This is a genomic window from Bifidobacterium miconisargentati (assembly GCF_019331675.1).
Classification (GTDB): domain Bacteria; phylum Actinomycetota; class Actinomycetes; order Actinomycetales; family Bifidobacteriaceae; genus Bifidobacterium; species Bifidobacterium miconisargentati.
Map to the genome: position 1 here is coordinate 1 of NZ_JAHBBJ010000004.1, position 200,197 is coordinate 200,197.

The window sequence follows — 200,197 nt, forward strand, 5'->3', positions numbered from 1 at the left end:
GATCAACCCCACCGCGTTCCTTCTGAACCCGTCGTCGTAACGACGCCTGCGATCCCCAGACATGAGAAACCGCACCTCCGATCACCGAACCAGAATTACTCCAATCCAACAATCAGGGTGCGGTTCACATGCGGGTGTGCTCCCCTCAGTCGTCTTACGACGACAGCTCCCCTCAGCGAGGGGAGCCAAAAACACTCCGATACCTTCTTAAGGGAAGAGCGACTAGAGCCCGCATCACGCGCAGTGCAGCTCGCCCTTCTTGAGCAGCTTCTTGAAGACGGCGTAGTCCTCGTCGTTCTGCTCGGCGTAGGACACGGCGAACGAATCGATGGCCTGGTCGAATTCGTCCGTGCCGCCCATGTAATTGGCGATGGCGATGGAGTCGCCGGTGCGCGCGTGCGCATGCGCCAGCGACCACGCGCACATGCGGGCCAGATCGTTCAGGCCCGAGGCATTGAGATTGTCGATGTCGATGGACCCCTTGCCGTTCCACAGCTGACGCACGTAGTAATCGCGCTTGCGGCCGTCCTCGGCCATGAAGCTGGACCAGCCCAGCAGCACGTCCGCCGTGGATTGGATGAGCTTCTGACCCTGGACCACGCGCTCGCCGTGCGTGGCGTACTTCGAGGCGCCGCAATAATGCTCCAGCACCGAGTAGGTGGCCTCCTTCATCTGGATCATCATCGGATCGTCGATGTCGCGGGCGATCCACACGGACGTCCAGGCGCGCTGGCCCACCGAGCCCACGCCCACCACCTTGCGGGCCGCATCCTGATAGCGCAGATGATCGAACACCATGCGGCGGTCGTCGTACAGGGAATGACGGTAGCTTTCGAACAGCGTGTCGATGCGAGCCTGCAGCGCCTCCAGGTCGGCGTAGTTGTCGAGCTCGTTGATGGGTACCAGTTCGGGCGGATTCGACTTGAACCTCAGTTTGCCGTCCTCGTAATGGCACAGCTTGGCGGCGGCCGCGTCGTTGTCCTTGAGCAGCGCCTTCATGGCCGCCTCGCGCAGCACGCGGGACCGCTTGGACCCGGTGGTCTCGAAGCGGTCCAGCGTCTCCTCGACGTCCAGATGCTCGTACCAGGCGTCCAGGTAATCCATTTCGGAGAACCACTTCATGCGCGTGCGATAGGTCTGCACGCACTGCCGCACGGCCGCACGGCGGTCCTTCTCCTTGATCTTGTTCGCGCGGCCGCAGATCTCCACGGACACCGCGAGACGCTTCAGATCCCACTCCCACGGGCCGATCGCCGTCTCGTCGAAATCGTTGATGTCGAACACCAGGCGCGCGGACGGGGAGCGGAAGATGCCGAAATTGCCGATATGCGCGTCACCCACGCACTGCACCGGGATGCCGGTGACCGGCGTCGAGGCCAGATCGTTGGTCATGATGAGCACGGTGCCGCGGTAGAACGTGAAAGGGCTCACGCTCATGCGCTTGTAACGCAGCGGAATCAGCTCCGGCACGCGGATGGCCGATTGCTCCTCCAGCAGTGCGATGGCCTCGCGCCGGCCCTCGCGCACCTGCCAGGCGGCGTGCGCGTTGAGCGGTGCCTTGGTTCGTGCGGCGATGCCGGCGCGGGAACGTTCGCGTGGACTTGCCGCCTGCTTCCAGGACGTGACATCGACGGGCGGATTGGGGGATGGGGTGAGATGGTCTGCTACTTCGCTCATAGCACTACCTTAACGCTTCGGGGAACAGGCCGGCCGCATGCGCCGGGGAAGTGGCGTGCGACTTGGACGGCCTGGACGAACCGCATTCCAGGGTTCACGAATCGGCCCCGAACATCACACGGGATGTTAACGCCGGTCGTAACACGGCTATGGAACCATAGTCGATTATGGATAAACAGCAGGAGTTTGCGCTGCGCACGGTCGAAGAACGCGACGTGCGCTTTATACGTCTCTGGTTCACGGATGTGCTGGGAACACTGAAATCCGTGGCGATCGCTCCGGCGGAACTGGAAGCCGCGTTTGAGGAGGGTCTCGGCTTCGACGGTTCCGCCATCGAGGGCATGACCCGTGTCTCCGAAGACGATATGATCGTTCAGCCCGATCCCTCCACGTTCCAGATCCTGCCGTGGCGCGGCGGCCCGCAAGGCACCGCCCGCATGTTCTGCGACATCCTGACCCCGGACGGCGAACCCTCCCTCGGCGATCCGCGCCATGTGCTCAAGCGCGCGCTCGCCAAGGCCAAGGAGAAGGGCTTCACGTTCTACGTGCATCCCGAGATCGAGTTCTACCTGTTCGAAAGCCAGGACGACTGGTCCAAGGCCCCCACCCCGATCGATGAAGGCGGCTACTTCGACCATGTGCCGCGCAGCCCCGGCATGGACTTCCGTCGCGCCACCGTGAACATGCTCGAACAGATGGGCATCTCGGTGGAGTACTCGCACCACGAGGCGGGCCCCGGCCAGAACGAGATCGACCTGCGCTACGCGGACGCGCTCACCACGGCCGACAACATCATGACCTTCCGCACCGTGGTCAAGGAGATCTCGCTGGAGCGCGGCATCCATGCGAGCTTCATGCCCAAGCCGCTGGCGGACGCCCCCGGTTCCGGCATGCACACGCACCTGAGCCTGTTCGAGGGTGATTCCAACGCCTTCTACGAGGCCGGCCAGGAATTCAACATGTCCCTGACCGCCCGCCAGTTCGCCGCCGGCATCCTCTACCATGCGGCGGAGATCTGCGCGGTGACCGACCAGTACGTCAACTCGTACAAGCGTCTGTGGGGCGGCAACGAGGCACCGAGCTACATCTGCTGGGGCCACAACAACCGCTCCGCCCTGCTGCGCATCCCGCAGTACAAGCCAGGCAAGGGCAACTCCGCGCGCATGGAGTTCCGTGCGCTCGATCCGGTGGCCAACCCGTATCTGGCCTACTCCGTGCTGCTGGCCGCCGGCCTCGACGGCATCGACAAGCAGATGCAGCTGGGCGAACCCACCAGCGACGATGTTTGGGAGCTCACGGACGGCGAACGCCAGGCCATGGGCATCCAGCCGCTGCCGCGCTCGCTGGACGAGGCGCTGAAGATCATGGAGAAGTCCGACTTCGTGGCGGACGTGCTCGGCGAACACGCCTTCGGATACTTCCTGGACAACAAGCACCAGGAGTGGGAGGAGTACAACCAGCAGGTCACGCCGTTCGAGCTCAAGAAGTACCTGCCCAAGCTGTAGTCGTCTCTTTGGCTTGTGCTGAAGGCCTCCGCGTCGTTCGTTGTTCGGTTCGATGCGGAGGCCTTTCCTATGTCAGGCTCCCTTCTTTGAGGGGAACTGTCAGCGAAGCTGACTGAGGGGAGTCCCGTCCCTATACGATGCTCCCTTCAGTCTCACTGCGTTCGACAGCTCTCCTCAGCGGAGGGAGTCTTCATGACACAGCCGCTCACTTCGTCTACGGAAAACGAGCGGGACTTTGGGATTGACGCTGGGTCCGGGGAATGTATGTCGTCCGACACACTCAAGGCCGTTCGGCCAAGCTTACGGTCTGACGACATACATTCCCCGGACCCAGCTACGTCATCAGGGCTATATAGTGCAGATTCAGTCCAACGTGAACGTCGCGGTCAGCGGGGAGCTTTTCTCGTCGTACGGTGTGAAGGTGACGGTGATGGGGGAGTCTTCATCGCGCAGCACCACCGCGTAATCCACGGTCGTTTTGAGACCCGGCCGCATATTGAGCAGGTATCCGTTGTCCACGAAACCGTCCGGCAGATCCATGTAATAGGCGTTCTCCAGTTGCACGCCGTTCTGCTTGATCTCTACCTTGCCGTAGCCGGACAGCGCATCGCTGACGTTCGATTCGTTGATCCAGTCGACGGAGATGATGGCGGTCGGCTCGTCGTCGATGTCGGAGGCTGGACCGCGCCTGGCACCGGCCAGCCTGAGCGTTATGGTGTCGTATTCGTCGGAGCCGATGGTGGTCATGCCCCTGCGGTCGCCGTCCGTGGCCTGCGGCGCCGCGGGAATCGAATCGGAGTCGACCTGCGTCCAGGTGCCGTCGCCGTTCGGGGTGAAGCCGGACACCACCAGCGGGCTGACACTGTACCGGGCATCCCGGTCGCTCTGCACGTAGATCGGTGTGGTTTCGTCGCGCAGCGAATAGGCCAATGTCGTGGTGAGGCTGCCGCCCGGCGCGACGTCGGTCTGCATGGAATCGGCATCGTAGCCGGGCACGTCCCTGTCGCGGGAGAATGTGATCTGGTTCGTCTGCAGCCCGTTCTGATAGACCTCGGGCCAGGCGAGCGCATCGAACGTCAGGGGCTTGTCGCTGGTGTTCGTCCATTCATAGGAGACGATCACCGTGGACCGCCCGTAATAGTCGGTCGGGCCGGACTTGGCGGAGGCGATGGTCATCGTGCCCTTGCCGTCGCCCGAACCATCGAGTATGTCGCCGGTGCGCTCCACGGTGGCCGGTGCGCCCGCCGTGCTGTCCGCGATGTTGCCGCTACTACTGTCGTCATCCGCGGCCGTGTCACCGCCGGAGCTACCTTCGCCACCGTCGGCGACCAGTGCCTGCCATGATCGGCCGAAGGAGGAGAACCAGTCGGAACCACTGTCGAACAGCGGCCCGGCGAGGCCCCACACCACGGCGCATATGATGACCACCCAGACGAATCCATGACGCTTCTTGCGCGGCTGTTTGGCGCTCTGCCGCGCGACGACCGGATTCGGCTTGCGGAAGGAACTCCGGGAGGATGATGTGACGCTCGCGTTGGCGGCACGACCGTTGCCGCCGTGATGCGATACGGGCCGTTTCGTCGGTGTGCTGCCGGATTGGTTGTTCCGATCGTCCCGGCCGCTCCGATCGTCCCGGCCGCGCGCTGCGGACGAACCGCTTTTCGCCGGCTTGCGCGAGGCGGAGGCCCATTCCTTGGCCCGCTGTTCGGCCAGATCGCGCATCTGCTGCTTGGTCTCGACGATCCCGGACAGATACTCGGCCCGTTCGGACGGATCGATGTAGGAGGGCAGGCCATCCTCGAACGGGGAGACGTAATCGTCCTCATGCCGGAGCAGTCCCATGCGCAGCCTCCTCGGTGCGGTCGCCTTGGCGCTGCCACATCAGCGATTGATGGTTATTCGCAAAACCGTTCCCGGAAACCCGGGAACATATGCGATGGCAGAACCTTCTCGCTCCCTATTGTACGGGCGTTGCCCGCGTGTCTGAAGACCTTCGTTGTAGGGGTTGGCCAATACCATGCAACACGGAAGAAAGCAAAGGAGTCCGCCATGACCAACACCCCGGCGACCGCACCTCGCGAAACAACCGAAACCGCCAGGAACGACCGGTTCTTCACGCTGCCGGTTAACATCCTGATCTTCGCCAGCTTCATGCTGGGCCTGAGCGAGTTCGTGGTGGTCGGCATCCTGCCCGATATCGCGCAGGGACTCAAGGTCTCCGAGGTGACGGTGGGCAATCTGGTGGCCATCTTCGCCTTCGTGTACGCCCCCTGCACGCCGCTCGGCTCCGCGCTGACCGCCCGGTTCCCGCGCTTCCGCACCTATCTGACGCTGATGGGCGTCTTCCTGGCGGGCAACATCCTGTGCGCGTTCGCCCCGAACTATCCGGTGCTGCTCGTGGCGCGACTGCTCATCGCCTCCGTGTCCGGCACGCTGGTGGCCATCGCCATGACGTTCGCCCCGGACGTGACCACGGACAAGTACCGCACCAAGTTCATCGCCTGGGTGTTCTCCGGATTCTCCATCGCCTCCGTGGTCGGCGTGCCGATCGGCACCTCGGTGGCCAATGCGTTCGGCTGGCGTTGGACGTTCCACATGATCAACGTGCTCACCGTGATCCTGCTCATCGCCATGTTCCTGGTGCTGCCGCGCAACAGTCACATCATCAAGGTCGGCTTCCTCTCCCAGTTCCGTCTGTTCTTCGACCGCCGCATCCATCTGGGCGTGTTCGCCGTGGTGTTCGGAGCCGCGTCAAGCTACGTGTTCTACACCTACCTGACGCCGATCATGCGCGACGAGATCCACCTGCCCGAACAGTACGTGAGCCTGGGACTCGTGGTGTACGGCGTGGCCTGCCTGTGCAGCAACCTGACCGCCGGCAAGCTCGCCGAACACGGCAGGGGAGTGGAGCCGCTCTACCATCTGCGCTGGGTGTTCCTCGTGCATGCCGTGCTGCTCGCCTCGCTGGCGCTGGCCCATTGGATCCCGCTCTACGGCGCCGTGCTGCTCGTGGTGCTCGGCCTGCTCATGTACCACTTCAACGCATCCTCGCAGGTGCTGTACATGGACGTCGCCGCGCAGTCGCATCCCGGCTCGATGAACCTGGCCTCCTCGCTCAATTCGATGTCCTTCAACATCGGCATCGCCATCGGCTCTGCGGTCGGAGGCCTCGCCAACGACTTCCTGGGCCTGACCTGGCTTGGCCCGGTGGGTGCGATTTTCGCCGTGCTCGGCATGGTCGTCACCATGCTCATGGGACCGTACGTGGGGCAGCACCCGGAGCGCTGAATCACCAGGACTGATGTCGGGCCGGACGCCGAACATATGGCACTGTCCGGCGGCCGGGCTCAGCGTGCCGAACCGAACCAGCCCGTGTAGATAAGCGAGAAATTGCGGTTGCCGTAGCTTGAGCAGGCGTCCCCGGTGCCGGTGCCCGCGGCGAGGGCCGCCACATTCGGTTGGTAGGGCGTGTAGATGTAGAGCAGCGCGGTCGCCTTGTTCTCGATGTACACCTGGGTGCCGCCACACGCCTTGTTCGGATGGTACTGGATGTAGTTGAGGTCGCCGGCTCGATAGCCGTACTGCTCCTCGTGCTCCAGGTAATAGCGGTAGCGTTTCGCCGCACCGTACATCTGCTTGGCGAACCCGTCGTAGGCGGGGTCGCAGTCGGCGGTATCCGGACAGCTCAGGCCCATCGCGGACCGCAACTGGAACGCGCTCGGGTTCACGGCCGTCACCAGATGCTGCTCCTTCTGCAGCACGGTGAGCAGCACCTTCTGGCTTACGCCGCACGCCGCGCCCGCGGCCGCGATGATGGCTGCGGCGCTTTGCCCCTTGCCTCCCGCATAGTCCTCGCACAGGCCGTCGCCCGATTCGTTTGTGGTGTCGAATGTCATGGATGCCAGTGAGCCGCCCTGCTGGTCGAGGAACGACTGGACCTCGGCCGCGCTCATGGCCGAACCGTTGAAGAACTGTCCGTCCGAAATGATGTCGCCGGGATTGAAATCGTAGGTCTGCGCCAGCTCCAGCTGCGCCTTCTCGGCGGCGATGACCGCCCCGCGCCAGCGTACGAAACGCACGGCGGCGATGACGAGCGCCACGATGACGATGACCGTCACCGTGGGAAACAGCACCATCTTCAGCTTGCCGAACCAGTTCGCGCGGCGCCAGGCGCGCTTCAGCGGCCCTGCCTTCCGCCGGCGGGTGCCGCCGGTCCGGCGTCGATTGCGGGAAGGCGACGATTTCGCGGCCTTGGCGCGAGATGCGGATGCACGGCCGGCCTTGGCGCTACGGCTCGTGCCCGTTTTCCCGCGTCCGGCCGCGGTCTTCCCGGAGGCCGACGATGTGCCACGTCCGCGGCCTCCGGCGTTCCGCGAGGCCTTCGGAACCTTCCGATCGCTCACGCCAATGCTTTCTTGATGCGGTTCAGGGAAACCGGTCCCTTGGTGCCGATCTCCTGCGCCCATAGGCTCACGTAGAACTCCTCGAGCATCCAGCGGGCCTGCTCGGCCTTGCGCATCAGCTCCTCATGCTTCGGGCCGGCGGGTTCGGCCTTGGCGTGCGCCATGGCCTTGTCGACCAACTGCTTGGCCTCGTCGGCCTGCCATGCCCATTTCACGTCGCGGTTCTTGTCCGTCTTCGCCTTGTTCAGTCGGCTCAGATCCGCCTTGAGATATCGGGCGATCGAGGTCAGCGCGTCCGGGGGAGTGCGGCCCACAAATCCGGGGTGGACCAGCGTGGCGATATGCTCGCGGATCGACTGGAGCACCGAAAGCATCGGCAGATCGGCCTTGCCGGACGTGGCCTTGTCCACTTCGGCGTACGTCTTGAGGATGGCGATGACGTCATGGGCCACCTGGTAGACGGTGTCCTCGTACACCTCGCGCACGTCCAACACGGCGTTCGCCAGCGCCTCGTCGTCCGCAAGCGAATCCACCTTGGGCAGCAGGCGCTTGACCGCGGCCAGCTGCAGGTCCTCGACCAGATCCTTGGTGGACTTGTACGGCGCGGAGGCCAGCATGAGCGCCTCGGCGCCCAGCCAGCGCGAGGAGATGCGTTCGGCGGGCAGACGCAGGGCATCCAACGCGCCGCGCCACAGCATCGCCGCACGGGACTCCGTGGTGGCGCCGGCCTTGTGCAACAGATTGGCCTTCTGCACCAACTTGCCCTGTTCGCCGGCCTGCTCGGCCTGCTTTTTGACCATCTGTCGTGCGGAGGCCTCGGCCTGCTCGGCGAACTTGCGCTGCAGGGCCTTCAGATCCTTGGAAGTGCCCAGCACCTTGACCGGACCGCGCGCATGCCTGCGGCCGCGCTGGTTGCGTCCGGCCGGCAGCTGCTGCTCCACCGCGAACGTGACCTTGAGATACGGCGAAAGCCGGTCGAGAAGCTTCGGTCCCAGTACCTCCGGGTGGATCTGCGCGCCCACGGTGGCGATGGCGGCCTTGGTGAACACGTGAGCCAGATCGGGCCAGACGCCTGCGGCCGTGCCGTCTGCGGGTTCGGGAGGCAGGTTCGGCTTCTGTTGAGAGCCTGAGCCTGGCAGGTCCGGGTACTGTTCGTCGATCCAGTCGCGGATCTTACGGGCGGCGTCCGGGGCGGGCACGAACTGCACGCGCAGCTGTTTGGGCAGTGCCTTGATCATCGACAGGATGAGCTCGTCCAGCAGGCCCGGCACGTTCCAGGTGAACTGTTCCGGGCTGATGCGCGAGAGCGCCTTCAACGGCACGTGCACGGTGACGCCGTCGGCGGGGTCGGCCGGATCGTACACGTAGCTTAGACGCAGGTCGATGGGCTGGCCGTCCGAGCCGAGCGTATGCCAGTGGTCCGGATAGTCGTCCAGGCTCACCGACTCGCTGGATGCCAGTCGCTCCACCTTGGCGGGGTCGAAGGTGAGCAGGTTCGGATGTTCGTCGTGCTCATGCTTCCACCACTTGGCCAGATCGGCCACGGACGTCACGTCCGCGGGGATCACCGCATTGTAGAAGTCGAACAGGTCCTCGTCGGAGACGGTGTCCGCCAACTGGCGGGTGCGGCTCGCGTCGTCGGCCGCATCCTCGAGGATGTCGCGGTTGCCGGCCACGAACTCGTCGTAGCTGAACCGCTGCTGGATGTCGCCCTCGACCAGGCCTTGGCGGATGAGGAAATCACGGGCTTCAAGCGGATTGATGCGCCCCCACTGCACCGTGCGGTCCTGCACGATGGGCAGACCGTACAGCAGCACGCGGGCGGTGGCTACCGCGGAACCGCGCGAACCGGACCAGTGCGGCTCCGCATACGTGGTGCGCGTGAGCTGCCCGGCCAGCGGCTCGGCCCACGCCGGATCGATGGCCGCGGAATACCGGGCCCACAGGCGCGAGGTCTCCACCAGCTCCGTGCTCATCACCCACGAGGGCGTCTTCTTGGCCACGGCGGAGGCCGGGAACAGCGCGAAATGCGTGCCGCGCGCGCCCTGGTACTCGTTCTTCGACTGCTTCTGCGCACGCTTCATGGCACGGGCGCGCGCAGCCCCGGTCAACCCCGCGAAATCGGAGGCCTTGGGCTCGCGCACCACCTGCATGCCCATCATGGACAGCAGGCCCGCCAGCATGGATTTGTGGATGCCGTCCGCATCCCACGCGCAGCACAGCGAATGCGCCGGCTGCTGATTCAACGGCAACTGGCGGATCTCCAGGCCCGGTCGCGTGGAAGGCAGCGGGTCGCCCACGGTGAACTTGAGCTCCTTGCACATCTGCCTGAGCTGGGAGACCAGATCCTTCCACTGGCGCATCCTCAGCCAGCTGAAGTACTCGGTCTTGCAGATGCGGCGCAGCGCGTTGTTGCTCGGATCGCCGTCCGCCTGGAACACGCGGTCCCAGATGTTCAGGGCCGTCAGGAAGTCACTGGTCTCGTCCGCGTACCGGTTGTGGATGCGATCGGCCTCGTCGCGCTTGTCGTCCGGACGTTCGCGCGGATCCTGCAGGCTCAGGAAGGAGACGACCACGAGCACGGCCGCCAACGTATTGGGGGATGCGGTCTTCGCGGCCTCGATGACCATACGGCCGAGCCTGACGTCGATGGGGATGCGGGCCAGCTGACGGCCGATATGCGTGAGCGTCACCTCGCCGCGTTTGCGGCCGATGGCCTTCAGCTCGGTGAGCTCGTTGAAACCGTCCGAGACGGCCTTCATGTCCGGCGGATCGATGAATCCGAAGTTCGTGACGTCCTCGGCCGTGCGCGCCACACCCACCGACAGCATGTGCAGCACCACCGCGCCCAGCGAGGTCCTCAGGATCTCCGGCTCGGTGAAGCGCGGGCGGGTCTCGTAATCCTCGCGCGAATACAGTCGGATGGCGATGCCGTCCGCCACACGGCCGCACCGGCCGCTTCGCTGGTCGGCGCTGGCCTGGCTGATCGGCTCGATGGGCAGGCGCTGCACCTTGGCGGTCTTCGAATACCGGGAGATGCGCGCGGTACCCGGATCCACCACATACCGGATGCCGGGCACGGTCAGCGAGGTCTCGGCCACGTTCGTGGCGATGACGATGCGCTGATGGGTATGCGATTCGAACACCTTGTGCTGGTCCGCGGCGGACAGGCGGGCAAACAGCGGCATGATCTCGATGGCGTCGGGGCGGCGCATGTCGTCGGCGCGGGGACCGTAATGATGGCGCAGCGCGGACTCGAATTCGTGAATGTCGCGCTCGCCGGAGGCGAAGACCAGGATGTCGCGCGGGCCGCGTTCATGCGAGGAGTGGATGACCAGCTCGGCGCAGGCGCGGGCCACGGCGGTGGGCATGTCCGTGATGCCGTCGTCGGCGTAGGACGAGCCACGGGAGCCGCGCGGACGGTCCGCATCGGATTCGGCGATGGCGTTCGCAAGCTCCTCGTAACCGGCGTCGCCGGGGCGGGCGCCCACGGCGAATCCCGGCACCTCGCGCATGAGCGCGGGCGCGGTGCCGAGCGGTTCGTACACCACCTGCACGGGGAACGTACGGCCGGACACCTCGATGACCGGCACCTTCTCGTGCAGCGCGTGCTCGAAATGCTCCTTGAACTTCACCGAATCGATGGTGGCGGAGGTGATCACGAGCTTCAGGTCGCGGCGGCGGGGCAGCAGGGCCGTGAGATAGCCGAGCAGGAAGTCGATGTTGAGGCTGCGTTCGTGCGCCTCGTCGATGATGATCGTATCGTACTGGCTCAGCTGCGGGTCACGCTGGATCTGGGCCAGCAGGATGCCGTCCGTGACCACCCTCAAGCGCGTCTTCGGCGAGCTTTCGTCCGTGAAGCGCACCTGATAGCCCACCTCGTCGCCCAGGCGCACGCCCATCTCCGAGGCGATGCGCTCGGCCACCGTGCGGGCGGCGATGCGGCGGGGCTGCGTGTGCACGATCTGACGGCCATGCGTGCCGCGGCCCAGTTCGAGCAGGATCTTCGGCAGCTGCGTGGTCTTGCCCGAGCCGGTCTGGCCCGAAACGATGACGACCTGGGAATGTTTGACCGCGTCGGCTATCTCATCGCGCGCGGAGGAAACCGGAAGTTCAGCGGGATACTCAAATTTCATGACGGACTTCAATGATACGGAAGCCCTTGGAGCTCGCGTATTTGTCCACCGTGAAGTCCTCGCCCAGCGCCTCGTCCAGCCAGGGGATGAGCGAATCGGAACCGAGGTTCTTCTGCACCACCAGATAGGCGGCGCCGTTCGGCTTGAGCCTCGGCAGCCAGGCCATGAGCAGCGTGTGCAGCGCCTCCTTGCCGATGCGGATCGGCGGATTCGACCAGATCACGTCGAACATGAGATTGGCGGGCACGCTTTCGCAGAACTTCGGCTGGTCCGTCGCGGGCAGGGAAGCGCTGGACTCGTCCACCTGCACGGTATGGACGTTCGCGCAGCCGTTGGCCAGGGCGTTCGCATGGGTCAGATCCAGCGCGCGCTCGTTCACGTCCACGGCCCAGATGCGGGCTTCGGGGGATTCAAGGGCGAGGGACAGGGCGATCGGGCCCCAGCCGCAGCCCAGATCCAGGAAATCACCCTCGGCCGGAGGCTCCGGGGCATGCTTCAGCAGCACGGACGTGCCCAGATCCACACGAGAGGCGGAGAACACGCCGTTCGAGACCTGCACGCGCGCATCCCGCCCGCGCAGCGTCACCTCCAATGTGCGGCGCACGTCCTTGGACGCGGGGTCCGCGGCGAAATACTGTTCGGCCATGTCTGCTGCTCCATTCCCGCGGTGGTTCGTCCGCGATCCGCGGCCCCTGGTTCGGGCCTGCCCTGATTCGTCCTGTGCGGCCCCATGGCAAGCGCCTTCCGTGGCCTTCCGATGATCGCCGCATCACGTCGCATGCCCGGTCTTGCCGGCATGTCACCTCACCTGATGATAATAAGGAGCCAGAGAAAACCGCGAAACCACGACCCGAGAGGCGCCCTTGACCGACCACAGCCAGTACACCGACATCACCCGCAGCGACACCGACGCCTCGCCGTCCGGCGTATTGGCGGACCAATCCGAGGTCCTGCTGGACGACAGCCGGCGCGTGGCGGGCTGGCATGAGGACTCCAATCAGGAATGGGAGGAGCGCGAGGCCCGCAACCAGCTCAAGCATGTGGCGGGCCTCGGCGAGCTACAGGACGTCACCGAGGTCGAATACCGCAAGGTCAGGCTTGAGCGGGTGGTGCTCGTGGGCGTGTGGTCATCGTACGAGACCACCCAGGCCAAGGCCGAGGAATCGCTGAGGGAGCTGGCCGCGCTCGCCGAGACCGCCGGCGCCGTGGTGTGCGACGGCCTGCTGCAGCACCGCGCCCGCCCGGATGCCGCCACCTATGTGGGCAGCGGCAAGGCACGCGAGATCGCGGACATCGTGGCCCGCGAGGAGGCCGACACCATCATCGTGGACGACGATCTGGCGCCGTCCCAGCGCCGTGCGCTCGAGGACGCGGCCAAGGTCAAGGTAGTGGACCGCACGGCCGTGATTCTGGACATCTTCGCCCAACACGCCACCTCGCGTGAAGGCAAGGCACAGGTGGAACTGGCCCAGCTGCAGTACATGCTGCCCAGACTCCGCGGCTGGGGCGGATCGCTGTCCCGTCAGGCCGGTGGACGTGCGGCCGGAGCGGATGCCGGCATCGGCTCCCGAGGCCCCGGCGAGACCAAGATCGAGATGGACCGCCGTGTGATCCGCACGCGCATCGCCCGTCTCAAGCGCCAGATCCGCGAGATGGCACCGGCGCGTGAGATCAAGCGCGGCTCGCGTCGCAGGTTCGGCCTGCCCACCGTGGCCGTGGTGGGCTATACGAACGCCGGCAAATCGTCCCTGACCAACCGGCTGACCGGTTCCCGCGAACTCGTGGAGAACGCGCTGTTCGCCACGCTGGACACGGCCGTGCGCCGCGCCAGGACGCGCGACGGACGCGCCTACGCCTACGTGGACACGGTGGGCTTCGTGCGCCGCCTGCCCACCCAGCTGGTCGAGGCGTTCAAATCCACGCTGGAGGAGGTGGCCGAGGCCGACGTGATCCTGCATGTGGTGGACGGTTCCCACCCGGATCCGTTCTCCCAGATCGACGCCGTCAACGACGTGCTGGCGGATATCGAGGGGACCGCCTCGATTCCCCGTGTGCTGGTGTTCAACAAGGCCGACCAGATCGATCAGGCCGCGCGCGACCGCCTCGCCGCATTGCAGCCGGACGCGCATATCGTCTCGGCGTTCAGTGGTGAGGGGCTGGACGCGCTGCGTGATGCGGTGGAGGGGCTGCTGCCGGTGCCGCATGTGCATGTGCATGCGCTGCTGCCGTACACGGCCGGCGCGCTGCTCTCGCGCGTACGCGAATACGGCATGGTGTCCAAGGTGGAATACCGCGACGACGGCGTGCTGCTCGAGGCGGACGTGGACGCGCATCTCGCCGCTCAGGTGGTCGAGGAATCCATCGGGGAGTGACGCAAATCACAGTTTGGGTGTGAGCGCTAACAATCGTTGGAAGATATACGGTTTTGTGATGAAAAGGCCCGGGTGTGCCGTAGGAAAACGTCTCACTGGGCTTATAGAGTAAAGGCGTAATAGATCAGGCCTGCCCTTGATGCAGACCGCCTTTGAAGAGAGGTTTACCTATCATGGCGGAAACTACCGTTAAGCCCACGAAGCTTGCTATTATCGGTGCCGGTGCCGTTGGTTCCACCCTTGCTTTCGCTGCCGCCCAGCGTGGCGTCGCCCGTGAGATCGTGCTCGAGGACATCGCCAAGGAGCGCGTGGAGGCCGAGGTGCTCGACATGCAGCACGGCTCCAGCTTCTACCCGACCGTCTCCATCGACGGTTCCGACGATCCCGAGATCTGCCGTGACGCCGACATGATCGTCATCACCGCCGGCCCGCGTCAGAAGCCCGGCCAGTCCCGTCTGGAGCTCGTCGGCGCCACCGTCAACATCCTCAAGGCCATCATGCCGGGCCTCGTCAAGGTCGCCCCGAACGCCATCTACATGCTCATCACCAACCCGGTCGACATCGCGACCCACGTGGCCCAGAAGCTCACCGGCCTGCCCGAGAACCAGGTCTTCGGTTCCGGCACCAACCTGGACTCCGCCCGTCTGCGCTTCCTGATCGCCCAGCAGACCGGCGTCAACGTCAAGAACGTCCACGCCTACATCGCCGGCGAGCACGGCGACTCCGAGGTCCCGCTGTGGGCCTCCGCCACCATCGGTGGCGTCCCGATGTGCGACTGGACCCCGCTGCCGGGCCACGAGCCGCTGGATGCCGCCAAGCGCGAGGAGATCCACCAGGAAGTCAAGAACGCCGCCTACAAGATCATCAACGGCAAGGGCGCCACCAACTACGCCATCGGCATGTCCGGCGTCGACATCGTCGAGGCCGTCCTGCACGACACCAACCGCATCCTGCCGGTGTCCTCCATGCTCAAGGACTTCCACGGCATCTCCGACATCTGCATGTCCGTGCCGACCCTCCTCAACCGTCAGGGCGTCAACACCGCCATCAACACCCCGGTCTCCGACAAGGAGCTCGCCGCCCTGAAGCGCTCTGCCGAGACGCTGAAGGAAACCGCCGCCCAGTTCGGCTTCTGATAAAAAATCGCCGTACGGAGCGACTTCCGTGCCGCGCAAGACTCGAAATACCTTTGTATTCCTTCGTCTTGCGCGTCGCGGAAGTCGCACACGTACGGCGATTTTTTATACCTTGTGAGGGTCTGATTCTTTGTGAATCAGACCCTTTGGCGTATGTGATGGCTTGTTATTTATGGAGGTCGGGGGCGGAGGGGGTGGTGTAGCCTTCGGGCTCGAGCTGGAAGGTGGTGTGGGGGACCGAGACGGGGAAGTGCTCGCGCAGGCAGTCCTGGAGCTGGGTGAGGATCTGGGCGGCCTGATCCATGGTAAGGCCGCGTTCCACCACCACGTGCGCCATGAGAATCGGCATGCCGGTGGACACGGTGCTGGCGTGCAGGTCATGGACGGCCACCACATGCGGCACGTTTTCCATATGCCTGCGCACCTGATCCAGATCAAGTCCCTCAGGGGTTTCCTCCAGCAGCACGCGCACGGCGTTGTGCAACAGTTTGACGGCGCGCGGGATCATCAGCAGGGCGATCGCCGCACCGGCCACGGCGTCGAAGCCGCTCCAGCCGGTCGAAAGCATCACCAGTGCCGAGACCACGACCGCCACCGAACCGAGCGCGTCGTTCATGACCTCCAGGAACGCGGCCTTCATGTTCATATTGTCCTCACGCTGCGAAGCGAGGATGAAAATGGAAACGACGTTCGCAGCCAGGCCCAGAATACCGACGAAAAGCAGCAGATCCACATCCGCTATCTCGGCTCGCGAGCCCCCGAACAGGCGCATGCCTGCCTCCACCAGGGCATAGAGGCCCACGATGAGCAGAACCACCGCGCCCGCGGCCGCCGTGAGCACCTCAAGACGGGCCCATCCCCAGGTGCGTGTGCTGTTCGGTTTGCGGCGCATGAGCATGGCCGTGACCGTCGAGGCGATGAGCACCGACATATCGGTGAGCATATGGCCGGCGTCCACCAGCAATGCCAGCGAACCGGTGAGGAACGACGCCACGACTTCCACGAGGAACACCGTGCCGGTGACCGCCAAGGTGGCCATGAGCCTTTGCTGATGGGCTTTCGAGGCCGGTGTCGAAGACGATGCCGCGGTTGAATGCGTATGGGCCATGATTGCGGTTGACTCCTTGACGAGGGTATTGAATGAAATCGCTTCTCAATACCATTTGCGTTTTGTTCCCGATACGACGGAACCCCGGTCGTCGGACCGGGGTTCCCTGTGCTGGATGCCAGTGTAGCACCGTTTCGAACACGATGGCCGTCACAGTTTGCGCAGGACGGTGACCACCTTGCCCATGATGGTGGCATGCGTGCCGTCGATGGGGGAGTATGCGGGGTTGTGGGGCATCAGCCAGACGTGGCCGTTGTCTTCGCGGAAGGTCTTGACGGTGGCCTCGTCGTCCAGCAGGGCGGCCACGATATCCCCGTTGACGGCGGATTGTTGTTCGCGCACCACCACGAAATCGCCGTCGCAGATCGCGGCATCCACCATGGAATCGCCATGAACCTCGAGCATGAACAGCTTGCCGGTGCCGGTGAGGCGTTCGGGCAGCCGCATGACATCATCCACATGCTGCTCGGCGGTGATGGGGACGCCGGCCGCAATCCGGCCCACCAGCGGGACATCCCTTGATTGGGTGATCGAGGCGCTGGGGAACTGGTAGATCTCCGCGGTGCCCTCGACGTCGGCGATGCCTGGAGCCGCGGCGCCACCGCGTGGGCCTTCGGCGGGAACCGTGGCACCTGCCACCACTTCGATGGCGCGGCCCTTGTTGGCGTTCATGCGAATGAAACCCTTCTCCTCCAGGGTCTGCAGCTGATGCTTAACGGAGGAGGGGCTTTTGAGTCCCGCCGCCTCGCCGATTTCGCGGAAGGATGGGGCGAAACCCTGTTCGTTGATATGCGAACGGATGGCGTCCAGCACCTTGCGCTGGCGCTCGGTCAGCAGGGATTCGTCCGGCCGCTTGGGAGAGAAGGGGATGGTGCTCACGTCTGTTCCTTTCGTTCTGGAACCAGCATACCGTGAACACCAGGTAAAATCAAACATCTGTTCGAGTGTCGTCTTGACGTATTCGAACAGATGTGCCATCATGAGAACAACTGTTCGATAGAACGGTTGTTCGAGGAGGGTGTGATGATGTCTTGTTCGATGATGAGCCAAGGTCATGGTGGGCGAAGCGCCGGTGTATGCCATGCGGGCGTGCATGCCGTCGTTGCGCGTCGGACGACGGGGAGGAACGTTGCTGGAGCGTCGCCCGCCGATGGCATGAAGGGCGGTCGGCTGCGTGGCCGGCTGGTCACTGGCCTGCTGGCGTTAATGCTGGCATGCACCGGTCTCGCCGCATGGACGGCGCAACCCGCGCAATCGGAGCCTGGGGCCATGCGGGTGACCAGCTACATAGTGCGTCCGGGGGATACGTTGTGGCTGTATGCATCGCGGATCACCCCTGCGGGACAGGATGTCTCCCAAACCGTGGACCGACTGATGGCGCTTAATGGTCTGGAGTCCAGTTCACTGCGTGCGGGGCAGCGGATCATTGTGCCGGCCGAGTGAGCGAAACCCCCGCGATATCGTTTTTCCAGCAGGTCACGTTATTGTGGATGGCATGCATTGTCCTTTTTGCCAGAATCCAGACACCAAGGTCATCGACACCCGCATCAGCGATGATGGCCATTCCATTCGCCGTCGCCGTGTGTGCCCGGTCTGCAATCGCCGTTTCACCACGGTGGAGACCAGCATGTTGCTGGTCACCAAACGTTCGGGCGGTGCCGAACCGTTCAGCAGGGACAAGGTGATCACCGGCGTGCGCAAGGCCTGCCAGGGAAGACCGGTCAGGGAAGAGGATCTCAAGAAGCTGGGGCAGAAAGTGGAGGAGGACCTGCGCTCCAGGGGGCTTGCCGAGGTGAGCTCGGACGAGGTGGGCCGGGCCATTCTGAAGCCGTTGCGTGATCTGGATGAGGTGGCGTATCTGCGTTTCGCCAGCGTGTACCAGAACTTCTCGGGGCTGGAGGACTTCCAGAAGGCCATCGACGCGCTGCGCGAGTACGGCAACAAGTAGGCAAAACCCGTAAGCAATGGAGTCTTGTGATTCCGTGATCGTGCCGGTCATGGGTGTCGGCCGAACGACCCATAGGCGGCCATGGCCGAGTCGATCGAGATGAAAACAGGGGCATCGTAATCTTGCGATGCCCCTGTCGTTAAGGAACGCTACACACCATTCGGGCGTCAGCTGATGACGCGCATGCGGATGGTGCCCTCGATGTTGCGCAGGGCCTCCAGCGTCGCCGCACTGGGCTTCTGGGCGACATCGGTCACCACGTAGCCGAGCTCGCCCTCGGTGGCCAGCGACTGGAAGGAGATGTTGATGTTCTCCTCGCCGAGCACACGGTTCACGCGGGCCAGCACGCCGGGCAGGTTGTCATGCAGGTGGGCGATGCGGCACACGCCTTTGCAGTCGCCAAGGTTGATCTGCGGCATGTTCACGGACAGGGATGTGGAACCCTTGAACCAGTAGTCCTCAAGGCGCTGGGACACGAAGTGGCCGATGGACTCCTGGGCCTCCAGCGTGGAACCGCCGATGTGCGGGGTCAGGATCATGTTGTCCTCTTCGGCCAGCGGGGTCTTGAACGGGTCGCCGCTCTTCTTCGGCTCCACCGGGAATACGTCCACGGCCGCGCCGGACAGGTGGCCGGAATCGAGATGGCGCTTGAGTGCGTCGAGATCCGCCACGAAGCCGCGCGAAAGGTTGATGAAGATGGAATCCTGCTTCATGTGCTCGAACTGGTCCTCGCCGAAGAAGCCGGTGTTCGACTTGCGGCCGTCCACATGGAGCGTGACCACGTCGGACTGCTCCAGCAGCTCGTTCAGGGTGTCGCAACGCTGGGCGTTGCCCAGTGCCAGCTTCTCCTCGATGTCGTAGAACACCACATGCATGCCGAGCGCCTCGGCCAGCACGGACAGCTGGGAGCCGATGTTGCCGTAGCCGATGATGCCGAGCGTCTTGCCTCGCACCTCATGGGAGCCGGAGGCGGACTTGTCCCACATGCCGTGCTTGATGTGATGCGTGTGGGCGGGCACGCGGCGCAGCAGGCAGATGATGTCGCAGATCACCAGCTCCACCACGGAGCGGGTGTTGGAGTAGGGGGCGTTGAACACGGCGATGCCGCGCTTGCCGGCATGTGCCAGATCTACCTGGTTGGTGCCGATGCAGAAGCATCCCACGGCGCTCAGGTTCGGACGGGCGTCCAGCACACGGGCCGTGACGCTGGTCTTAGAACGCACGCCGACCAGATCCACGCCCTCCAGCGCGTCGATGAGCTCATCCTCGCTCAGGGCGCCCTTCATGGTTTCGACCTCGAATCCGTGGTTGCGCAACGAGGAGGCCGCGTCGGGATGAATGTTTTCCAATAACAATGCTTTGGGCATGTTTCCTCACCTTAGATGTTCAGGGACGTCTCGTCCGCGTTTGTCCGAACTATAACCAGACGCTGGGTGGGTCTGGTCATCGCCACATACAGGTCGGAGGCCGCCACCAGACGGCTCGGCGCGTCGTCCTCGATGCGGCCGGGCTCGACCACCACCACGGCGTCGAACTCAAGGCCCTTGACCGTCTCCGTGCCGCAGACGCTGATCTGCTCGTCCCACTCGGGCTGGTCGGCCAGGCGACGGAATTCGGCCGGGTCGAGCTTGCCGGAGAGACGTTCGCGCACGGCGGCACGCACCGGGGCGATGAGGTCGTCCGGGCAGATCACGGCGATGCGGCCCGTGCCGTCCGAGGAGACGAACTGCTCGGCCAGGGCGACCGCCTGATCGGCCGTGGCAGTCAGCAGGTCACGGCCGTCGGCCACCACATGCTTGGCCACCGATTCGGGGACGCTGCGCACCGCGTTGACGGTGGAGATGTACAGACCCTCGTCCTCGGCGAACCGGGAGGCCAGATCGGAGACCTCCTTGGGGTTGCGGTAGTTGATGGTCAGCTCGTTGAGATCCCAGTGCGACGGGCCGAACAGACGGTTCATGGTCTTGTCCCAGCGGCGGGTGCCACCCAGCGCCGAAGTCTGCGCCACGTCGCCCACGATGGTGAAGGAACGGGAGGGGCAGCGCCGGATGAGCATGCGCCAATCCATGGCCGTCAGCTCCTGCGCCTCGTCCACCACGATATGGCCGTACGTCCACTCGCGGTCGGCGGCCGCGCGCTGCGAGGTGAGCTCGGAATCGTCGCCGTTCATCTGGTCGAGCAGCATCTGGCTGGACACGATGCCCTGACCGAGGCCGGTGGACGCCAGCGTGTCCTTGGCGTACTGCTCCTCGGCGGCGCGGCGTGCGTCGGCGGCGGACTGCTTGGCCACCATCTTGGGGTCGGGACCCAGCAGATCCATCGCCTCGTCCAGCAGCGGGATGTCGGAACGGGTCAGCGGGGAGCCCTTCGGACGTGCCAGCGCGGCCACGTCCTCGTCGGTGAGCCAGCCGGCCAGGGACTTCAGACGTTCGGGGTGGGCGAACAGCTGGTCGATGAGCCAGGGGCCGGTCATCGGCAGCCAGCATAGGTTCAGCGTCTTGCGCACCTGGTCGTTCATGCGCAGCAGCGACATCGCGCGGTTGAGCTCCGCCTGATCGGGCGTGTAGTCGAGCTGTTCGGCGTAGCGGGCCTGCATGCTGGAGAGCATCGAACGGATGAAGGTCTCACGGGCCTTGTTATGCGACTGGCGGGTGCGTTTGGCGTCCGTCTGGGCCTGTTCGATGTCCGCCGCGAGCATCGGCACCTGGATGCCGCTGATGGTCACGACCGGCAGGTTGGCGGGCACACGGATGCGGGCCGCGATGGCGTTCGCCACCACCTGGGCCATACGGCGGTCGCCCTTGAGCTTGGCGGCATGCGACGAGTCCACGGCCGTGGCGCTGACGCCGGGAATGAGATCGGCGATGGTGCGGGAGACCACGCCGGTTTCGCCCAGCGAGGGCAGCACCTGGTCGATGTAGTGCAGGAACGTGGAGCTGGGGCCCACCACGAGCACGCCGGAACGCTCCAACGTGCGACGATGCGTGTACAGCAGGTACGCCGCACGGTGCAGGGCCACGGCGGTCTTGCCGGTGCCGGGGCCGCCCTGGACCACCACGACGCGATTCAGGGCGGAACGGATGATGCGGTCCTGCTCGGCCTGGATGGTGGCCACGATATCGGTCATCTTGCCGGTGCGGCGCGAGCTGAGCGAGGCCAGCAGCGCGCCCTCGCCGGTCAGCGTGCCGGCGGAGGAGGCCTTGCCCACCTGGTCGGAGTGCACGTCCAGCACCTCGTCCTCGACGCCGACCACCTCACGGAAGCTCAGGGTGATATGGCGGCGCATCACGATGTCGCCGTGGTTGGAGGGCGTCGCCTCATAGAAGGGCCGCGCCGCCTCCGCTCGCCAGTCGGTCAGAATCGGCTCGTGATCCGGACTGGACAGGCCGATGCGTCCGATGTAGTGGCGTTTGCCGTCCTTGGCGTCCAGGCGGCCGAACACCAGACGGTCCTCCACGCTGCGCAGCTGGGTGAGACGGTTCTCGTACATCGTGGCGAAGGAGTCCCGCTCGCTGCGCTGGGTGGGGGAGCCGTGCGATCCCGCCGCGCGCACGGTGTCCAGACGCTGCCACATCTCGGCGCGCAGGTCGTCCAGGCGTCCGTAGGCGCGATCCACCGCCTGCTGTTCCTCATGCAGCTGTGAGGCATAACTCGACATGCTTCTCTTCGATTCCAATCCGTGGGGTCAAAACTTCAAGGCATTCAAATCTACCGCACGGCCCCTACGTCAGCCGCCTGCGGTCGGGAGCATGCAGATGAAATTCCGGTGAATTCGCCGATCGTGCGAATCGGGGCCGGTTCGGACTCGGTCCGGAACCGGCCCGAAAGCCCCCGACACGCGCGATGTACAGGGAAAATCATCCAAAAGGGTGAGCAAATCGTGTGCAAGTGGGGAAGAATGGGGAAGCGTGGGGTAAAGTGGTGAGCCAGTTGGGTGAAGTGTATCCATCAGGCGCGGCAAAGGAGGTGGAACCATGGTCGACGAGCGGCCGGCGCAGGACGCCGAAGCCAAGACCGAGGGTTCCTCGTCATTCGCCGATTTCATGAACGGCATGCCACCGCTGCTGCTGGGCACCTACACTCCCAAGATCGACGCGAAAGGCCGCATGGCGTTGCCGGCCAAATTTCGCGCGCAGCTGGGCAAGGGCCTGGTCATGGCGCGCGGACAGGAACGCTGCGTCTACCTGCTGCCCTTCGAGGAGTTCCGCCGCATCGCCTCGCAGATTCAGCGTGTCTCGGTGGGCAACAAGGCCGCGCGCGAATACCTGCGCGTGTTCCTGTCCGGCGCCGTGGACCAGGAGCCGGACAAGCAGGGCCGCGTGCTCGTGCCGCAGATGCTGCGCGACTACGCCCATCTCGGCTCCGAAGTGGTGGTGATCGGCGTGGGCACCCGAGCCGAACTATGGAACAAGGAAGCCTGGGAGGCCTACCTGGCCGAGAAGGAAGAGGGATACGCCGATATTGCCGATGATGTTCTGCCGGAGGTGGAATTCTGATGATTGATGTGACGGCCATTCACCAGCCGGTGCTGCTCGCCGACTGCGTGGCGCTCATGACGCCCGCGCTGCAGCGGGAAGGCGCCGTGGCGGTGGACTGCACGCTCGGCCTGGCCGGCCATTCCACCGCGTTCCTCAAGGCCGCGCCCCAGGCCCGTCTCATCGGCATCGACCGTGACAGCGAGGCATTGGCGCTCGCCACCGAGCGCATGCGCCAGGAAGGCCTCGCCGACCGGTTCACGCCCGTGCACGCCGCATTCGACCAGCTCGACCAGGTACTTGAGGATCAGGGCATCGAGCGCGTGGACGCCGTGTTCATGGATCTGGGCCTGTCCAGCCTGCAGATCGACGAGGCGGACCGAGGCTTCTCCTACTCCCATGACGCCCCGCTGGACATGCGCATGGACGTGAGCCAGGAACTGACCGCCGCGCGCATTCTCGCCACCTACGACGCCGCCCAGCTGACCCATATCTTCAAGGAATACGGCGAGGAACGCTTCTCCCGCCAGATCGCCCGCGAAATCGTGGCCCGCCGCGACAGGCAGCCGTTCACCACCACCAGCCAGCTCAACGCACTGGTGGACGAGGTGGTGCCCCAGGCCCATCGCCCCGCGGGCAACCCCGCCAAGCGCGTGTTCCAGGCGCTGCGCATCGAGGTCAACGGCGAGCTGGACAAGCTCGCCTCGACGCTGCCGCAGGCCGCCAACCGCCTCAACGTGGGCGGCCGGCTCGTGGTGGAGTCCTACCACTCGCTGGAGGACAAGGCCGTCAAGTCGTTCATGGCCCAGGGACTGAGGATCGACGCCCCCGCCGACCTGCCCATCGTGCCGCCCGACGCCCAGCCGTTCTTCAGGGAACTGACCCGAGGCGCCATCAAGGCGGATGAACAGGAGATCGCCTCCAACCCGAGATCGGCCTCCGTGCGATTGCGGGCCGTGGAGGTCAGTCGCGAGATTCCCGCACGCTGGCGCGCCCGCTTCGCCGAGACCGCCGAACACCCGAACCCGTCGGCGCGCAAGGCCGGCGCACATCACGCAACACGTTCCAACACACGAGCCAACCGCGGCGAACGCCGCACTAGGAGGGGCTGATGGCAGCCAGCGCACGCAGCGTCCGGTCGAACGCCGCCTCGTCCAGCCGACCCGAATCCAAGACGCAGACCTCGTCCAGGCCGCAGCTGCGTCTGATCTCCGGCCAGCGCACCGAGACGCAGGGCAATATGGTCGCCCGCGTCATCGAATGGACGCGCACCCGCAGCGCGCCGCTCGTCCATGTGGTCGTCGCCGTGGCCTTCCTGATGGCCACGCTCTTCGGCGCGCTCATGCTGCGCACCCAGATGGTCCAGAACTCGTTCGAGGCGGCGCAGATCGAAGCGCACATCAACGTGCTCACCCAGGACGTGGAGGACGACCAGGCCAAGCTCGACCAGCTCGTGGCCTCCCTGCCCGACAAGGCCAGCGACATGGGCATGGTGCCCCAGCAGGGATCCGTGTCCATCGACCTCAACGGATACAAGTCCAATGAAAGCGGGAAGTAAGTGAAGACCATCCAGCGCATCGTCCGGTTCGCCAAGGTGAAGACCTTCGCGTTCAAGTGCATCGCCGTGGGCGCCGCACTCGCCCTGGTGGCCACCGCATGCGTGGCCCAGCTGGCATCCACCCAGCTCATCGGAGGACGCCAGACCGCGCAGGCCGCCACCGCCAGCCGCACGCTGACCGTGACCCTGAGCGCCAAGCGCGGACGCATCCTGGACACCAACGGCAACGTGCTCGCCCAGAGCGTGGAACGCTACACCATCGTGGCCAACCCCGAGGCCGCACAGGAATTCGTGCCCATCACCTGCAACGACACCACCCGCGACTACTGCGACGAGATCGACGGCAAGCCCGTGGGCGCCACCGGTGCCGCGGCCGTGGGCCGTCTCCTGGCCAAGGCGCTGGGCATGAACGCCATGGAACTGGGCGCCAAGATGTCCGGCACCGGCCAGTACGTGGTCCTCAAGAAGGACGTGACCCCGCAGGTCAAGCGCAGCATCGACGCGCTGAACCTCGGCGGCATCGTCTGGGGTGAGCTCAGCAGCGAACGCCTGTACGCGGACGGCGAGATCCTGGGCTCCCTGCTCGGCGGCGTCAACGACGAAGGCACCGGCGTGGCCGGCATCGAACAGATGGAAAACAAGGAACTCACCGGCACCGACGGCCACCAGACCTACCAGCGTGGCAACGGCGGCGAGGAGATCCCCGGCACGATGACCGAATCCGTGGCCGCGAAGGACGGCTCCGACGTGACGCTCACCATCGACCGCGACGTGCAGTGGTACGTCAAGAAGGTCCTCAAGGAAGCCAAGTCCAAGTACGGCTCGCCGTGGGGCATCGCCGTGGTACAGGATATCCAGAACGCCCAGATCCTTGCCCTCGCCGACAGCGACGAGGTGGAGGCCGGCAGCGACGAGGCCAAGATGAGCACTTCTCGCGCCGTCTCCGAAACCTTCGAGCCCGGCTCGGTGGGCAAGGTCATCTCCATGTCCGGCTATCTGCAGACCGGGCTGCACAAGATGACCGACCAGCTTACGGTGCCGGACCATACCACCCAGGACGGCCAGACCATCAAGGATTCGTTCGACCATGGCAGCGAACGCTGGACGCTCGCCGGCATCCTGCAGAACTCCTCCAACGTGGGCATGGTGCTCGCCGGACTCGGATTCACGGACGAGCAACGTTATGAGTTCCTGACCAAGTTCGGCATCGGCCAGTCCACCGGCCTGGGCCTGCCCGGCGAGTCCTCCGGCATGCTCACCAGCCCATCCTCCTGGGATCTGCGCACACGTAACACCATCCTGTTCGGTCAGGGCTACACCGTCAACGCACTGCAGCTCAACAACGTGGTGGCCACCATCGCCAACAAGGGCGTCAAGCAGCAGCAATCCATCATCAAGTCCACCACCTCAACCGGCGGCACCACGTCCAAGACCGGCAAGGACACGGCCACGAGGGTGATCGACGAGGATGTGGCGGCCGACATGATGAACGCCATGGAATCCGTGGCGGAAAGCTACAGCAAGTTCGTCAAGGTCGATGGCTACCGCATGGCCGCCAAGTCCGGCACCGCCGAGGTGCAGGGTGCGGACGGCACGCTGTCCTCGATCATCTCCGATTACTCGGTGGTTATCCCGGCCGACAACCCGCGGTACGCGGTGACCGTGGTGCTCAAGGACCCGAGCGGCGTCTACGGCGGTCTGACGGCCGGCCCGGTCTCCGCCCAGATCTGTGAGTTCCTTATGCAGAAATACGAGGTCCCTGTCTCATCACCGCGTAAAAATGCTATCCCGGTCACGTGGTGAATGGCGCGGCAGAAAGGCGACAATCCATGAGTGCAGTGAGCGAATCCATCGCCCAGCGGATGACCTTGGGCATGCTGTCCCAACGGTACGGTCTTGAGATCGATCCGCCGTTCGCGGTCAACGTCACCGTCACCTCCCTCAGCGACAGCGTGGACACCGTGGTGCCCGGATCCCTGTTTATCTGCGGCAAGGACACCGCCGATCTGACGCAGGCGGAGCAGGCCGGCGCCTATGCTGCCCTGCTGCCGTACAGTCTCAAAAGCAAATGCCCGGAGATCGGCATCCCGAGGCTGTTCGGCACGCTCGACACGTCGCTGCTGGGCGATCTGGCGTCGGGATTCGCCGGTTCCCCATCCGGCACGATGGCCGTGTTCGTGGTGGCCGGCACCGACAAGGGTGAGGTTGACGCGGGCGCCGGCCAGCTTGCGGACTTCCTGCACATGCTGGGCAACCCTGTGGCCATCATCAGTTCCTCCGGATCCACCTCGATGACCCGTCCCCTGAACCTCACCTACCCGTTGGGCATCCTGGACATGCAGCGCACGCTCGCGGTGTGTGCCGAGGACGGCGTCGCGGCGGTGATCATCGCCATGGACGACGAGACGTTGCAGCCCCACGCCTTGGAATCGGTGAATGTGGACGTGCTGGGTTCCCAGCGTTCGGCCAACGCCGACGATCTGGCATCCCTGAAAAGCAAGTACGCCTTCGTGGCGGACGAGGACCTCGTGATGATCCACCCCACCCGGGAATCGGACGAAATGGCGGCCGAATCGCCGGTGGGCTCGAACATCATGCGCATGCGTCACATGTCGCTCGCCATCGCCATGGTGTTGGCGGCCGGTGTGCGCAGGAACAACGTGCGCAGCGCGCTCAGGGTGGCCAACAACCTGAAATAGCGGAACACGAATGGTTATGGATGCCGGCTATGCCGCCGATGGAAGGATGGTGGCGGCGTGACCGGCGCGGACGGACATGAGCAGGAAGAACGAAAAGGAGCAGATGATATGGTGCCGATGAGTGTGGAGGAGATCGCCCAGGCGGTCTCCGGCCGTGTGATCGCGGGGGAGGGGCCTTTCGGAACGGCCACCGGTGCCGTGAGCGACTCGCGTGAGGCCAAGGACGGATCGGTGTTCGTGGCGATCAAGGGCGAGCATGTGGACGGCCACGACTTCGTGGCCAAGGTCGCCGCCCAGGGCGCGGTGGCCGCGATCGTGGACCATGAGGTCGAATCCGCCGGCCTGCCCCAGATCGTGGTGGCCGACACCGTCGATGCGCTGGGCGAACTGGCCCGTCACAACATCGCCCGCCGCCGCGAACTGCCGGGCGACTTCGACCTGATCGGCCTGACCGGCTCGGTGGGCAAGACCACCACCAAGGACCTCCTGTCCGCGCTGCTGTCCACCGTGGGCCCCACCGTGGCTCCGGTCGGCTCGTTCAACAACGAGATCGGCCTGCCGCTGACCGCGCTGAAGGTCGGCCCCGAGACCCGGTTCTTCGTGGCCGAAATGGGCGCGAGCCACATCGGCGAGATCGCGCGTCTGACCCGCATCGCCCCGCCGAACCTGGCCATCGTGCTCAAGGTGGGTGTGGCCCACCTCGGCGAATTCGGTTCCCGCGCACGCATCGCCCAGGCCAAAAGCGAGATCGTGCAGGGCCTGCTGCCCGGCGGCGTGGCCGTGCTCAACGCCGACGACGACCATGTGGCGCCCATGGAGGCCCTGGCCCCCGGCGAGGTGGCCTGGTTCGGTCTGGAAGGCGGTCGTGAGCACGAGGTCATGGCCCGCGACATCACGTCCGACGAATCCGACCACGCCGAATTCACGCTGGTAACCGCCTCCGGAGACAGCGTGCCAGTGCATCTGGGCATTCCGGGCCGTCACAACGTGATGAACGCGCTGGCCGCCGCGACCGTGGCCTTGCGCTACGGCATGACGCCCGAGGCCGTGGCCGAGACCCTGGCCGCGCAGCACACCATCAGCCCGCACCGCATGGCGTTGAGCACCGTGACCCGCGGTGAAGCCTCCTTCACCCTCATCGACGACTCCTTCAACGCCAACCCCGACTCCATGAAGGCCGGCCTTGACGGGCTCAAGGCGTGGAGGCCGGCGGACGGACGGACGCCCTTCCGTGTCGCCCTGCTGGGTGCCATGCTGGAACTCGGCCCGGACGAGACGGACCTGCACGCCCAAGTGGGCGCATACGCGGCCGGCCTTGGGCTGGACGCCATCATCGCCGTGGGCTCGGCCAAGGACCCGCATCTGGACTCGCTGGCCGAGGCGCTGGCCTCCGGCGCCCGTGAAGCGGCCGCCGGGAACGGGCCCGCGATTCCGATCGACTGCGCGCACGACATCGACCAGGCCGAACGCCTCGTGCTGGATTTCGCGGCCGGACACCCGGACATGGTGGTGCTCCTCAAGGGATCCCACGCCTCGGGACTGAGCGCGCTGGCCGAACGCTGGGCCAGGAACTGAACCAACGGAACAACGAGATAACGAGATAAAGGGAAGATCCACGTGATTGCTCTGATCATTGGAATGCTGGTGTCGCTGATCGTAACATTGGCCGGCACGCCGCTGCTGATTCGGCTGGTGCACAAACTGCACTACGGCCAGTACATCCGCCAGGACGGACCGCAGTCACATCTGGTCAAGCGCGGCACCCCCACGCTGGGCGGCGTGGTCATCAACTTCGCCATCCTGTTCGGCTGGGCGGCCTCCGCGCTCTACCGCTACCTGCATTCGGGCGACGTGCCCTCCTGGTCCGCGGTATTGGTGCTGTTCGCCATGCTCTCGATGGGCGTGCTCGGCTTCATCGACGACTTCGCCAAGGTGCGTAAGAAGCAGAACGAGGGCCTGACGGTGGGCGGCAAGTTCATCGGCCAGTTCATCTTCGCCACCATCTACGCCGTGCTGGCGCTCGTCATCCCCACCAAGACCGGCCTGCCCAGCGCGCAGCCCGGCATGAGCTTCATCGAGAAGCCGTTCTTCAGCTTCGACTTCGCCGGCCGTGCCGTGGCCATCATCCTGTTCGTGATCTGGGTGAACTTCCTGATGACCGCCTGGACCAACGCCGTGAACCTCACCGACGGTCTCGACGGCCTGGCCGCCGGTTCCTCGATGATCTCCTTCACCGGCTTCGGCATCATCGCCTTCTGGGAGAGCTACCACATCAAGGGCGGCGACCACGGCGGCTACTCGTATGCCGTGTCCGACCCTCTGGATCTGACCATCATCGCCGTGTGCGCGGCCGTGGCCTGCTTCGGATTCCTGTGGTACAACTCGAACCCCGCCTCCATCTTCATGGGCGACACCGGCTCGCTGGCCCTGGGCGGCCTGTTCGCGGCCCTGTCCATCGCCACGCACACCGAATTCCTGGCGGTGATCATGGGCGGCCTGTACGTCATGGAGGCCATGAGCGACGTGATCCAGGTGGGCTACTTCAAGATGACCCACAAGCGCGTGTTCAAAATGGCGCCCATCCATCATCACTTCGAACTGCTCGGCTGGACCGAGACCAAGGTGGTGGTCCGCTTCTGGATGATCGAACTGCTCTTCGTGCTGCTGGCGCTGACCATCTTCTACGGCGACTGGGTGACCCGCTCCGGCCTGCTGTTCAGCTAGCGGAAACGTGGACGGCCTATGCTCGCCCGCGGCAATGATTTCTAGGGAGGAACGATGCAAATCGAGAACAAGACGGTGGTGATCGCCGGACTGGGCGTGTCCGGCACCTCGCTGGCGGAGGTATTGAAGGAACGTGGCGCCCATGTGATCGGCGTGGACGAGCGCAAACCCGGAGCCGATCTGCGCTCGTTCGACGACGTGGACTGGGACAAGGTCGACTACGTCATGTCCTCGCCGGTGTTCAACCCGCGTACCCCGTTCATCCTGGAGGCCCAGCGCCGTGGCATCCCGGTGATGAGCGAGGTTGAGTTCGCCTGGCGACTGCGTGTGGACAACGCACGCACCGGCCGCCCGGCGCCGTGGATCGGCATCACCGGCACCAACGGCAAGACCTCCACCACCGAAATGACCTCCGAGATGCTCAAGGCCTGCGGTCTGGACGCGCCCACCGCCGGCAACATCGCCTCCGGGGACATGTCCATGAGCCTGTCCCGCTGCGCCACCAATCCCGCGCACGACGTGCTGTGCGTGGAGCTGAGCTCCTTCCAGCTGCATTTCACCGATTCGCTGGCCCTCGACTGCGCCGCGATCACCAACATCGCCGACGACCACCTCGACTGGCACGGCGGGCGCGAGAACTACGCGGCGGACAAGTCCAAGGTGTTCCACGGTGCCAGGCGCGTCATCGTCTACAACGCGCAGGACGCCAAGGTGAGCGCCTTGGCCGCCGAGGCGAACGTCGCCGAAGGCTGCCGCAGGGTGGGCTTCACGCTCGCGGCCCCCGAAGCCGGGCAGATCGGCATCGAGGACGGCTGGATCGTCGACAGGAGCGGCGTGGCCGGCGGCGTCGAAGGCGAGGCGACGCGCATCGCGCCCATCACCGACTTCAAACACCTCATGGAACCGGACGGCTCGCTCTACCCGCACCTCGTGGCCGACGCGCTGACCGCCCTCGCGCTGGTGCTGGGCTTCGGGGCCGACCTCAAGACCTCGGTGGAGGCGCTCAAGGCGTTCAAGCCGGGCGGCCACCGCATCGAGACCGTGGCCGAGGCCAGGCTCGCCGACGGCGTGGTGCGCTTCGTGGACGATTCCAAGGCCACCAACGGCCATGCGGCACGTGCCTCGCTCTCCAGCTTCCCCGCCAAGTCCGTGGTATGGATCGCCGGCGGGCTCGCCAAGGGCAGCCGGTTCGAGGACCTCGTCAGGGACCAGGCGCACACCATCAAGGCCGCCGTCATTATAGGCAAGGACCAGCAGCCCATGCTCGATGCCTTCGCCACCCAGGCGCCGGACATTCCGCTCACCGTCATCGACCCTGCCGACAACGACACCGTGATGGACCGTGCCGTCGAGGCGTGCGGCAAATACGCCTCCGGCGGAAACATCGTGCTCATGGCCCCCGCCTGCGCATCCATGGATCAGTTCGTGTCCTACGCGGACCGCGGCAACCGGTTCGCGGCCGCCGCCCGCACCTGGAGCGAGGTGCATGGCCTCCACTGATCCCCGCCTGCGCGCCCTGCATAAGACTTCGGACCAGCCGGCTCTGGTCATCAGCGACTACACCGGCTGGCGCAGCCTGCTCAACCCCCTGTGGTGCTACCACGGCTTCCGCATGGCCGTGGTGGGCCTGACCGTCTTCGGCCTGATCATGGTCTTCTCCAGCTCCACGGTCACCATGGCCGCGCAGGGCAAGTCACCGTTCGTCCAGCTCATCAGCCAGGGCGGCTTCTGCGTGATCGGCCTGATCCTGGGCTTCATGGCCATGATGATGCCGGTGTCGTTCTGGCGTAGGGCCGGCATCGGCATCGTGCTGGCCGCCCAGATCCTGCAGCTGCTGACCTTCACGCCCCTGGGCATCGACGTCTACGGCAACAGGGGCTGGCTGAACCTGGGCTTCACCACCATCCAGCCGGCCGAGTTCATGAAGTTCGCCATGTGCGTCTGGCTGCCGTCCTCGCTGCACGCCTGCGGCAGGTTCTACCGCAAGGAGGGCATCAAGGCGTACCGTTTCCCGTTGCTCGTCTACGGCATCGGACTCGCGCTCGTGGTGGGCGGCAAGGACCTCGGCACCGCCATGATCCTCATCTTCATCGGTGGCGTGGCGTTCCTGGTCTCCGGCTTCCCCGGCAAATGGATGGCGGTGGGCGCGGGATTGGCGGTCGCCATGGTGATCGTCCTGGCCGTCTCCAGCCCCAACCGCATGAAGCGCATCCTGGCCACCTACGGCGACTGTTCGGCCGCGGACGCGCAGCAGGTGTGCTATCAGTCGATCCACGCCAAATACGCCATCGCCTCGGGAGGCCTGCTGGGTCTCGGCATTGGCAATTCGCGTGAGAAATGGAACTACCTGCCCGCCGCTCACAACGACTTCATCTACGCCATCATCGGCGAGGAGACCGGATTCGTGGGCTGCGCCATCGTGATCCTGTTCTTCGTGATCCTCGGCTGGTGCATGATCGCCGTGGCGTTGCAGGTGCCGGACCGCTACGTGTCCATGGTGCTCATGTGCGTGACCATCTGGATCGTGGGCCAGGCGCTCGTCAACATCGGCGTGGTGGTGGGCGTGTTCCCCGTGCTCGGCGTGCCCATGCCGTTCGTCTCCGCCGGCGGCTCGTCCATGATCATGTGCCTGTCCGCGGCGGGCCTCGTTGTGGGGCTTATGCGCGCGCAGCCGCAGATCAAACAGGCCCGACAGACGGTGTAGAGTACACTCGATAACCATGACTCAAGGCACACCCCATATCGTGTTGGCCGGCGGCGGAACCGCCGGTCATGTCAATCCTCTGCTCGCCGTTGCCGGCGCGATCCGTGAGATCGATCCGGCGGCCCAGGTCACCGTCATCGGCACCGCCGTGGGCCTTGAAAAGGATCTCGTGCCGCAGGCGGGCTACGAACTCGACACCATCGAAAAAGTGCCGTTCCCTCGCCGGCCCAACCTGTACATGCTCAGGTTCCCGGCCAAATGGAAGCGCGAGACCGCCAAGGTCCGCTCCATCCTCGAAAGCCGCAAGGCCGACGTGGTGGCCGGATTCGGCGGATACGCCTCGGCGCCCGTCTACGCCACCGCACACAGGATGGGTATCCCGATCGCCATCCACGAGCAGAACGCCCGTGCCGGCATGGCCAACAAGCTCGGCGCCCGCTGGGCCGACTTCATCGGCACCGTCTACGAGGGCACCGGCCTCAAACCACGCCAGGGAGCGGACATCGAGCGCGTCGGACTGCCGCTGCGCCCCGCCATCGCCCGACTGGCCAAGCGCATCGGCGAGGACCGCGACGGTCTGCGCCGCGAAGCCGCCGCACAGCTTGGCGTGGATCCCGCCCGTCCGCTGGTGCTGGTCACCGGCGGCTCCCTCGGTGCGCAAAGCCTCAACCGCGCCATCGCATCCTCGGCCCGTGAGCTGCTCGAGCACGCCCAGATCATCCATCTGACCGGCCGCGGCAAGATCGACGAGGTCCGCACGCTGGCCACCGAATCCGCGGGAGCGGACGTATTGACCGGGCTCGGCCCCGAATCGGCCGGTTCCGGCGACTACCACATGGCCGAATACCTGGAGCGCATCGACCTGGCCTTCGCCTGCGCCGATCTGGTGATCTGCCGCGCGGGCGCCGGATCCGTCTCCGAACTGGCCGCGCTGGGCCTGCCCGCCATCTACGTGCCCCTGCCCATCGGCAACGGTGAGCAGCGCTTCAACGCCGAGCCCGTGGTGAACGCGGGCGGCGGCCTTATGGTGGCGGACAGGGATCTGACCCCCGACTGGGTCAAAGGCCATGTGCCCGCCCTGCTCGCCGACCGGGAACGACTCGCGGGATTCGGCCGCAAGGCCTGGGAATACGGCATCCGTGACGCGGCCGAAGTCATGGCCCGCCATGTGCTCGCCCTCGCCGGTCGCTGCTGATGCGCATCCCGCCGGACGGACGGCGAGGGCGACCTAAGATATGTTCCGGAACATCTGTGTAAGGAGCGTCAGAAATTGACTCAACCCATCGTGCTTGACCCCACCCATGCCGCGTTCGACGCATCGGCGAGGCCGGCGGACCTCGGTCCCACCCACTTCATCGGCATCGGCGGCGCCGGCATGAGCGTACTCGCCGAGATGCTGCACGCCCAAGGGGTCGCCGTGGACGGCTCCGACCGCGAACGCAGCGCCAAGACCGACCGTCTCGCCGCACTCGGCATCACCGTGGAATTCGGCCAGCGCGCCGAGAACGTGGCCGGCGCGTCCACCGTGGTCTACTCCAGCGCCATCAAGCCGGACAACCCCGAAATCGTGGCCGCCGCCGAGGCCGGCGCGCGTATCGTGCACCGCAGCGACATCCTCGCCCTGCTCATGAACGGCAAGCAGGCCGTCACCGTGGCGGGCGCGCACGGCAAGACCACCACCAGTTCCATGCTCGCGCACATCCTCGTGAACACGGGCGAGGATCCGAGCTACGCCATCGGCGGCTCCATCCAGGGACCGGACGGCACCACGCTGGATGGTGGCCATGCCGGAGCCGGCCGGGTGCTCGTGGCCGAGGCGGACGAATCCGACGGCAGTTTCGCCAAATACCACCCCATCATCGCCGTCATCACCAACACCGAGGCCGACCATCTCGACCATTACGGCGACGAGGCTCACTACCAGGCCGCGTTCGTGGACCATGCCGGCCACGCCACCGACCATGTGGTGATCTGCGCCGACGACAAGGACAACCTCGGCGTGATCGCCACCATGCCCGCCGAGGTCAAGGCCCGCGTCATCGCCTACGGCACCGCGCCGGCCGGCGCACTGGCCTCCGATCTGGACTTCTCGGCCATCTCCGCCTACGTGCGCATCGTCTCCGAAACCGAGGCCGCCGGCAGCGGCAGCGAACGGTTCACGCTGGAGCTGCCCACCGCGGTGACCGGGGACCAATCCGTGTCCCAGAACGTGGTGCTCAAGGTGCCCGGCATCCACAACGCGCGCAACGCCGCGGCCGCCATCACCGCCGCCGTGCTGCTCGGCGTGGCCCCCGAGGCCGCCGCGCAGGCCATCGCCGGCTTCCTGGGTGCATCCCGCCGGTTCCAGGTGCGCGGCACTGTCAAGCAGGTCACCGTGGTGGACGACTACGCCCACCATCCCACGGAGATCGCCGCGCTGCTCGACGCCGCACGACGCCGTTATCCGGAATCCGTCATCCGCGTGATCTTCCAGCCGCATCTGTTCTCCCGCACGAGGTTCTTCGCCCGCGAATTCGCCGAGGCGCTGGCCAAGGCGGACGACGTGATCGTCACCGGCATCTTCCCCGCCCGTGAAAAGCAGGAGGACTTCCCGGACGTCGGCCCGCAGACCATCGTGGACGCCGCCGCTGGGCTCAAGGACGCCTCCGCCGGCACCTGGATCCAGGCGGTGGGGGACATGTGCCTGGCCGCCAAGATGATGGCCATGCGCGCCCATCACGGCGACGTGGTGTTCACCGTGGGCGCGGGCGACATCACGGACATGGACGAAGTGCTGCTGACCGCGCTCGAGGCGCATCGCGAAAGCTGCGAGTGATGGCGGGACGTACCGTACGCTCCGCCGGCGGCTCCGGTGGCGCCAGACGTCCGCGCACGGTGGCCTCGCATGTGAACGAGAAGCCCCTGAAGGGCGAGGAACAGGCGGGGCGCGCCGGCAGGACCGTCCGCCAGACCGGTTCGGTCTCCATGCCGTCCTCGTCGTTCCCCGCACAACCGGCCGCCAGCACCGTGACCCGGCAGAACGTGCGTGCCGCGGCGCGTGTGGCGGGCAAATCCGCCACGAAATCGCCGGCCAAGTCCGTTGCACGAGGCATGACGCGGTCCACCGCCCAGTCCGGCGCGCGGTTCGTCTCGAAGCCTTCGGGACAGGGCGGTGCCGCCGCTTCGGCTTCGACTGGGACGCACCAGGGTGCCAAGTCACCTTCACGCAATGCGTCCCGCTCGTTCAATCCCTTCGCAAGGACCGTGTCCAAGCCCGCGACGTCCCGTGCCGGCAAGCCACGTGCGGTGGCCTCGCATCATGACGGGGAGTCGGCGAGGGTTCGAGGACGTGGCGCTGCCCCGGTCGAGCGCCCGTCATCCACCGACGTGACGGTGGCCAAGGGACAGGCCGGCGCGTTCGTGGACGCCCGCCGTCTGCGCAGCGAGGACTACGTGACCGAGACCCTGCATCAGACCACCGGCATGCTCGGCATCGCATCGCGTCCGAAGGTGGTGGACTTCACCGAGCGTGCCAAGGAACGCAAGCGCGCCAGCGCCCGCGTGATCGCCGTCCGCGTGCTCGCGGGCCTTGCCGGCATCGCCGTACTGGCCGGGCTGACCTGGCTGCTGTTCTTCTCCACCGTGTTCCGCCTGGAAACCGGGGCGATCAGTGTGACCGGCGCCAACGAATGGGTGAGTGCCCAGACCATCCACGCCATCGCGGACAAGCAGGCCGGCAAGTCGCTGTTTCTGGTCTCCACGAACGACGTGGCGAACCAGCTCAAGGACATTCCCGGAGTGTCCGAAGCCAAGGTCTCACGGCGATTCCCGAAGGCCATGAGCGTCGAGATCACCGCACAGAAGCCCGCCGCCATGCTCAAAAGCGGTGATACGCTGACCGCGGTGGATGCCGAGGCCCGCGTGCTCAATTCGGTCTCGTCCAAGGATGTGGACGGCATTCCGGTCATCGAGGTCAAGGACGTGGAGACGAGCCTGAAGAACCGCTCGGTCAAGGAGGCGCTGACCATCCTGGGGGCTCTGCCCGAATCGATGCGCCAGCAGATCACCAAGGTGACCGCCGAGACGCAGGACTCCGTGACCACCACGCTGGACGGCGGAGAACGGGTGATCGTCTGGGGCGACTCCTCCCAGCTCAAGCTCAAGATGGCCGTGGTGGACAAGATCATCAACGATCCGAAGGTGATAGGGGAGCGGCATCAGGTGGATGTCTCCGCGCCGCTCAAACCGATCATCAAATGATTTCGTCCAGCGCGTACGGCTTGCGCGGCCGGACGAACGGGTGTATCTTGAAAAGTCCGGCCGAAAAGTCGGATGCTTGATAATTCAAGATTGGGGTCGATCGGTTTCGACGGTGACCTGTTCGCTGCAGGGAAGCGTGCCGAGAACGCCGGGTCCGCTCGTGGATGACCCCGGCAAAAGAATAAGTGCTAAATCTAACCGCACTGAGTTCGCTCTCGCTGCCTGAGCTTCGCGCCAGGATTAACCAGTGAGCAGCCGCTCCGTTCACTCTCTCTCGTCTTTGGGGGGATGCTGAGCGTCGTTAAGAAGACTTGCTGATGTAGCTGAGCCTCAGGGCTGCATCGGGACTTTTACTGCGGATATGCTCGCCATCGGTTGTCTGCGACACAGATGGGGGCAGAAAAACCGCCGTACGGCCAGCAGACTACGCACGTAGAAGACTGTGGGCTCGGTCATCGGACCGGGGTTCAATTCCCCGCGACTCCACCATGTAAGGCGTCGTTCCCCGAAAGGGGAGCGGCGCCTTTTTCGTATTGAAACAATGTCCCGACCGGGCCCGATCTTGGCGGCACGATCGGCGACATACGTTCAAGGTTCTGTTAAGCCAAGATCGACATGAATCCATGTCCTACCCCTCAGTCGGCTTCGCTGACAGCTCGTCCTGCAATTAGGGACGAACTTCGTTCGCAGTCCACTGGCTCGACTGTCGTCTCGCACATCGCCTACAAACAGCTCTGCTGTTTGCATCACGGCGATGTCCTGACAAGGGGAGCCAAGAATAAGGACCATGTCAATCTTGGTTTAACAGAACCTACGAAAAACCGCCGTCCCGATGGGGGAGCGGCGGTTTTTCAAAGTCCGAGGTCAGTCAGCGCGGACCGACCGGGAACCGGCGAAGGCGATCAGGCCTTCTTGCCTTCGAGGATCTTGTAGCCGAAGCCCATGACCAGCACGTAGAGGCAGCCGACGGCCATCACGAGGATGCCACCGAACTGGCCGGCCGCGTCGGCGGCCACACCCATGATCGGCGGGAAGATGGCGCCACCGATCAGACCCATGAGCATGAGGCCGGAGATCTCGTTCTGACGATCCGGACGGTACATCAGGGCGTGGGACAGGAACAGGGAGAACACGTTGGAGTTACCGAAGCCGACCAGGGCCACGGCGACCCAGAACAGCCAGACCGGCGGGTTGTCCTGCACGAGGGCGAAGATCGCGAAGCAGACGGCGGACAGGGTCATGATGACGCCGCAGATGCGCAGGCCGACCTTGTTGGAGATCTTCTGGAGCACGATGCCGCCGGTGAAGCAGCCGATCATACGGGCGATGAAGTAGACCATGGTGGCGGTGGCGGCGATCTCGGTGAACTGGTCGCCGGTGTGCTCGGTCAGGATACGCGGGGCCTGGGCGTTGATGCCGACGTCCACACCCACGTGGGCGACGATGCCGAGGAAGCACAGGAACACGATGGCGTCGGAGAACAGGAGCTTGAAGCAGCGGCCGATGGTGGTGGTGCCGGCGTCCGGAGCGGGCTCCTCGATCTTGTCGAAGGCCAGCAGGATGTAGCCGATGATGCCGATGACAAAGTAGATCACGAACAGGATCCACCACATGCCGAGCTTGGTGGCGCCCCAGATGGCGATGTACGGGGCGAACAGGGAGGCGAAGGCCTTGACGAACTGGCCGGTGGTCAGCGTGGAGGCGAGCTTGTCACCCTTGACGAACACGGTCAGCAGCGGGTTCAGGGACACCTGCATAAGGGTGTTGCCGATGCCGAGGAAGGCGAAGGAGATGACGATCAGGACGAGGCGGGCGGTGCCGGAGAGCGCCACGTAGGCGATGATCGGCAGGGCCATGGCCACGAGGGTCACGAGGATGGACCACAGCACGGTCTTGCGGCGGCCGATCTTGTTCATCAGCATGCCGGTGGGCACGGAGAAGATGAGGAACCAGAAGAACACCATCGTGGTGAACAGGTTCGCGGTGCCGTCGGCCAGCGCGAACTCGCCCTTGACGTAGTTCGTCGCGGTGCCGACCAGGTCGACGAAGCCCATGACGAAGAAGGCGAACATCACCGGCAGGATCTTGGCGAATCCGGCGTTGCCGGTCTTGGTGGTTTCGTTGCTCATTATGAATCCCTTTTTCTTAACTGCAATGAGGCAATGAATCTGTGGCGATATTCAGTTATGATCCGGCCTGCGTCGGCCGGGTTTTCCGCGTCAATCGGGTATGGCTCACGCTGGGGAAGCGTGTTTTGGTTATGCATCCGAAGCGGCGTTGCCTCGGCGTGAGCCATACCCGAAAGCGGGAGGAAAGGAGGTTATCGGGCGGGTGCTAACGACCCGCGGGATGGGACGGAAGAGGTCGACTCACTTGCCGGCTTCGGCGAGGTAGTCGGGCATCTGCTCCGGGTAGTCCGGCCAGGCGCCGGCCTGGGTGCACACGAAGGCGGCGGTGTTGACGGCCTTGCGGTGGGCATCGGAGAGGGAGTCGCCCAGCAGGGTGCGGGCGGTGAAGGTGCCGGAGAAGGAGTCGCCAGCGCCGACGGTGTCCACGACCTCGACGTGCGGGGTGTCCACGGTGGAGGACTCGCCCTTGCGGGAGATGATGGTGGAGTAGGCGGAACCGGCGGTCAGGATCACGTAGTCCAGGTTGAACTCGTCCAGGAACCAACGGCAGGCGTCCTCACCGGAGGTGCCGCGGATGTCGAACATGTCGCGCAGGAGCAGCAGCTCCTCGTCGTTGATCTTGAAGACGGTGGAGTAGCCCAGCAGCTCCTCGATGAGCTCCTTGGAGTAGTGGTCGCCGCGCAGGTTGATGTCGAAGAACTTCATCGCGCCCGGCTTGGTCTGCTTGAGCAGCTCAGTGATGGTGGCGTGGGACTCGGGGGAGCGCAGGGCCAGGGTGCCGAAGCAGACGGCGTCCGCCTTGGAGACCACGTCGATGAGCTGGCGGGTGTAGGCGATGTGATCCCAGGCCACGCCCTTGACGATGGTGTACTCCGGGATGCCGTTCTTCAGGGCCACCTCGACGGTGGAGGTCGGCCAGGCGTTGCGCTGGATGATGGTGTTGATGCCGGCTTCCTCGGCCTTGGCCACCAGTTCGTCGCCGAGCTCATCCTCGCCGACCGCGCTGACGGACCAGCCCTCGGCACCGTTCTTCATCGCGTGGTAGGCGAAGTTCACCGGAGCGCCGCCGGCGCGCTTGCCGCCCGGCAGCATATCCCACAGCAGCTCACCCAGGCTCAGAACGATCGGGTTAGACATGGTTGTTTCCTTTCCTTTGTTTGGTTTCTTCCGTAGGGAAAATCTTTGTTTTGTCCGCGTCCCGCGTCGTCACGAGACGTCGAAGAACATCGAGGGATGTTCCAGGAATTGTGTGACCGCCACGGCCGCGGCGCCGGAGACGGCCGCGTCCGCCGACAGTGTGGACAGGGTGATGGAAGTCGTTTCGTTGAGTTCGGGGATGGACCGTTCGTCCACCGTGCGGCGCACCTCGTCGAGCAGCAGCGGGCCCGCTTCGGCCACGATGTCGCCGATGATGATGTGCCGGGGATTGAAGCCGTTGAAGATGGTCACGCAACCGTAGCCGACGTAGCGTCCGATCTCGCGGATCATCTCGCGGGCGCGTTCGTCGCCCTCGCGGGCCTTGGCGAACAGCGCGCGCACCGCATCGGTGTGGGTCATGGCCGCGGCTCCCGGCACCACCTCGCCGTCCTCGATGAGCATGTCATGGATGGCGGGGGTGGAGCAGTAGCGCTCGAGGCAGCCGACGTTGCCGCAGTCGCACGGACGGCCGTTGACGTCGATGGAGATGTGGCCGATTTCGGTGGCGGCGCCGAGGTAGCCGTTGATGAGACGGCCGTTGTCGATGACGCCGAGGCCGACGCCCTCGCCGAGCAGGTAGTAGGAGAGGTTGGCCTCCGTGTGGACGGCCGGGTCGAACAGGTAGTGGGCCAGGGCGCCGGCGCGGGCGTCCTGTTCGGTGAACACCGGCACGCGGAAGGCGGTGGAGAATTCCTTGATGAAGTTGATCCTGCGCCAGCCCTGCATGCTGGAGACCACGGCGGTGCGGCCTTCGTTGCGCAGGTAGGGGCCCGGCACGGCCATGCCGACGGCGACGATGGACGGGTCATCCGCCAGCAGCTGCGTGATGCGCTCGTGGATGATGGCGATGGTGTCGTCGATGGTGTTGTCGTAGACGGTGGGCAGGTTCTCAAGGCTCAGGGCGTTGCCGCACAGGTCGAACACGCCGATCTGGACGAGCGAGCGCGCGAACTTGATGCCGATGATGCGGAATCGGGCGGTGTCGAGCTCCAGTCCGATGGAACGGCGGTTCTTGGAGCCCTCGATGTCGCCGGTCTCCTCGATGACGCCGGCCTCGATGAGGCGGGCGGTGATCTTGGTGATGGCGGCGGGGGTCAGGTCCAGGGCCTTGGCGATCTGGGCGCGGGAGCTGATGCCGTTGTGGTACAGGTGCTTGAGGATGCGGGAACGGTTCGATTCGGAGACGGTGGCACGGGACTTGGCCGGGCTGGCTTCGATCGCCATGATGGTCATGTGTCCTCCTTGCCGTGCGTCGTCGCGAGTGGTTCACACTCAGCATTGAATCTAAACTTGGTTAAGATGTTAACGCGGTTAATGTATTAACGCAACGAAGCGATGTGGCGGCGTGTCGCGTGCGCGCCCGCGGGGACTGGGGTCTAGCGGTGTATCACATGTTTCGCGAGTGTTTCTGTTTGATGTAAAGAATGTTGACAAATAGGCTGATTTCGCGGAGTATCGCGAAATGTCACCGTTTACACGGCAAGGCTGGGGAAGTGGACACGCGGTTAATGTAAAGGTAGTTGACATTGACGCTTTCGCGCCGTACCCTGAACGTAGTTGCCAAGGAAGAACGGCAACGAACCAAGCTCGAAGAGGAGTAGGAACATGGTTTCATTCAACAAGCGACTTATGGCCGGTCTGGCCGCGGTGGCCGCTCTGTCCATGGGACTGGCCGGATGCGGTTCCCAGTCGAACACCGGAACCAGCGAGGGTGATTCGTCCGACGGCGGCGTCGTGAACATCACCTACATGCATCGTCTGCCCGATAACGACGGCATGGTGCTGGTCAACGACATCGTGGCCAAGTGGAACAAGGAGCACCCGGATATCCAGGTCAAGGCCACCAAGTTCGACGGCAAGGCCTCTGAGATGATCAAGAAGCTCGAGACCGACGTCAAGTCCGGCGAGGCCCCCGATCTGGCCCAGGTCGGCTACGCCGAGCTGCCCGAGGTCTTCACCAAGGGCATGCTGCAGGACGTGACCCAGTACGCCGAGCAGTACAAGAACGACTTCGCCTCCGGCCCGTACTCCCTGGTGCAGGTGGACGGCAAGGCCTACGGCCTGCCGCAGGACACCGGCCCGCTGGTCTACTTCTACAACAAGGCCGAGTTCGAGAAGCTCGGCATCACCGAGGTCCCGCAGAGCGCCAGCGACTTCATCGCCGCGGCCAAGAAGGCCGCCGCCGCCGGCAAGTACATCATGTCCTACCAGCCCGATGAGGCCGGCAACATGATCTCCGGCCTGGCCGGCGCCTCCGGCGGCTGGTACAAGGTCAAGGACAACGCCTGGGTGGTCAACACCGAGACGGACGGCTCCAAGGCCGTGGCCGACTTCTACCAGCAGCTGCTCGACGCCAAGGCCGTGACCACCAACCCGCGTTGGGATCCGACCTTCGACGCCTCCATCAAGAACGGCGAGCTGATCGGCACCGTGGCCGCCGCCTGGGAGGCCCCGCTGTTCATGACCTCCTCCGGTGGCACCGGCTCCGGCGAATGGCAGGTCGCCCAGCTCGGCGACTGGTTCGGCAACGCCGGCAAGACCGGCCCCGACGGTGGTTCCGCCGTGGCCGTGCTGAAGAACTCGAAGCACCCGAAGGAAGCCATGGAGTTCCTGGATTGGTTCAACACCCAGATCTCCGACCTGGTCTCCCAGGGCCTGGTTCCGGCCGCCACCACCGAGGACGCCAAGACCCCGGATGACTGGTCCACGTTCTTCGGCGGCCAGGACATCATGTCCGAGTTCAAGACCGCGAACAACAACATGGGCGACTTCACCTACATGCCCGGCTTCTCCGCCGTCGCCGCGAAGATGAACGAGACCGCCGCCAAGGCCTCCGACGGCTCCGGCAAGGTCGCGGACATCTTCTCCGAGGCACAGACCACGTCCGTCGACACGCTGAAGAACCTGGGCCTGTCCGTGGCCGAGTAACGGTCGGTCCGCCGGTGCCTTTACCGGAAAGAGACTGACTGTTCCACACACCGAAAGGCCGGAGTTCATCGCTCCGGCCTTTCTTTATGAAGGGCGACCCGGCGGCCGTTCGAGGCATCGCCGCCGCCCGCAACGAATCTTTTTGTATCCCGCACTGTTCTTTGAAAGACAGGTTTCCTATGACTGCAACAACGCAACCGGCGAAGACGGGGGTCGCCAAGCGTGCCGCCAAGCCGAAGCGGTCGGATGCCGCACGGCGTGAGAACCGCACCGGCTGGGCCTTCATGGCGCCCTTCGCCATCCTGTTCGCCCTGGTGTTCATCCTGCCCATCGTCTGGGCCATCTATTCCAGCTTCTTCCGCCAGGTCACCGTGGGCGGTGGCGCTTACGGCGGCGGCGAACTGGTCAACAAGTTCGTCGGACTGCAGAACTTCCAGTACGTGATCACGTCCGGCGCGTTCTGGGCCGGCGTGGGCAGGGTGGTCATCTACACCCTGATCCAGGTGCCGATCATGATCATCGCCGCACTGGCGCTGGCCATGCTCGTCGACTCGTACATCGTCAAGCACATCACCGCCTTCCGCCTCGGCTACTTCCTGCCGTACGCCATCCCCGGCGTGGTGGCCTCCATCATCTGGGTCTACCTGTACAACGGCCAGATCTCGCCGATCGTCAAGGGCCTGGCCGCCCTGGGCATCAAGGTGAACTTCTTCGCTGACAACGTGGTCCTTGGCTCGATGGCCAACATCACCACCTGGACCTTCACCGGCTACAACATGCTGATCTTCCTCGCGGCCCTCCAGGCCATCCCGCACGACCTGTACGAGGCGGCCCGCATCGACGGCGCCAACGGCTTCCAGATCGCCATGAAGATCAAGCTGCCGAACGTGCGCGCCGCGGCCCTGCTCGCCATGCTGCTGTCCATCGTGGGCACCATCCAGCTGTTCAACGAGCCGCAGGTCATGACCATCTCCGACCCGAGCATCTCCAAGTCGTACACCCCGATGATGATGGCCCTCAACACCTCGCAGGGCACCCTGACGCCGGGCGGCGACGGACCCGCATCCGCCGTGGCCATCGTCATGGCATTGATCGCAGGCGTGCTCGCCGTGGCGTACACGCTGGTTGAAAGGAAGGTGAACGCGGAATGAGCGCCGTGAACGTCGATAGCAAGGAGGCCCGCGCCGCCGCGCGTGCCCGCAAGAAGGCCGACAAGATCCGTGACCAGCATGCCAACGACCTGCCCCGTTCCATGCAGCCCTCCGCTCTGGTCAAGACCGTCACCGTCGTGGTGCTGGTCGCCGCGCTGATCTACTTCCTGTTCCCGATCTACTGGGCCATCATCGCCTCCACGAAGACCCCGAGCGAGATGACCGGCAGCAACGGCCTGTGGTTCGCGGTCGGCATCACCGACCTGCCGGGCGCCATCGCCAAGAACTACTCCACGCTGCTGGGCTGGACCCGAGGCCAGTTCTGGCGCTGGGTGCTCAACTCGCTGATCTACTCCGGCGTCTCCGCCCTGATCGGCACGCTCGTGGCCGTCATGGCCGGCTACGCCACCGCCAAGTTCAACTTCCGCGGCAAGAACATCGCCATCGGCGTGATCATGGGCTGCATGCTCATGCCCGCCGCGCTGCTGACCATCCCGCAGTACTCGATCTTCCACGCCGTGCACCTGACCAACACCATGCTCTCAATCATCATCCCGTGCTGCGTCTCCCCGTTCGGCTTCTTCCTGGGCCGCGTGTACGCGCAGACCTCGGTGCCGAACGAACTGCTGGAGGCGGCCCGCATCGACGGCGCCAGCGAGGCGCGCATCTTCTTCACCATCGTGCTGAGGATCCTCGCCCCGGCCATGGTCACGATCTTCCTGTTCCTGTTCGTGGCCACCTGGAACAACTTCCTGCTGCCGTTGATGATGGTCTCGTCCGACACCCTGAAGCCCGTGACCCTGGGCCTGTACGGCATGGTCTCGCTGGCCACGTTCACCGATCGCGGCGCCCTGATGATGGGTGCTCTGCTCGGCGTCCTGCCCGTGATCGTCCTGTTCCTCGGCCTCCAGCGCTACTGGCAGGCCGGCCTGGCGGCTGGTGCGGTCAAGGGCTGAGCCTACGGACAGTCCGGTGGACTGTCCGTAGGCTCAGCCTGAGCGAGGCGACAGCCGAGCGAAGGTCGGATTGAGCCTCGCCGAAGGCGAGTCCGTAATTGCGGGGGCCGGAGGCGATGCCGTTAAGCGGACAGCCCGGTGCCGAACCGATTGTCTCGGTGGCTCCCCTCAATCAGGGGAGCCACCTCTTACCGAAATTACAAGGAGTAACACTTTCATGACCACCACTGGACGTTTCACGCTTCCCAGCGAGGAGAACTTCGCCGAGAAGACCAAGGAACTGGCCGAACTGTGGGGCGCCGACGCCATCCGCAACTCGGACGGCACCCATCTGGACGACGCCGTCCTGGCGCTGGGCAAGAAGATCTACAGCGCCTACTTCCCGACCCGCGCGCATAACGAGTGGATCACCCTCCACATGGACGAGACGCCGCAGGTCTACCTGCTGACCCAGCGCGTGCTCGCCGAGACGGACACCGTCTCCATCGATCTCATGTCCACGTTCTACGAGGAGCAGCTGACCCCGAACTATGACGCCGACCCGGCCAAGTACTGGGAGGTCATCGACCGCACCACCGGCGAGGTCGTGGGCCCGGCGGACTGGTCCGTCGACAAGGACTCCCACAGCGTGACCGTGCACGGCGTGACCCCGATGCACGAGTACACGGCTTCGTTCCTCGCCTACATCATCTGGGACCCGGTCGAGATGTATAACCATCTCACCAACGACTGGGGCGACAAGGAACACGAGATCCCGTTCGACATCTACCATCCGGCCACCCGCAAGTTCGTGTTCGACACGTTCGAGAAGTGGCTTGCGGAGAACCCCACCACCGACGTGGTGCGCTTCACCACCTTCTTCTACCAGTTCACGCTCCTGTTCGACCAGAAGCACCGTGAGAAGATCGTCGACTGGTTCGGCTGCTCCTGCACCGTCAGCCCGCAGGCCCTGGACGACTTCGAGAAGCAGTACGGCTACCGTCTGCGTCCGGAGGACTTCGTGGACGGCGGCTGCTACAACTCCGCATGGCGCGTGCCGCGCAAGGCCCAGCGTGACTGGATCGACTTCCTCTCCGGCTTCGTGCGCGAGAACGTCAAGAAGCTCGCTGACATGTCCCACGCCGCCGGCAAGGAAGCCATGATGTTCCTCGGCGACCAGTGGATCGGCACCGAACCCTACAAGGACGGCTTCGGCGACCTCGGCCTGGACGCCGTGGTCGGCTCCATCGGCGACGGCACCACCACCCGCATGATCGCGGACATCAAGGGCGTCAGGTACACCGAAGGCCGCTTCCTGCCGTACTTCTTCCCGGACACCTTCTACGAGGGCAACGACCCGAGCATCGAGGCATGGGACAACTGGCGCAAGGCCCGCCGCGCCATCCTGCGTTCGCCGATCGCCCGCATGGGCTACGGCGGCTACCTCTCGCTCGCGGCCAAGTTCCCCAAGTTCGTGGACGCGGTGACGCACATCGCCGACGAATTCCGCGACATCCACGAGCGCACCGGGGGAGCGGCGGCCGAAGGCGAGCTCAATGTGGCCATCCTGAACTCCTGGGGCAAGATGCGCTCCTGGATGGCGTACACGGTGGCCCACGCCCTGCCCAACAAGCAGACCTACTCGTACTACGGCATCCTCGAAGCCCTCTCCGGCATGCGCGTCAACGTGCGGTTCATCAGCTTCGACGACGTGCTGGACCACGGCGTGGATCCGGACATCGACGTGGTGATCACCGGAGGCCCGGTGGACACCGCCTACTCCGGTGGCGACGTGTGGACCAGGGAGCCCAGGCTGGCCGAGACGCTGCGCGCCTGGGTGCGCGGCGGCGGCGCCCTCGTGGGCGTGGGCGAGCCGAGCTCCCAGTGGTTCCAGGGCCGTTTCTTCCAGTTGGCCGACGTGCTCGGCGTGGACGAGGAGCGCTTCCAGACCCTGTCGGTGGACAAGTATTTCCCGCCGGTCACCCCGGACCACTTCATCACCGAGGACGTGCACGTCGATCCGGCGTCGCGCGAGGCCTGGAGCGAGGCCGGCTACCGTATCCCGCTGTCCGGCTGCGGCGGCGGCCAGGGCAAGGCTCCGCTCGGCGGCATCGACTTTGGCGAGGCGATCGCCAACACGTTCCCGATCAACGAGAACGTGACTCTGCTAAGGGCCGACGGCGGCGAGGTGCAGCTCGCGGTCAACGAATACGGCAAGGGGCGCGGCGTGTACGTCTCTGGCCTGCCGTACTCCGCGGCCAACGCCCGCCTGCTCGAACGCATCCTGTTCTACGCCTCCCACAACGAAGGCAAGTACGCGGCGTTCAGCTCCACCAACCCCGAGTGCGAGGTGGCGCGATTCCCCGAACAGCACTGGTACTGCGTGATCAACAACACCGATCGTGCGCAGTCCACCGATGTGGCGCTGCCCTCCGGTGAGGTCGAGCACTTCGATCTCGGCCCCAGCGGCATCGCTTGGCGCGAACTGTAAATCGACGACGGATTGCGGATCACGCCATGAGCGTCCGGCCTGCGGTACCTACTCCTCCCGCAGGCCGGCTTTGTATGTGTGCCGGTTCGTCGCCCGTCGGAGTACGTCGGGCGCGGGTCGGACTGAGCGGGAGTGCATGCGTATCCGGCCAACGACGGCCGGGGAACACGGTTGGGAACTTCGGAAAGGCAAGGAAGCATGGGTGAACCAACGCGGAACAACTTACATGAGGGAACATATCGGGTCGGCGTGGATATCGGCGGCACCAAAATCGAGGCCGTGCTGGTGGACGTCGCCGGCGGCGTCGCGGCAAGTCATCGTGTGCCGGCCCGCCGTGGCGCCGGCAACGTGGTCGAGGATGTGACGGCACTGGTGCGCACGGTGGCCGGCGAGCATCTCGGCGAACTCGCCGGCGTGGGCATCGGCACGCCCGGTCAGGTCGATTCCGAGGCCGGCACCGTGTCCCATGTGGTCAATCTCGACATCGACACGCTCGCCCTTGGTCCTGAAGTGGGGGAGCGGCTGGGCGGGATTCCCGTCCGCGTGGAGAACGACGTCAACGCCGCCGCGCTCGGTGCGGCGCAATTGGTGCCGGGTGCCAGGGGCGAGGGAACCGTGGTGTTCCTGAACTTCGGCACCGGTCTGGCCGCCGGGGTCATCGTGGACGGCGTGCTGCAGCATGGCTTCAGCGGAGCGGCGGGGGAGGTCGGCCACATCCCGATCGATCCGAACCGGTTCGCATGCCCGTGCGGTCAGCGAGGCTGCCTGGAGACCGTGTGCTCCGGGGCCTCGGTGCAACGGCTGTGGCCCGCGGACGGCAGGCCCGCCATGCCGGACCTCATCGAACGCGCGCACTGCGAACAGGCCGACGCCGTGCGGGTGCTCGGCATCGTCTCGCACGCGATGGGCGATGCGCTGCAGATCGTGGGCCAGGCGTTCGACCCGCGCGTGATCATCGTGGGCGGAGGCATGGCCAAGACCGGCGAGCCGCTATTGGATGTGATGGGCGACGAGCTGTTCCGCCGCGAGGCCGACTGCCCGTTCCTCAAGGGCCTGCATCTGGCCGACCGCCTGAGGCTCGCCCCCGTGGACCAGCCCATCGGCGCGCTTGGTGCCGCACTGGCGGTGTGAAGACGCTTCACCTGGCTCCCCTCTCTGAGGGGAGCTGTCAGCGAAGCTGACTGAGGGGAGCAATCCTGTAAAGGTGCTCCCCTCAGTCGTCTCCGACGACAGCTCCCCTCAGAGAGGGGAGCCAGAAAATGACATTATCCGTTGATATAGCGGCGGATCACGGCGATGGCGCCGCCGCGCAGGGTGAGGTCGCCGCCGACCTGGCAGCGGCGGATGATGGTGCGCACATGGAACGAGGAGCCGGTGGCGGCGTCGAACCGCTGCTGGGCCGCCTCCAGGAACGTGTTGTTGATGATGTCCGCGGGGCCGGCCACGCATACGTCCGCGATGTCCAGCAATCCCACGGGCATGGCCAGCGCCGAAGCGAACAGGTCGCCGGCCTGGCGGATCACGTCGGCACGGCCCCGCGCGTCATGGTGGCGCATCCGTTCGCGCAACGCATGGGCGGAGATCAGCATCTCTAGGCATCCGCGCTTGCCGCACGGGCATTCGGGGCCGTTCGGATCGATGGCGATGTGACCGATCTCGCCTGCGGCGTGATGGTCGCCGATGACCGGCATGTCATGGATCAGCGTGGCCGTGCCCACGCCCTGGCCGAACGTGGTGAAGATCAGATCGGGTCCGGCCTGGCCGAAGAACCGTTCGGTGAGCATCGCCGCGATGGCGTCGTTGACGATGACCACCGGAAGGTCGAACTGGCGTTCGAGCAGCGGGCCCAATTCCACGTTATGCCAGCCGAGCATCGTGGAATCGCGCACGGTGCCCTCCTGCACCACGCCGGAGACCACGATGCCGATGCCCAGCACGTCGCCGAAGTCCAGGTCGGAGCGCAGCTGGTCGATCAGCTGCACGATGGCGTCGGTCTCGACATGGTTGTCCGGGCCCAACGCGACCTCCATGCAGTCCTGGGGAATGCCGAGCAGATCGGTCACGGCACCCTGGATGAGCTGGGGATGGGACAGATCGATGCTGATGATCTTAAGGCGCGAGGTGTCGATGCCGAGCAACGCGCCGCGCTTGCCCTTGCCGGTGGGATTGGCCGCGTATCCGGTCTCGCACAGAAGCCCCTCGTCCAGCATGTCGGAGATCACGTCGGAGATGGCCACGCGGCTCAGCCCGGTCAGACGGCCCAGGTCGGCGCGGGAACGGCGCTGCGAGGGGAACAGCAGATTGAAGATCAGCGCCCGGTTGGTGCGCCGGATGTCCGCCGGGCTGGCCTTGCCCTGCCGGCCGGTGGCGGTGTCCCCGTGTTCGAAACCCGATGCCATAATGCCTTCCCCGCACGCCTCCGCTGGCGACGAATCCTTCGCTCAACCGTCATCGTTGACGTCCTATTTATCAATACTGTTTTCAGTATAGATGAAAACGGTCACAATAGAAACCTCTGAGCGTTGCAAAATGGCCGTTTTGATTTATGTAACCAACATTAACAATCGTTGGTTGACGAACCGTGCGCGAATGTCGAACGCCCTGGCTGGCCGTCAGTCCGCCAACAGCCCACCGATGTCCGCATAATGGAATACAGACCTATTAATCTCACCATTCGATCACGTGCGCAAAAGACGCCGTCATATCCGCGATACTGCTCAACACCGCATAAACACTGGCCTTCCACGCCACAAGCATCATCCGGCCAGCGTACATGGAAACGCGCGGGTAACAAACCGGCACCATAGTCAGCGGTAATCCATACCACGCAATGGCATGGAACAGTTTAGAGAGAGGATTCTCGTGAATTCCAAGAAGATTCTGGCCGTGGTCGCATCCGCGGCCGCCGTCGTCTCGCTGACCGCCTGCGGCGGCGTGAAGGATGACGGCGGTGCCTCAGCCTCCGGCTCGGACGCCATCACCATCGGCACCACCGACAAGATCACCAGCGTCGACCCCGCCGGCTCCTACGACAACGGCTCCTACGCCGTGCAGATCAATATCTTCCCGTTCCTGTACGCCCAGGACTACAACACTTCCGAGCTGAGCCCGGACATCGCCGCCGACGACGGCACCTGGAACGACGACGGCACCGAGTTCACCGTCAAGCTCAAGGACGGTCTGAAGTTCGCCAACGGCAACGACCTGACAGCCTCCGACGTCAAGTTCTCCTTCGACCGCATCAAGAAGATCAACGACGAGAACGGCCCGAGCTCGCTGCTGGCCAACATCGAGTCCGTCACCGCCAAGGACGACACCACCGTGGTCTTCAAGGATTCCGTGCCCTTCGACGTGACCCTGAAGCAGGTGCTCTCCAGCCCGGCCGGCCCGATCGTGGACGAGGACTCCTTCTCCGCCGACAAGCTGACCGACGCCGACACCATCGTGTCCAAGAACGCTTTCGCCGGCCCGTACAAGCTCACCGCGTTCAAGCTCAACGAGTCCGCCGCCTACGCCAAGAACGACTCCTACCAGGGCCTGACCCCGGCCAAGAACACCGCCGTGCAGGTCAAGTACTTCGCGGACGCCTCCAACCTCAAGCTCGCCGTGCAGCAGGGCCAGGTGGACGTGGCCTACCGCTCCCTGAGCCCGACCGACATCGAGGACCTGTCCAAGGACTCCAAGGTCAAGGTCGTCAAGGGACCGGGCGGTGAGGAGCGCTTCCTCGCCTTCAACTTCAAGATTCAGCCCTATGGCGAATCCCAGCCGGACGCCGACGCCGCCAAGGCCAAGGCCGTGCGCCAGGCAGTCGCCAACCTCATCGACCGCGAGGAGCTGAGCACCAAGGTCTACAAGGGCACCTACACCCCGATGTACTCCTTCATCCCGGACGGTCTGGCCGGCCACGAGGACACGCTGAAGTCCGCCTACGGCGACGGCAACGGCAAGCCCAGCGCCGAGAAGGCCAAGAAGGTGCTCGAGGACGCCGACGTCAAGACCCCGGTCGACCTGAAGCTCCAGTACAACAACGACCATTACGGTTCCTCCTCCGCCGACGAGTACGCGGCCATCAAGACCCAGCTCGAGGAGGGTGGCCTGTTCAAGGTCGACCTGCAGTCCACCGAATGGACGCAGTACAACAAGGAACGCAACGTGACCGACGATTCCGACGGTTCCTACCCGGTCTACCAGCTCGGCTGGTTCCCGGATTACTCCGACCCGGACAACTACCTGTCCCCGTTCTTCCGCGACGGCAACTTCGTCAACAACGCCTACTCCAACAAGGAGGTCAACGACCTCATCGTCAAGCAGGCCGGCGAGAAGGACGCCTCCGCCCGTGAGGAGATCCTCAAGCAGATCCAGAAGCTCGAGACCGAGGACCTCTCCACGATCCCGCTGCTGCAGGGCGCGCAGGTGGCCGTCACCGGCGCGAACGTCAAGGGCGTCACGCTCGATGCCTCGTTCCGCTTCCGCTACGCCTCGGTGACCAAGTAACGTCCACCCGGCAATGATTGGCTCCCCTCCGGAACAAGGAGGGGAGCCAATCCGTCTCAAGACCCGTAATAGAAACAAAGGAGCATCGCGTGTCAGACAACGCCACAGCGGCCTCCGCGACCTCATCGGCGACGAAGAAGCCGAAGAAGAACCGTCTTTCGGGCGGGTTCTTCCGCTTCGTGCTGACGAGGTTCCTGCTGATTATCCCCACCGTCTTCATTCTCGTCACCATCGTGTTCTTCGTGATGCGCGCCACCGGCGACCCCATCTCCGCCGCCTTGGGCGGACGCCTTACCCCGGATGAGCTGCAGCGCCGCATCCACGCCGCCGGCTATGACCGGCCGCTCATCGTGCAGTACATCGACTACCTTGGCGGCCTGCTGCATGGCGATTTGGGCACCACGCTCACCGACAACCAGCCCGTCATCACCATCCTCACCCGCTACGGCGCGGCCACGTTCGAGCTCGCGTTCCTGAGCCTGATCGTCGCGCTCATCGTGGGCATCGGCCTGGGCCGTCTGGCCGCCAAGTACCGCGACCGCGCCGCCGACGCCGGCATCCGCGTGTTCGCCATCCTGTGCTACGCCACCCCGGTGTTCTTCCTCGGCCTCGTGCTGAAGCTCATCTTCGCCGTCTGGCTCAACATCCTGCCGCCGTCCGGACGCTCCGACCTGTCCAGCGAAATGCAGTTCCAGCGGCTCGTCTCGCCCACCGGCTTCTACATCATCGACGCCCTGCAGCTCGGCGACGTGACCGTGCTCGTGGACGTGCTGCGCCACGCGGTGCTCCCGGCCCTCGCCCTGGGCCTGCTGACCGCGGGCGTGTTCATCCGACTCGTGCGCACCAACGTGATCTCCACCTACACCTCCGGCTACGTGGAGGCCGCCCGTTCCCGCGGCGTCTCCGAGAAGCGCCTGCTCGACAAGCACGCCTGGCGTCCGGCCCTCATCCCGATCATCACCGTGATGGGCATGCAGATCGCCATGATGCTGGCCGGTGCGGTGCTCACCGAAACCACGTTCGAATGGAAGGGCCTGGGCTTCATGCTGTCCAACTACCTCAAGGCCCGCGACTTCGTGGCCGTGCAGGGCATCGTGATCCTCATCGCCATCATCGTGGCCGTGGTGAACTTCATCGTGGACGTGATCAGCGCCCTGATCGACCCGAGAGTGAGGTACTGACATGACCGAAAGCACCGCAACCAAAGTCGGCGTGCCCGGCGACGAGCGCCTGAACAACCTCAACGTCAACAAGCCCACCCCATGGTGGGAGAAGATCGCCATCGTGCGCGACCTGAAGATCGCGGTCGGCTGGCAGAAGGGCATGCTCGTCACCGGTCTGGTGATCACCGTGTTCTTCATCCTGCTCGCCCTGTTCGCCCCGCTCATCGCGCCGTACGGCTACGCGCAGATGAAGGACGACTCCGGTGTATCCTTCCCGACCCAGTCCGCACCCAGCGCCGAACACATCTGGGGTACCACTGTGGGCGGTTACGACGTGTTCAGCCGCACCATCTGGGGCGCGCGTACCGCCATCATCGCCATCGTCATCGCCGTGGTCCTCTCCATCTTCGCCGGCGTGTTGCTGGGCCTGGTCTCCGGCTACTTCGGCGGCTGGGTGGACCGTGTGCTCGTGGTGATCGCCGACGCCATCTACTCGTTCCCCTCGCTGCTGCTCGCCATCCTCATGGCCATCATGATCTCCGGCGGCCAGTCCGGCCTGTGGAGTGGCATCCTGGCCTCCGGCATCTCCATCACCGTGGTCTACATCCCGCAGTACTTCCGCACCATCCGCGCCGAAGTGGTGCGCATCAAGAACTCGGCGTACGTCGAATCCGCCAAGGTGGTGGGCGCCTCCACCTGGCGCATCATGACCAAGCACCTGCTCAAGAACTCCACCCGCACCCTGCCGGTGATCCTGACGCTCAACTCCTCCGAGGCCATCCTGACGCTCGCCGGACTGGGCTTCCTGGGCTTTGGCATCGAGCCGACCGCCGCCTCCGAATGGGGCTATGACCTCAACCGTTCGGTCGCGGACGTCACCGCAGGCATCTGGTGGACCGCCGTGTTCCCGGGCCTGGCCATCGTGCTCATCGTGCTCGGCATCACGCTCGTGGGCGAGTCGCTCAACGACCTCGCCGACCCGCGTCTGCGCGCACGCAAGTCCGCGGGCGAGGTGGTCGGCTCCATCGAGGACACCTCCGTTGATCCGAACGAGAAGCCGTCCGCCCGCAACGAAGTGATCGCCGAACTTGATTCGACCCTGAACCCGCCCGCCACCGTCACCGACCATGACCCGGCCATCGTGGCCTCCGAATGGACCGGCGAAGACAGGACGGCCGCGAACGGCGACGGCAAGGAGTGAAGATGACCGAGAACACCAACGAAAACAAGAACCTCGCCGAAATCAAGGACCTGTCCGTTTCCTTCATGACCGACGCCGGCTCCATCAAGGCCGTCGAGGACGTGAATTTCACGATTCCGCGCAAGACCGTGGTCGGCGTGGTGGGCGAGTCCGGTTCCGGCAAATCCGTGACCGCACGCTCCATCATCAAGCTGCTGCCCGAAACCGCCACCACCTCGGGTGCCGTCTACCTGTCCAAGCGTGACGGCTCCGATTCGCTGGACGTGCTTTCGCTCTCCGGCGAGCAGTTGCGCCAGGTGCGCGGCTCCGAGGCCGCCATGGTGTTCCAGGAGCCGAACTCGGTGCTGAACCCGGTCTACACGATCGGCTGGCAGATCGAGGAAGGCCTGCGCGCCCATGGCTTGAAGGACAAGAAGGCCCTGCGTGCCAAGGCCATCGACATCCTGAAGAAGGTTGGCATCCCGGACGCCGAGACCCGTGTGGACTACTACCCGCACCAGTTCTCCGGCGGCCAGAAGCAGCGCATCGTCATCGCCATGGCGCTCGTGCTGAACCCCGGCCTGATCCTCGCCGATGAGCCGACCACCGCGTTGGACGTGACCGTGCAGGCCGAGATCCTCGACCTGTTGCGCCTCGCCCGCGACGAGTTCGACGCCTCCGTGCTCATCATCACCCACAACATGGGCGTGATCGCGGACATCGCCGACCAGGTGGTGGTCATGTACCGCGGCCATGTGGTCGAGCAGGGCACCGTGGAACAGGTCTTCTACCATCCGCAGGACGACTACACCAAGCGGTTGCTGGGTGCCGTGCCGCGCATCGGCCAGAAGCTCGTGGTTCGCGACCGCGAGGGCAAGCCGATCGAGCGCAAGGCCGACTGGCGCGAGCAGCCGGTGGCCGTGGAGGCCAAGGGACTGACCATCACGTACCCCGGCCACCTCATGCAGCCCGACTTCAAGGCCGTGGACGGCATCGACTTCACCATCCACCGCTCCGAAGTGCTGGGACTCGTGGGCGAGTCCGGTTCCGGCAAGTCCACCACGGGCCGTGCCATCGCCGGTCTGCAGAAGGTCTCCGGCGGTTCGCTCAACGTGCTCGGCATCGAGATGAACGGCGTCAAGGAGCGTGATTTCAAGCCCAAGCGCGCGGACATCGGCTTCGTGTTCCAGGATCCGGGATCCTCGTTCAACCCGCTCATGACCATCGCGGAGAACGTGGCCGAGCCGCTGATCGTGCACCGCAAGTACGGTTCCGTGGCCGAGGCCAAGGATTACGTGGGCGACCTGCTGGAGATGGTCCAGCTGCCGCGCGCCTACATGAACCGCTTCCCGCACGAACTCTCCGGCGGTCAGCGACAGCGCGCCTCCCTGGCACGCGGACTCGCGTTGAAGCCCTCGTTGCTCATCGCCGACGAGCCGACGTCGGCCCTGGACGTGTCCGTGCAGGCCAAGGTGCTGGAGCTGTTCAAGCGGCTGCAGGTGGAGATCGGCTTCGCGTGCCTGTTCATCACCCATGACCTTGCTGTGGTGGACATGCTCGCCGACCGCATCATGGTGATGCACAAGGGCAAGATCGTCGAACACGGCGACGCCGACCAGATCATGCAGCGCCCGGAGGATCCGTACACCAAGAAGCTGCTGGCCTCCCTGCCCGTGCCCGACCCGCGCGAACAGCAGATTCACCGTGCCCAGTTGCACGAGCTGCTCGCCGCCGAGGCCTAGACACCTTTCTTGGATCCCCTGACAAGGGAAGCCAAGAAAAACGCTATGCCGTGTGAATCGGCATAGCGTTTTTTCTTTTTGTTTCAGTATTGTTCCCCGTCGAACCGGAAGAACGCATGCGCATCGCCGCGCTTCTTGTTCTCGATGTACCGGCGGAACAGCTCCAACCGTTCCACGGTGCTTGCGGCCAGCGGCTGGGGGAGCGCGTCCAGGTCGAACCAGCCCACGTTGAGGCTCTCCTCGTCGCCCACGAACGGCTCGGCGTTGCCGCCCGGCTTCAGGGCGCACAGGAACGAATGGTCCATGTACATCGTGTTGTCGCCGTTCGCATAGGTGATGACCCTGTCGGACGAGGTGACGGCCACCAGATCGGTGACGATGGCGTCCACGCCTGTCTCCTCCTTGATCTCGCGCACCACCGTGTCCGCGGGCTGCTCGCCCGGCTCGTTGATGCCGTAGACCATCGCCCATTCGCCGGTGTCCGAGCGACGGCCCAGCAGCAACTGGCCGCGGTCATTGAGCACGCAGCCGGTCACGCCGTTGAGCCACAGCAGATCATGGCCGATTTTCTTACGTAGGTCGAGTACAAATTCTGGAGTCGGCATACATGCCTCCTTACAAAGAATGCTTGGCTCCCCTTGTCAGGACATTGCCGTGAAGCAAACAGCAGAGCTGTTTGTAGGCAATGTGCGAGGCGACAGCCGAGCCAATAGGACGCGAACGGAGTTCGTCGTTGGTTACAGGACGAGCTGTCCGCGAAGCGGACTGAGGGGTAGCCAAAGTCGTATCCATCCGCTTGACTACCCCTCAGCCTCACTTCGTTCGGCAGCTCCCCTGACAAGGGGAGCCAAGAAGCATCATCATTTACTTATTGACAGAAGCGCGCTCGGCCATCCACTCTTCGACCTCATCGATCTGCTTCGGGATGCCGGCGGAGATCCATTCGGGTCCGTTCTCGGTCATGAGCACGTCGTCCTCGATGCGGATGCCGATACCGCGGTACTCCGGCGGAATGAGCAGGTCGTCCTCACGGAAGTACAGGCCCGGCTCGATGGTGAAGATCATGCCCGGACGAATCGGCGCGCCCTGATACGCCTCGAAACGAGCCTGCGCGCAATCATGCACGTCCAGGCCCAGATGATGGGCCACGCCGCAGGCCAGCCAACGACGATGCTGCTGGCCCTCGGGGGAGAGGGACTCCTCGACGCTCACCGGCAGCAGGCCCCAGTCGTGCAGACGCTCGGCAATCACGCGCATGCAGGCGTGATGGATGTCGGAATACGTGGCACCCGGCTTGGCTGCCTCGAAACCGGCCTGCTGGGAATCCAGCACGGCCTGGTACAGGCGCTTCTGCAGGTCGGTGAACTTGCCGTTGGTCGGGAAGGTTCGGGTGATGTCCGCCGTGTAGAGGGAATCGACCTCCACGCCGGCGTCCACGAGCAGCATGTCGCCGGTCTTCACCACGCCGGTGTTGCGCATCCAATGCAGGATGGGGGCGTGCGGACCGGAGGCCACGATGGAGTCGTATCCGACGGCGTTGCCCAGCTCGCGGGAGACCGCGTTGAACGCGCCTTCGAGAATGCGCTCGGAACGCGGCTTGTCCAGTGCGGCGGGCAGGGCGGACAGCAGACGGTCGAAGCCCTGCTTGGTGGCGTTCACGGCCTTGCGCATCTCGCCGATTTCATAGGAATCCTTGACCATGCGGGCCTCGGACGTGAACTCGTGCAGCTTGTCGTCCGCGGCGGAGTTCTTGTCGGGATCGGTTGCTCCGTTCGCCTCTCGAATCGACTCGACCAGGGAGGTGATCTGCGGATCGGTCTCGTGCATCACGCGCACACGGACGGCACCGGCCTCGGTGCCGACATCCTTGGATAGAGCATCGGCCAGCTGCGCGATATCGTGCGTTTCGATGCCGGTCATGGCGGTCATTTCCTTGAGTCCGGCGCGCGGGCCGACCCAGTACTCGCCGTAATGCGGGTTCATGAAGAAGTCCGTGGTGGAGTTATCGGCGCGCGGGGCCACGAACAGTTCGGGCGTATGGGTCTGACCGGCCTTGGCCTCGGGGGAGTCCGGGTCGACGGGGTTGAGCACCAGCACGGCACCGGCCTCATAGTCCACGCCGAGACCGGTGTAATAGGCGAAGGCGGTGTCCGGGCGGAACATGTAATCGCAATCGTTGTTGCGTACCTTCGGCTGACCGGCGGGAATCACCAGGCGCTCGCCGGGGAAGGCCTTGCCCAGCGCGGCGATGCGGGCGGGAGTGAACTTGGAGGATTCCAGCGGCGCGATGGCGGGCTCGTCATCGGCCCAGCCGGACTTCATGAACTCCTTGAACGCTTCCGACCTCGGACGCAGCGAACGGTTGTTCACGCGGTCGCTCATGGCCTGATCGCTGCCCGGGGCGCTCGCCTGCTCCTCGGCCTCGTATTCCTTGTCCTTCTCGGTGATGACCTCACCCATTGACACTCCTTGCGAAGAATCCGAAATGTTACCGCTCTCATAGTAGTCCGTCGGGAGGGTTGGGCATACCGTTCTCATGACGGACTGCGACGCGGTGAAGTCTCGATGGAAAGACGGAGGCGGTGGCAGGCCAGACGTCGTAAGAACCGTGGCTTCAACCGAATATGGTGAGGTATACCTCAAAGCCGGCATTTGCGTGGTGGACGGTGACGTTTTTTTCTGCGGGATTTGCGGTATCGGCATCATCCGTGCCATGGGCGGGAACATTGTTGCCATCAAGGAACCTTCGGATCTCGTCTACCGCCACGGCCTGAGCCTCGATCCTCGGATAGCCGTAGATGCCGGCGGAGATGAGCGGGAACGCGATGCTGGCGCAGCCGAGAGATCGCGCGAGTTCCAGCGAATTGCGATAGCAGGCGCGCAGCAGTCGTTCCTCGTCGTGCGAGCCGCCCTGCCAGACGGGTCCGGCGGTATGGATCACATACCTGGCGGACAGGTCGAAGCCTGGCGTGGCCACGGCCTGACCGGTACGAATCGGGGAGAGCCGGTCGCAGGCCTCCTGCATGCGTCGCGCGCCGGCCGCCTGGAAGATCGCTCCGCACACGCCACCGCCCATGAGCAGACGGGTGTTCGCCGCGTTCACGATGACGTCCGTCCTCATCGTGGTGATGTCCCGTCGCACCAATGTCAACGGCATACATGCCTCCCCGGATACGCTGATTGTCCGACATCCTCCACAGTAATCGACGCTGGTCGCGTCATCGGCGCAGTACTCGCTATGAAACGGGATGCGATGTCTCGTCTTCGCCCGATTGACCCTTTCGACTGGCGGTCTGCGGAATTCCCGCACGAAGGAGTTTCATCGTCAACGGAGTGCGTTCCATTGCATCCTCATAAGTGAAATGAACAACTTCGGAAGCGCCGGCACGCTGCAATCCGGCATCCCGTTCGCGTTCCTTGGCGATCATCTCCTGAATGCCGCGGTTGCCGGTCATGGCCGGATCCACATATTTGCGCGTGCCGTCATATTCGGCAACCACGACGCGACCGCCATCGAGTCGCCATACGAAATCGACGCGGTAGTCGGCACCGGTTTGGGGATCCCTGACCGGCACCTGGATACGAGGTGAGGCAAAGCCCTCTTCGATCATCGTTCCCCGTGCGAATGATTCGCCACCGTTCTCGCTTTTCGGGTTGACGTGGCGTAGCAGTCTGAAGATGGGGAGGAAATCGGTACGCATCCGCCCGCATGCGGTGGTTACCTGTTCGACGGTGAGTCCTTTGGCGAACGCCGAATCGAAGATGGGCAATGCGAAGCGAAAATCATATGTTCGCGCGCATTCGATGACCGTGTGCGCCGGGGAGGCCAACAGCAATCCGGTATTCGGATCCTTGGAGGCGGTCGATCGCGCATCCGGCATGTAGATGCGCTTCAGCTGATGGTGCTGTTGTCGTGATCCGTGATTCGTCGTCATGATGGATACCGAGTCATCGTGCAAGCACCATTGATGCTCGAAGCCATAGGCGCACGCCGCCGTAAGGCCGCCGAACACCCATTGCGGATGGGCTAGGCCCAAGGCTTTGGCGATATGCAGGGTGCGTTCGGGAGGTGTCAGATCGTTCCAGTATCCGATTGGCGCATACAGGCTCGGTACGCCCCGATAGGCATGAATGAGTTCGCCTGTTTTGGCTCGACGTTGCATCGCCAACTGTTCGGCGGGAACGCGGGAATAGGCGCATCGTTGTTCGGACTGTGCTTGTTGCAGGAGGGATGCCACGACTTTGTGTGTCTTCATGCCGTCCAGGGTATTGGAGGATTCATCGGGACTGCTTGGCGGACGGAGGTTGTGGTTCCAGCTTATGGGCGATGCCGACTGATACTGGCGAAGACCGGTGATGATGCCGAATCGGCTGGGTCACGCAAAAGGTGGATAGTGATCGTCGTAATCCACAATGGGATGCCGTGTGCGGCCGTTGCGGCACATGATGTCGAACGGATGTCCGACATGGCGATTTGTGTGTTCTGCTATGCGACGTGATTGCGCCGCGGTGTGGTTTTTCGACTGCGCGAGGCAGAGGCCGGGCGTCGGACAGACGTTTGCGACCATAATATGAGCAGGTCGCATCACCGATACGAAGCAGTAGTGCAGGTGACTGGCATGCTGTCTTCGTTGTGCGGATGCCGTTGCCATGAATACGGATCGATGGGATTTGCAGACCGTGATTTGCGGGGCGATTATGCATGCCGCCGATGGAGGAATTTCTCCCCGTGCCCGTATGACTTCGCTGAGTGCGAACCAGGGAAGTCGGGAACAATATAACTGGCTTTGAGACTTCGCTGATGGCGGATGTTGAAGTCGTTCTGCCAGCAGTCCGCGACACGACTTCGCTGGAGCTTGATTCAGCGTGGTTTGCGGTGCAAATGGCGGCAATTCGGCTTCATACAACGCTCTCAGTGAGGCAGGCGAAACAGTTGTTGGTCTTCCGGCTGCGCTCTCGGGAGGTGCGGGGCAATATCCTGCTGAAGGATGCGATATGTCGTTTATGCTAAGCCACGCAATCGCCGTGAGCGAAGCCGTGGAGCCGGTCTTTGGCGGGCTGCCGCCGCGGAGAGGCCTCCGGTGGACCAGCGCAACGGCCGGCTCGGCACCCCGATGGCTAGACTGGTGGAAGTTTGTGTAGAAGCGTATGAGGCCCGCGGAAACCACCGCCGGCCGCGGAGGGAGACAGAGTACATGTCATTCGAGCATCCGAACAGGAACAACGAGACGATCCGGGACGTCGAGCTGGACATCATGAGCCGCCCGCCGGAGCACAACACCACCAACCTCGACCTGGACCGCATGAACCTGATGCTCGACCTGCTGGGCCACCCGGAGCAGTCGTTCCGCGTGATCCACATCACCGGCACCAACGGCAAGGGCTCCACCGCCCGCATGGCCGAGGCCATCTGCCGCGCCTACGGCATGCGCACCGGCCTGTACACCTCGCCGCATCTGGAGAAGGTCAACGAGCGCATCTGCATCGACGGCCAGCAGCTCTCCGACGACGATTTCATCGACATCTGGGACCAGACCAAGGACCTCGTGGCCCTCGTGGACGCCAAGATGGCCGAACAGGGCAAGCCGAAGATGAGCTTCTTCGAGGTCCTCACCGCCATGGCCATCTGGAAGTTCGCCGACGCGCCGGTGGACGTGGCCATCGTGGAGGTCGGTATGGGCGGCGCCTGGGACGCCACCAACGTGCTCAACGCGGACGCCGCCATCATCGGCCCGGTGGACATGGACCACATGCAGTGGCTGGGCGATACGGTCGAGAAGATCGCGGGCGAGAAGGTCGGCATCATCAAGCCCGGCTGCACCGCCGTCATCGGCCCGCAGCCGCATGAGGAGGCCGTGATGCCGATCATCGAGGAGGCTGCTGCACGCAACCACGCCACGCTCGTGCGCGACGGCTACGAGATGACCGTTTCCGACCGCATGGCCGCCGTCGGCGGACAGGTCGCCACGCTCACCACCCCGAACGGCACCTACGAGGGCGTGCCGATCGCCAAGTTCGGCGAACACCAGGCCCACAACGCGCTCGCCGCGCTCGCCGCCGCCGAAGTGGTGATTCCGGTCAACGGTCCGCTGGACGGCGATCTGGTGGCCGAGGCGCTGAGCTCGGTCCGCATCCCCGGCCGCATCGAGCAGATCCGCACCTCGCCTACCATCATCCTGGACGGCGGCCACAACGTGAACGCCGCCGAGGCCCTGTGCAAGGCCATCGAGGAAAGCTACGACTTCAAGCAGCTGGTCGGCGTGGTGGCCATGATGCGCGACAAGCAGGTTGAGGAATACCTCGGTGTGCTGGAGCCGATCCTGAGCTCCGTGGTGGTGACCGAGAATTCCTGGCGCGACCGCGTGATGCCGGCCGACGAGCTGGAGAAGATCGCCGTGGAGGTGTTCGGCCGCGACCGCGTGGTCAAGGAGGCGAATCTGCCGGACGCCATCCAGACCGCCGTCAACATGGTCGACGCCGAGGACGAGCTCGGCGTGGGCTACGGTCACGGCGTGCTCATCTGCGGCAGCTTCGTGACCGCCGGCGACGCGCGCACCATGCTCGCCGAACACGCCAGCCCCACCATGGCGCAGGCCATGAGCATCCACCAGCCCGTGGTCGAACCGGACAACGGCACCCAGGGCGATGCCGATGACAATGCCGATGCAGACGCCGAACAGGACGACGACAAGATCGGCCCCGACGACTTCGACGTGTTCGATGTGCTCGGTCTCGGCAAGCAGAACCAGCGGAACGCCGATTCGGACGACGACCCGTCCGACGAAGGCTCCTCCACGGCCGCATAACCAGCCGACCGCACCGTCCCGACCCCGCACACGATCCGCACGGCCTCCGTCCCGCATCCGCGACGACGGCGGCCACTCCGGTAACGAACGGCCAGACACCCCATGTATCTCAAGGAACTCACCCTCAGAGGCTTCAAATCCTTCGCCTCCGCCACCACGCTGCGCTTTGAGCCGGGCATCACGGCGGTGGTGGGCCCCAACGGTTCGGGCAAGTCGAACATCGTCGACGCCCTGACATGGGTGATGGGCGAGCAGGGCGCCAGGAACCTGCGCGGCTCGTCGATGGAGGACGTGATCTTCGCCGGCACGTCCTCCCGGCCGCCGCTCGGCCGCGCGCAGGTGAGCCTGACCATCGACAACGCCGACCATGCGCTCGACATCGACTACACCGAAGTCACCATCTCCCGCACCATCTTCCGCAACGGCGGCTCGGAATACGCCATCAACGGCAGCCCCTGCCGTCTGCTTGACATCCAGGAACTGCTCAGCGACACAGGCCTCGGCCAGCAGATGCACGTCATCGTGGGACAGGGCAGACTGGACGCCATCCTCCGCGCCGACCCGTCCGGCCACCGCGCGTTCATCGAGGAGGCCGCCGGCATCCTCAAGCATCGCAAGCGCAAGGAACGTGCGCTGCGCAAGCTGGCCAACACCGAATCGAACCTGAACCGGCTGGACGATCTGCTGGGGGAGATCCGCCGTCAGATGGGACCCCTCGGCAGGCAGGCCCGCATCTCCCGCAAGGCGGATGCGATCCAGGTGATCGTCCGCGACGCCCAGGCCCGCCTGTACGCCGAGGACGCGCAACTCTCAATGCGGCGGCGTGAGACGGTCCGTACCGAACTGATCGACGTTCGTACACGACTGGCCGCCGCCCAACGTGAGCTGGCCCGCGTCAAGGTCCGCATCGAACAGGTGGAGTCCATCAACTCCGCATCCAGCCCGGCCATCGCCCGGACCAACCAGCAGTGGCATGATCTCGCCCGGATGCAGGAACGGCTGCGATCGTTGGCACAGCTCGCCGAAGAGCGCGGCAGGTCGCTTGCAAGCCAGATGACGACGAATCTCGGCGAGGATCCGGATGTGCTGCTCGCGCGCGCCGCGGAACTGGACGCCCAGGCCGAAGGCCAGGCCAAGGCCGTGTCCGACGCGCGCCTCGCGTTCGACAAGGCCACCGAGGAGCGAGCCGGCAACGAGAAACAACTGGCCGCCGTACGCCAGACCCTGACCGAACTGCGCCGGACCGTGCAGCAGCGAGACCAGCAAATCGCCCGGTTGCGTGAGCTCATCGCCCGTGAGGAATCGGCCGTCGAACTGGCGGAAAGCCGTCTGAAGGACCATGCCTCGCAGCGAGGAACGCTGATTCGTCAACGCGACGAGGCGCGCGAACAACTGGAGTCGTTGCGCGCCGAAGCCGAATCGCAGGGCGACGATGACGGCGCCGCGCTGGATGACGCCCGCGCGAGGCTTGCCGAATGCCGGGACGCGCTAAACGCGCTCACCGACCGGCAGCGCGACGTGCAATCCCGCATCATCGCCCTCAAGGCCAAGGCCGATGCGCTGAAGGACACATTGGGCAGCCGCAATGCGTCCGGGGCATTGGAGCGTGACCCGGATGTGGACGTGCTGGGTCGTCTCACCGATTTCATCCATGTTGCGGACGGTTGGGAGGAGGCCGTGTCCCACGCGCTCGACCAGTTCGCGGGTGCGATGGTGGTGCCCGGAACCGGCGACATGCTGCATGCGCTGGAACGCGCACGCGAGGACCGGCTCGGCAAGGCTGTGGTGATCACGGTGACGGAGACCGGGGGAGCGGACGATCGGCGGATGAACGATGGTGATTCCGCGGGCTCCGATGCCGCGGCGGCTCCGCTGCGTCCGAACGATGGGGGTTCTTCCACGGCATCGGTCGATGGGTGCCGTCCGTTGACCGAGCTGATCGTCCCCAATCCCGATGCCGCCGATCCCGCGCGGGCCGCGGCGGTCGTGCGCACGGTGCGGCTCCTGCTGTCCGATGTCGCGGCCGCGGATACCGCGGAGGAGGCACAGCGATTGACCGCTTCCGGTCGTGCGGCACGTGCGGTGACCCCGAGCGGGGAGATGTTCGCCTACGGTGTGGCGGCGATGGGCGGCTCCTCGATCGCGCAGTCGGATCTGCTGCTCGCCGCCCGCCGTGACAAGGCGCTGGCCCAGATCAGGCAGCTCAACGCCTCACTCGCCGAACTGGACGCGCAGGTGGTGCCGGCCATGGCCGAATGCGATGAGGCCGCGCGCCTCGTGGATCGGGAATCGGCCAAACGCACCGAAGCCCGGATCCAGGCGCAGCAGGCCGAACGGGCGCTGGCCACGGCGAACGATCGCATGGCCGCCATAGCCAGACAGCTCAAACAGCTGGATGCCGCGGCCGCCTCCCTCGAAGACGATAGGGATTCGCACCGGCTCAAACTCGCCGATCTCAATCAGGCATTGGCGGACACGCGGTCGTCCACCGCGGATCATGCCGACTTCGACACGCTGGACGAGCGTGAGCGTTCGCTGGAACAGGCGCTGAACCGGACCCGTGAACGCGAGGTCGCGGCGAAAATCGCCTGGAACGACGCCAATCGCAAGGCCAATTCGCTGAACCGGCAGGCCGGATTGCTCCGGGACAACGCCAAGGAGGCGTCCGCAAGGCGGGCCCGTCTTGAAGCGGCGAACGAACGGCGCCGTGCCGAAGCCGCCCGTCTGCAGGGCGTGGCCGATGACGCGCGCGCGGTGGCCGCGCTGGTCGCCCGCTCGTTGGAGGCGGTGGCCGCGGAACGCGATCGTTTGCAGTCGGAAGTGTCAGGGCATGACGCGGAACTGAAGACCTTGCGCGCACGCCGGGATGCCATCGAACCGGATGTCACCGATCTGACCGCGCGCGAACACGCCTTGGACGTCAACCGCGAGAGGCTGGCCTCCGAAGCCGGTCAGCTCACCCAGAAGATCGCCGACGAGCTTGGCCTCGGCTTGGAGGAGCTGGTACGTGACTACGGGCCGGACCAGCCGGTGCCGGTGCTGGACGACAACGGCGAACCCATGCCGTTGGACGACGGGGAGGAGGCCCCTGCCGAACCGGATGCCGTTGAAACCGCCGTCGATTCGGGCCGGGGAATCGTTTCACAGTACCGGACCGTGCCGTACGACCGTGCGGAGCAGCGCAGGCGGCTGGACAAGGCCCGCCACGACCTTGCGGCGCTGGGCAAGGTCAACCCGCTGGCCACCGAGGAATTCGAGGCGTTGCAGGAACGCAACAAATATCTCAACGACCAGCGCGACGACGTGGCCAAATCGCGTGACGATCTGATGACGCTGATCCGTGACCTCGATTCCACGATGGTCGAGGTGTTCCGCTCCGCGTTCGAGGACACGGCCAAGGCCTTCGAGCAGGTGTTCGCCACATTGTTCCCCGGCGGCACGGGACGGTTGCGTCTGGAACGCCCGGATGATCTGCTCACCACCGGCGTGCTGGTGGAGGCGAGCCCCGCGGGCAAGCGTGTCAAACAGCTGAGCCTGCTGTCCGGCGGCGAACGTTCGCTGACCGCGTTGGCGTTGCTGTTCGCGATCTTCACGGCGCGACCGAGCCCGTTCTACGTGATGGACGAGGTCGAGGCCGCGCTGGACGACGTGAACCTGACACGCCTGATCAATGCGCTCGAGGAACTGCGCGAGCACGCCCAGCTCATCATCATCACCCACCAGCAACGCACGATGTCCATCGCCGACGCGCTCTACGGCGTCACGATGCGCGCCGACGGCGTGACCGCGGTGATCAGCCAGAAGCTCAGGGAAAAGCAAAAGGCTCTGTTAAACCAAGATTGACATGAATCCATGTCTGACTACCCCTCAGTCGGCTTCGCCGACAGCTCGTCCTGCAACCAACGACGAACTCCGTTCGCGTCCTATTGGCTCGGCTGTCGCCTCGCACATTGCCTACAAACAGCTCTGCTGTTTGCTTCACGGCGATGTCCTGACAAGGGGAGCCGAGAATAAGGGCCATGTCAATCTTGGTTTAACAGGGCCATAGCAAAAGGGAACCGGCCGAAAGCCGATTCCCTTTTTGTCGAATTAGCGGGCTAAATGCGCAACGCCCTACTTCCGCAGCGCCTTGCGCACGCTCTGCAGGGTCTGCAACGCCCAGTAGAACGCCTTCTTGACCGGCACGTCGCGGGCCGGGGCCACGGGCGTCACCTCTTCGGTGAACTTGGTCTTGAACTCGTTGAGGCCCTTGAGGGACGGCGCGAAACCGGAACCGATGCCCATGAGGTCGTAGTCGGTGATGCCCTGGGCGCCCAGAATGCAGCACTCGGAGTAGAGCAGCTTGTCCGTCACATGCAAACGCATGACCTCGTTGCGCATGCCGGCGTAGTAGCGCACGGCGCGCGTGCCGTTCACGGTCACGATGGACCATGCCACCACGCGGCCCTCGATACGCGCGGCGAACACGCGGCAATGATCCGCGCCCAGCGCCTTGATCATGTCGGAGTAGTCGCTCATCGGGGCCGGACGGAAGCCGTCGCGCTTGCCGGTCTCGACCATCACATCGTAGTATTCGGCGAAATCGGCAAGCGCCTGCTGTGTCTCGTCCGCCACCTCGGCCGGGCACTCGCGCAGCGACTTGCGCACGTCGCGACGGCCGCGGCGCTTCATACGGCCCATGATCGCATCGTCGCCGCCGGTCACGTCGATGACCACGGTGAAATCGTACGGCACGGTGGACAGCACCTTGTGCGTGCCGCCGGTGTACCAGGTGTCGATGCGCAGGAACGCCACCTTCGTGTCGGTCTTCCTGACCATGGCCACGATGGCGTCGATCACCTCGCGCTCCTCGGCCTCGCTCGGCTTGGACACCCACGCCGGGCCGTGCATCGAACGCAGGTAATGGTAGCCATGCGTCTCGAAGTCGATGAACGAGATCACGGCGATGAGCTTGCCGTCGCGCTTGACGAGGTAGTCGCCCCACGGCGTGCGCCCCTCGATGTCCGCCTGGAACGCCGACCACACCTTGGTCTGTTCGATCGGCAGCGCGATGCTCGCCTTCGCCGCCTCGGCCTCCAGCGTCTGTCCGTCAACCTTCTCCAACGTAATCATTGAACTGTATGCCTTTTCCTTCTGACTTGCCTGATTACTCGAATCGTCGTCGCCTGAATCGTCCGTTATCGGGCCTCACAGGCCGAACATGCGCTCGACCACGCGGTCGTCGCCCTCGAACGGTACATGCTTGTTGTGCTCCTTGATCCAACGCTCGTCGCCCTTGCCGATGATGAGCAGGATGTTGAAGCGGCCGGCGTGGGCGCGCGCGTCGTACACGGCGTTCATGATGGCCGTCGGACGGTCGGAGATCACCGTGGAGGCCACGTCCTTGTTCGTGATGTAGCCCTGCATCTCCATGCAGATGTCGATGAACGGTTCGGTGTCCGTATCCTCGGCCGTGAAGATGAAGTTCGCGATGCGGTCCTGCGCCGCCTCGACGATCTCCTTGCGGCGGTCGTACGCCTTGTTGCCGGCCGAACCGGTGACCAGCGTGATGTGCGGGTGCTCATCGCCCCAACGTTCGTACACGAAATCAAGCAGCGCGGTCACGGACGCGAAGTTGTGCGCGTAGTCCACGATCGCCAGCGTGTTCGACTGCGGGTCGCGGAACTGCTCCATACGGCCGGCGATGCGCACCGGCTCGATGGCATGCAACGGCTTGGTGTCCTCCAGGGACACGCCGGCCGCATGCGCGATGGCGATGGCCGCCGCGGCGTTGAGATAGTTGAAGTCGCCATCGATGGACAGGTGGAAGTCGCCCAGCTCGACGTCGTTCGCGGTGATGCGGAACGTGGAGTGCGTGGCGTCCATAGGACGGGCGGTCACGTTCGCCCCGGTACCCTGGTCGTCCGCGTCATGCAGGGCGAACGTGGTGACCGGAATGCTGGCGAGGGCCGCATCCTGGCGAATCAGGTCCGCGTGCATGCTGTCCGCGCCCAGGACCAGCGTCTTCGCGTTGGCCACGATCTGGCGCTTGCAGTACAGGTAGTCCTCGAACGTGGGGTGTTCGATGGGGCTGATGTGGTCGGGGGAGATGTTGAGGAACGCCGCCACGTCGAAGGTGAGCCCGTAGACGCGGTCCACCTTGTACGCCTGGGAGGAGACCTCCATGACCAGGTACTTCATGCCGTTATCCGCGGCCTCGCGCATCATGCGGAAGGCGTCCATCGATTCGGGCGTGGTCAGGTCGGACTCCACGTAGGTGTGGCCGTCGAGACAGTTGTCCACGGAGGAGAACAGCGCCGCCTTGCCGCCGGACACCGCGTTGAGCAGCGCCTGCGTGAAATACGTGGTGGTGGTCTTGCCCTTGGTGCCGGTGATGCCGATCACCGTCAGCTCGTCCTGCGGGCGGCCGTAGAACGCCGCGGACAGCAGGCTCATCGCCTTGCGCGAGTCGGTGACGATGAGGCCGGGGGCGTCGGTCACCGAGGAATAGTCGGTCTCGGCCATGTACGCCTGGAGACCCTTGGCGTCGATGCCCTCCAGGTATTCGGCCTTGAAGCGGCCCTTGCAGCACAGAAGCGTGCCGGGCGTCACCTTGCGGGTATCGTACGTGATCGCCGCGAACGGGTTGTCGGCGGCGTCAATCCGCGTGGCGTCATCGGTCCATACATCGTTCTTGATGATCTCGCGCAGCAGATGGTGTTCCCTGAGCAGTGCGGCGGCGGAAGCCAAAGTCAAAGCCATAAATCGTTCTCCCTGTTGTTAGCCGATTAGCCATTCTACAAGGAGGCTGTATCGTGGCGTGGCTCACACGTCATCGGCCACGATATGGGCACATGATTTGGCTAGAATGGGCAACCGTGACGACAAGCGAAGCGATCGAGCAGTCCGGTGCAACCGGCGGATTGGGGCAGGAAACGGCATCTGCGGCGGAGGGCGTGGACCCTCGGACCGCGGGACCGGCGGCGGGCGAATCCGTGGCCGCCAAGCGCGCCCGGTTCGAACGGCTCGCCATGCCCGCCGTCAATGCGCTGTACCGTCAGGCGATGAAGCTGACGAACAACCCCGACGACGCTCAGGATCTGGTGCAGGACACGTTCGAACGCGGGTTCAAGGCCTTCGACTCCTTCCAGGAGGGATCCAACTTCGAGGCGTGGATGACCACCATCGAACGCAACGCCTATTTCAACCAGTACGCCAAAGCCAAGCGTCGTCCGCAGCGCGCCAACGACTCGACTGGCGAATACGACGACTGGGATATCTACGATGCCGCCGAGCACACGTCGGACGGTCTCAAATCCGCGGAGGAGGAGTATCTGGACGCCTTCGCCCCCGAGGAGATCATGGCCGCGCTCGCCAAGCTTTCCCCGGAACGCCGCCAGGTGTTCATCGACGCGGCGATCGACGGCAAGTCATACCAGCAGGTGGCGGACGAGCAGGGCGTGAAGATCGGCACGGTGATGAGCCGGCTGAACCGCGCGCGCACGCAGCTGAAGCGTGAGCTGGCGTCCTATGCGCGCGAACGCGGGTACCTGCCGGCCGTGGACAAAGACAAGGGCGTGGACGATTCCGGCCGACCGGCCTCGCGGGTGGGTTCACCATCCGCGAAGTCCGGCGAAACCGGGCGTGGAACGGCCGAACGAGTCCATAATGGAAATGGTAATGATGAGGCGGCTTCCGGCAGGGGAGTCGCGTATACCCGTATGGGGGAGGAGAGGCGATGAACAATCAGATCGAGCGGACTCGTCATATCTCCATCACCCGTACCGGGGCGGACGGTTCGGTCAGCCAGACCGAAGTGCATATCACGGAGATTTCCGGCATGTCCGATGTCGCCGATGCGGCAGTCTCCGGTGATGGCTGTTTCGATCCGTCCAGCTGTTGCAGCGCGCGCGAACAGGCGATGATCGCCTCGTTGCGTGCCTATCTGCGGCCTGATGTGGCACCGGAGTGCTTGATGGCCAAGCTCAAGGCCACGCTGGACCACTGTTGCGGCGACGGCAAGTAGGTCTCTTTCTATGGCTTAGCGGTTGACCGCTGGCTGGCCGGGGTATGCGGTTCCCGACACACTCAAGGCCGTTCGGCCAAGCCTACGGTCTGGAACCGCATACCCCGGCCAGCCACCTCCGTTCCGTTGGATGGTTCCGCTTGTGAACCGGCCCGTAGAAGTCGATGTCAGGCGGTGTTGCGGAATGGGCCGAATACGAAGAAACCCACCTGATTGCTCAGGTGGGTTTTCACGTTTTGTCAAACGCTGCCAGGATCAGGCGTTCGGGCGCTTGCCGTGGTTGGCGGCCTTCTTACGACGATCCTTGCGCTTACGTCCGCGCATGCCCATGATGGACTCCTTTGCTAAGTAAAAAATAAGCCTTCGGAATTATGCCACATTCTCCGGACCGGATGCAACACGGCAGTCGGAAAGCCGGCCCGCCCGGCGATTCGTGACCATCCCGAAGGCTTCGTCGGCCCCGAAAGCGGCTCCTCTGCAATCGCGTGAGAGGAGTCGGGGAGCAAGGAACCGGACTCAGTGCTGCTCGGCCTTGATGAACAGCTTGGTGGTGCTGGAGGCGCCGGGCTTGAGCACGATGAGGTCGTTGCCGGTGTTGAAGGCGTTGGCGTACGCGGTCTGCGGCTCCACAGCGGTGCCGGCCGGGTGCTGGAATGCCGGGAAGCCGGTGCCGGTGCACACCTGGAAGGAGGTGATGGTCTCGTCGCCGCCGACCTTGATGACCAGGCCATCGGGGCGCGTGAACGTGGCGGTCACGCTGCCGTCCTCGTCGTGGCGGAGGTCGGTCCAGGCGTCGTCGAACGGCTGGTTGACCAGCAGCGGATTGTCGTTGAGGTCGTACTTGGTGCCGGCGACCGGCTCGGTGCCGGTGGGGATGAGGTTCTCGTCCACGGTCACGTGCGTGTCGGCCGGCACGGTCAGATGGCACTGGGCGTTGTGGCCGTCGATCTCGTCGCCGTAGCCGTTGAAGCCGTTGTCGAGCCACGGGTGGATGGCCAGGGCCCACGGGGCGTCCACGTCGCCGTCGTTCTGGGCGGTCACGGTGATGTGCAGGCCGTCCTCAGCCAGCTCGTGGATGGCGGTCACGGTCACGTCGAACGGGTAGCCCAGCAGGAACGGGGCGCGCCAGGACTGCGTCACGGAGGTCTCGGTCAGGGATTCCAGCTTCCAGAAGGAGCGGTAGCCGTAGCCGTGGATGGCGGTGTTGCGGTCGTGCTCGTCGATGGGCAGCGTGTAGGTCTTGCCCTCGAACTCGTAGGTGCCGCCGGCGATGCGGTTGGGGAACGGCACCAGCAGCTGGCCATGGCAGCAGGTCACCGGGTCGTCTGGGCCCAGCGGCACGATCACGTTCTTGCCCTGGTAGGTCACCTTGCGCATGGTGGCGCCCAGTTCGGTGATCACGGCGGCGTAATCACCATAGGAAATGCTGTACTGCTGACCGGTGCGCGGCGTCTTGTTCGTCATAGAATCACTCCCGTAGTGAGATGTGTGTGGACCGGTAACCGATTGTTACCGCTAACGGACAAGTCTAGCGTGTCCGCGGCGCGACCGTGCGGTGCGTTCATTCCGTTTCGGCAACAATCCCGGCACCGCCGGACCATGCCTTACACTGGAGGTCGATATGCAAGCCAAGGAGGTTCCGATGACCAAGTCCGTCGTGCTGGCCGATCCGCGCGGATTCTGCGCGGGCGTGGATCGTGCGATCCTGACAGTCCAGACGATTCTCAAGGCCGCGGAATCATCCGGCGAACCCCGCGCGGACGGACTGCCGCCGGTGTACGTGCGTCGTCAGATCGTGCACAACAAGCATGTGGTGGAGGAGTTGGCGTCGCAGGGCGCGGTGTTCGTGCAGGAACTCGCCGAAATCCCCGACGAGGCCGCCGCCGCGGGCATCCCCGTGGTGTTCTCCGCCCATGGCGTCTCCCCGGAAGTCAAGCACGAGGCCGAACGCCGCGGCATGCATGTGGTGGACGCCACCTGCCCTCTTGTGGGCAAGGTGCACCGTGAGGTGCTGCGGTTCGTGCGCGAAGGCTATGAGATTGTCTACATCGGCCACAAGGGACACGACGAGGCGGTAGGCGTGGTGGGGGAGAGCCCCGAGCACGTGCACCTCATCGAGCACGAATCGGACGTGAACTCGCTGGACTTCACCCCGGACGTGAAGCTCGTGCTGCTCTCGCAGACCACGTTGAGCGTGGACGAGACGGCCGGCACCATCGCCGCGCTCAAGGCCCGGTTCCCGTGGATCGAGGAGCCGCCGAGCTCCGACATCTGTTATGCCACCTCGAACCGTCAGGCCGCGGTCAAACTGGTGGCGCAGCAGTCCGACTGCGTGGTCATCGTGGGATCGGCGAACTCCTCGAACTCCGTGCGGCTCATGGAGGTGGCCCAGGAGGGGCTTGGGGAGCGAGGCCACGCCTACCGCGTGGACGACGCCGGCGAGCTCGACCCCTCATGGTTCGAGGGCGTGGCATCCGTGGGCGTGTCCTCCGGAGCCTCCGTGCCGGACGAGCTGGTCTCGGGCGTGATCGAGGCGTTGCGCGGATGGGGTTTCACCGGCATCAAGTCGGTGGAGACCATCAAGGAGAACATGCATTTCGTGCTGCCTCCGCAGGTGCGCGCGCTCGCCCGATAGCCGTTCGTTCGGTGGCATGGAAGGCCCTATCGGCCGTAAACGATCCGGGCGTGTGCTCTGTCATCTCCTCCGTCTCCGTAAAACCTCCCGAAACCCGTAAAACATGATCGCCGAAACGCGCCGATGCGGCTGCGGGCCTACTATGACGGTGTAGAGAGAAGTCCTGAGAGACAGGGAGGGACCATGCGGTTCTGCACCAACTGCGGCGCGAAGCTCGGCGAGAACGATCGATTCTGTGTGCAATGCGGTCAGGAACGTGACGACTGGCCTGTACAAGGTGCCACGCCGTCGAATGACGCGGCGTCCGGCCCCGCGCAATCCGACCAGTCCGCCGATCTGGCGTCGCAGCCCACGATGGTCGACCCGTCCATGCAGCAGCCCGTCTCGCCGCAGGTGCCGCAAGCGGCCCAATCCGCCGTTCCCGCCCCGACGGTGCCGTTGCCGTACACGGCCCAGCCCGCGACCGGTGCCACCGCGATTCCGGTGCCGGGGACTCCGGTCGGCACGACTCAGGCTCCGACCGCACCTCAGTCTCAGTCGCAGCCCAAGTCCAGGCAGAACAAGGGGCTGATCGCCGCCATCATCGTGGCCGCGGTGGTGGCTGTGGCATTGGTCGGCGCGTTGCTGTGGGTGCTGGTGATCCATCCGAGGATGTCCGGTTCGCCGAGCCAGGCCTCGTCTTCCCAGAGCACTGGCACGTCTGGCAAATCCGGTTCCGGCACGTCCGGCGAATCCGCCGACACCAAGGCCAAGGCCTGCGCCGACGCCCCGGATTTCAATATCGACTCCCACGACATGCACGGCAAGGATCTCGTGGTGCGTTTGAAGGTCACGGCCTCCTGCGGCAGTGGCAGCACCCTGAATCTCGATGACGACGCCGTGCGCATCACCCTCAAGGACGGCGACGCCACGCTCGCCGACGCCGTCTACGGCTTCTCCGACGACCCGCTGACCGCCAAGGCCGGCGAGGACGCCGAAACCTCCGTGGCCTTCGCGCAGTCCCAGTACTGGTTCGTGCCCGGCGAGGCCGATTGGGACAACCTGGAGATCACGGGCGAGCTGGGTGCCGACGCCCAGGGAGACAAGGCCAAGCTTGACAACTCCAAGGACTTCGCCGGCGCGGACGCGCTCGACAAGGACGGCCGGGAGAAGGTCGCCAAGGCCGCCATCGACCGGCAGATCAGCCATGACAAGTCCGCAGTCGACGACCTGACCGGCGACTACACCACGCAGCTGTCCAGCAAGCAGCTCAACATGCAGGCGGACGGCAAGACCTGGACCTATCAGGACATCTGGCAGCAGTACGTCGATCTCAAGAACGACTGGCCGAATACGGTGCTGCTGTGGTCCGGCGACTGGCCGAAGTACCAGCGCAGCGGCACCACCGAATACTACGTGATGCTCTCCGGCGAGACCTTCGGCAGCATCGACGATGGCTGGGATTGGTGTAGCGCCAACGGCTTCGGCCAGAACGACTGCATGCCCATCAGTTTCGAATAGCCGTCACCACGTGCCGATCGGTGCGGCCACAGCGTCCAGCACCTTCAGCAGGTCGTTCGGATTGACGCCCACGGACAGGCCGCGCTTGCCGCCCGAGACCAGGATCTCGTCGAACTGCAGCGCGCTCTCGTCCAACACGGTCTTGTGCCGGGTTTTCTGGCCCAGCGGCGAGATGCCGCCCACCACATAGCCGGATTCGCGCATGGCCACCTTCGGATCGGCCATGGCGGCCCTCTTGGCGCCCACGGCGGCCGCCAGTGCCTTCAGGTCCATGTGGCCGCTGACCGGCACCACGCCGACCACGCGCTCCGAGCCGGTGTCCGCCATGAGGGTCTTGAACACCTGATGCTCGTCAAGACCGAGCTTGGTGGCCGCCTCCACGCCGTAGCCGTCGTCCATATGGTCGTTCGAATGCTCGTATTCGTATACATGGAACGCCACGCCGGCCCTCTCCAGCTGGACGGTCGCCGGCGTGGATCCCGCGCCCTTGTCATGCTTGCTTTTCTTAGCCATGATTCCCGTTCTACTACGAAGAAACCCCCGCACGGGGCGGGGGTTTCATCAAATGCCTATGGATTCGCGCAACCGCGAACCCATCCGTCTACCGGTCTTGCGGCCGGGCCGACTTCAGGCGAGACTCACTCGGAGATCTCGGCGAAGTACAGCAGGGTACGGATCATGTTGGAGGTGAAGCCGTACTCGTTGTCGTAGAAGGAGACGGTGCGAGCCAGGGTCACGCCGTCAACGGTGTTGACGTCGGTCTGGGTCGGGTCGAACACGCCACCGTGGGTGTCGCCGAGGATATCGGAGGAGACGATGCCCTCATCGTTGTAGCCGTAGAACTCGCAGTTCTCGAAGGCTTCCTTGAAGGCGGCGTTGATCTCGTCGGCGGTGGTCTCGGTGTTCAGAACGGTGGTCAGCTCGGTGACGGAGCCGTCCGGGACCTGGACGCGCTGGGCGTGGCCCTGCAGCTTGCCGTTCACGGACGGAACGACCTTGCCGATGGCCTTGGCGGCGCCGGTGGAGTGGGCGATGGTGTTGATGGCGGCGGCGCGCAGGTTGCGACCGGTCTTGGTGCCACGCGGGCCGTCCAGCAGCATCTGGGTGCCGGTGTAGGCGTGGATGGTGGTCATGAAGCCGGCCTTGATGCCGAACTTCTCGTCCAGCAGCTTGACCATGGCGGCCATGGAGTTGGTGGTGCAGGAACCGGCGGACACGATCACGTCGGAAGCCTTGAGGATGTCGTGGTTCACGCCGAACACGACGGTCGGGGTGACGTCATCCTTGGCCGGGGCGGAGATCAGGACCTTCTTGGCGCCGGCGTTGATGTGGGCCTGGGACTTCTCGGCGGAGGTGTAGAAGCCGGTGCACTCGAGCACGTACTCGACACCGTCGTTCTTGACCCACGGAATGTTGTTGGCGTCCTTCTCGGCGTAGACCTTGTACTCCTTGCCGTCCACCACGATGGAGTCCTCGGTGGCCTTGACGTCGACCGGGGTGCCGTCGTCGTGACGGAAGGTGCCGTGGGTGGAATCGTACTTCAGCAGGTAAGCCAGGGTGGCCGGGGTGGTCAGATCGTTGATGGCGGCAACTTCGATGTCACCAGCCTGGCCGCCGCGAGCCTGCAGCTCGAAGATGCGACGGAAGGCGAGACGACCAATGCGACCGAAGCCGTTGATACCAATCTTAACTGTCATGTAATTCTCCCTTGTAGGGTGGCCATGGTGGGCATGCGCACACCGGGCCATTGTTTACCAACGCTTGTTACTTTAATGCCTTGTCTGTACACAAGGCAATGTTGCAGCATGCGTTTTGGGTAAAATCGCCCGTTTTTTTGTGAGCGTTCACATTCCGTTCGCCGCATGACCGTATGCCGGGCGCCGGCAGGGGAAAGCACCGATTCGCGGATGGTTCAGCGAACCAGCAGTTTGGACACCTCGGTGTCCAGTTCGCCGATGCCGCCGTCGAATGCGCGGAACCGGCTCACCTCGGGCAGCGCCACCTCGATGGGGAAGGTGACGATCAGCGTGCCATGCTCCACGCTGACGTCCGCGTCCACCTGGTCGCGGAACTCGTTGCTGACCCCCTGCACCACCGTGTTGGTCAGCGTGCCGTCCCTCAGCTCGTATTTGAGCCCCGGCTCGTTCACGCCAAGCGAAACGTCTGAGTGGGAGAACACCGATACCATGCGGCCGTCCTCGGGCACCGGATGCGCGGGGAAGGAGAGCCTGCCGTCGGTGATGGCCGTGACGATCAGCCCGTCGCCGTACAGGTAGCCGCTTGCGCCGTGGTGCGACAGCAGCGCCATCAGCTGGATGCAGGAGATGGAATGGTCGATGCGTCCTCCGAGCCCGCCGTAGACGCGGAACTCGCGGCAGCCCGCCGCCCAGCCGACCTTCAGTGCGGACAGCATGTCCGGATCGTCCTTCAGCGGCGGCAGCGCGATCGTATGCGTGCCGGCTGCCGGTTGGCGCCCCTCCAGCGAATCGAAGTCGCCCACCACCACGTCCGGGGCGATGCCCAGCTCGCGCGTATGGTCGAGCCCTCCGTCGGCCGCCACCACATACGCGCCGGACGGCACCACGGGATCGCCGGCGTAGTATTCGCCGGCGCCGAAAATCACGCACACCTTGCTCATGCGTCCAACTGTAGCCCTCCATGCCGCTCGTCGCCGTCCATCGCTGCTAGGCTGGGCGAAACGGGACATCATCCGGATGGAGAGAACGGGGGAGCGGCATGGCGCACATCACCGAAGCGAGCGAGAGGCCCATCCTCAAATCGAAGGTGTTCCTCTACGTCACCGAATTCTTCTCCGGCATGTCCGTGATGGCCGCCGAACTGGGCGCATCCAGGCTGCTGGCGCCCTACTTCTCCAGCTCGCAGATCGTGTGGACCATCATCATCGGCACCATCATGATCGCCCTCGCCCTGGGTGCGGTGTTCGGCGGCCGCTGGGCGGACAAGGACCCGAACCCGGACAAGCTGTACCTGCGCATCATGGTGGCCGCCGTGTGGATCGCGCTCATCCCGCTGGTCGGCAAGTACCTCATCCTCATCATCTCCGGCCTGCTCATCGTCACCGTCTCCACGAACTTCCTCGTCATCGCGGCGTTCATCTGCTGCGCCATCATCTTCGTGCCGCCGCTGTTCCTGCTGGGCACCGTGACCGCCGGACTCAACAAGTTCGCCACCACCTCGTTGGAGGACAACGCCTCCGTGGTGGGACGGCTGTCCGCATGCAACACCGTCGGCTCGATCCTGGGCACTTTCCTGCCCACGTTCGTCACGATCCCGGCCGTGGGCACGTTCGTGAGCTTCCTCATCTTCTCCGGCGTGCTGCTGCTCATCCCGCTCGCCTACTTCATCTCCATCAGGGCCAGGCGCGTGGCCTGCGTGGTCTCCGCCGTGATCTTCGTGATCACCGGCTGCGTTTCGCCGCTCACCGGCTTCGCGTTTTGGGAGACCAACCTCGCCTACGAGGGGGAGTCCATATACAACTACCTGCAGGTCAAGAACCTGTCCGACCGCACGATCCTGTCCACCAACGTGCTCTTCGGCGTCCAGTCCGTCACGATGAAGGACAAGGGACTGACCGGCATGTACTACGACACCGCCCTCGCCGCGCCTGCGCTCGCCGACAAGGCGGAGTCCGCGCTGATCCTGGGCATGGGCACCGGCACGTACGCCCGTCAGCTCAGGCAGTACTATCCGGACATGGCGATCACCGGCGTGGAGATCGACCGGAAGATCACCGATCTGGCCGGCACCTACTTCGACGAGCCGGCCGACGTGCCCGTCTCCACCTATGACGGCCGCGCCTGGCTGGCCGCCTCGCATGACACGTACGACGTGATTATGGTCGATGCATATCAGGACATCACCATCCCGTTCCAGATGAGCTCGGACGAGTTCTTCTCCATGGTGCGCGAGCATCTCAATCCGGGCGGCGTGATGGTGGTCAACATGAACATGGTCTCGGACGGCGCCGGCTCGATCAACGAGGCGCTGCAGGCCACCATCGCCAACACGTTCGACGGGGCATGCCGCGTCGGCACGACCTTTACGGCGGACGTGCCGAACACCACCAACCGGGAGCTGTTCGCCAAGGCCCCCACCAAGGACGAGCTGTCGCGGTACGACGGCTGCAGCGATTCCTGGCGCGGGACCGGCGAGATCGGCACCGTCTCGGAGCCGATCACCAGTGGCATGGCGAAGGACGTCAGCGCCGGGTCGCTGCGGGCCGCCACATGGGACCGCACGCATGACGGCGAACTCGCGGCGTACATGAGCGAGGTCGCCGGACGTATGACGCCGGTGGCGGATCCGGTGGCCGGCTCCACCGATTCCTCGCTGATCCTGACGGACGACAAGGCGCCGGTGGAGGTGCTCGGCATGCGTGCCATCGACCAACTCATCGCCGAGGAGGCCGGACCGTACCGCGAGATCCTGAAAACCGAGGGCATCGGTGGACTGCTGCGCGCCGTGCAGTGATGTCCCGACACGCGGGGCGGTGATGTCCGGGCGTGTGGTAGACTTTCCATTTGGCTTGAGAAATCAAGAAAGCGGGGCAACCCCACCTGGAAGCCTTTCAAGGCCTCGGGTTCAAGGCATAAGCCTTCAGATTGCCGTCTGTTTCCATACACGGCGATTGTGATGATTCGTGAATGCATATCACGGATTGCGAAACGTGCGCATTGCGCCGGCTTCGGCTTGCCATGAACCTGTCGCGTTGAATCGACTGCCAGATGAGCCTCGCGAGGAACAGCAGAGGATTGGAGTCATCATCAGCGACGAACCACGCATTAACGACGAGATTCGCGTCCCGCAGGTACGCCTGATCGGCCCGAAGGGCGAGCAGGTGGGCGTCATCGCGACCTCCGTCGCGTTGAACCTGGCCAAGGAGGCAAACCTCGATCTCGTCGAGGTGGCCCCGAACGCGAAGCCTCCGGTCGCCAAGCTCATCGATTACGGCAAGTTCAAGTACAACGAGAAGATCAAGGCTCGTGAAGCCCGCCGCAACCAGAGCACCGCGGAAATCAAGGAGATTCGTTTCCGCCTCAAGATCGACGACCATGATTTCGACGTGAAGAAGGGTCATGTGACCCGCTTCCTCAACGGCGGCGACAAGGTCAAGGTCACCATCATGCTGCGTGGCCGCGAGATCTCCCGCCCGATCGGCGGTGTGGAACTGCTGCAGCGTCTGGCCGACGACGTGGCGGAGTACGGCACCATCGAGTCCAAGCCGAAGCAGGAGGGTCGCAACATCATCATGACCCTCGCTCCGAAGGGCAAGAAGGTGCACACCCAGTCCGAGCAGCGCCGTCGCGGTGCGGAATCCCGCGCCGAACGCCAGGCACGCCAGGCCGCCCGCCTGGCCGCCAAGCAGGAGGCGCAGGCCCAGGCCGTGGCCGAAGCCAAGGCCTCGGTTTCCCCGCAGACTTCCGATATGAAGAAGCAAACCAGCAAGGAGGGCAGCAATGCCGAAGATGAAAACTAATTCCGCCGCTTCCAAGCGCGCCAAGATCACCGGCTCCGGCAAGGTGAAGCACGTCGGTTCCGCCATGCGCCACAACCTCGAGCACAAGTCCGCTCGCAAGCGTCGCGCCCTGTCTGCCGACGACGTCCTGCGCGGCGGCCAGGCCAAGAAGATCAAGCAGCTTCTGGTGAAGTGAGCTTAGGGCCCACCCGGAAATAACAAGACTTTAGAAAGCTGAGGAAATAGATTATGGCACGTGTCAAGCGCGCAGTGAACGCCCACAAGAAGCGTCGCGTCGTTCTCGAGAGGGCTTCCGGCTACCGCGGCCAGCGCTCCCGCCTGTACCGCAAGGCCAAGGAACAGCTGCTGCACTCCTTTAACTACAACTTCCGCGACCGCAAGGCTCGCAAGGGCGACTTCCGCAAGCTGTGGATCCAGCGCATCAACGCCGCTGTCCGCGCTGAGGGTATCACCTACAACCGCTTCATCCAGGGCCTGAAGCTGGCCGGCATCGAGCTGGACCGCCGCGCCCTCGCCGAGCTGGCCGTCTCCGATCCGGAGACCTTCAAGACCATCGTCGACGCCGCCAAGGCCGCTCTGCCCGAGGACGTCAACGCTCCCGCCGAGGCGTGAAACAGACAGTCCGGTGGACTGTCTGTAGCCGAGGTGAGCAGCTGTGCTGCGAAGGACGCGCGTCAAGCGCGTCAGGCCTGAAACAGACAGTCCAGTGGACTGATGTGATTTTCTGACAGAAACCCCGCTCGCCGAGCGGGGTTTCGTCATATTTCCAGCTCCCCTCAGAGAGGGAAGCCAGAAAAACGACAATTCCGATTACCATAGGACTCCATGACCGACTCATTCGCCAGACTCACCGAACAGTTCCTCGTCCACATCGGAGTGGAGCGGGGGCTCGCCACGGCCACGGTGAAGGCGTACGAATCGGACATCGCCAAATACGTGGATTGGCTGGAGTCCCGTGGCATCGGGGAACCCGACGCCATCCGCACCCAGGACGTGGAGGATTACGTCGCCGCATTGGACGCGGCGGGGGAGTCCCCGCGATCCAAGGCCCGCAGGCTCGCGTCCCTGCACGAATTCCACCGTTTCGCCCTCGCGCAGCACATCGTCTCCGACGACGTCTCCGCCTCCGTCAAAGCTCCCAAAGGAGCCTCCACATTGCCCGACGTGCTGAACATCGACGAGGTGGCACGTCTGCTGGACGCCGTCGCCCCGCCCGAAACCGCCGCCGGCACGGATGCGGGCGCCGTGGATCCGATCCAGCTGCGAGACAAAGCACTCCTCGAATTCATGTACGCCACCGGCTGCCGCGTCTCCGAAGCCGCCGGCGCGAACCTCGACGACATCGACCTGGACGAACACGTCGCCCGACTCATGGGCAAAGGCTCCAAACAACGGCTCGTACCCGTCGGCGGATACGCCTGCGAGGCCCTGACCCGGTACCTCAACATGGGCCGTGGCGAGCTGGAACGTCGAACCACCGCCAAAACGCCCGAAAGACGGGCGCTGTTCCTCAACAAACGCGGCCGTCGCATCTCCCGTCAGTCCATCTGGGAGGTGGTCCGCCAGGCGGGGGAGAAGGCCGGCATCACCCGTCCGCTCCACCCGCACACCCTGCGCCACTCCTTCGCCACCCATCTCATCCAGGGCGGTGCGGACGTGCGTACCGTGCAGGAACTGCTCGGCCACGCCAGCGTGACCACCACGCAGATCTACACGCATGTGAGCCCCGAACACCTCATCGAGGCCTACCTTATGGCCCATCCGCGCGCGAAGTGAACCATCCGATGAATCTCCCGTAACCCATGGCCCCGGCCGGAAACCCGGTTTGCGCGGAGAACCGCGCCGGACGGCATCGGGCGCCGCGGACCGGCTCCGTACGGCACGATTCGTTCCATTGCCGCGCCATCGCACTGGCCGAGCCCCGCGAGTAGGCTGTGAGGAAGGAGAACATACGGAGGCTGACATGGGCGATTGGCGCGACGATCGGGGCGAGGATTTCCGTCAGGGGACTTTGCCTATGGTGGGAACGTATGTCGTTGCCCGGCAAGACGAGGAGGATATTGATAAGGTGGACGGTATGCCTACCGATCTGCTTGGACGTGAATACGAAACCTTCCCCGCCCCCGAACCGCTGCAGCAGCATGGCCCGGCCAGGGTCATCGCCATGTGCAACCAGAAGGGCGGCGTAGGCAAGACCACCAGTTCCATCAACATCGCCGGCGCGCTGGCCCAATACGGCCGCCGCGTGCTCATCGTGGACTTCGACCCGCAGGGCGCCGCCACCGTGGGACTGGGCATCAACGCGAACACCGTGGAGAACACCATCTACACCGCGCTGTTCGACATCTCCGTGGACCCGCACGACGTGGTCCAGCACACCACGTTCGAGAACATCGACATCATCCCCGCGAACATCGATCTGTCCGCAGCCGAAGTGCAGCTCGTGACCGAAGTGGGCCGCGAACAGATCCTCAACGGCGTGCTGCGCAAGGTCAAGAACGAATACGACCTCATCATCGTCGACTGCCAGCCCTCCCTCGGCCTGCTCACGGTGAACGCGCTGACCGCCGCGGACGGCGTGATCATCCCCGTGGCCGCCGAGTTCTTCGCCCTGCGCGGCGTGGCGCTGCTCATGCAGTCCATCGAGAAGGTGCAGTCCCGCATCAACCCGGCGCTGGAGGTCAGCGGCGTGCTGGTGACCATGTACACCAAGACCCTCCACTGCGAGGAGGTCTGCCAGCGCATCTACGAGGCGTTCCAGGACAAGGTCTTCCACACCGTGATCTCCCGCTCCATCAAGCTGCCGGATTCCAGCGTGGCCGCCGCGCCCGTGACGGTGTACGCCCCCGAGCACAAGACCGCCAAGGAGTACCGGGCCGTGGCCCGCGAGCTCATCGCCCGCGGCATCGTGGCGTGACCGGCGTGCCCGATTCCCGTCCGGACGGGCCGGGAAGCCAGCCCGTCACCGGCTTCCGGGTGAACCTTGAGGTCTACTCGGGGCCGTTCGACGTGCTGCTCGGCATGATCGCCAACAACCGCCTCGAACTGACGGAGGTCTCGCTCTCCGCGATCACCGAGGAGTTCCTCGCCTATGTGCGCGGACTCGACTTCGTGCGCAACATGGACGAGGCCAGCGCCTTCCTCGACGTGGCCTCGATTCTGGTGGAGGCCAAAAGCGCCGCCTTACTGCCCGCCGACGAGGAGGGGCAGCGCGATGAGCAAAGCCTCGCGGCCCTGCGTGAACGCGACCTGCTGTTCGCGCGCCTCCTGCAATACCGGGCCTACAAACAGGCCTCCGCCGACTTCCGCGCACGCATGACGCTCAACGCCGGCCGATTCCCGCATCCCGCCATGGTGGACGAGTCGGTGGCCTCGCTCCTGCCCGAACTCGTCTGGACGCTGACGCCGGACGACCTGGCCCGTCTCGCCGCCCGCGTGATCGCCAACGCTCCCGCCTCGGAAGTGTCCGTCCATCAGTTGCACGTGCCGTTGGTCGATCTGCGGGCCCAATCCCTGCTGGTGCGCGAACGGCTCAGGGCCGCGCTGGAGCGGGGGAGTACGGAACCCGATAAGTCCGATGGGGATGCCGGATCGCTGTCCTTCCGGGAGCTCACCGCCGACTGCGTAACCCGCATCGAAGTGGTGGCCCGGTTCATGGCCATCCTCATGTTCTTCAAACAGGGCTCGCTGCAGTACCGCCAGGAGGGGCCGTTCGAGGACCTGCGCCTGCGCTGGGTCCCCGGCCCGGACGACGACTCCCCGGCCGCGGACGGGAACGGCGACGATGACGATGTGACGATTTCGGAAGGTGACTTCGCATGACGGGAACTCAGGAAACGCAGACCAACGCCGCTGCGCGATCCGCGGGCGATGGCGTGACGCCGGACGGCGGGGGAGTCGCATCCATGCCGCCTCAGTCCGGCCGGCCGATGACGTTCGCCGTGTCCGGACCGGCGGGCGATTATCCCGGCGGTCTGCCCGCCTGCCTCGAGGCGGTGCTGATGGCCGCCGACCAGCCGCAGACGCCCGCCGACCTGGCCCGCGTGCTCGGTTGCGGTGCGCGGACCGTGGAACTGGCATTGGCATCCCTGCGGGAGGAATACGAGGGTGATCCGGACGCGGGTGTCCGTCCGCGCGGCTTCGAGCTGCGTGAGACCGCAAGCGGCTGGCAGTTCGCAAGCCGGGCCGTCTACGAGCCGGTCGTTTCCGCGTTCGTGACCGACGGGCAGACTGCCCGGCTGAGCCAGGCGGCACTGGAGGCGCTCGCCATCGTGGCGTACCGCCAGCCGGTCACGCGCGCGCAGGTGGCCGCCATCCGCGGCGTCAACTCCGACGGTGTGATCCGCTCGCTCGCCGTGCGCGGTCTGGTGCGCGAGGAGGGCGTCGATCCCGATTCCCGTGCGGCGCTGCTCGTCACATCCGCCCTGTTCCTGGACATGATGGGACTCGACTCCCTCGACGACCTGCCCTCGCTGGCCCCGTTCCTGCCGCCAGTGGACGATGTGACCGGCGAGGACGCCGTGTGATCCACGTCCCGAACAGTTATAGTCACAGTGACTATAACTAGTGCTATGCTGTGAACCCGAGGGGACGCTCCGCACAGAGAAAGAGGCATGGCATGGGATTCGGCAACGTATCCGAGCGCCGCAGCGCACCGCCGCAGGTCGGCGTATCCGTGGTGATCCTGACGCTCGGCCCGCAGTCGGACGGCATCCGCGACGCCGCCGATTCGAGCCATGCCTCCGGGGATGGGGCATCCGGGACATCCGCGAGGCCTGCGGCCCGCGGTGCCTCGGCCGCCCACTCAAGACTCTGGCTGCCGCTCGTCAGGCGCGTCCGTCAGCCGTTCCTGGGCTTCTGGGCGCTGCCGGGCGGCGATTTGAGGGCCGACCGTTCGCTGGAGCAATCGGCCTACTCGGCGCTCGAATCGACCACGTCCCTGCATCCCCGCTATCTCGAACAGCTCTACACCTTCGGCGACCCCGCCCGTTCGCGCGGCGGACTGCCGATGGTCTCCATCGTCTACTGGGCGTTGGTGGAACAGCGCGAGGCCGCGGATTTCGAGGACGGCGACAACGTGCGCTGGTTCCCGGATGACGATCTGCCGCCGCTGGCCTTCGACCACCGCGAGATCATCGACTACGCGCTGGCCCGGCTGCGCTCCAAGATCGAATACTCGGACGTGGCCACCCGGCTGCTCGGCCCCACTTTCACGCTGCGTCAGCTGCATGGCGTGTACGAGGCCATCGCCGGCCAAAGCCTCGATCTGGCGAACTTCCGCCGCAAGATGCTCGCCTCCGGCGACCTTGAGGACACCGGCGAGAAGGTGCGCGAGGGGCGTCAGCGCCCCGCAGCCGTCTACCGGTACGTGCCCCCGGATCCGGGAGACGTCGCCGTGCCGGGACAGGGGAGCGGGGCGCTGCCCGCCGTGGGAGTCACGGCCGATCATGACAGGGCGACCGGGGCGTCGACCGATTCCGACGAGTCCGGCCGTGCATCGACCCGTGCGGACGACGCGCTTTCCCCATTGATTCCATCCGCCCACGGGTGAGTCCATTACATCGGCTCCCCTCTCCGAGGGGAGCTGTCCGCGACGCGGACTGAGGGGAGTGCCGGGCTAACCGCAGCCCTCCCCTCGGTCTCACTATGTTCGACAGCTCCCCTCAGAGAGGGAGCCAGAACAAACGCAATCCGTTCAACGAAACAACCAACCAACACCAACAAGAAGAAGGTTCACTATGAGTGACACCAAGGAGAAGAGCTCCGCGCTCTCCGTGGAGGAGCAGGGCATCGACACCATCGCCGAGTCCGACCGCCACGGCAGCCCGAAGGACCTGTTCTGGCCCTGGTTCGCCGCCAATATCTCCGTGCTCGCCATGTCCTACGGCGCCTGGTCGCTCGGCTTCGGCATCTCGTTCTGGCAGGCGACCCTCGCCTCCATCATCGGCATCGTCGTCTCGTTCCTGCTCGTGGGCGTCGTCTCCATCGCCGGCAAGCGCGCCAACGCGCCGACCATGGTCATCACCCGCGCCACCTTTGGCGTCGAAGGCGCCAAGGTGCCGTCCGTGCTGAGCTGGATCGCCACGCTCGGCTGGGAGATCTCCCTGACCACAACCGCCGTGCTCGCCCTCGCCTCCACCTTCCAGCGTCTGGGCTGGGGATCCGGCGCGGCTCCGAAGATCATCTCCACCGTCATCGTGGTGGGCCTCGTGGTGGTCGCCGGCATCTTCGGCTACGACCTCATCATGAAGGCCCAGCAGGCCATCACCGTCATCAGCGGCGTGGTGACCATCGGCTTCCTGATCCTCGGCTGGTCGCACATCGACTTCGCCGCCGTGGGCGCTTCCCAGGGAGGCTCGGCGCCTGCCGTGCTCGGCGCCTGCCTGTTCGTCATGACCGGCTTCGGCCTGGGCTGGGTGAACGTGGCCGCCGACTACTCGCGCTACCTGCCGCGCAAGTCCTCCAACACCGGCATCGTGTTCTGGTCCACGTTCGGCGCCTCCCTGGCCCCCGTGCTGCTCGTCATCTACGGCGGCCTGCTCGCCGTGTCCAACAAGGACCTCGCCGACGCCGTGGGCAACGACCCGATCGGCGCCATGGCCTCCATCCTGCCCACCTGGTACCTCGTGCCCTTCACCATCGTGGCCGTGCTCGGCCTCATGTCCGGCGCCATCATGGACAACTACTCAAACGGCCTGGCACTGCTGAGCTTCGGCATCAAGCTGCCGCGCGTGGCCGCCGCCGGTCTGACCGCCGCGCTGACCGTGCTCGGCGTGGTGTACGTCACCTTCTTCTCCGACACCTTCATCGGCCCGTTCCAGGGCTTCCTCATCACCCTCGGAGTGCCGATGGCCGTGTGGACCGGCCTGTTCATCGCCGACGTGCTCCTGCGCCGCAAGGACTACGCCACCGACGACCTCTACAAGCCGTCCGGCCGCTACGGCGCCTGGAACGTCAAGTCGCTCGTGATCCTCGTGGTCGGCACCCTGCTCGGCTGGGGCCTCGTAGTCAACACCTCCGCCAGCTGGCTCGAATGGCAGGGCTACTTCCTCGGCTTCTTCGGCGGCAAGGACGGTGCATGGGCGTCCGCCAACCTCGGCGTGATCGTGGCACTGCTCGTCGGCCTGCTCGGCGCGCTCATCTTCCAGCGCGGCGACATCGCGGCTCAGGAAAAGGAGAACTGACATGGCAATCCCATCAGATGAATGGCTGGTCGTCATCGACCGCCAGAAGGTGTTCGCCGAATCCGACTGGTCCGACTGGGCCTGCCCGGACGGCTCCTTCCACACCACCGACGCGCCGTTCGCCGCGCTCGCCAAGGCCTACGGCGACCGCGTGGCCTACACCCGCTACGTGGCACCGACTCCCGCCCAGGACGCCTGGGTGGACTACTTCAAGGACTGGCCGCAGTTCCTCGTGCCCCCGGACGACCCGATGTACAGGCTGACCGCCGACACCGCCGCGCTCGCCGCCGGGCGCCCGGTCGTGAGCCGCGACACCTTCGGCAAGTGGGGCGACGAGCTTGCCGCGGCGATCGGCGGGGCCAAGAAGATCGCCCTGTGCGGTGTGGCCACCGACTGCTGCGTGATCACCACCGCCCTGGCCGCGGCGGACGCAGGCGTCGCCGTGCGTGTGATCGCCGACGCCTGCGCCGGCTCCAGCCCGGAGAACCACCAGCGCGCCCTCGACACGATGGCCCTGTTCGCCCCGCTCATCACCATCACCGATTCCGCCGCCGTCCTCGGCTGATCGGATTTCCGCGCACGATGGCCCGCACCCGAACGAGTGCGGGCCATTCGCGTATCACGTGCTGGTCAAGCCGTGCCGGTACACTCGTGACGGTTTGTGTGTAAGTACAGGGAAGCAAAACCCAACAGATAAGTACATAAGTACGCAAGTACCGAACGATTACGCAAAAGAATCAGTATTAAGAGAGGTTTCGATGGCGGTTCGTGGAGATATCCGTAATGTGGCGATCGTGGCTCACGTCGATCACGGCAAGACCACGCTGGTCAATGCCATGCTTCAGCAGTCCCATGTGTTCTCCGAGCGTGAGGAAGTGCCGGATCGTGTGATGGACTCCAACGATCTGGAGCGCGAGAAGGGCATCACCATCCTCGCCAAGAACACGGCCGTGGAATACACCGGCCCGCTGGCCGCCAAGTACGGCCACCCGGAGGGCATCACCCTCAACATCATCGACACCCCCGGCCACGCCGACTTCGGCGGCGAGGTGGAGCGCGGCATCTCCATGGTCGACGGCGTCGTCCTGCTCGTGGACGCCTCCGAAGGGCCGCTGCCGCAGACCCGCTTCGTGCTGCGCAAGGCCCTCGAGGCCAAGCTGCCGGTCATCCTGTGCGTGAACAAGGTGGACCGTCCGGACGCCCGCATCTCCGAGGTCGTGGGCGAGACTTCCGACCTGCTGCTCGGCCTGGCCGACGACGTGCAGCACGAGGGCATCGACCTGAACCTCGACCAGCTGCTCGAAATGCCGGTCATCTACTGCGCCGCCAAGGCCGGTTACGCCTCCGTGAACCAGCCGGCGGACGGCGGCATGCCGGACAACGACAACCTCGAGCCGCTGTTCGAGGCCATCATCTCCAACATCCCCGCCCCCGAATACGAGGAGGGCGCCCCGCTGCAGGCCCACGTGGCCAACATCGACTCCTCCGACTTCCTCGGTCGACTCGGTCTGGTCCGCATCTACAACGGCACCCTCGAGAAGGGCAAGACCTACGGCCTGTCCCGTGTGGACGGCTCCCTGGAGAACTTCCGCGTCTCCGAGCTGCTGCGCACCCAGGGCCTCGACCGCATCCCGGTCGCCTCCGCGGGCCCCGGCGACATCGTGGCCGTCGCCGGCGTGAACGACATCATGATCGGCGAGACCATCGTCGACCCGAACGACCCGAAGCCGCTGCCGCTCATCCACGTGGACGAGCCGGCCATCTCCATGACCTTCGGCGTCAACGACTCCCCGCTGGCCGGCACCGAGGGCAAGGACCACAAGCTCACCGCCCGCATGATCAAGGACCGTCTGGACCGCGAGCTCATCGGCAACGTGTCCATCAGGGTGCTGCCCACCGACCGCCCGGACGCCTGGGAGGTCCAGGGCCGTGGCGAGCTGGCCCTGGCCGTGCTGGCCGAGCAGATGCGCCGCGAAGGCTACGAGCTGACCGTCGGCCGCCCGCAGGTGGTCACCAAGAAGATCGACGGCGTGATCAACGAGCCGATGGAGAACACCACCATCGACGTGCCGGAAGAGTACATGGGTACCGTCACCCAGCTCATGGCCGACCGCAAGGGCCGCATGGACGGCATGACCAACCACGGCTCCGGCTGGGTGCGTCTGCAGTTCACCGTGCCGTCCCGCGGCCTGATCGGCTTCCGCACCGCCCTGCTGTCCGCCACGCGCGGCACCGGCATCTCCTCCTCCATCTCCGCCGGCTACGCGCCGTGGGCCGGTGAGATCACCATCCGCCAGAACGGCTCCATGGTCTCCGACCGCAAGGGCGTGGCCACCCCGTACGCCATGCAGCGCCTGCAGGCCCGTGGCAACTTCTTCGTCGAGCCGCAGTCCCCGGTGTACGAGGGCCAGGTCGTGGGCGTGAACAACAAGCCCGACGAGCTGGACGTGAACATCACGCTGGCCAAGCACATGACCAACATGCGTTCCTCCACCGCCGACGTGCTGGAGACCCTGACCCCGCCGATCAAGATGAGCCTCGAGGAGTCCCTGGACTTCGCCAACGAGGACGAGTGCGTGGAGGTGACCCCCGAGTCCATCCGCGTGCGCAAGATCATCCTCGGCCGCGAGGACTGGTACAAGTGGCGCGCCAAGCAGCGTCGTCAGAACAACCAGTCTAAGTAGTCTGATTGTTCTGACGACGCTGCCTTCGCGGATGCCCTATGGTGGCATCCGCTCACCTCGGCTACGGAAAGCCCACTGGGCTTTCCGCTTAACGCCTCGGCATCGTCAGAACAACCAGACCAAGCAGTCTGATTGGGTATATTCTGGCTCCCCTCGCTGAGGGGAGCTGTCAGCGAAGCTGACTGAGGGGAGCCATCTCGAAGGAACTTCCCTCAGTCTCACTACGTTCGACAGCTCCCCTCAGCGAGGGGAGCCAGTGTGTTTGTGACATAGTATGGGACATATGGGTATCAACAGCGTGGAATCATTGCCTTGGTCGCATCGGCGGAACGCGCTGGTCAGATCGTTGATTACGATGCTGGCCGGCGCGTTCGCCGCATTCATCGGCACCTTCGCGCACCGCATGGGCGCTTCGGCCGACATCCCGTACGGACTGGCGCTGGCGTTCCTGCTCATCATCCTGTCCACATGGTGCGCCCGCGCGCGGCTCGGTGCGGTGGGCCTCGCCCTGCACCTGATCACCTCGTCCGCCACGGCATGGGGACTGGCCCTCGCCACCACTTCCGGCAACGCGCTGATCGTGGCCGGATTCCAAGGTGATATGCCGTTCTTCTCCCAGCACGCCGGATACATCTGGCTGTACGGCATCGTGCTCGTGCAGGTGGTCATGCTCGTCCTGCCCGCCCGCTGGTTCACGATCCCGCCCCGCGACACCACGCCACAGGCGTAAACCGAGGATTCGCACAGCTTTGACCGCGCGTGTCGTGGGCATCTCACACGCAACCACTCCAAGCCCCGCTACCATAGAACGATATGGCACGCATGAAACTCTTCTATCTGGGCCCCGAGGGCACCTTCACCCATCAGGCGGCAATGACTGCCGCCGAACAGTTCGCCCCTATGGGAGATTTTGACCTCATTCCGCTTCCCGATGTGCCGGCGATCATGAACGCCGTGCAATTCCGCCAAGGCTGGGGCGTCATCGCCTGGGAGAACAACGTCGAAGGCTACGTGGTCCCGAACCTGGACGCGCTCATCGACTCCACCGACGTGGCAGGTTTCGCCCGCGTGAGCGTGGACGTGGCGTTCAACGCCTTCACCGTGCGTGGCCACGGCATCTACGACTGCACCGGCCAACTCGTCAGTGCCCACCCGCACGGGCTCGCCCAATGCACCAGATTCATCGCCGAATACCGGCTCAAACCCGAGCCGGCCTCATCCAACGCCGCCGCCTGCCGTGATCTGAAGCCCGGCCAGGTGGCGCTCGGCCCCAGCATCTGCGGCACGCTCTACGACCTCGACGTGCTCGGCGAACATGTGCAGGATTTCGACGGCGCCAGAACTGACTTCCTGGTCATCGCGCCGCGCGACGTCGTCCAGGAACTCAACGTCCGCGCCCAGCATGGCGATGCCAGTGATTTCGAGACGATCATCACGTTCATCCCGCTTGCCACGGGTCCGGGAGTCGTGGCGAACATCCTCGACATCCTGCGCGTCGCGGGACTGAACATGACCAGTTTCATCTCCCGCCCCATCAAGGGGCACGACGGCACCTACAGCTTCATCGACACGCTGGACGCCGCGCCCTGGGAGCCACGGTTCCAGAAAGTGCTGGAAATACTGGCCATGAAGGGCATCTGGATGAAGACGCTGGCCGTCTATCCACGCCGCGAACGCCCCAACCCCCCGGTCGATGCGTGGATGTTGCCCCAGGGCGGCATCCATATCGATGAGGAGCGTATGCCGGAAGGATGGCAGCACACCGAGATCGTGAGAAAGGAACTGTTGTGGTAGATACGGTCGGCATCGTAGGACTTGGCCTCATCGGCGGCTCATTGGCCAGGCGATTGGCTCGACGCGGCATCCGGGTCGTGGCGTGGAACCATCGCCCGCATCCGTACGCGCAGGCGGAAGCCGACGGCATCTACTGCAAAAGCACGCTCGCCGAACTCATGACCGCCGAACCGGACGTGCTGGTCCTATGCAACCCGCTCAAGGCCATGCCCGCTATTCTGGCCGAATTGAAGCCCCTGTTCGACGAGCATCCCGACACCACGCTCACCGACGTCGGTTCCGTCAAGGGCATGGTCCGCGATCAGGTCAAGGCTGCGGGACTCGCGAACCGGTACGTGGGCGCGCATCCGATGGCCGGCAACGAACTGTCCGGCTGGCAGGCCGCCGACCCAAGCCTGTATGACGACGCCCTGTGGGCCGTGACCGTGGACGAGCCGACGGACTACCGCCGGTTCTTCGCCGTGGCCTCGCTGATCACCGAAGACGTGGGCAACCGCATCATCGTGCTGGACGACGAGACCCACGACAAGGCCGCCGCCATGATCTCCCATATGCCGCATGTGGTCTCCACCGCGCTCATCAACGAGCTGACGGCCAATCCGGACCGGAATGTGGCGGCCGCATTGGCGGCGGGCTGCTGGCGCGACATGACCCGCGTGGCCCTGACCGATCCCGACCGCACCCGTGCGATGGTCGAGGAGGACGCGCTCAACGTGGAAGTGCTGCTGCGCCGCATGGCCGCACGCCTGACCGATATGGCCGACCAGCTGCATGCCGAGCAGGAGCAGGGCGCCGGTGCGCAGGGGGTTCTGCAGCAGAGCAGGGCCGCGGCGGATGTCAGAAGGTTCTTCGCCGCAGGCGACCCGTTCCGCAAATACAAGGCGGCACTGGCCTCGACGGCCGATTTTCCCGCACGCGAGTTGGAGATTCCTGAGGTCGGCTGGCAGCAGACGCTCCTGTTCTCCGCCCGCAGGGGAGAGGCGATCACCAGCTTCATCCACCCCCATCAGGCCGTGATCCAGCTTCGCCCCGCGATATAGGAATCGGCCTGCGGCCGATGCTGTGTCTCCCGCGTCCTTGACAGGACGCTCTTCTACTACCCTTCAGTCAACCTGCGGTTGACGGCTCCCCTGACAAGGGGAGCCTAGCCTATATAAAATCGCGGCTCCCCTTGTCAGAGGAGCTGGCTCGCGAAGCGTGTCTGAGGGGTAGTAGAAAAGCAGACAAAGCCTGCGAAACAAATCTATCGGCCTGTGGCCGATGCCTCACGGACGCGGTTTCACGTGCGGCCGTTCGGGTACCGGCTTCAGCGTGGCGATCTGCTCCTGGTGGATGGTCACGTTCTGGGCCGGGCGGGAGCCGTTGGCGGCCGCATCACGCACCATCTCCAACGTGTAGCCGTCCCAGGACACCACATGCCCCACGAAATCACGGAACTTCATGCGCCCGTCCGCAGGGTCCACGCCATCGGTGATACGCACCACGATGCGTGCGCCCACCGGAATCTGCCTCGGCAACGTCATCGGAATCATCCCCCTTATGAATCACGCGGGATGTCGGCCCTGACACCCCGATATCGGTAGTTCCACCTTACTCCGAACACGTTGCGACGCACGGAACTGGCAATCATTCCGCCGCCACCGCATCGAGCACCGGCTGCCGCAACGCGCGTGAGGCGGGGGAGACCGAGGCCACCAGACCCACCACGATCGAAAGCGCCAGGAACACGCCCAATTGCCCCCACGGCACACTCAGCGAACTCAATCCGTTCGCCTCGTACACCGCGCGGATCACCACACCGGCCGCGACGCCCGTCACCATGCCCATCACCGTGCCGAACACGGCGATGATGGCCGCCTCGATGCCGAGCATGCCGCGTACCTGGGCGCGCGAGGTGCCAATCGCCCGCAACAGGCCGATCTCCTTGGTGCGTTCGGACACGGACAGCGCCAGCGTGTTCACGATGCCGAACACCGCGATCACGATGGACAGGGCCAGCAGCGCATAGAGCACCAGCAGGATCTGGTCGACCATCGTGCTCATCGTGGACTTGAATTCCTCGCGATCCTGCACGTTCACCACGTAATACGGCTTGACCGCCTTGATGAGCCGCGCTTTCAACGCCCCCAGATCCTCGCCGCGCGCCGCGTTGACGAACAGCATGATGGTGAACATCGTGTACTCGTTGGTGACCTTGCCGGCCGTCTCATCGTTCATGAGCACCATCGACCGATACACCGAATTCTCGATGATCGCGCCGATCCGCACCTTCACATGCGTGAGGGTGGTCTTCGTCTTCACCAGCGTGCTCGGATCCACGTTCTTCGCATCCTCGGCGGCCTGCCGCGCCTTGGACGCCTTGGCCTGCGCGCCGGCCGCATCCCCGGAGGCGAGCAGCTGCTGGGCCTCGGCCTGCAATCCGGAGACCTTCGCCTCCACCTGCGCCTGGTATTCGGCCTGCGCCTTGGCGGTGGCCTCCTTGTCGACCACCACCTGCCGGCCGTTGACCCGCACCGTGTCGCCGACCTTCCAGCCGTTGTCCTTCGCCACCGCGATGCCCACCACCAGCTCGCCATCGCGCAGTGCCTTGTCCGCGTCTCCCGCATGGGTGACCGGCGCGAACACCTTGGTGAACAGCGACGGCTGCTCGGCGAACGTCATGGCCTGCGTCCGATCGTCGCCCGAACCGTACGTGACGCCCATGAGCATGCGCGACTGCGAGACCGAACCCACGCCGTCGGTCTTACGGATCGCCTCGATGGCATCGTCCGGAATACGGCCATCGGATGCGGACATGGCCGAGAAATCGGACTTCAGCCCGGAATCCACGATGCCCGCCACCGAGGCCTTCGCCGAGGAGGCCACCACGCCCAGACAGCTCACGATCGCGACGCCCACGAACAACGCGGCCGCCGTATTCGCGGTCCTGCGCTTGCCACGCGCCAGATTACGGGTGGCAAGCCGGCCCGTCACCGTGAACACATGCGCCGGAATCCAACCCAGCACCACGCTCGTGGGCCCCACCAGCGCCGGGGCGAGCACGATCACGCCGATGACCACCAGCCCGGCGCCCACACCGAGCGGCCAGCCGGTGCCCATCGCGGAGGCCGCGTCATTGAGCCATCCCCAAGGCGAGACGGCCACGCCGTCGTTGTTCGCCGCGGCGATACGCCAGCACAGCACCCAGGACGCCGCGCCGCACACGATCATCGCCGTGCCGGCCACGCCTCGCGGCCACACGGGCTTCTCCGGGTTCACCGTCTCGTTCATCGCCTGGATCGGCGGGGCCATCGCCGCCCGCCGTGCCGGCAGGGAAGCGCCGATGAGCGTGACCAGCACGCCCACCACAAGACCCACGAGCATATCCGACACACTCGGGTTCGAGGATCCGGTCATCGGCGTGCCCATATGCGCCATCAGCGCCACGATGCCCTTGACCATGATCCAACCCAGCCCGATGCCGATCAGCGAGCCCATAAGACCCAGCACGATCGCCTGCACCACCACCGTCACGAACACCTGGGCGGGGGAGGCTCCGATCGACCGCAGCAGCGCATAGCCGCGCATCGACTCGCGCACGATCATCGAGAACGTGTTCGCGATGATGAACGAGCCCACGAACAGCGCGATCACCGCGAAGATCAGGATCAGCGGCTGCACGAAGCCGAGCGCCTTCTTGGTGGCTTCGGCGTTGCTGTCGCGTACATGCTGGCCGGTGATGGCCACGGCCTTCGAGCCGGCCGGCAGCGCCTCGTTGATGCGGTCCGCGAGCCTCTGCTGCTGCGCCTCGCTGAGCGGCTGCCCGCCGTTCGCCGAACCGTAGACGGCGAGATAGCGGGCGGTGCCGACCTGTCCGGACTGCTGCTGGAAATAATCCTTGGCCACTTCCGGCGCAAGCCCGATGATGATCGCGCCGGCCTGCGACGACGTGGTGGAGAACAGTCCCACGACCTTCACGTCCACCGCGCCGTCCGGATACACAAGCTTGGTGGTGTCGCCGACCTCGAGCCCCGCGGTTTCCGCGGCGAACGTATGCAACGCGATTTCGTGCTTGGTCCTCGCCCACCGGCCCTTGACCAGCGATGCCGAGCGCCAGGTGCCGTCCTTGAGCCCCAGGCTGCTGGTCACGCCGCCCATCGTGGAAACGGCGTTGCCGCTTTTGTCCACCAGCACCAGACCCGAGACTTGGTAGACGGCCTCGGCGCGCGCCACGCCCTCGACCTTGGCGATGGTGTCCGTCAGGGAGATGTCGATGCGGTTGTAGGTCTTCGTCTCGGAGGAACCGCCGGAATCAGAGCCGGAGGATGAGCCGGACGAGCCCATGGCATCCGTCGCCGCCGCGCCCTTCTGCTCCTTGCTGCCTCGCACATACACGTCGGCATCCGAGTTCGAGGCCATCATCTGGTCCACCTGGTTGTTCATCATCTCGCGGAAGCAGAACGAGCCGACCACGAAACTCACGCCCAACGCGATGGCGATGATGGACATGACGAACCGCCCGAGATGCGCGCGGGCGTCGCGCAGGCCGATGCGGATCATGCGTCCGCCCCGTCGTCGCCGGTGCCGTCCGCAAACACCTCGAGGATGCGCTCGTAGGTGGGGTGGTCCAGATCCTGCGTGATATGCCCGTCCGCCAGCACCAGCACGCGGTCGGCATAGGAGGCGGCGCGCGGATCGTGCGTCACCATCACGATCGACTGGCCGTAATCCGCCACGGACTGCTTGAGGAAGCCCAGCACCTCACGGCTGGAACGGGAGTCGAGATTGCCGGTGGGTTCGTCCGCGAAGATCACCGAAGGACGCGCCATCATCGCACGCGCGCAGGCCACGCGCTGCTGCTGTCCACCCGAAAGCTGGCTTGGCCGGTGCGTGAGCCGCTGCTCCAGGCCCACCACCCTGACCACCTGATCGAACCAGTCACGGTCGATGGGTTTTCTGGCTATCTGCAGCGGCAACAGGATGTTCTCCTCGGCCGAAAGCGTGGGCACCAGATTGAACGATTGGAAGATGAAGCCGATCTGCTGGCGGCGCAACCGGGTCAGCTGCCGCTGGTTCATGGCCGAGACCTCCAGCCCCTCCACGAACACCTGACCCGAAGTGGGCTGGTCAAGACCGGCCATGCAGTGCATCAGCGTGGACTTGCCCGAGCCGGACGGTCCCATGATCGCCGTCATCCTGCCGCGCTCGAACTCCACATTCACATGGTCCAGCGCGGTGACGAGATTGTCCGCATCCCCGTAGGTCTTGACCAGATCCACGGCGCGGGCCACCACATGATCGCGTTCCTCGCGTTCGGTCTCGTTCCCGACCGTCTCCGTATTCCGTCCACCTCGCCGTACGTTATGCTGTGCGTTGTGCCGTGCCATGCTGCCCCAATCCCATCGAATGCGTGCCTATAGTCTATCGGAGGGCAGGTGCGGGACGGTCGGATGGAAAGGCGGTGCGATATGCGGTTCGAAGAGACGATCGGCGCGTTCGTCGCCTATCTGAAAGCCAATCGCGGACTGTCCGAAAATACGCTGAAAGCGTATCGCTCCGACCTTGAATCCTGCCTGGCATTGTTCGGACGGCGCGGGGTGGGGGACCTGAATGAGATCACGCTCGACGATCTGCGCTCCTGGATGGCCGTCGAATCCAGGAACCACGCCAGAAGCAGCATGGCCCGCAAGACCGTCGCCGTTCGCGCGTTCTTCTCATGGGCGCATGACCACGGGGTGACGCGCACCGATCCCGCCGCCACGCTGATGACGCCCTCCATCCCCGATTCGCTGCCCGCCGTGCTCACCGAAGCGCAGGCCGAACAGCTGATGCGACGGGCCGATGCCGATGCTCGCTCTGCGCCCGCCGATTCCGCTGCGCATGATTCCGGGTGCGACGGGGAATCCAGAGCAACGGCGGACAGACGGGCCGAAGCCCTGCGTGACGCCGCGATACTCGAGCTGCTGTACGCCACCGGCATTCGCGTGGCCGAGCTGGCCGCATTGGACGTCGCCGATATTGATGCGCTCAATCGCACCATCAGAGTCACCGGCAAGGGAAATAAACAACGTGTCGTTCCTTTTGGAGTGCCGGCCATGCGCGCGCTTGACGCCTGGCTTGCGCAGGGCAGGCCCCGTCTCGCGAATGCCGGTTCGGGCAGCGCCCTGTTCCTCGGGGCCAGGGGAGGGCGGCTCAACCAGCGCATCGCCCGCGAGGTGGTCCATCGCGAGGCCCGCGCGGCCGGCGTGCCGGACATCAGCCCGCACGCCCTGCGCCATTCCGCGGCCACACATATGCTCGACGGCGGCGCCGATCTGAGGGAGGTCCAGGAGATGCTGGGCCATTCCTCCTTGAAAACTACACAACGCTATACGCACGTCTCCGTCGAACAGCTCAAAACCCGCTACATGCAGGCGTTCCCCCGGGCCTGACCAACATGCGGACACTACCCGACGCGGCTGCGTAAACGCTGTATGAAGCCGAAAAACAGGCATGGATTTTACATGGACGTAACAAAAAGTTTCCTCCTTGTCTGCAAATTGAGCGACAATACAAGTAATCAGCAACGGGGTTGGTCCTCCTGCGTGCCGCAGTGGATGCGGCCGTGGGGAACTGACCCCGTTCGCATGAGGCGGGACATAACGTTCCGCACGTCAAGGAAAATAGGAGAAATCAATGAAGAAGAAAGCTCTTGCTTTCGCCGCCATGGCCTGCTCCATGGCCATGCTGCTGAGCGCCTGCGGCGGCTCCAACGGCAGCACCGCCTCCGGCGACACCGCTGGCTCCAACATCATCTACGCCTACAACTCCGAGCCGCAGAACCCGCTGATCCCGGGCAACACCAACGAGACCGGCGGCGGCAAGCCGGGCGACCTGCTGTTCTCCCGTCTGGTTTCCTTCGACAAGGACGGCAACGCCTCCAACGAAGTGGCCGAGTCCATCACCCCGAACGATGACGCCACCCAGTACACCATCAAGCTGAAGTCCGGCTGGAAGTTCACGGACGGCACCCCGGTGACCGCCGAGTCCTTCACCAAGTCCTGGTCCTACACGGCCAACGCCAAGAACGCCCAGAAGTGCTCCTCCTTCTTCTCCACCATCAAGGGTTACGACGACCTGCAGAAGGATGGCCTGAAGGGTGACGAGCAGCTCTCCGGCCTCAAGGTCGTGGACGACACCACCTTCACCGTGGATCTGAACCAGTCCGATTCCGTGTTCCCGATCAAGGTCGGCTACCTGGCCTTCGCCCCGCTGCCGGAGTCCTTCTACAAGGATCCGAAGGCCTTCGGCGAGGCCCCGGTCGGCAACGGTCCGTACAAGTTCAAGTCCTGGGACCACAACAAGCAGATCGAGCTCGTCAAGAACACCGATTACAAGGGCAACGAGGATGTCAAGAACGACGGCGTGACCTTCAAGGTCTACACCGATGACACCGCCGCTTACCGTGACATCCAGTCCAACAACGGCTCCCTCGACGTGATGGAGTCCGTCCCGGCCGCCTTCACCAAGACCTTCAAGACCGACAAGAAGATCCAGCCGTACTCCGAGGCCGGCTCCGTGATCCAGACCTTCACCATCCCGTCCACCCTTGACCACTTCAAGAACGACGAGGAAGGCCAGCTGCGCCGCGAGGCCATCTCCATGGCCATCGACCGTGACCAGATCATCGATAAGGTGCTCAACGGCAACGCCACCGCCGCCACCGACTTCACCTCCCCGAAGACCCCTGGCTACTCCGACTCTCTGACCGGCTCCGACAACCTGAAGTTCAACGCCAAGAAGGCCAAGGAACTGTGGGCCAAGGCCGACGCCATCTCCAAGTACACCGGCACCCTCACCTTCTCCTACAACGCCGATGGTGGCGCTAAGCCGATCTACGACGCCGTCGTGAACCAGCTCAAGAAGAACCTGGGCATCGACGCCGCCACCAACCCGATCCCGACCTTCCAGGAGTTCCGCGACGCGGTGACCAACCGTCAGATGACCGGCGCCTTCCGTACCGGCTGGCAGCCTGATTACCCGTCCGCCGAGAACTACCTGTGGCAGCTGTACTCCACCGCCGCCGCCGACGGCAAGGGCTCCAACGATGGCGACTACAAGAACTCCGCCTTCGACCAGCTGTGCCTGCAGGCCGCCGCCGCCAAGACCACCGACGAGGCCAACAAGCTGTACCAGCAGGCCCAGGAGATCCTCCTCAAGGATCTGCCGGCCATCCCGCTGTACTACTCCAACGCCAACGGCGTGGCTTCCCTGTCCGTCAAGTCCGGCTTCGGCTTCGACTGGCAGAACCTCCCGACCTACACCGAGATGTCCAAGAAGTGAGTCGAGACTCATCTGAGCATCGGACGGTAGTTCGGTAATTCCAAGGGGCGAGGATCATATGATCCCCGCCCCTTTTTCATGGGCTCTGTTACACCATTCTTGGCTCCCCTTGTCAGGGGAGCTGTCGGCGAAGCCGACTGAGGGGTAGTCCGGCGGAATTCATGTCAATCTTGGTTTAACAGAGCCTTTTCATATGCTTATATGCTCTGCCGAAACCGGCCAAACAACGTCGCTTACGCCTAATAATCGGCCGAGTTAACGGGAGTTTACACACCTCCGTCAGGGCATGGGGTAGACTATCGGAGTATTTGTCGACCGGCAAGGGTGCACTGTGTCCTGACGGCCGGTTCATGAAATAAGGAGCAACCGTTATGGGTAAGTATCTTCTGCGACGCATTCTGCAGATGATCCCCGTGGTTCTCGGCACGACGCTTCTGGTGTATGCGCTTGTCTTCCTGCTGCCTGGCGACCCCGTCAAGGCCATGTTCGGAGACAAGCCCGTCAACGAAGCCGTCGCGGCCCAGATCCGCGCAGAGTACCACCTCGATCAGCCGTTCATCATTCAGTACTTCATCTACCTGAAGAACGCGCTGACCCTTGACTTCGGCAACACCTTCGCCGGCCAGCCCGTCCTCGACGAGATCACCCGTGCCTTCCCGGTCACCATCAAGCTCGGCCTGATGGCGTTCGTGTTCGAGGCCATCTTCGGTGTGACCTTCGGCATCATCTCGGGCCTCAAGAAGGGCAAGTGGTACGACACGGTCATCCTGATCGTCTCCCTGCTCCTCATCTCCGTGCCGACCTTCGTCACCGGCTTCGTCCTGCAGTACCTGCTCGGCATCCAGTGGTCCATCCTGCCGGTGACCGCCGGCGCCGACCCGACGGTCCTCGACCTGCTCATGCCGGCCATGGTGCTCGGCTCGGTCTCGATGGCGTACATCATCCGACTGACCCGCGCCGAGATCTCCTCCAACATCGCCGAGGACTACGTGCGCACCGCCCGCGCCAAGGGCATGTCCAACGGACAGGTCATGCTGCGCCACGTGCTGCGCAACTCCCTGATCCCGGTCGTCACCTACCTGGGCCAGGACATCGGCGGTCTGATGGGCGGCGCCATGATCACCGAACAGATCTTCAACATCCACGGCATCGGCTTCCTGACCTACCAGTCCATCCTGAAGGGCGAGGCCAACCTCGTGGTGTCCATCGTCACGCTGCTCATGCTGATCTTCGTGGTGTGCAACCTCGTCGTCGACCTGCTGTACGCGGCCCTCGATCCGCGTATCCGTTACGCATGAGAAGGGGAGGAGTGAACGAAATGGCAAACAACACCACCGAAAACGAACTCAACGAGTCCGGCGAGCCCGGCACCGAGTACTTCATGGAAACCCTGCCCGGCCAGGACCGTTACGTGGCCCCCATCGAGGAGACCCCGCTTCAGGACGTCGACTCCGTGGACGAATCCGCCCCGGCCACCAGCATGTGGGCCGACGCATGGCGAACCCTGCGCCGCAACCCGCTGTTCATCATCTCCGGCCTGGTCATCGTCTTCATCATCATCGTGGCCATCGCCCCCGGCCTGTTCACCAAGCAGGACCCGAACGCCTGCGATCTGGCGAACTCGCTGAGCCCGTCCGAGCCCGGACATCCCTTCGGCTTCGACCTGCAGGGCTGCGACGTGTACACCCGCGTGGTCTACGGCACCCGCACCTCCCTGTCCGTCGGCGTACTCTCCACGCTGATGGTCGTGCTCATCGGCACCCTGATCGGTGCCATCGCCGGCTTCTGCGGCGGATGGATCGACGCGGTCCTGAGCCGCGTCACCGACATCTTCTTCGCCCTGCCGATGCTGCTCGGCGCCATCGTAGTCCTCCAGATGTTCAAGTCCTCCAAGTCCATCTGGAAGATCGTGCTCGTGCTGGCCCTCTTCGGCTGGGTGGGCGTCTGCCGCATCGCGCGAAGCGCCGTGCTCGAGGCCAAGAACCTCGAGTTCAACACGGCCTCCACGGCCCTCGGCTCCACCCCGATGCGCAACCTGTTCCGCCACATCCTGCCGAACTCGCTGGCCCCGATCATCGTGATCGGCACCACGTCGCTCGCCTCCTACATCGTGGCCGAGGCCACGCTGAGCTTCCTTGGCGTGGGCCTGCCCACCACCACCGTGAGCTGGGGCGGCGATATCTCCAGCGCCCAGACCAACCTGCAGACCGACCCGCTCGTGCTGTTCTACCCGTCCGCCGCACTGGCCATCACCGTGCTTGCGTTCATCATGATGGGCGACGCCGTCAAGGACGCCCTTGACCCGAAGAGCCGTACGGCCTGAGCAAGGGAGTAGAGGAAACATTATGACTGACAACTCCAAGGCACAGATGCTGGCCATGCAGAAGGAGCACGGCCCGCTGCTCGAGGTCAAGGACCTCGCCGTCGACTTCACCACGGACACCGGCAAGCCGGTGCACGCCGTGCGCAGCTCCTCCTTCACCGTCTACCCCGGCCAGTGGGTGGCCATCGTGGGCGAATCCGGCTCCGGCAAGTCCACCTCCGCCATGGCCGTCCTGGGCCTGCTGCCCGGAACCGGCCATGTGGTGGGCGGCTCCATCAAGCTCGACGGCGAGGAGATCGCCGGCGCCAAGCAGTCCGAGTTCGACAAGCTGCGCGGCACCAAGATGGGCCTCGTGCCCCAGGACCCGATGAGCAACCTCAACCCGGTGTGGCGCATCGGCACCCAGGTCAAGGAGGCCCTCAAGGCCAACAACATGGACGTGGCCCACGAGAAGCGTTCCGCCCTCGCCAAGGCCCTGGCCGGCGAGGACGCCGCCGTCGAGCTCAAGGGCAACGACGACGAGACCTTCCTCGGCTCCAAGGACCTGCCCGCCCTGATGGACGAGGCCAAGAAGGCCCTCACCGCCGCAGGCGTGTCCGGTGAGGCGTTCGACAAGGCCGTGGCCCGCTTCGAAAGCGAGTGGGTGCCGGGCTCCGAGACCCGCTGGCGCGTGGCCGACGACCTCATCAAGGCCGGCGTGGCCGACGATCAGGCCTGGTACCTGGCCAAGAAGTACGTGACCGGCTCCACCATGGAGGACCGCATCGCCGGCCTGCTCTCCGAGGCCGGTCTGCCGGACGCCGCGACCCGTGCCCGCCAGTTCCCGCACGAGTTCTCCGGTGGCATGCGCCAGCGCGCTCTCATCGCCATCGGCCTGGCCTGCCGTCCTGATCTGCTGATCGCCGACGAGCCGACCTCCGCCCTCGACGTGACCGTGCAGAAGAAGATCCTCGACCACCTGCACATGCTCACCGACTCGCTGGGCACCGCCGTGCTGTTCATCACCCACGACCTGGGTCTCGCCGCCGAGCGCGCCCAGCACATCGTGGTGATGTACAAGGGTCAGGTCGTCGAATCCGGCCCGAGCCTCGAGGTGCTCCAGCACCCGCAGCACCCGTACACCAAGCGACTGGTGGCCGCGGCCCCGTCCCTGGCCTCCCAGCGCATCATCTCCGCCAAGGAGCGCGGCGAGAACGCCGACGCCCTGCTGGATCACAAGGTGGCCGATGAGAACGAGCTCGAGAAGAGCGAGCACATCATCACCGTGGACCACCTGACCAAGGAGTTCAAGCTCCCGCGCAAGAAGGAGATGTTCAAGGCCGTCGATGACGTGTCCTTCTCCGTCAAGCGCGGCACCACGCTGGCCATCGTGGGCGAATCCGGCTCCGGCAAGTCCACCGTGGCGAACATGGTGCTCCACCTGCTCGAGCCCACCTCCGGCAAGGTCTTCTACGAGGGCCGCGACACCTCCACGTTCAAGTCCAAGGACCTGCTGGACTTCCGCCGCCATGTGCAGCCGGTGTTCCAGAATCCGTACGGCTCGCTGGACCCGATGTACTCCATCTTCCGTTCCATCGAGGAGCCGCTGCGCATCCACCGGATCGGCGATTCCAAGTGGCGCGCCAACCGCGTCAAGGAGCTCCTCGACATGGTCGAGATGCCGCAGTCGGTCATGGGCCGCTACCCGAACGAGCTGTCCGGCGGCCAGCGCCAGCGCATCGCCATCGCGCGAGCCATGGCCCTCGACCCGGACGTCATCGTGTGCGATGAGGCCGTCTCCGCCCTCGACGTGCTGGTCCAGGATCAGGTGCTCCACCTGCTCAACGACCTGCAGGCCGAAAAGGGCCTGAGCTACCTGTTCATCACCCACGATCTGGCCGTGGTCCGCCAGATCGCCGACGAGGTCGTGGTGATGCAGCACGGCAAGCTCGTGGAGCACGCCACCACCGACGAGGTGTTCGACCACCCGCAGAAGCAGTACACGCGCGACCTGCTCGACGCCATCCCCGGCGGCAAGCTCCAGCTCGGCCTGGACTGATTGCGCGATTAACACATGACGAGTGAGGCCTCTTCCCGACACCGGGAAGAGGCCTCACTCGTCATTCTGGCTCCCCTCTCCGAGGGGAGCTGTCAGCGAAGCTGACTGAGGGGAGTAGCGATTCAACTGTAGACTGTAGCTCCCCTCAGTCTCACTCCGTTCGACAGCTCCCCTCAGCGAGGGGAGCCTTTGCGGTATGGCCGCTCACTATGGCTGCCGGGCTTCACCTTTCCTGTATGTGTTCGGTATGAATGCCGGTTGTTATTACCCATATGGAAGGTTATGGCTGGGGTATGTGTTGCCGGACCGTAGGCTTGGCCGAACGGCCTTGAGTGTGTCCGGCAACACATACCCCAGCCATAACCGGCCGCTGCATCTACCGCATCCAGAAATCACACGTCATACGTGATGGTCAGCGGGGCATGGTCGGACCAGCGTATCTCGTACGTCGGCGCCTTGTCGATCACGAAGCCGCGCGCGGTCTCCGCCAGTTCCGGCGTCGCGAACTGGTAGTCGATCCTCCAGCCCACATTGTTGTCGAACGCGCGCCCGCGCTGGCTCCACCAGGTGTACGGACCCTGGATGTCCCCGGCCAGATCGCGCATCACATCCACGAACTCGTATTCGTCCAGCCACCGGTCCACATAGGCGCGCTCCTCTGGGAGGAAGCCCGCGTGCTTCTCGTTGGCCTTGGCATTCTTGATGTCCAACGGCGTATGCGCGATGTTGAAGTCGCCGCACAGCACGGCCTGCCTGCCGCCGTGGGCCGCCTCGTCGCGCAGCTCGCCCATGCGCACCAGCATCGTGTCGAGGAAGCGGTACTTCTGCTCCATCTTCAGCGGATCATCGGTGTTGCCGGCATGCACGTAGACGCACACCACGGTGATCACATAGCCCTGCGGCGTGCGGACGTCGGTTTCGACCCAACGGCCGGAATCCACATCCTCGGTGAGTCCCGGCAGACCGTATCGTTGCTCGACCACCGGCAGGTCGCTGAGCAGGGCCACGCCGGCGCGCCCCTTCACACGGCAGACCTCATTGGTCAGCGTGAAATCCTCGGCCGAATCGATGGCGCCGGCCTGCGCGTATTCGAAGGCGAACTTGCCGAAGATCCTATCGATGTCCGGCTGGGGCGCGCGTACCTCCTGCATGCACCAGATGTTCGGCGTGTTCCTGCCGGCCCATGTGGTGATGCCCTTGCGGTCGGCCGCCCGCAATCCGTTGACGTTGGAAGTGGTAATGGTGATCATGCGGCCATAGTATGGTGGCCTCCCTACGAAACCCCGGCGCGAACGAGGCGTGCAATCAGCTTTCTCTAAGCATGGGTGCTAGTGTTAGCAAGGTTGCAACCGTCATACGAAATGAGGAATCATGGGACTGTTCGGATTCGGCAAGAAGAAGGCCAAGAAGGAAGCCGAAGAGGCAGCGGAGCCGATCGACGAGGATAAGGTGGCCGCCGAGGCCGCCAACGCCGCCGCCAAGGCCGAGAGCGCGGAGAGCGTGCTGGCCGAGCCGTCGAACGAATACGCCGGCCGCGGCGAGGAGCGCGGTCCGTGGGACGTCAATGACGAGGACGTGCCCGACTACGACGACTACCTGGATCTCGGCGCCTACTACCTGCCGTTCCTGCGCGGCATCGAACTGCGCATCAAGGCCAACCGCGCCACCCAGCAGATCCTGGGCTCCACCATCACCTACGGCGCCTCCAGCCTGGAGATCGAGGCCTTCGCCGCCCCCAAGACCATGGGCCTGTGGGACGACGTGCGCGCCGACCTGCTGGAAGCCAACAAGGCCGCCTCCGAGGCCGAGGGCGTGTTCGGCACCGAGCTCAAGCTGCCGGTGAACGTCAAGGGCGGCAAGACCGTCGAGACCCGCATCGTGGGCGTGGACGGCCCGCGCTGGATGCTGCGCGGCATCTTCTCCGGCAAGGCTGCCACCGATCCGGACAGCCCGGAGACCGAGGCCCTCAACAAGTTCTTCGCGGACATCGTGGTGGAGCGCGGCGAGGAGCCGCTGGCCCCGCGCGATCTCATCCCGATGCACCCGCCCGTCGCCCCGGCCGAGCGCAAGGCCGCCAAGGCCGCCGCCGAAGCGGAGGAGAACGGCAAGGAGCACTTCAAGGACATCCCGGACAACAAGCCGAAGGGCCCGCTGAGCCAGGACCAGACCACCGAGGTCAAGACCACCCTGTCCCGCGGCCCGATGTTCTCCGAGGTCCGCTAAGCGTCCATGGCAGACAAGGCAGACAAGAAACGCACCGGCCTGGGGGCACTGGCGGACGCCGGCGAGGGGGACGACTTCTCCATCATCGACGCCATCGGCGGCCCCCGCGGCGTGGTGGAGTCCATGCTTCCGGGCGTGGTGTTCGTGGTCCTGTTCGTGGCCACGAACAACCTGAACCTCACCATCGGCGTCTCCGCCGTGCTCGCCATCGTGCAGGTGGTCGCGCGCCTCATCCAGCGCCAGTCGCTGATGGGCGCGCTCTCCGGCCTGGTGGCCGTGGGCATCTGCCTGATCTGGGCATGGAAAAGCCATGAGGCCCGCAACTACTACATGCTGGGCTTCCTGACCAACGCCATCTACGCCGTGCTGCTGTCCGTCACGCTGCTGATCCGCGTGCCCGGACTGGGCTTCGTGGTGGAGTTCATCCGCCAGATGCCCACCGAACGGTTCAAGGCGTGGTTCCACGATTGGATGGACGACGCCGAGCTCAAGCGCGCGTACATGATCGTCACCGCATTGTGGGTGGGCCTGTTCGGTCTGCGCCTGCTGGTGCAGGTGCCGCTGTACCTGACCGACCATGTGGCCGCGCTCGGTGTGGCCCGCCTGCTCATGGGCATCCCGTTCTGGGCGCTGGCGATCTGGGTGAGCTATCTCATCATCGCCACCCCGCTCCACCGTCACAAGGCCGCCTACCGAAAGGACAACGATGCAAGCTGAGGTCCGCATCGAACGATACGCCGACCAGGGCCGTTGCGTGGCCCATATCGACGGTCGCGTGGTGTTCGTCCGATTCGCCCTGCCCGGCGAACTCGACCGGATCGAACTCGATGAGCCGCACGACCGCGACGACCGGTTCTGGACCGGCGAGGTGGTCGAGGTCATCGAGCCGTCCGAGGATCGCGTGGCCCCGGCATGGCCGCTCGCCGGACCGCTCGCCATGGGCGGGGGAGTGGGCGGCGCCGATCTGGTGCATGTCTCGCTTGCCGGCCAGCTCAGGTGGAAGGCCGTCACCGTCTCCGAACAGATGAGCCGCCTCGGTCATATCGACGTGGCCGTGCCCATCGACCGCATGCCCGGCGACGAGGAGCTCGGCGGACTCAACTGGCGCACCCGCATCGAGATGATCGCCGACGAGGAGGGCCGTCCCTCCATGCGTCGGCGCGGCACCCACAACCGCGTGGCCATCGACACCATGCCGCTCGCCACCCGCGCGCTGCTGGACGTGGCCGAACGCGAACACGTCTGGGACGGCGGTTACGAGCCCGGTTCGCAGATCCGCTTGTCCGTACCCGAACCGCGCGGCGATGCCGGAACCATGCAGGACAACTACGCCGTGCTCGTGGACGGCGAGCTGACCGCCGGCGAGCAGCTGCTCACCGAACAGGTGACCATCAACGGCACCACGTTCACCTACCAGGTGGACGCCAACGGCTTCTGGCAGGTGCATCGCCAGGCCCCCATCGCCCTGGGCTCTCATGTGATCGGCCTGGTCAACGACCAGCTGCAGGGAGCCGTGGCCCCCGTCATCTGGGACCTCTACTCGGGTTCGGGCCTGTTCACGCTGCCGCTGGCCACGCTGACCGGCGAACGCACCCGCATGCTCAGCGTGGAGGGCGCGCGCGTGGCCGTCAGGAACGCCCAGCGCAACCTGCGCGCCATGAACCTCAACGACGTGGACGCCCGCGCCGGAGACGTCTCCCAGACGCTGTCCCATGTGCCGGCCCACCTCGCCAAGCCGGATGTGGTGGTCCTCGACCCGCCGCGCGCCGGTGCCCGTGCCAAGGTATGCCGCCAGATCGCCGCGGCCGGTGCCAAGTCCGTGGTGTACATCGCCTGCGATCCCACGTCCCTGGCCCGCGACACCGCCACCCTGATCGGCGAGGGCTACCAGCTCAAGGACATCCGCGCCTTTGACATCTATCCGATGACCCATCACGTCGAAACCGTCGCCCTGTTCGTCCGCTGATCGCGTGCGATTACGTTGTGTATTGGGTCTGTCCTGAATCGGTTTCCTGCTCGGCTCCTCTCAGAGAGGGGAGCCGTCGGCAGAGCCGCCCGAGGGGAGCCCACCACCATTCGTGCCGATTGAGTCTGAGCGGAGACCGAACGTAACCGAAAGCGAACCCATGAAACCGCGCATCCCAACCCTGATCGCCGCCGCGGCCGCGGTAGCCGCCGTGCTGTCGCTGACGGCGTGCGCACCCGCCGGCCGGGCCGTCGGAGACACGCAGGATGAGATGCCCGCGGTCGCCCACGACTCGGTCCACATCACGGACGTCACCGTAGGGTTCGTGGGTTCCGAGGATCCGGCCGCGGACAAGCTCGCCATCGACGCCCTCTCCGAATCCGGCATGAACGTCTTCTATGCCTCGCTCGCCGGCCAGACCAGTCCCAAGGCCGATAAGACAGGGAAGGACGCCGACGACCCCGCTGGCTCGGCCGGGGGAGCCTCGACCGGATCCGAGACGGAGCCGTCCGTGACGGTGGATTCCGCCGCCGTCACCGCCCAGCAGGGCGTAAACGACTTCGTGGCGCGCGCGGTCAAACTCGTGGTGGTCAGCGGCATCACCGTGACCGACGTCAACGGCCAGGGCTGGAACGACGCCCTCACCAACGCGCGCAACGCCGGCATTCCCGTGGTGCTGCTCAACCCCGTCGCCGTGCCGGAGAACGACCTGCTCTACGCGGCCACCTTCGCCGTCAACGACCGCGACGCCGAGGCCACCCCCATCAGTGACGCGGCCATGACCATCATCCGTGACGAGCCCCACGACCGCACCCTCGCCGTCACCACCAACACCGGCAAGTAACATTTCTCGGCTCCCCTTGTCAGGGGAACTGTCGGCGAAGCCGACTGAGGGGTAGTCCGGCAGGATTCATGTCAGTCTTGGTATGACGAAGACAGCACTATTTTTGGCTCCCAACCCCAATGCGAACGGACCCGCGGTAGGCTTAAGGCCATGAGCGCAACAGCAACCGTCACCATGCCCCACGTGCCTGAACAGGGTCTGACCGCCGCGGAGGCGGCCCAACGGGTCGCGGACGGGCGGTCGAACGCGGTGAAGACCTCCACATCCCGTTCGCTCGCGGACATCGTGCGCGCCAACGTGTTCACCCTCTTCAACGGCATCATCTTCGCCGCCATGGTGCTCGTGCTCATCACCGGTTCATGGAAGGACTCGGTGTTCGGCTTCGTCATCATCATCAACACCGGCATCGGCATCGTCACCGAGCTCAAGGCCAAACGCACGCTGGACAGGCTCTCCATCCTGGTCGCATCCGACTTCCTGGTACGCCGCGACGGCGAGAATGTGGCCGTCCCGCATAGCGGCATCGTCATGGACGACCTGCTCTGGATCCGTTCGGGCGAACAGGTGCCCGCGGACGGTCTGATCGTGCGCACCTGGGGGCTGGAACTGGACGAATCCATGCTCACCGGCGAATCGCGCACCGTACGTCACGGCGTGGGCGAGCAGATCTGTTCCGGGGCCACCGCGGTCTCCGGCATGGCGCTGGTCAGGGTCAACGCGGTCGGCGCGCACTCGTACGCCGCCACGCTGACCGCGCAGGCCAAGGTCTACAAGAAGACCGTCTCCGACCTCAACAAGGGCATCAACACGATCCTCAAGTTCATGACCTTTCTCGTGGTGCCATTGTGCGTGCTGCTCATCCTCTCTCAGATCCACACGGTGGGCGGCTGGCATGCGGCACTGACCACCGGCGAATGGCGACAGGCCGTGGTCTCCGCCGTGGCCGGCGTGGTGGGCATGATCCCCGAAGGCCTCGTGCTGCTGACCTCCCTGAACTTCGCGCTCGCCGCGATCAGGCTCGCTCGGAAGAACACGCTGGTCCAGGAACTCGAATCCGTGGAGACGCTGGCCCGCGTGGACGCGCTCAATCTTGATAAGACCGGCACCATAACCGACGGCGGCATCGCTTTCGACCGCATCATCCCGCTTGGCGGCGCAGGCCTTGGCGCCGGCGACGCGCACGCATCCGACAGTCAGTCCGACGGCCTGCCCGACGGCCGAATCGACAGCCGGCCGGACGCGGATGCGGAGTCCGGCAAGGTACCGGAATCCCTGCGAGCCGCCGCCCAAGCGCTGTACGACTGCTGCAACGAGGAACAGCCCAACGGCACCGGCCAGGCCGTGCTCGCCGGACTGGGGGAGCGGGGCTATGCGCCCGGCGAGGTGATTTCGCGCGTGCCGTTCTCGTCCTCCCGCAAATGGAGCGCCGTCGCCAAATCGGACGGCATCTGGATCATGGGCGCGCCGGAAGTCATCCTGTCCGCACTCGACGGCGATTACGCGGATATCCTGCGTGAGGTCAACGCCTACGCCGACGACGGCAACCGCGTGCTCCTGCTCGCCCGAAGTGCGTCGGGCCCGCACTCGTTGCGCGGCGGACTGAGGAAAGGGGCCGAATCCGTTGACGAAGCCGAGCAGGACTCGGCTCCCTTCCCTGAGGGGAGCTGTCGCCACAGGCGACTGAGGGGAGCAGCCGAAGAGGACGAATCCTCCACTGACACCCCGCGACTCGACCCCACCGCGACACCGGTCGCCTTGGTCCTGTGCGCCGAACGCATCCGCCCCGACGCCGAGGCCACCCTCGCGTGGTTCCGCGAACAGGGCGTGCGCTGCCGCGTCATCTCCGGCGACAACCCGGTCACGGTCGGCGCCATCGCGCGCAAGGTGCGACTCGCCGGCGACCGCGAACCCGTGGCGATGGACGCCCGTGAGCTGCCGGGCGACATCGACGAGCTCGCACGGGCCCTCGAACACGTGGACGTGCTCGGCCGCGTGCTGCCCGACCAGAAGAAGGCCATCGTCCAGGCCCTGCATGCACGGCATCACGTGGTGGCCATGACCGGCGACGGCGTCAACGACGCGCTGGCCTTGAAGGAGGCCGACCTCGGCATCGCGATGGGCAACGCCGCGCCCGCCACCAAGGCCGTGGCGCAGGTGGTGCTCGTCGACTCGAAGTTCTCCCACCTGCCGGACGTGGTGGCCCGGGGCCGTCAGGTCATGGCCAACATGGAGCGCGTGGCCAGCCTGTTCCTCGTCAAGACCGTGTATTCCGCGCTCATCTCGCTTGGCGTGGTCCTGACGCAGATTCCGTACCCGTACCTGCCCCGGCACATCACGTACATCGGCGCGCTCACCATCGGCATGCCTGCGTTCATCCTGGCGCTCGCGCCGAACACGCGGCGCTACATCCCCGGCTTCCTCAAGCGCGTGGTGAGCTTCGCGTTGCCCGGCGGCGTGGCCACCGCGCTCTCCGTGCTGCTGGCCGCCTGGTTCCTGCCCGGCATCATGGGTTGGAATGTGGTCGATTCCCCGGCCGACCTGTCCGCCCTGCGCGCCACCAGCGCCATCATCCTGTTCGTGATGGGCGTGTTCGTGCTCGCCCGTGTGGCCCGCCCCCTCAACGGCTGGCGCGGCGCGTTGGTCGCCGTGTTCGCGGCGGCCGGCGTGATCGGCATGTTCATCCCGTTCGTGGCCCGGTTCTTCGCGCTGATCCTGCCCACCGGGACCATGCTCGTCGCCACGCTCATCGCACTCGCCGGTTCGGCCGTGATCTTCGTGCTGTGCCTGTGGCTCGTGCCATTGGCCGGCCGTGTGGCGTCGCGCCTCCTGCGTCAATAAGGCGTCGATATCTGACTATTGTGGCTCCCCTCTCCGAGGGGAGCTGGCGGCGTAGCTGACTGAGGGGAGTCCTTCGAGCATGGCTTCCTCCGCCTTCCTCCTACTTGGTGGTCTTCCCCGAAGTCAGCCGAAACGGGCCGCGTATTGTCTCACGTTTCAAGCCGACACGCCAGAGGCAAAGTAACGTACCCGTACCATTTGAAGCGGATAATCAACGGCATCAACAGCCGATTCATGATTTCGGAGGAAGCATGTCCTTACGCGACGATCAACTGGCCACCCTCACCGCGGCCGGCAAGGACTTCGATTACTACAACATCGCCGATCTCGACGGCATCGACCATCTGCCCTATTCGCTGAAGGTCCTCGTCGAGAACCTGGTACGCAACATCGACGGCGCGAACATCACCGACGAGCACGTCAAGGCGCTGCTCGGCTGGGATCCCGCCGCACAGCCGAGCCATGAGATCCAGTTCACCCCGAGTCGCGTGGTCATGCAGGACTTCACCGGCGTGCCGTGCATCGTGGACCTCGCCACCATGCGCGACGCGGTCAAGGACCTCGGCGGCGACCCGGAGGTCATCAACCCTCAGGTCCAGTCGGACATGGTCATCGACCATTCCGTGCAGATCGACAAGTACGGCATCGCGGACGCCGTCGAGCGCAACATGGACATCGAATACCAGCGCAACGGCGAACGTTACCAGTTCCTGCGCTGGGGCCAGCAGGCGTTCCGCAACTTCCGCGTGGTGCCGCCGGGAACCGGCATCATCCACCAGGTCAACATCGAGTACCTCGCCAAGGTCATCATGACCAAGGCGGGGGAGCGTGGCCGCCAACTCGCCTATCTCGACTCGTGCGTCGGCACCGACTCGCACACCACCACCGAAAACGGCCTCGGCGTGCTCGGCTGGGGCGTCGGCGGCATCGAGGCCGAGGCCGCCATGCTCGGCCAGCCCATCTCCATGCTCGTGCCGCGCGTGGTGGGCTTCAAGCTCACCGGCTCCATCCCCGAAGGCGTCACCGCCACGGACGTGGTCCTGACCATCACCGACATGCTGCGCAAGCACGGCGTGGTCGGCAAGTTCGTGGAGTTCTACGGCGAGGGCATCGCCTCCGTGCCGCTCGCCAACCGCGCCACCATCGGCAACATGAGCCCCGAATTCGGCTCCACCTGCGGCATCTTCCCGATCGACGACGTCACGCTCGACTATCTGCGCCTGACCGGCCGCTCCGACGAGCAGGTCGCCCTGGTCGAGGCCTACGCCAAGGCCAACAAGCTGTGGGGCGACGCCAAGGACCCGGACTACGTGGAGCCCGAATACTCCGAATACATGGAGCTCGACCTCGGAACCGTGGTGCCGTCCATCGCCGGCCCGAAGCGCCCGCAGGACCGCATCGTCCTGTCCGAATCCAAGAAGACGTTCGAGGACACGCTGCCCGCCTACGAGACCGAGAAGACCGTCAAGGAACCGGTGGCCGTGTCCACCGACTTCCGCGGCGACTTCGACCTGACCAACGGCGACGTGGCCATCGCCTCGATCACCTCCTGCACCAACACCTCCAACCCGTCCGTCATGATCGCCGCCGGCCTCATCGCCCGCAACGCGCATGCCAAGGGCCTTAAGCCCAAGCCGTGGGTCAAGACCTCGCTGGCACCGGGCTCCCAGGTGGTGGCCGACTATCTCAAGGCCGCCGGCCTCCAGGACGACCTCGACGCGCTCGGCTACCAGCTCGTCGGCTTCGGCTGCGCCACCTGCATCGGCAACTCCGGCCCGCTGCTGCCGGAGATCAGCGAGGCCATCAACGCCAACGACCTGACCGTCACCGCCGTACTGAGCGGCAACCGCAACTTCGAGGGCCGCATCAGCCCGGACGTCAAGATGAACTACCTGGCCTCCCCGCCGCTCGTCATCGCCTACGCGCTCGCCGGCACCATGGACTTCGACTTCGAAACCCAGCCGCTGGGCAAGGACCAGGACGGCAACGATGTCTACCTCAAGGACATCTGGCCCACCAACGAGGAGGTCGCCGCCGTGGTGGACGGCACCGTCAGCCGCGAGATGTTCCTCAAGGACTACGCCTCCGTATTCGAGGGCGACCGCCGCTGGAAGGGCCTCGACGTGCCCGAAGGCGAGCTGTTCGCCTGGAACCCGAAGTCCACGTACGTGCGCAAGCAGACGTTCTTCGACGGCATGAAGGCCATGCCGGACCCTGTCGCGGACATCCACGGCGCGCGCGTGCTCGCCCTGCTCGGCGACTCCGTGACCACCGACCACATCTCCCCGGCGGGCGCGTTCAAGGCGTCCAGCCCGGCCGGCAAGTACCTGACCGAACGCGGCGTGGAACCGAAGAACTTCAACTCCTACGGCTCCCGTCGAGGCAACCACGAGGTCATGGTGCGCGGCACGTTCGGCAACATCCGACTGCGCAACCAGCTGCTCGCCTCCACCGGCAACGAGGTCACGCCCGGCGGTTTCACCTACGACTTCACCACCGGCGAACCGTCCACGATCTTCGACGCCTCCCTGAACTACAAGGCCGCGGGCACGCCGCTCGTGGTGCTGGCCGGCAAGGAATACGGCACCGGCTCCTCGCGCGACTGGGCCGCCAAGGGCACGGTCATGCTCGGCGTCAAGGCCGTCATCACCGAGAGCTTCGAGCGCATCCACCGCTCCAACCTCATCGGCATGGGCGTGCTGCCGCTGCAGTTCCCCGAAGGCGAGTCCTACACGTCCCTGGGCCTCAATGGCACCGAGACCTACGACATCGCCGGCGTGGAGGAGCTCAACAACGGCATGACCCCGAAGACGGTCCACGTCACCGCCACGCACGCGGACGGCTCCAAGACCGAGTTCGACGCGGTGGTCCGCATCGACACCCCCGGCGAGGCCGACTACTACCGCAACGGCGGCATCCTCCAGTACGTCCTGCGCAACCTCATGAAGTAGGTTCGCCGAGGGCGAGATCGTACGAGGGCCGGCATCCGATCCGATTCGGGTGCCGGCCCTCGCCGTATTTGCGGAGCATTTGCCATGGCTCTGGTAAAACCAAAACCGGCAGGGCCCCATCCTCGGGCTCCCCTTGTCAGGACATTGCCGTGAAGCAAACAGCAGAGCTGTTTGTAGGCAATGTGCGAGGCGACAGCCGAGCCAATAGGACGCGAACGGAGTTCGTCGTTGGTTGCAGGACGAGCTGGCGGCGTGGCCGACTGAGGGGTAGGTATACATAAGGATGCATTCCGTTATTGGCATGAAACAACGTATTCCGCAACAGAATCGGTATGTAATTCCGTTTTCCGACACTCCGACGTAACATTTCCAGTGATTTCGCAACATAGTCGCACTACAGTAGGAAATCGTTGGTCGGCCCGCAATGACGGGGCCGACGCAACTGTTCCAGCAACGACGCAAAGGAGTATGCGGTATGCAACCAATCAAGGCCATTCAGTACGGCTGCGGCAAGATGTCCAAGTACACGATCCGTTACATGCATGAGAAGGGCATCCAGATCGTCGGCGCCATCGACGTGAACCCTGCGGTCGTGGGCATGGACGCCGGCGAATGGGCCGGCATCGGCCCGATCAACGTGCCGATCCGCTCCGACGCCGAGGCCGTGCTGGACGAGTGCGACGCGGACATCGCGGTCGTCACGCTCTTCAGCTTCGAGGACGAGATCGCCAAGATGTGTGAGCAGTGTCTGTCCCGCGGCATCAGCGTGATCACCACCTGCGAGGAATGCATCTACCCGTGGACCACCAGCCCCGCCGTCACCAACCGTCTGGACCGCATCGCCAAGGAGACCGGCGCCACCATGCTCGGCTCCGGCATGCAGGACATCTTCTGGGTGAACATGGTGGCGCAGGTGGCCGCCGGCTGCCACACCATCAAGAAGATCACCGGCGCGGTGAGCTACAACGTCGAGGACTACGGTCTGGCGCTCGCCAAGGCGCACGGCTGCGGCCTGACCCCGGAGGAGTTCGAGGCCGAACTGGCCCACCCGGAGACCGTGGTGCCGTCCTACGTGTGGAACTCCAACGAGTCACTGGCGCAGAAGCTCGGCCTGACGATCCGCTCCCAGAGCCAGAAGTCCGTGCCCTACATCCTGGACGAGGACGTTTACTCCGCCACGATGGGCGAGACGATCCCGGCCGGCAAGTGCGTGGGCATGTCCGCCGTGGTGACCACGGAAACCAACCAGGGCATCACGCTGGAAACCGCCTGCATCGGCAAGGTCTACGGCCCGGACGACGGCGACATGTGCGACTGGACCATCGCCGGCGAGCCCGACGTGGAATTCCACGTGGTCAAGCCCGCCACCGTGGAGCACACCTGCGCCACCATCGTCAACCGCATCCCGGACGTGCTCAACGCCCCCGCCGGCTACGTGACCGCCGACCAGCTCGACGAGATCTCCTACCTCACCTACCCCGCCTCCCTCTACGTGGCGTGATTGTGCTGGGCCGATAACCCGGTGGGTTCGGACGCCTGTTCGAGCCCACCGAAAACCCACACTGAGATAGTCACATTGTCATGATGCCGATAGGTGTCAGGGAAACATAATTCCTCGTCCATATCGGCATCATTGTGCGTCATAACGCCAACCGTGGCGCAAGATGGAGCCACATAAGCCGTACTGCGCACGAGTTCCCGTACGCCGTGGCTACGGTTGCCTCCATGAACGTCAATGCATCTTCATTCGAATCGAATCCGATCTTTCGATCCGACTACGAAACGCCTTCCGCGGGTGGCGCATCCATCCCATCCCTGTCCATGAAGGACGATCTTGCCCGGCAAAAGTCCGCAATGCTGTCGCGCTGCTCGGAGGCGGCCCGGCGATGCGGCCGGACATTGCTGTTCGGCATGACCACATCGCTGATTCTCCAATCCGTACCCGTCCCGTCGGAGTGCGGCATCAATGCCGATGATTTGCATGTCACTTCCAGCAGCAAGGATCGCCGGATACGGGTCAATCATTCGGACCTGCGGGCGCATGCATGGAAACCGTTGCCTTCCGCCAGCAATGTGCGTATCGGATCTCGCGTATATGCGCTTGAGCTGGCGCATACGTGGGCTCAGCTCGCCCCGTACCTGACGTTGGAATCACTGATTGTGCTTGGCGATTCGATACTGCACGCCATCACGAGCCAACCGGCATTGGCCCGCGGCCGCGATGCGTCGGAGATCAGGCGCGATTTCGTCGAGACCGTTACCGGGCTGCCGCCGTTCAAGGGAAAACCCCGATGTATGCGTGTGATGACGATCCTTGAGGAACGTGCGGCGTCTCCCAAGGAGAGCGAAAGCAGACTCATCCTATTGCGGCATGGCATTCCGATGCCGCGTACGGGATATGCGGTTCCCGATGCGCGGTTCGCCTCGGGTGCGGCGATGACGCTTGATCTGGCTTGGCCGCAATATCGCATCGGTGTCGAATACGATGGCGACCAGCATCGTACCGACAAGATGCAGTGGAGGCGTGATCAGGAGAAACGGGAGTGGCTGCGCAACCGTGGATGGGTCGTCATCACGCTCACCGGAGCCAACCTCGCCGATGAGGTGTCCAAGGCGGAATACGCTTTCAACGTTGCGCGACATCTGACTCTGGCCGGGGCGCGGTTCGTCTTTTCGGTCGTCCCCATGCCCTTGGAAAAGGCGATAGGGCGTTGCCGCGAATCCAAGGAAGCCGAATCGGTGATGGCCGGGGGATAGGAGCGCCTTGCTCCGTGGGCGACGCTGGGGCATCCGCCGTAATTCCGGCTTATGCGGCTCGTGTTCCGCCCCGATGAGGGGATTGCGTCGATTCGTGGGGTGTCGTGGCACGATATCCCGCCCCGGCGGAGGTTTTTCTCGGCAATATGACATGGCGGGGCAGCAGCATTGCCACACGGGGCTGTTTCGGAGCGAAAAGACCCCGTCGGGGCAATTGGCGGATTCGGATAAACCGCGTCATTCCAACGTTTTTCGAGAATCCGGCGAATACCCTCTCATTAGGGCGCTGCCCCGCGGATTGAATTATGGGCGAAAAACGTCCGCTGGGGCAGCCGGCAATGTCTTTTTCCGTGGACGGAGACCTGAACATAGTGTTTCTGTCCGACCGTTGGCGATTGAGTGGGGCTTCCGAGGGACTTCGAGTGAGTGTGCTCTGTGCCGGGGCATTGCTGTCGTACGGGGAACTTCGCGTGGTATGCCGATGTCGGGTGCTGATGCTCATAATTGAGCATCATGACTTCACGTACTACGAATATCGCAGCACAATCAATTCAAACCTACGATTCCATTACCATTCGCACGTTGCGTCGTGACGATTATCCGGCGCTTGTCGAACTGGTGCGGCACGCCTGGTACGTCGATGAAGACGAACGGGCGAGCCGACTCGGCGCGCAGGCGGACTGGGAATACTGTCTGTCCCGCGCCACTGCCGCATTCGTGGCGGAAGCGGACGGCGAACCGGTGGGCATGATCCTCGGGCGCGTGGACGCTCGAGACACCCGCGGCCCATGGAACGCGCACTACCGCCGGTACCTGGGCCTGTTGCCGGCGCAGCTCCTGTCCGCCGACGGGCGTGAGAACGTGGCCTATCTGCTGGGCATCCACGCCATCGAACGCCGTCTCATCCGCATGTCCGGCCATCACCTGCCCGCCGAAGTGGTCCTGTTCGTCACCGCCCCGCAGACCCGCGGGCTCGGCCTCGGCGCGCGCCTGTTCGACACCCTGTTGCAATCCTTCCGCGAACAGGGCATCCATGACTACTTCCTGTTCACCGACACCACCTGCAACTTCGGCTTCTACGAGCATCGCGGACTCACTCGCGCGGCCGAAATCACGCGCCGCCGGAACAACGCGGCCCCTGGCGAGCCGAACACCGAATCCTTCTATCTCTACGAAGGCCGGGCATAACTGGCCCGACCAATCCAATCCGAGATCGACCGCTCCGGCTCCCCTCTTCTGAGGAGAACTGCCGCCGAAAGCGACTGAGGGGGGAGCCCGAGACGAGTCCTTTCCGTGCCTTCACCCGCCGCACCCGGCACGTCGCACCGAACGCTGGTAGGCTGGAGAAGCCGGGGCGAGGACGAACGGACGAGCAAGACACCCGGCGACGAAGGGGCGATCAATATGGCGATCAAAGCGAACGAACTGCCGCTGGGGAAGGTGTTCACCCCCGATTTCCGGTTCACCATCCCGTCCTTCCAGCGGGCGTACATCTGGAAGCCGGAGAACATCCTGCAACTGGTGGGAGATCTCAAGGACGCCTCAGCCACGCCCGGCACGCCGTACTTCCTCGGCTCGCTGATCCTGGTGCGTGAGTCGGAGAACCGGTATATGGTCATCGACGGCCAACAGCGCCTGGTCTCCCTGTCCATCATCATCGCCGTGCTGCGCGATCTGGAACAGGATCCGGACCTCATGCGCCAGCTCGACGCGCTGCTGGTCGAACCCGGCGACAAACTGCGCGGCATCATCAACGAACCCCGTCTCACCCTGCGCGAGCGTGACGCCGCGTTCTTCCGCGAGCACGTGCAGGAGGACAACCTCGAATCCGTGTTCGACATGAATGACGACGACCTGGCCACGGCGGCCCAGCGCAACATCGTCCACAACATCAAGAAGACATACGACGAGATCTCCAACTGGCGCCCGTCCGAACGCCAGCGCTTCGCCCAGTACCTGGTCAACGAGGTCACGCTCGTCATCGTCACCACGGACGACCTGGACGGCGCGCACCGCATCTTCGACGTGATGAACATGCGCGGTCTGCCGCTCACCCCGTCTGACGTGTTCAAGGCGCGCGCCACCTCCGGCCTCGCCGCCGCCGAACTCGATGCCTACGCCGCCCGCTGGGACGACATCGTGGACCCGCTCGGCGACGACCCTCAGACCATCGAGGAGTTCTTCTCATACCTGCATCTCATCCTCACCCATCAGCCCGCCACGGACAAGCTCATCGAGGACTTCCTGGCCGATGTGCTCCAGCCGTACCTCAACACCGGCACCACCGCCTCGTTCATCAACGATGTGCTGGCCCCCTACGCCATGGCCTGGCGCATCATCGACCGTCCGGGCGAGACCATCCTGCCGCCTGAGGTGCGCCACGGTCTGGAGGCGCTCAACGACTACCGCATCCACGAATGGAAGCCCGTGGCCATGTGGGCGCTGGTCCATTCGTACCGCGAACTCGGCAACCCGGACGTCTCGCCGTTCGTGCAGCGCGGCGCGCGCTCGGCCCGTCGCACCATGACGCTCGAGGCGCTCGGCGCGCATGACGGCCAACGTCTGCTGGACATCCTCAAGGCCTTGGAACAAGTGACCGGCATCCGCACGCTGAACCGCACCGGCACGCTGGAACGCCGCGGTTTCGCGAACGCCGCCGTGCGTGATCTGGACAAGGGCTACCTGGTGGAGCGCATCAACGGTCTGCGCGTGGGCGACGCCGATCGCGAGGGTGCGCTGGTCCGTCTCCACGGCGAGATGCAGGGCGACGGCGATCTGGTCCGTCTGCTGCTCATTCGCGCCAACGAACAGCTGGCCGGGGCCCCGCTGCCGCGCCCGCGACGGTTCAGCGCGTTGCCGATCATGCCGCTGGACATCGAACGCGCCGCATCGTTCGCCGATTGGACGCAGGACAACCACGATTTCTGGATGTACCGTCTCGGCAACATGGCGCTCGTCCAGGGACCCGGCGACCAGTTGGACAGGCTCGGCGAATACCTGCCGCGTCGCGACCGCATGCTGCTGCGCGCCGACTCCCAGCGCTTCCCCCTCACCAAGGAGCTCGAGCATTTCGACGCCTGCACTCCCACCATGCTGGAGCGGCGGCAGGAGGAGACCATCCGGCTCATCGTCGAATACTGGGGCATCCGGTACGACGCGAACAACAAGGACCTGACCGCGCAGCCGCTCGCCGAGCTGCAGCAGGGTACGTCCAAGGCCGTGCGGGGTTCTCGCCGCGTGACCATCCGCCAGGTGATCCAGGCCGGGCTCCTGACTCCGGGCGAGCGTCTGGTCTGGGACCGCCCGCGCAAGGGCGAGCGCTGGTACGCCACCGTCACCGAGAACGGACGGCTTCGTCTGGACGACGGCTCCGAATACCCCACGCCCACCGCCGCGGCCCGTGCCGCAGCCGGCGGACGTCGCGGCGGGGGACTGGACGTGTGGAAGCGCGCCTCCAACGGTCAGAAGCTCAGCGACATCTGGAAGCAGTTCCGCTTAAAGGCCCAGTGATACGGAGCCGTATCGTCTAGTCGTCTGGCTCAGACTGATAACGACAACGGCTTCGTCCAACCGGAACCGGTTGCTTTTTGCTCACCGTCTCAGAGGAGCAGACGACAAAGATGGCTGAGAGCAGTCTCAGCGCCGTTACAGCCGCGCCGGCAGATCGGCCCGCTCCACGAGCCGTGCCATCTGCACGCGGCCCATACTGAGCCGATCCGCCGCCGAGGACAGGTGCGCCTTCGCGGTCCGCTCGGAAATGAACATCCGCGAGGCGATCTCCGCGTTCGTGTAGCCTTCGGCGGCCAGCATCACCGCCTCGCGCTCACGTTCCGGCAACGAATCCAGCAGGGCGCGCGCCTCATCCCGACGCATGCGCGATCGTGTCCGGCTCAATTCGTCGATGAGCTGACGCTGGCTCGCCGTGTTGAACTGCGGCGCGCCCTCCGTGACCCCGATGATGCGGCGGATGATCTCGTCCGGCGCATCCGTTTTCGAAACGAATCCCTCGGCTCCCGCCTCGATGGCCCGTTCCACCGTGCCCGAAGGACTCAGCGAGGTCAGGATCAGCACATGCGGCGCATGGGGGAGCGCCCGCAGCCGCCGCGTGGCCTCGATGCCGTCCACGCCCGGCATGGCGATGTCCATCAGCACCACGTCCGGCCGTTCCTCGGCCGCCCGGCGCACGCACGTTTCGCCGTCCGTGGACGTGGAGGCCACGACTAGTCTGCCGTTCGAATAGTCGGTGAGAATCAGGCTCATCGCCTGGCAGATCATCGGGTCGTCATCGATGACGCTGACGCGGATCGGCCCTGTAGCCCCGGACTGCCCGCCCGGCCCTGCCGCATGGCCGGTGCCATGCCCGGAACCTGCGGAACGATCATCGGAACTGTGCGCGACTCCGACTCCGACGGCCTGTGCCGTATCCGTAACCGTCTTCGATGCCTCGCTCTGCTCTTTCACTCTAGCCATCTTAGCCACGCCAGGGCAGCCGCACGTCCACATGGAACAGGTGCCGCTCGTCCACGCCGTACCGGCACTGGCCGCCCACCGACTGCGCGCGTGCGGCAAGCCCCGGCAGTCCGGCGCCATGCGTGGAGCCCGTCTGCGTCATCGGATTGCTGATATGCAGATGCACGCCCGCGGCCGGTCCCGCCGTGATCTCCAGGGACACCGGGGCTCCCGGCGCATGGCGGCGCGCGTTGGTCAGTCCCTCCTGCACGGCCCGGTACGCCACCTTGCCGATGGTTTCGTCCAGGCCGCTCAGCTGCTGGATGTCGATCCATGTGTTGAGTTGCGTGCCGGAGTTGCGTGCGTCGGCGATGAGCGTATCCAGCGATTCGCGTGTCAGCGAGGTGTCGTCGCTCGGAGCCAGCTGCTCCCACGCCTGCTGCGGGTTGCGCAGCATGTCGATGATCGCGTGCGCCTCGTCCAACGCGCCCGCCGACTGCCTGCGGATGTCCTCCGCCTTGCCGGCCAGGGCGCGCGCCTCGGGGGAGTCGCCCAGCTTGTCCGCCTCGGCCTTGAGCGCACTGGCGTTCAACGCCATCAGCGATAGCGAATGGGCGAGCGTGTCATGGGCCTCGGCGGCGATGGCGTCCGCCAGCTGCTGGTTGTTGAGGTCGGACTGCAGCGTTGCCGCATGGTCGGTGGCCGCGCTCGCCACCGCGTTCGCCGTGCGCAGCCGGGCCCGCGAGCGGATATGCAGACCGGTCAGGATGGCGATGGCCGCGGCCACCAGGGCCGTGACGACGGCTGTGATGATGATGGTCGGTTCCTGCGCCAGCATGACCATGGGCTCGCCCGTGGCCCCACCCGTATTCGGCTTGGCGAAGATGACATGCCAGATCGACGCCTCCGGCTGCTGCAGGGCATCGCGTACCTGCGACCACACCGTCACCAGCGTGCCTGCGATTGCCGAGCGCACGGCGACCTTCCGGTCCGAACGCCTGGCCAGCAACGCGGTCAGGGCCATCAGCACGATCAGCGAATCGAACGGGAAGACCGTCACCAGCGCGCAGGCGATCCAGAACGTCGGTTCCGGATATTCGGCCCGGGCCAGCAGCAGGAAGCCGGACGGCAGCGCCACCAGCGAGCACAGCACCATGAGCACGAAGCCCGCGGAGTTCTGCTCGAAGTTCTGCGCGAAGAACGAGGTCTGCGCCAGGCACATGAAGCTTGCCAGCGGCACCATGACCGCCGTGCACCAGGATTGGGTCTTCACCGGCACATCGTCCATGTCCGCGGCCCTGCCACGGACCGTGTCGCCGTCAGTGCCGTCGCCGTCGCGGAACGTGCGGCCGTGCCGTCCGGCCCCGCCGGGCGCGGGCATGGGGGAGCGTTGCGGATTCGTCATGCCTTCCACTGTATGGCGGCCCGCATCCGGGCGCCACTGGACATGCGGGCACCCTATGCCGTCCGTCCCTGCCCGAAAGGGCAACGGGGAATGGCCGTTCGTCCACTGACGGTACGGTCCGCGATTCGGTAGCGTCACAAGGGACACCTGACATCGTCCCAAGCCCGTGCCGATTCCGTGGCATGCGGCTGATCTCGGGGACCATCGAAGAAGGAAGAAGCCATGACAGCGCCAACCACCCAACAACCCGTTCAACAGCCCCGGCAACAGCCCCAACCCGTCCCCGCCAAAGCCAAGAAGCCGATATGGAAACGATGGTGGTTCTGGGTGATCGTCGTCGTCCTGCTCGCCGCCATCGGCAGCCAGATGGGCGGCACCTCCGGCCAGACCAGTAGCCAGTCCGCGCAGAACACCACCAGCCAGAGTCCCAAGTCCGACGCCGAAGGCGACAAGTCCGCCACCGACAACGGTCAATCCGACACCGGCGCCGACACCGAAACCGGGCAGAACGACGCCCAGCAGACCCCGCAGGTCCCCGCCGACTACCAGTCCGCCCTACGCCAGGCGAAGTCCTACTCCGACACCATGCACATGTCGAAGCAGGGCATCTACGACCAGCTCACCAGCGAGTACGGCGGCAAATTCTCCGCCGAGGCCGCCCAGTACGCCGTCGACAACGTCAAGGCCGACTGGAACGCGAACGCGCTGGCGAAGGCGAAGAGCTACCAGGAGACCATGGCCATGTCCCCCGAGGCGATCCGCGACCAGCTCACCAGCGAGTACGGCGAGAAGTTCACCGCCGAGGAAGCCGACTACGCCATCCAGCATCTCAACGACTGACCTATTGTGCTATCGGTTTCTCCCATGTGAGAAGCCTCGGGATTGCCGGTATCGGCTTGTCCCGCAGCGAAGTAACGGGCTCCACGTTTCCAGAAGGTATTCAGGAAACGTGGAGCCCGTTTTTCCGTGACTGCCCGAAAAGCTTCACGTACGGCTAAGACGGCGCTAGGAAACCGGCGGTTTCATAAGAGTCATGAACACCGCAACCGCAACGCCCGCTGCCGCGACATCGCAGCCCCTGGCCACGAACGGCCACGACAAGCTCCTTTCCACCGCACACCCCACCCCGGCACCCGCCTCCACGATCACCGGAGGTCCGGCCTCCGCCATCGCGGAGCGCGTCGGCCAGCCCCGCACCGTGGACGCGGACATCGTGATCCCCGTCTACAACGAACAGGAACAGCTCGCCGATTCCGTGCTCGCCCTCATGAACCACTTGGCCGCCAGCCAGATCGAAGGATGGGCCTACACCTGGCAGATCGTCATCGCGGACAATGCCAGCACGGACGACACCTGGTCCATCGCCTCCCGGCTCTCCGCCCAATACCCGGACCGCGTACGCGCCATCCGCATCGCCGCCAAGGGCCGCGGCCGCGCTCTGAAGCTCGCCTGGGGCGAATCGCAAGCCCGCACCGTGGCCTACATGGACGTGGACCTCTCCACGGACATCGCACAGACCGGCGTGCTCATCGGCTCCCTGCTCTACGGCGGCGCCGACGTGTCCTTCGGCTGCCGCCTGTTCGACGAATCGCAGGTCGTCCGCTCCGCCAAACGCGAATTCATCTCCCGCACCTACAACGGCATGCTGCGCGTCCTGCTCGGCGCGGCCTTCCATGACGCGCAATGCGGATTCAAGGCCATGACCTCGGACGCCGCCCGCCACCTGCTGCCCTACATCCAGGACAACGAATGGTTCTTCGACACCGAAATGCTGCTGCTGGCCCAGGCCACCAACATGCGCATGTACGAATTCCCCGTCCACTGGATCGAGGATCCGGGCACCACCGTCAACATCCCGGACACAGTCAAGAAGGATTTGAAGGGCATGTGGCGCATGAACGGCACCCTGAACCGCATGCGCCTGGCCGCCGCGGCCTGAGACCCCGCTGCGCGAACAGCGCGAATAGTGCGAACAGCCTGAACAATCGAAAGGACATCGTCACCCCTTATGAGCACCGCAAGCATACCGACCTCGACCCCACGGGCCCACGGCCGGTTCAGACTTCCCGCCTTCTCCTCCATGCCGGGCGGCCGGTTCGTGGACACGCACGCCGTGCGCACCGTCCGAGCCAACGTCGCCGAACGCCGCACCGCGGTCGACTGGATCGGATTCGGCGGCATGATGGGCCTGACCGCCATCATCATGTTCGTCAACCTCACCGCCTCCGGATACGCCAACGAGTTCTACTCGGCCGCGGCCCAGGCAGGCTCCAAGGACTGGTGGGCGTTCCTGTGGGGATCGCTGGACTCCGGCAACGCCATCACCGTGGACAAGCCGCCGGCATCCATCTGGCTCATGGCACTTTCCGTGCGCATCTTCGGCCTGAGTTCCTTCGCGATCCTGCTGCCTGAGGCACTGTGCGGCATGGCCAGCGTCTGGGTGCTCTACGCCACCATCCGACGCCAGTGGGGCAACTGGGCCGGCATCATCGCCGGACTCACCCTGGCCACCACGCCCGTGGCCGCGCTCATGTTCCGCTTCAATAACCCGGACGCCCTGCTCGTGCTCCTCATGACCAGTGCCACCGCCGCCGTGATGCGCTCGCTCGAATACCCGGACACCCGCGCCGGCAACCGCAAACGCACCCTATGGATGGCGCTCGCCGGCGTATGCATCGGTTTCGGCTTCCTGACGAAGCAGATGCAGGTGTTCCTGGTGGTCCCCGGATTCGCGTTCGCCTTCCTCGTGGCCTCGCCCACCAAGTTCCTCCGCCGCATCGTGGATGGACTCGTCGCCGTGCTCGCGCTGGTCGTCTCCGCCGGCTGGTGGGTCGCCCTGACGGTCATCGTGCCCTCCGGCTCCCGTCCCTACATCGGAGGCTCCCAGACCGACTCCTTCCTCGAACTGACGTTCAGCTACAACGGCCTCGGCCGCATCACCGGCAACGAGGACGGCGCCGTGGTGCCCGGCGGCTCGGGTGGCGGCAACGGCGGCGGCATGTGGGGGCAGACCGGCATCAGCCGACTGTTCGACGGCGAGTACGGCGGCCAGATCGCCTGGCTCGCGCCGCTGGCCTTCGCCGGCATCGTCATCGGCCTCATCGTGGCCCGTCACAGCCGCCGCACCGACCTGCGTCGCACCAGTGTGCTCGCCTGGGGCTCTTGGCTCGTGGTCACCTGGCTCACGTTCAGCTTCATGGCCGGCATCTTCCACCAGTACTACACCGTGGCGCTCGCCCCCGCAGTGGCCGCGCTCGTGGCCATCTCCATTATGGGGCTGTGGTCCAAGAGGGACACGTTCTGGGCCCGTGCCGTTGCCGCGGCGCTGGTCTTCGTGAACACGTTCTGGGCCGTGGAGCTGCTCGGCCGGTCCACTTGGCTGCCGTGGCTCAAGGTGGCGGTGCTGTTCGTCGGCTTCATCGCCGGACTGCTGCTCGCCTGCACGGCCGTGGCCGCGGTGCCGATGCGTGACTTCCGCTTCCTGCGCACCGCCGGCGTGAACCGCGTGATCGGCGTCATGGGCGTGGTCGGCATCGTGATGGCCGCCGTGGCGCTGTACGCCGGGCCGCTGGCCTGGACCGTGTACACCGTGTCCACCGGGCACACCGGTTCCATCGTCACGGCCGGCCCGAACGTCACCAGCTCCACCGGCATGGGTGGTGGCCCCGGCGGCGGTGGCATGGGTGGCGGCCCGAATGGCCAGGGCGGTCCCGGAGGCATGGGCATGCCGGGGCAGTCCGATGGTCAGTCTTCCGATGGCCAGGCTGACGGCTCTGACAGCCAGGGCGACGGACAGACGCCACCGAGCATGCAGGGTCAGTCGGACGGTTCGGACAGCGGCCAGTCCCAGCAGAACGGCTCCGGTGACGGTCAGTCCCAGTCCGATGGCCAAGGCAACGGTCAGTCGGACGGTTCGGACGACTCCGACGGCACCCAGTCGGATGGCAACGGTTCAAGCTCCGGCTCCACCGGACGGCCGCAGGGCGGTCCTGGCGGCGTCATGGGCGGTGGTCTGCTCGGCGGCGGCACCGCCAGCAGCGAGATCGTCTCCATGCTCCAGAAGAACGCCGGCAAATACCGCTGGGCCGCGGCCACCACCGGATCGCAGAACGCGGCCAGCTACCAGCTCGCCAGCGAGGAGGCGGTCATGGCTATCGGCGGTTTCAACGGCTCCGATCCCGCGCCCACCCTGGAGCAGTTCAAGAGCTACGTCAAGCAGGGGCTCATCCACTACTACATCTCCGGTGGTGGCATGGGCGGCAACCAGATGGGCGGCTCGGACGCCGCCAGCGAGATCGCCTCCTGGGTGGCCGAGAACTTCGAGGCCCAGACCGTGGACGGCGTCACCATCTACGACCTGACCAAGTAGCCCACCCGCTTCCCTCATCGGTACATCCGTACGGGGGAGCCCTTCATCCACATGACAACGGCAGTCGCCCACCGTCAGACCGGCGACTGCCGTTGCCATTGTTTATGCCCCGCCATGTGTCGGACGTTGCCGTGGAGCAAAACAGCAGGGCTGTGCGTAGGCAATGCACAAGACGGCAGTCGATGGACTGCGAACGGAAGTCCGTTCTTTCGCAAGGTGAACTGTCTGCGAAACCGACTTGGAGCATCCGGACATGGATTCATGCCGATCTTGGTTGAACAGGGCCTTCCGTTATCCGGCAAAAGGCCGCCGATCGTCTCTGTCAACCGGCGTTTTACGCTCTCGGAAGATGCTTTCATGAAATCGTAAGCTTTGTTCCCTTACTATGGTCGGGAACGAATCAAAGGAGCGATCATGACATTCGGTCAGCAGCCCCGCAATAACGGGCAATACAACCCGCAATACAACACCCCCGACTACAACGCTGCGCAGCAGGCGGGATACGGCCAGCAGTACGCGCAGGCCGATTACGGCCAGTACGGCCAGCAGAACTACCAGTACGCCCCGCAGAACGCCGGCTACCAGTACGCGCCCGCCGGCGGCGGCACCGCCGCCATGGACACCACCATGACCTACAACTACGAGCAGGCCCGCCGAGTCTCCGTGACCAAGGTCTACGGCGAGATGACCATCGGCCTGATCGTCACCGCCGTGGTGGCCGTGCTCGGCCAGATCACCGGCGCCTACTACGCCTTCCTCATGACCACCGGCATGGTCGGCCTCGTCGGCCTGTGCATCGCGCAGGTGGCGCTCGCCGTGGTGCTCGGCATGCGCGTGACGAAGATGAAGTCCTCCACCGCCCGTGTGATGTTCTACGTCTACGCTGCGCTGATGGGCTTCACGCTGAGCTCCATCTTCATGGTCTACGACCTCGGCTCCATCGGCGTCGCGCTCGGCATCACCGCCGCGTTCTTCTTCGCGCTCACCATGTTCGGTCTGACCACCAAGTTCAACATGCTCAAGGCCGGCCCGATCCTCATGGTCGCGCTGTTGGTGCTCATCGTCTCCCAGCTCGTGCTCATGTTCCTGCCGGTAAGCGGCATGACCCGCATCGTGTGCGCCATCGGTCTGGTCATCTTCGCCGGCATGACCATCTACGACGCGCAGTCCACGCGCGCTCTGCTCACCGAGTACGAGTCGCACGGCCCGGAGATGGTCAAGAAGGTGTCCATCCTGTGCGCCCTCAACCTGTACCTCGACTTCGTGAACATGTTCCTGTATATCCTCCAGTTGCTCGGCAGCAGGGACTGACGATTGTCCGGCTCCCTTCTTTGATGGGAGCCGTCAGCGAAGCTGACTGAGGGGAGTTCCAGAGGTTGCCTTCGTGGCATCACGGTTTCTCAACGGGATTTGACAACGATGGCCCGACCACAATGTGGCCGGGCTTTTTCATGCCCGTCACACGGGCGGGTTAGGTTGGGACACCATGAGAAGACAAGAGTTCGTGGGGATGTTCTGCCTGCTGCTGACCGCGCTGATCTGGGGATTCGCGTTCGTGGCGCAGGTCCAGGGCATGGATTCGATGTCGCCGCTGTTCTTCAACGCCACCCGATTCACACTGGGCGCGGTTTCGCTGGTGCCGATCCTGCTGTGGCAGCGGGGGAGGAGTAGTGCGGAGCCAGCGGAACCGTCCGCTGCCGACGTCTCCGCCGCGAATGACCTGACTCCGGGCGATGCCGCCGGTACTGTCCCGCAGTGGAAGGCATGGCTCGCCAATCCCGTCGTCGTCTCCGTGGTCTGCGGCGTGGTGCTGTTCACCGCAAGCACCCTGCAGCAGTACGGCATCCTCTATGGCAAATCGGCCGGACGCGCCGGGTTCCTGACCGCCCTGTACATCGTGATGGTGCCGCTGCTGGCGTTCGTGTTCCTGCGCCGCCGCATCGGTGTGCTGGTGGGGGTGGCCGTGGTGATGTCCATCGCAGGTTTCTACCTGCTGTGCATTACGGACGGATTCGGCTCGCTGGGACTTGCGGACATCCTGCTCGTGTTCACTGCCGTGCTGTTCGCCGCGCACATCCTCATCATCGACGAACTGGGCGCCAAGGTGGACGCCATCAAGCTCTCGTTCGGCCAGTTCTGCACCACCGCCGTGCTGAGCTGGGCGGGTTCGCTCATCGAGGGTTCGGTCGACTGGGCGGGCGCCGCGCACTCGTGGATGCCGATTCTCTACGCCGGCATCGGTTCGGTGGGCATCGCCTACACGCTGCAGGTGGTGGGTCAGCAGTGGGTGCCGCCCACCCGCGCCAGCCTTCTGATGAGTCTCGAATCGTTCTTCTCCGCGGTCGGTGGCGCGATCTTCCTTGGCGAGATCATGACCCCGCGCGGCTACGCAGGCTGCGCCCTCATCTTCATCGGCACCCTGCTCGCCCAGGCGCCGTCCAAGCTTCCGGAATTCATGAAGCGGGATTGAAAAGGCTCTGCTTAACCAGGATTGACCTGAATCCGATAGGACTACCCCTCAGTCGGCTATGCCGACAGCTCCCCTGACAAGGGGAGCCGAGCATAGGGCACATCAATCTTGGCTTAATAATGAAAAGGCCGACCATGAGGCCGGCCTTGCATATATGGAACTTGCGTATCAGTCCGAGGTCTTCGGCGCCTCGCCCACCTGCGGCGCGCCGTTGATGTCGCGGTGGATGTTCTGCATCTGCACCTCGATGTTCTGCAGCGAACGCGCGCAGTCGAGCAGCGTCTGCGAATGCTCGTTGAGCTTGTTGTCCGGCAGATCCGCCTTGTAACGCAGCGCATGCTCCAGGGACGCCCAGTAATCCATGGCGATGGTGCGGAACTGCACCTCCACCGGCGTGTAATGCGCGCCCGAGGAAAGGAACACCGGCACCGCGTAGATCACGTGCAGCGAACGGTAGCCGTTCTGCTTGGGGTTCTTGATGTAGTCCTTGACGCGCAGCACCTGAATGTCGGACTGCGAGGACAGGTAGTTGGACACGGAGTACACGTCGTCCCGATAATTGCAGATCACGCGGATGCCGGCCACGTCGAACAGGTTGTCCTTGATGGCGTTCACCGTGACGGGCAGGCCCTTGCGTTCGAGCTTGCCGATGATGGAATTCACCGACTTCAGGCGGCGCTCCATGTGATGGATGGGATCGTGGCTGAACCGCACCTGGAACTCGTCGTCGAGAATCTCCAGCTTGGTGCTGATTTCGTACATCGCGCCCTCATAGACCTGCATGATGTCGATGAACTCGGTGATGTCGTCTGCGTTGAACCGTCCGCCCGGCAGATCCAGCATCTTCAGACGTGCGTTCATGTCGGCGGTGTTGAGTCGATTATGTCGGTCAAGTATCACGGCCACCAATATTACCCGGCCCACGCACGCGAACCTGAACGTAGCCGGACAATCTCCTCAAGATGTACGGACTCTGGCCACGGCGGCGCGTGACTCGCGGTATTGCTTTGGCGTCAGGCCGGTTTCGGCCTTGAAGACGGCGATGAAATGGCTGGGGGAGGAGAAGCCGAGTGATTCGCCGATATCGTTGATGCCACGTTGTGTGTCGGTGAGCAGGAACTGTGCGTACTCCACTTTGGCGCGACGCATGAATTCGCCGATGCCCGTGCCGGTCTCCTTCTTGAATCGCGTGGACAGGTAGTACGGCGAATACCCCACCTCGGCGGCGAGCTGTCGGAGTGTGTACCGTTCGGTGGAGTGCATGCGAATCATCGATATGCAACGGTTGATGGTTTCCGAATACCGGTTGTCCTGTTTCATCTTCCACACGGCCCGTACGTAGTCGTCATACATCGTCAGGCCGATGGCCTGTACCTCCACCGTGGTGTGCGCCGCTTCCACGCTCTGGATGTATGAGTCGGACATGCTGAACGAGATCTCCGAGGGCAGCCCGCCCTTGATCGCCGCGCGTGAGCAGGTGGCGATCTGCACGATGATCATGTTCTTCGTCTGGCGCAGCGGGTCGCCGGCGCTCAACTTGCCCACTGTGGGCACCATGGGGGCCATGCGGTTGCGGCTGGCACGATAGTTGATGTTGCCGTCTTCGATGTCCTTGAGCATGATCCGCTCGTATTCATACGAACCCTGATGGGTGCCCACCGCCTCCTGGCGGGCCTTCGCCGTTCGGCCCTCGTCGAATGGTTTGAGCTCTATGTCCTCGAAGCTGATGCGTTCGCCGCGGATGGCGAACACCAGCAGCATCGAGTATTCCTCGAACCGTACCGCGTTGACTGTGGGCAGCGAGGTGCGTGCCTCCGAGATGAGCGCCAACGTCGAATCCGGCACGTCGAGCCGTTGCGCCGCGCGGTTGAAGTCCACGGCCGAGGTCTGTGAGATGAACACTGGTCCCATCGTGTAGATGCAACGGCCGGCCGGACCACTTCCCGGCCCCTTGATTTCCGTGGTGTTTTCGATGCTCTCCGTATGAGGGATGTCTGTCGTGCCTGAGTTGCCCAGACCGACGCGGTCCCCGGCGAACGCAATCCAGAAGAGACTTAGTGACGTCTCGAACAACATCGGGCGGTCCGATTGGCTGCAATGCAGCCGGACCTGTTCCGCGCATCCGGTGGCCCGGAACGCCGAATCCCAACACAGGGAACCGCAGTTGGTGTATTCCAGATTCATGCCCATGTCGTACCGCCACAGGCTGATGCCGGTGGCCGCGCAGAGCACCTCCTCGAAACCCTGTGCCGCAGTGCCCATTCGAAGCTCCTCGTTGCCGTGGAAGGTCGCCGTCTTTCGATTGACGGTTGATATCAGGTTTTCATGATACGTATCTGACACTCGGCATGTGCCCTGACCCACGCATCTGAACGAAAATCTGCCATGTATCGCATAAATTCGACATCAAACGGGCCGTAGCGTGGGACTACCGACGATTCAAGGAGGAATTGTTATGACGCAGATTGCAGATATGGTGCCATCGACGGCATTGGGGGAGCGTGCCGACGCGGCCGGTGCGACGATGGCTGCTCCCGTGGAGGCGAAGGATGTGCGCGAGGCCAAGGCCAGGCGCAAGGAGTACCCATACGACGGCAAAACACTGTTCGGCATGGCCGTCAACGGTCTGGTGGGATACGCGAGCCTCGCCCTGATGTCCTCGATCTTCATGACCTACCTGACCGATTACGCCGGCATCGGGCCGTGGGGAGCCACGCTCGCCACCGTGGTGCTGTTCGTGGGACGCATCTTCGATGCCGTCAACGATCCGGTCGAGGGCTGGATCATGGACAGCGCCAAGGTCACCCGGCATGGCAAATACCGCAAGTTCATCATCGCCAGCATCATCATCGTGACCGTCTCCTCGATTCTGCTGTACAACATCCCGGACGGGCTCGTGTCCAACCCGGTTCTGGTCGGCATCTGGGTGTTCTTCTTCTACTTCGCCTACGACGTGGGCTCCACGTTCGCCGCCTTCGTGCCGCTCGTGCAGTCCGTGACCAAGGACGATGAGCTGCGCGCCCGGTTCTTCACCGTCAACCGTCTGGTGAGCACCGCAGGCGCCCTGCCGGCCGGCATGATCATGACGTTCGCGCTCGCCCTCGGCCAGCAGATGGGCGGCATCAAGACCGCCATCGGCATCCTGGTGACCGTGATGGTGGTGGTGTTCGGCGCGATCTCCCTGATCGGCATCCTCATGATCAGGGAGGGCAACGTCTCCGACGAGGAGGTTGCCGAAGCCAACAACAGGCACGCCGAACGCATCCGTTTCCACGACATCATCGCCATGGTCAAACTCAACCGTGCGATGGCCGTGCAGATCGTCTCCTCACTGTTCTCCGGATTCATGTGGACCACCACCTCGGCGGTGGTGATGTACTACGTCAAATGGGCGTACAACGCCGACATGGCCGCCGGCGTGGTGAACAACTCGCAGCTGGCGTTCCAGTCCCTGCTCCTGCAACTGGTCTCGCTGGGGCCGATCTTCCTGATGACCGGGTTCTCGCCGTTGCTGGTCCGGAAGATGGGCTCCAACCTCGCCGTGCAGCGACTGAGCCTGGCGCTGATGTCTCTCTTCAGCCTGATGCTGTTCGTCTGCGAACTGGCCGGGGTGCTGCGCACCAACTTCTGGGTACTGTTCATCATTCTGATGCTCATCAACTGCGCGTCCGGCTTCGGTTTCGTGCCCTCGATAGGTCTGTGGGCGGAATCCATCGACTACAACCGCTACATGGTGGGCAAGGAGATGGGCGCGCTCGTCACCGCGTTGCGCAGCCTGCTCGAAAAGGCGCAGAACGCACTTGCCGGCGGCATAGTGGGTGTGCTGCTCATCATGATCGGATACAACGTGGATTCCGAGACGGGCAATTACCTGGGCGACGTCTCCCAGCTGCCCGCCCTGCTCGACCGATTCACGATTCTCATGGGCGTGGTGCCGGCCATCCTCGGTGCGATAGCGTTCATCATCTACCGGTGGTGGCCGATCACGCCCGAGATTCGTGCCAGCATGCAGGCGAAGTTCGCCGCCGATGAGGTGGTCGCCAAGGCTTGAGCCTGGTTTTGCCTTCTTCGGGTGGCCTTCCGTGACGCATACGGAAGGCCACCCTTGTCTGTATTGCGGAAAGATATCGAAAGTTGTGTCATTTGCGCTTGACGGAATGAACAGCATCAATTTTTGATATAAAAAACGAAAACAGGACATCATCGTGTTCTTATGCTGAAGCCATCGACGGCGGTTCGCAGCAGAACCCGCCGCAATGACAACGACAACGCATCGGCACCATGGCGGTGCCGGGCAGACAAGGTGAGACACAATGACTACCACTACGGTGCGGGAAACCCCGGAACAGACGTCCCCGGCCCCGAACCTTTCCCCGTCGGCGAACAGGGCTTCGGACAAGCTCACGTTCGGCACGCTGCTGGCCTGAACCAGCCGCATCATCAGCACGTCGATGAACTACATCGTCATCGGCTTCCTGACCATCTACTGCTCGGATATCCTGGGCCTCAACGTTGGCGTGGTCGGCACGCTGATGCTGGTCACCAAGATTTTCGACGCGGTGCTCAGCATCCCGATCGGCTACATCGTGGACCGCACCAACACCCGTTGGGGACGCGGACGCCCGTACGAGTGGGGCATCGTCGGCGTGTGGGTGGCCACCATTCTGATGTTCGCCACGCCGAATGGCTGGGGTGACACCGTCAAGTACATCTGGGTGTTCGTCATGTACGTGATGAACCAGGGCGTGTTCGGTGCGTTCCTCGGCGCCGGCACCAACCCGTACATGGTGCGCGCCTTCAACAACGAGAAGCTGTACATCAAATTCGGCTCCTATGGCGGCCTGCTCTCCGCCATGGGCGCGCTGCTGGTCAACGTGCTCTTCCCGATCATGATGGCCAAGCTCGGCACCTCGCATCAGGGGTGGATCGTGATGATGCTCATCATCGGCGTACCCGCCATGGTCATCGGCATCATGCGCTTCTTCTTCATCCCGGAGCGCTATGACGTGGACGTGACCACCGACAAGGTCGACGTCAAAGCCGTGTTCGACGTGCTCAAGGCCAACAAGTACATTTGGCCGGTCACCATCATGATGCTGATTAATGCGATGGTCGCGAATATGGGCATCCAAGTCTACTACTACACGTACGTGGTCGGCAACGTTTCGCTGATGAGCGCGGCAACGGCCATCGGCGGCATCATGATGCCTGCGCTGCTCGTCATGCCGATGATCCTGAGGAAGCTGTCCATCAACCAGGCCTGCTTCTGGGGCTTCGTGATGTGCATTCTGGGCTATGTGACTAACTGGTTCGCCGGTGCCAACTTCGCGATGCTGCTGTGCGCTGCCGTGTTCTTCGGTCTCGGACAGGTGCCGATCAACATGTTCGGTACTCTGATGGCCCTCGAATGCGCGGAATACAACGAATACATCGGCAAACCCCGCATGGAGGCCACACTTGGCGTGATCTCCGGCCTCGGCAGCACCATCGGCGGCGCGTTCGGCGCCTTCATCTTGGGCCAGCTGCTCAACCTCGGCGGGTATGTGAGTTCCGCCGGCAATAACGCCACACAGCCCGACTCCGCCATCCTGATGATTCGCCTGCTCTTCAGCTTCATCCCGGCCGCGCTGTACCTCATCGCCGCCATCGCCTCGAAGCTGTACGGACTGGATAAGCGGCTGCCCGAGATTCGCAAGGCCAACGAGGAGCGTCGTGCTGCCGCCGAAGCCGGGCTCGCCGAGCCGCACGCCGAGGCCAAGGCCGCGGATGGCCCAGTCGCCGACGAATCCGACGACGAACTCACCGCTCGGGAACTTGCACAGGTGGCCGCCAATCTCTCGTCCATTCCCGAAACCGAACAAGTGACGGACGACGGACGGGTAACGGGCCCCAAGGAAGCCGTCTCGCCCACGGAGACGGCCGCATGAACAGGACACGCAGGACAAGGAAGGAACGGATATGCTGAGCCAGGATTTCAACACCGATTGGCGATTCCGCGCCAAGACGACCGGTGACGGCCAACCCGGCGTATGGCGGGACGTGACCCTGCCCCACGATGCGATGCTGGACGCGCCGCGCCGCGCCGACTCGCCATCCGGCACCGGCAACGCCTTCTTCGACGGCGGCATCTACGAATACGCGAGGACGCTCCACGCGCCGGCCGCATGGCAAGGCAAGACAGTGGAACTCGAGTTCGAAGCCGTCTACCGCAACGCCACAGTGCGCGTCAATGGTCGTCAGGCCGCGCGTCATGCCTACGGATACAGCCCATTCACCGTGGATATCACCGATTTGCTCTCCTACGGGGATGGTCCGGAAGGCGACAACGAGATCACCGTGACCGCGGACAACTCCGCCACCCCGAACACCCGCTGGTACTCGGGTGGCGGCATCATCCGCCCGGTGAGGCTTAGGGTGGCCGGACCGGTGCATGTCGCCGCCCACGGGGTGCGCGTGACCACCATCTCATACGAGCCGGCCGTCATCGACGTGCATACGGACATCATCGGGGCATCCGGTAACAAGCCGGACGAACCGGCCTCCGCCGTCGCCGTCGAGATCGTGCGCGACGGCCGTATCGTGGCCCATGGCGAGGGCTGGGACACGCGCATCGCCATCGGGGACGCGGTCCTGTGGAGCGCGGACGAGCCGAACCTGTACGAGGCCCGCGTGACACTCACCGACGACGCCGGCAACGTGCTGGACGAGGCCTATGAGACCTTTGGCATCCGCCTGATCGAACACAACCCGCACGGCCTGTTCATCAACGGCCGAAGCGTCAAACTGCGCGGCGGCTGCGTGCACCACGACAACGGCGTGCTCGGCGCCCGCACCTACGGGACCGCCGAACTGCGCCGCGTGCGCATCCTCAAGGAGAACGGCTACAACGCCATCCGTTGCGCCCACAACCCCGCCTCCGAGGCCTTGCTCCGGGCCTGCGACCGCCTGGGCATGTTCGTGATCGACGAGATGTGGGACATGTGGTACGAGCGCAAGAACAAGAACGACTACGCGCTCGACTTCGAATCCAATTGGAAGGACGACGCCGTGGCTACCACCGCGCGCGACTTCAACCACCCCTGCGTGATCATGTACTCCATCGGCAACGAGAATCTCGAACCGTACGGCAAACGCGGACTTGACCTCGAACAGCGAATCGTGGACGAGTTCCACCGCCTCGATCCCACCCGGCCGGTCACGATGGGCCTGAACCTCACGCTCCTGTACGGCGCGTCCAAAGGCAAGGGCCTGTACCGGGAGGACCCCAACGGCAAGCAGAAGGCCGGCGGCAGCATGCTGTTCAACATGATCATGGCCATCGGCGGCGCGCTCGTACAGAAGGCCGCCGGATTCGGAGCGGTGGACCACGTGGTCTCCCCGGCACTCGACAAACTTGACATCGCCGGCTACAACTACGCCTCCGACCGGTACCGCAAGGACGCACAGGTCCATCCGAACCGTCTGATCTACGGCAGCGAGACCATGCCGTTCCAACTGGCCGCCAACTGGCGCAAAGTCACGTCCATGGACCATGTGATCGGCGACTTCATGTGGTCCGCCTGGGATTACATCGGCGAGGCCGGCCTGGGCTCCTGGACCACACGCCCCGAAGGGCTCGGCTTCAACAAGGCCTATCCCTGGCTCCTCGCCGAAGCTGGAGCCATCGACATCCTCGGCGTTCCCGGAGCCGAAGCGGCCCATGCCGCGGTCATCTGGGGCGCGCGCAAAGCCATATACCTCGGCGTGCGCCCACCGGTCGGCCCCGGCCAGCGGCTTGGCAAAGGTATGTGGCGCGGCACCAACGCCATCGACAGCTGGAGCTGGAAAGACCGCGACGGATGGAAGACCACCATCGAGGTGATGGCGCCAGCCCCGGCAGCCAGCGCCGAGGTGCTCATCAACGGCAAGTCGATCGGGCGGAAAAAACTCAAGGACATGCGCGCGCTGTTCCCGGCCACCTACCAGCCCGGCCGCGTGACCGCCGTGACGTTCGCAGCCGACGGCTCCCAGCTCGGCAGTACCAGCCTGTCCTCGGCGAAAGGCGATGTCAGGCCCACGCTTCACGCCGAACCAGCCGAACCGGGCGCGCACGACAGGCTGGTCTACGTGGACCTCGCCCTGCGGGACGCGGAAGGCGTCATCGAATCCGGTGACGACCGCTCCATAACGCTCACCGTCGAAGGCGGGGAACTGCTCGGCTTCGGCAGCGCCGACCCATGCACCACCGACCGGTTCACCAGCGGGACCTACACCACCTACCAGGGGCGCGCGCTGGCCGTCGTATGCCGTGCCGACTCCGGGACGCCGCTGCGACTGACCGCCGGCGATGGCCACGATACCGCGGAACTAACGCTTTGAGACACCAAATCCGCCCATAGACACACGATTCGAAATCCAACCATCAACCCAAAGAAGGGATAACCACCATGAACATCGAAGCAACGCTCAAGAGCCTGAGCCTTGAAGAGAAGGCTCGCCTGTGCTCGGGCAAGTCGTTCTCCAACACCAACGACCTCGACGGCAAACTGCCGTCCATCGAACTTGTGGACGGGCCGCACGGCCTGCGTAAGCAGGGCGGCGACCAGGACATGCTCGGCGTATTCGGCTCCCACCCGGCCACCTGTTTCCCGTCCGGCGCCACCACCGCCAACAGCTGGGATCCCGAGCTCATGCGCGAGATCGGCACGGCGCTCGGCGAGGAGTGCCGGGACCAGGGGTCAGCGTGATTCTCGGCCCCGCCGTCAACATGAAGCGCAGCCCGCTGTGCGGCCGCAACTTCGAATACATCTCCGAGGACCCGTATCTGGCCGGACGTATGGCCGCGGGCCACATCAACGGCGTGCAGTCCCAAGGCGTGGGCACCTGCATCAAGCATTTCGCCGTGAACAACCAGGAGACCAACCGCTTCACCGTGAACGCGGACCTCAGCGAACGCGCCCTGCGCGAAATCTATCTGCCGGCCTTCGAGACCGCAGTGCGCGAGGCCGGGCCATGGTCCATCATGGGATCCTACAACAAGATCAACGGCACGCCGGCCTGCCAGAACAAGCACCTGCTGGACGACATCCTGCGCAAGGACTGGGGTTACGAGGGCGTCACCGTGACCGATTGGGGTGCCATCTGGGATCGTGTGGAAGGCATCAGGTCCGGCCTCGACCTGCAGATGCCGTACTGTGGCGAGGACTACATCAGCGCCGTGGTCAAGGCCGTCAAGGACGGCACGCTGGACGAGGCTCGCCTCGACGAATGCGCCCGTCGCGTGCTCGAGCTCATCGACAAGGCGGTCACCTCTCGCGAGGCCATCCCCTCCTCCTGCGATTACGGTGCGCATCGCGAACTGGCCCGCCGGGCCGCCGACGAAAGCGCCGTGCTGCTCAGGAACGATGGTCTCCTGCCGCTCGGTGCCGGCCAGCGAATCGCACTCATCGGCGGACTCGCCAAGCACCTGCGCTACCAGGGCGGCGGCTCCAGCAACGTGCACCCCACCAGCCAACCCTCCCTGCTTGACTCGCTCGATGCGGCCGGCATCGACTACACGTTCGCGCGAGGCTACCGCGTCAAGAAGGACGTCATCGACGCCGAATACGAGGCCGAAGCCTTGAAGGCCGCCGCCGACGCGGACGTGATCGTCTACGCCATGGGCCTGTCCACCTTCTCCGAATCCGAGGGATACGACCGCACCACGCTCGCTCTGCCGAACAACCAGACCGATCTGCTGCACAAGCTCGCCGCCTTCGACAAGCCGATCGTCGTGTTGTTGTTCCAGGGCTCCCCGGTCGAACTGCCGTGGATCGATGAGACGAATGCCGTGCTCGCGTTCTACTGCGGTGGCCAGTCGCTCGGCGACGCCATAGTGGATCTGCTCTACGGCAAGGCGAACCCCAGCGGCAAGCTCGCCGAGACTTTCCCAATCAAGCTCTCCGACACCCCGGCCTCCCTCGTCTACCCGCAGAAGAAGAACGACCCATACGCGGAAGGCGTGTTCATCGGCTACCGCTACTACGACAAGAAGCAGATGGACGTGCGCTTCCCGTTCGGGTTCGGTCTGAGCTACACCACATTCGAATACACGAACCTGACCGTCTCCTCCGACGAATTCGCCGACGGCGACACCCTGACCGTGACCGTGGACGTGACCAATACGGGCAAGGTCTTCGGCAAGGAGATCGTGGAACTGTACATCGGCGACGCGGGCACCGCACCGGTGCCGCGCCCGGACAAGGAACTCAAGGGCTTCGCCAAGGTGGCGCTCGAACCGGGGGAGACCCGAACGGTCTCCATGACGCTGGACAAGCGCAGCTTCTCCTACTACAACGAGGACATCGACGACTGGGTCGTGGCTCCCGGCACGTACCGCGTGCTGATCGGTGCCTCCTCGCGAGACATCCGCCTGAGTGCCGAAGTCAAAGCCGAAGGCACGCCATTGCCGCGCAGGCCGTTCACCGCGGCCAGCACGATCCGCGAAATCCAAGCCGATTCCAAGGGCGCCGCGGTAATGCAGGCCATGATGGCCCGCGCCGCGGCCGCCACCCCCGGCGGCGGTGATCCGGCCGAACAGGCAGCCCAGCGCCAGGCATTCCTGGACGACGAGGACGACGTCTCCTCCGACCCGTTCGACGCGATGGCCATGAGCATGGACATGCCGTTGCAGAAGACCGCCGACATGTCCGGCGGGCTCATGACCCCCGAGGCGATTGCCCGGCTGCTCGCCGCCGTCAACGCCTGATGGCCGTCAGACGTATATCGAGAAGGGAACGATCATGACCCTGACCCGTCAAGACCTCAAAGCCGACAGCCCGCAAATGCGCGGAGCGGTCGCTTTCCTCGCCAAGATCCGCGATCTCGGCGGCATGATGAACATGCGGGAGATCTTCCCCAAGCTCACCGACGCCGAACGCGCCTACCTGGCCCCATCGCAAGCCGATGAGAGCGCTGTCGATATCACATCCGACACCGTGGACGGCATCGGCGTGGAACTGCTCGAGCCCAAGACGGGCAAACGCCCTGGCATCCTGTACTACATCCACGGCGGCGCGTTCATGTACGGCGACGCCGAACTCAGCCGACCCATCGCCATCGACCTGGCCAAGGTCACCGGCCTGACCGTCTGCACGATCAGCTACCGGCTCATGCCCAAAGACCCGTTCCCGGCCGCCGTGGACGACTGCACTGCCGTCTACCGCTGGCTGGCTGACCGTTTCGCCGGCGAGCCCATCGTCATCGCCGGCGACAGCGCGGGCGGCAACCTGACCATGGTGATGGCGCTCGAAGGCAAACGCCTGGGACTTCCCAGGCCCGCGGCCCTGGTCACGTACTCGTTGGTCGGCGACTTCACCGGATTGCCCAGCTGGACGGAGAACGAGAGCAGTGACGTTGCGCTCGGCGGCCAGAACGCCGGCACCGCGGTCGCGCGGATGTACTGCAACGGGCATGACCCGTCCGACCCGCGCATCTCCCCGAACCTGGGAGACCTGACCGGCCTGCCGCCACTGAAGATCGTGGTCACCACCAACGAGCTGCTACGTGACGATTCCCTCGAACTGGCCGACAAGGCCTCGGCCGCCGGCGTGGACGTCGACCTGCAGGTCTGGGACGGCGGATTCCACGCCTTCCCGACTTATCCCACGGTCGCACGCCTGACCCCGGAGACCGACCGGGTCATTCGGGAGACCGGAGCGTTCATCAGGGACATCCTCGCCTGACATGCCTGCACGCGGCCCGGCCCCACTGTGACGGGCCGCATGTACGGCATGGACACCCTGATTCATTTCCCAAGCAAAAGGACCACCAATGGCTTACTACTGCAATCCGCTCAATTTCGACTACCGTTACCAATTCCTCAAGGCCGTCAACCCGCAGGGCGCCCCGGCCGACCACTGGAGCGTCTACCGCGAGGCCGCCGATCCCTCGCTCATCGAATTCAAGGGGCTGTACTATCTGTTCCCCTCGATGACGAACGGCTTCCTGACCAGCCCCGATCTGATCAACTGGACCCGACATCCGTTCCTGACCACCATGCCGGCCTGCGACTACGCTCCCGACGTGCGCCGGATCGGCGACTGGATGTACTTCTGCGCCTCCAGAATGGGTGAGAACAGCGCGTTCTACCGTTCCAAGGACCCGCTGCACGAGCCGTTCGAGAAGATCGAGGGCACCTTCCAATTCTGGGACCCGGACATGTTCCTGGACGACGACGGCCGCCTCTATTTCTATTGGGGATGCTCGAACGTGACCCCCATCTACGGCGTGGAGCTCGACCCCGACACCATGGAACGCAAGGGCGAGCCGGTGCCACTGATCTTCGGCAACACCGCCGAGCACGGCTTTGAGCGCACCGGCGACGAGCACGTGCCGCCCAAGAGCCCCGAACAGGTGCAGGCCGAGGTCGAGGCAATGGTCTCGCGCATGATGCAGGCCCCGGCCGAGCAGCGCGCCGCCATGGGATTCGATTCCGAGGAAAAGATTCGCGCCACCGCCCAGGCCTTCCTCGGCACAGACCCATACATCGAGGGCGCATGGATGACCAAGGTCGGCGACCGCTACCTGCTGCAATACGCCGAACCCGGCACCGAATTCAACATCTACGGCGACGGCGTCTACGAGTCCTTCTCCCCACTGGGCCCGTTCACCCTGGCTGTCAACAACCCGTATTCCTACAAGCCGGGCGGATTCGCCACCGGTGCCGGCCATGGCTCCACCCTGCTCGACCAGGACGGGCGCTACTGGCATGCTTCCACGATGCGCATCAGCCGTACCAACAACATGGAACGGCGTCTGGGGTTGTGGAAAGCCGGTGTGGACACGGACGGCGAACTGTTCTGCGACCAGCGCTACGGCGACTGGCCGGTGAATCCCGAGACCCCGGCGTTCGCCAAGCCCGACTGGATGCTGCTGTCCTACGGCGTGGCCGCCAAGGCGTCATCCGAGGAAACAGGCAAAGAGGCGAGCCATGTCGCCGACGAGGACATCCGCTCCTGGTGGCGTGCAGCCTCGGCCGAACCCGGCGAATGGGTCGAGATCGACCTGGGCGCCGTGCGGGACGTGCACGCCGTGCAGGTGAACTTCGCCGACGACGGTATCGTGGCAGAACCCCCGGCCGACGGCCCAACCAAGTCGGACATGAGCGGTCTGCGCGTGATCGACACCGCCGAGCACCGCACCCGCTGGCTGCTGCAGGGCAGCGAGGACGGCACCCAATGGTCGGCATTGACCGACCGCAGCGATGCCGACACCAACCTGCCGCATGACTTCATCGTCCTCGGGGAAGGCCGCGCGCTCCGCCACCTGCGGCTCACGGTCCTCGAAACGCCGTTCGGCCAGCCGGCCGCGGTCAGTGGCCTGCGTGTGTTCGGCATTGCTTCCGGGCCGGTCCCGGCCGCGCCCGCCGACGTCACGGCCACTCGCGAAGGAAACCTCGACATGACCGTCTCCTGGAAGGCCGCCGACGACGCCACCGGCCACAACGTCCTCTGGGGCCACGCGCCGGACAAGCTCTACCACAGCTACATGGTCTTCGGCCCCGAACGCTGCTCCCAGCGCATCGGCGCCCTGATCGCCGGCCAGCCGGTGTACGTGCGTGTGGATGCTTTCAACACCGCCGGTATCACCGAGGGCGAGGTTCTGCAGGTGCGTTGACCATGCACCCGCATGATGGGGCCCGGCCGGGATAGGTGCGTTTCATGCCGCGTCAATCCCAGCCGGGTCCCATCATGCTCGGGCGGTTCACGGTCCGCCACCATCCATGACGAACCCCGCCTATACAATGCCGCCTTATGAACGAAGACATGATGACCGAGGCGGAGCGCGCCTCGATTACCGCCGATGGCACCGAGCCAATGCCGATCGTGGCGGACCGCGGCAAGGGCGTGTTCCACATCCACACGCTCGGATGCCAGATGAACGTGCACGATTCCGAGCGCATCGCCGGCGTGCTTGAGGCCAACGGATACGTGCCGGCCACCCAGGAGCAGATCGACAGCCACGATTTCGACGTCATCGTGCTCAATACCTGCGCGGTGCGCGAGAACGCCGCCGAACGCATGTACGGCACCATCGGCCTGTTCAACCGCATCAAGCTGCAGCGCCCGAACCTGCAGATCGCCGTGGGCGGCTGCATGGCCCAGCTCGACCGCGAGACCATCGCCAAGCGCAAGCCGTGGGTGGCGGCCGTGTTCGGCACCAAGAACATCGAGGACCTGCCCAAGCTTCTCGAACAGAACCGCCTGACCAACAAGCCGCAGGTGCGCGTGGCCGACCAGCTGGAGGAGTTCCCGAGCCAGCTGCCCGCCGCCCGTGCCTCCCGCGTGAGCTCCTGGGTGGCCATCTCCGTGGGCTGCAACAACACGTGCACGTTCTGCATCGTGCCCACCACGCGCGGCAAGGAGAAGGACCGCCGTCCCGGCGACATCCTCGCCGAGATCCGCCAGTGCGTGGCGGACGGCGCCAAGGAGGTCACGTTGCTCGGTCAGAACGTGAATTCGTTCGGCTATGGCATCGGCGACCGGTACGCCTTCAGCAAGCTGCTGCGCGCCTGCGGCGAGATCGAGGGACTGGAGCGCGTGCGCTTCACCTCGCCGCACCCGGCCGCCTTCACCGACGACGTGATCGCCGCGATGGCCGAGACGCCGAACATCATGCACCAGCTGCACTTCCCGCTGCAGTCCGGCTCCGACCGCATCCTCAGGGCGATGCGCCGCTCCTACCGTTCGGCCAAGTTCCTCGACATCCTCGGCCGCATCCGCAAGGCCATGCCGGACGCGCAGATCTCCACGGACATCATCGTGGGCTTCCCGGGCGAGACCGAGGAGGACTTCCAGGCCACTCTTGACGTGGTGCGCCAGGCCCGCTTCTCCTCGGCGTTCATGTTCATCTATTCGCCGCGCCCCGGCACCCCGGCCGCATCCATGCCGCAGATCCCGCGCGACATCGTGCAGGAGCGGTTCGACCGTCTGGTGGCCCTGCAGGAGCAGATCACCGAGGAGAATCTCGCCACGTTCGAAGGCCGTGACGTCGAAGTGATGATCACCGGCAAGATCGGCAAGAAGGACGGCGACACGCACCGTGTGACCGGCCGCGAGAAGACCGGCGTGCTGGTGCACATCGGCGTGCCGGAAGGCTATCCGGTGCCGGAGATCGGCGACTTCGTGACCGTGACCGTGACCCACGCCGGCCGCCACAACCTGCTCGCCGACCCCGACCCCGCCGCCGGGCAGACCTACTCCGTGCGTCACTGAATGTATTTCGGTTCCCTTCTCCAAGCTCTGAGAAGGGAACCGACCGCCGTATGGCGGATCGAGGGGAGTCATGTTGGGAGGAATATTGTGACTCAGCGCGTCGTATCCATCGTCGGCCCCACCGCATCCGGCAAGACCGGACTGGGCATCGCCATCGCCCGCCGCCTGGCCGAACAGGGGGAGCGGGCCGAAATCGTCAACGCGGACGCCTACCAGATGTACCGCGGCATGGACATCGGCACCGCCAAGCCCACCGCTGAGGAACAGGCCGCCGTGCCCCATCACCTCATCGACATCATCGACCCCGAGGACACGATGAGCGTGGCGCGCTTCCAGCAGCTCGCGCGCGAGACCATCGCCGACCTGCAGTCGCGCGGCATCCGCCCGATCCTGGTGGGCGGCTCCGGCCTCTACGCCCGCGCGGCCATCGACGACATCACCTTCCCCGGCACCGACCCCGAAGTACGGGCCCGCTTGGAGGAACGCGAGAAAGCCGAAGGCGCCGGTGCCCTGTTCGACGAGCTGAGGGCCAAGGACCCGGAGGCCGCCGCCCGCATGGACCCGCGCAACCCACGCCGCACCATCCGCGCGCTCGAGGTCATCGAACTGACCGGCAAACCATATTCCGCGAGTTTGCCGCGCTACCGTTATGTGATTCCCTCCGTCCAGATCGGCCTCGACCTGGACCGAGCCGACCTGGACCGTCGCATCGACATCCGTACCAAGCAGATGATGACCAACGGTTTCGTCGAGGAGGTCGAACGCCTGCGCCCGCATCTGGGCGCCACGGCCGTCCGCGCGCTCGGCTACCAGCAGATCATCGACCTGCTGGACGGCATCTGGGACGAATACGACGCCTTCGCGGACATCGCGCAGAAGACCAAACGACTGGCCCGCAAGCAGATGGGCTGGTTCGGCCGTGACCCGCGCATCCACTGGCTGCAGGCCCTCAACCCGAAACTGGTGGACAACGCCATGGCCATCATCGCCCACGCGGACGCCGGCGACTACGACCCCATCGATGCCCACGCCGACGAATACGTGCAGCACCACCTCGGCGACATCGAAGCGTAAGCGCCAATAAACATTGGCTCCTCTCCCTGAAGGGAACAGACGAACTTTTGCGCCGATGCAGGATCGTTTGTGTCATGGCTCCCCTCCCTGAGGGGAGCCGGCGGCGAAAGCCGACTGAGGGGAGCCCTCAGCAGACCTCGAAGAGGGACTCAGTGCGCCGGCCCCTGATCCCAACCGGCGATGAGGAACACGCGCGTCGGGTTCGCCGGCCGCAGCATCGAATCGAACAGGCGCTCGAACGCACTCAGGTCACCACGGTACGCCGTGTGCTTGGCCGTGCGGTACGCCTCGCGCGTCACCTCGCCCCAGTCGAGATCCCAGCCGGCGTCATGCGCCAGCCGCGACCCGAAGATGCGCAGCACCATCGCGTTGCCGCCGCGGAACGGATGCAGGTATCCCAATTCGTCGTAGATCACGGCGAACGCATGCACGAACACGTTGCGGTCCATCGCGTGCAGGTTGCGCTTGTCCGCCAGCTCGGTGGCGATGTTCAACGCCCCGGTCTCGATGAGCGCCGCAGGGAAGAACGCCTCCGGATTGGCCGCCAGCGCATGGTCGTTCGTCACCTCGCGCGTGGTGTTCGCGGTGCGCAGCTTGCCCGCGTCGTCGAACACGCCCTCGAACAGACCCTTGTGGATGGCCACCAGCTCATCCAGATCGCCCGACGGGTTCCACCGGCGTTCGGCCAGCAGCACCGTGCGCGCGAACACCGCATCCGCCCGGTCCGTGGCGTGATCGTCCAAGCTGCCGTCCGCCAGACGATCGCCGCCCTTGCCCTCCGCCACGTGCAACCTCATGGCGGTCTGCTCGTCGGCCATGTCGATGAGATGGCTTACATCTTCAATGCCCTGTTCGTAGGCCACCGCGGCGCGCATCGTCGCCTCGCCGGGCATCATCGCCTCCAATGCGCAGTTCTTGAGTGCAAATGCGACTGCGCTCGCACGCTCTGCGGGTGTCATGCAACCCATGATAAGGCATGACGGCGGGCGATCGGCCCATATCCGGCTCATGCGCGTGCAAACGGACGCCGCCGCGCCCGTGCCCGGACAAACGGCGCCATGAACGCCCGTCCTAGTAGAATCGGATGCGCTATGGCACGAACAGCATCCTCAGACGACACCAAATCCCGCAAAACACGTGGCGGCGACGACCTTCACGACGGCGAAACCAAAGTCCAGTCCGACCTTGACTCCGAACCCGTATGGAAGAAGGTCCTCCTCGCCGTGCCACGCGCCCTCGGCTCGGGCGTACGGGCGGTCTCCGGCGTGGGCGAATACGATCCCGTCTACCGCCGTGACGGCCTGTGCTTCGTGATGCTCGTGCTCGCCGTGCTCTTCTGCGCCTCCGAATGGTTCCGCGTGCACGGCGCCTTCGGCCAGCTCCTGCACGCCATCGCCTCCGGCATCCTCGGCGTGATGAGCGTGATCCTGCCGGTCCTGCTCGCGGGCGTGGCCATCCGCCTCATGCGCAACTCCGGCCGCGGCTCCAACAACCCCCGCGTGGTCACCGGCTGGGTGCTGCTGCTGTGGTCCATCTGCTCGATCATCGACGTGGCGCTCGCCGCCGACCACACCCAATTCGACATCACCGTGCTGCAGTCCGCCGGCGGCCTGTTCGGCTTCTTCCTCGGCTCGCCGCTCGCCTGGGGCCTCTCCAATGCGTTCGCGATCATCGTGTTCGTCATCGTGGCGCTGTTCTCGCTGCTCATGATCACCGGCACCCACGTCACCGACCTGCCGGACAACGCCCGCGCGCTCGTCGCCAAGGTCCAGGGCAAGCCGTTCTCCCCGAAGTCCAAGGAAACGGACGGGGACGACGCACAGCACAGCCAGTTCCCGAACGAGGTGCGCGTGGGGGATGGCACGCTCGCCTTCGCCGACGGCGTGCCCGCACACGACGGCACCGACGAGGAGGCCGACGACGGCCAGCAGTCCGAAGGCATGTTCGGCTTCCTTACCAAGCTGTTCGGCCGCAAGGCCAAGGACGACGGCGACTCCCGCCTCGACCGGTACGCCGCCGACGATCCGTTCGACACGGCCGCCAGCCGCCACGGCGCCACCGCCGAAACCCCGGTGGTCGACGGCGTGGCCCGTACGGTCTCCAGCGGCGACGGCCCGTCGGTCGGCCGCACCATCGCGTCCTCCGCCTACGACGGACGTCCCCATGTGGGCGAGCCCGCCCCTGTGTCACCCGTGGCCCGTCCGCGCGTCGTCTCCGGCGGCTCGACGGTCGCCATGCCGTCCGATGCGATGCCGGACGATCCGTGGGCGCCCAGCGCCGTCCAGGCTGCGGGCGCCGTCGTGCCATCCGTCGTAAGCGGCGGAACGACCGCCGTTCCGAGCGCTACGGGCGATGACGACGATGCCACGCGCGTCACCGTCGTCGGCGGCGCCACGGGCGCCTATGCCGGTGCGGACGCCGACGGCAGCGGAGTCGGCCAGGGCGTGCCCCGCGCCGATGCCCCGGCCGGAGTGGATGCGGGGGAGGGTGATCCGGACGACGACGCCAACCGTCCCTACCAGCTGCCGGACCTGAACCTCCTGGCCAAGGGTCAGCCGCACGCCATGCGCACACCGGCCAACGACCGCGTGATCCGGGCGCTCACCTCCACGTTCGAACAGTTCAACGTGGACGCCAAGGTGGTCGGCTTCCTGCGCGGCCCCTCCGTGACCCAGTACGAGGTGGAGCTCGGCCCCGGCGTCAAGGTGGAGAAGGTCACCAACCTGCAGCGCAACATCGCCTACGCCGTGGCCAGCTCGGACGTGCGCATCCTCTCGCCGATCCCCGGCAAATCCGCCATCGGCATCGAGATCCCGAACGAGGACCGCGAGATCGTGCATCTGGGCGACGTGCTGCGTTCCGACAAGGCCATGAACGACCCGAACCCGATGCTCAGCGGCATCGGCAAGGACGTGGAGGGCCACTTCGTGACCGCCGACCTGACCAAGATGCCGCACCTGCTGGTGGCCGGCGCCACCGGTTCCGGCAAGTCCAGCTTCATCAACTCGATGCTCACCTCGATCATCATGCGCGCCACGCCCGAACAGGTGCGCCTGATCATGGTGGACCCCAAGCGCGTGGAACTGTCCGCGTACGCCGGCATCCCGCACCTGCTGACCCCGATCATCACCGACCCGAAGAAAGCCGCGCAGGCCCTCGAATGGGTGGTCAAGGAGATGGACGCGCGCTACTCCGACCTCGAATACTTCGGATTCCGCCACGTCAAGGACTTCAACGAGGCCGTGCGCGCCGGCAAGGTGCACGCCCCGCTCGGCTCCAAGCGCAAGGTGGCTCCCTACCCGTACATCCTCGTGGTGGTCGACGAGATGGCCGACCTCATGATGGTGGCCAAGAACGACGTGGAAAGCTCCATCCAGCGCATCACCCAGCTCGCTCGAGCCGCCGGCGTGCATCTCGTGCTCGCCACCCAGCGCCCGTCCGTGGACGTGGTGACGGGTCTGATCAAGGCGAACATCCCGTCCCGCCTGGCGTTCGCCACCTCCTCGGCCACCGACTCCCGAGTCATCCTCGACACCACCGGCGCCGAGACGCTGATCGGCCAGGGCGACGCCCTGTTCCTGCCGATGGGCTCCGCCAAGCCGATCCGCGTGCAGGGCTCGTGGGTCTCCGAATCCGAGATCCGCAAGGCCGTGGAGTTCGTGCGTACCCAGCGCAAGCCCAAGTACCGCGAGGACATCGAGCAGATGGCCAAGGACGCCGAAAAGAAGGACAGCCAGGACATCGACGAGGAGATCGGCGACGACATGGATGTGCTGCTGCAGGCCGCCGAGCTCGTGGTCACCTCGCAGTTCGGTTCCACCTCCATGCTGCAGCGCAAGCTCAGGGTCGGCTTCGCCAAGGCCGGCCGCCTCATGGACCTGCTCGAGACGCGCGGCGTGGTGGGTCCGTCCGAAGGCTCCAAGGCCCGCGAGGTGCTCGTCCAGCCGCAGGACCTGCCGCAGGTGCTCGCCTTCATCCGCGGCGAGACCAGCTCGCTCGAACCCTCCGCTCCCAGCCAGGGCGAACTCGGCGGGGAGTGATTTTTCCTTGGTTCCCAAGCCGATTCCCAGCGTGCGTTCACCCAAGGTAGAAGTGTGGGGGTAACGTGAACACTATGAGTGAAAACACCGTGGATAAGCAGTCATCATCCAAGCCGTCGATTTTCGACGGGTGGAACGCTCCGCCGAACCTCGTCACCTACTCGCGCATCGTGCTGGTGATCATCTTCCTGGTTCTCGACATCATGGCCGGCGCGTGGGGTGCCGAAAACCTCACCCTGCGCTGGGTGGCCGGCGTGCTGTTCATCATCGCCGCCTGCACCGATAAGATCGACGGCTGGATGGCCCGCAAATACAACCAGGTCACGGAAATGGGCAAGCTCATGGATCCGATCGCGGACAAGCTGCTCACCTGCGGTGCATTGATCGTGGCCGCGGCCTTCCATGAGTTCGGCAACGTCATCTGGGGCTGGGTCGTGGTGGCCCTGTTCCTCGTGCGCGAGATCGGCATCACCGTGATGCGCTTCTTCGTCATGGAACGCCCGGGCGGCAAGGTCATCGCCGCCGCCTGGCCCGGCAAGCTCAAGACCGTGTTCCAGTGCGTGGGCCTGTCCATGCTGCTGCTGCCGTTCTGGTCCCTGGAGACCGGCCAGACCACGCCGTTCTGGCTCACCGCCTACTATTTCCTGACCTACGCCGTGATCTACGTGGCGCTCGTGCTGTGCCTCTACTCCGGCGGCGTGTACCTGTACAACACGTTCATCGGCTCCAAGAAGACCGCCTGACGGCCGAGGTTTTCCTGGCTCCCCTTGCCAGGGGAGCTGGCGGCGAAGCCGACTGAGGGGTAGTCCAACAGGATTCATGTTGAATTTGGTTTAAGAAACTATGATTGATGGGGCGCGGCGCGTTGTTGCCGCGCCCCATCTGCGTATATTCACATATTCCTGCAGTTAGGGCCAAGGAGCCATGCCATGACCATTCCCGATACCGAAACCTCCGACCTGCGCGAATCCTGCGACGCGCTGGCCGCTTCCATCCTGAAAACCTGCGAGGCGCGCGGCGTGAAGATCGCCTGCGCCGAATCCCTGACCGGCGGCCTGCTCGCCGACGCCTTCGTGCGCATCCCCGGAGCCTCCAACGTGTTCCTTGGCTCGGCCGTCACCTATGACATCAAAGCCAAGGCCTCCGTCCTCGGCGTTGACCGCGAGCTGCTGGCCCGCGAAGGCGCCGTGCACCCCGAAGTCGCCCGCCAGATGGCAGCCGCCACCGCGCGACTCTACGACCAGCCGGAATACGCGGGCAACGTCATCGGCCTGTCCACCACCGGAGTCGCCGGCCCCGGACCGGACGGCGACAAGCCCGCCGGACTCGTGTACATCGGCCTGCGGGTTCCTTCCGCTCTGACCGATGACGGCCGGGAATCCGTGAAGGCCGTCGAGCTGCATTTGACCGGCACCCGCGAGGAGGTCCGTCTTCTGACCGTTTTCCGCGTTCTGCAAAACTTGAGTCTATTCACAGCAAGTTTTCAGGAATAAAACCGGGTGCGGGTGGTGTTGTATCCAGTAGGACATAACGAACCGACTATTGGAGGGGCTATGACAGTCGAAACGATGACCCGTATGAACGAGCAGATGGAAACGGCCGCCAGGAAGCCTATGGCCGTGCAGCCGGGCGTGGCCCGTATGCGCGAGCTGACACCGGCGCAGCGCCGCGCGGTGATGTTCGCCCAGCAGCAGGTGCTCAAGGCGCAGGCCGCCAAGAAGGCCAAGGACGAGCGTCAGGCCGCGCGTGACCGCATGTGGCAGGAGGAGGACGCCTCATACAAGCCGCAGCACGCGGCCGTCGCGGCCGCCCCTGTGGCCGAGGAGCCGCGCGAGGTGTCGCTTCGTGGCGCGATCGGCCATGTGCTGCGCGATCTGCGCACGCGCGACCATCGCACGCTGCGCGAGGTGTCCGAGAAGGCCGGTGTGTCGCTCGGCTATCTGTCCGAGGTTGAGCGCGGGCAGAAGGAGGCCAGCTCCGAACTGCTGAGCTCCATCGCCGACTCGCTCGGCGTGTCCACCGCGCAGATGCTGCGCATGGTGGCCGACTACCTCGACTCCGTGCAGGCCGCCTGATTGGTGCATACGGCATAGTGATGATCGTCAAGCCCGCTTCGCCCTTGTGGCGCGGCGGGCTTTCCTATGCCGTTTGTGATCGAAGGGCCTGTCCGCCGGGTGGTGGCAGACTGGCGGGTATGCGTGAACGGGAATTCTGGCAACTGCTTGAGGAGGTGTTCGGCCGCACCTACGGGCGGTCGATCGCGCACGACCAGCGTATGCCCAAGTTGGCGAACATGACCGTGGTCGAGGCGCTGGATGCGGGGGAGGAGCCCCGTGTGGTGTGGAATGTGCTGTGCGACCAGATGGAGATTCCGGATTCCAGGCGATGGGGCAGCGATCACAACGCGCCGCCCATGCCCGCGGCCTGAGCTACGCGGTGCGCGGGGTGCCGAGTGCCGTAATCAACCGAAGCCGTACGGATTCGTCAGCGTGTCGGTTGTGATTCCGGTGTTTGCGGGCATCGATTCACCGCGACATCCGCAACAATCGAACAAATGTTCGCCTATGGGGCTATAGTTGTCCCCAGTGACAGGCAGCCACGCCGGTGTGCGGTGGGATGCCTCACTGACACCGCAATGGCACGGCTCGCGCGGTTCCGGCCGGATCCACGTGACGCCGCCGGGCAAGCTGGAACCACCGGACCGTATTCGGCGTCCGGTCTCCGGCATGCGGCCATACGGTGAAGGTGACCTGTCCGCACACGACTTCGACAAGGAGAAATCATGGCAGTTGAGACCAAGACGGCCAAGGAGCCGGCAGCCCCCGCCAAGCACGAGATCGATCCCAAGCGCAAGGCCGCGCTGGATACCGCGCTGGCGCAGGTGGAGAAAAGCTTCGGCAAAGGCTCCGCGATGAGGCTGGGCGACCGGCCCGAACAAAACGTGGAGGTGATCTCCACCGGCTCGCTCGCCCTTGATATGGCGCTCGGCATCGGCGGTCTGCCCAAGGGGCGCATCGTGGAGATCTATGGCCCCGAATCCTCCGGCAAGACCACGCTGGCCCTGCATGTGGTGGCCAACGCCCAAAGAAAGGGCGGCGTGGCCGCGTACATCGACGCCGAGCACGCCTTGGATCCGGCCTACGCCCGTAAGCTCGGCGTGGACACCGATTCGCTCATCGTCTCCCAGCCGGACAACGGTGAACAGGCGCTGGAGATCGCCGATATGCTCATTCGTTCCGGCGCGCTGGACGTCATCGTCATCGACTCGGTGGCCGCCCTGGTGCCCAAGGCCGAAATCGAAGGCGACATGGGGGACAGCCACGTGGGTCTGCAGGCCCGACTCATGAGCCAGGCCCTGCGCAAGATGACCGGTGCCCTGGCCCAGGCCGGCACCACCGCCATCTTCATCAACCAGCTGCGCGAGAAGATCGGCGTGTTCTTCGGCAGCCCGGAAACCACCACTGGTGGCAAGGCCCTGAAGTTCTACGCCTCCGTGCGCATGGACATCCGCCGCATCCAGACCATCAAGAACGGCGACGAGGCGGTGGGCAACCGCACCCGCGTCAAGGTGGTCAAGAACAAGATGGCCCCGCCTTTCAAGTCCGCCGAATTCGACATGCTCTACGGCGAGGGCATCTCCCGCGAAGGTTCCGTCATCGACATGGCCCAGCAGGTCGGCGTGGTCAAGAAGTCCGGTTCCTGGTTCACCTACGAGGGCGACCAGCTCGGCCAGGGCCGTGAGAAGGTGCGTCAGTTCCTCAAGGACAACCCGGCCATCACCGAGGAGATCGAGAACAAGGTCAAGGCCGAATTCGGTCTCATCGCCCCCTCCGACCAGTTCGCCGAGGACGAGGAGGCCACCGCGGCGGCAGCCGCCAGCGAGGCCGCGGCCGCAGACATCGCCAAGGACAGCAAGGCTGCGGCAGCCAAGCAGCAGGCCAAGGCCGCGAAGACCACGCCCGCCAAGGACTCCGCGGACCAGGCCTGACGATGATCGACGCCGAAGCGTTCCTGCGGGACAATCCGGTCGCGATTGCCCCGCAGGATTATGTCGATGATCAAGCGGATGCGCGTCCCCGTGCACATATGTCCGGGGACACGACCGTCGAGGCTGGCGGGGGACGACGGTTCGGATCCGCCGGTCATGGATCGTTTGTCAGTCGCGGGACAGGTGGTCGATGGCCTGTGACCGGTGTCTCCGGCGGCTCCGATGATGCGGAAGACGCCGACGACGAGGACGCCTGCCGCGAGGCGGCATTGAGGCTGCTGGACGCCGCGCCGCGTTCGTCGGGCGCGTTGCGTGACCGATTGCTGGGCAAAGGCTATGACGAGGCCACGGTGGAGCAGGTCATCGAACGTCTGATCGCGGTGCGGCTGCTGGACGACGAAGACTACGCCGAATCGGTGGTACGGGTTTGCGCTGGTCGTATGATGGGCCGGCGCGGTGCCATAATGGAGCTTTCCCGCAAGGGTGTGGACCGTGCGCTGGCGCAGCAGGTGGCCGACGAAGCCGAACGACGGGGCGTGTTTGAGGAAGCGGCATGGGAACTCGGCCGCCGTGTGGCGAGCAAGACGCAAGGGCTTGACCGGCAGGTGCGCCAGCGCCGTTTCTGGTCGGCCGGCGGACGGAAAGGGCATAGTCCCGAAACCCTCCGTCGCGTGGCCGCGGAACTCCTCAACTGAACGCTGTGGCTGCTACTGGCCGTCCCGTCGTCTATGTGTCCTGCGGAGGTGCGGCTTCCGTTTTCCACGCCCTATGTATAATTGTCCGCTTGAGACCTCTTGATGGCCGCGGCCGTGATCTTCATTGGGATCGGCTGAGGAACTTCCGGGCTCCGCAGAGCACGATGGCGGATAACGTCCGCCCAGGGTGACCTGAGAGATAGCGCAGCAGAGAACAGACCGCCCGTCCTCGACGGGTAAGGGTGAAACGGCGGTGTAAGAGACCACCGGGCCCCTGGCAACAGTGGGCCGCATGGCAAGCCTCATCGGGAGCAAGGCCAAGCAGATGGCGGTAAGGGCTGCTCGCCCGTGCCATCGGGTAGGCTGCTAGAGCCTGGCGGCGACGTCAGGTCGAGATGGATGGCCATCCGTCTCACGGCGTTCGCGCCGAAGACGACAGAACCCGGGGTATAAGAGGTCTCACTTTCTTTTCTTTCTCCCTGTTGTCGTGAAGTACGTTTTTCTGTTGTCGTGAAGTACGTTTTTTCGCATCGGCTAGTCGACGATGCCGGCGGCGATGCGTTTGATCTCGGCGAGATGGGCCTCAAACGCCGTGCGTCCGGTCGGCGTCATCGCATACCACCGCACCATGTGGCGACTGTCGTCCGCCTCACGCTTGGACACGGACACGTATCCGCAATCGGCGAGCGTCTTCAGATGCTTGGAACAGGCGGCGTCGTTCATGCCCAGCGTGTCCCTGATCGCGGCGAACTGCAACTCATCCACCGTGGCGAGGATGCCGCAGATGCGCAGCCGCATCGGTTCGTGAATCACCGGGTCGAAGCGCGGTTCGACCGGCGCGTGTCTTGACTTCCTCGGCGGCATGGCTATATCTTCGCCAACGCTTCGGACGCCAGACGGTCGTAACGGGTCTCGCTCGCCACGAAGAACACCGACCATAGCGCGGTCGACACCATGGTCCAGCATGCGATGCGGAACGGGTCGTCGCCGCTCCAGTCCAGATACGCGAGCGAACCCATATAGGCGATGAGCGCCGCATACATCGCGGCATGCAGCACATGCATCCGCGCATTCATCGGCCGCACCCCGAAGGTGAGGAACCAGGGCCACAGCAGAGGAACGCCGACGCCACGTCGGTCGGTCGCCCCCTGCGTGTTGGCCAGCCAGCGCATCATCTGATAGGCCACGACGATGCAGGCCAGATCAATGGCCAGGCACAGCCATACGCACCATTGGCTGTATGTGCCGTACCTGAGCATCTCGTTGATCAGCGGCTGGAAATAGTCGTCGATCTCCCCGGCCGGGATGTTCCGGTATGAGGCCTGGCTGATCGCCGCATCGTATGCATCCCGGAGCGTCGCAAGGCGGTCGCCGGTCCAGGAATCGAACGCGCTGCTGATCTGGATGCCCAGCACGTCGAAGGCAACAAGCAACGCGATCGTCGGGTACAGCCATCTCGGCGGGGACAGGCGTGCCGCCAACGCCGTGCGGTCGCGTGCGATGCCGTTCAGAATCAGCCGCGCGTCGTCGGCCGTCGTCGGGGGAGTCTCGCCGGGGAACGGCTCGGGCGTGTCGTTCCCGCGCGGTGCATGGGCGAAGTCATGTGTGTCATTTCGGGTGGAGCGCTTCATCGCGGTTTCCTTTCCACAAGCTGTTGTGCCTCGTCATCATTGACATCGGGCCGGTCAGGAGTGGTTTGTTTTCCTTACAGGAAAGTATAAGACTTTCCTGTAAGGAAAACAAACCGACCAATCAGACTACGTTGTGGCATGTTTCGGAACCATGTCGGGAAAGAAAGAGTTTTCTCTTGGCGAGTTGCCGAGGATTCACGCATTGTTCGTCTACAATGAAACTTACCCGCACGGTAATGATGCTGTACGGGACGCATATAGCGGGCCAAACCGCTTGAGTCATATAGGAGGTCAACATGGAAATCGTCGTTACCGGACGCCACACGCAGGTCAAGCAGAGGTTCCGTGATGTCGTCGAGACCAAGATGAATCGTGTGACCGCTATCGCCCCGGACGCACAGCGCGCGCAGATCGTGCTGACGCATGAGGGCAACCCGCGCCAGGCCGATACCGCCAAGCGCGTGGAAATCACCGTTATCGCCGGCCGCACCGTGGTGCGCGCCGAGGCCTCCAGCACGGACGAATTCAGCGCGCTGGACATGGCGCTGGACAAGCTGACCCTGCGCCTGCGCCGCACCCGCGATCGCCGCAAGGATCACCGCCGCGGCTACACGAACCCGGTGCCGGTGGATCTGGGCGTGGCCGCTCCGGAACCCGAGGTCGAAGAGGTCGAGGAAGAGCCGAACAACAGCCCGGAGGCCGCCGTGGCTTCCGATCTCGGCCCCGGCGAGTCCGTGGAGGTCCAGGTTGGGGACACCCCGATCGTCATCCGCCGCAAGCTGCACATCGCCGAGCCCATGAGCATCGACGAGGCGCTGTACGAGATGGAGCTGATCGGACACGACTTCTTCCTGTTCGTCAACAAGGAGACCGGCCGTCCGTCCGTGGTCTACCACCGTCACGGCTGGAGCTACGGCGTCTTCGAGATCGATACCCCGGAGAACGTCAAGAAAGACTGATGCCCGCGGCCGCAAAAGGCCGAACGAATGACCAGTGAATGATGACGGGTCGCTTCCCGAACGAGGGGAGCGACCCGTTTTTCGTAATATGGTCGAAAAACGTGACGACTGACGCTCCCGGACGGTATCGTGGTACGCGGACACCACCGAAACCAATCAAGGGAGAAACCCAGTGGTCGATATTATTGACAAAGCCCTGCGTATGGGCGAAGGCCACCAGCTCAAGAAGCTGGAGAACGTGGCCAAGGCCGTGAACGCGCTCGAGGACGAGATCTCCGCCCTCTCCGACGAGGAGCTCAAGGCGCAGACCCCGAAGTTCAAGCAGCAGCTCGAGAACGGCAAGAGCCTGGACGACATCATGCCGGAGGCGTTCGCCACCGTTCGCGAGGTCTCCAAGCGCACCCTCGGCCAGCGCCACTTCGATGTGCAGCTCATGGGCGGCGCCGCCCTGCACTGGGGCAACATCGCCGAGATGAAGACCGGTGAAGGCAAGACCCTCGTGGCCACCCTGCCGAGCTACCTCAATGCCCTCGAAGGCAAGGGTGTGCACGTGGTCACCGTCAACGACTACCTGGCCAGCTACCAGAGCGAGCTCATGGGCCGCATCTACCGCTTCCTGGGCATGTCCGTCGGCTGCATCATCACCGAGCAGAAGCCGCCGGAGCGCCGCAAGCAGTACAACGCGGACATCACCTACGGCACCAACAACGAGTTCGGCTTCGACTACCTGCGCGACAACATGGCTTGGGAGAAGGCCGACCTGGTGCAGCGCGGCCACCACTACGCCATCGTCGATGAGGTCGACTCCATCCTCATCGATGAGGCCCGTACCCCGCTTATCATTTCCGGCCCGGCTGAGGGCGACGTGACCCGCTGGTACCGCCAGTTCGCCAAGCTGGTCCTCAAGCTCACCCGCGACGAGGACTACGAGGTCGACGAGAAGAAGAAGGTCGTCGGCATCCTAGATCCGGGCATCACCAAGGTCGAGGACTTCCTGGGCATCGACAACCTGTACGAGCCGGCCAACACCGCCCTGATCGGCTACCTCAACAACGCCATCAAGGCCAAGGAACTGTTCCTGCGCGACAAGGACTACGTCGTTACCCACGGCGAGGTCCTCATCGTCGACGAGCACACCGGCCGTATCCTGCCGGGCCGCCGTTACAACGAGGGCCTGCACCAGGCCATCGAGGCCAAGGAAGGCGTGGAGGTCAAGGCCGAGAACCAGACCTTCGCCACCATCACCCTGCAGAACTACTTCCGCATGTACGACAAGCTCGCCGGCATGACCGGTACGGCCGAGACCGAGGCCGCCGAGTTCATGAACACCTACAAGCTGGGCGTGCTGCCGATCCCGACCAACCGCCCGATGATCCGCAAGGACCAGGACGACCTCATCTTCCGCACCAAGAAGGAGAAGCTGGCCGCCATCGTCAAGGACGTGGCCAAGCGCCACGCCAAGGGCCAGCCGGTGCTGCTGGGCACCGCCTCCGTGGAAAGCTCCGAAGTGGTCTCCACCCTGCTCGACGTGGCCAAGATCCCGCACCAGGTCCTCAACGCCAAGCAGCATGAGAAGGAAGCCGCCGTCGTGGCCGTCGCCGGCCGCAAGGGCGCCGTGACCGTGGCCACCAACATGGCCGGCCGTGGTACCGACATCATGCTCGGCGGCAACGTCGAGTTCCTGGCGGACGCCAAGCTCAAGTCCGAGGGCTACTCCCCGGAGGACACCCCGGAGGAGTACGAGAAGCGCTGGCCGGGCACCCTGAACGAGATCAAGGCCCAGGTCAAGGACGAGCACGAGGAAGTCAAGGAGCTCGGCGGCCTGTACGTGCTCGGCACCGAGCGCCACGAGTCCCGTCGTATCGACAACCAGCTGCGCGGCCGTTCCGGCCGTCAGGGCGATCCGGGCGAGTCCCGCTTCTACCTGTCCCTCGAGGACGACCTGATGCGTCTGTTCAACACCCAGCTCGTGGCCCAGGTCATGGCCAAGGGCATGGAGGAGGGCCAGCCCATCGAGGCCAAGTCCGTGACCAAGGGCGTGCGCACCGCACAGAAGGCCGTCGAATCCCGCAACTACGAGATCCGTAAGAACGTGCTCAAGTACGACGACGTGATGAACAAGCAGCGTACCGTCATCTACTCCGAGCGTCAGGCCGTCCTGAAGGGCGAGGACATCCACGAGGACATCGAGCGCTTCATCGCCGACACCGTGGAGTCCTACATCAAGGGTGCCAACAACGGCTCCGACAAGCCGAAGGACTGGGATTGGGAAGGCCTGTTCAAGGCCCTCAACGCCGTGGTGCCCACTAAGGTCACCGAGGAGGACGCCCAGAAGGCCGCCGAGGGTCTCAAGGCCGAGAAGGCCGTCGAGGCCGTGCGCGACCTGATCGTCACGGATGCCAAGGAGAAGTACGCCGAGCTCGAGAAGACCATCGGCGAGGCCGGTCTGCGCGATCTGGAGCGTCGCGTGGTGCTCGCCGTGCTCGACCGCAAGTGGCGTGAGCACCTCTACGAGATGGACTACCTCAAGGACGGCATCGGCCTGCGCGGCATGGGCCAGCGCGACCCGCTGGTCGAGTACCAGCGCGAGGGCTACCAGATGTACAACTCCATGATCGAGGCCATCAAGGAGGAGTCCGTCCAGCTGCTGTTCCACATCGACGTCAAGCAGGTGGCCGCCACCCAGGACGCCGCCTCCACCGCCGATGAGGATGCCGCGGTCGACGCCGCCGAATCCGCCACCGGCATCACCGCCACCTCCGAGGGCGCCGATTCCGCCGCCACCGTGGCCGCCGGCCCGGACGAGGACGGCGAGTCCGAGTCCGAAGCCGCCTCCGGCGAGGTCGAGGAAGAGGACGAGGAGGAGAAGCAGGCCATCGCCGAATCCGCCAAGGCCTCCGAGGCCGGCGAGGTGACCTCCGCCATCTCCGGCCCGGCCCCGATCAGCCACGCCGAAGGCAAGGTCCCGGCCAACAAGCGTCCGAAGAGCGAGGAGCTCCGCGTGCCGTGGGCCGATGGCCGCACCTTCCCGGGTACCGGCAAGAACGCTCCGTGCCCGTGCGGTTCCGGTCGCAAGTACAAGATGTGCCACGGTCAGAACGAGAAGTGACGCATCGCTAGGCGCGTGAGCGCGTGACAACAAATTGGCTCCCCTTGAGAGGGGAGCCAATTTCGTTCCTATGCAAGATTTCACCGCACGGTGAAGCCCTGCGAGACGGCGTAGATCTTGAGGCGTCGCTCCCATTCGTCGAACAGGTCCGCGCTCCGGCCGCCGGGGCGCAGCGCGGGGACGATCAGACGGGCGAATTCGGCGTCGAGCTGGCTGAAGAACGGCAGATTGTCCCAATCGCGATTCACCAGTGCCGCGGATTTGGCATACACGTCGTAGATCGGCTGGTCGAAGTACGGATCCACCGTGCCACGTCGGGTCAGATCCTCCACATAGCCGGCCGCCGCGGACACGCCGCCCGGCGCGCGCAGCTCGACGGAGACCGGATCGAGCTGGAACCAGCGGAGGAACGTCATCGCGGCCTGCAGACGCACGGGCGGGAGCCCTGCGCTGACCGCCAGCGTGGATCCACCGATCTCGGCCGTGGACACCCGGCTCGGATCGGAGAACGCCGGAGGCAGCGTCACCTTCCACAGTCCCTTGTCCGCCGGATAGGAGGCGGCGAGGATCTTGCCCAGCCAGTTCGCGTACGTCACCGTCAGGTATGTGCCGGACTCGGCGCGCATGTACCGGTTGTCCCACATCGGCTCCGCCCTGAGCGCGCCATCATCGATGCACTGCTGGATGAACTCGGCCACGGAACGTACCAGATCGTCACGCATATGGAAGGTGATGGTCGAGTCGTCCTCCACCGTCCACGGCCTCACGCAGGCCGAACGGAAGAACGACAGGTAATGCTGCACGTCCGTGGTGTCGAGGACGCCCATGTATCGTTGCGGGTTGCGCGCGTGCAGCGCCACGCCCTCCTCATAGAACTCGTCCCAGGTCTGTGGCACTTCGAGTTCGTAATGGCGGAACAGGTCGGCCCGGTAGAACATGGCGGTCTGCGACTGGTCGCCGGGAATGCCGTACAGGCGGCCGGCATAGTGGGCCGACTGCCAGGCCGCGCGGTCCACCTTCGAGCCGAGCTCCCGTTCGATGTCCGGTCCCGACAGATCCTGCAGGGCGCCCGAGGCCGCCAGCTGGGGGAGCGCGGTACGCTCCACGTTGATGATGTCCGGCACGGAACGGTGGTTGATCACACGCTCCCAGTACAGGGACAAGGTGTTCTCCTGCGTGCGCCCCTCAATGGGATCGATGATGATATGCGGATGCGTGCGCATGAACTCGTTGATGCGCGGCATCGTCTCGTTGAAGGCGTTGGACAGCATGGTGAGCACGATGCTGTCGCTCGAGCGCCTGATTTCCGCGTACGGCCCGAGCTTCATCGTGGATCGCTTGTGGCCGTTCACCGAATCGCGCTGCACGAATTCGGCGGTCAGCGTGATGGGTTCGGGACGGTTGCCCTCCGGATTGCGCACGGCGGCGACCAGCGCGTCCGCGGCGCGCACCGCCATCTGTGAGGCCTTCATGTCGATGGTGCTCAGGGCGGGGGAGAGCAGCGACGACATCTCCGTGTTGTCGAATCCTATGACCGAGACGTCCTCGGGCACGCGCAGCCCGTTGCGTCTGGCCGCGGCGATGAAGCCGGCCGCCACCGAATCATTGAAGGCGAACACGGCGTCCGTGGGGCGGATGAGATACTGTTCGGCGGCCTTGCCGCCGCCGGCGACGCTCAGCTCGCATTCGCGCACCACGCGGTAGGTCATGTCGTAGCGGAACGCGGCGGCGCGGATGCATCGGCGACGGTACTCGTTCGACCATGAGCTGGCCGGGCCTGCCAGATAGGTGATGGAGGAGTGTCCACTCCGCTTGAGCGTGCGGACCGCCTCATCGATGGCGTGCGCCACATCCACCGTGACGCTGGAAAGCCCGGGGATGGCACGGTTGAGCAGGATGACCGGCCGCACCAGCGTGATGCGACGGATGTCCGGCTCGCTCAGCCGCGAGGAGATGAGGGCCACACCGTCCACGTTGCGCATCACGTAGGACATGGCCTTGCGCTCGACCGCCGGCTTCTGGTCGGTGTCCAGGGTGATCAGGCCGTAGCCCTTGGATTCGAGCCGTCGCTGCATGGCGTTGATGGCGGTGGCATACAGGACGTTGGTCAGCGTGGGCACGATGGCCGCGATCATACCGGTGGCCGGCAGCGGCCCGTCCGACGCATCGTCGCCCGGAGCCAGATAGCCGAGCTGCCCGGCGATGCGCCGGATGCGGAACTCGGTTTTGGCCGCAATCCTGCCCGGCTGGCTCAGCGCGCGGGAGACCGTCGAGGGGCTGACGCCCGCTTCCTTGGCTATGTCGTAGATGGTCGCCTTGTGTTTGGCCTGTGCCATGGCGGTCGCCTCCTCAGGGTGCTTCGCCGGTCGCCGGGTAGGGTCAACGGGACGCGAATCGGTGGAGCTGACAACATTATGGCAACCTTTGGCAACAACCGCAACGGGCATGCCGGACCGGACGATTATTAATCATGTCAGCGATGCGGGGAGCGTGGAAGCGCCCGGAATCGCGAAACCAAGCAACAGACAAGTTCACCCTGGAGGAACCATGTCTATTTCCATCACAGCCGCCACCAAGGTCACGGGCGTGGCGCCGTCCAAGGCCGTCTCGTACGCGGTCGAGGACATCGAGCGCGATCTCAAGGCCACGGTCGCGCCGTCCGACGAGCCCGGCGCGGACATCGTGCTCGTCGAGGGCCCGCACAACCCCGAAACCTGGGAGGTGCGCGTCTCCGACGGCAACCTCGAGATCCACGCCGGCGACGATTTCGGCTTCATCTACGGCCTGTACGCCGTCAGCCGCGAGGTGCTCGGCGTCAAGGACTTCTGGTTCTGGAACGACCAGCACTTCGAGCCGGTACCCGCCATCGAGGTGGCCGACGACTTCGCGCTGACCAGCAAACCCACCGCCGTCAAGTACAAGGGCTTCTTCGTCAACGACGAGGTGCTGCTCGAGGACTGGCAGGTCGACAACGACAAGGACAAGCCGTGGCGCCTCGCCTTCGAGACCGTGTACCGCCTCGGCGGCAACATGGTGATCCCCGGTTCCGGCCAGCGCGGCGAGCCGCATCTGAAGCTCGCGCAGGACATGGGCTTCTACATCAACCAGCACCACGCCTGCCCGCTCGGCGCGCGCATGTTCGCCGCCGCCTACCCGGGCGTGCAGCCCAAGTGGCCCGAGGAGGAGCCGAGGTTCGAGGCGCTGTGGCGCGAGGCCATCGAGGCCCAGAAGGGCAAGCGCACCGTATGGACCCTTGGCTTCCGCGGCCAGGGCGACCAGCCGTTCTGGAACGCCGACCCGCGTTACGCCACCGACGAGGCCCGCGGCAAGCTCCTCTCCGAGATCATCCAGCGCCAGTACGACCTGGTGCAGGAATCCGACCCGGGCGCCCAGTGCGTGATCTACCTGTATGGCGAGGCCATGGAGCTCTACCGCGCGGGCGTGCTGACCTACCCCAAGCAGGTGGCCAAGATCTGGGCCGACAACGGCTTCGGCCGCATGGTCTCCCGCCGTCAGGAGAACAACAACCCGCGCGTGCCCGCCATGCCCACCAACGACGGCGACAACGGCATCTACTACCACGCCAGCTTCTACGACCTGCAGGCCGCCAACCACACCACCGACATCACCAACGACCCGAGGCTCGTGGCCAAGGAGCTGGAGGATGTGATCGTCAACGGCGGCGACGACGTGTGGATCGTCAACGCCTCCAACATCAAGCCGCACGTCTACTTCCTCAACTTCATCGCCGCGATCTGGCGCGAAGGCAGGATCGACTTCGAGAAGGTGGCCAAGCAGTACATCGCCGACTACTACGGCAAGGACAACGTGGACGCCGTGTTCGACCTGTACGAGGAGTACTGGAAGGACGCCGTGCAGTACGGCCCCAACTGGGACGACCACGCCGGCGAACAGTACTTCAACCACGTGCCGCGCATGCTCATCACCCAGTGGCTGCGCGACAACAAGGCTCCGGCCGAGGACCTGCGCTGGATGCACGACGGCAGGAACCTCAAGGAGCAGATCGACTTCTACCGCGGACTCATCGCCCCGGCCGTCGACCGGTACGCCGATCTCGCCGACAAGGTGGAGCTCGCCGCCATCTCCGCCGAACTGCGCGGCCAGGAGGACGCCGCCGAACTCATCCGCGACTCCATCGGCGTGGAGGTGGGCATCTACGAGCACTGCGTGGCCGCCTCCGTGCACGTGTGCGACGCCCTGCTCGCCGGATACGACGAGGACTGGCAGCACGCCTTCTACGACGCGGGCCTGGCCTCCGACGAGTTCACCGCCGGCGACCATGCGATGCGCGACCGCGAACACGGCAAGTGGGCCGGCTTCTGGCGCAACGACTGCCTGACGGATATCAAGCAGTCCGCCTGGGTCGCCGAACAGCTCATGGGCTACCTGCGCTGCGTGGGCGACGGCCCGCACTACTTCCAGTGGCTGCGCGACTTCACCTACCCCGAGTGGGAGAAGGACGTGTACGTCATCATGAACATGGAGAACCACCCGACCGACCGCGAGATCTTCGAGGCCATGAAGGCCAAGTGGGGCAAGTGATTCCCTGATCACTGGCTCCCCTCAGAGAGGGGAGCCGAAGAAGAAAGAACAAGAAAAACCCTGCTGCGGGTGCCTCCCGCAGCAGGACATGGAAAGGAAATGCTGCAATGACACAGCAGACAGCGGTTCCCGAGGCTAAGGCGCCTCAGGGACGCAAGATCAAGCTCATCAACGCGATCGGATATGCGTTCGGTGATTTCTACGGTGGCGGCTTCGGCCAGATCGCCACCTATCTCACCCTCTTCTGGACCACGTTCGCGGGCCTCAAGGTGGCGCAGGCCGGCTCCATCGTCGGCATCGCCACCATGCTCGCCGCGTTCTCCGCACTGGTGTTCGGCACCCTGTCCGACAACCTGTACAAGTACAAGATCGGTCGCAAGTTCGGCCGCCGCCGCTTCCTGATCCTCCTCGGCGTGCCGACCCTCCTGGTCACCATCCTCATGTTCGTGCCGGGCCTGCCGGTGTGGGCCTACTTCGTGGTCTACGCGCTGTGGATCATCGCCAACCAGCTCATCATGACCCCGTACTCGGTGCTCCCGAACGAGATGACCACCGACTTCAACGGCCGCACGATGCTGTCCACCACCCGCATGCTGTTCTCCGGCATCTCCACCGCCGTGATCCCGCTGGGCATGGCCGCCTTCCTCAAGGCCCTCGGCGACAAGCAGAGCTCCTCCTACACCATCTCGATGGGCTTCTTCATCGTGCTGTTCGCCGTGTTCGTGTTCATCGCCTACAAGTCCACCTGGGAGCTGACCCCGGAGGAGGCCGGCTTCGACGAGGCCGCCATCGAGGCCGAGAAGAAGGAACCGTTCAACTTCGGCAAGTGGCTCAAGGGCGTGGGCGACATCTTCGTCGGATACTTCTCCACCCTGCGCAACAAGACCTTCCGCAAGCACATCCTCATCTACCTGCTTGGCCAGTCCTTCCTGGACATCTTCGGCCAGGTGTGGCTGTTCTTCGTGCTCTACAACCTCAACAAGCCGGTCGCCTTCGGTTCCGCCCTGCTCGGCATGGCCCTGATCGGCGAACCGCTCAAGCCCGTGTTCGGCTGGATCTTCTCCAAGCTCGGTCCGCGCAAGATGTTCTCTCTGAACTTCGCCGGCGCCATCCTCGGCCTGCTCGGCCTGTGGGGCCTGTGGCAGACCGCCTCCCAGAACAACACCGCCGCCTGGAACACCGCGCTGTACGTGGTCATGGTCTGGTGGCTCATCTTCCGCGCCATGACCTGGTTCATCCCGTGGAACGTGTTCCCGTTCATCCCGGACGTCGACATGATCATGGCCGGCGAGAACCGCGGCGGCCTGTACATCGGCTTCCAGCAGTTCGCCCGCAAGATCACCGCAGGCCTGTCCGCCATGGCCTGGGGCTGGTTCCTCGGCGCCAACGGATTCGTCGAAGAGGCCTTCAAGGCCGGCAAGCCGCAGCCCGAGCAGGCCGTGAACGCCATCGGCACCGTGCTGGTGTGGTGGATCATCGCCGGTCTCGCCGTGGCCTGGATCATCTCCTTCACGATGAAGCTCGACAAGAAAACCGACGCTGTCCTGCTCGCCGAAATCGACCGTCTCAAGGCCGGCGGCAAGAAGAAGGACGTCGACCCCGAGACCAAGAAGGTCGTCGAGCAGCTCACCGGCATCAAGTACGAGCAGTGCTGGCCGCAGACCACCGAGTGATTCGGCTCTGACTGACGAACATCGCTGATTGAGGGTGATCTCCTATCGATGACCACCCTCGGTCCGGTTCATCTGGTTCCATTTGACGGCTCCCGCCATGGGAGCCGTTTTTTCATGCTCGTAGTATTTGGCTCTGTTAAACCAAGATTGATATGAATTCCATCGGACTACCCCTCAGTCGGCTTCGCCGCCAGCTCGTCCTGCAATCAACGACGAACTCCGTTCGCGGTCTATTGGCTCGGCTGTCGCCTCGCACATTGTCTACAAACGGCCCTGCCGTTTGCTTCACGGCAATGTCCTGACAAGGGGAGCCAAGAATAGGAACATGTCAATTTTGGTTTAACAGAGCCTAGTATTTTCCAAACCATGTCGTGCGGGACGTCTGTCCGTCTGCTGCGGTTCCTGTCCGATGACGGTCGGAGTCCGATTCTCACGACTCCACGCGAACCTGGAACCCCTGCCCGGCGGCATAGCGCGCCAAATCGAGCAGCCACGCACGGAACGCCGCCGGCAGATCGCCGCCCGCGACGAGCGAGGGGACCACCATGGAGGCGAACGTCGATTCCATATGAGCGTCGAACGGCAGCACGCTCCACCGGCGATTGACCAGTCGAGCCGACTGCGCGTACACCGCGTTGATGTCCTGCCCGAAGAACGGGTCCGGTTCGGCCGCCCCCGACGGCTTGTCCTGGAAATACCGGGTGGCCGAGAACCCGCCCCCGGCACGCAGATCGATGGAGGCCGGGGCCGTGTTGAACCACGAGACGAAATCCAACGCGGCCTGCCGCTTGCCCGCCGGTATGGAGGCGCTGATGGTAAGCATCGAGCCTCCGATCTCCGCCGTCAACGGCTGGTCGTTCTCCGCGTTCGCGGGCGGCAACGCCACCTTCCACAAACCCCGGTCCCTCGGATATGAGGCCGCCAGGATCTTGCCCATCCAATTGGCGTGGACCAGCGTAAGGAAGGACCCGTCCTCGGCCGTCAGGGTCGGGATGCCGGCGATGGGCGAGGCGGCGAGCGCCCCGCTGTCCAGACAGCGGCGCAGGAAGTCCAACGCCGCGCCACCCGCCGGATCGTCCGGGCATACGGTGATGCGGCCGGCATCGTCCACAATCCACGGGCGGGCGCCCATCATACGCAGCATCGCCATGAGATGCTGCACGCTGTTCGTGTCCAGCAAGCCCATGGCCCGGCCATGGTTGCGCCGATGGAGCGCCGCGCCGTCCTCGGCCCACTGCTCCCAGGTACGCGGCACCTCCAGCCCATAGCGGCGCAGCAGGTCCTCACGGTAGAACATCACGGTCTGCGACTGGTCGCCGGGAACGCCGTAGAGCCTGCCGGCGTAATGGGCGGCCTGCCATGCGGGCGGGCTGAACAGGGATTCCCATCCGCGCTCACGGGCCGGCTCCGTGAGATCCAGAAGGCAGGAACTCGCCGCGAATAGGGGCATTGTGGAATACTCCACGTTGAACAGGTCGGGGATCGGCTGGCCCTGCACGTGACGGTTCCAGTAGAATTCCGTGGTCGCCTTCTGCGTGCGTCCCTCGATCGGGTCGATGAGGATGCCGGGATGCGTGCGTTCGAATTCCTCGATGCGCGGCATGATCTCGTTGAAGTTCGCGGACAGCATGGTCAGCGTGACGGTGCCGTCATGCCGTTGCGGCTCCGTGTAGGGGGAGCGGCGCATGAGCGGGCGCCGGCGCGCGGCCACGGATTCGCGGGCGACGAACCGTGCGACCGTCGTGCCGCACGGGACCTCGGACGATTCGGGCGAACGGAGCCGTGCCGTCATGGCGTCGGCCACGTCGCCTGCCATCGCGTCGATGTCGGCGCCGATGGACGAGAGCGTGGGGGAGCAGGCGATGTCGTCGACGAGATCGTCGAACCCGACCACCACCACATCCTCAGGCACCCGCATGCCGGCGTTGCGGACGCCCGCGATGAACCCCAGCGCCATACGGTCGTTGAACGCGATGACGGCATCGGTCGGGGCGTCGCCGAACGCGGCAGCCGCCCGCAACCCTCCGTCGATGGTGGCCGGCAGGCCGCGGATGATGCGATAGCCCATGTCATGGGCGTAGGCGAGTGAGCGGATCAGTCGCCTGCGCCGTTCGCTGGACCATGAACCGGTCGGGCCGGCAAGGAAACAGACGCTGGCGTGCCCGTCGGCCTTGAGCCGCGTGAGCGCGTCGTCGATGGCCTGCTCCTCGTCCAGTGTCGCGGACGGCAGGCCCGGTATGTTCCGGTTGACCAGCACCACCGGCCGGGACAGGGCGAAGCTGCGGATGTCGCGCTCGTTGAGCTGCACCGAGACCAGCACCGCGCCGATGCAGGTGCGCATGGCCTGCCGGAGCGCCCGGCGCTCGCCGAACGGTTCGCCCGAGGTGACGATGATGCCGGTGCCGTATCCCTGCCGCGCGAACCGGGCGCACAGGCTTTCGGTCAGGTGCGCGTAGAAGGGGTTGGTGACGTTCGGCACCACGATGGCGATGACGTTATCGTCCCCGTTCGTGCGGGCGTCGCCGTCCGAGCCGATGCCGGGTCGGGGAAGTTCGGGCCGTGGCTCGGCGGCGTGGTCCTCCCGTTCGTAATAACCCATGCGTTGCGCGATGCGGCGGATTCGGAATTCGGTCTTCGGCGATACGCGGTGCGACCCGGACAGGGCGCGCGAGACCGTGGAGGCGCTGACGCCGACCTCCCGTGCGATGTCGTAGATGGTCGTGCGCGTCATGGGCGTCTCCCTTCCCGAGAATGTCAGTGCAATTATTGCAACCGGACGGTCCTGCGTCCACCCGCGTCGCACCCTAGTGGGGACATTGTCGTTGCGGTCCGTCACATTGCGATGCCGGGCCGCCTGATAAGGAGCATTCATGACAGAGAGGCAAAGTCGGGACGACGAGGCTCCCGACAAGGGCGAAGGCGCGCGCAGGATCACCGTATGGAACGGCATCGGCTTCGGCATCGGCGACTTCTACGGCGGTGGCCAGGGCGCCATCGTCTCGATGTACCTGTCGCTGTTCTGGACCACGTTCGCCGGACTGGACATCGCCCAGGCCCAGGGCATCCAGGGCATGGCCACGATGATCAGCGCCGTCACCGCCGTGGCGATCGGCGCCCTATCCGACAACCTGTACCAGTACGGGTTCGGCCGGCGCATGGGCCGCCGCCACTTCTTCTTCAAGGTCGGCGCCCCGCTGCTGCTCGTGACCGCGCTCATGTGGGTGCCGGGCCTGGGCTACTGGATCTACTTCCTCGCGTTCCTGCTGTGGACGGTGCTCAGCCAGTGGATCATGATCCCCTACGGCACGCTGCCCTCCGAGATGACCCGCGACTACACCGGCCGCACTGTGCTGTCCACCGTGCGCATGTGGATCTCGAACATCGCCACGGTGGTCATCCCGTTCGCCTGCGCCGGCTTCCTCAAGTTCCTCGGCGAGGACAAGGGCAGCACCTTCACCCTCATGGGCGTCATCTGGACCGTGGTGTTCGCCGTGTGCGTCGCCCTCATGTCCCACTTCACCTGGGAGCGCACCCCCGAGGAGGTGGGCGTCATCGAGGAGGACTCCACCGACGGGCTCGCCTGGCTGAAGTCGCTGGGCAAGCAGTTCCTCGGCTACTTCACCACGCTGCGCATCCGCATCTTCCAGAAGCACATGGTGATCTACCTGCTCGCGCAGACCTTCATCGACGTGTTCGGCACGGTCTACACGTTCTTCGTGATCTACAACTGGTCCAAGTCCGCCGCGTTCGCCTCCGCGCTGTCCGGCATCGGGTTCATCACCGCCATCGTCTACCCGATCAACGGCGTGCTGTTCAAGAAGGTGGGCGCCCGCGTGCAGTACTCCATCGCGTTCCTGAGCTTCATCGCCTCGCTGCTGGCTTTCTACTGGCTGTACAAGAGCACCGGCGCCGTGTCCGGCGGCCTGTGGATGGCCGTCATGATCGTGGCCTACGTGCTGTTCCTGCTCAGCCGTTCGATGATCTGGTACCTGTTGTGGGCCGTCTACCCGTTCATTCCGGACGTGGACGAGATCGTCACGCACGAACGCCGCGAAGGCCTGTTCACCGCCACCGTGTACTTCTTCCGCCGCATCACCGCGGGCCTCGGCTCCATCGGCGTGGGCGCGTACCTCGCCTCGCAGGGCTTCATGTCCGGCAGCAAGACGCAGACGCCGCAGGCCGTGCAGGCCATCGCCAACGTCGGCATCATCGTGGTGGTGATCGCCATCACCGTGGCATGGCTCGTCTCCCTGACCTTCAACCTCAACGAGAAGACCCACGGCGTGCTGACCGCCGAGATCGAACGGCTGCGCGCCGGCGGCTCGAAGGAGGACGTCAAGCCCGAGGTGAAGAAGCTCGTCGAATCCATGACCGGCGTGCGGTACGAGCAGTGCTGGCCCGACATCGCCGAGTGATCCGGCGGGTCCGCGAAGGCTCCCCTCGCTGAGGGGCTGTCGGACGCAGCGATACTGAGGGGAGTGGCAGCTCTAGCCCTGGAACTCCCCTCAGTCGGCTGCGCCGGCAGTTCTCCTCAGCGAGGGGAGCCTTTCGCGTCTCGTTCTGCAATATGGAAGTTTGCGTCTCGCGAAACCCGCGGCCATTACAATGAGCGGCGTTACTGGCTATCGGACGCGGATATGCGTCAAGGAGGAACAATGGCAGAGATCACATGGAAGTCGATTCTCACCAAGCTGGTCGGGGGAGACCACCTGAGCGCCGAGGAATCCGAATGGTTCGTGGATGATCTGATGAAGGGCAACGCGAACCCGGCCGCCGTGGGTGCCGCGCTCGCCATGCAGCAGCAGCTGGGCCTGACCGCCGAGGAGGTGTCCGGCGCCGCCAAGGCCATGGTCTCGCACGCCATCCCGCTCAAGGTCTCCGGTGAGACCACGGACATCGTGGGCACCGGCGGCGACGGCTTCGCCACCGTGAACCTGTCCACCATGGGTGCCGTGGTGGCCGCCGCGGCCGGTGTGAAGATCGTCAAGCACGGCAACCGCGCCGCATCCTCGAAGTGCGGCGCCGCCGACGTGCTCGAGGCCCTCGGTCTGCCGCTGGACCTCAAGCCCGAGGCCGTGGGCGAGGTCGGCGACGAGGTGGGCATCACCTTCGCGTTCGCCCGCACCTTCCACCCGGCCATGCGCTTCGTGGGACCCGTGCGTGCCGCGCTCGGCATCCCGTGCGTGTTCAACGTGCTGGGGCCACTGACCAACCCGGCCAAGCCGGCTCATGTGGCCATCGGCTGCGCCAATCGCGCCATGAGCCCGATCATGGCCGCCGCCTACGCCGCGGCCGGCCAGTCCGGCATGGTCTACACCTCGCACGAGGGCATGGACGAGCTCGCGCCCACCGGTCCGGTCTCCGTCTGGGAGATCCGCGACGGCAAGGTCACCGAGACCGACTTCGACCCGACCGTGGACCTGGGCCTGAAGAAAATCGACGTCGCCGACCTCAAGGGCGGCGAGCCCGAGGTCAACGCGGCCGCCTTCCGCGACTTCCTGGCCGGCAAGGACGTGCCGTCCCGCTCCACCGCACTGCTCAACGCCGCCTCCGCCATCGTGGCCGACGGCCATCTGGTCGGCGACGGCTCCCTGGCCGAGCGCTTCCGCGAGGCGTACAAGATCGCCGAGGACGCGGTCGACTCCGGCAAGGCGGCCGCCCTGCTCGACAAGTGGATCGCAACCGCCAAGTCCAAGGAAGCCTGATTCGCCGCCACTGTAATGGCGCCCGCTGAAGGACGATGACATAACCCGGCTCGCAAACCAGCGCGAGCCGGGTTTTTCGTTAATGCTCACGTTTGGCGCTGCACGTTTTGGCAACAATGGCAACAAGCGGCGTTGCCGTAGGTCGCGACGATACCCTTGAATCACATCGGGCCGATGAGGGCCGTGCATCATGGGAGGAACATCGTGAGTTCGTTTTCGGAATTCGGATCGCTGGTCAAAAACCGGCACAAGCCGAAAGACAAGCCGACCGACACGAAAGTGGCCTTGGGCTTCCTAGCGCCATGGCTCATCGGAGCGGTGTGCCTGAGCCTCATCCCCATGCTGTATTCGCTGGTGATCTCCTTCACCAAATACAACATGATCAAGCCCCCGCAGTTCGTCGGGCTCATGAACTACCGACACATGCTCGCCGACCCGCGTTTCCTGAACTCGCTTGCGGTCACGCTCACCTATGTGATTATTTCCGTACCACTGCAGTTGGTGGCGGCCCTCGCCCTGGCCGTGCTGCTCGACCGGGGCATGCGCGGGCTCTCGTTCTACCGCTCCGCGTTCTACCTGCCCTCCATGCTGGGCGGCTCGGTGGCCGTGGCGGTGCTCTGGAAGATGGTGTTCGGCTCGGACGGCCTGTTCAACGCATTCCTTGGCCTGTTCGGCATCGACACCTCGATGAGCTGGATCGCCAACCCGGACACCGCCAACTGGACGCTCATCGCCCTGCATATCTGGCAGTTCGGCTCGCCGATGGTCATCTTCCTGGCCGGCCTGCGTCAGATCCCGCGTGAACTCTACGAGGCGGCCAGTGTGGACGGCGCCGGCACATGGCGGCAATTCCGCTCCATCACCCTGCCGATGCTCTCGCCGATCATCTTCTTCAACCTCGTGATGAGCGTAATCAACTCCTTCCAGACGTTCACACAGGCATACGTGGTCTCCGGCGGCACCGGCGGTCCCTCGGACTCCACGCTCTTCTACACGCTGTACCTCTACCAGCAGGGCTTCGCCTCGCTGCGCATGGGATACGCCTCCGCGCTGGCATGGATCATGGTGGTGATCGTGGCCGTGCTCACCGGTATCAATTTCGCTCTCTCCAAGTTCTGGGTGCATTACGATGACTGACGTACGAGCATTGGTTATGAAACGTCGCGCACGGCTCCGCTCCGGCGCGAAGCGGACAAGGACACAGTCCGGTCCGCGATCCGCGGTCGATCTGGGATCCGGTGCCGGCATGAACGGCAACCGCAGCCGCGCGATCGCCCGCACGGTGGGTTCCGTCATCAAGCAGATCGTGGTGCTGCTGCTCGCCATCGTCATGCTCTACCCGATCCTGTGGATGATCGCGAGCTCCCTGCGTCCGCAAAGCGAGATCTTCACCAACATGGGACTCGTGGTCACCCATCCGGTCTGGCAGAACTACGTGGCCGGCTGGAACGCGCTGAGCTACCCGTTCGGCCGGTACATCCTCAACTCGCTGATCATCGTGGTGTTCGCCATCATCGGCAACATCCTGACCTGCTCGATGGCCGCCTACGCCTTCGCACGGCTCAACTTCAGGTTCCGCGGCGTGCTGTTCGGCTTCATGCTGCTCATGCTCATGGTGCCGATTCACGTGATCGTGATACCGCAGTACATCATGTGGAACTCGCTGCATCTCATCAACACGTTCGTACCGCTGATCCTGCCGAAGTTCCTCGCCATGGACGGGTTCTTCACCTTCCTGTTCTACCAGTTCCTGCGCGGCCTGCCGCATGACCTGGATGAGGCGGCCAAACTGGACGGCGCCGGACATATCCGCATCTTCTTCCAGATCCTGCTGCCCCTGATGAAGCCGGCCATCGGCACCTGCGCGGTGTTCACCTTCATCTGGACATGGAACGACTTCTTCAGCCAGCTGCTCTATCTGACCAAGCCGGACATGTACACCGTGCCGATCGCCCTGCGCACCTTCATCGACGCGCAGTCCCAGTCCAGCTACGGCCCGATGTTCGCCATGAGCGTGGTCTCCCTGATTCCGCTGTTCCTGGTGTTCACGTTCGGACAGAAGTATCTGGTTCAGGGCATCGCCACGACCGGAGGCAAGTGATGGCAGAAAACATGGATGGAGCGTCATCTGCGTTGCCGTCTCTTCGACGTACCTTCGTACGCCTTCGTCGACGCGCCTTGATGCCGCACGCATCCATGTTCCCTGCCTCCGTATAGAGGAGGAGTTGACAATGAAGCGTATGTGGAAGAAGTACATGGCCGCACTGATGGCGGCCGTGACCCTGAGCGTCACCGCCGCATGCGGTAGCTCGGTCGGAGCCTCCGACGTGCCGGTGGTGCCATCGGACGGCGACGTGACCATCCGGCTCAACTGGTGGGGCGGAGACGCCCGCATCAAGGCCACGGAGGAAGCGGTCAAGGGCTTCGAGAAGGAGCATCCGAACATCCATGTGGAGACCGAATACTCCGACTGGACCGGCTACTGGGACAAGCTCGCCGTGCAATCAGCCGGCGGCAACGCACCCGACGTGATGCAGATGGACGAACTCTATCTGGCGTTCTACGGTTCCATGGGCTCCTTGCTTGACCTGGACAAGGCTTCGAAATATCTCGACCTAAGCGGCATGGACGCCGCCACGCGCGCGATGGGCAAGGTGGAAGGCAAGCAGGTGGCAGCCCCGGCCACCACCGCACAGTACGGCGTCATCGTCAACAACGACATCCTGGACGAGCTTGGCATCACCCTGCCGGACACCAGCCGATGGACGTGGGACGATTTCGAACGGGTCGCCGAACAGGTCACCGAACGTTCGGGCGGCAAATACATCGGCTCCATCGCCCCGAACAACGGATACGGCCTGCAACTGTGGGCACGTCAGCACGGCGACGCCCTGTTCAAGGGCAACGCCATCGCCATCAAGCCGGAGAACCTCGCATCGTTCCTGAACCTGCCGGCGCGGTGGGCGAAGAACGGCATCGAAGGCAGCGCCGAACGATGGAGCGAGAACACCGCCGCGGCATTGAACGACAGCGACTTCGGCAAGGGGACCCAGGCCATGATGATCACGCAGGCCACCATGATCACCCCGTACGCGCAGGCCGCCGGCACGGACAACATGTCCCTGGTGCCGATGCCTCAGACCGAACCGGGTGCCAAGACCATGTACTTCAAGCCCGGCATGTACTGGGCGATCTCCTCGGGATCACAGCATCCGGCCGAGGCGGCCATGCTGGTCGACTACCTCATCAACGACAAGAACGCCGGTACCATCCTCGGCACCGAACGCGGCATTCCGGCCAACAACGACATCCGCACCATGCTCGCCGGACAGGCCACGGGCACGGACCGCAAGGCACTGGATTTCGTGGACGAGATACGATCCACCGTGGGCAAGGCCCCGGCCGTCACACCCAACGGCGCCTCGGAACTGGACAAGACCATCGTGCGCTACCAGCAGGATGTGGTCTTCGGCAAGCGCAAGCCGCTGGACGCCGCCAAAGCCATGATCGCCGAACTCCAGGAATCCATCGATTTCAATTCGTGAGTTTCTAGGGGCTTCCTCGTGGGACATTGCCTACAAACAGCTCTGCTGTTTGTAGGCAATGTGCGAGACGACAGTCGGGCCGAATACAACGCGAACGAAGTTCGTCCGTAATTGCAGGACGAACCAAGGTATTTACACCCGTGCGCCGTCGTCGAAATAGCCGCCCTTGTCCCCGGGGCGGTTCTTTCGATTAAGCACCTTGACGATGAGCCCTCCCAGACCGAGCACCGTGCAGATGCCGAACGCGATGTTGAGCAGCGCGCTGATCACGGGAATGCCATAGAGCGAGGGAACCAGCACCATCACCACCGTGCCCGCCACGCCGATGACGAGCAACGCCAGCAACAGCACCGTCGAGGCATGCACCGGACCGATTTCCGGGTTCGGGGGAGTGAAGCCGCCATCGTCCTGCTCGTCCATCACATCGTCGGTATCCAGCCAGCTGCGGCCGGTGAAATCACGCGGACCCGAACGACCGGCGTCGCCGTCGCCCCACGTGCTGCCGGCGTCCTTCGGATCATTGGGAATCTCATGATGGTTGCGGGACGTGCGCTTGCCGCTGCGCAACCGGTCGCGCAACCCGCCGCCCAACGGCCGGGCGTCATCGGTGAACGTGCCCAGGTCCAGGTCGTTGACGGACAGCAGCGCCTCCTTCTCACGGCGCTGCGCCTGCTTCTCGAACTTCCTGGCCTGACGCGAGGAGGCCACATCATTGAGGTCGGCCTCATGCTCGGCCTGGAACGCCGCCCATGCCGCATCAAGATTGCCCAGGTCGGCGGGGGAGGACGTCTGGTCGGACGAAGGCTTGCCGGAGGACTTGCCGTCGGGGGAGCCCGTCGAATCGGCGTTCTTCGCTCCATCATCCGGCGTGGGGACTGTCGGCTCGTCTGCCGCATTGGTATTGTTGAGGTCAGTCATACATACCACTGTAATCTGTCGCCCCAAACCGCGCAGGGAGGGAAACGCCAAGTGCTGTACTGGTTCTTCGTCAAGGTCTTCGGTCCCATCGCCCGTCACCGTCTCGGCCCCACCGCCACCGGTCTCAACAACGTGCCGCGTACGGGCGGCGGCATCATCGCCGCCAACCATCTGGCCGTGATCGACGACGCGCTCATCCCGATCACCTGCCCGCGCATGGTGCACTTCATGGGCAAGGCCGAGTACTTCGAAGGCAAGGGCCTGAAGGGCAAGTTCAAGAAGTGGTGGTTCACGTCCGTGGGCGTGTTCCCGGTGGATCGCTCCGGCGGCTCCAAGTCCCTCGGCGCGCTCGAGCACGCACGTGAGATCATCGAGGACGGCCACCTGTTCGGCATCCACATCGAAGGCACGCGCAGCCCCGATGGCCGTATGTACAAGGGACACACCGGCGTGGCGCGTCTGGCGCTGGAAACCGGGTGCCCGATCATCCCCACCGCCATCATCGGCACGGACAAGCTGCAGCCCATCGGTACGTCCATCCCGAAGAAGGGCCGCACGCAGGTGATGTACGGCAAGCCCATCGAGGTGCAGAAGAAAGCCGCCGACGAAATCACGCATGAGGATCTGCGCTCGCTGACCGACCGCGTGTCCGCCGCGATCCAGGCCATGAGCGGCCAGGAATACGTGGATGAATACGCCCAGAAGGTCAAGGAACAGCTCAAGGCCGCCAAGGCCGCGGAGGAAGCGGAAACCGCGGCCAAGGCCGAGTAAGGCATACGAAGGCAAGTGGCTCCCCTCTTTGAGGGGAGCTGTCAGCGAAGCTGACTGAGGGGAGCCCCGGTTGTAGCGGTACTCCCCTCAGTCTCACTGCGTTCGACAGCTCCCCTCAGCGAGGGGAGCCACTTTTTGTATTTGCTGTTTGCTCCGATTCACACCACGGTCAGGGTGATGACGGTCGGGGTGCCGTTCTCGTCGCGGATGCGCACGGTCTCGCCGGCCTTGGGGCTCTGGACGCGCACCTCGTGGGTGATGTCGCCCAGCGGCGCGGACTTCTTCACCGTGAAGCCGAGCTTCTCCAGCTGGGCGGCGGCCGCATCGTACTTCATGCCCACCACGTTCGGCAGCACCGTGGTCTCCGGACCCTTGGAAATCACCACATCCACGCTGTCGCCCCACTTGAGTTGCGCGCCGGCCTCCTGTGAAGCGGAGATCACATCGCCCGCGGCCACCTTGTCGTCATACTGTTCGGTGATGTTGGCGGTGAGTTTCAGCTCGTCGAACGCCGCCTGCATCTCGTCCTTGGTCTTGCCGACGATGTCCGGCATGCTCACCGGCATCGGGCCCTTGCTCAGGGTCACGGTCACTTCGGCATTGTGCTTGGTCGTGGTGCCGGGGTCGGGGGAAATGGTCAGCAGCGTGCCCTCGGGCTTGTCCAGCGAATACTCGTCCTTGGACGAATCATGCTTGATGTTGGTGAACCCGGCCTTCTTCAACGCGGTGAGCGGGCTCTTACCGTTGTCCGAGTTCGCGTCCGTGATGTCGGTCGGGATGGTGGCCATCCTCACGCCGCGGGAGATCGTGACCGTGAGCTTCTGATTCTGCCGTTTGCTGATGCGGCTGTTGACGAACGCATCGGAACCGTTCACGGACGTGGCGATGATCTTGCCTTCGGCCACGTCGTCGCTGTACTGCTTCTTGGTCTCATAGGGGATGCCGAGCGCCTTCAGCGTGCTTTCGTACGTGGACCAGTCGGCGCCGGTGAGCGAGCATTGCGACTCGTCCGCCGCGCAGGTCACGTCCTCGGCCTGGGGCACGCTCCAATAGCTGCCGGGACCGGCGAACCACCACCAGCCCGCAGTGGAGCCGATGAGGGAGAGCACCACCAGCACCACGATGGTGACGATGAACGGCGGACGCTTCCACCACGGTTTCCTGGCGGGCGTCGTGCCGTCCGTATGCTGGGCGGCGCCGTCCGTATCCTGCACGTCGTCCAGCATGGCGATGGCCTGTGTGAACTGATCGTCGATGGGGGAGAGCACCTGGGTCTCGCCGCCCGGTTGCGGCATGGCCTGCGTCATGCTCGGATCGATGGCCGTGGTGCGCGCCACGGGCGGCGCCGGGGGCGCGGGAATGGCCGGTTGCGGCACGTCGGGCGACGACATCGGCACGGTGGCCGTGCCGGAACCTGCATCGACCGGCATCGCGGTGGTCGGCGTTGCCGAGGTCGCGGATGCGCCGGCGGAAGTGACACCGCTACCGGCGGCGGACGGTCGTGTGCCGGGAACGGCCGGCTCGGCCACGGTACCCACCAAAGCCGGGGCGGTGGGATCGGTGTGGTTGCCGTCCGCCGGCTCGGCGTGCAGGCGATACTGCCACGCCTCCAACGGCAGCTGGGCCGCCATCCTGCGCAGCTCCTCCGCGGCGGCCATGCCGTCGGACGGACGCGCATCCACCGCGCGGGCGGTCAGGTGGGAGATGAATGCAGCCACGGCGGGGTCGATGCCGGGGCACATGGTGGCGATGGACGGCACATCCTCATGGACGTGCTTGAAGACGAGGGTCACGGGATTGTCGGAATCGAACGGCACCTTGCCGGCGAGCATCTCCCATGCCATGATGCCCACGGAATACAGGTCGCCCTGCGCGGTGGCCTGGTTCTTCTCGATCATCTCCGGCGCCAGATAGGCGGCCGTGCCGAGCAGCATGCCGGTGGAGCTCAGCGTGGCCTGGCTGGCGGCCTTGGCCAGGCCGAAATCGGTGATCTGCACATGACCGCGGTCGTTGAGCAGGATGTTCTCCGGCTTGATGTCCCGATGCACCACGCCGATGCGATGCGCCGCGGCCAGGCCATCCAGCGTCTCGGCCACCACGCGCAGCGTCTCGCGCACGGAGAAGGTGCCCTGCGTGTTCATCTCATGGCGCAGGTTCACGCCATGCACGTATTCCATGACCAGGAAATCAAGACCGTTGTATTCGCCGGTGTCGTACACCTGCACCACATGCGGGTTGGCGATGGCGGCGGCCGAATTGGCCTCACGGCGGAACCGCTCCACGAACTGGTCTCGGTGGGGGCCCTTGGCGAGCTGCATATGCATGACCTTGATCGCCACGGTGCGCCCCAGACGCTCATCGACGGCTTCGTAGACGGTCGCCATACCGCCCTCGGCGATGTTGCGCACGATGCGGTAGCGTCCCTCGATCATCTGTACGGGCTCGTTCTCACTCATATTGTGCTGCACGGTTCCTTCGGTCACTGCTGAACACCGTTCAGTCTACATGGGCAGGGCTACGCGGGACGATTGCGGTTGCAAAGAATTCACGCGGATTCGGGCGAGGGGGGACCGGGCGTGCCCGGGCGACTTCGCCGTGCGGCGGGATGGTGTCAGCGCAGCTGTTCGGGGATGAACCTGGCGCAGGCCTCGGCCAGCCGGCGCTCGCGTTCGTCGAGACCCAGCTCGGCGATGGCCTCGCGCGAGGCGAGCCAAAGTGCATGGATGCGTTCGCGCGAACGGTCGATGGCGCCGGTGGAACCGAACAATTCGATGGCACGGGCCACCTGCGTCTCGTCTCGACGATCGGCCGAGAACATGGCGATGAGTTCGCCGCGCTCGTCCGTCCTGGCGGCGCCCAACGCATCCGCCAACAGCACCGTGCGCTTGCCCTCGCGGATGTCGCCGCCCACCGGCTTACCGGTATTGCGGCTGGAACCGATGACGTCCAGCAGATCGTCCGCCAGCTGGAAGGCCACGCCAAGCGGACGGCCGATGGCCAGCGCATGACCGCGCGCCTCGTCCGGCCCGTACCCCGCGGCGAGGAAGGCGAACAGCAGCGGCGCGATGGTGGTGTAGCTGGCGGTCTTCCAACGGAACACGTTCAGCGAGGCGTCCGCAAGGGCGTCCGGATCGTCCAGCGGCGTCATCTCGACGCCCAAATCCAGCACCTGCCCGATCTCGACCTCGCGCTGCATGGTGAGGAAGGCCTCGTCGATGGCATCCGTGTTGGCAAGGCCCCGCGAGGCGCGGCGCGCGATCTCGATGCACGCGGTGGCCAGGATGTCGCCGAGCATCAGACCGAGACCGCGGCCGATGACCCCGCTGTGCACGGCCTGTTCGAGCGCACGGTGGGCTGAGGGCTTGCCGCGGCGCAGGTCGGACTCGTCGATGATGTCGTCATGCACCAGCGCGGCCGTCTGAAACACCTCGATGGCGCAGGCGAGGTCCACCATCGAACGGCGTGCGTCGTCGTCGGTTCCGGAGACGGATGAACCGGGGAAGTCGGTGCGCAGCGCGTCGAACGCGGCGAGCGTAAGCAGCGCGCGCAGTCGTTTGCCTCCCTCGCTGGAGGACACGGCCTGATCGATGACCTGCCCCATCACCGGTCGCAATGCGCCGGCCACTTCGCCGGTGGCGGGCGCGTCCGTCAGTTCGCGCACCAGTTCGGCGATGCGCGGTTCGATGATGGCAAGGTCATGATCGGTTGTCCACATGCCTCTAACTTATCCACAGGGTATGGAGAACACAAGAACCGCCGAAAACCGGGGGAGCGGGAGCTGGAACCACATGCCCAGTTTTTCACGGGTACCGCGCCTCTCCTCCCGCATAGTGGAGGTCACGCCCATCCGGGCGGGCGGATGCGCGTTTCACCGGCGAATCGCGAACGAATCATCGGCGACCGGCCGCATCCGCGTAACCATCCATCGCACATCGCGGCCGCCGAAGGCCGCCATAGTCAAGGAGGACGAACCATCATGCCCACACATGCAGCACGAACACGACGACGGACGCACCCGCCCGAGACACACGATCCGCACGATCCGCGCGCCTGCGAATGCCCTGCGGCGGCGATACGGGAGGAACGATACGACGACGAATACGACGGGCGGTATCACGAACCATGCGGCGCGGGATTCGTCCTGGAGCACGACGAAGGCGACGGCATACCGCCGTTCGACTACGACGAACTGGAGGAACTCGCCCTCCGCTTCCGTGAAGACCGTAGGACGCGCGGCATCCAGGAGGCCAACACCGATTGGGTGTCCGGCCCGCTGGACGAATGGCTCGACGGGCTCGACGGCGACCGGTGCCCGGATCGCGCCACGCTGATGGCCTTTGCGGCAGGCATGCACGAGACGCTGGCGATCCGGGACGCGCTCATCCTTTCGCTCGTGGTGGATGAGCGGCATTGTCCCAAGAGCCAGCTCATGGAATTCGCCGCCAGACCGCACCGGGCGCGCACCAAGAAGGCGATGGGCCGCCTGCTGACCTGGGCGTTCGAGGACGAGGGGCTGGTGCCGGACGAGGACCGATGCCGCATAGGGGTGGACATCCTGCTCGAGATGGCCGTGGCCTCGCCCGTGCCGTACTGCATCCAGCCGCTGGCCGTGGTGTCGTACGTGCTGTGGTGGCTCGGGGACCCCAAGGCGGCGGTGTTCGCGCTGCAGTGCCTGCTCTTGGATGAGGATTGTTCGCTCGCGGCGATGATCTTCTCCGCATCCGACCGGGGCATCGCGCCCGCGTGGTGCAAGGCGCGAACCCTTGCCGCAGGCCGTTAGGAACGTTCCGAACGGCCTGTGACGGGCGTGTGCGTGCGGTGGGGATAACACGTCGTGAAACGTGTCGGCGGGAATAATCGTCCGTGGAAGGTGGTTTACTCACATAGTTGACGATTTGCCCTTGCCAGAAGTGTGCCCATGTGGTATATGCGCTTCACGGCGAGAGATCAGGAGGAGCAAGTTTTGGCCACGAAGGAAACGACGGCAACCAAGCAGGCAACCGAATCCAGCGAAGATACCGGAAAGAAGGCCAGCTCCAAGACCGCCGCGCGCAAGCCCTCCACCAGGAGGAAGTCCACCAAGACCGAGGCCGCCAACGGCCCGGCCAAGAAGACCACGCGCAAGTCCACCGCCAAGAAGGCGAAGGACGAGGACATCATCAAGGACGAGGACACCCAGGCCGACGACGAGCTTGACGCCGACGCCGACGTGGATGACGCCGACCTTGACGTGGACGATCTGGACGAGGATCTGGACGACGTCGACGCCGATGACGACGACCTCGATGAGGACGGCGACGACGCGGACGAGGATCTTGAGGACGAGGAAGACGAGGACGAAGAGGAGTCCCAGCCCAAGGCCCCCGAGGCACCCAAGGAAAAGGGCGCCTACGTGGTCTCCGACACGGACGACGATGACGAGAACATCATCCCCGCGGGCAACCCGAAGCGCCGTGTGATCGCCGCCGGTGCCACGGCCGACCCGGTCAAGGACTACCTGAAGCAGATCGGCCGCGTGAGCCTGCTGAACGCCGAGCAGGAGGTGGACCTCTCCGAACGCATCGAGGCCGGTCTGTACGCCCAGCACCTGCTGGACACCCAGTCCGAGGGCATGGAATTCAAGCGCAAGCGCGAGCTCAAGTGGGCCGCCGCCGACGGTAAGAAGGCCAAGGACCACCTGCTGGAGGCCAACCTGCGACTCGTGGTCTCCCTCGCCAAGCGCTACACCGGCCGTGGCATGCTGTTCCTCGATCTGATTCAGGAAGGCAACCTGGGCCTCATCCGTGCCGTCGAGAAGTTCGACTGGAAGAAGGGCTTCAAGTTCTCCACCTACGCCACCTGGTGGATCCGCCAGGCCATCACCCGAGCCATGGCCGACCAGGCCCGCACCATCCGCGTGCCCGTGCACATGGTGGAGGTCATCAACAAGCTTTCCCGCGTCCAGCGCCAGATGTTGCAGGATCTCGGCCGCGAACCCACGCCGGACGAGCTGGCGCGCGAGCTCGACATGCCGGTCGAGAAGGTGCAGGAAGTGCAGAAGTACGGCCGCGAGCCGATCTCCCTGCACACCCCGCTCGGCGAGGACGGCGATTCCGAGTTCGGCGACCTCATCGAGGACACCGACGCCATCGCCCCGTCCGACGCGGTCGCCTTCTCCCTGCTGCAGGAGCAGTTCAAGCAGGTGCTGGAGACCCTGTCGCCGCGTGAGGCCGGCGTCATCAAGATGCGTTACGGCCTTGAGGACGGCCAGCCCAAGACCCTGGACGACATCGGCCGCGTGTACGGCGTGACCCGTGAGCGCATCCGTCAGATCGAATCCAAGACCATGTCCAAGCTGCGCCACCCGTCCCGTTCGCAGACGCTGCGCGACTTCCTGGATCAGTGACCGTGAGCTGTGGCTTCCCCTTCGGCGGGAAGCCACAGCCATATAGAACTCAGAAACAAAAGGACCTATGGCCACAGAAGAATACGGCGCGAAGGATCTTGCCGTCCTCGAAGGCCTCGACGCGGTACGCAAGCGTCCTGGCATGTACATCGGCACCACCGACTCGCAGGGCCTCATGCACTGCCTGTGGGAGATCATCGACAACTCGGTCGATGAGGCTCTGGCGGGCTTCTGCACGGACATCACCGTTACCCTGCACACCGACGGCTCGGTGGAAGTGGCGGACAACGGCCGTGGCATCCCGGTGGACAAGGAGCCGAAGACCGGCCTGTCCGGCGTGGAGGTGGTGCTCACCAAGCTGCACGCCGGCGCCAAGTTCGGCAACTCGTCATACAACGCGGTCGGCGGCCTGCACGGCGTGGGCTCCTCGGTGGTCAACGCCCTGAGCTCGCGACTCGACGTCGAGGTGGACCGTGACGGCAAGACCCACCACATGGCCTTCCATCAGGGTCATCCCGGCGTCTACACGGACGCCGACCCGGCCAACCCGTCGCCGGATTCGCCGTTCAAGCGCACCCGCAAGAACCGGCCCACCGAACTGGAGATCATCGGCAAGGTCTCCCCGAAGACCACCGGCACGCGCATCCGCTACTGGGCCGATCCCGAGATCTTCAACAAGACCGCCGAATTCTCCTACGAGCAGCTCGTGGACCGCGTGCGCCAGACCAGCTTCCTGGTGCCGGGGCTGAAGATCACCATCGTGGACGAGAACGTGCCGGAGACGGCTGCGGTCGAGTCTGCGGGCGCTACCGGTACGACGGCACCCGCTACTGTGGACGACGGTACGGATGCCGTGGCGGCCGCGTTCGGCGGCGTTGCCGAAACCGATGATGCAACCGGCGATATCGAAACCGATACCATCGAAAACGACGCCGCCGAGAACGGCATCGCCGCAAACGGCGACGAGGACTTCTCCTTCGGCCCGGCCGGTGAGGTCGCGGACGGCGCGTTCGGCGAACAGCCGGCGCACCCGCGCGTCGTGGAATTCCGCCACACCGGCGGCGTCAAGGACTTCGTCGACTTCCTGTCCAAGGGCGAACCCATCTCGGACATCTGGCGCATCCAGGGCGAGGGCACCTACAAGGAGGAGACCCAGGCCGTGGGTGAGGGCGGCGAACTGCACGCCCAGGAGATCGAGCGCACCTGCGGCATCGACATCGCCCTGCGATGGGTCAACGGCTACGACACCACCATCCGCAGCTTTGTGAACATCGTGGAGACGCCCGGCGGCGGCACGCACGTGGACGGCTTCATGAACGCCATCACCAAGCAGATCCGCAAGGCCGTGGAGGACAACGCGCGCAAGCTCAAGGTGAACCTCAAGGACAACGCCATGAGGGTCGAGCGCGACGACATCCAGGCCGGTCTCGTGGCCGTGGTGACCGCCCGCGTGGCCGAACCGCAGTTCCAGGGGCAGACCAAGGACGTGCTCGGCACCGCGCAGGTCAAGCCGATCGTCACCAGGCTCACGGACAAGCAGTTCGGCGAGATGATCACCGGCTCCAAGCGCGGCTACAAGGAGCAGTCCGGCCGCGTGCTGGAGAAGATCGTTGGCGAGATGCACGCCCGCATCCAGTCGCGCAAGGCCAAGGAGGTCACGCGCCGCAAGAACGCGCTCGAATCCGCCTCGATGCCGGCCAAGCTGTCCGATTGCCAGCCCGGCAACGACGACATCGCCGAATTGTTCATCGTGGAGGGCGACTCCGCACTCGGCACCGCCAAGGCCGCGCGCAACGCCGGCTTCCAGGCGCTGCTGCCGATCCGAGGCAAGATCCTCAACGTGCAGAAGGCCTCCATCACGCAGATGCTCTCCAACAAGGAATGCGCGGCCATCATCCAGGTGGTGGGCGCCGGTTCCGGTCAGAGCTTCGACATCGAACAGTCGCGCTACCACAAGATCATCATGATGACCGATGCCGATGTGGACGGCGCGCACATCCGCATCCTGCTGCTCACGCTGTTCTACCGGTACATGCGCCCGCTCATCGAGCACGGGTACGTGTACGCGGCCGTGCCGCCGCTGCACCGCATCGCGCTGACCGGCTCGCACAAGGGCGAATACCTGTACACGTATTCGGACGACGAACTGGCCACCAAGCTTGCGGACCTCGACCGCAGGCACATCGGCTACGCGGATGACATCCAGCGGTACAAGGGTCTGGGCGAGATGGACGCCGACCAGCTGGCGGACACCACCATGGATCCGCGCACGCGCATGCTGCGCCGCATCCGCATGGAGGACGCCGCCCAGGCCTCCGAGATCTTCAGCCTGCTCATGGGCGATGACGTGCCGCCGCGCAAGCAGTTCATCGTGGACAACGCGGACGACTTCGACCGCTCCAAGATCGATACGTGATATCCGCAGTGCGAAGGAATCGGGCCGTGCATGAGCGCGGCCCGATTTGTTAGGCTCTGTTAACCAAGATTGACATTGGCTCTTATATTCTCGGCTCCCCTTGTCAGGGGAGCTGTCGGCGAAGCCGACTGAGGGGTAGTCGGACATGGATTCATGTCAATCTTGGTTTAACAGAGCCATTTGTTACCCGCACGTCACGTCGCCGTTCGGTACCTTGCCGTCGGTGAGGAAATCATCCACGGTCTCGGCCACGCAGGAGTTCGTGTACGTGTACGCGGTGTGCCCTTCTCCCTTATAGGTCAGCAGCACGCCGGATTGAAGCAGTTTCGCCAGATTCACCGCCGACTGGTATGGCGTCGCGGGGTCGCCCGTGGTGCCCACCACGAGGATCGGGGAGGCGCCGGGAGCGGAGTAGTCGAGCTTCTCGATTCCCGAACGGTCCTGCTTCAGGGCCTCGCACCCGATGTTCCCGTATGTCATGAACCGGCCGAACGTGGGCGCCTTCTCGTCCAGCTCTTTGGCGATCCGCGCCTGCTCGGCCATATCCGACGTGGGCGGGTCGTCCAGGCAGTTGACGGCCAGATTGGCCTCCATCGAATTGTCGGTGTACTTGCCGCTCTCCGACCGTCCCAGATACGTGTCCGCGAGGAACAGCAGGGTATCCGCCTTGCCGGTGTCCTTGAGCTCCTTGAACGCCTGGGTCAGGTACGTCCAATTGTCCTCGGAGTAGAGCGGCATGATGACGCCGTACATCATCGTGATGCCGTTCACCTTCTTCCCGTCCGATGTGGGCCAGGGGCTCGTATCCGCCTTCGCGAGCCACGATTGGATCTCCTTGGTCGCCTGGTCCGTATCCATGCCCTTGAACGGACAGGAATCGTCGTTCCCGATGCAGTCGGTGAGGTAGGAGGCGAGCGCCTTCTCGAATCCCACGGCCTGCTCGATGGTGGAGGTGGCCGAGTCCTCGGTGGGGTTGATGGCGCCGTCGAGCACGAGCCGGCCCGTCTGCTTGGGGAACAGGGCCGCATAGGTGGAGCCGATGTACGTGCCGTATGAGAACCCGAGGTAGTCGAGTTTGGACCGGCCCGCCAGGGCGCGCAGCATGTCGAGATCGCGGGCCACCGACTGCGTGTCCACATGATCGATGATGTCGCCGCTCGACGTGCGGCAGGCGTCGGCGAACCGTTGCGCGAGCGTGCGGCTCTGGTCGATGTTGTCCGCGGTGATCGGGTCGGCAAGGAAGTAATCGTCCAGCAACGTCGTATCGGTGCCGCAGGTGATGGGGGTGGAGTCGGCCACGCCGCGCGGGTCGAAGCCGATGATGTCGTAATGTTCGCGCAGATCGTCGGTGGCCGTGTATTCGACGAAGTCGTTCAGCCAGTCCGCGCCCGAGGCGCCGGGGCCGCCCGGATTGACGAACAGTGTGCCGGTCGCGTAGTCCTCGGCGAAACGGATGGCGGCATGCAGTTCGATGGGCTTCGAATCCGGATCGGACCAGTCGGACGGCGCCTGGAACGTGGCGCAGCCGTCGCCCTGATCGCAGGATTTCCACACGTACTGCTGCGTGTAGTACTTGTCGAACGCGGCGCTTACGGAATCGGGGCGGGCCGCTGGTTCCGGCGGCGGCGTGGCGCTGTGCACGGTGTAGCCGTCAGTGGTGGAACCGTATTCGCCGGCCGAACGGATGAGCTGCGCCACGCCTTTGGCGATGCCGAAGATGATGGCGATGTTGAGCGCGACAGCCACCAGCAGCGCGATCGTGATGACCAGCCATGTGGGCATCCTCCTGCGTGGTCGGTTCGGCGGCATCCCCTGCATCGGCGGCAGTTGCGGGCCATAGCCCGGGGGAGTGCCGTACGGCGTGCCCGGCCGGGCCTGGTACCGTTGCCGGGGCCGCGCAGGCCGCCCTGGATCATATGGGGAATATTGCGGCTGCTGTGGGGTGCTCATACATCCAGTCTAGCCTTGCGATCGGGATTGCCCTGGTTCCCGGAGTGATCGCACCTGACGTGCGCTTAGGGCCGTCGTGAAACGGGCCGGATCGGCACGGGGGTATGCGCTCGCGAAAAGGGGATGTGTACGTTCGTCCGCGTGTTGCTAATGACCGTTTGGTAATCTGGTGACATCGTTATCACAACGTCGTTTGCGATTGTCTGCATCACCGTCGGAATCGGAGGAATCGAACCATGGCCAGTCTGCTGCTTGCCGTGATCTACGTGGCGTTCATCAGTTTGGGATTGCCTGACGCCTTGCTCGGCGCGGCATGGCCCACCATGAGCCAGGACCTGTCCGTGCCGGTCTCCTGGGCGGGCGGCATCTCCGCGGTGATCTCCATGTTCACCATCGTTTCGGCCTTGCTGTCCGACCGCATGACCCTGCGGTTCGGCGCGGGCCGCGTCACGGCCGTTTCGGTGGCGCTGACCGCCATGGCGCTGGCCGGATTCTCCGTGGCCCCGAACTACTGGGTGCTGATCCTCATCGCCGTGCCCTACGGCCTCGGCGCGGGCGGCGTGGATGCGGCGCTCAACAACTACGTGGCCGTGCACTACGAAAGCCGCCACATGAGCTGGCTGCACTGCATGTGGGGCGTCGGCGCCTCCATCGGCCCCTACATCATGGGCTTCGCGCTCTCGGGCGGTCAGGGCTGGCCGTGGGGCTACCGGTACATCGCCATCCTGCAGGTGATTCTGACCGTGGTCCTGGTGCTGAGCCTGCCGCTGTGGAAGTCCCGCAAACGCACGGCTGCGGAGGTCACGACCGATGAGACGAAGGGGGCCGGTGTGGGGGGTGCCGCCGGAGCCGAGCGCAAGCCCCTGGGCGTGGCTGGCGTGCTCGCCATCCGCGGCGCCAAGGAGATCCTCATCATGTTCTTCTGCTACTGCGCCATCGAAACCACCGCAGGTCTGTGGGCCTCGAGCTACATGGTGCTCCACGGCGGCGTGGACAAGATCACCGCCGCCAGCTGGGCCAGCCTGTTCTACGTGGGCATCACCGTGGGACGCGCGCTCTCCGGATTCCTGACCATGAAACTCGCCGATCCGGCGATGATCCGACTCGGCCAGGTGCTGGTGCTCGCCGGCATCGTCACCATGCTCATCCCGCTGCCGCACCACCTCGGCATCGTGGTCGGTCTGGTGGTGGTGGGACTCGGCTGCGCGCCGATCTACCCGTGCGTCATCCACTCCACGCCCACATACTTCGGCGAGGAGAACTCGCAGGCCATCGTGGGCGTGCAGATGGCCTGCGCCTACATGGGTTCGCTCGTCATGCCGCCCGTGTTCGGCCTCATCGCGCAGTACGTCACCATCGCGCTCTACCCGTGGTACCTGCTGCTGTTCCTGGTGCTCATGACGGTCATGCACGAGCGGCTGCGCAAGCTGCGCGGCTGATTCCCCGCGTGCGTTTCCGGCCGGCTTTCAACAGGCTTTCGACCGATTTCGCGGACCGGTCGAAAGCCTTGCAATTCCAAGTGGATTCGGCCTTTGGCCCATCCGCCGACTATGCTGGGCAACCATGGAGAACAGTGAAGAGCATGAACAGATGCCCGAACCGGTGCGCGATCGATTGGAAGCACTGAAGAAGGCAACCGGTTCCGTGATCGTGGTCGGATCGATGAATGCCGACTACACCGTGACCACCAAACGACTGCCCGGTCCGGGCGAAACCGTCAACGGCGGCGCACTGAAGGTGCTGCCCGGCGGCAAGGGCGCCAACCAGGCTTCCGCCGCCGCAAGGCTCGGCGCGAACGTCCAGCTGCTGGGCGCGGTGGGCGATGACGCGAACGCGGACTTCCTGCTGAGCAAGCTGGACGAGGCCGGCGTGGACACGGCGGACATCCTGCATGTGGAAGGCCCCAGCGGCACCACGCTCATCACCGTCAGCGCCGAAGGTGAGAACACCATCGTCTACTCGCCCGGCTCCAACGCCAAGGCCTCCGCGGGCTACGTGCAGTCCCACCGCACCACCATCGCCGAATGCTCGGTGCTGGGCCTGTGCCTCGAAAGCCCGATCTCGACCGTCATCGCCGCCGCGCAGACCGCGCACGACGCCGGCGTGACCGTGCTGCTCAACGATTCGCCGTTCATGGACGAACTGCCGCACGAACTGGTCGAGGCCACGGATATCCTGCTCGTCAACCAGCATGAGGTGGCCCAACTGCTCGGCCTGCCGGACGAGAACGTCGACGAATTCGACTGGTACGAGATCGTCTCCCGATTCGCCGACTACGGTTTCGGCCGCGCCATCGTGACGCTCGGCGCCTCCGGATCCATCGTGATCGAGGACGGCCGCTGGCACCGCGTCTCCGCCGTGCAGGTGGACGCCGTGGACACCACCGGCTGCGGCGACTCGTTCATGGGCACCGTGCTCGCCAGTCTCGCCGCCGGCTACACGCTGTTGCAGTCCGCGCAGATCGGCTCCTACGTTTCCGCGTATGCCGCCACCAAGCTCGGCGCGCAGTCCGCGTACGGCACCGCCGATGAGGTCATCGCCTACTTCAGCTGAGTCGTTCTGATTCGCCGGCTTCGTTTATCGATTCCAAGGCCTTGGCTTGCATTCGCGAGCCGGGCCTTTTCTTTTGGCTCTGTTAAACCAAGATTGACATGTCCCTTATTCTTGGCTCCCCTTGTCAGGACATTGCCGTGAAGCAAACGGCAGAGCCGTTTGTAGGCGATGTGTGAGGCGGCAGCCGAGCCGGTAGGCTGCGAACGGAGTTCGTCGTTGATTGCAAGGACGAGCTGTCGGCGAAGCCGACTGAGGGGTAGTCCGGCGGAATTCATGTCAATCTTGGTTTAACAGAGCCTTTCCTTTTGTTCGCACGTTTCGCTATAATCGAACATATGTACGAAAGCTTGCGTCTGTTCGCCGAACCCACCCGCACGTGGTTCGAGCACGCCTTCGGTGGGCCCACCGAAGCGCAGACGCAGGCTTGGCCGGCAATCCGCTCCGGCGGCAACGTGCTCGTCATCGCGCCGACCGGCTCCGGCAAGACGCTCGCGGCGTTCCTCTCCGCCATCGACCGTCTGATGACCGCACCGCAGCCGGAGCATAGCCGCAAGGGCGTAAGGGTGCTGTACATCTCGCCGTTGAAGGCCCTGGCCGTGGACGTGGCCAAGAACCTCGAACGGCCATTGGCGGGTATCGCCGCGGAATGTGGGGCGAGAGGGCTGGCGGCCCCGAACATCACCATCGCCACCCGGTCGGGGGACACCACCGCGCAGGAGCGGCGGCGCATCGCCTCGCATCCGCCGGACATCCTCGTCACCACGCCCGAATCGCTGTACCTGCTGCTCACCTCGAAGGCCGGGCGGATCCTCTCCACCGTGGACACGGTCATCGTGGACGAAATCCACGCCGTTGCAGGCACGAAGCGTGGCGCGCATCTGGCGCTGAGCCTCGAACGTCTGGAGGAGCTGATCGCCGAAGCCCATCGGAAGGCCTCTGTGGACCGGGAGGAAGCGGGGGATACCGCCGCCTTCCATCTGCAGCGCATCGGCCTGTCCGCCACGGTGAATCCGCCCGAGGAAGCCGCCCGCTTTCTGGGCGGAGGCCGGCCCGTCACCATCGTCAATCCGGGAGGACGCCCGGCGATGGACCTGCGCATGATCGAACCACTGGAGAACATGCGGGACCTGCAATCCGTCAACGCCAAACAGCGTGCCGGCGGAACGGACGCCGAATCGCGTGCCCTGCCGCATATCAGCGGCGTCACCCCGGCCATGCAACGGCTCGCCGAGCGCAAGGGCATCGTGCCCTCCGGCGATCGATCTGATGCAGGCATGACCGTCAAGGCCGGTTTCCTGGGGGATTCGTCTCCGGATTCCGCCGGTGTGCCTGCACATGGGGGCATCGATGATGGCGGTTCCTCCGCGATTGTCGGCGCGCGCGGCGACCGTACGTCGGGCTCCATCTGGCCCGTGGTGGAGCGCAGCATACTGGACGAGATCCTGGCCCACCACACCACGCTGGTATTCGTGAATTCACGCGGTGTGGCCGAGAAACTCACCGCACGATTGAACGACATGTACGCCGAAAGCGTGCATGGGGACGCGGGGGAGCGGATGGTGGGCAACGGTGCGAAAGATTCCGTCGGCGATGCGTGGGGCATTGCCTCTCCCGAAGGGAGAGAGGGATTCGCCGCGCATTACGACGCCGTGGTGGGATCCACCACCATGCTGGTCGGCTCCCATACGGGCGACGACGTCATCGCCATGGCACATCACGGTTCGGTCTCCAAGGATCGTCGCAAGATGATCGAGGAACGGCTCAAACGTGGCGAACTGCGCTGCGTGGTAGCCACATCCAGCCTTGAACTCGGCATCGATATGGGGTCGGTCGATCTGGTGATCCAAGTGGATACGCCGTTGTCCGTGTCCTCCGGATTGCAGCGCGTGGGACGTGCCGACCATCAGGTGGGCGGCGTCTCGCACGCCCTGTTCTACCCATTGACCCGAATGCAGATCGTCACCGGCGCGGCAAGCCTGGAATCGATGATCGCCGGGGATATCGAACCGCTCGCCATCCCGCGCAACCCATTGGACATCCTGGCCCAGCAGACCGTGGCGGCCGCGTCCATGCACAACCTCGACGCGGACGAATGGTATGCCACCGTCCGCCGTTCAGCGCCATTCGCCGCACTGCCACGCGACATGTTCGACGCGGTGATCGGCATGATGTCCGGCGCGTACAACACCGAGGACTTCTCTGCGTTCCGGCCGCGGCTCATGTGGGATCGTCAGGAGGGCGTCATTTCCGCGCGTCCCGGTGCGCAGAAGATCGCGGTGACCTCGGGAGGTACGATTCCCGACCGCGGGCTGTACACCGTGGTGCTCCCCGAAGCCGACGCCGGTAAAGGGCAGCGGCGCGTGGGCGAACTGGACGAGGAGATGGTCTACGAGTCGCGCGTGGGGGATGTGATCACGCTCGGCACCTCCACCTGGCAGATCCAGGAGATCACCCGCGACCGCGTGGTGGTGACCCCGGCCCCCGGCCGTACCGCGCGACTGCCCTTCTGGCATGGCGAAGGCGCCGGCCGCGACTACGGTTTCAGCCGCACCATAGGCCGTTTCCTGAGAGAGACCACCGCGGGCCTTGTTCCCGTCTCCGGCTCCTCGGAAACTGTGCACTCATTGGCTCGTTCCTCTTTTGTTTTCCCTCTGGAGGATCGAACCGTGGAGTCGTCCACTCCTTCTTCATCTGACTCCCCGCGGGAGGATCGAGCCGTGAAGCCATCGGTCCAGTGGACTGATAGTAGGCGAGGACGAGACGATAGTCGAGCCAGGAATGTGCAGGCGCAGCCTGTCGATATTCGACGAATGACGACTGAGGGGAGGTTTACTGGCTTCACCGCAACGATCGAACATCGCCTCCGTCACGATGGCCTTGACGACAACGCCATCGCCAATCTCGCCCACCTTCTCTCCGAACAGCAAGCCGCCACCGGCGTGGTGCCGGATGACCGCACCCTCGTGGTGGAACGCACGCGAGACGAGGACGGCGGCTGGCGCATCGTGCTCCTGAGTCCCTTCGGCCGTCGCGTGCACGAGCCGTGGGCCATGGCCATCAGTCGCCGACTCAATACCCGATACGGTTTCGACGGCCAGGCCTACGCCGCTGACGACGGCATCGTGATCCAGCTGCCGGACGGCGAAGGACATATCCCCGCCGCCGACCTGTTCCTCTTCGACCCCGAGGACCTCAGGGCGGACGTGGAACGGCAAGTCGGCGAATCCGTACTGTTCGCCGCCCGATTCCGCGAATGCGCCGCACGATCCCTGTTCATGCCGCGCTCCGACCCCGGCCGCCGCGTACCTCTCTGGCAGCAGCGACTTCGTGCCGCGCAACTGTTGCAGTCCGCCCGCACGGCCAGGAACTTCCCGTTGCTGCTGGAAACCGCGCGCGAATGTCTCCAGGACGTCTATGACATGCCTGCCCTGAACGAGGTGATGACCGGCCTGGAAGCCGGAACCATCGCGGTCAGGGACGTGGAGACCGAATCGCCTTCGCCGTTCGCCGAGAACATCCTCTTCGGATTCGTAGGCGCGGTCATGTATCAGTACGACCAGCCGCAGGCCGAACGCAGCGCGCAACTGCTTTCACTCGACCCGCAGGTGCTCGAACGATTGCTCGGCACTACGGACATGGCCCAGGTGCTGGATCCCGACGTCATCCGTGACGTCGAACGGGAACTGGGGGAGCGCACCTTCTGGAACGAACTCGCCTCCGACGACGTGACCGGCCGTGTGACCCGATACGCCAAAACCCATGGTCCCTTCACCGCCGAACGGCTCATCGCGGACCTTGGCATCAACGTCACGGACGCCGTGCACACTCTGGATACGCTTGCCGCACAAGGCGAACTGCTCCACGGCCATTTCATCGATGCCGCCGAATCCGCTGATGGGAGGTCCGGTGGGCTGCCCGCCGAACAGTCCGCCGAACAGTGGCTGCACAAAGATGTGTTCCGGCGTATCCGCTCGCGCTCGCTGGCCAAGGCCCGCAAGGCCGTCAAACCGGTGGAACCGAATGCCTACCAGATGTTCCTGCTCGATCGGCAGGGCGTGGGGCCGGTAGGCGGCGAACGATATGAGGGCGGGGACGGTCTCATGCGCGTCATCGAACAGCTGGAAGGCGTGGCATTGCCGGCCGCACTCTGGGAATCGGCCGTATTCCCGGCCCGCGTGCGCGACTACCAGCCTGCATTGCTGGATGAACTGCTCACCTCGGGCGACGTGATATGGGTCGGGTCCAAAACCGGGGCCACCGGTGCGTTGGAGGCCGGGGAAGTGTCATTCCATCCTGTCGATTCGGTGTTGATCGCCGGGGCGGATGATTCGGTCAACGGCCCGGCATCCCCGATGCCTTCCACCACCATGCCCGAGGCGATTCTCACGGCCCTGCAATCCGGCGGCGCATTCCATGCACGTCAGCTCATGGATGCGGCTAAACGCATCTGGAACGAGACCGCCGAGCCGGACATCAACCCGGACACGGGCGAGATCATCCCGCAGGAGTGGAGCGAGCGGCAGTTCAAGGACGCCCTCTGGAGCCTGGTCTGGCAAGGCAAGGTCACCAACTCCGGTTTCGCGCCCGTTCGTTCGTTGGCGATGACGGGGCAGGGGAGCCGCCGGAAAACTACGGTCTCCCGCAGACGCGGACGAGTAGCGCCGATTCGTCGCGCAACCACGGATGCGGCGTTGTCCGGTCTGTGGTCACTGGTGGCTGCGGATGCCGGCGACGCCGTCTACGACGTTGATGGTGTGGACGGTACCGATACGTATGCCGGCAACGAATCGCATGGCATCGAGCGTGACGGCGCTGATACGAAACGTGACGTTGCCGGGGCGGAATCACCGGCAACCGTGCAATCGGTACGCGCACAAGCACAAGCGGAAGCGCAAACCGAACGTGCCCTGGCTCTGGTCGAGGTATTGCTGGACCGTTACGGCATCGTCGCCCAGCCGCTAATTGACCGGGAGAGCGTGCCGGGAGGTTATTCGGCGTTGTATCCCGTACTCAAGCGCATGGAGGAACACGGCAGGCTGGTCCGTGGCATGTTCGTGCGTGGATTTGGCGCAGCCCAGTTCGCCGAGCGTGAGACCGTGGACGCCCTGCGTCATCCGTTGGAGCATCACGGCCGATCGGCCGTGGCATTGAGCGTGCTCGACCCGGCGAATCTCTTCGGTTCGGCGATTGACTGGCCATCGGTTCCGGGCGGTGCCACCAAACCGGTCAGACGTGCCGGGGCCTTGGTGGTGTTGGATGCTCAAGGCCCGATGATGTACGCGGCCGTCAAATCCAAGCATCTGACCGTGTTCAGCCATTCCCCGCATCAGGCTGAATCGAACGTGAACGGGCCCGTCGAGAATGCGGGCGAAACCGGAAGGAAACTGACCGCGTCGCCGCGCACGACTGACGTGCGCCCGCCCATCGCAGGCGTTATGGAGCCTGAGACCGGTTCCGACGACATGGACGGGTCTCTGCGCAAGGCTGCTACCGAACTGGCCTATGCATTGAAACGTGACAGCACCGGCTCGGTCACCTTCTCCGACGTGAACGGCGAACCCCTGAACGCCCGCCATCCCTTCGCCCGCATCCTCCATCAAGCCGGCTTCGTCCCTGTTCCTCAGGGCATGCGCCTGTACTGACGTCGCCGCATAAAACAAAGGCTTTGTTAAACCAAGATTGACATGTTCCTTATTCTTGGCTCCCCTTGTCAGGACATCGCCGTGATGCAAACAGCAGAGCTGTTTGTAGGCGATGTGCGAGACGACAGTCGAGCCAGTGGACTGCGAATGAAGTTCGTCCCTAATTGCAGGACGAGCTGTCGGCGAAGCCGACTGAGGGGTAGTCCACCAGGTTCACACCGTTTTTGCTTGAATGAAACTCAATCAAAAGGTCCTCCTCCCAAAAAGATTCAGGAGGAAGACCTATCTAACGTGTAGCGGGATTCCCGATCAGTACAGCTCCTCGAAGATCTTGCGCACGCGGGCGGCGTCGAGCGGCACGAAATTGTTGCGCATCAGTCGCGCCTGCGTGGTCATCACACGCTCCGTGAACTCCGGCAGATCCTCGCGCGTCACGCCGTACTCGTGCAGCGCCTTCTTCGGCAGCAGCTGGTTGATGAGCGCCTCCAGCTCGTCGTACACGTCGGCCACATCGCAATCGAGCAGGTCGGCGAGCACGGCGTTGAGCTTGGCGATCTCGCCGTCGGACTTGATCTCCATGTAATTGCGCAGCACACCGGTGAACATCGCATAGTTCGATTCACCGTGCGGCACATGATACTTGCCGCCCAACTGGTAGCTCAGCGCGTGCACGGCGGCGCAACCGCCCGTATCGAAGCTGATGCCCGCGTAATCGGAGGCGATGAGGAAGTCGTTCATCAGTTCGTTGCGCTTGGCGCGGCGTTCGCTGCTGCCGGCCGGGCCCGCGGCGACGATCGCCTTGTATCCGTTGACGATCATCTTCATGGCCTCATAGCCGAACAGGCGTGTGTACGGGGTGGAGTTGGGGGAGAGTGTGGATTCGACCGAATGCACGAGCGCATCCAGCGAGCTGGTCATGAACACGTGATCGGGCAGACCGTACAGCAGTTCGGGGATGAGCACCGCGTGGTCGGCGAACATCTCCGGGCCGGCGATGCCCGCCTTGCAGCCGAGGCGCGTGCGGTTGATGGCCGCGATCTCGGTGACTTCGCTGCCGGTGCCGCAGGTGGTGGGCACCAGCACCAGCCCGACGTTGCGCTTGAAGTCCGGCAGGTGGTCGATGACGTCATCGATGCTGGCGCCGCCGGCCACTGCCACGATCTTCGACATGTCCATCACCGCGCCGCCGCCGATGGCAACGATACGGTCGTAATCGAACTGTCCGGCGTCCTGGATGATGGCGTCGATCATCACGTCGGTCGGCTCCTGATTGCCGTACTTGTCCACCAGCAGCACGTTCGCGCCGTTGAGATACGGCTTCAGGAAAGCGTCATGGATCATGCCGATGCTGACCACCAGGTCCGTGGGGCCAAGCTTGAACGCTTCGGCGAATTCCCTGACCGTGGCGAACTGGTAGATGTCCTTCGGTCCTACGGTGAGCATCTTCATGGTGCGATTCCTCCGTTGTGTTGTTGGTCTGTGTCCGGCCTTGGCCGCGCTTGCAATGCCGCGCCTGCTGCGTTGTCGTGCTGTGCCGTGGTACCAGGCGATGTTTGGATATCGCGCCCGATGCTAACCCCGTTTCATGTCCGCGATGTTGCGGTGCCGGGATGCTTGTTGTCTTGTCGCCGCTGTGTCGTTGGAGAGTATCCTTAATGACTGTTGTATGTACAAGTTCAGAGAGGAGCCGCCTATGAACAATAAGCACAGTAACGGGAATAGCGAGCTGACGAAGATGTTGCGAACTGTTCCGAGACCAATTGGAAAAGCGGTGTGGAAAGCGACCGATGCGGTTGGAATCGTTGCTGATCCCATGATGAGGCGATATCGCAATATCCGTGCGGAGTTGCGTCGCATGCAGCAGTTGCGGACTGATGGATTTACCGACGAGGATGTGTGGGGTCTGGGACGCAAAGAGAGCCTGCGTATGTCGAAGATGCTCGCGGCAATGGAGGATCGATGCATGGGCAGTCCGCAAGGATATGAAGATAGGTCTCGCTGGCTGAAGAAGCGTGATGACGCTGATTTGGAGCGGTGGTTGGATTCCGAACCAAAGTGGGTGCTATGGGAACAGATCGAACATAAAAGGCGCTTGTGTTGTTTTCGTGGGTGTGGGTTCGTCGTTGAGCCGTTGAGGGAGTAAGAGAAGAGCGCTTCCTGGGTAGGATGTTTTCGACCAAGATAAACAAGCAACCAGCAAGCGCCTGATGAACA

The 200,197-nt window shown here is 64.7% G+C and carries 142 protein-coding genes, 2 other RNA genes and 1 pseudogene; 103 read left to right on the plus strand and 42 right to left on the minus strand.

The features are described 5' to 3' along the window. Positions 1–234 precede the first annotated feature (234 nt). The gene (locus tag KIH81_RS03365; protein WP_214304074.1) at positions 235–1,677 is read right to left on the minus strand and encodes a DUF2252 domain-containing protein; all 1,443 of its coding nucleotides are present in this window, start codon (positions 1,675–1,677) and stop codon (positions 235–237) included. Between the two features lie 167 nt (positions 1,678–1,844). On the opposite strand from KIH81_RS03365, the gene glnA reads away from it, so the two are divergent. After that, positions 1,845–3,182: a type I glutamate--ammonia ligase gene (glnA, locus tag KIH81_RS03370; RefSeq protein WP_109058150.1), complete on the plus strand. Its 1,338-nt coding sequence runs from the start codon at positions 1,845–1,847 to the stop codon at positions 3,180–3,182. Positions 3,183–3,545: 363 nt separating this feature from the next. On the opposite strand, the gene KIH81_RS03375 is transcribed toward glnA, so the two are convergent. Continuing rightward, entirely contained in the window at positions 3,546–5,024 is a 1,479-nt protein-coding gene (locus tag KIH81_RS03375) for a DUF5067 domain-containing protein (protein ID WP_214304075.1), read from the minus strand. Between the two features lie 207 nt (positions 5,025–5,231). Between KIH81_RS03375 and KIH81_RS03380 the strand changes: the two genes are divergently transcribed. After that, positions 5,232–6,470: an MFS transporter gene (locus KIH81_RS03380; RefSeq protein WP_214304076.1), complete on the plus strand. Its 1,239-nt coding sequence runs from the start codon at positions 5,232–5,234 to the stop codon at positions 6,468–6,470. A gap of 59 nt (positions 6,471–6,529) precedes the next feature. Here the strand turns inward: KIH81_RS03380 and KIH81_RS03385 are convergent, their stop codons facing one another. From KIH81_RS03385 to KIH81_RS03395, 3 genes are all read right to left on the minus strand, one after another. Continuing rightward, positions 6,530–7,318 carry a hemagglutinin gene (locus tag KIH81_RS03385; protein WP_214304178.1) on the minus strand — a complete coding sequence of 263 codons (789 nt, stop codon included), beginning with the start codon at positions 7,316–7,318 and terminating at the stop codon, positions 6,530–6,532. Between the two features lie 263 nt (positions 7,319–7,581). Further along, positions 7,582–11,721, minus strand: coding sequence for a DUF3418 domain-containing protein (locus KIH81_RS03390; RefSeq protein WP_214304077.1), 4,140 nt, complete (start codon positions 11,719–11,721; stop codon positions 7,582–7,584). Next, positions 11,711–12,367 (minus strand): class I SAM-dependent methyltransferase, encoded by a 657-nt coding sequence (locus KIH81_RS03395; protein WP_214304078.1) that lies wholly within the window; start codon positions 12,365–12,367, stop codon positions 11,711–11,713. The genes KIH81_RS03390 and KIH81_RS03395 overlap by 11 nt, the downstream gene beginning before the upstream one ends. Before the next feature lie 217 nt (positions 12,368–12,584). Here KIH81_RS03395 and hflX point away from each other — a divergent pair, with 217 nt between their 5' ends. Continuing rightward, the gene (hflX, locus tag KIH81_RS03400) at positions 12,585–14,093 is read left to right on the plus strand and encodes a GTPase HflX (protein WP_214304079.1); all 1,509 of its coding nucleotides are present in this window, start codon (positions 12,585–12,587) and stop codon (positions 14,091–14,093) included. 173 nt (positions 14,094–14,266) lie between these two features. Then, positions 14,267–15,229: an L-lactate dehydrogenase gene (locus KIH81_RS03405; RefSeq protein WP_109057758.1), complete on the plus strand. Its 963-nt coding sequence runs from the start codon at positions 14,267–14,269 to the stop codon at positions 15,227–15,229. Between the two features lie 166 nt (positions 15,230–15,395). Here the strand turns inward: KIH81_RS03405 and KIH81_RS03410 are convergent, their stop codons facing one another. Together KIH81_RS03410 and lexA are read right to left on the minus strand one after the other, a co-directional pair. Further along, a complete protein-coding gene (locus KIH81_RS03410) occupies positions 15,396–16,337 on the minus strand; it encodes a cation diffusion facilitator family transporter (protein WP_214304080.1) in 942 nt (313 codons plus the stop codon). Positions 16,338–16,487: 150 nt separating this feature from the next. Further along, on the minus strand, positions 16,488–17,216 hold the full coding sequence (gene lexA, locus KIH81_RS03415) for a transcriptional repressor LexA (protein ID WP_476695646.1): 729 nt from the start codon (positions 17,214–17,216) through the stop codon (positions 16,488–16,490). 616 nt (positions 17,217–17,832) lie between these two features. On the opposite strand from lexA, the gene nrdR reads away from it, so the two are divergent. Continuing rightward, on the plus strand, positions 17,833–18,285 hold the full coding sequence (gene nrdR / locus KIH81_RS03425; protein WP_214304081.1) for a transcriptional regulator NrdR: 453 nt from the start codon (positions 17,833–17,835) through the stop codon (positions 18,283–18,285). A gap of 167 nt (positions 18,286–18,452) precedes the next feature. On the opposite strand, the gene serA is transcribed toward nrdR, so the two are convergent. After that, complete coding sequence (gene serA / locus KIH81_RS03430; RefSeq protein WP_214304082.1) at positions 18,453–19,652, minus strand: phosphoglycerate dehydrogenase; 1,200 nt, start codon at positions 19,650–19,652, stop codon at positions 18,453–18,455. Between the two features lie 11 nt (positions 19,653–19,663). Next, positions 19,664–21,943 carry a HelD family protein gene (locus tag KIH81_RS03435; RefSeq protein WP_214304083.1) on the minus strand — a complete coding sequence of 760 codons (2,280 nt, stop codon included), beginning with the start codon at positions 21,941–21,943 and terminating at the stop codon, positions 19,664–19,666. A gap of 316 nt (positions 21,944–22,259) precedes the next feature. On the opposite strand from KIH81_RS03435, the gene mraZ reads away from it, so the two are divergent. The 13 genes from mraZ (at position 22,260) to ssrA (ending at position 37,173) form a co-directional block, all read left to right on the plus strand. Beyond that, positions 22,260–22,781, plus strand: coding sequence for a division/cell wall cluster transcriptional repressor MraZ (mraZ, locus tag KIH81_RS03440; RefSeq protein ID WP_214304084.1), 522 nt, complete (start codon positions 22,260–22,262; stop codon positions 22,779–22,781). Beyond that, entirely contained in the window at positions 22,781–23,872 is a 1,092-nt protein-coding gene (gene rsmH, locus KIH81_RS03445) for a 16S rRNA (cytosine(1402)-N(4))-methyltransferase RsmH (protein ID WP_214304085.1), read from the plus strand. The genes mraZ and rsmH overlap by 1 nt, the downstream gene beginning before the upstream one ends. Continuing rightward, the gene (ftsL, locus tag KIH81_RS03450; RefSeq protein ID WP_236029224.1) at positions 23,872–24,318 is read left to right on the plus strand and encodes a cell division protein FtsL; all 447 of its coding nucleotides are present in this window, start codon (positions 23,872–23,874) and stop codon (positions 24,316–24,318) included. Before rsmH ends, ftsL begins: the two co-directional genes overlap by 1 nt. Further along, positions 24,319–26,121 (plus strand): peptidoglycan D,D-transpeptidase FtsI family protein, encoded by a 1,803-nt coding sequence (locus KIH81_RS03455; protein ID WP_214304086.1) that lies wholly within the window; start codon positions 24,319–24,321, stop codon positions 26,119–26,121. Between the two features lie 26 nt (positions 26,122–26,147). Beyond that, complete coding sequence (locus KIH81_RS03460) at positions 26,148–27,017, plus strand: hypothetical protein (RefSeq protein ID WP_214304087.1); 870 nt, start codon at positions 26,148–26,150, stop codon at positions 27,015–27,017. Positions 27,018–27,125: 108 nt separating this feature from the next. Continuing rightward, positions 27,126–28,592 (plus strand): UDP-N-acetylmuramoyl-tripeptide--D-alanyl-D-alanine ligase, encoded by a 1,467-nt coding sequence (locus KIH81_RS03465; protein WP_214304088.1) that lies wholly within the window; start codon positions 27,126–27,128, stop codon positions 28,590–28,592. A gap of 42 nt (positions 28,593–28,634) precedes the next feature. Beyond that, complete coding sequence (mraY, locus tag KIH81_RS03470; protein ID WP_214304089.1) at positions 28,635–29,741, plus strand: phospho-N-acetylmuramoyl-pentapeptide-transferase; 1,107 nt, start codon at positions 28,635–28,637, stop codon at positions 29,739–29,741. A 54-nt stretch (positions 29,742–29,795) separates the two neighbouring features. Further along, a complete protein-coding gene (gene murD, locus KIH81_RS03475) occupies positions 29,796–31,241 on the plus strand; it encodes a UDP-N-acetylmuramoyl-L-alanine--D-glutamate ligase (protein ID WP_214304090.1) in 1,446 nt (481 codons plus the stop codon). Continuing rightward, a complete protein-coding gene (ftsW, locus tag KIH81_RS03480) occupies positions 31,228–32,445 on the plus strand; it encodes a putative lipid II flippase FtsW (RefSeq protein ID WP_109057745.1) in 1,218 nt (405 codons plus the stop codon). Before murD ends, ftsW begins: the two co-directional genes overlap by 14 nt. Before the next feature lie 16 nt (positions 32,446–32,461). Beyond that, positions 32,462–33,640 carry a UDP-N-acetylglucosamine--N-acetylmuramyl-(pentapeptide) pyrophosphoryl-undecaprenol N-acetylglucosamine transferase gene (locus tag KIH81_RS03485; protein WP_214304091.1) on the plus strand — a complete coding sequence of 393 codons (1,179 nt, stop codon included), beginning with the start codon at positions 32,462–32,464 and terminating at the stop codon, positions 33,638–33,640. 90 nt (positions 33,641–33,730) lie between these two features. Then, the gene (murC, locus tag KIH81_RS03490) at positions 33,731–35,260 is read left to right on the plus strand and encodes a UDP-N-acetylmuramate--L-alanine ligase (protein WP_214304181.1); all 1,530 of its coding nucleotides are present in this window, start codon (positions 33,731–33,733) and stop codon (positions 35,258–35,260) included. A gap of 551 nt (positions 35,261–35,811) precedes the next feature. Then, entirely contained in the window at positions 35,812–36,684 is an 873-nt protein-coding gene (locus tag KIH81_RS03495; RefSeq protein ID WP_338024734.1) for a cell division protein FtsQ/DivIB, read from the plus strand. 92 nt (positions 36,685–36,776) lie between these two features. Further along, positions 36,777–37,173, plus strand: a transfer-messenger RNA (tmRNA) gene (gene ssrA, locus KIH81_RS03500). Positions 37,174–37,586: 413 nt separating this feature from the next. Here the strand turns inward: ssrA and KIH81_RS03505 are convergent. The 3 genes from KIH81_RS03505 to KIH81_RS03515 all read right to left on the minus strand — a co-directional run bounded on the left by KIH81_RS03505 (position 37,587) and on the right by KIH81_RS03515 (position 41,234). Next, positions 37,587–38,813, minus strand: a complete 1,227-nt coding sequence (locus KIH81_RS03505) for an MFS transporter (protein WP_109057742.1) — start codon at positions 38,811–38,813, stop codon at positions 37,587–37,589. Positions 38,814–39,053: 240 nt separating this feature from the next. Further along, a complete protein-coding gene (locus KIH81_RS03510; RefSeq protein WP_214304092.1) occupies positions 39,054–39,950 on the minus strand; it encodes a carbohydrate kinase family protein in 897 nt (298 codons plus the stop codon). 69 nt (positions 39,951–40,019) lie between these two features. Then, the gene (locus tag KIH81_RS03515; RefSeq protein ID WP_214304183.1) at positions 40,020–41,234 is read right to left on the minus strand and encodes an ROK family transcriptional regulator; all 1,215 of its coding nucleotides are present in this window, start codon (positions 41,232–41,234) and stop codon (positions 40,020–40,022) included. A 381-nt stretch (positions 41,235–41,615) separates the two neighbouring features. On the opposite strand from KIH81_RS03515, the gene KIH81_RS03520 reads away from it, so the two are divergent. The 5 genes from KIH81_RS03520 (at position 41,616) to KIH81_RS03540 (ending at position 48,646) form a co-directional block, all read left to right on the plus strand. Next, entirely contained in the window at positions 41,616–42,938 is a 1,323-nt protein-coding gene (locus KIH81_RS03520; RefSeq protein ID WP_109057740.1) for an ABC transporter substrate-binding protein, read from the plus strand. 179 nt (positions 42,939–43,117) lie between these two features. After that, positions 43,118–44,089 carry a carbohydrate ABC transporter permease gene (locus KIH81_RS03525; RefSeq protein ID WP_109057739.1) on the plus strand — a complete coding sequence of 324 codons (972 nt, stop codon included), beginning with the start codon at positions 43,118–43,120 and terminating at the stop codon, positions 44,087–44,089. Then, positions 44,086–45,045, plus strand: coding sequence for a carbohydrate ABC transporter permease (locus KIH81_RS03530; RefSeq protein WP_217624855.1), 960 nt, complete (start codon positions 44,086–44,088; stop codon positions 45,043–45,045). The genes KIH81_RS03525 and KIH81_RS03530 overlap by 4 nt, the downstream gene beginning before the upstream one ends. Positions 45,046–45,262: 217 nt before the next feature. Then, positions 45,263–47,515, plus strand: a complete 2,253-nt coding sequence (gene gnpA, locus KIH81_RS03535; protein WP_214304093.1) for a 1,3-beta-galactosyl-N-acetylhexosamine phosphorylase — start codon at positions 45,263–45,265, stop codon at positions 47,513–47,515. 198 nt (positions 47,516–47,713) lie between these two features. Beyond that, the gene (locus KIH81_RS03540; protein ID WP_214304094.1) at positions 47,714–48,646 is read left to right on the plus strand and encodes an ROK family protein; all 933 of its coding nucleotides are present in this window, start codon (positions 47,714–47,716) and stop codon (positions 48,644–48,646) included. A gap of 134 nt (positions 48,647–48,780) precedes the next feature. Here KIH81_RS03540 and KIH81_RS03545 read toward each other — a convergent pair whose 3' ends face one another. Further along, the gene (locus KIH81_RS03545) at positions 48,781–49,914 is read right to left on the minus strand and encodes an ROK family transcriptional regulator (RefSeq protein ID WP_214304095.1); all 1,134 of its coding nucleotides are present in this window, start codon (positions 49,912–49,914) and stop codon (positions 48,781–48,783) included. Positions 49,915–50,377: 463 nt separating this feature from the next. On the opposite strand from KIH81_RS03545, the gene KIH81_RS03550 reads away from it, so the two are divergent. The 4 genes from KIH81_RS03550 (at position 50,378) to KIH81_RS03565 (ending at position 56,094) form a co-directional block, all read left to right on the plus strand. Then, positions 50,378–52,009 carry an ABC transporter substrate-binding protein gene (locus tag KIH81_RS03550; protein WP_214304096.1) on the plus strand — a complete coding sequence of 544 codons (1,632 nt, stop codon included), beginning with the start codon at positions 50,378–50,380 and terminating at the stop codon, positions 52,007–52,009. An 89-nt stretch (positions 52,010–52,098) separates the two neighbouring features. Beyond that, the gene (locus tag KIH81_RS03555; RefSeq protein WP_214304097.1) at positions 52,099–53,190 is read left to right on the plus strand and encodes an ABC transporter permease; all 1,092 of its coding nucleotides are present in this window, start codon (positions 52,099–52,101) and stop codon (positions 53,188–53,190) included. A 1-nt stretch (position 53,191) separates the two neighbouring features. Then, positions 53,192–54,373 carry an ABC transporter permease gene (locus KIH81_RS03560; protein ID WP_214304098.1) on the plus strand — a complete coding sequence of 394 codons (1,182 nt, stop codon included), beginning with the start codon at positions 53,192–53,194 and terminating at the stop codon, positions 54,371–54,373. A 2-nt stretch (positions 54,374–54,375) separates the two neighbouring features. Beyond that, positions 54,376–56,094, plus strand: a complete 1,719-nt coding sequence (locus KIH81_RS03565) for a dipeptide ABC transporter ATP-binding protein (RefSeq protein ID WP_214304099.1) — start codon at positions 54,376–54,378, stop codon at positions 56,092–56,094. 83 nt (positions 56,095–56,177) lie between these two features. Here KIH81_RS03565 and KIH81_RS03570 read toward each other — a convergent pair whose 3' ends face one another. The 4 genes from KIH81_RS03570 to KIH81_RS03585 form a co-directional block, all read right to left on the minus strand. After that, positions 56,178–56,699 carry an NUDIX hydrolase gene (locus KIH81_RS03570; protein ID WP_214304100.1) on the minus strand — a complete coding sequence of 174 codons (522 nt, stop codon included), beginning with the start codon at positions 56,697–56,699 and terminating at the stop codon, positions 56,178–56,180. Between the two features lie 259 nt (positions 56,700–56,958). Next, positions 56,959–58,554, minus strand: coding sequence for an aminopeptidase P family protein (locus tag KIH81_RS03575; protein ID WP_214304101.1), 1,596 nt, complete (start codon positions 58,552–58,554; stop codon positions 56,959–56,961). Between the two features lie 154 nt (positions 58,555–58,708). Next, positions 58,709–59,251, minus strand: a complete 543-nt coding sequence (locus KIH81_RS03580) for a macro domain-containing protein (protein WP_214304102.1) — start codon at positions 59,249–59,251, stop codon at positions 58,709–58,711. 79 nt (positions 59,252–59,330) lie between these two features. Continuing rightward, positions 59,331–60,350, minus strand: coding sequence for a hypothetical protein (locus KIH81_RS03585; protein ID WP_236029225.1), 1,020 nt, complete (start codon positions 60,348–60,350; stop codon positions 59,331–59,333). Between the two features lie 939 nt (positions 60,351–61,289). Between KIH81_RS03585 and KIH81_RS03590 the strand changes: the two genes are divergently transcribed. After that, entirely contained in the window at positions 61,290–62,900 is a 1,611-nt protein-coding gene (locus tag KIH81_RS03590) for a bifunctional folylpolyglutamate synthase/dihydrofolate synthase (RefSeq protein WP_214304103.1), read from the plus strand. Positions 62,901–63,002: 102 nt separating this feature from the next. Next, positions 63,003–66,743, plus strand: coding sequence for an AAA family ATPase (locus KIH81_RS03595; protein ID WP_214304104.1), 3,741 nt, complete (start codon positions 63,003–63,005; stop codon positions 66,741–66,743). Between the two features lie 270 nt (positions 66,744–67,013). On the opposite strand, the gene KIH81_RS03600 is transcribed toward KIH81_RS03595, so the two are convergent. Then, positions 67,014–68,012, minus strand: coding sequence for a lipid II:glycine glycyltransferase FemX (locus tag KIH81_RS03600; protein WP_214304105.1), 999 nt, complete (start codon positions 68,010–68,012; stop codon positions 67,014–67,016). A gap of 75 nt (positions 68,013–68,087) precedes the next feature. After that, positions 68,088–69,641 (minus strand): UDP-N-acetylmuramoyl-L-alanyl-D-glutamate--2,6-diaminopimelate ligase, encoded by a 1,554-nt coding sequence (locus KIH81_RS03605; protein ID WP_214304106.1) that lies wholly within the window; start codon positions 69,639–69,641, stop codon positions 68,088–68,090. Positions 69,642–69,910: 269 nt separating this feature from the next. On the opposite strand from KIH81_RS03605, the gene KIH81_RS03610 reads away from it, so the two are divergent. Further along, entirely contained in the window at positions 69,911–70,621 is a 711-nt protein-coding gene (locus KIH81_RS03610; protein WP_236029249.1) for a sigma-70 family RNA polymerase sigma factor, read from the plus strand. Then, positions 70,618–70,905, plus strand: coding sequence for a hypothetical protein (locus KIH81_RS03615; RefSeq protein WP_214304107.1), 288 nt, complete (start codon positions 70,618–70,620; stop codon positions 70,903–70,905). The genes KIH81_RS03610 and KIH81_RS03615 overlap by 4 nt, the downstream gene beginning before the upstream one ends. Before the next feature lie 255 nt (positions 70,906–71,160). Here KIH81_RS03615 and KIH81_RS12330 read toward each other — a convergent pair whose 3' ends face one another. Both KIH81_RS12330 and KIH81_RS03620 read right to left on the minus strand, forming a co-directional pair. Further along, positions 71,161–71,235, minus strand: coding sequence for a 50S ribosomal protein bL37 (locus tag KIH81_RS12330; protein ID WP_003817083.1), 75 nt, complete (start codon positions 71,233–71,235; stop codon positions 71,161–71,163). Positions 71,236–71,421: 186 nt separating this feature from the next. After that, positions 71,422–72,369, minus strand: coding sequence for an aldose 1-epimerase family protein (locus KIH81_RS03620; RefSeq protein WP_214304108.1), 948 nt, complete (start codon positions 72,367–72,369; stop codon positions 71,422–71,424). Positions 72,370–72,526: 157 nt separating this feature from the next. Between KIH81_RS03620 and KIH81_RS03625 the strand changes: the two genes are divergently transcribed. Then, complete coding sequence (locus KIH81_RS03625; RefSeq protein WP_214304109.1) at positions 72,527–73,540, plus strand: 4-hydroxy-3-methylbut-2-enyl diphosphate reductase; 1,014 nt, start codon at positions 72,527–72,529, stop codon at positions 73,538–73,540. 183 nt (positions 73,541–73,723) lie between these two features. Continuing rightward, the gene (locus KIH81_RS03630; protein ID WP_214304110.1) at positions 73,724–75,040 is read left to right on the plus strand and encodes a zinc ribbon domain-containing protein; all 1,317 of its coding nucleotides are present in this window, start codon (positions 73,724–73,726) and stop codon (positions 75,038–75,040) included. A 3-nt stretch (positions 75,041–75,043) separates the two neighbouring features. Here KIH81_RS03630 and ybaK read toward each other — a convergent pair whose 3' ends face one another. The 3 genes from ybaK to KIH81_RS03645 all read right to left on the minus strand — a co-directional run bounded on the left by ybaK (position 75,044) and on the right by KIH81_RS03645 (position 77,678). Further along, entirely contained in the window at positions 75,044–75,553 is a 510-nt protein-coding gene (gene ybaK, locus KIH81_RS03635; RefSeq protein WP_214304111.1) for a Cys-tRNA(Pro) deacylase, read from the minus strand. Between the two features lie 125 nt (positions 75,554–75,678). Then, positions 75,679–76,737: a type I glyceraldehyde-3-phosphate dehydrogenase gene (gap, locus tag KIH81_RS03640; RefSeq protein ID WP_033890062.1), complete on the minus strand. Its 1,059-nt coding sequence runs from the start codon at positions 76,735–76,737 to the stop codon at positions 75,679–75,681. A 215-nt stretch (positions 76,738–76,952) separates the two neighbouring features. After that, on the minus strand, positions 76,953–77,678 hold the full coding sequence (locus KIH81_RS03645) for a thiamine diphosphokinase (protein ID WP_214304112.1): 726 nt from the start codon (positions 77,676–77,678) through the stop codon (positions 76,953–76,955). A 98-nt stretch (positions 77,679–77,776) separates the two neighbouring features. On the opposite strand from KIH81_RS03645, the gene KIH81_RS03650 reads away from it, so the two are divergent. The 15 genes from KIH81_RS03650 to KIH81_RS03720 all read left to right on the plus strand — a co-directional run bounded on the left by KIH81_RS03650 (position 77,777) and on the right by KIH81_RS03720 (position 93,239). After that, a complete protein-coding gene (locus tag KIH81_RS03650) occupies positions 77,777–79,531 on the plus strand; it encodes a spermidine synthase (RefSeq protein ID WP_236029229.1) in 1,755 nt (584 codons plus the stop codon). Between the two features lie 238 nt (positions 79,532–79,769). Next, entirely contained in the window at positions 79,770–80,537 is a 768-nt protein-coding gene (gene infC, locus KIH81_RS03655) for a translation initiation factor IF-3 (protein ID WP_236029232.1), read from the plus strand. Continuing rightward, entirely contained in the window at positions 80,518–80,712 is a 195-nt protein-coding gene (gene rpmI / locus KIH81_RS03660; RefSeq protein ID WP_109057724.1) for a 50S ribosomal protein L35, read from the plus strand. Before infC ends, rpmI begins: the two co-directional genes overlap by 20 nt. A 53-nt stretch (positions 80,713–80,765) precedes the next feature. Next, positions 80,766–81,149: a 50S ribosomal protein L20 gene (gene rplT / locus KIH81_RS03665; protein WP_109057723.1), complete on the plus strand. Its 384-nt coding sequence runs from the start codon at positions 80,766–80,768 to the stop codon at positions 81,147–81,149. A 213-nt stretch (positions 81,150–81,362) separates the two neighbouring features. Next, positions 81,363–82,313, plus strand: a complete 951-nt coding sequence (gene xerD, locus KIH81_RS03670; RefSeq protein WP_214304113.1) for a site-specific tyrosine recombinase XerD — start codon at positions 81,363–81,365, stop codon at positions 82,311–82,313. Positions 82,314–82,614: 301 nt separating this feature from the next. Further along, positions 82,615–83,454: a ParA family protein gene (locus tag KIH81_RS03675; RefSeq protein WP_214304114.1), complete on the plus strand. Its 840-nt coding sequence runs from the start codon at positions 82,615–82,617 to the stop codon at positions 83,452–83,454. A gap of 5 nt (positions 83,455–83,459) precedes the next feature. Continuing rightward, positions 83,460–84,359, plus strand: coding sequence for a segregation and condensation protein A (locus KIH81_RS03680; RefSeq protein WP_338024733.1), 900 nt, complete (start codon positions 83,460–83,462; stop codon positions 84,357–84,359). An 83-nt stretch (positions 84,360–84,442) separates the two neighbouring features. Beyond that, complete coding sequence (gene scpB / locus KIH81_RS03685; RefSeq protein WP_214304188.1) at positions 84,443–85,063, plus strand: SMC-Scp complex subunit ScpB; 621 nt, start codon at positions 84,443–84,445, stop codon at positions 85,061–85,063. 92 nt (positions 85,064–85,155) lie between these two features. Continuing rightward, positions 85,156–86,088, plus strand: a complete 933-nt coding sequence (locus KIH81_RS03690) for an NUDIX hydrolase (RefSeq protein ID WP_214304115.1) — start codon at positions 85,156–85,158, stop codon at positions 86,086–86,088. A gap of 187 nt (positions 86,089–86,275) precedes the next feature. Next, on the plus strand, positions 86,276–87,721 hold the full coding sequence (locus tag KIH81_RS03695; RefSeq protein WP_214304116.1) for a purine-cytosine permease family protein: 1,446 nt from the start codon (positions 86,276–86,278) through the stop codon (positions 87,719–87,721). A gap of 1 nt (position 87,722) precedes the next feature. Continuing rightward, positions 87,723–88,286, plus strand: coding sequence for a cysteine hydrolase family protein (locus KIH81_RS03700; protein ID WP_214304117.1), 564 nt, complete (start codon positions 87,723–87,725; stop codon positions 88,284–88,286). Between the two features lie 193 nt (positions 88,287–88,479). Continuing rightward, a complete protein-coding gene (gene typA / locus KIH81_RS03705; protein ID WP_214304118.1) occupies positions 88,480–90,405 on the plus strand; it encodes a translational GTPase TypA in 1,926 nt (641 codons plus the stop codon). Between the two features lie 283 nt (positions 90,406–90,688). Then, a complete protein-coding gene (locus KIH81_RS03710) occupies positions 90,689–91,135 on the plus strand; it encodes an alcohol dehydrogenase (protein WP_214304119.1) in 447 nt (148 codons plus the stop codon). A gap of 83 nt (positions 91,136–91,218) precedes the next feature. Then, complete coding sequence (locus tag KIH81_RS03715) at positions 91,219–92,199, plus strand: prephenate dehydratase (protein ID WP_214304120.1); 981 nt, start codon at positions 91,219–91,221, stop codon at positions 92,197–92,199. Beyond that, positions 92,193–93,239, plus strand: coding sequence for a prephenate dehydrogenase (locus tag KIH81_RS03720; RefSeq protein ID WP_214304121.1), 1,047 nt, complete (start codon positions 92,193–92,195; stop codon positions 93,237–93,239). Before KIH81_RS03715 ends, KIH81_RS03720 begins: the two co-directional genes overlap by 7 nt. A gap of 225 nt (positions 93,240–93,464) precedes the next feature. Here the strand turns inward: KIH81_RS03720 and KIH81_RS03725 are convergent, their stop codons facing one another. The 3 genes from KIH81_RS03725 to KIH81_RS03735 all read right to left on the minus strand — a co-directional run bounded on the left by KIH81_RS03725 (position 93,465) and on the right by KIH81_RS03735 (position 97,565). After that, positions 93,465–93,722, minus strand: coding sequence for a DUF6725 family protein (locus tag KIH81_RS03725; protein WP_214304122.1), 258 nt, complete (start codon positions 93,720–93,722; stop codon positions 93,465–93,467). 103 nt (positions 93,723–93,825) lie between these two features. After that, complete coding sequence (locus KIH81_RS03730) at positions 93,826–96,738, minus strand: ABC transporter permease (protein WP_214304123.1); 2,913 nt, start codon at positions 96,736–96,738, stop codon at positions 93,826–93,828. Then, positions 96,735–97,565: an ABC transporter ATP-binding protein gene (locus KIH81_RS03735; RefSeq protein WP_217624859.1), complete on the minus strand. Its 831-nt coding sequence runs from the start codon at positions 97,563–97,565 to the stop codon at positions 96,735–96,737. The genes KIH81_RS03730 and KIH81_RS03735 overlap by 4 nt, the downstream gene beginning before the upstream one ends. A gap of 81 nt (positions 97,566–97,646) precedes the next feature. Between KIH81_RS03735 and KIH81_RS03740 the strand changes: the two genes are divergently transcribed. The 5 genes from KIH81_RS03740 (at position 97,647) to KIH81_RS03760 (ending at position 104,861) form a co-directional block, all read left to right on the plus strand. Further along, entirely contained in the window at positions 97,647–98,609 is a 963-nt protein-coding gene (locus KIH81_RS03740; protein WP_214304124.1) for a tyrosine recombinase XerC, read from the plus strand. Positions 98,610–98,853: 244 nt separating this feature from the next. Further along, complete coding sequence (locus KIH81_RS03745) at positions 98,854–100,500, plus strand: peptide ABC transporter substrate-binding protein (RefSeq protein WP_214304125.1); 1,647 nt, start codon at positions 98,854–98,856, stop codon at positions 100,498–100,500. A 371-nt stretch (positions 100,501–100,871) separates the two neighbouring features. Continuing rightward, entirely contained in the window at positions 100,872–101,798 is a 927-nt protein-coding gene (locus KIH81_RS03750) for an ABC transporter permease (RefSeq protein WP_214304126.1), read from the plus strand. A gap of 20 nt (positions 101,799–101,818) precedes the next feature. Next, positions 101,819–102,823 (plus strand): ABC transporter permease, encoded by a 1,005-nt coding sequence (locus KIH81_RS03755; RefSeq protein ID WP_214304127.1) that lies wholly within the window; start codon positions 101,819–101,821, stop codon positions 102,821–102,823. A 22-nt stretch (positions 102,824–102,845) separates the two neighbouring features. Then, on the plus strand, positions 102,846–104,861 hold the full coding sequence (locus KIH81_RS03760) for a dipeptide ABC transporter ATP-binding protein (RefSeq protein ID WP_214304128.1): 2,016 nt from the start codon (positions 102,846–102,848) through the stop codon (positions 104,859–104,861). 392 nt (positions 104,862–105,253) lie between these two features. On the opposite strand, the gene KIH81_RS03765 is transcribed toward KIH81_RS03760, so the two are convergent. Continuing rightward, positions 105,254–106,111 carry an exodeoxyribonuclease III gene (locus KIH81_RS03765; protein WP_214304129.1) on the minus strand — a complete coding sequence of 286 codons (858 nt, stop codon included), beginning with the start codon at positions 106,109–106,111 and terminating at the stop codon, positions 105,254–105,256. Between the two features lie 121 nt (positions 106,112–106,232). Between KIH81_RS03765 and KIH81_RS03770 the strand changes: the two genes are divergently transcribed. The 10 genes from KIH81_RS03770 (at position 106,233) to KIH81_RS03815 (ending at position 121,950) form a co-directional block, all read left to right on the plus strand. Beyond that, positions 106,233–107,084: a DUF3710 domain-containing protein gene (locus tag KIH81_RS03770; protein ID WP_214304130.1), complete on the plus strand. Its 852-nt coding sequence runs from the start codon at positions 106,233–106,235 to the stop codon at positions 107,082–107,084. A gap of 6 nt (positions 107,085–107,090) precedes the next feature. Continuing rightward, a complete protein-coding gene (locus tag KIH81_RS03775; protein WP_214304131.1) occupies positions 107,091–107,801 on the plus strand; it encodes a DUF3159 domain-containing protein in 711 nt (236 codons plus the stop codon). Continuing rightward, positions 107,791–109,050, plus strand: coding sequence for a class I SAM-dependent RNA methyltransferase (locus KIH81_RS03780; RefSeq protein WP_214304132.1), 1,260 nt, complete (start codon positions 107,791–107,793; stop codon positions 109,048–109,050). The genes KIH81_RS03775 and KIH81_RS03780 overlap by 11 nt, the downstream gene beginning before the upstream one ends. Before the next feature lie 160 nt (positions 109,051–109,210). Beyond that, complete coding sequence (locus KIH81_RS03785) at positions 109,211–109,894, plus strand: type 1 periplasmic-binding domain-containing protein (RefSeq protein ID WP_214304133.1); 684 nt, start codon at positions 109,211–109,213, stop codon at positions 109,892–109,894. A gap of 150 nt (positions 109,895–110,044) precedes the next feature. Continuing rightward, entirely contained in the window at positions 110,045–112,732 is a 2,688-nt protein-coding gene (locus KIH81_RS03790) for a cation-translocating P-type ATPase (protein ID WP_214304134.1), read from the plus strand. Between the two features lie 251 nt (positions 112,733–112,983). Further along, on the plus strand, positions 112,984–115,683 hold the full coding sequence (gene acnA, locus KIH81_RS03795) for an aconitate hydratase AcnA (protein ID WP_214304135.1): 2,700 nt from the start codon (positions 112,984–112,986) through the stop codon (positions 115,681–115,683). A gap of 475 nt (positions 115,684–116,158) precedes the next feature. Continuing rightward, on the plus strand, positions 116,159–117,184 hold the full coding sequence (locus KIH81_RS03800; RefSeq protein WP_109057700.1) for an NAD(P)H-dependent amine dehydrogenase family protein: 1,026 nt from the start codon (positions 116,159–116,161) through the stop codon (positions 117,182–117,184). A gap of 224 nt (positions 117,185–117,408) precedes the next feature. Continuing rightward, positions 117,409–118,440, plus strand: coding sequence for a hypothetical protein (locus KIH81_RS03805; protein WP_236029233.1), 1,032 nt, complete (start codon positions 117,409–117,411; stop codon positions 118,438–118,440). A 513-nt stretch (positions 118,441–118,953) separates the two neighbouring features. Next, on the plus strand, positions 118,954–119,628 hold the full coding sequence (locus KIH81_RS03810; RefSeq protein WP_214304136.1) for a GNAT family N-acetyltransferase: 675 nt from the start codon (positions 118,954–118,956) through the stop codon (positions 119,626–119,628). A 216-nt stretch (positions 119,629–119,844) separates the two neighbouring features. Beyond that, on the plus strand, positions 119,845–121,950 hold the full coding sequence (locus tag KIH81_RS03815) for a GmrSD restriction endonuclease domain-containing protein (protein WP_214304137.1): 2,106 nt from the start codon (positions 119,845–119,847) through the stop codon (positions 121,948–121,950). Between the two features lie 135 nt (positions 121,951–122,085). Here KIH81_RS03815 and KIH81_RS03820 read toward each other — a convergent pair whose 3' ends face one another. Both KIH81_RS03820 and KIH81_RS03825 read right to left on the minus strand, forming a co-directional pair. Then, a complete protein-coding gene (locus KIH81_RS03820; RefSeq protein WP_338024735.1) occupies positions 122,086–122,745 on the minus strand; it encodes a response regulator in 660 nt (219 codons plus the stop codon). 166 nt (positions 122,746–122,911) lie between these two features. Continuing rightward, on the minus strand, positions 122,912–124,132 hold the full coding sequence (locus tag KIH81_RS03825) for a sensor histidine kinase (protein WP_214304191.1): 1,221 nt from the start codon (positions 124,130–124,132) through the stop codon (positions 122,912–122,914). Positions 124,133–124,516: 384 nt separating this feature from the next. Between KIH81_RS03825 and KIH81_RS03830 the strand changes: the two genes are divergently transcribed. The 5 genes from KIH81_RS03830 to KIH81_RS03850 all read left to right on the plus strand — a co-directional run bounded on the left by KIH81_RS03830 (position 124,517) and on the right by KIH81_RS03850 (position 131,133). Further along, positions 124,517–125,134: an Ltp family lipoprotein gene (locus KIH81_RS03830; protein ID WP_214304139.1), complete on the plus strand. Its 618-nt coding sequence runs from the start codon at positions 124,517–124,519 to the stop codon at positions 125,132–125,134. A 193-nt stretch (positions 125,135–125,327) separates the two neighbouring features. After that, positions 125,328–126,233 (plus strand): dolichyl-phosphate beta-glucosyltransferase, encoded by a 906-nt coding sequence (locus tag KIH81_RS03835; RefSeq protein WP_214304140.1) that lies wholly within the window; start codon positions 125,328–125,330, stop codon positions 126,231–126,233. Positions 126,234–126,302: 69 nt separating this feature from the next. Then, positions 126,303–128,663, plus strand: a complete 2,361-nt coding sequence (locus KIH81_RS03840; protein ID WP_236029234.1) for a mannosyltransferase YkcB-related protein — start codon at positions 126,303–126,305, stop codon at positions 128,661–128,663. Positions 128,664–129,077: 414 nt separating this feature from the next. Then, a complete protein-coding gene (locus KIH81_RS03845) occupies positions 129,078–129,974 on the plus strand; it encodes a Bax inhibitor-1/YccA family protein (protein ID WP_214304141.1) in 897 nt (298 codons plus the stop codon). 199 nt (positions 129,975–130,173) lie between these two features. Continuing rightward, the gene (locus KIH81_RS03850) at positions 130,174–131,133 is read left to right on the plus strand and encodes a DMT family transporter (RefSeq protein WP_214304193.1); all 960 of its coding nucleotides are present in this window, start codon (positions 130,174–130,176) and stop codon (positions 131,131–131,133) included. A 168-nt stretch (positions 131,134–131,301) separates the two neighbouring features. On the opposite strand, the gene KIH81_RS03855 is transcribed toward KIH81_RS03850, so the two are convergent. Together KIH81_RS03855 and KIH81_RS03860 are read right to left on the minus strand one after the other, a co-directional pair. Next, the gene (locus tag KIH81_RS03855; protein ID WP_170115024.1) at positions 131,302–131,994 is read right to left on the minus strand and encodes a GTP pyrophosphokinase; all 693 of its coding nucleotides are present in this window, start codon (positions 131,992–131,994) and stop codon (positions 131,302–131,304) included. Positions 131,995–132,090: 96 nt separating this feature from the next. Then, the gene (locus tag KIH81_RS03860) at positions 132,091–133,395 is read right to left on the minus strand and encodes an AraC family transcriptional regulator (RefSeq protein WP_214304142.1); all 1,305 of its coding nucleotides are present in this window, start codon (positions 133,393–133,395) and stop codon (positions 132,091–132,093) included. A 193-nt stretch (positions 133,396–133,588) separates the two neighbouring features. Between KIH81_RS03860 and KIH81_RS03865 the strand changes: the two genes are divergently transcribed. The 9 genes from KIH81_RS03865 to miaA all read left to right on the plus strand — a co-directional run bounded on the left by KIH81_RS03865 (position 133,589) and on the right by miaA (position 147,440). Continuing rightward, on the plus strand, positions 133,589–135,184 hold the full coding sequence (locus KIH81_RS03865) for an MFS transporter (RefSeq protein ID WP_214304143.1): 1,596 nt from the start codon (positions 133,589–133,591) through the stop codon (positions 135,182–135,184). Positions 135,185–135,572: 388 nt separating this feature from the next. Continuing rightward, positions 135,573–137,060, plus strand: coding sequence for an MFS transporter (locus KIH81_RS03870; RefSeq protein WP_338024736.1), 1,488 nt, complete (start codon positions 135,573–135,575; stop codon positions 137,058–137,060). Between the two features lie 31 nt (positions 137,061–137,091). Next, entirely contained in the window at positions 137,092–139,491 is a 2,400-nt protein-coding gene (locus tag KIH81_RS03875; RefSeq protein WP_214304145.1) for a glycoside hydrolase family 2 TIM barrel-domain containing protein, read from the plus strand. A gap of 68 nt (positions 139,492–139,559) precedes the next feature. Then, on the plus strand, positions 139,560–139,859 hold the full coding sequence (locus KIH81_RS03880) for a hypothetical protein (protein WP_214304146.1): 300 nt from the start codon (positions 139,560–139,562) through the stop codon (positions 139,857–139,859). Further along, entirely contained in the window at positions 139,856–141,859 is a 2,004-nt protein-coding gene (locus KIH81_RS03885; protein WP_214304147.1) for a glycoside hydrolase family 3 C-terminal domain-containing protein, read from the plus strand. The genes KIH81_RS03880 and KIH81_RS03885 overlap by 4 nt, the downstream gene beginning before the upstream one ends. Before the next feature lie 34 nt (positions 141,860–141,893). Further along, positions 141,894–142,835 carry an alpha/beta hydrolase gene (locus KIH81_RS03890; protein WP_214304148.1) on the plus strand — a complete coding sequence of 314 codons (942 nt, stop codon included), beginning with the start codon at positions 141,894–141,896 and terminating at the stop codon, positions 142,833–142,835. An 88-nt stretch (positions 142,836–142,923) separates the two neighbouring features. After that, entirely contained in the window at positions 142,924–144,768 is a 1,845-nt protein-coding gene (locus tag KIH81_RS03895; RefSeq protein WP_214304149.1) for a family 43 glycosylhydrolase, read from the plus strand. Between the two features lie 137 nt (positions 144,769–144,905). Further along, positions 144,906–146,366 carry a tRNA (N6-isopentenyl adenosine(37)-C2)-methylthiotransferase MiaB gene (gene miaB, locus KIH81_RS03900; protein ID WP_214304150.1) on the plus strand — a complete coding sequence of 487 codons (1,461 nt, stop codon included), beginning with the start codon at positions 144,906–144,908 and terminating at the stop codon, positions 146,364–146,366. 87 nt (positions 146,367–146,453) lie between these two features. Then, positions 146,454–147,440 carry a tRNA (adenosine(37)-N6)-dimethylallyltransferase MiaA gene (gene miaA, locus KIH81_RS03905; protein WP_214304151.1) on the plus strand — a complete coding sequence of 329 codons (987 nt, stop codon included), beginning with the start codon at positions 146,454–146,456 and terminating at the stop codon, positions 147,438–147,440. Between the two features lie 149 nt (positions 147,441–147,589). Here miaA and KIH81_RS03910 read toward each other — a convergent pair whose 3' ends face one another. Further along, positions 147,590–148,336 (minus strand): Fic/DOC family protein, encoded by a 747-nt coding sequence (locus tag KIH81_RS03910; RefSeq protein WP_236029264.1) that lies wholly within the window; start codon positions 148,334–148,336, stop codon positions 147,590–147,592. A gap of 162 nt (positions 148,337–148,498) precedes the next feature. Here KIH81_RS03910 and KIH81_RS03915 point away from each other — a divergent pair, with 162 nt between their 5' ends. The 9 genes and pseudogenes from KIH81_RS03915 (at position 148,499) to rnpB (ending at position 156,629) form a co-directional block, all read left to right on the plus strand. Continuing rightward, a complete protein-coding gene (locus KIH81_RS03915; protein ID WP_420829123.1) occupies positions 148,499–151,480 on the plus strand; it encodes an FtsK/SpoIIIE family DNA translocase in 2,982 nt (993 codons plus the stop codon). 74 nt (positions 151,481–151,554) lie between these two features. Next, positions 151,555–152,223 (plus strand): CDP-diacylglycerol--glycerol-3-phosphate 3-phosphatidyltransferase, encoded by a 669-nt coding sequence (gene pgsA / locus KIH81_RS03920; RefSeq protein WP_214304154.1) that lies wholly within the window; start codon positions 151,555–151,557, stop codon positions 152,221–152,223. A gap of 216 nt (positions 152,224–152,439) precedes the next feature. Beyond that, positions 152,440–152,973, plus strand: a complete 534-nt coding sequence (locus KIH81_RS03925) for a CinA family protein (RefSeq protein ID WP_214304194.1) — start codon at positions 152,440–152,442, stop codon at positions 152,971–152,973. A gap of 60 nt (positions 152,974–153,033) precedes the next feature. After that, a complete protein-coding gene (locus tag KIH81_RS03930; protein ID WP_214304155.1) occupies positions 153,034–153,555 on the plus strand; it encodes a helix-turn-helix domain-containing protein in 522 nt (173 codons plus the stop codon). A gap of 119 nt (positions 153,556–153,674) precedes the next feature. Further along, positions 153,675–153,908 carry a DUF3046 domain-containing protein gene (locus KIH81_RS03935; protein ID WP_214304156.1) on the plus strand — a complete coding sequence of 78 codons (234 nt, stop codon included), beginning with the start codon at positions 153,675–153,677 and terminating at the stop codon, positions 153,906–153,908. A gap of 308 nt (positions 153,909–154,216) precedes the next feature. Continuing rightward, a pseudogene (locus tag KIH81_RS12420) lies at positions 154,217–154,273 on the plus strand (hypothetical protein); the annotation flags it as partial. Beyond that, on the plus strand, positions 154,263–155,468 hold the full coding sequence (gene recA / locus KIH81_RS03940) for a recombinase RecA (protein WP_214304157.1): 1,206 nt from the start codon (positions 154,263–154,265) through the stop codon (positions 155,466–155,468). The pseudogene KIH81_RS12420 and the gene recA, both read left to right, overlap by 11 nt. 2 nt (positions 155,469–155,470) lie before the next feature. Then, positions 155,471–156,163 (plus strand): regulatory protein RecX, encoded by a 693-nt coding sequence (locus KIH81_RS03945; RefSeq protein ID WP_214304158.1) that lies wholly within the window; start codon positions 155,471–155,473, stop codon positions 156,161–156,163. Positions 156,164–156,253: 90 nt separating this feature from the next. After that, an RNA gene (gene rnpB / locus KIH81_RS03950) (RNase P RNA component class A) lies at positions 156,254–156,629 on the plus strand. Positions 156,630–156,697: 68 nt separating this feature from the next. Here the strand turns inward: rnpB and KIH81_RS03955 are convergent. Further along, positions 156,698–157,027 (minus strand): transcriptional regulator, encoded by a 330-nt coding sequence (locus KIH81_RS03955; RefSeq protein ID WP_217624860.1) that lies wholly within the window; start codon positions 157,025–157,027, stop codon positions 156,698–156,700. Between the two features lie 2 nt (positions 157,028–157,029). Next, positions 157,030–157,794, minus strand: coding sequence for a hypothetical protein (locus KIH81_RS03960; RefSeq protein WP_214304159.1), 765 nt, complete (start codon positions 157,792–157,794; stop codon positions 157,030–157,032). A 296-nt stretch (positions 157,795–158,090) separates the two neighbouring features. On the opposite strand from KIH81_RS03960, the gene hpf reads away from it, so the two are divergent. Next, positions 158,091–158,753 (plus strand): ribosome hibernation-promoting factor, HPF/YfiA family, encoded by a 663-nt coding sequence (hpf, locus tag KIH81_RS03965; protein WP_109057375.1) that lies wholly within the window; start codon positions 158,091–158,093, stop codon positions 158,751–158,753. 172 nt (positions 158,754–158,925) lie between these two features. Next, the gene (secA, locus tag KIH81_RS03970) at positions 158,926–161,862 is read left to right on the plus strand and encodes a preprotein translocase subunit SecA (RefSeq protein ID WP_214304160.1); all 2,937 of its coding nucleotides are present in this window, start codon (positions 158,926–158,928) and stop codon (positions 161,860–161,862) included. 80 nt (positions 161,863–161,942) lie between these two features. On the opposite strand, the gene KIH81_RS03975 is transcribed toward secA, so the two are convergent. Then, complete coding sequence (locus KIH81_RS03975; protein ID WP_214304161.1) at positions 161,943–164,198, minus strand: extracellular solute-binding protein; 2,256 nt, start codon at positions 164,196–164,198, stop codon at positions 161,943–161,945. A gap of 211 nt (positions 164,199–164,409) precedes the next feature. On the opposite strand from KIH81_RS03975, the gene KIH81_RS03980 reads away from it, so the two are divergent. Beyond that, positions 164,410–166,425, plus strand: coding sequence for a glycosyl hydrolase 115 family protein (locus KIH81_RS03980; protein ID WP_214304162.1), 2,016 nt, complete (start codon positions 164,410–164,412; stop codon positions 166,423–166,425). Positions 166,426–166,532: 107 nt separating this feature from the next. After that, on the plus strand, positions 166,533–168,098 hold the full coding sequence (locus tag KIH81_RS03985; protein ID WP_214304163.1) for an MFS transporter: 1,566 nt from the start codon (positions 166,533–166,535) through the stop codon (positions 168,096–168,098). Between the two features lie 430 nt (positions 168,099–168,528). On the opposite strand, the gene KIH81_RS03990 is transcribed toward KIH81_RS03985, so the two are convergent. Then, positions 168,529–170,829 carry an extracellular solute-binding protein gene (locus KIH81_RS03990; RefSeq protein ID WP_214304164.1) on the minus strand — a complete coding sequence of 767 codons (2,301 nt, stop codon included), beginning with the start codon at positions 170,827–170,829 and terminating at the stop codon, positions 168,529–168,531. Between the two features lie 139 nt (positions 170,830–170,968). On the opposite strand from KIH81_RS03990, the gene KIH81_RS12030 reads away from it, so the two are divergent. The 5 genes from KIH81_RS12030 to KIH81_RS04015 all read left to right on the plus strand — a co-directional run bounded on the left by KIH81_RS12030 (position 170,969) and on the right by KIH81_RS04015 (position 177,348). After that, positions 170,969–172,513 carry an MFS transporter gene (locus KIH81_RS12030; RefSeq protein WP_236029235.1) on the plus strand — a complete coding sequence of 515 codons (1,545 nt, stop codon included), beginning with the start codon at positions 170,969–170,971 and terminating at the stop codon, positions 172,511–172,513. A gap of 240 nt (positions 172,514–172,753) precedes the next feature. Next, entirely contained in the window at positions 172,754–173,803 is a 1,050-nt protein-coding gene (gene trpD / locus KIH81_RS04000) for an anthranilate phosphoribosyltransferase (RefSeq protein ID WP_214304165.1), read from the plus strand. 204 nt (positions 173,804–174,007) lie between these two features. After that, the gene (locus KIH81_RS04005; RefSeq protein ID WP_214304166.1) at positions 174,008–174,940 is read left to right on the plus strand and encodes a carbohydrate ABC transporter permease; all 933 of its coding nucleotides are present in this window, start codon (positions 174,008–174,010) and stop codon (positions 174,938–174,940) included. A gap of 16 nt (positions 174,941–174,956) precedes the next feature. Beyond that, a complete protein-coding gene (locus tag KIH81_RS04010; RefSeq protein WP_236029236.1) occupies positions 174,957–175,904 on the plus strand; it encodes a carbohydrate ABC transporter permease in 948 nt (315 codons plus the stop codon). A 130-nt stretch (positions 175,905–176,034) separates the two neighbouring features. Further along, a complete protein-coding gene (locus KIH81_RS04015) occupies positions 176,035–177,348 on the plus strand; it encodes an ABC transporter substrate-binding protein (RefSeq protein ID WP_214304167.1) in 1,314 nt (437 codons plus the stop codon). Positions 177,349–177,480: 132 nt separating this feature from the next. On the opposite strand, the gene KIH81_RS04020 is transcribed toward KIH81_RS04015, so the two are convergent. After that, on the minus strand, positions 177,481–178,266 hold the full coding sequence (locus KIH81_RS04020; protein ID WP_214304168.1) for a hypothetical protein: 786 nt from the start codon (positions 178,264–178,266) through the stop codon (positions 177,481–177,483). 51 nt (positions 178,267–178,317) lie between these two features. Here KIH81_RS04020 and KIH81_RS04025 point away from each other — a divergent pair, with 51 nt between their 5' ends. Beyond that, entirely contained in the window at positions 178,318–179,037 is a 720-nt protein-coding gene (locus KIH81_RS04025; protein WP_214304169.1) for a lysophospholipid acyltransferase family protein, read from the plus strand. A gap of 158 nt (positions 179,038–179,195) precedes the next feature. Here KIH81_RS04025 and KIH81_RS04030 read toward each other — a convergent pair whose 3' ends face one another. Both KIH81_RS04030 and KIH81_RS04035 read right to left on the minus strand, forming a co-directional pair. After that, positions 179,196–181,493 (minus strand): protein kinase domain-containing protein, encoded by a 2,298-nt coding sequence (locus tag KIH81_RS04030; protein ID WP_214304170.1) that lies wholly within the window; start codon positions 181,491–181,493, stop codon positions 179,196–179,198. 155 nt (positions 181,494–181,648) lie between these two features. Further along, positions 181,649–182,752: a polyprenyl synthetase family protein gene (locus KIH81_RS04035; protein ID WP_214304171.1), complete on the minus strand. Its 1,104-nt coding sequence runs from the start codon at positions 182,750–182,752 to the stop codon at positions 181,649–181,651. A gap of 261 nt (positions 182,753–183,013) precedes the next feature. On the opposite strand from KIH81_RS04035, the gene KIH81_RS04040 reads away from it, so the two are divergent. From KIH81_RS04040 to KIH81_RS04050, 3 genes are all read left to right on the plus strand, one after another. After that, the gene (locus KIH81_RS04040) at positions 183,014–183,817 is read left to right on the plus strand and encodes a DUF4192 domain-containing protein (protein WP_236029240.1); all 804 of its coding nucleotides are present in this window, start codon (positions 183,014–183,016) and stop codon (positions 183,815–183,817) included. 183 nt (positions 183,818–184,000) lie between these two features. Then, the gene (locus KIH81_RS04045) at positions 184,001–185,422 is read left to right on the plus strand and encodes an RNA polymerase sigma factor (protein ID WP_214304172.1); all 1,422 of its coding nucleotides are present in this window, start codon (positions 184,001–184,003) and stop codon (positions 185,420–185,422) included. 67 nt (positions 185,423–185,489) lie between these two features. Beyond that, positions 185,490–187,838 carry a DNA gyrase/topoisomerase IV subunit B gene (locus KIH81_RS04050; RefSeq protein WP_214304173.1) on the plus strand — a complete coding sequence of 783 codons (2,349 nt, stop codon included), beginning with the start codon at positions 185,490–185,492 and terminating at the stop codon, positions 187,836–187,838. 183 nt (positions 187,839–188,021) lie between these two features. On the opposite strand, the gene KIH81_RS04055 is transcribed toward KIH81_RS04050, so the two are convergent. Continuing rightward, the gene (locus KIH81_RS04055) at positions 188,022–189,647 is read right to left on the minus strand and encodes an alpha/beta hydrolase (protein WP_214304174.1); all 1,626 of its coding nucleotides are present in this window, start codon (positions 189,645–189,647) and stop codon (positions 188,022–188,024) included. Positions 189,648–190,024: 377 nt separating this feature from the next. Between KIH81_RS04055 and KIH81_RS04060 the strand changes: the two genes are divergently transcribed. From KIH81_RS04060 to KIH81_RS12335, 3 genes are all read left to right on the plus strand, one after another. Continuing rightward, positions 190,025–191,227, plus strand: a complete 1,203-nt coding sequence (locus KIH81_RS04060; protein WP_214304175.1) for an MFS transporter — start codon at positions 190,025–190,027, stop codon at positions 191,225–191,227. A 151-nt stretch (positions 191,228–191,378) separates the two neighbouring features. Then, entirely contained in the window at positions 191,379–192,341 is a 963-nt protein-coding gene (locus KIH81_RS04065) for a ribokinase (RefSeq protein WP_214304199.1), read from the plus strand. A gap of 335 nt (positions 192,342–192,676) precedes the next feature. Further along, positions 192,677–197,983: a DEAD/DEAH box helicase gene (locus tag KIH81_RS12335; protein WP_236029243.1), complete on the plus strand. Its 5,307-nt coding sequence runs from the start codon at positions 192,677–192,679 to the stop codon at positions 197,981–197,983. Positions 197,984–198,292: 309 nt separating this feature from the next. Here the strand turns inward: KIH81_RS12335 and KIH81_RS04085 are convergent, their stop codons facing one another. Next, a complete protein-coding gene (locus KIH81_RS04085) occupies positions 198,293–199,432 on the minus strand; it encodes a 4-hydroxybutyrate dehydrogenase (protein ID WP_214304176.1) in 1,140 nt (379 codons plus the stop codon). A gap of 244 nt (positions 199,433–199,676) precedes the next feature. Between KIH81_RS04085 and KIH81_RS04090 the strand changes: the two genes are divergently transcribed. Continuing rightward, complete coding sequence (locus KIH81_RS04090) at positions 199,677–200,126, plus strand: hypothetical protein (RefSeq protein WP_214304177.1); 450 nt, start codon at positions 199,677–199,679, stop codon at positions 200,124–200,126. The last annotated feature ends 71 nt before the right edge of the window (positions 200,127–200,197 follow it).

Coding starts and splice junctions, on each gene's coding strand:
- KIH81_RS03630 (WP_214304110.1), top strand. CDS start 73,724: ATGCGGTTCTGCACCAACTGCGGCGCGAAGCTCGGCGAGAACGATCGA.
- KIH81_RS03910 (WP_236029264.1), bottom strand. CDS start 148,336: ATGATGCCCGGCGAGGCGACGATGCGCGCCGCGGTGGCCTACGAACAG.
- KIH81_RS03460 (WP_214304087.1), top strand. CDS start 26,148: ATGAGTGCAGTGAGCGAATCCATCGCCCAGCGGATGACCTTGGGCATG.
- KIH81_RS03645 (WP_214304112.1), bottom strand. CDS start 77,678: ATGAGCAAGGTGTGCGTGATTTTCGGCGCCGGCGAATACTACGCCGGC.
- KIH81_RS03570 (WP_214304100.1), bottom strand. CDS start 56,699: ATGCCGACTCCAGAATTTGTACTCGACCTACGTAAGAAAATCGGCCAT.
- KIH81_RS03930 (WP_214304155.1), top strand. CDS start 153,034: ATGACAGTCGAAACGATGACCCGTATGAACGAGCAGATGGAAACGGCC.
- KIH81_RS03980 (WP_214304162.1), top strand. CDS start 164,410: ATGTCTATTTCCATCACAGCCGCCACCAAGGTCACGGGCGTGGCGCCG.
- pgsA (WP_214304154.1), top strand. CDS start 151,555: ATGAGTGAAAACACCGTGGATAAGCAGTCATCATCCAAGCCGTCGATT.
- KIH81_RS04055 (WP_214304174.1), bottom strand. CDS start 189,647: ATGCCGCCGAACCGACCACGCAGGAGGATGCCCACATGGCTGGTCATC.
- KIH81_RS03805 (WP_236029233.1), top strand. CDS start 117,409: ATGAACGTCAATGCATCTTCATTCGAATCGAATCCGATCTTTCGATCC.
- KIH81_RS03740 (WP_214304124.1), top strand. CDS start 97,647: ATGCGGTTCGAAGAGACGATCGGCGCGTTCGTCGCCTATCTGAAAGCC.
- KIH81_RS03505 (WP_109057742.1), bottom strand. CDS start 38,813: ATGAGCAACGAAACCACCAAGACCGGCAACGCCGGATTCGCCAAGATC.
- KIH81_RS03625 (WP_214304109.1), top strand. CDS start 72,527: ATGCAAGCCAAGGAGGTTCCGATGACCAAGTCCGTCGTGCTGGCCGAT.
- KIH81_RS03825 (WP_214304191.1), bottom strand. CDS start 124,132: ATGGTGCCGCTGGCAAGCTTCATGTGCCTGGCGCAGACCTCGTTCTTC.
- KIH81_RS03395 (WP_214304078.1), bottom strand. CDS start 12,367: ATGGCCGAACAGTATTTCGCCGCGGACCCCGCGTCCAAGGACGTGCGC.
- hpf (WP_109057375.1), top strand. CDS start 158,091: ATGGAAATCGTCGTTACCGGACGCCACACGCAGGTCAAGCAGAGGTTC.
- KIH81_RS04040 (WP_236029240.1), top strand. CDS start 183,014: ATGCCCACACATGCAGCACGAACACGACGACGGACGCACCCGCCCGAG.
- KIH81_RS03515 (WP_214304183.1), bottom strand. CDS start 41,234: ATGGCGATCGAAGCCAGCCCGGCCAAGTCCCGTGCCACCGTCTCCGAA.
- KIH81_RS03760 (WP_214304128.1), top strand. CDS start 102,846: ATGACTGACAACTCCAAGGCACAGATGCTGGCCATGCAGAAGGAGCAC.
- KIH81_RS03525 (WP_109057739.1), top strand. CDS start 43,118: ATGACTGCAACAACGCAACCGGCGAAGACGGGGGTCGCCAAGCGTGCC.
- KIH81_RS03985 (WP_214304163.1), top strand. CDS start 166,533: ATGACACAGCAGACAGCGGTTCCCGAGGCTAAGGCGCCTCAGGGACGC.
- KIH81_RS03735 (WP_217624859.1), bottom strand. CDS start 97,565: ATGGCACGGCACAACGCACAGCATAACGTACGGCGAGGTGGACGGAAT.
- KIH81_RS04015 (WP_214304167.1), top strand. CDS start 176,035: ATGAAGCGTATGTGGAAGAAGTACATGGCCGCACTGATGGCGGCCGTG.
- KIH81_RS03575 (WP_214304101.1), bottom strand. CDS start 58,554: ATGGGTGAGGTCATCACCGAGAAGGACAAGGAATACGAGGCCGAGGAG.
- KIH81_RS03700 (WP_214304117.1), top strand. CDS start 87,723: ATGGCAATCCCATCAGATGAATGGCTGGTCGTCATCGACCGCCAGAAG.
- KIH81_RS03435 (WP_214304083.1), bottom strand. CDS start 21,943: ATGTCGAGTTATGCCTCACAGCTGCATGAGGAACAGCAGGCGGTGGAT.
- KIH81_RS03650 (WP_236029229.1), top strand. CDS start 77,777: ATGGCGCACATCACCGAAGCGAGCGAGAGGCCCATCCTCAAATCGAAG.
- trpD (WP_214304165.1), top strand. CDS start 172,754: ATGGCAGAGATCACATGGAAGTCGATTCTCACCAAGCTGGTCGGGGGA.
- scpB (WP_214304188.1), top strand. CDS start 84,443: ATGCCGCCTCAGTCCGGCCGGCCGATGACGTTCGCCGTGTCCGGACCG.
- typA (WP_214304118.1), top strand. CDS start 88,480: ATGGCGGTTCGTGGAGATATCCGTAATGTGGCGATCGTGGCTCACGTC.
- KIH81_RS03785 (WP_214304133.1), top strand. CDS start 109,211: ATGAAACCGCGCATCCCAACCCTGATCGCCGCCGCGGCCGCGGTAGCC.
- ftsW (WP_109057745.1), top strand. CDS start 31,228: ATGGCCTCCACTGATCCCCGCCTGCGCGCCCTGCATAAGACTTCGGAC.
- KIH81_RS03830 (WP_214304139.1), top strand. CDS start 124,517: ATGACAGCGCCAACCACCCAACAACCCGTTCAACAGCCCCGGCAACAG.
- KIH81_RS03595 (WP_214304104.1), top strand. CDS start 63,003: ATGTATCTCAAGGAACTCACCCTCAGAGGCTTCAAATCCTTCGCCTCC.
- glnA (WP_109058150.1), top strand. CDS start 1,845: ATGGATAAACAGCAGGAGTTTGCGCTGCGCACGGTCGAAGAACGCGAC.
- KIH81_RS03610 (WP_236029249.1), top strand. CDS start 69,911: ATGCCCGCCGTCAATGCGCTGTACCGTCAGGCGATGAAGCTGACGAAC.
- KIH81_RS03605 (WP_214304106.1), bottom strand. CDS start 69,641: ATGGCTTTGACTTTGGCTTCCGCCGCCGCACTGCTCAGGGAACACCAT.
- ftsL (WP_236029224.1), top strand. CDS start 23,872: ATGGCAGCCAGCGCACGCAGCGTCCGGTCGAACGCCGCCTCGTCCAGC.
- KIH81_RS03835 (WP_214304140.1), top strand. CDS start 125,328: ATGAACACCGCAACCGCAACGCCCGCTGCCGCGACATCGCAGCCCCTG.
- KIH81_RS12030 (WP_236029235.1), top strand. CDS start 170,969: ATGACAGAGAGGCAAAGTCGGGACGACGAGGCTCCCGACAAGGGCGAA.
- KIH81_RS03540 (WP_214304094.1), top strand. CDS start 47,714: ATGGGTGAACCAACGCGGAACAACTTACATGAGGGAACATATCGGGTC.
- KIH81_RS04035 (WP_214304171.1), bottom strand. CDS start 182,752: ATGTGGACAACCGATCATGACCTTGCCATCATCGAACCGCGCATCGCC.
- KIH81_RS03380 (WP_214304076.1), top strand. CDS start 5,232: ATGACCAACACCCCGGCGACCGCACCTCGCGAAACAACCGAAACCGCC.
- KIH81_RS03530 (WP_217624855.1), top strand. CDS start 44,086: ATGAGCGCCGTGAACGTCGATAGCAAGGAGGCCCGCGCCGCCGCGCGT.
- KIH81_RS04065 (WP_214304199.1), top strand. CDS start 191,379: ATGCCCGAACCGGTGCGCGATCGATTGGAAGCACTGAAGAAGGCAACC.
- KIH81_RS03770 (WP_214304130.1), top strand. CDS start 106,233: ATGGGACTGTTCGGATTCGGCAAGAAGAAGGCCAAGAAGGAAGCCGAA.
- gap (WP_033890062.1), bottom strand. CDS start 76,737: ATGACAGTTAAGATTGGTATCAACGGCTTCGGTCGCATTGGTCGTCTC.
- KIH81_RS04010 (WP_236029236.1), top strand. CDS start 174,957: ATGAAACGTCGCGCACGGCTCCGCTCCGGCGCGAAGCGGACAAGGACA.
- KIH81_RS03890 (WP_214304148.1), top strand. CDS start 141,894: ATGACCCTGACCCGTCAAGACCTCAAAGCCGACAGCCCGCAAATGCGC.
- KIH81_RS03840 (WP_236029234.1), top strand. CDS start 126,303: ATGAGCACCGCAAGCATACCGACCTCGACCCCACGGGCCCACGGCCGG.
- acnA (WP_214304135.1), top strand. CDS start 112,984: ATGTCCTTACGCGACGATCAACTGGCCACCCTCACCGCGGCCGGCAAG.
- KIH81_RS03745 (WP_214304125.1), top strand. CDS start 98,854: ATGAAGAAGAAAGCTCTTGCTTTCGCCGCCATGGCCTGCTCCATGGCC.
- KIH81_RS04050 (WP_214304173.1), top strand. CDS start 185,490: ATGGCCACAGAAGAATACGGCGCGAAGGATCTTGCCGTCCTCGAAGGC.
- KIH81_RS03880 (WP_214304146.1), top strand. CDS start 139,560: ATGAACATCGAAGCAACGCTCAAGAGCCTGAGCCTTGAAGAGAAGGCT.
- KIH81_RS03485 (WP_214304091.1), top strand. CDS start 32,462: ATGACTCAAGGCACACCCCATATCGTGTTGGCCGGCGGCGGAACCGCC.
- KIH81_RS03715 (WP_214304120.1), top strand. CDS start 91,219: ATGGCACGCATGAAACTCTTCTATCTGGGCCCCGAGGGCACCTTCACC.
- KIH81_RS03915 (WP_420829123.1), top strand. CDS start 148,499: ATGAACGCCCGTCCTAGTAGAATCGGATGCGCTATGGCACGAACAGCA.
- KIH81_RS03675 (WP_214304114.1), top strand. CDS start 82,615: ATGCCTACCGATCTGCTTGGACGTGAATACGAAACCTTCCCCGCCCCC.
- recA (WP_214304157.1), top strand. CDS start 154,263: ATGGCAGTTGAGACCAAGACGGCCAAGGAGCCGGCAGCCCCCGCCAAG.
- KIH81_RS03935 (WP_214304156.1), top strand. CDS start 153,675: ATGCGTGAACGGGAATTCTGGCAACTGCTTGAGGAGGTGTTCGGCCGC.
- serA (WP_214304082.1), bottom strand. CDS start 19,652: ATGCCCAAAGCATTGTTATTGGAAAACATTCATCCCGACGCGGCCTCC.
- KIH81_RS03385 (WP_214304178.1), bottom strand. CDS start 7,318: ATGGTGCTGTTTCCCACGGTGACGGTCATCGTCATCGTGGCGCTCGTC.
- KIH81_RS03600 (WP_214304105.1), bottom strand. CDS start 68,012: ATGATTACGTTGGAGAAGGTTGACGGACAGACGCTGGAGGCCGAGGCG.
- miaB (WP_214304150.1), top strand. CDS start 144,906: ATGAACGAAGACATGATGACCGAGGCGGAGCGCGCCTCGATTACCGCC.
- gnpA (WP_214304093.1), top strand. CDS start 45,263: ATGACCACCACTGGACGTTTCACGCTTCCCAGCGAGGAGAACTTCGCC.
- KIH81_RS03945 (WP_214304158.1), top strand. CDS start 155,471: ATGATCGACGCCGAAGCGTTCCTGCGGGACAATCCGGTCGCGATTGCC.
- KIH81_RS04090 (WP_214304177.1), top strand. CDS start 199,677: ATGAACAATAAGCACAGTAACGGGAATAGCGAGCTGACGAAGATGTTG.
- KIH81_RS03780 (WP_214304132.1), top strand. CDS start 107,791: ATGCAAGCTGAGGTCCGCATCGAACGATACGCCGACCAGGGCCGTTGC.
- KIH81_RS03710 (WP_214304119.1), top strand. CDS start 90,689: ATGGGTATCAACAGCGTGGAATCATTGCCTTGGTCGCATCGGCGGAAC.
- rplT (WP_109057723.1), top strand. CDS start 80,766: ATGGCACGTGTCAAGCGCGCAGTGAACGCCCACAAGAAGCGTCGCGTC.
- KIH81_RS04060 (WP_214304175.1), top strand. CDS start 190,025: ATGGCCAGTCTGCTGCTTGCCGTGATCTACGTGGCGTTCATCAGTTTG.
- KIH81_RS03955 (WP_217624860.1), bottom strand. CDS start 157,027: ATGCCGCCGAGGAAGTCAAGACACGCGCCGGTCGAACCGCGCTTCGAC.
- KIH81_RS12335 (WP_236029243.1), top strand. CDS start 192,677: ATGTACGAAAGCTTGCGTCTGTTCGCCGAACCCACCCGCACGTGGTTC.
- KIH81_RS03845 (WP_214304141.1), top strand. CDS start 129,078: ATGACATTCGGTCAGCAGCCCCGCAATAACGGGCAATACAACCCGCAA.
- KIH81_RS03615 (WP_214304107.1), top strand. CDS start 70,618: ATGAACAATCAGATCGAGCGGACTCGTCATATCTCCATCACCCGTACC.
- KIH81_RS03465 (WP_214304088.1), top strand. CDS start 27,126: ATGGTGCCGATGAGTGTGGAGGAGATCGCCCAGGCGGTCTCCGGCCGT.
- KIH81_RS03895 (WP_214304149.1), top strand. CDS start 142,924: ATGGCTTACTACTGCAATCCGCTCAATTTCGACTACCGTTACCAATTC.
- KIH81_RS03815 (WP_214304137.1), top strand. CDS start 119,845: ATGGCGATCAAAGCGAACGAACTGCCGCTGGGGAAGGTGTTCACCCCC.
- mraZ (WP_214304084.1), top strand. CDS start 22,260: ATGGTCGACGAGCGGCCGGCGCAGGACGCCGAAGCCAAGACCGAGGGT.
- KIH81_RS03590 (WP_214304103.1), top strand. CDS start 61,290: ATGTCATTCGAGCATCCGAACAGGAACAACGAGACGATCCGGGACGTC.
- KIH81_RS03875 (WP_214304145.1), top strand. CDS start 137,092: ATGCTGAGCCAGGATTTCAACACCGATTGGCGATTCCGCGCCAAGACG.
- rpmI (WP_109057724.1), top strand. CDS start 80,518: ATGCCGAAGATGAAAACTAATTCCGCCGCTTCCAAGCGCGCCAAGATC.
- KIH81_RS04030 (WP_214304170.1), bottom strand. CDS start 181,493: ATGAGTGAGAACGAGCCCGTACAGATGATCGAGGGACGCTACCGCATC.
- KIH81_RS03790 (WP_214304134.1), top strand. CDS start 110,045: ATGAGCGCAACAGCAACCGTCACCATGCCCCACGTGCCTGAACAGGGT.
- KIH81_RS03750 (WP_214304126.1), top strand. CDS start 100,872: ATGGGTAAGTATCTTCTGCGACGCATTCTGCAGATGATCCCCGTGGTT.
- murD (WP_214304090.1), top strand. CDS start 29,796: ATGCAAATCGAGAACAAGACGGTGGTGATCGCCGGACTGGGCGTGTCC.
- KIH81_RS03690 (WP_214304115.1), top strand. CDS start 85,156: ATGGGATTCGGCAACGTATCCGAGCGCCGCAGCGCACCGCCGCAGGTC.
- KIH81_RS03960 (WP_214304159.1), bottom strand. CDS start 157,794: ATGAAGCGCTCCACCCGAAATGACACACATGACTTCGCCCATGCACCG.
- KIH81_RS03775 (WP_214304131.1), top strand. CDS start 107,091: ATGGCAGACAAGGCAGACAAGAAACGCACCGGCCTGGGGGCACTGGCG.
- KIH81_RS03865 (WP_214304143.1), top strand. CDS start 133,589: ATGACGCAGATTGCAGATATGGTGCCATCGACGGCATTGGGGGAGCGT.
- ybaK (WP_214304111.1), bottom strand. CDS start 75,553: ATGGCTAAGAAAAGCAAGCATGACAAGGGCGCGGGATCCACGCCGGCG.
- KIH81_RS03390 (WP_214304077.1), bottom strand. CDS start 11,721: ATGAAATTTGAGTATCCCGCTGAACTTCCGGTTTCCTCCGCGCGCGAT.
- KIH81_RS04085 (WP_214304176.1), bottom strand. CDS start 199,432: ATGAAGATGCTCACCGTAGGACCGAAGGACATCTACCAGTTCGCCACG.
- KIH81_RS03565 (WP_214304099.1), top strand. CDS start 54,376: ATGACCGAGAACACCAACGAAAACAAGAACCTCGCCGAAATCAAGGAC.
- KIH81_RS03405 (WP_109057758.1), top strand. CDS start 14,267: ATGGCGGAAACTACCGTTAAGCCCACGAAGCTTGCTATTATCGGTGCC.
- xerD (WP_214304113.1), top strand. CDS start 81,363: ATGACCGACTCATTCGCCAGACTCACCGAACAGTTCCTCGTCCACATC.
- rsmH (WP_214304085.1), top strand. CDS start 22,781: ATGATTGATGTGACGGCCATTCACCAGCCGGTGCTGCTCGCCGACTGC.
- KIH81_RS04020 (WP_214304168.1), bottom strand. CDS start 178,266: ATGACTGACCTCAACAATACCAATGCGGCAGACGAGCCGACAGTCCCC.
- KIH81_RS03620 (WP_214304108.1), bottom strand. CDS start 72,369: ATGACGAACAAGACGCCGCGCACCGGTCAGCAGTACAGCATTTCCTAT.
- KIH81_RS03975 (WP_214304161.1), bottom strand. CDS start 164,198: ATGGCACAGGCCAAACACAAGGCGACCATCTACGACATAGCCAAGGAA.
- KIH81_RS03855 (WP_170115024.1), bottom strand. CDS start 131,994: ATGAACGCACGTCTGAAGATGCTGGATCTGCCGGGCGGACGGTTCAAC.
- KIH81_RS03520 (WP_109057740.1), top strand. CDS start 41,616: ATGGTTTCATTCAACAAGCGACTTATGGCCGGTCTGGCCGCGGTGGCC.
- nrdR (WP_214304081.1), top strand. CDS start 17,833: ATGCATTGTCCTTTTTGCCAGAATCCAGACACCAAGGTCATCGACACC.
- KIH81_RS03510 (WP_214304092.1), bottom strand. CDS start 39,950: ATGTCTAACCCGATCGTTCTGAGCCTGGGTGAGCTGCTGTGGGATATG.
- KIH81_RS03725 (WP_214304122.1), bottom strand. CDS start 93,722: ATGACGTTGCCGAGGCAGATTCCGGTGGGCGCACGCATCGTGGTGCGT.
- KIH81_RS03365 (WP_214304074.1), bottom strand. CDS start 1,677: ATGAGCGAAGTAGCAGACCATCTCACCCCATCCCCCAATCCGCCCGTC.
- KIH81_RS03800 (WP_109057700.1), top strand. CDS start 116,159: ATGCAACCAATCAAGGCCATTCAGTACGGCTGCGGCAAGATGTCCAAG.
- KIH81_RS03375 (WP_214304075.1), bottom strand. CDS start 5,024: ATGGGACTGCTCCGGCATGAGGACGATTACGTCTCCCCGTTCGAGGAT.
- KIH81_RS03755 (WP_214304127.1), top strand. CDS start 101,819: ATGGCAAACAACACCACCGAAAACGAACTCAACGAGTCCGGCGAGCCC.
- KIH81_RS03990 (WP_214304164.1), bottom strand. CDS start 170,829: ATGACGCGCACGACCATCTACGACATCGCACGGGAGGTCGGCGTCAGC.
- KIH81_RS03860 (WP_214304142.1), bottom strand. CDS start 133,395: ATGGGCACTGCGGCACAGGGTTTCGAGGAGGTGCTCTGCGCGGCCACC.
- KIH81_RS03560 (WP_214304098.1), top strand. CDS start 53,192: ATGACCGAAAGCACCGCAACCAAAGTCGGCGTGCCCGGCGACGAGCGC.
- KIH81_RS03545 (WP_214304095.1), bottom strand. CDS start 49,914: ATGGCATCGGGTTTCGAACACGGGGACACCGCCACCGGCCGGCAGGGC.
- KIH81_RS03410 (WP_214304080.1), bottom strand. CDS start 16,337: ATGGCCCATACGCATTCAACCGCGGCATCGTCTTCGACACCGGCCTCG.
- KIH81_RS03810 (WP_214304136.1), top strand. CDS start 118,954: ATGACTTCACGTACTACGAATATCGCAGCACAATCAATTCAAACCTAC.
- KIH81_RS03580 (WP_214304102.1), bottom strand. CDS start 59,251: ATGCCGTTGACATTGGTGCGACGGGACATCACCACGATGAGGACGGAC.
- KIH81_RS03765 (WP_214304129.1), bottom strand. CDS start 106,111: ATGATCACCATTACCACTTCCAACGTCAACGGATTGCGGGCGGCCGAC.
- KIH81_RS03585 (WP_236029225.1), bottom strand. CDS start 60,350: ATGAAGACACACAAAGTCGTGGCATCCCTCCTGCAACAAGCACAGTCC.
- KIH81_RS03730 (WP_214304123.1), bottom strand. CDS start 96,738: ATGATCCGCATCGGCCTGCGCGACGCCCGCGCGCATCTCGGGCGGTTC.
- KIH81_RS03850 (WP_214304193.1), top strand. CDS start 130,174: ATGTTCTGCCTGCTGCTGACCGCGCTGATCTGGGGATTCGCGTTCGTG.
- KIH81_RS03695 (WP_214304116.1), top strand. CDS start 86,276: ATGAGTGACACCAAGGAGAAGAGCTCCGCGCTCTCCGTGGAGGAGCAG.